Below are 230,686 nucleotides of genomic sequence, written 5' to 3' on the forward strand. Positions count from 1 at the left end.
CATTGTGTTAGGGATTTTTCCGGTATTTGGATTTTTCGCTTATTTATTATTCGGACAGAACTTTCGAAGGAAGAGAATGTTCCAAAAAAAGGCGTTGCTCGATGAACAAGCATTTTTACAATACAAGGGGCATGAAGATTACGAAGAACGGATTTTGCGTAATCATAAGCATCAAGAGTTGTTATTTCGTTTAGCGGACCGCTTAGGCGCTTTAAATATTTCATTTCAAACTGAAACGAGAACATTAACAAATGGAGATGAAACGTTTCAGGCCATTTTAGATGGATTAAAACGAGCGAAACATCACATTCATATGGAATATTACATTGTGCGTGATGATAAGCTTGGAACAGAAATTAAAGATATTTTAATACAAAAATCAAAAGAAGGCGTAGTCGTACGTTTTTTATATGATGCGGTTGGAAGTTTTAGATTATCGAATTCATATATTGAAGAATTAAACGACGCAGGTGTCGAAATGATTCCATTTTTCCCTGTGCGCTTTCCAATTTTAAACGATAAGATTAATTATCGAAACCACCGAAAAATCGTTATTATTGATGGGAATGAAGGATTTGTAGGTGGATTAAATATTGGTGATGAATATTTAGGGAAGGATAAGTATTTCGGTTTTTGGCGAGACACGCATTTATATTTGCGTGGTGAAGCTGTTCAAAGCTTGCAACTTATTTTCCTTCAAGATTGGTTTTATATGACTGGTGAGGCTGTACTGGCCCCTGAATATTTACAAGCGAAAGCAGTTGAGGGTGATCATTGGGGAGGCGTACAGCTCGTTGCAGGTGGACCAGATAATAAATGGGAAACAATTAAACATTTATACTTTGCCATGATTGCTTCTGCACGGAAATCCATTTGGATTGCGACGCCGTATTTTATTCCGGATGATGATATTTTATCCGCATTAAAGGTAGCGGCACTTGCTGGTATTGATGTCCGTTTGTTAATGCCGAGTAAGCCTGATAAGCGCACCGTCTTTTACGCATCGAGATCGTACTTCCCAGAGCTTTTAGATGCAGGGGTAAAGATATATGAATACGAAAAAGGTTTTCTCCATAGTAAAGTTGTCATTGTCGATTCTGATTTAGCTTCAATTGGGACGGCTAATATGGATATGAGAAGTTTTCATTTGAACTTTGAAGTAAATGCCTTTTTATATGATACAGATAGCATTCGAAAACTCGTTCAAGATTATAAAGAGGATATAGAAGAATCAAGTGAAATTCATGTCGATCGTTTTCATAAAAGGCGTCTTCATAGACGAATTGTTGAATCGACGTATCGATTATTATCACCTTTATTATAAAAAGAGATGTCCGAAATTGGGACATCTCTTTTTTAAAAGGAATTTGTAATAAATTGTAGAATATAAGGAGCTGAAAGGGTGTGATTCCGATGTTTATCGCCAAAAGAGAAAACGGAGACAAAATTCATCTACTCTATCATCAGGATGAAGAGCTTTTACATCGTATGCGTAAAATGGAAAGCTTCTTTTGCATAGCTTGCGGGAAGGAAGTGCAAATGAAATTAGGGAAACAAAAAAGTTGGCATTTTGCTCATAAGAAAATGGACGCGTGTCTTGCCTTTTATGAAGCGGAATCTATGTATCATATGCACGGTAAAGAATTGTTATATAGGTGGTTCAAACGTCAAAACTTTCCTGTGTATATAGAGCACTATCTTCCAGAGATTCAGCAACGACCAGATATTTTCATAGAGAGAGCAGGGAGAACGATTGCGATTGAATACCAATGCGCAAATCTTTCTATAGAGCAGCTGTACAAACGAACCTATTCGTATTGGCGAGCTGGTATACAGGTCATTTGGATCATTGGTGGAAATCAATTGAAAAGGCAATCAGCATATTGGATGAAATTCTCCTCACTTATGGCTTTCTCCTTACAATCTTATCCTCAGCCATTTCTTATTTTCTTCTGTTCGAAACAAAAATCATTTATGAAATGCGCATTTCTCACTTCATTTTCTACAAGCGTCTCTTTCTCACATATTATCTATTTACCAACTGAAACGACTACTTTTGAAATGCTCTTTTCTCCCGTCTCTTTCCGAAAAGAAACATTAGGTGAGGAATGGAAAAAGCGAAAGAGCTATTTTCGGCAAAATGCTCTGCCGATTTGGAATTACAATCATAAGTCACTATTACGCCTCTTATATCAATGTAAATGTACCCCAGCAAATTTTCCTTCTGAAATTGGTGTGCCGCTCCCGTCTTCATTTGCTTTTCAAACCAATCCATTTGTATGGCAAGCTTTTCTATATATGAAGTGTATAGGTGAAGTTGCGGTAGGGGATTGTATTTCCCTCGGGTATGTGTGTAGTTATGTGAAAACGTATACGAAAAGGCGCATGCTCCCTTACTTTTCACGGCATATATGGAAAGTAGCAGTTACTGAATATATGACATTTTTATGTTATGCAGGTGTATTGCAGAAAGTAGGGACTTATAAGTACCAGAAAAAAAGAGAGGTAGCTATGTTAAAAACAGAGGAGGAAGTTATAAAATATGATGAAATTTGCTTAGCGTATGCCTTATCTTTATTTGAGGCAAAGTACAACATGAGAGAAGGAAAAGGGGATATAATAAAGACTGATCGTGAAGGAATTACATAAGAAAAATCGAATTGTATGTAAGTAGAGATATTTAAAGGAGGGCTTAAAGGATGTCTGAACAAAATACAGCAAAAACATTACCAGATCGCAAAGAGATTGAAGAATCAAGTACGTGGCGATTAGAAGATATTTTCCAAACAGATGCAGAATGGGAAAAAGAATTCCAAGCCATTAAAGAGCTATTACCGAAGTTAACTGAATTTAAAGGGAAACTTGGTGATTCTGCGAACAATTTACTTGAAGCATTGCAATATGAAGATGAAATTTCAATGCGATTAGGTAAGCTATATACATATGCACATATGCGTTACGATCAAGATACAACAAACTCTGTGTATCAAGCGTTAAATGACCGCGCGACAAATTTATATTCACAAGTATCTAGTAGCACAGCATATATTGTGCCTGAAATCTTATCGATTTCAGAAGATACACTGCAAACATTCTTGAAAGAAAATAGAGACTTAAGTGTATATGAACATGCATTAGAAGAAATTACGCGTCAACGCCCACACGTATTATCTGAAGCGGAAGAGGCTCTATTAGCAGAAGCATCTGAAGTAATGAGTGCATCAAGTAATACATTTGGTATGTTGAATAATGCGGATTTGAAATTCCCATCTATTAAAGGTGAGGATGGAGAAGAAGTAGAAATTACACATGGTCGTTACATTCAGTTTTTAGAAAGTGATGATCGTCGTGTGCGCGAAGATGCGTTCAAAGCTGTATATGAAACGTACGGAAAATATAAGAACACATTTGCAAGTACGTTAAGCGGAGCTGTGAAACGTAATAATTTCAATGCACGTGTTCGTAAATACGATTCTGCACGTCAAGCGGCATTAAGTAATAATAATATTCCTGAAGCCGTGTATGATCAACTTGTTGAATCTGTAAATGATAATTTACACTTGCTACATCGTTACATTGATATTCGTAAGCGTGCATTAGGACTTGATGAGCTTCATATGTATGATTTATATACACCACTTGTACCAGAAGTGAAAATGAATGTGAAGTATGAAGAAGCACAAGATATGTTATTAAAATCTTTAAACGTACTTGGTGATGAGTATGTTGACATTTTAAAAGAAGCATATGAAAATCGCTGGGTAGATGTGTATGAGAACAAAGGGAAGCGAAGCGGAGCATATTCATCTGGTGCATATGGAACAAATCCGTATATTTTAATGAACTGGCATGATAATGTAAATAATTTATATACACTTGCTCATGAGTTCGGTCATTCCGTGCATAGTTACTACACAAGAAAAACGCAACCGCACGTATACGGTGATTATTCAATCTTCGTTGCAGAAGTAGCATCAACTTGTAATGAAGCGCTTCTAAACGATTATTTATTAAAAACGACAGAAGATAAGAAAGAGCGTCTATACTTATTAAATCATTATTTAGAAGGATTCCGTGGTACTGTATTCCGTCAAACGATGTTCGCAGAGTTTGAGCATATTATTCATAAGAAAGTACAAGAGGGACACGCGGTTACGCCAGACATGTTAACGGAGATCTACTATGATTTAAATAAGAAATATTTCGGTGATGCTTTAGTAATCGATGAAGAAATTGGTTTAGAATGGTCTCGTATTCCGCACTTCTATTACAACTATTACGTATACCAATACGCAACAGGATTTAGTGCAGCAACGGCTCTATCTAAACAAATTTTAGAAGAGGGGCAACCAGCAGTAGAACGTTACATTAATGAGTTCTTAAAAGCAGGAAGCTCAGATTATCCAATTGAAGTGCTGAAAAAAGCTGGAGTAGATATGGCATCTCCAGAACCTGTAAAAGAAGCATTGCAAGTATTTGAAGAGAAATTAAATGAATTAGAAGCATTATTATTTGAAGAGAAGTAAGAAAACAGACGAGGAATTTACCTCGTCTGTTTTGTTTTAAATCTTTTTTGTCGATATTTGTCGAACGAATAAAGTGAATTGCCTTCTTTTTTCTAAAATAGAAGGCAGTTTTGCGATTTTTTTTGTAGTTAAAACCCTTTAAAGCGTTTTTTATGGTTGAAATAAGAGAGAGCGATGACAATGATTCCAAATAAAAGAGGGAAGGCAATAATTTTAGGAAAAGCTTGTAGTAGAGAGAGGATGTACAAGAAAAAAGAAACGATGACAGCTAGTAAGATAAGTAAAATATACGTTTTTTTCATACAGAACACCTCCAAAATAGCTTTTTTATAGCTTATTCAGAAATGAAAACGTTTAGAATGTGACAAAAGTGTGAAATTCGACAAAAGGGGTTGTCATCTGACGTCGAATCTTGTAATATAATAAGCGTGAACGAATTCACATACAAACATATACCCCTTTGTTTGAACGTGAAAATTTCTCCCATCCCCTTTAATATTTTTATAAGCCGTAAAGAAAAAGACCTGGTGTTTTACACCAGGTCTTTTTCTTTTGCTATCCATTTCCAATAACGCTCACATTTTACGTCAATCATTTGTACTTTTCGTTTCAGTTGTAATTTTTTTAATTCACGCTCGATCTCTTGCTGCGAGCAGTCATATATAAATGCTACTTCTTTTGAAGATATAAATTGCGTTGCTTCTAGTAACACTTCTAAAGAAGGTAATGGTTCTGGCTCGATTTCACATTTTACAAGTTCTTTCAGTAATTGTACGTATACGTCGTAGGAATAAGTTCCAGCGATTTTAATACCTTCTTCATCTGAATTCGCATGAAAAAATACGAGAGAGGGTATTTCTGTAATATGCATCTCATTTGTAAATTTTAAGTCGCATTGGAAAGCTTTTTTTGCGCTAGCGGAATGTAGGTCTTTTTTAAATTCTTCTACATCAATGTCGCTATCTCTTGCACATGCAAGTAATAATTCGCAGTCAGGGTTTGATACATTTTCAAGGAAAATGTATTCTTGGAGTTTTCGCAAGAACTTCGAACCTGCTTTTCGGCCCTGCAACTCCGCTGCCTTAATTGCCATCGAAACTAAATAGGGTGTTGACGATGCTTCTTGCATATGTACCTTTCCATCACATGAAAAACCTTGTAAACTTGTTGTCTTTTCCCACACAAATCGAATATTAGCAGGTTTATTCCATTTGTGTGAGGAAGCGTTCGTTCCGTCCACTTTTCCTGTTACGATATGACGAATAGAGAAGTATTTCCCATATTCAAGCCATAGTTTAATAATAAAGGGCTCAATTTCCCAGCAATCTTTACAAAGTGGATCAATAAATAAATATGCTTCTACAGACTTATGCTCACATGCGGAAGGAGATGGCATATTGATATGCTTTGCTTCCTGCTTATCCATTACACTTCACCTGTTTCGTTTGGAGTATTAACCATATGCTGAGCAGTTAATGCTAAACGTTCAAAAACGAACTCTCTTATATGACCGTGCACTCCTGTGTCATCCATTGCTTGCTCCATACATGATAGCCAAGCCTCTGCTCGTTTTGGAGTAATCTCAAACGGAAGATGGCGTGCTCTTAACATAGGATGACCATGTTCTTCAGTGTACAAATTAGGACCACCTAAATATTGCGTTAAAAATTGTTTCTGCTTCCTAGCGGTTTCTGTTAAATCATCCGGGAAGATGGGAGATAGGTCAGGGTGTTTACTGACATAGGAATAAAATGTGTCTACTAATATTGCAATGCATTGTTCACCGCCAATTGCTTCAAATGGTGTCATCGGTTGCTTGCTCATCCTTTATAAACTCCTTTTTCCATGAAATGTATATCTATTGTAGCAATGGAACGTTCCAGAGGGCAAATAAACAGCCTTCATAACGTTCTTTGCTTATTCTACAGATGTAAAAGAATCTTTTTCTTTTAAAAAGTGAGATATATCCACTAGTAGAACGTATTCACTAGTGGAATTTTCACTTTAGCGTGCTTTGTTTTGTTTGGCAAGGAAAAAGCGTTTTACTTTATTATTTGTATGACGGATTGGTATGTCGTGCTGCTTTAATAAATGAATAAATGCAGCTTTGCCTGTTTCTTCATCTTGCACTTCAAATTCAATTTCATAATCATCGTGATTGTAATAGAAACTATGATCAAAGACAAGCGTTCCGCCTTCAAATAACGTTTCGGCTCTTTCAGTTGTTAAACTGCCCATATAAGTTAAAGCGGAAACAGGAATTTGTAATTTGTGTAGTTGATCCATTACAGCCCCTGGAATGATTACGTTTGTTTCCATCATCATTCTTGCTTCGTCTTCTGTTACGACTTGATGAGTTTCCAGCAAGCCGACTTCTGCAGGTTGTTTTAATGTTAATGTATAAGTTTCCCCTTTATGACGAATACGAAGTGCAGAGCCAGTTTCTTTTAAAGAGAAATCCGGTGTTTCAAAGTAGTGATTCACTTGTTTTGTAAATACCTCAATAGAGAATGATTTACATAATGTATTGAATTCTTCTTCTGTAACAATATTTTTAAATTCAATTTCAATTTCTTGTGTCATTGTATGCGCTCCTTTTAAGAAATAATTCTTTACACATTATCGCTTTTTCATAAATTTGGTTCAATGTTTTATTTGTTTGCGTTCATGTTATGATACAATAATACTGTTAAGTAAGACAGGAAGTTGAGATGGAGGAGTTAGAGCATGCAAAATAAAATTCAAGTTAAGAGCGTAGAAAAGAGAGAGAATGCTCTTATTTTTTGTGCGGAAAATAATGAAATAGAGGTAAAGGAGTTAAGTGCGCGTAATCACGTACTTGTAGACTCAGACAATTTATCATTTTTATATATCTTAGAAAACGAATCATCTTTCATTTATGTAAGTATTCCGCACACATGCTGGGAAGCAATGCATGAAGCGATGAATAAAGATATGGCAATGTTCGTTCGTGTGAATGACGTTGAAATGGAATTAGAAAGTTTAAAAGAAGAAGTAGAATATTTAGTTGAAAATATTGAAGGTAATGCAAATTACGGTGAAGAACTAGTAACTGCTGTAGAAAAAGTATTTCTATAAGCAAATGGATTGATTTTGGTGGTGGTTGAAATGAAGCGAAATTGGGAAGAATTTTTAGCACCTTACCATCAAGCGGTGGCAGAGCTGAAAGTGAAACTAAAAGGAATGCGTACTCAATTTGCAATGTTAACGGAGCATTCTCCAATTGAGTTTGTAACAGGAAGGGTAAAGTCGGTTGCAAGTATTATTGATAAAGCGGAGAAGAGAAATGTACCACTAGACCGGCTAAGAGAAGATATGCAAGACATCGCGGGCCTTCGAATGATGTGTCAATTTGTTGATGAGATTAAGCCTGTTGTAGAATATCTTCGAAAACGAAATGACTTTGAAATCGTGGAAGAGCGTGATTATGTCACGCAAAAGAAAGATAGCGGTTATCGTTCTTACCACGTTGTCATTAGTTACCCAGTTCAAACGATTCAGGGAGAAAAAAAAGTATTGGTAGAAATTCAAATACGCACGTTAGCAATGAACTTTTGGGCAACAATTGAGCATTCTTTAAATTATAAATATAGTGGACGTTTTCCTGAAGATATTAAAATACGCTTGCAACGCGCAGCGGAAGCAGCGTTTTTATTAGATGAAGAAATGTCTTCTATTCGTCTTGAGATTCAAGAAGCGCAGAAAGCTTTTTCAAGAAAACAAGAAACGAAAGATTCCGAATCATAAACTAAAGGGTGTTGGGCGATGAAATTTACAATTATGTCAAAGGGAGATCAATCATCAGATACATTGGCAGGCACGATGAAAGAGTACTTGCTAGATTTTGGATTTATAATGGATGAAAAGGAACCCGATATTGTAATTTCTGTTGGGGGAGATGGAACGCTTTTATATGCGTTTCATCGTTATTATAATCGATTGGATGAAACAGCATTTGTTGGAGTACATACAGGGCATTTAGGTTTCTATGCAGATTGGTTACCGACAGAAGTAGAGAAATTAGTAATTGCAATTGCTAAAACACCATTCCAAGTGGTGGAATATCCGCTTTTAGAAGTGATTATTCGCTATGTGAATGGGAGTAAAGAGTCACAGTATTTGGCGATGAATGAAGCAACTGTTAAAAGTGCGGAAGGTACATTAGTAACAGAAGTGGAAATACGCGGAGAGTACTTTGAAACGTTCCGCGGGGATGGCCTTTGTATTTCTACTCCTTCGGGAAGTACTGCGTATAATAAGGCGCTTGGCGGAGCGATTATTCACCCTTCTATTGAAGCGATTCAAATTGCAGAAATGGCATCTATTAATAACCGTGTGTTTCGTACTGTAGGCTCGCCACTCGTACTGCCGAAGCATCATACATGTGTGTTGAAGCCGGCTGCGGGAATGAACTTACAAATTACGGTGGACCATTTAACGATGGTTCATCAAGATGTGAAATCAATCCAGTATCGCGTTGCAAACGAGAAAGTACGATTTGTTCGTTTCCGTCCATTCCCGTTCTGGAAACGAGTTCGTGACTCGTTTGTTGCAGATAAATAGAAAGGGTTTATATATTTGAACAGATTTACATTGAAATGGGATATAGGATCGGCTGAAGAGGGAACTTTAGTTAGAGAATTTTTAAAAACAAAAGGGATTTCTAAAGCCGCATTAACGGACATAAAATTTCACGGCGGAGCTATTGAAGTAAATGATCAACATGCGAGCGTTCGTCATCAGTTGCAAGCTGGTGAACAATTACGTGTCTTTTTTCCAGTGGAGGAAAGAAGTGAAGGGATGATTGCAGAAGATATCCCTGTATGTATTGTATATGAAGATGATGCAGTTCTTGTCATAAACAAAGAGGCGAACATGTCAACGATTCCGTCTAGAGAACATCCGGTAGGGAGTGTTGCAAATGCGCTCTTATCTCATTATGATAAGCAGCATCTTGCAAGTACGGTGCACATCGTAACAAGATTAGATCGTGATACTTCAGGGCTTATGCTTATTGCAAAAAATCGTTTCGTGCATCATCTTTTATCGAAACAGCATCAACAAAAAGCTGTGAAAAGAACGTATGAAGCAATCGTTCATGGTGAGATGATTGAACGAGAAGGAACAATTGACGCACCGATTGGACGGAAATCGGATAGCATTATTGAGCGAATAGTTTGTGAAGATGGGCAAAGAGCAGTTACTCATTTTAGAGTGATGGATAGCGCCAATCATAAGACGCATGTATCACTTGAGCTTGAGACAGGAAGAACACATCAAATTCGTGTACATATGGCTCATATAGGCTACCCGTTACTTGGTGATGATTTATATGGAGGACGAAGAGATGTGATAAAACGTCAAGCACTTCATAGTACATCTTTGACGTTTTATCATCCTATTTTAGAGAAGGAAATGTCTTTCACTACAACGATTCCAAGCGATATGGAAGAGGTATTAAGACATACTTAAAAAGGGAACAAAATTCTTATGTAACGAAGAATTTTGTTCCCTTTTTTCTTAGCGGAATAATATTAAAATTTGATTTTCACCCGTACGCTTTATAACGAAAAATCCACTTTCGGATTTTGTAGCAATGCCATCGTTATTTGGACGACAATATCCATGCGTTTCGCAAGTGCCGTCATCACGTACTAACATTTGTCCAATTAATCCGACAGGAAGCCACTCGGTACGATCTTTTCTTGCTATATATTTGCAAGTTGGATCCCATTCTGTATTTAAAAGAGGTTGTATGTCTTGCGATTCCGTACGTACATACTGGCGTTTTCCAAAGTTATCTGTTTTATAGCGTTTTTGCCAACTTAAAGTACCGCTATTTCCTATAAGAGCGGGGGTTGCACTAGATATTCCTAAAATGAATGAATCGTTTGAAGTAGCAATCCGAATTTTTTCTTCGCTACTAAATGTAACGAAATAACCTACCTCAATAAGGTTATTGTCTGCTGTTTCAAACATTTGTGCAAAATCAGTTCCACTTGCATTGTAAGAAGCGCCATCAATATACATTTCCCCATTATGAGCAAGCCACTTTGCACCGATATTATGATCGGTTTCATTTGTGCCGTTTGCAATAAACCAAGAGTAAGATTCTTCTGCTGTGCCGAAGCGCCCCATAATATGGCTACCTGCAAAATGAGCTGTTGATGTATGATTACCTTCCGCATGAGAAGAGAATCCGTTAGCGATAGTCGCGGTTCCTTCTGCATGTGCTGCTTCGCCTAAAGCGATTGTATGTTTACCTTCCGCATGAGAATAAGAGCCGCCTGCGGTCGTTTCACTTCCTTCACTATGGGAACTATGTCCAGTTGCTTTTGTTTTTGATCCTTCTGCATGAGAGAAAGAAGCTTTTGCGTGTGTAAGAAGCCCTTCTGCATGTGAAGCTGTACCCTCTGCATTAGAGTGAAGCCCCTCTGCATGTGCATACCGCCCGCCTTTTTTTACTTTTTTATTTTCAGGTGTAGGGGTCTGAATGATGATCGTTTTTTCTGTTTGTATATCATGGGATGGTGCTAATGCTTCTTTAATTTTTTTTACTTGATTTATAATAGCAGCTGGAATTTCTGATCCCGCTTTTTTATTTATTTCTACAGGGATGTTTTCTTCTATGTTTTTCTCTGTTTGCTCAGAAGGCACAATCTGTTCAGTGTGAGTAGAGAGAGGTCTGTTTTTTTGTTGCATCTTTGTTTTTCTATTATCAATAATGCGGCTCATTACAGCATTTTCTAAAGAGACATATTTTGGTCTAGCTTTGTTTTTGGGGGAAGCCTCTTGTCCTTCCAGTTCTTCTAAAGCTGCAGATCGAATGCTGCACCAGTTGTTAATTCCGTACATGGGCAGATAAAAAGGCGGGCATTTTCTTTTTTGTTTAGAAGATTTTTTCTTCATTCTGTCACCTCCTGCGACAGTATATGCTGTGTAATGAAAAAAAGATGCACTTTATTGCATCTTTTTTTCATTGCTTTACCCAGTTTTTATAGGAGAGCCATCTAAACGATACGGTAATCCTCGTAATTTTAATAAGGGTAGTTATGAAATTGGGCGGAATTTCTCAGGGACAAAAGGTAGAGAGGAAGGGACGGAAACAGTCTCCATTTCAGGATAACGTAGTCCGGTTAATTTGCCGCCAAATACAGCACCAGTGTCAATATTGACTGTATGATTTACAAAGCGAGGTTCTTTTACTGGTGTATGTCCATATACAATCCAAGATTGTCCTTTATATTCCTTCGCCCAGTCGCGACGGACAGGAGAGCCGTCAGCATGTTTTTCTCCTGTAATATCGCCATATAGTACAAAGGTTTGTACTTTTTTATCTTGTCTTCCTATGTAATCTTGTCGAATTCCGGCGTGACATACAATTAACCTTTTTTCATCGAGTACGTGATATAAAGGGGATTGCTCATAAAGTGTGATGAATTTTTCTTTTATAATATTTTGTTTATGAGAAGGAAGTGCCTCATATTCGGCAACAGTTGTTTCGAGCCCGTGAGCGATTGATACGTTACGCCCAAGGAAAAATCGGTATAGTTTATTACAGTGATTTCCGGGAGCGTAATAAGCTACTTTTTTATGTATGACAAGTTCCCATACAATTTCAATCATACGTAATGAATGAGGGCCGCGATCTGTAATATCGCCAACAAATGCAAGGTTACGTTGGTCAGGATGAATCGGCAGGTCGCTATTCCAGTTATATCCGAGTTTCGTCGTTAAATCCTGAAACTCTTGAAAGCATCCATGAATATCCCCTATAATGTCATATTTCATATTTAAACCTCCACCATATTTTTCATTAGTATATCTAAAAAAGGATAGAGATAAAAATATACTGTTTTTGTATTTTATTTAAACATAAAAATTTTCGTTCTTGAGCGAACGTTTAAAACAAATCCAATCGCTATCATGTATGTGAGTAAGGAACTTCCTCCATAGCTCATAAGGGGTAATGTGATTCCTGTAATAGGTAGTAATCCGATGGTCATCCCGATATTTTGAAATACTTGAAAAGTAAACATTCCGATTGTACCAGCGCAGATGTAACTACCGAAAGGATCATTACTTTCTAAAGCGATATGAATCATGCGGAAAATAAGTAGGAAAAAAAGTGAAATAATGGCACTTGCGCCTAAAAAGCCGAATTGCTCAGCGACATTAGTGAAAATAAAATCTGTATGTGGTTCTGGAAAGTATACTTGTCCATGTTCCCAACCTTTTCCTTGCATTTCTCCGGATCCAGTAGCTAAAAAAGCTTGTCTTAATTGATAGCCTTGCGCATCATATTTGTATGGAGCTAACCAGCCGTAAAAGCGATTTAGTTGATATTCTTGTAAAATGTGTGCTTTAAAGAATTTTGTATGAGTAAAAAAAATATAAGTTAATGTAAAACTGGCAGCAAAAATGACAGAAACTAATCCGAAAATAAAACGCCAACGTATACCAGAAACTAATATCATTGCTGCGAGCATAGCTGAAATTACCATCGTGTTTCCTAAATCAGGTTCCTTTGCAATAAGTAGCAGAGGTGGCAAACTTGTTGCACATATTTTTCCGAGTAACAAAAAATCGTCGTGTATTGTTCGGAAAAAATATTTCTCATTGTGATTTGCTATAATTCGTCCGGTGACGAGAATTAAAAACAATTTCATAATTTCAGAAGGCTGGAAATTTCCGATGCCTGGGAGCATGTACCAAGCTGTAGCACCTTTAATTGTGACGGCACCTGGTACTTGAAGTTCTAGTCCAATTAGTAGTACCAATGCAAAGCTATATAAATACCAAGCAATTTTTTGATAACGATCGAAATCAATAATCATAATGACACCAATGGCTATAAATCCAATGAAGTACCATTGGATTTGCTTTAGCACAAAATTTACGCTTTGCAAAAATGGTGGCAAAGAGGCTTGTGCGCTTGCAATTGCAAAGCAACTAACAGTCCCAATGGCAAATAAGATGAATAGTAATACGTAGTCTATTTGATATTGAGAATTTGGATCTTTCAATGTATGTATTCCTTTCTATCGCCTAGTAAGTATATGGATCATGTCATGATAAAAATAATATACAAGCAGACTATGCATACATTTATTCCACTATTTGTGGGAAGTCATACATAATAGGGAGGAATAGCGCCCCCCTTATTTTGCATTTAATTCTTTTATAACTATATTTAAACAGCGGGAAAGACGTATGTGTGCATCTGGAATGAGGTTGGGGTATTGTTTATAAAATTCAAATGCGCCTCTACACCATTCGTAGGCTTTTAGTAGGCTAGCTCTATAATCATTAAAATCTTGTAAGAACCCATATTTTTTTGAGGTTAAAACGAGCTGTGAAAAATCTTCAGACCCTTCAAGTAATTTATGGTGTACTTGCTGTCCGGCATGAAAACGAAATGAACTTAATGGCTCGGTAATATAAACTGCATCACCTTTTGAAAGTAAACTTATCCAAGAAGCCATATCTACACTGCAAGAATAACTCCTTTCATTTAATGTGCCAAATGGTTCTGTTAATAGTTGCTTTCGAAAGAGTACAGTCGTAGGTTCACCGATAATATTCTGTCCAGATAAAAGCATACGATTCCCAAAATCTACCCCACTTAGTAAAGTATTTTCGTTATACAATCTATTTATAGCGGGATGGTTTTCAATTAAATCTCCATTCTCATCAATCCAATTGCGATATGATGTGATAAGTGCGAGTTTTTGGTCTAAGTCTTGTTGGAAATAGAACATCATTTTTTTAATTTTATTACTGTGGAATATGTCATCGTCCATTAAGAAATTTATGTATTCTCCACTAGAGTGTTCTAAGAGCATGAGGTCATTATGAAATTGTCCTAAAGTAGTACTATTTCGGATATATGTTATATGGGAATAGTTTGGTAAATATTTTTCGTGCATTAATTTTTCTGTATCATCATTCGTACTATCGTCTCCTACAATAATTTCGATGTTTGGGTAATTTTGAGCAAGTGCACTTTCCAGGGCGATTGTGAAATAATGTGGTCGATTATAAGTGGGGATAAGTATGGAAACGAGAGGTAGATTCTTTTCACTTGTCATACGTAACTCCCTTTCAAAACCTTTTTTTTGCAAGAACAATATCTTGATAACTTGTATGTTCCTGTCGGCCGCACCATAAACCATAATGCGGTTTATGTATTACTTCTAAGCCGTATTTATTCAATAAAGTACAAATATCTGTTTCAGGATAAGCAACTGCGAAATTAGGAATATCCTTATTTACGACATAACAATTTTCAATTTGATGATAAAAACCTAATGTGCTTAGTCCAGCATTTAAATAATAGGATGATTCAGGATTTATTAAAAAGAACGTAATAAAGCATCTTCCGCCTTTTTTTAATACACGTACAATTTCAGATACGTAATGTTCTAATTCTTTTGGAAGAAGGTGCGTAAATACAGAAGTTAAAAAGATAAAATCGAATGTCCCGTCTTCATAAGGAAAACGATATTGAGAGGCATCTTCTTTTCCTTCTGGATTGTAAAATTGATTGTATATGTCAACATGTTTAAAATGAAAATTATTACGTATAGTTGAAATGTTATTTTGACACCAAGTAATGCCATCTTTAAACAAATCAAATCCATAATACGCTCCATCATCAGTTAAGTAATTCATTAATGGTACAGCCATTCGGCCAACGCCGCAGCCTACATCTAGTACTATTTCGTTCGATTTTAAAACACCGATTTTAACAAAGTGCTTCATGAACTCTTTTCCAACCTTTTCGAAGTCGCCACCTACATATTGGACGAGTTCAGGAGGGGGGAGTAAAGTCATTTCTTTGTCAAGTTCGCTCATGAGTATACCCCTTTCTTGTGTGAAAATATGCAGTAAACAGCACTTTTTTTATCCAGTTATTCACAGTAACTCTATTAATAAAATTTTCAATTTGTAGTGAGAGAACACAGGAAAACGATTGTTATATGTAAGGAGATTCCGAAAAAAATATTTTATTGAGTTAGAAGTGAGAGAAGGATGAGTGAAAATGGGATCTCCTATAGATTAAATCTTTTTTATTCTTTTCTCCAATAAACGCCAAATACATCAATTTTAGTAATAGGGGCTTTTAAATTTCGTTGATTTCTAAAGTCTGTCACAGCCTCAGCGCATGACGGTAGCCCGTAGTCATCGATAATTATATAGCCACCTTTAGAAACTTTATCATATAAGTTCACGAGACCATCCATGGTGGATTCGTACATATCACCATCAAGCCGTGCAATTGCTATTTTTTCAATTGGTGCTGTTGGTAAAGTATCTTTAAACCATCCTTGTAAAAATTTCACTTGATCATTTAGTAAATCATATTTTTTAAAATTCTCTTGTACTTGTTCTAAAGAGACGCGTAAGTAATCGAATGTGTGTAAATAATCACCGTAATCTTTTGGATATTGTTCTAGATTCGGTGCTGGCAAACCTTCAAATGAATCTGCAACCCAAACATTACGATTCGTAATGTTATTTGCTTGTAAAAAACCATTCATAAAAATGCACGATCCCCCGCGCCATACACCTGTTTCAATAAAGTCACCCTCTATATTTTCACGAACAACGCTTTCCATTGCCTCTTGTAATTGGTTCATACGTTCTCGACCAATCATGCTATGTGCTGCTCTTGGCCAATCCATTCCATCATGACGTTCATTTTTTAAAACATTTGGTTTTACAATTTTTAAGTTATGGCTTTCGGCATATTGCTTAATGAATAAAGGGAGGGGGACTGTAACTGGTTCGAATTCTAGTTCTTTCGAAATATGTAGAGATGCGGGTAAGTATGCCTCGTATTCTAACCATATTTCAAATAAAATTGTCTTCTTTAGCAATTCGAGATAAAGCTGAATAGCAGATTTACTTTCCATATTTGTGCCTCCTGCAAAATGTCATACAACAATATGATTATGTAGATAGCGAATGTTTCATGATTGAATTTGAAATTGAAAAAGCAGTAAAACTGATATCAGTTTTACTGCTAAGTAAAATATTAAGCAATTTTTTCAATAATAATAGATGCACTCGTACCAAGAGCTAATGATAGCCCAAGCCCTGTAACAATTACTTCAACTAATGATGGAGTTGTCGTAATTTGCGTAATTGCTTGAACAACAATAGGTGCTCCAACTGAAATTAAACTCGTTCCAGTACCTGGTACAGGTACTCCGTTCACTTGAACTGTAAGTCCACCTAATAGACTTACTGCTGCAGTGTATACGATAACAGTAATTTTATAGAATCCAGTTTCACTAATTACGAAAGTATCAGCATCTAATTGAGAAATTGCTGTACCGAACTGAGATCCAACAGTATTAAATGGTACTGGATCATTAATTCCTAGATCTAAAGAGATCCCACCGGAGTTAAATGCATACAATCCTGCTGGAAGTCCTAGCCCTGATGGTCCAGTAGGCCCAGTCGGTCCGGTAGCCCCAGTCGGTCCAGTAGCCCCAGTATCACCAGTCGGTCCGGTAGGTCCAGTAGCCCCAGTATCACCAGTCGGTCCGGTAGGTCCAGTAGCCCCAGTGTCACCAGTCGGTCCGGTAGGTCCAGTAGCCCCAGTGTCACCAGTCGGTCCGGTAGGTCCAGTAGCCCCAGTGTCACCAGTCGGTCCGGTAGGTCCAGTAGCCCCAGTATCACCAGTCGGTCCTGTAAGTCCTGAAGGCCCGGTAGGTCCAGTCGGTCCAGTAGGCCCGGTAGGCCCGGTAGGTCCAGTCGGTCCAGTAGGCCCGGTAGGTCCGGTAGGTCCAGTCGGAAGGGTAAACGGTGGTATCGGTGGTAATGTTGGTCCTACAAGATTAGGGTCAAATGCACTAGCTGATAAAGATTCATCGGGATTTAATCCATCTGAATAATTATTATTTGACATAAATTCACCTCCATAAAGCGTTCATTATATAGTAGATGCAAAACCGAAAGAAAATGACACGGACATTTGAATTATTGAAAAGAAATCTTAAACTGCTTGTGCAAGTTAAAAAAGTGGAAAGTTTGTTGTATGTATAACATATGATTGATTTGGAAGAGGGTGATTATGTTGAACAAGCAAGGAATTACAATTAGTTTATGTATGATTGTTCGAGATGAGGAAAATACAATCGGTCGATGTTTAGATGCAGTAGAAAAAATTGTTGATGAAATTATTGTAGTTGATACAGGTTCCATTGATCGAACGAAAGAAATTGTAACTCAATATACTTCCAACATATATGACTTTCCATGGATTAATGATTTTGCGGCAGCTAGAAATTTTTCTTTTTCGAAAGCAACACAAGAATATATATTATGGCTAGATGCTGATGATGTGTTATTAGAAGATGCTCAAGAAGCGTTGAAACTTTTAAAAATAGAATTAGATCCTAAAATTGATGCTGTTTCGATGCCGTATCATCTTGCAATGGATTCTAACGGGAAACCTTTATATTGTACAAAAAGAAATCGACTTGTAAAGCGTGAAAAACAATTTCAATGGTTTGGAAAGGTTCATGAATATTTAGCTATTTCTGGTGAAACTTTTAGTAGTAATGTTGCTATTACACATAAAAAAGAAAAAAAGGTAACAAATCGTAATTTGAAAATTTTTCAAGATGTTGTAGCAGCTGGAGAAGAATTGAGTCCGAGAGATTTATTTTATTACGCGAATGAATCTATGGATAATCAAAAATATGATGATGCAGTTCTACTATATGAAACATTTCTTAATCAAGACGAAGGATGGTATGAAGAGAAAATTTATGCATGCGGTAAGTTAGGAGATTGCTATGCAAAGATTGGAATGTGGGAGAAGGCAGTTGAATCTTGTGTAAAGTCATTTCGGTATGATGTCCCTAGAGGAGAGAATTGTACAAGAATAGGATATATATATATGGAACAACAAAAATATAATGAAGCAATTTTTTGGTTTAAACTTGCAACAGAAGTGCCAATGGCAACAGAGAGTCCTTTTCACAGTCCAGCTAGCTACACATGGATTCCCTATTTACAAATGTGTATTTGTTATAGCAAGTTAGGAGAGCAAGATAAAGCTTATTATTACAATGAACTAGCAGCTTCTTATGTTCCGAATAATGCTGCAATTGAATATAACCGCAAATATTTTCGGGGTGTTTTTGATAAACAATATAAATCGTTATAGGTTGTTTTTTTTAGAAATGGCGTATCACGATTCTAACTCTAATAGATTGGCTATATAGTAAAGTATCGGTGTAATGGTTACATTTATAGACTTCATATGAAGTTTATATTTCAAATTCAATTTGCATAAGGAGTGTGTGAAATGAATCCTCAAAAAAATTCTTTATATGAAGAAAAGTCTGTGCATTATTATAATGCAGTGAATCCCAATTTATTAAAGCATATAAAAAAGGAATGGAAAGAAGTTCTTGATATTGGTTGCTCGAGCGGTGCATTGGGAGCGGCTATTAAAGAAAATGGAACACGTGTATCAGGAATCGAGGCATTCCCAGAGGCAGCAGAAAAAGCAAAAGAAAAACTGGATCATGTTGTTTTGGGCGATATAGAAACAATGGATATGCCGTATGAGGAAGAGCAGTTTGATTGCGTTATATTTGGGGACGTATTAGAGCATTTATTTGATCCGTGGGCTGTAATAGAAAAAGTAAAACCATATATAAAGCAAAATGGTGTAATTTTGGCTAGTATACCGAACGTTTCTCACATTTCGGTATTAGCTCCCTTACTCGCTGGAAATTGGACGTATACAGAATATGGCTTACTAGATAAAACACATATTCGTTTCTTTACATTTAATGAAATGCTACGAATGTTTTTAAAAGCAGGTTATTCGATTAGTAAAGTAGATCGTGTATATGTTGATCATAAAATGTATGAGTCGCTTATTGAGGAGTTATATGGAATTTGTAAAAAATATCGTCTTGGAAGTGGCTTCATGGCTGAGACGGTCGTATTTCAGTATATTATTGAAGCAGAAAAATCACAGTTATGAGTGCTGCTGAAAAAACAATATTATTTGTTACATGTATAAATGATCGGAAAATGTATGCACAGTGCGTACGGCATATATTGAGATTGGCAGTACCTCCAGGTTATATTGTACAATTTATGCCAATTCGGAATGCGAAAAGTATGACGAGCGGATATAATCAAGCGATTTCGCATCCAGCGAAATATAAAGTATATATACACCAAGATGTTTTCATTATGAATGTGGTATTTTTATACGGATTACTTCAATTATTTAACGAACATGAACATCTTGGAATGATTGGAATGATTGGAGCCCAATATGTTCCTCCAAACGGGATATGGAATGAAGGCAGGGAAGTTGTTGGGAAAGTAATTGGTTATATGAACGATTTATTTTATATGGCAAGTCAAGAAAAGCCGTACCATGAGTCAAAAACATTTATGCCTGTGGAATGTATTGATGGTTTATTGATGGCAACGCAATACGATATTCCGTGGCGAGAAGATTTGTTTGATGGGTTTGACTATTATGATGTATCTCAGTCATTTGAATTTAGAAAAGCTGGCTATACCGTTGGGGTTCCTGTACAGCGTGATGCGTGGTGTATTCACTATCATATTGATGTGAATATGACAAACTATGAAAAGTATAGAAAGATATTTGTGGAGCACTATATGTCAGATGTAAATCAAGACGAATAGAGGGGCTACAAAATGAAAGATCATACAATATTAGTCGTTGTTTGTATAAATAATGAGGAGCTATTTGAACAATGTGAGAGACAAATAAGAAACCTTTTTGTTCCCCCTGGTTATGTCGTACAAATTTTTCCGATACGAGATGCACAAAGTATGGCGAGTGCATACAATCGAGCCCTTTCATATCCAGCGAAGTACAAAGTGTATATACATCAAGATACATATCTTATTAATCGAGAGATGTTGTATACACTTATATCTCTTTTTCAAGATAATGAAAAACTTGGTTTAATTGGCGTAGCTGGTGCTCAGTTTTTACCGAGCAACGGGATATGGTGGGAAGGGAAAAATTTAGTAGGGAAAGTGATTGAATACAGAAGACAGAATTATCAATTATTAAATTTAGATCAGATTTTTTATGATAATCAACCATTTTTGTCAGTTCAGGCAATTGATGGTTTATTAATGGCCACACAATATGATATTCCGTGGCGAGAAGATTTGTTTCAAGGATTTCACTTTTATGATGTGTCACAGTCTTTAGAGTTTCAAAAGGCGGGTTATTTAATTGGTATCCCTAATCAAGCAAATTTATGGTGTATTCACTACAACGGGGATGAGTTTGATGCGGATACATATGAGAAGTATCGGAAAGTATTTGTAGAACATTATAAAGATATATTATCTCCATCATAAGGGAGAGATGCAGGGTGAAAGGAATTATTTTAGCAGGTGGAACTGGATCGAGATTGTATCCAATAACGAAAGTAACGAATAAACATTTGCTTCCTGTTGGACGTTACCCAATGATTTATCATGCGGTATATAGGCTGAAACAATGCGAGATTACAGATATTATGATTATTACAGGGAAAGAGCATATGGGAGATGTTGTTAGTTTTTTAGGAAGCGGTCAAGAGTTTGGTGTGTCCTTTACGTATCGTGTGCAAGATAAGGCTGGGGGAATTGCACAAGCATTAGGGCTTTGTGAGGATTTCGTCGGGAAAGATCGTATGGTAGTTATATTAGGAGATAATATTTTTTCAGATGACATTTGTCCGTACGTTGAAGAGTTTGTAAATCAAAAAGAAGGTGCGAAAGTACTACTGCAATCTGTAGATGATCCGGAGCGGTTTGGCGTAGCGCACATTCAAAACCACAAAATAATTGAAATTGAAGAAAAGCCGAAAGAACCGAAAAGTTCCTATGCAGTGACAGGAATTTATTTGTATGACTCGAAAGTCTTTTCTTATATAAAAGAATTAAAACCTTCCGCAAGGGGAGAACTTGAAATTACAGATATCAATAATTGGTATTTAAAACGAGGGGTACTTACTTATAATGAAATGAGTGGTTGGTGGACTGATGCGGGAACTCATGTTTCTCTTCAAAGGGCGAATACGTTGGCACGGGATATAAACTTTGGTAAACAGTTTAACGGAGAATAGGTGAGAATATGAAAGTTGTAGAAACAAACTTTACCGACGCAAAATTGTTAGAACCGAGGTTATTTGGAGATGAGCGTGGCTTTTTTACAGAAAGTTATAATAAGAAGATGCTAGAAACATTAGGGGTTACGTATTCATTTGTACAGGATAATGTTTCTTATTCAGCAGAAGCGGGAACGATTCGGGGATTACACTTTCAAAAAAATCCGAAAGCACAAACGAAACTTATTCAAGTTATGCAAGGAGCAATCTATGATGTTATCGTTGATTTGAGAAAAGATTCACCAACGTTTCAACAGTGGAGAGGATATATTTTAAGTGCGGATAATCACCGGCAATTATTAGTGCCAAAAGGATTTGCACATGGTTTTTGTACACTTGTCCCGCATACTATTGTTATGTATAAAGTAGATGAGTATTATAGTGCCGATCATGACTCAGGGGTACTTTGGAACGATAAAGAATTAGCAATTCCATGGCCAGTAACAAGTCCTATTTTGTCTGACAAAGATCGAATATTACCGTTACTTCAGGAATGTGAAGATAGCTTTTGAGTAGGAGAGTTGTTTATGAATATATTAGTAACAGGTGGGGCCGGATTTATTGGAAGTAATTTTGTTCATTACATGTTACAAAGCTATGAAACATATAAAATTATTAATTTCGATGCATTAACATATAGTGGAAACTTAAATAATGTAAAGTCTATTCAAAATCATCCGAATTACTATTTTGTAAAAGGGGAAATTCAAAACGGAGAGCTGCTGGAGCATGTTATTAAGGAACGTGACGTGCAAGTAATTGTAAATTTCGCAGCTGAATCACATGTGGACCGTAGTATTGAAAATCCGATTCCTTTTTATGATACAAATGTAATTGGGACAGTCACCTTATTAGAATTAGTAAAAAAATATCCGCATATTAAACTCCTGCAAGTATCAACAGATGAGGTGTACGGCTCTTTAGGGAAAACAGGTCGATTTACCGAGGAAACCCCGTTAGCTCCAAATAGTCCATATTCTTCAAGCAAAGCGAGCGCCGACATGATAGCTTTATCTTATTATAAAACATATCAATTACCAGTTATAGTAACACGTTGCTCCAATAATTATGGGCCGTATCAATATCCTGAAAAATTAATTCCGTTAATGGTTACGAATGCGTTGGAAGGGGAAAAATTACGATTATATGGAGATGGATTAAATGTAAGAGACTGGTTACATGTAACGGACCATTGTAGTGCGATTGACGTTGTTCTGCATAAGGGACGTATAGGAGAAGTATATAATATAGGTGGAAATAATGAAAAAACAAATGTAGATGTTGTGGAACAAATTATCTCCCTCTTAGGAAAAACGAAAAAAGACATTGCGTATGTTACAGACCGTTTAGGGCATGATCGTCGTTATGCGATTGATGCACAAAAGATGAAGAATGAGCTCGGGTGGGAACCGCAGTATACGTTTGAACAGGGGTTGAAAGAAACGGTGGAATGGTATAAACATCATATAGAATGGTGGAAACCACTAAAAGAAAAGTAAGGGGCATATAAATGAAAGAACGGATTATCATAACAGGAGCAAACGGTCAATTGGGAAAGCAACTACAAGAAGAGTTAAATCCTGAAGAATACGACATATATCCATTTGATAAAAAGTTACTAGATATAACAAATATATCCCGAATGCAGCAAGTGGTACAAGAAATAAGGCCACACATCATTATTCATTGTGCAGCGTATACGAAGGTTGATCATGCAGAAACAGAACAAGATATTGCGTATAGAATAAATGCAATAGGAGCTCGAAATGTAGCGGTTGCTTCACAATTAGTAGGGGCGAAGTTAGTTTATATCAGTACTGATTATGTATTTCAGGGCGATAGACCAGAGGGATACGATGAATTTCATAATCCGGCGCCGATAAATACATACGGAGCTTCTAAGTATGCGGGAGAGCAGTTCGTCAAAGAGCTACATAATAAATACTTTATCGTTCGTACATCGTGGTTATATGGTAAGTATGGAAATAATTTTGTGAAAACGATGATGCGATTAGGTAAAGAAAGAGAAGAAGTATCTGTTGTAGCAGATCAAATCGGTTCTCCTACTTATGTGGCGGATTTAAATGTAATGATTAATAAGCTCATTCATACTTCTTTATACGGTACGTATCATGTGTCAAATAGAGGTTCATGTTCTTGGTTTGAATTTGCAAAAAAAATATTTTTGGATGCAAATATGAAAGTGAATGTATTACCTGTTTCAACCGAAGAATTTGGATCAGCGGCAGCGAGACCGAAATATTCTATTTTCCAACATAACATGCTACGATTAAATGGTTTTTCACAAATGCCTTCTTGGGAAGAAGGATTAGAGCGTTTTTTTATAGAAACAAAAAGTCATTAACAAAATTTAAGTTAATGACTTTTTTGTTTGCCTTTAAGAGGTTTTATGGTACTATAATTATAGTATCAGGTACTAATAACAAGTATAAGCAATTCTGGGAGGATATATCATGGAACTATTACAAGGGAAAACATTCGTTGTTATGGGCGTTGCGAACCAAAGAAGTATTGCGTGGGGAATTGCTCGCTCTTTGCATAATGCAGGTGCAAAATTAATATTCACATATGCAGGAGAACGCTTAGAGAGAAACGTTCGTGAATTAGCGGACACATTAGAAGGACAAGAATCACTTGTATTACCTTGTGATGTAACAAATGATGAAGAACTTACAGCTTGCTTTGAAACAATCAAGCAAGAGGTTGGTACAATTCACGGTGTTGCACACTGTATTGCTTTTGCAAATCGTGATGATTTAAAAGGTGAATTTGTAGATACTTCTCGCGATGGATTTTTACTTGCACAAAATATTAGTGCATTCTCTTTAACAGCTGTAGCAAGAGAAGCGAAGAAAGTAATGACAGAAGGCGGAAATATTTTAACGTTAACATATCTTGGCGGCGAGCGCGTTGTGAAAAACTATAACGTTATGGGTGTTGCGAAAGCTTCATTAGAAGCTAGCGTGAAATATTTAGCTAACGATTTAGGCCAACATGGCATTCGCGTTAACGCTATTTCTGCAGGACCAATTCGTACGTTATCTGCAAAAGGTGTAGGTGACTTTAACTCAATCTTAAGAGAAATTGAGGAGCGCGCACCACTTCGTCGTACAACAACTCCAGAAGAAGTTGGGGATACAGCAGTATTCTTATTCAGTGATTTAGCACGCGGCGTAACAGGAGAAAACATTCACGTTGATTCAGGGTATCATATCCTAGGATAAATATAATATTAATTTTTAAAGGACAATCTCTATATGTTGAGATTGTCCTTTTTATTTGTTCTTAGAAAGAACGATTTTTAACGAAAGTTCTTACCACGTTATGAATATAACTATAATAGTACACGATTTAATTAGCTACGTATGGAAGTGGGAGGGACGAGTGTGAAGAATAAAAATAAAAGTTCAACAGTTGGAAAACCGTTGTTATATATTGCGCAAGTAAGTTTGGAACTTGCTGCACCGAAAATAAAAAGGATTATCTTAACAAACTTTGAAAATGAGGATCGAAGAGAAAAAAGTAATAGAAATGAAAACGAAAATGCTGTAAGTAGTGCTGTGGAAGAGGTAATAGAACAACAAGAACAACAAGAACAACAAGAACAACAAGAACAACAAGAGCAGCAAGTGGAAGAAATAGAAGAAGAGGAACAAGAGGAACAAGTACAAGAGCAGCAAGAGTCAGTGAGAACTGTCCCGTATAATAAATCATTTAAGGATATGAATAATGATGAAAAAATTCATTTTTTATTAAACCGTCCTCATTACATTCCTAAAGTAAGGTGCAGAATAAAAACGGCTACCGTTTCTTATATTGGATCAATCATATCGTATCGTAATGGCATTGTATCCATTATGCCACAAAATAGCATGAGAGATATTAGGTTGTCTATAGATGATATCCAATCGATTAGTATGGCCGGCTTTTAAATATGTAAAGGTGGTAGAAAGCTTCTACCACCTCAATAGTTTTTTTAGTTTACTTTACGATAGAAACGTCGCGTAAGCATTGAATCGCACAGAAACAGCTTAAATCAACAGTAAGGCAAGTAGTTGTCGATATTAATCTTGCATTTGGTACAGCTAAAAACGTACAAATTGGATCGTCACCAGGTGGTACCGGAGTACCGTCACCTAAAACTACAGTTAATACACGTAGCACAGCACAGCTATCATCATCTACACTTTCTACACGGAAAATTGGTGATTGGCAGCTAACTAGGCTTGCAGATGGTGCGAAAGCTTCAAAAGGTGTTCCAGCTTTTGTGTATAAAATAAAAGGGCGTGTATTCGCTACTGATGCCGTGTTGTGTGCGCCTAAAAATGGAATTTCACAACCAGATCCACATGTTGTTGTAGAACAATCTTGTAATTCATTGATGAATTTTACAACGTCAACTACACAATGAGAAGAGCTATGGTGTTTATTTTCGTTACAACTCATTAATGTCACTCCTTATCTTCTTGTTTGTATTTACATTAATAAGATATTGGAGTGGAGGAGATTTGGTCACAATCTCAAGACCTTTTTTTTTAAATAGGCGAAAGAAGATAAGGGAAGGTGGAATCATGCTGTTTACAAGTTGGCTTTTATTTTTTATTTTCGCGTTAGCTGCTTTTAGGCTCACCCGTTTAATTGTATATGATAAAATTACAGCTTTTTTGCGAAGACCGTTTATTGACGAATTAGAGATTACAGAGCCGGATGGAAGTGTATCAACTTTTACAAAAGTAAAAGGTAAAGGATTAAGAAAGTGGCTTGGCGAATTATTAAGCTGTTATTGGTGTACAGGTGTGTGGGTTAGTGCTTTTTTATTAGTTTTATATAATTGGATCCCTATCGTTGCAGAGCCGTTACTTGCATTATTAGCTATTGCAGGTGCAGCAGCAATTATTGAAACGATTACAGGATATTTTATGGGAGAATAATATATCTTTATAATACGAGAGAAAGCGGAGTTTAAAAGAACGAGGGAACGGAAATAAAGAGTTGTTCATATAGTAAATAGACAGAATTGACAGTAGAGGAGATGTTTGCTGTGAGCAATAATCCAAGGCAAAATTCATATGATCTGCAGCAATGGTATCACATGCAGCAACAACACCAAGCGCAACAACAGGCATATCAAGAACAATTACAGCAACAAGGATTTGTGAAGAAAAAGGGATGCAATTGTGGGAAAAAGAAGAATGCAATAAAACACTATGAAGAATGAAACACTCATGTTACTGTGAGTGTTTTTTATTATACATATAAAAAGCGGTATTTCAAAGGAGAAATACCGCTTTTTACTAGCTAATTTGTGCAACTGTTAATGCTGCAGCACGAATGTCTACAGTTCCAAATAATTCAACTGGTACGATTTGAACTAAGTCGCCAGGATTCAAGTTAATAAGAATAACACCGCTAGAAACCTCTACTTCTCCAGTACCGATAATGTTAGCACGGACTGCCGTCCCGGATCCTGGGATAATGTTGTCAGGTGTGTCCAATGTTAAGAAGAATCGGGCAGCATTTGGTGGGGCAGGAACATTTTCAAGACTTACCGTTAATGTATAACTGATTTGATAGATACCAGCTATTTGAATTCGAATGCCATTTCCGACGCTTACTGTATTGTTTATTACAGGAACAGTAATATTAGGATTTGGACTTACGCTAGGTAATAGTAATGGTGTAAACAGTGAAGCAAACTGAGGTGCAGACGCGTTGAAAGCAAAACCGAAGGCAGGTAGTGTACTAGCTGGTTTCGCCTCGCAATCGATTTTAGTAAATTCGCAATCAGAAGAGAACATGTTTTTCACTCCTTTATCTGTTTCTACTTTCAGTTAATGAAAAGGACAGGTTCTATGTTCTAGACAAGTTCCCAATTTTATGAAAAATACATAATAATACCTTTTAAGCATGGATTGGGTGGCAGAAAACTCTGCCACCCAATCCATGCTTAAATTAGTATTCAGTTTTATATAGAAACATCGCGTAAGCATTGAATAGCGCAGAAGCAACTTAAATCAACAGTAAGACAAGTGGAGGATGATACGAGTCTTGCATTTGGTACAGCTAAAAACGTACAGATTGGATCATCACCAGGTGGTACAGAGGTACCATCACCTAAAACTACAGTTAATACACGTAATACAGCGCAGTCATCATCATCTATACTTTCTACGCGGAAAATTGGAGATTGGCAGCTAGTAAGGCTTGCAGATGGTGCGAATGCTTCAAAAGGTGTTCCGGCTTTTGTGTATAAAATAAAAGGACGTGTATTTGCTACTGATGCATTGTTATGTGCGCCTAAAAATGGAACTTCACAACCAGATCCACATGTTGTCGTTGCACATTCTTGTAGTTCATGTATAAAACGAACGACATTTGATACACAATTGAAATCAAAATCATGTTGATTATCTTCGTTACAATTGCAGCTCATTATGTTCACTCCTTCTCGTGAGTTCTGACATACACTATTACAATATGAATGGGATATGGTTGATATTACGTTAATTCTAATGATAAAAACAGGGAATTTATATAGTAGGGATGTCCATCATGCAATATAAAAAAAGACATCCTTATTTAGTGGATGTCTTTTCAGGTAAATCTTTTCGCGCAGTATATAAAAAACGAGAGATATCTAATTTTTTTCCTCTAAAAAATTGCGGAGAGGAAATGTAAAGTTCTTCTTTCGCACGTGTAATGGCGACATAAAGCAGTCGACGTTCTTCTTCTAAAGCTTCAGACGTCTCTGTAACACGATCATTTGCATCTTTTAAAGAAGAAGTATGAGGGAGAATACCATCGCTCGCTCCAAGTAAAAAGACGCATGGAAATTCAAGGCCTTTTGCGTTATGAATAGACATAAGCGAAACAGCATCTTTTTCCGGCATTGTTTTTAATGCTTCCATTTCTTTTTGACCTTGAATTGCTTCATCAATAAATTGTAAATATGCTGGAATATCGGTGAAACGAGTTGCAGACTCCATTAATTCTTCTAACATTTCTTCTTGTATATCTTTATGCATTGTAAAGGAAGAACGATCGTTACTTTGTAAGTACTCTAAATACTTTCCTTTACCATGAATAATTTCTTTTAATGCTTTTTTCGGTTCTAATTCTTTTATAAATTTAATAAAATCGATACGCTCATTTACCTTTTTCACTTGAAAAGGTTTTAAGCTTGGATTTAATAATAAGAAATGAAGAAGAGAAGGGAAGCGCCCCTCACCATACTTCCATTGTTCACGTTCAATAAATGAAATACAATCATCACGCCCGATATACATCGTGGGCAATATGTTTGAAAGTGATTCTAATCGAAACGGTTCAATCACCAGTCTTAAATGATCTAATACAGGCTTAATTAAAGAATGTTCATAAAATGATTGACTCGCCCCGTGCTTAATAAACGGGATTTTATGAATGGTAAGCTGATCAAGTAACGAACGGCTTACAGAATGTGTGCGATACAGTAAACAAAAATCTTTAAAGTTTCGTTCGCCGCTCTCTACTTTTTCTTGAATGAGCTGCAAAATTTGATTTGCTTCATCAAGAGTCGTAGCAGGTCTTGCGTAAAAAGGTTGTACACCTTCTTCGCGCACAGAATATAGCTCTTTATCAAAACGCTCTTGATTTAGTTTGATAACTTCATTTCCAAGTCCGACGATAAAAGGATTGGATCGATAATTTGTATTCAGTGCGATAATAGTAGTGTTATCAAATTCTTTTGGAAAAGATAAAATAATTTGGTGACTTGCTCCTCGCCAGCCGTATATCGCCTGGTCGTCATCACCTGCGATAAATAAATTATTTCTTGGCGTGGCTAACAATTTTACAATTTCATATTGTGCATACGATGTATCTTGGAACTCATCTACTTCAATATAGTGGAAACGTTGTTGTAATTGGGTAAGCAAAGGAGCGTTATTTTCTAACATATAATATGTTTCTAATAGGATGTCATCGAAATCAATATAATTATATCGTTGTTTTACTTCTTCAAAACGCTCGTATACTTCTTTAAATTCTTGTTCAACGGGTGTTGTTGTTTTTACATCTTTTGGACGATTCAATTTGTTTTTCTCAAGTGAAATCATAGCGAGCATCGTTTCAGCATCATAATCGTCTTTTAAGCGTAACTCTTTTAAAATTTTCTTTATCATAATTTGTTTATGTTTTTCGTTTGCTAAAATTTGCTGATTATATCCTTGACTACGAAGCAATTTTAAAAAGACAGAGTGGAATGTACCAGCAACAACGTAGCTACTTGCTGCACGATTCATACCTGGTAAATTTGCTACACGGTTTCGGATTTCTTCAGCTGCTTTTTGTGTAAATGTAAGTAATAAAATATTGCGCGGATGAACTTGTTTTACATTTACTAAATAACCTACGCGGGTTGTTAAAACAGATGTTTTCCCGCTTCCAGCACCAGCTAATGTAAGAACAGGGCCTTCTGTCGTTCGCACGGCTTCTAATTGTTTTTCATTTAAAAATACATTTTGTTGTTCGAGAGCGCGGAAATACGCTGCATCTGCATCTTCTTCCATAATTAAATGGGTAGATGTTTTCGGAATATGATATGTTGCACGCGGAATATCAGCGTGCGTTAATGATTTTTGTGAAAATTTTTCTTGTGTCATATATTCACCTTCAAAACTATAGCATCAACATTTAACTTTAGCGGAAGAAAAAGAAAATAGCAATGTAAAAAACAGGAGGGGATACCTCCTGTTTTCAAATTACAATTCTTTTATCATAACGATGTGAGGAATATTTGCTTCCATGAATACATTAGAATTCGTTACATATCCAAGTTTCTTATAGAAATCTTCAGCATGTGTTTGGGCGTGCAGCTTTAATTTTGATAGCGAGTTTTCCTTCGCATACGCTTCAAGTGCATCCATAACAATTTTTCCAATGCCTTTTTTACGATGGGAAGCTAGTACGCAAATGCGTTCCATTTTTCCTATTCCATCAATGGTGCGAAAACGACCAGCACCAACTGGAACATCATTATCATATATAACAACGTGTGTTGAAATTTCTTCAAACTCATCATACTCTTCTTCAGCAGACACTTGTTGTTCATTCACAAATACTTGCTTACGTACAGAGAATGCGTCTCTTAGTTGTTCGTCCGTTTGTACGATCTGTGCATGCAAATTAGTTGTTCCCCTTTCCAAGGTGGAATGTTTCGTGTACAGTCCATGTTCCGTTTTCTAATTGATATAGAAGGTGGAAGCGATCAATTGGTTGTTCATAATAGAAATCTTTCATACGTAATCGACCTAATACATCAGCATGCTCTGCATCTGATAAGCCTTGTCCAATTGTTAAATGAGGTACGAAAGCGTATTCGCGTTCTTGTGTAAAGAATTCATGATGCATTTCTTCATTTAAGAAAGTAAGTTCAGGTGTTTTTTCTACTTTAAAATAAAGAACATTATTAACAGGTGCGAATGAACCAACTTTTCCGACGTGAAGGGTGAAAGGGTTCGTTTTACTTGCGATTTTATGTAACTCTTTTACAATCGATTCTAATTGTTCATCTTGCGTCTCAAAGGGTGTTTTCAATGTAATGTGTGGCGGAACTAATGCGTAGTGCGGATCATAACGTTTACGCAATCCGTTCGCTTTATCTTGAATCATTTTAGATGGAAAAATTACAATGCCTAATTTCATGTTCCAATTCCTCCCTTTGTAAGTCTAGTTAGATTTTGAGAAAAAAACTCTCTTCATCTATTATATCAAATTATTCTGAATACTGCTCTCTATTATTTCATTGATAGAATATGAGAGAAGGCTTTCGGTAAATCAGTTTGCCAATATTTCCACGTATGGTTACCTTCAAACTCCTCGTAATGCGTGATGAAATTTCTATCTGTCAGAAGCGTATTGAGCTCACGGTTCGGCTGTACGAAATCAGATACTTGTCCATCCGTGCGCTTTACAGCTGTTTCTTCTGTCCCAATGACGTGATAAAGTTCTAGCGCCTCCGGATTTTTGAAGTCTTTTGCTAAGTTCATCACTGTTTCATCAACAAATGGTGATTGCATAACGACTTTACCGAATGTATGCGGATACATAAGTGCAGTCATAAAGGAAACTGTCCCGCCAAGAGAATCACCAATTAACACACGACCTTTTCCCATTTGGTACGTTGGATAATTTTCATCGATATATGGTGCAAGTTCATGAGCAAGGAAACGGATATATGCAGCGTTTTTCACTTCATTTGGGAAATATTTTTCTTTACGATCGTGTACATTTTTATATGGAATACCGACAATAATTGTACGGTCAATTTCTTCAGTTTCACGAAGACGCTCAATTACACGGTGCGCTTTACCAAGCTGAAAATAATCTCTACCATCTTGTGCAATTACCACTGTATGTTTGTGCAGTGCTGTGTAATTTACCGGTAAGTAAACGAGAAGTGTAACATCTTCTTGAAGTGATGCGCTATAAAATGAAATTTCTTCAATTCTCCCGATTGTTTGATTCATGTAGATCCCCCTAAATAAAAATTTACTGTGATTGTAAGAGCGACGCTTGTAGTGAAAAAGAAAGAAATATTCACTAATAGGTGCTTTCGTTTCTATTTTACCATAATGGTACGAAGAATCTAAAAAATTAGTATTTAAGTTATGAAAGAAAACGGATATAATGAAGTGGGATTTTTGACAGGTGAGAGGGGAGACGGAATTTGAAACAAGAAAGATCAATCGCACTACCATTAGCAATTTCCATTATAGCCATTTCATTCGCAGCAGTTTTTGTAAAGATGTCCTCAGCACCATCTTCCATATTAAGTATGTACCGATTATGGATTATCGTACTTATTATGCTGCCAATCGTTTGGAAAAAACGGGAAGAATTTAGTAAGATTCGAATAAAAGATTGGGGATTTTTAGTTGGATCTGGTTTCTTTTTAGCACTTCATTTTCTTTTATGGTTTGAATCTTTAAAGCATACGACAGTTGCTAGTTCGACGATTATTTTAGCGCTTCAACCAATCGTATCTTTAGTTGGGGGTTTTTTCTTATTTAAAGAAAGAACGACATACTCAGCCATTGCGACAATGGGAATTGCGATATTAGGCGTAATGTGTATTGGTTGGGGAGACTTAGGACTAAGTGAACAAGCAATTTATGGAGATATATTATCCTTTTTAAGTGTAATAGCGGTTGTCGGTTATTTATTTATCGGGCAAACGATAGTAAAGAAAGTATCACACTGGATTTACAGCTTTACAGTTTTTGCATTCGCAGGTATTTTTATGGGGATTTATAATATAGTGTTGCAAGTGCCTTTTACAGGTTATACGAAGTGGGATTGGACCGTTTTTCTTTTACTTGCGGTTGTACCGACAGTGTCACACGTCATTAATAATTGGTTATTAAACTACGTAAATGCAACAACAATTTCAATGAGTATTTTAGGAGAACCTGTTGGAGCATCTATACTGGCGTTCTTCTTACTCGGGGAAAGACTAAATGCCATGCAAATTATCGGTAGCATGCTCGTATTGTTTGGCGTATCTGTTTTCTTACTACAACAACAAAAACGAACAGCAAAAAATGTAGTAAATGAGCCGGCGTATACACAGGAATTATAAGGTTAGAGGAGAAAAGAGAAGTTGGAATACTTCTCTTTTTGTTTTATAGAAATACGGGAGTAGGAGGGGAAAGGGGAGGGAAATGGAAGAAATATTAAAGAAGTATATGCAGAACCTTACAACACTAAGTGAAGAAGAGCAGCACATGATTCTCAGTGAATTACAAATTGGCGAATATAAAAAAGGAACAGTGCTCCTAAGGCAAGGAGATGTTCCTTCGAAATGTTATTTTGTATTAAAAGGATGCGTGAGACAACATTGTATAGATGAAGCCGGGAAAGAAGTTACATCAAATTTTTATACAGAAGAACAAGCAATCGCAAATTTTAATCATCATAAACAAGATAAATCATCCCCGTATACGTTAACGTGTCTAGAAGATTGTCTAGTTGTAGTTGGCGACCTGTATAGTGAAAAGGACATGTATAAGAAATATTCACAGTTAGAAGAAATGACGCGTAAAATGGTCGAGTATAATTTTGGTGAAGTACAAGATGAACTTGCCTTATTTATCTCATCGACACCAGAAGAACGATATAAAGCATTATTACAAAAACGACCGCATTTAATCGATCGAGTTCCTCAATATCAATTGGCGAGTTATCTAGGTATTACGCCAGAGTCATTAAGTAGAATTAAGAAACGAATTAAGTAGTGGATTTACCACCTTTCAACAGTAGCCATATCGCAAGTCCTAATTCACCTGCAATCATAGGTAATTGGAACAGTGATTGTATGATTGCGATGAGCGTATCATATTGTGAAAACAGTGTATTCATGACGTGAATTACGATATAACCGATAGCAGCGATGAATAGTAATACACTAATCAATTTCGGTATTTGTTTAGATAGAAAAGTTACATATCCTAAAGTGAAAAGATGTAAGCCGAAAATGATTAACCCTACAGACCAAATGTATTTAAAAGCTTCTAGAAATAACATTGTATATGCTTCTGAATTAGCAACTGTACTTTTTGAAAGAAGTAATACAAATGTTAAATTGAATATAGCAATCCCAAGTATCGCTGTATACATAAGACGAAGCAAGGCAGCTAGTAATGAGAGGCTAGTATGAATTGGTTTTAGAAAGAAATAAAGAGCCCACGCGGCGACAATATCAGTAATGAAAATGATAATCCAACCGAAGATTTCCGCTTTGAAAAGTGAATTTGAAGTTTGGATATTATGGAATGTCGCGCTCGCATCTTCTTGTACAACGAGATTTTCATGAACAAAACCGTAAGAAAAAAATGCAATGAATGCCATAACAAGAAGAGAAAAGCCAGCAAATAAGGCATACTTTCGTTTAGTCATAATACGTCCTCCTATTCTAATGTTGTTTTCATTGTAATAGGGAAGAGGAGGGGGTTCATTGACTTAAATCAAGAGAGGGGAAGTTTAGTGGAATTTCCATCAAAAAAAGATATATGGTTATATCCAATTTTTTTCGTTGTCATTGGAGCGTGTTTTGCTCCCCTATTTGCAGGGAGAGAATATTTTCTTTTATTTTTTACAATTCCGTTAGCGATATTATGTATTTGGAGTTGGTTTTCAACAAAATATATTGTCAGAGAAGAGGCAATTATTATTAGATCGGGTTTCGTTAAAAAACGCATATTTATACGAGATATAAAACAAATTTCAAATACGAAAAATCCAATAGCAGCTTATGCCTTATCATTTGATCGACTTGAAATTGTTTACGGCGCACATCAAACAGAAATTATTTCTCCTAAAGATAAAGACCAATTCATCAATCACGTTAAAAGTAAAAATTCACACATTGAAATAAAGTAAAAGAGTGGCTTCGTAGCCACTCTTTTACTTTGGATTTGTCATATAAGGTTGTACATGAATAATGCATAGGTCACGGAACTTTCCTTCAGCAGTTGTAACAATTACGACTGCTCTACCTGCACTTTTTCCGGTAATCGTTACCGTATCTCCTTGTGGATACAGTGTGATAACATCAGCATTCATATTTGTCCAAATAAGTTCCGTATTCGTTGCTTGTACTGGCAAAACAGAAGCTGATAACTCAGTGCTTTGTCCAGTTCTTACTTTTAACTTATTTTTTTCCATATGAACACCAATGACTGAAATAACAGAAGGAGCAATAGAAATTTTGGGTGGATTAGGTTGTATGTTTAAACGAGAAGCAGAAGTATTTGTGATAGGTGAAAATTTTCGTGTTTGTTGTTGCTGGAAAGCTGCTAACATTTTGGAGTCCCCTTTCTGTATAAGTGCTGATAGTACTACTATAAAGGAGTAGTGTTATGTTAAATTTAACGAAACATAAAGAATTTGTTAAATTTGAGAAGAAGATTGTCGAATTGTAATAAAAAGAAAGCTCTGCTGTTATGATAACAGCAGAGCTTTCTTTTTATAGATTATGACTATGGTGTTTTTCGAAGTTCTCAAATTGCTCTTCAACTTCTTTTGAAGGTTTAGTTAGTAAACTAACAATTATGATTACTAGTAAACTAATAGCGAATCCAGGAATCATTTCATATAAGAAATCTTTTAAGAATTTGAATTGAGTCCAAATAATTACTGTAGCGGCACCTGAAATCATACCAGCAAGCGCACCCCATTTTGTCATGCGTTTCCAGTATAAGCTTAATAAAATAGCAGGTCCGAATGAAGAACCAAATCCAGCCCAAGCGTATCCAACAAGAGCTAAAATCGTATCATTTTGTTTAAACGCTAATGCGCACCCAACTAATGCAATAACAAGTACAGCCATACGGCCAACAAATACAAGCTCTTTATCAGAAGCAGAACGTTTAAAGAATGTACGATATAAATCTTCTGTTATAGCACTAGAAGTAACGAGCAACTGAGATGAAATTGTACTCATAATCGCTGCTAAAATCGCTGCTAATAAAAATCCAGTAATAAGTGGATGGAATAAAATTTTTCCTAGTTCAAGGAAAATTGTTTCCGGGTTAGATAATGTTAACTCTTGTTGTGAGTAGTAAGCAATACCGATAAGGCCAGTAAACATAGCTCCGACAACAGAGAAAATCATCCAGCTCATACCAATTCTTCGTGCGCTTTTAATTTCTTTTACAGAAGAAATCGCCATAAAGCGTACGATAATATGAGGTTGTCCAACATAACCAAGGCCCCATGCAAATAAAGAAATCATCCCCAAAGTAGAGGCACCTTTAAAAATATCTAAACGTGTTGGATCTACAGAACGAATTGTATCAAATGCAGGTCCAAGTCCGTTCGAATTCATAATTGTTACGATAGGAACAAGAATAAGAGCAATTACCATAATGATTCCTTGCACGAAGTCTGTCCAACTTACTGCTAAGAAACCACCAAATAATGTGTAAGCTACAACAACGCCAGCTACAATGAATAATCCAACGTGGTAGTTCATACCAAATGAATTTTCAAATAATACGGCGCCTGAAACTAATCCTGAAGCTACATAAAAAGTAAAGAAAATCATAATAACAAGTCCGGATACTAAGCGTAGCATATGAGATTTGTCGTGGAAACGGTGTTCCAAAAATTCTGGGATAGTAATAGAGTTGTTTGCAATTTCAGAGTAGGTACGTAAGCGAGGAGCGACATATAGCCAGTTTGCGTATGCGCCTAGTGTTAGGCCGATCGCAATCCAACTACTACTTAATCCAACGCTAAACATTGCACCGGGTAATCCCATTAAAAGCCAACCACTCATATCGGATGCTCCAGCGCTTAATGCTGTTACTGCGGGGCCTAGTGTACGCCCGCCAAGCATATAATCTGTTAAGTTGGACGTTCGTTTATAGGCGAAATAGCCAATTACTAACATCCCGAGCATGTAGATAGAGATTGAAGTTAAAGTTAACATCTGCGTACTCATGTAGTTCCCCTTCCTTTTGTCATGTCTTTTGATGCGTTTTGCATATTTATAATCTATCATGATTATTCTGAAAAATCCATACAGAAATACGAATTTTCAGAAATGTAAGCGTTTTTTGACATCATTTTACTTTTTTAATATATAATATTCATACAAAAAACCTTATTTTTAATAGAGTATTTATTATATTTACATAAAAAGAGGTTGTTTTGTCAATATAATATTGAAAGGAGAGAAAAATAAATTTTTTTAAAAAGTATTGACTTATGAAAAAAGTTAGGTCTATAATGAGTGCAACTTAAAAAAATGCAAGCGTTGATGAAGAAGAGTACACATGATGAACATGTCAGAGAGCTGATGGTTGGTGCGAATCAGTATGGAATTGATGTGGAATGGGCTTCGGAGCTTCCAAACCGAAACGAAAGAAGTAGGCTTTGGCGACATGATCTCATCGATACAAGAGACACGTATTGTTTTTGATACGGTAAAGTGCGTTACATTTGTAACGAATTAAGGTGGCACCACGGGAGTACCCGTCCTTTCTATAGGATGAGTACTCCCTTTTTGTGTACAAAAAATTAAATAAATGAAATCGTTGAAGTAAGAAGAGTACGTATATTGGAGACGTTACAGAGAGCCGGGGATAGGTGGGAGCCCGGTGCGGTGCCATATACGGAATGGGCTTACGAGAGGTATGCTGAACAATTATTTTTAGTAGGCAACCCGGGTTCCGCCGTTACAAGGATAAGGTATATATTTTGTACCTGAATAAAGCGGGATGCTTTTGCGTCCAACATGAGGTGGTACCACGGTAAATTTATCGTCCTCTACATATTTCGATATGTAGGGGACTTTTTTTATTTTTCGGAGTGAGGTGAAAGGCATGGTGACAAAAGACGAATTTATGAAGCAAAACGAACAAGGAAAAGCATTTTTAGTAATCGCTGAAGAAGAAGGAGATAGCATTACGCCAATTTCTTTATATAGACGTATGAAGGGAAAGAAAAAGTTTTTATTAGAAAGCTCCCAGCTTCATCAAGATAAAGGACGCTATTCTTACTTAGGATGTAATCCGTATGGTGAAGTGAAAAGCGTTGGTACGGAAGTGGAACGAACGATTTATGGCCGGGCAGAAAAGCTGCAAGGTAACGTACTACAAGTGTTAGAAAAAGAAACCCGGTCAGCACAAGTAGACAGTCCATTCCCATTTTGCGGAGGAGCAGTTGGTTATATTGGCTATGACGTCATCCGGCAATATGAAAACATTGGTGCAGATTTACACGATCCATTGAATATTCCAGAAGTGCATCTTTTATTGTACCGTGAGTTTATCGTGTATGACCACTTACGCCAAAAATTATCATTTGTATATGTATGCAGGGAAGATGATACAGCTTCTTATGAAGAAGTATATGAAAGATTGCAAGTATATAAAGAGGAAGTGCTACAGGGAGAAGAAGCGGAAGTAACTGAAATAAGATCAACATTATCATTCACTTCCTCTATAAAAGAAAAAGAATTTTACGCGATGGTAGAAACCGCGAAAGAGTACATTCAGGCTGGGGACATATTCCAAGTCGTATTATCCCAGCGTTTGCAAAGTGAATGTATTGGTGATCCATTCGCGTTATACCGAAAACTTCGGATTGCCAATCCATCACCATATATGTTCTATATCGATTTTCAAAATTATGTTGTACTCGGTTCTTCGCCGGAAAGTTTGTTATCGGTAAGAGAGGATAAAGTAATGACGAATCCAATTGCCGGTACGAGGCCGAGAGGGAGAACGAAGCAGGAGGATGCGGAAATTGAGAAAGAACTGTTAGAAAATGAGAAAGAACGAGCGGAGCACATGATGCTTGTGGACCTTGGGCGGAATGATATTGGCAGAGTAAGTGAAATTGGATCCGTGACGATAGATAAATATATGAAAGTAGAAAAATACTCTCACGTTATGCACATTGTATCCGAAGTTTACGGAACATTGCGAAAACGAATGAGTGGATTTGATGCATTAGCGTATTGCTTACCAGCAGGAACAGTGTCAGGTGCTCCGAAAATTAGAGCGATGGAAATTATAAATGAGCTAGAGAATGAAAAAAGAAATGTATACGCAGGAGCAGTTGGATACGTTAGTTTTTCAGGGAATCTTGATATGGCGCTCGCCATTCGAACGATGGTTGTAAAGGATGAAAAAGCATACGTTCAGGCAGGAGCGGGAATTGTTTATGATTCAGACCCAGTAGCTGAATATGAAGAAACGTTAAATAAAGCGAGAGCACTATTGGAGGTAATGAAATGATTGTACTAATTGATAACTATGATTCATTCACATATAACTTGTATCAACTGTTAGGTGAATACGAAGAAGATATTGTAGTCGTAAGAAATGATCAAATAACGATAGAACAGCTAGAAGGGATGAATCCTACAGGAATTGTGCTTTCACCAGGACCAGGAAAACCAGAGGATGCTGGCATTTGTATCGAAGTGATTCGTCATTTTTATAAGAACGTTCCCATATTAGGCATTTGCCTCGGACATCAGGCAATTATATCAGCATTTGGAGGAGAAATTGTTAGAGCAGAGCGCATTAAGCATGGAAAAACATCACGCGTGAAACATAACGGAACGTCAATCTTTTCATACGTGACACAGCCGCTAACAGCGATGCGCTACCATTCACTTGTTGCAGCGCAAACGAGTTTGCCACAGTGTTTTGACATACTAGCGACAGCGATGGACGATGGAGAAATTATGGCAGTTCGTCACAATTATTATCCGTTATTCGGATTACAGTTTCATCCAGAATCAATCGCGACAGAAGAAGGCGGAAAGTTAATACGTGCCTTTTTAGGCGAAGTGAAGGAGGAGGAAAGAGTATGAATAACTATCTTCGTAAATTAGTGGAGGGACAACATTTAACAGAAGAGGAAATGTATAAAGCAGGGCTTCTTTTATTAAATGAAAACATATTGGAAAGTGAAATTGCAGCTTTCTTAGTCTTACTGAAGGCGAAAGGTGAAACGGCAGAAGAAATATATGGCCTTGTTCGAGCTCTTCGTGAAAAGGCATTACCGTTTTCGAACCATATACAAGGAGCGATGGACAATTGCGGGACGGGTGGTGACGGTGCCCAAACGTTTAATATTAGTACAACATCGGCATTCGTACTGGCAGGAGCTGGCGTAAAGGTTGCAAAACACGGTAACCGAGCTGTTTCTAGTAAAACAGGAAGTGCAGATTTATTAGAAGAACTCGGTGTAAATATTAGCAGTACGCCAAACGAAATTGATTATTTATTAGAGCATGTCGGCATTGCATTTTTATTTGCACCAGCGATGCATCCAGCATTAAGGCGCATTATGAAAATAAGAAAAGAATTAAATGTGCCGACGATCTTTAACTTAATTGGTCCTTTAACGAATCCGGTGAATTTAGAAACACAATTTGTCGGCATTTATAAACGAGATATGTTACTACCAGTTGCGCAAGTATTACAGAAACTAGGCAGAAAACAAGCGCTTGTCGTAAATGGAAGTGGATTTCTAGATGAAGCATCATTGCAAGGAGAAAATCATGTTGTCATTTTAAAAGATAATGAAATAGTAGAAACGAGTATTGAACCTGAGAAATATGGTTTCTCAATAGTGAAAAACGAAGAAATTAGAGGCGGAGATTCGAAAGAAAATGCAAAGATTACGCTCGGGGTATTAAGCGGAGAAAAGAGTGTTTACCGCGATACGGTTTTATTAAATGCAGGTCTAGCCCTTTTCGCGAATGGAAAAGCAGAAACGATTGAAGAAGGAATTACACTCGCGGCACATAGTATTGACTCAGGAAAAGCATTAGCCAAACTAAACTTATTAATTGCAGCAAGTAATGAAAAATTAGAAAGGGTGAATTAAAATGGGGACGATTTTAGACAAAATTGTAGACCAAAAGAAAAAGGAAGTTGCGGCATTATATGAAACGTATACACCATTAAAAGAAAGTAGAAAGATACATTCACTTGTAGAAGCATTACAGCAGTTTATTGTTATTGCAGAAGTAAAGCGAGCATCACCATCAAAAGGAGATATCAATTTACACGTTGATGTACGAAAACAAGTAAAAACATATGAAGAATGCGGCGCAGGAGCAGTTTCTGTTTTAACAGACGGTCAATTTTTTAAAGGTTCATTTCATGATTTGCAAACGGCAAGAATGGAAAGCAACATTCCGCTTTTATGTAAAGATTTTATAATTGATAAGATTCAAATTGATAGGGCGTATGAAACTGGCGCAGATATTATTTTACTAATCGTAGCGGCGTTAACGAAAGAGAAGTTACAAGAGCTGTATAGCTACGTACTAGAAAAAGGACTTGAAGCAATTGTTGAAGTGCATGATGAACAGGAATTAGAAATTGCGATCCAATTAAATCCGCACGTTATCGGTATTAACAACCGTAATTTAAAAACATTCGAAGTCGATTTAAGCCAAACAGAAAAGCTTGGAAAACGATTAAACGAGGAGAAATTACTTTGGATTAGTGAAAGCGGGATTCATTCAAAAGAAGATATTATTCGTGTCAAACGAGCTGGAGCGAAAGGTGTATTAGTTGGAGAAGCACTTATGACATCATCTTCTATTCGTACCTTTTTTGAAGATTGTAAGGTGAACATATGAAAGTGAAAATTTGCGGCATCACTGATATTGAAACGGCAAAACGTGCTTGTGAATACGGAGCTGATGCACTCGGATTTGTTTTTGCAGAAAGTAAGCGGAAAATCACTCCAAGGCTAGCGAAAGAAATCATTCAGGAGATTCCAGCAAACGTATTAAAAATCGGTGTTTTCGTAAATGAATCAGTAGAAGAGATACAGAAAATTGCAGATGAATGTGGGTTAACGCATGTGCAACTACATGGGGATGAAGACAATCATCAAATCAAAAGATTGAATATTCCGTCTATAAAGGCGCTCGGAGTAGCTTCAGAAGGTGATATGAAAGACGCTCAAGCATATGAAACAGATTATATATTGTTTGATAGTCCAAAAGAAAAGTTTCATGGAGGAAATGGAAAGACATTTTCATGGGAATTACTTGAGCATATGCCAAAAGAAGTGCAAAAGAAAACGATATTAGCAGGTGGATTAAACGCTTTTAATATAGAAGAAGCGATTCGAACTATTCAGCCGTACATGGTCGATGTAAGTAGCGGAGTAGAGACAGAAGGAAAGAAAGATGTAGAGAAAATAAAACAATTTATTATAAAAGCGAAGGAGTGTTCCAAATGAATTACGCATATCCAGATGAAAAAGGTCACTACGGTATATACGGAGGACGATACGTTCCAGAAACGTTAATGCAATCTGTATTAGAACTAGAAGAAGCATATAAAGAAGCGATGCAAGATGAAGAGTTTCAAAAGGAATTAAATCATTATTTAAAAACGTATATCGGAAGAGAAACACCGCTTTATTTCGCTGAAAATATGACGAAGTATTGCGGCGGTGCAAAAATTTATTTAAAACGTGAAGATTTGAATCATACAGGAGCTCATAAAATTAACAATACAATTGGTCAGGCACTTCTTGCAGTACGAATGGGCAAGAAAAAAGTTGTCGCTGAAACAGGGGCTGGACAACACGGTGTTGCAACCGCTACTGTATGTGCTCTTCTCGGATTAGAATGCGTCATCTTTATGGGAGAAGAAGATGTGAGACGGCAAAAATTAAACGTGTTTCGAATGGAATTACTAGGAGCGAAAGTAGAAAGTGTAGCGGCAGGTAGTGGCACACTAAAAGATGCGGTAAACGAGGCGCTTCGCTACTGGGTTTCACACGTGCACGATACACACTACATTATGGGATCCGTTCTCGGACCGCATCCATTCCCGCAAATTGTCCGTGATTTCCAAAGTGTAATTGGGAAAGAAACGAAAAAACAATATGAAGCGTTAGAAGGGAAGTTACCAGAAGCAGTCGTCGCTTGTATTGGTGGTGGTAGTAATGCGATGGGCATGTTTTATCCATTCGTACACGATGAAGAAGTCGCTCTTTACGGTGTAGAAGCAGCTGGAAAAGGCGTTCATACAGAAAAGCACGCAGCGACTTTAACGAAAGGTAGCGTTGGTGTTTTACACGGATCGATGATGTACCTTCTGCAAAATGAAGAAGGACAAATTCAAGAAGCTCATTCTATTTCAGCAGGACTCGATTACCCGGGTGTGGGGCCAGAACATAGCTTGCTAAAAGATATCGGCCGTGTTTCTTACCACTCAATTACGGATGAAGAAGCGTTAGAAGCTTTTCAATTATTAACGAAAAAAGAAGGGATTATTCCGGCATTAGAAAGTTCACATGCTGTCGCATATGCATTAAAATTAGCGCCAAAAATGAAGAAAGAAGAAGGACTTGTCATTTGTTTATCTGGCCGTGGTGATAAAGATGTAGAGAGTATAAAACGTTATATGGAAGAGGTGTAAAAAATGGGAGTAGAAAAAATTAAAGCAGCGTTTGAAAATGGTAAAAAAGCATTTATTCCGTACGTAATGGGCGGAGATGGTGGCCTTGAAAAATTAAAAGAAAGAATTCGTTTTTTAGACGAAGCAGGAGCAAGCATCGTTGAAATCGGTATTCCGTTTTCAGATCCAGTCGCAGACGGTCCAACGATTCAAAGAGCAGGGAAACGAGCGCTAGATAGCGGTGTAACATTAAAAGGCATTTTTCAAGCATTAATAGAGGTAAGGAAAGAGGTACAAATTCCGTTTGTACTCATGACATATTTAAATCCAGTACTCGCATTCGGAAAAGAACGATTCATCGAAAACTGTATAGAAGCAGGGGTAGATGGTATGATCGTTCCGGATTTACCGTATGAAGAGCAAAATATTATTGCCCCGTTACTTCGAGAGGCAAACATTGCGCTAATTCCACTCGTTACAGTAACGAGCCCAATTGAGCGAATCGAAAAAATTACGAGTGAATCAGAAGGATTCGTCTACGCCGTTACAGTGGCGGGCGTAACAGGAGTACGTCAAAACTTTAAAGGTGAGATTCATAGTTACTTAGAAAAAGTAAAATCACATACGCAATTACCGGTAGTGGCAGGGTTCGGTATTTCAACAAAGGAACATGTAGAAGAAATGATTACAATATGTGATGGAGTAGTCGTTGGAAGTAAAGTCATTGAGCTGCTAGAAAATGAAAAGCGAGAAGAAATATGTGAATTAATACAGGCAACAGAACAAAAAGAAGAGGCATAAGTCTCTTCTTTTTGTTTTGTGTAATAAATGTTAAAATATACAAAAAATACATATAACTTAGAGGGTGAGAAGGCATGCTAAGACGGAAACTACTATATCTTCTTTTAACTGTACCACTATACGCTTGGCTTATTAGCATGACGACAATAGAGGTGATGGCTCTATTTTTAGGGTATGTATTCATCTTTTCCAACTTAAACAGAATTCAAGAGCAATCTATTTTAGAAGTATGTATATTTTCGGTTAGCATAGAACTATTTAGTATCGTTTCGATTGTATTATTGAACGAATTATTTCGCTGGATCCATTCATTTGAATTAATGAAATTTGGAAATGTTGTATTGCAAGTAATATGTGCGTATATTGTGTTTGTTGTGTTAGACAAAATAGTCGGACAGCAGAGCGTTTTTCAGGATAAAAGAAAATGGGATTGATTCAAAAAGGAGCTAAATGGCTCCTTTTTTGAACCTGTTGTAAAAACAATTGAAAATTATGGTATCTGTTATATAATAGTTAAAATTGTATTTTTAATGAAAAGAGATGATAACATGGCCATATTGTTGGCACTTATCCCAATTATGATGATTTTCATTTGTTTATTTTTATTTAAACAAACGTCATTAAGGTCCTCGTTAATTGCTTACGTTGTGTCTGTTGGAATCGTTTTACTCTCGCCAACGTTTCAGCTAGGGATAGGTGAAACTGTGCACGCAACGATTAAAGGTTGGTTAATTTGTTTTATTGTCGGGTACGTGTTGTTTTTCGGTATTTTTTTATTTCACCTCATGAACAAAATGGGGTACATCGATCAAGTAGCGCGTTTTTTAGAAGAAGTGACGCACGATCGTTTATTACAAATGCTTCTTATGTGTTTTGGTCTTTGTCCGCTAATTGAATCAGTGAGTGGATTTGGAATTGGCTTTATGGTCGCAGCACCTATTTTTCTTTCATTAGGCTATAAACCGTTTCAAGCTGTACTACTCTCATTTATCGGCTTACTAGCTAGTTCATGGGGCGCAATGGCAACTGGTACGATTATCGGTTCGCAGCTTATAAATATGCCGCTTACAACACTTGGCACGAATACGGCACTACTAAGCATTCCGATGTTTGCTTATTTCGTCATTCTTTCTTTACACGTTGTTGGTGGTTGGCAGGCTGTTATTGAAAAGTGGAAAGAAGGATTCGGTTTCTTTCTATTATTTTCTCTCGGAATCTATCTTTCTAACGCATACGTGAGTGTTGAACTAGCAGGTATATTAAGTTCCATCGTTACAATTACATTTGGCTTTCTTATCATTAAATTAAAAGGGAAAAGTGAGCAAAATCTAATGACAGAACATGCTGCGGCAACGGAGAGAGAAGTATCTATTATAAAAATTATTAGCCCTTATATATTCTTAACTGTTTGTATTTTACTTTCTCGCCTCGTACCAGCATTGCATGATGTATTTAAATCATATGCCGTCCTTGATCTAAAATCATACTCTTACAAATTAGAAATGCTGTATTCACCAGGATTTTGGCTCGGTATGACATGCTTATTTACGATTGTTTTCTTCCAGATACCATCTCATATTATTAAACAATCACTCTCACAAACGATAAAACAATGGATTCCATTTGCGATTACGACGACAATGTTTATCGCCATTTCAGAACTAATGGGTGCATCTGGCATGCATTCATTACTTGCAAAAACAGCTGGTGAAACATTCGGTATATTTTTCGTTTTCGTTGCTCCGTTTATCGGTGGAATTGGTGGCTTTTTAACAGGTAGTAACGCAGGATCAAATGCGATGTTTATAAAACTACAAATGCAAACGGCGCAAAACGTAGCACTCCCATGGCAATACGTCACAACACTGCAAAACACCGCATCATCAGTAGCGACAATCGCTTGCCCGTCACGTATTACGCTAGGTGCGTATTTATGTAACATCCCGTATCGTGAAAATGAATTATTAAAGAAGACGACGTTAATGATCTTTGGTGCGGTTTTGCTTGTGGTGGTAGAGGTTATCTTTTGGTATATGTTGAGAAATTAAAAATCCTCCTAACATAGGAGGATTTTCTTTTTGGATGGATAATGCCTTAAGTATGAAAAGCTTCTACTAAATGAATAGGAGATGAAATGTATGCCCCTAAAAAACTACGGCGTGTTAAAAGGTACAGTTATACAATCAAAGATTGGAAAAGGGAAAACACCTCATTATCAAGTTCATTTACAAGATGAAGCAGGAGTAGATTATCGTATTGCAATTAACGTGAAATCGCAAAGTTATCCGTCAGAAGTTTTATATTTTGCGAGCGACAATATTCGGTCAGAGGCGATTCATATTTTACCGACATTACCATTCGGTTTTACAGAAATAAAAAACAATGAACCGAAAGTTGCTTTAGACTACGTAAGAGGTAATGTATTTGATTCAAAACAAATGGTTCCTTTACCTGCTGAAAAAGCAGGAGTAGATAATGATTTAAATGAAAAAATAGAACGTTATATAAAACGAGCAATAGAAGAAAAAGCAATTATTTACGCGTTTGGTGAAAGATGGGGACCAGAAGAAAATACACCCGATTCTTACTTTCATTTCCAACCAGGAAACGGGATACACGATATTCATATGAATCAAGGGAATGTAGAAAAATGGAAAGGTGATAATGGTATATGGCAAGACGGAGGAATACTCATTCATTTTGAGAAGAAAGAAGAATGGGTTGGTATCTTTCTTGCTTTCCAATCACAGTCATGGTGTACGGATGAAGAGGGGCATGCTCGTGTTCCGGTTGAGCATTGTGATTATAAGGGAAATAATTAATAAGAAGAGGGCGTTCAAAACGAACGCCCTCCTCTTATTTTATAAAATCCAAAACTAACAAGTGTAGAAATACAAGAGAAAAGCAGTGCCACACTAGAAAATGCAATGAGATACATATTATATTTCATCACTTTTCCAATTAGTTGGTTGCTATCATACTGAAACAGTCCCGCTATGATGTTGAATAAAAATAACACGATAAACATGACGATGACACCGTCTATTGATCCTTTAATATCTGGTTTACTTAAAGCGATATGTGCAGAAATACAAATGGCGATAAATAAAAATAGCCAAAAGGAAGGATTCAATAAATTACTTATTGTAAATAAGCTTTTCAATAATACGAACGTCGACAAGAGCATGTTTTGAACCATCTCTACATTAATAGAAGTAGAAGCGATTGTTTTTTCGAGAGTTGTATTAAATAAGAAATATGAATTTGGTACGAAATAGCGCATTAAAAGGATTAACGCAGTAATACCGGAAATAATAGGACCGATCCCAATGAAGAAGTTCCCAATTCGTTGATATACACTTTTTTGGTTGTATTGATGTTGTACGTAGCCTAAAGCACCTTGACTTGTATCTGTTGGAAAAAACTGCGTTGCTACAATTTTGTGACGAAATAGTACACACATAATTGCATGTCCAAGTTCATGAATCGGAACACCAATCCACGCAGTTAAAAGGAATCCTTTTCTTCCGAAAGCTCTCGACCAATACATTCGTGTGAGAGATTCTAAATAGCCTAATAGAAATCCAATTACAATGATAACGCCAATTAAAGAAAATAATTGGATTACGCTTGTAAGGAGTATTTGAAAAATTGAGTTTACAAATTCCATTGTTTTTCATCCAATCTGTTAAAAATATTATTTATTCTGTTTCATAATAGCATTATTTTTCAAGATTGCTAGCATATATATTTTCTTTTGAAAGAAGGACTTCAGAATCTTTTTCTTGTAGTCATGTTTTATGTACAAAGTCATATATTGAATTTGTAACACCCTATACGGTATATGCTTAAGGAGGGATGAGAGAATGAAATGTCCAGCGTGTCATACGGAAAATGCAACAGAGGCAAAGTTTTGCGGGAATTGTGGACATTCGTTGACGGAGGAAGTAGTGGTAAGTAGCGGCCGAGAAGAAGGGCCGGAACAAGCGCGCGCGGCACAAGCAAAGGAAACTCGACCAAATGAAACAGTAGAGCAAGCGAAGCGGTTTGCAAGTGGCTATTTTCAGTTCTTTAAACAAGCATTACAAGCACCGACAGCCATTATGAAAAGTGGAAATGTTGAAGTACGAAATGGAATTGCAAGTCTTGTTCTTATTTGTTTTTTAGGAGCATGTATTTTTTATAGAATAATGAGCACTGGGGCAGCGCTTACGAGAACGTTGGTGCCAGATGTTTCTACTCCTACATTCTTTTTGGACACTGTAACGGTCTTTTTATTTTTATTAATTTTAACTTTATTTGTCGGATTTATTATTTTTGTAAGTGGGAAGATGATGAAATCATCTTTTTCGTTTCTTGAAGTATTTGGTATATGGGGAACGATAGCGACGCCAGCTATTGGGATATTAGTGCTTTCTTTTCTTTTTAGCTTTTTATTAATCTTTTTCTTACCAATTTTATTAGGGCTGGCTACAACGTATATGGCAATTAGTATAATTGTAGCTATAGTAAAACTAGATAACGGTGGATTAGATCTTGTCTACACACTTTTTATCGCAAATGTTTTAATTGGAATTGCAACATTCATTGTACTGTGGTCTTACATTAGCACGATAATTCAAACCTTTACACAGGGATTAACTGGCTTCTAACGAAAAGGTGGTTGAATGGATGAATGTATGTACAAAGTGTGGGACTCAGTTTGAAGACGGTGTGCAATTTTGTCAAAACTGCGGTAAGAAAAGGGGACACCCTGTAATAAAGAAGAAAATGAGCAGTGGTACAAAAGTTGGCATTACACTTTTAGCACTACTTGTTATAGCGATTGTCGGTTTGTATGTATATGGATCATCGTATTATACGCAGGCTGCGCAAGTAGATCGGATGATTACTATTGTACAAGAGCGGGACGGGGAGAAGTTAGCTGAAATCGTCACGGTAGATGATCCATCAGTTATTGTAACGAGAGAGAGTTTAATGCCACTATTTTCGTATATAAAAGAAAATCCATCTTACGTGAATGAATTGAAAGACTATTTGAGGCAAGGTGAAAAACGAGGGGACGGAATCGAAAGAGCAGATTTTTCGTTAACGAAAGACGGTAAGTATTTCTTTTTATTTGATCGGTATAAATTGAAAGCGAAGGCGTATTATACGACGTTGCTTTCAAATGAAAAAGGTGCATCTTTAAAAATGAACGGAAAAGAAATTGATAAAACAGATGACAAAAAGTTTGAGAAGCAATATGGGCCGTTTCTTCCAGGGACTCAAGTGTTTCAATCAGAATATAAAAATGACTATGTGAAACTATCACGTGAGGAAAAGGTTGTACTTATGAAACAAAGTCAAAATAACGTAACGATAGATTTAACGTTGCAAGGTCAATATATTACAGTGCAAACGAACACGCCTGGTGCAACATTGTACGTGAATCAAAAACCAGTTACAGCGCTAGCGGGAGAAGAAATTACGTGGGGGCCGGTAGCAACTGATGGAAGTGCTACGATTTATTTAGAACGAAATGGAGAAAATGGAAGGGAAGCGACGAAGGTAGAAACGGTAACGGCATTTCCTTCGTATAATCTTCCATTCCAGAAGAAAAGTACAGAAAAAACAGTTGTTTACAATGTTACTCCGCCGTCTACGACTCGGTATGTATATAATGGCTTCATTTTCCCTGACAGTGATGCTCGAAAATTAACGAGTTCAGATCTAACGTATTTATCGAAAGAGCAATTGAAAATAGCGAGAAACGAAATATACGCAAGACATGGACATATGTTTCAAACGAAAGATATGCAAGCGTATTTTTCAAAACAGTCTTGGTATAGAGAAAATCCATATTTTACAGGAAAGCTAACGGATATTGAATCTTATAATGTTGAACTAATCAAATCAAGAGAATAGAACACGTGAAAAAAGGTACAGTGCATAACTGTACCTTTTTTATGGCTTTTTATCTGGACCAGGATCCCTTGAGAAAAAGATATGAAAGAGGAATGTGACTTTACTCGCTCCTCCTGATGTACTTGCTTGCACATCAGTTAAAGAACTAGACGTTAAAGCAGCTTCGGAACGAGGAGGGACGATTATTTTGAGAGCATCATCTGATTCTGAGGATATAGTAACTGTTATTGTATCCTCAGAAAAATTTAAAATTTTAACAGTACCAACTGGAAAGATGGATTTGCGAGCGTGTGATGCAGAAGCAAAGCGGGTAGCTTTCCAAATAGTTTGTGAGAAAGTGTCATTGTCAGATAACCAAGCGCGAGCACTGTATAAAGTTACACTCACAGTAAATTCTTGTTCTAGCGGGAGGGCGGGTCTCGGTTCTAGCGGTTCCTCGGGAAGCTGGACGAGAAGGCCGGCACACATATATATTTCACCTACTTCCGATAGTTACTGTTATAGCATATTAAACATGTTGTTTATAAGACACGACGGTTACCTATTCAGGTATAGGTTTGTGCACCAAATTTGAAGATGAAATCCTCTTTCTTTACAATAGTAGTAGGTGTTATTTCTATAAAATATGGAAACCGTAAAGAGTATGTAAAAAAGAAGGAGTGGTAAAGTGAACTATGTCATTGTTGGCGGAGATGCAGCTGGTATGAGTGCAGCTATGCAAATTGTTAGAAACGATGAAACTGCAAATGTTGTAACGTTAGAAAAAGGTGAAATTTATTCGTACGCGCAGTGTGGATTACCGTATGTCATTAGTGGTGCTATCGCTTCAACGGAAAAATTAGTCGCGCGCAATGTAAAGACGTTTCGTGATAAATATGGAATTGATGCGAAAGTACGACATGAAGTAACGAAAGTAGATACGGAAAAGAAAATCGTGTACGCAGAGCATACGAAGACGAAAGATGTTTTTGAATTTCCGTATGATCGATTATTAATTGCAACTGGAGTGCGTCCTGTTATGCCAGAATGGGAAGGTCGAGATTTGCAAGGCGTTCATCTTTTAAAAACAATTCCGGATGCTGAGCGTATATTAAAAACGCTAGAAACGAATAAAGTTGAGGATGTAACCATTATTGGCGGCGGTGCGATAGGACTGGAGATGGCAGAAACATTCGTCGAACTTGGTAAGAAAGTAAGAATGATTGAGAGAAATGATCATATCGGTACGATTTACGATGCAGATATGGCTGAATATATACATAAAGAAGCAGGTAAACATCATATTGAAATTTTAACGAATGAAAATGTAAAAGCATTTAAAGGAAATGAAAGAGTCGAACAAATTGAAACGGACAAAGGAACGTATAAAGCAGATCTTGTTTTAGTGTCGGTTGGAGTAAAGCCAAATACTGATTTTCTTGAAGGAACAAATATACGTACAAATCATAAAGGGGCAATTGAAGTAAATGCATATATGCAAACGAATGTGCAGGACGTATATGCAGCTGGTGATTGTGCGACGCATTATCACGTTATAAAAGAAATTCATGACCATATTCCAATTGGAACGACTGCCAATAAACAAGGACGGATTGCTGGACTGAATATGCTGGATAAACGAAGAGCCTTTAAAGGTACGTTAGGTACAGGTATTATTAAATTTATGGATTTGACACTCGCAAGAACAGGCTTAAATGAAAAAGAAGCGAAAGGGCTAAACATCCCGTATAAGACGGTTAATATAGATTCAACAAATATGGCCGGTTATTATCCAAGTGCTAAGCCACTTCACTTGAAATTATTATATCGCTCTGACACGAAACAATTATTAGGTGGACAAGTAATTGGAGAAGAAGGTGTGGATAAACGGATTGATGTGATCGCAATGGCACTTTTCAATAAAATGAGCATTCACGATTTAGAAGATGTCGACTTAAGTTACGCACCACCATATAACAGCGTTTGGGATCCAATTCAGCAAGCGGCAAGGCGAGCAGAATAGCACTTTTTAAGTGCTATTTTTTTTGCAAAGGTAGGTAAACTTTTTTAGCGAATAATAAAGAGGGAGAAACAGTTACATATAGGGAAGGGGATCATTAAAAATGTTTGTAACACTTCAAACAGTTCAAGAATCAGAAAAAGAAATATTACGTAATTTGTACGCACTATATCTTCATGACCTTTCTACATTCACTCCTAATATAACGATTGGGGAAAATGGTTTTTTTGAATACGAAGATTTGCATATGTTTTGGGGAAATGATGGAATTACTCCGTATTTTATTAAAGGTGATAATGATATTGTAGGATTTTTATTACTATTGGAACGCCCGTTTTTGAAGAAGGAAAATGACTTTGGTATAAATGACATTTTCATATTGAATCAGTACAAAGGGAAAGGAATTGGTAAAAGAGTTATTGAGAATGTACTAAAAGAGAAACGAGGACAGTATTTCGTTATCGAACTTGTGAAAAATGTACCAGCAGTTTCTTTTTGGAAGAAAGTATATAGGGAGCTAAACATAGAATTTGATGAGAAAAAACAGTTAATCGATGATGAAGAATGTCTCGTTCAAACGTTTAAAATATAATGAAATCGATGCTCCTAGTATATTACTTTGAAATTTAACTTTATCCCGCGTTAACGGACAGTAAAACTCCCACCTCAAAATTCAGTTGGGGCAAAGAAGTTAGGTGGGAGATCAACTGTCCGTAAACGTCCGATTGGTTCAACTAATAATCAGTGGGGGATGAACAAAACCCCCACTGATTAAAGTTTCACTTTATTTCGAATATACCGTTCACCCTTGAAAACATAGTACGTATCGCTTATATTTTCATATAGTATTTAATTTTTAAACAAAGCAATGAACGAACCAGGGGGCACAGTATGGCAATTAACATGAAAACAATCGAAGAATGGATTGCTGAATCAAACGCAAGACAAGAAGAAGACTTTGGACATGTTGTGGAAGAGATGAAAGAAGTTTGTGTTGGACTTGATAATGCGACATTAATTTATACGAAAAACGTATTTTGTTTCGGTAAGAAAGTAGAAGTATTGTTCTTCTTCCAAGACCATGTCGTGATCGGACAAGAAAAAGATGAGTATGTTGAAATTGAAAAATTAAAGTATGATGCGATTACAAATAGCAGTTTAAAAACAAATGACAAAAATACAACGTTAGAATTACAGTTTGCTAACGGACAATCTATCAATTTAGATAGTTTAAATGATAACTACGGTACAAAAAATTGGTTATTTGCAAGACAAATTAAGAGTATCTTTAAATTAATCTAGTAAAAAAAAGCAGACCTCAAAGGGTCTGCTTTTTTACTTAATTCCTATTACACAAAGGCAACCTCTTTCTTCATAACATTTCACGCTTGTAAATCCTGTCTTATAAAGTAGATTTACTATTTCTTCAGTCGTTTTAAATTTCTTCATATGATATTGAATTTTAAAAGTTTCAGCAACTAATAAAAAAGAACCGTTTGGTTTTAATGTGCGAAATATTTCTTTTATATCTTGTTCGACATGCGGCCAAAAGTAGTGCGTTTGAAAGGCGGTAATGAGATCGAAAAAGTTCGTATTGTGAGGAATAGAGGAGACGCTAGCTTGCTGAATGATTACTTTCCCTGTTTTTACATCTTTCATATTAGCTTTCTTCGAGTTTTCAACGGCTTGTTCTGAATAGTCAATTCCGCATATTTTCCCAAACGGAATTCGTCTTGAAAGAGTATGTATTGTTTTACCACCGCCACAACCGGTATCTAAAGTAATCTCATCTTCACGTATATGTATTTTTTGTAAAGCCCAATTTGTTAGTCTCGTATGTGCAGCATTCATAATACAAAGCATAGAAGAACCAATTGTCCCGCGAGGATTTTTTGCTTGCTGAATTAATCGTTGTAACATGCTCAAGTTAAACTCTCCTTTTATGTAAGAATATATACTCATTTCGCTTTTTATAAATTAAGTCCTTTAAAAAAGCACGCCGTTCACCGGCGTGCTTCTAAATACGCAAATCTCCTTTTAACCAATTCCGCGCTCGATACGCCCCAACAGGAATTTGAATTAGTGACGTTTCATTTCGAGTATCTATCCCGTACAATTGATCACATGCATTTGTATCAAAACTTAATAATGGATGCCCGCCCATCCCCATAGCAGTTGCAGCAAAAACGAGTTTATGAACGAGTATACCAGCTTCCATTTGGTGAATACGGTATCCTCTATAGCCTAATGCATTTGTATAGTAATCTTTCTTTCCGACTACATGTAGGCAAAGCGGTACTTGAAAAAGATTCACGTTATCCATCGTCATACTAGATTGAAGGGGATAACGAAGGTCTCCATATCGAAGTGGTTGTATGGAATGCGTTTTACTGTTATAAGAATAAGCGCCATTCTCTATATCTTTTACGTTATAAAAACATCCATATAAAGAGACACGCGCATTTTTATTTACATACTGACCATCAAGGTCGTTGTAATAAGGAAAGGCGAGGCTCGCTTCTTGTAGTAAAGTAGCGAGCTCGGCTGTATCCCATTTCGTTAAAGTAAAGTCAGCATCAGGAGAATATCGTTTTTTACAAAGTTGTAAGAAATCATACGATAACCGTTCTACTTTCGGTAGCTGTACAGCATGCGCATGATGTTGATAGTGCTCTTCATGATGTAGCGTTTGGAAGTGTGCTGTCGATTCGATCATAGAAGATTCATTTATTTTGGTTATCATAGGATGTTTATCTACTTGCTTTGATCGAATGAAATGCTCATGTGCTAACGGCGGAATTTGCTGCAATAACTCATGAGAAGTCACTGTTTTATTTTCACGGTGATCATTGTGAAACCAATTCGTTTGCGGTTCTGTACTGAAAGGAACAACAGCATACACGCTTTCTTCTCCTTCTGACAGTCCGAGTAAATGATTGATTGCACGGTCTAGAAACTGAAAATATACGCCATTTGTGTAACCGAATTGTTTGGCACATGCAAGTAATTGACCGATGAGAACACCACTATCTAATCCTTGAAGACGATACGAAAAGTTATTGTATTTAAAGAAGTTTTTCCAAAACATAGTAGATACGAATACAGCACCAAAACAAGACTGTATGTTACAACGATTGCCGAGTGTTTCCGAAAGATAAGAATCGAAATTCCCTTCACGAAGTAAAACAAGCTGGTGATGCGCGGTGTCGTAATGGTAAATGCCGTCTGGATAATCGTCAATCTTTAAATATATATACAATTCATTTGGATATAAAGCGCCTCCTGAAGGGATAGATCTTCGGAATAAAATTTTCTCACTATTTAGCTGACATAATTGTGTTAAACCAAATGAGTACCAAAGGTAATGACCAATCTCCTTCAAAGTAGGTGTAGTAGATGAGTTAGGTAAAGGTAATGGGATTTCTAAAGTGAGAGGGATGATAGGTACATTTCGATATAATTTATAAGGAAGCGGTGCATCTTCCCAGTCCACTTCATGATTCGGCATAATTTCATCAATCGAAAAATGGAGATGATGTAAAAAAGTATCCAGCTGCATAGAATCCCCTCCTTTACTATGGAAACGGATGCGGATGTGGATTTAATTGTTCATTCGTTAAAGGTTCGTTTGTATATCCAAGTGTCATCGGCACAGTATATACTCTATCTAGTCCTGTAACCCGAGTGAGATGGTGGCCAAACGTCATCGGTAGCATGCCTGGAATAATAACTTTTACGCAATGTAATCCGTTTTTTTCTATAGGAGGTACTGTTTGATCTACAACGATTACGTCAAGTCCAGATTGCTGCAGGCGGTTTAAAAGTTGATGAAGATCGGATGTCAAGTCTAGATCAACTGATTGTAATGTATTCATTTCTTGGAACGATTGCACTGGGGCATCGTCACGTAAAAGAAAGTGAAGACGTTCTTCCGCTTCTTTCAATCCGTACAGCATACTATGGTCTTCCATTTTATTAACGAGATAAGGATCGTGTAAGCAGTTTTCGTAATGCTCTCTTTTTTGTTCGAGTTCATCATCTGTTATTAGTAACATGCCTGCTATTTCATGAATGGCACTTTTTAAAGCGCGGACAGGGTCTAAATGAGAGCCTCCCGCACAAACAACGTTCATTCCATTTTCACGCGTATTTTTCGCAACTACCCATAGGCTTGGAATACCGTGTTCCATCGTTGCGTTAAAAGCATGTAACTCATACCCAGTAATCGTGTACAGCCGCTGAATCATTAATTGTAATTCCGTATCATTTGCTGAACTAAGATCAAGGCGGGGGAGAGGTAATTCCGCATACCAAGTGAGCAAAAAGGCGTCGCGCTCTGCAATTTCTAAAATGCCGTGAAAAATTGCTTCTTCTAAACTACCACCAATTGCACATCCATTTGATGTTTCATACACGAAAGCATCTCGATGACCGAGGCTATAATAAGCGATTGATTCAGGAATTAAAATCGGCCGGTTTTGTAATAAAGAATAGCCCCATACCCAGTTTTGTTCATAGTCAGGATCAAACGGTTTAAACGGAAAACTATTACGATTATAATGTTCAGTTGTATGTACACCGAGCGAGAGGGGATTAAGCGCATAATCCTCTAACTCACGAAAACTGCCGTGTACATTTGTCTTTTTTCCTCGAGGTGACATACCACAATATCGTTCTAAACCTTCTAAAATAGCAGTCGCTTCACTCATTGCAAATGAAAGAGTTCGGCCTGCAACCCCTTCATTTCCAAACATTAATGGCATGTTTATAATCACATCAGCAAAAGGTAATAAAGAATGCTGCATTTTTCCGTTCAACATACCGACGCGATAATCTAAATAATCTCTCGTTAAAAATGTGTTTAGTTCATGAATGGAACGACAGCGATATGTTGCATCACTTGTTTTTAAGCTCGGTTGTAACGAAATCACAGCTGCATCTGCTGTGTCATCAGGCAAATTGCTACATACAGGGCAGAGGGGATCTGCAAGAAAGGAATGACGTGTACATTGCAGTGTTTGTAAGTTTAGTAAAATGAGTTCATTTTCTAAAGAAGAATGGTGATGAGCTAATATTTTCTCTGTTCCTGCGCAAATAAGATGGCACATTTGTAACATACCATTTTGGGTGGCACGTACATCACGTCTTGTTACATGATCTGCCTTTAACTCATATTTCCGTTGTAGTTCCCACATTTCTTGTTGATCAAAGCCAGCGATAAATCGGCGCCCATCAGAGCAGTTGGAACAGCCAGTTACAAGAGGATGAATGTAAGGACCGATAATACCCTCACCAAATGAAGTAAACCCGCGTAACCACGGAATCTGATTCGACCGAAACATTAGCTCGGCATCATGATGAATAGAAGAAGGAGAGCCATCATGTAATACGAGAGCGAGATGAATATTTTCAGGGAGTTCTTCTGTAAGACTATGTTGACGAATGATAGAATATTGTTTGCATAATTGATCGTGTACATAGTTTGCCAGAAGGCCATCTCCTATAAGTAATATATTTTGAGTCATAGACTGTCCTCCTTTGCAATTAATACCCCGTACACACCATCTAAGTTCTCTTTCAAAAATGGTTCAATAGCTAAATCAAACACGAATGGATAAAAATTATGTTCTTCTAAATGTTGCAAGGCAAGCTGTACAGATTGCGTGCTTGGAATTTCTTCTTCCGCCTGTATTTCTAATCTAAAAGAATCCGTGTCATATAAAATAATAGAGGATTCCGGCAAGATATTAGCTCTGTATGGAGTCTCTTCATTTTGAATATGAAGAAGGGATAGTTGTAGTGCATTTCGTAACGCTAACGTTGTATTAATATTAGATGCGCCGTACCATCGATCATTTATACCGACCCAAACGACTGGAAAACTGAGAATCTCTTCACTTACTGCTATTTGAGGTGTTTCATGAATTGTAGCGAGAGCATCGTAATAAAATCTACAATGTTTATCATGAATTTCGGTTAAGTCGACCGTCGTAATTTCTTCTAGCATATGTGACTGACGCTCATACAATTTATTATTTAAATGTTGTTGTAGTGCCCGGTATACACCTTCTGTCATCGTTTCCCCAGCGCCAATACCAATATCGTTGTGTTCAGGAATAAGGCGGTGCATAATTTCCGCTACATATGTTTCAATTCCTGCTAAACCAGCTTCTCGGCGCGCTTCATTATGAGTTAAACCACCACAAGTCATAAGAGGCAGGAGGGAAGCAGGACCATCTGATAGTGGAGTAGCTACTTGAATATGGCATTGTGATAACGGTAATTGATAGGAATCTTGTTCATCCCATACATGGAATAAACCAGCTTCTTTAGAAGTTAATGAGTCAAAAAAGCGGAATAAATCAGTTGAGGTATGTTGGTTGGACCGATGCTCAAGTTGTTCAGAAAGATTTTCTATCGTATCAATTGTAAAACTTTCATCAGTTGCGAGAGGATGTTTTATAAAAGGATGCCATGCTCCTTCGAGTGTTTCGTAATTTAATAAAAAGAATTGTGGTTCTTTTTCTCGGTAAGAATCATCAGCGACATGCTTAAGTAATTCAAATACGATTATATTTGCTAACATTGCAGATGGAAGTGGTGAAAATGATGCTGATGAATGTTCATTTTGTAAAGTCGTTTCATGTAGCCGGTGCCATGCGGATTCCCAGCATTCTTCATGATTAGCTGTTACAATAGGACCAGCTATACCAAGTGTTGATAAACAGACGGCTGGTATGAAGCTCTTTCCTATTTCTCTACAAATCGTGTGAACTGCTCTTAAACCTTCAATATCTCCATTTTGAGAAACGTACAAAACCCAGTCGAAAGGCTCGAACACTTCATGCAGGGGACGATCAATTGTCGTATCAATTTCTTGAACAAGTACAGTATCATCAACTTCATATGCAAGTTCTACTAGCTCATGGATGCGGTCGTAATTTGTTTCCTCATAATCTGTAACAAGGTAATGAAAGGTAGGTAATCCTGATTCTAATAAAGAAGAAACTAGGGAAGTAAGCATATCTCCAGAACCAATTATAAGGACGTTTGCCGCGCGATACGTTTCGAATTTTAGAGCGCCTGAATGAGAATCAGCTTCTAAAAATTCAATTTGTGAAGCGTATCTATCAAGTAATGCACTATTTAATTCATGAGGTGCATCTTGACTTACATCCCGAACGAAGCCATTTTCATATAAAATCTCTCCGATTTCAAATACACGATTTTGATAGGGGAGAGGGAGACCGTCGGTTATTTCTGCTAAAGAGTAGTTACCGTTAAACATTGGCATTAATTTTTCAATCCAATTGTAAATTCCATCACCGTCCATACGAAATGAACTGGCGTTATTTCGAAAATAGACACCCCCGTTTGAGTCGGGAAGGAAGAAAGTATCCTTATTTGCTTTAAGTTTTGCATGAATTGGAAGGTTATTCATTTTAATCCTCCTTACGTTTTAGGCATACATTATTAGCTTATGTTATGAAATTTGTCCCGTATGAATGCAATAAAAAAAGGATGTAGAATGATTCATTCTACATCCTGTAATAGATTAATAATCTATCAACCTTCTAATAATAATGATTTTGGATCTTCAAGCATATCTTTAACAGCAACAAGGAAGCTAACTGCTTCTTTACCATCAACAATACGGTGATCGTAAGATAAAGCGATGTACATCATTGGACGGTTTTCCATACGTTCTGCATCAATTGCAACTGGACGTACTTGGATTTTGTGCATTCCTAAAATACCAACTTGTGGGCTGTTTAGGATCGGTGTTGACATTAGAGAACCGAACACACCACCGTTTGTAATTGTGAATGTACCACCTTGTAGTTCTTTTAATGAAAGTTTGTTGTCACGTGCTTTCATACCTAAATTACGAATTTCACTTTCGATTTCAGCGAAGTTTAATTGGTTAGCATCGCGTACAACTGGAACAACTAATCCATCTGGAGCTGCTACTGCAATACCGATATCATAGAATTTTTTAATGATAAGCTCGTCGCCTTGAATTTCAGCATTTAATAATGGGAATTGTTTTAATGCTGCAACAACTGCTTTTGTGAAGAATGACATGAAGCCAAGACGTACATCATGTTTTTTCTCGAAAGCATCTTTACGCTCTTTACGTAATTCCATGATTGCAGTCATATCAACTTCGTTAAATGTTGTTAACATTGCAGATGTTTGTTGAACTTCTACAAGGCGTTTTGCAATTGTTTGACGGCGGCGGGACATTTTTACGCGCTCAACTGGTTTTTCGAATTCCGTTTTTGCAACTGGAGCAGGAGCTGGACTTTTTGGAGCAGCTGGTGCTTCTTTTGGTGCTGTAGCATGAGCTTGTACATCGTGTGGTCTCACACGTCCAAGTGGATCTGTGCTACGTACGTCGTTTAAGTCGATTCCTAATTCACGAGCCATTTTTCTAGCAGCTGGTGATGCGATAGGACGGTTTGTATTTGGTAAACCTTGTAGAGTTGCAGCTTGCTCAGTAGTTGGAGCCGCAGCTTTCGGTGCTTCAGTTGTTTCTTGTTTTGGCTGCTCAGCCACTGGTGCAGGTGTACTTACTGCAACTGGTGCTCCGTTTGCATCTAAAATTGCGATAGTTGCGCCAACTTCAACTGTATCCCCAGGTTCGCCTAGTAACTTCGATACAATACCTGAATCTTCTGCAATGATTTCTACATTGACTTTATCAGTTTCAAGCTCAACAACGCTGCCACCTTTCTCAACTTTGTCGCCTACGTTGATAAGCCATTGTGAGATAGTTCCTTCAGTAATAGATTCTGCAAGCTCAGGTACTTTAATTTCGATCATTTTAAATGTCCTCCCCTTATTTGCCTAACGGTGTGTTTTTTCTTCTTTTGTCTTCGGTAATCTCCATTTGTTAGCTTGTTCCCCGGGCAGAATATCTGTCCGGGGAACAAGCTAGAAACCTTCATTGTTACTTTCAGTTGCTGAAAACTTCAATCTCTTGTTTATCTTGACGGAAGTTATACTTCACATCTAAAGCGTGAGCAACAATTAGTTCTTGCTCAGCTTTGTGAGCGAATGGATCGCCGCCAGATGGGCTAGAGCGATCTGGGCGTCCAATATAACCTGTTTTCACTTTATCTCCAGCAAGTTCGAACAGAATTGGAGCCATGTAATGCCATGCGCCCATATTACGAGGTTCTTCTTGAACCCAAATAATTTCTTCTAAGTTTTTAAAGCGTTTCATAATAGATTGAACTTTCTCAGCAGGGAATGGGTACAGCTGTTCAACACGAACGACATGAACTTCATCTAAGTTATACTCATGTTTACCAGACTCAATTTCTGCTGCTAAGTCAATCGCCATTTTACCTGTGCTTAAAACAAGACGTTTTACTTTAGTTGGTTTTGTACCAAGGTTTTCTTGTTCTAGAGCAGGCTGGAAACGTCCTTCGCTTAACTGACTAGCAGTTGACAGCGTAAGTGGGTGACGTAATAAACTCTTCGGCGTCATCAATACTAATGGTCGAACAGCTTCTGTTCCTAAGATAGATGCTTGACGACGTAAAATATGGAAGTATTGTGCCGCGCTCGTTAAGTTTGCAACTGTCCAGTTATTCTCAGCAGCTAACTGTAAGAAACGCTCTGGACGTGCACTAGAGTGCTCTGGTCCTTGACCTTCATAACCGTGTGGTAATAGAAGAACTAAACCAGACTTTTGACCCCATTTTGCTCTTCCAGCTGAAACATATTGATCAAATAATGCTTGCGCAGTATTTGAGAAGTCACCATATTGCGCTTCCCACATAACAAGAGTTTCTGGAGCGAATACGTTATAACCATACTCGTAACCAACAACGGCAGCTTCTGATAACGGACTGTTATGAACAGAGAATGATGCATTAATGTTTGGTAAACGATGTAATGGTGAATATGTTTCATTTGTATCAGTATCGTGTAATACGATATGACGATGCGCGAATGTACCACGCTGTGAATCTTGACCAGTTAAACGAATTGGCGTACCTTCTTGTAAAATAGAAGCGAATGCTAATGACTCAGCAAGTGCCCATTCAATTTTACCGTTCTCTTCAAGAGCATCTTTACGGCGCTCAAGAATTTTCTTCACTTTCGGATATACGTTAAAGCCTTCTGGCCAAGATAGTAGACCTTCATTAATTGCACGAAGTGAGTCAATCTCAACACCAGTATCAATTGGCTGAATACCTTTTGCAACAACATCTGGCACTTTAACATGAATTGTTGCATCGCTCGTATCAGCTGGTGGTACTTGTGCATAGTCAGATTTTAATTGCTCTTGTATAAACTGAGTAATTGTTTCAACCTCATCTGCATTTAGAACGCCAGCAGTTTGTAATTGATCTGCATAAATTGCTCGTACAGTTGGGTGATTTTTAATCTTTTTGTACACTTGTGGTTGTGTAACTGCTGGGTCATCCATTTCGTTATGACCGTAGCGGCGGTAACCAATTAAATCGATTAAGAAATCTTTTTTGAACAATGTACGATATTGAATCGCAAGGTTAGCAGCAGCAAGACAAGCTTCTGGATCATCAGCGTTCACGTGAACAATCGGAATATCGAAACCTTTTGCAAGGTCACTTGAATATTTCGTAGAACGAGAATCATAGCTATCAGTTGTAAAACCAACTGCATTGTTTGCGATAACATGAATTGTTCCGCCTGTTTGGTACGCATTCAATCTGCTTAAGTTCAACGTTTCAGATACAATACCTTGACCAGGGAATGCAGCATCACCATGAACTAAAATTACGAATGATTTTGAAGTATCTTGTTCTGGAAGACCAGATTTTTTACGATTCTCTTGAGCCGCACGTGCGAAACCTTCTACAACAGGATTAACGAACTCAAGGTGACTTGGGTTATTTGCTAATGTAACGCGAGTGCTAACTTCTTCGTTACTAACGACTTGTTCTCTACCTAAATGGTATTTCACGTCGCCAGTCCAGCCAGAGTTTGCCACTGCGCCTTCTATTTTTGCATGTTTGAACTCAGCAAACATGTGACTATATGGTTTTTCTAATACGTGTGCAAGTACGCTTAGACGACCGCGGTGAGCCATACCAATCATGACATCTTCTACGCCGTCCTTTGCACCTTCTAGAACAATTTCATCTAGAACAGGTACAAGCATATCAACGCCCTCGATAGAGAAACGTTTTTGCCCAACGAATGTTTTATGCAAGAATTGCTCGAAACCCTCAACAGCTGTTAAACGTTTTAAAAGAGCAGTTCGTTTTTTATTTGATAGTGGTTGACGCAATGAATTTGATTCCACCATTTGATGCAACCATGCGCGTTCTTCACTATCTTGTATATGAGAAAATTCATAAGCTAAAGATTTTGTATAAACGTCTTTTAATCTATGAATTACATCAAGTGCAGTGTGAATACCCTCTGGTGCCTCTTGCCATACTGTCTTTGCTGGAATCGCTTTCAAGTCAGCATCGCTCAGTTCGTTCATTGCTTTCTCAAGAAGAGATTGTCCATTTGCAGCATCTTCCATCGGATTGATGTGAGCCAACGTATGCCCGAAAGAACGAATCTGTTCAACAAGCTGAACGACTTTAAGAATTTTTTCAATGTTCCCTGTGTTTTGAGGAGAAAAATGTGTTGCTGTGTTGTCCCCTGTTACGACATCATCTTGAAACGAAGGAGCTCCAAAAATTTCAAAAAGCTCTTGTAATTCCGGATCAACAGAACCTGTTCCAGTTACGTAAAGATCATACTGTTCAATAACATAACCAAGGTTCGGACCATGGAACTTGGCCCAAGGGTTTGTCGTTGTATTCTTCCTCGTCATTTGTTTAAACCTCCCAATGCATATAATCCTTTTCCTAACAAAAGGTGCATTTTGCTCTTTTTCAATAAGTGATGAACTAATAATTAATGTAAATGTTTTCTTTACTCTTATGTTATTACAATAATTTACATAATACCAAACACTATTACTTATCTGTTTTGTAAAAAAACATTCACAATAACTTATCACCCAAGTTAATCTTTCATGTTATAAAGTAATTTTACAGAAAAATGGGGTGGATATATTTGGTATACCTATACAGATAACTAAAATTGTTGCATGTAAATATAAGTATAATAGTTAGAATGTTTTGATAAAAATAAGTTCGAATTATGTATATTGAAATAATAAGCGCTTTCATTGATATTATACAACAATATAACGGAATATAGTATAAAAAATAAAAAATTATGAATTTATCGTAAACTTTATTTAGATAGTGTTAAATATTGAAAGGAAAGTGAAGGATTTCTACAAAAAAAGTTGCTAAACATAAAAAATGCTTCATAAACAGTTAGTTTCTATAAATATGACGAAAAACACCGTAAAACCAATAACACATTTCGTGGAATAAAGAGATAAATGAAATATTTTAAAAGGATAAAACAAATAGGGAGATATTAAATTTTAAAAAAAGAGAGGAGGAAATATAGTAACGATTACATACAGTGTTCCATGTTTTATTACAAAATAGACGTGCAGAAATCGAACAAGTTTCTTCTATATAAATAGAACGAAAGCTGATTGAAAGAAATGTAAAGGGAACTTGACGTAAAGTTTACTTTACATATATACTCGATATATGGGAGGAGGGAGAAATTTCCTTGGAAAATAAAATGGTCGAATACCGCAAAAAATTTGGACTATCTCAAGAAAAATTGGCTGAGAAACTCGGAGTTTCTAGGCAAACCATCATTTCAATTGAAAAGGGAAAATACGATCCATCACTTCCGTTAGCATTTGAAATAGCAAAAACATTTCAGACAACGATAGAACATGTATTTATTTATGAAGGGAAAGAAGAGGGGGAATAGGGATGAATTATTCACAAAAGTATTTTGTTATTATGGGTGTTATTTTTCTATTCATGAGTGGATTTATGATATTATCAGGTATTATGACGCATTCCGCACCACCAGCTCCAACGTATACAGTGCTTGCGATGATGATCATGTGCTTTTGCTTAAGTTACTTACATCCACAATTTAAAGAAAAAGACGAGCGGATGAAATTAATTCGTTATAAAGGCATGTTCTTTAGCTTTTTTGCGTTAACAGCATATTATCTTCTTTTCTCTTTCGGCTTAAACTTAAAAATAATTACACTATCTGCTACTGAACTATTGAACATACTTATGGCACTTACGATGAGTACCGTCTTTATCTCATTTGTTGTTTTAGCGAAAAAATATTAAGATGGAAGAAAGAAAGGAAGATTAACATATGCAAATGTTGTATGCTTTTGGAATGGGGCTTGTATTATTTTTAGCCGTATTCTTGTTTATTCGTAAAGACGTGCAAGGTGGGACGTTAACGAAAAGAGGCTTTTATAAAATGATCGGCTGTTTAGTTGTTATGTTTATAGCGATTATCGTAATGATCGTTTTAATAAATCAGTCACTATAAAATTAAAAAATGGAACCTTACTTTAGTAAGGTTTTTTCTTTTTGTGTAAAACCCTAAAAATCCCACTAAATCCATTTACTACATATAATTGATATTATATAATTTAATAAAATGATAGATAGGGAGAATAGTATATGAATAAAAAAACTATCTTCTTTTTATTAACATGTCTACTACTTATAGCTAGTATTACTTATATAATATGTAACAAACGAGAACAAGTGCCACCTATGTTAGTATGGGAGAATCAAGAATACTACGTTACGAATGAACCTGCCGAAGCTGAAAAAGTTGGAAAAAGGCTCGGAGAAGTAACGAAGAAAATCAAAACAAGTAAAAAACCTACTAAAAACAGTGAATCTAACATAGTACAAGAAAAAACAGAAGTATTCACAATGGTAGAAGAAAAAGGTCCTCACTCACCTTTAATCATAAAGGAGCCTCATAGTGACAAATATAGAATAGTGAGACCGATGTTACATGTACTATAAAGTGGAAAGGAGACTCATATGCATACAGTAACTTCATATCCATGGTCGTTAAGAAAAATGTTTGTTTTTTTCCTTTGCTTCATCCTTCCGCCAGTCGGTGCGATTTTCATTGTAATGAATAGAGAGGCGCTACAAAAGAAAGATTTCATTTTATACTTATTATTTGCTGCTATTAATATATCGCTTTGGTTATCGCTTATGATCTTTGATCGGAGTATGTGGATGGTAGCGGGGCATTATGTGCTGGGAGCAATTGTGATTGTGTTTTCGAATATGAATAAGAGATAAGCTAGCAACCTTAAAGTTATTGGTTTTTATTTTGTTATTTATAATGAAGAAACAAATTTTTAATAGAGAGTAGTGGGCGTTATGAGATGGAAAGAGGGAACGTTTGAAAAAATAGAAGCGAATGACTCATCTATTGAGCGACTCATACATACATTTAAGGAACAAAACGTAAATGGCGGAGCGGTTATAAGCTGTTTTAAAGTACATAACGAAAATTTTTTCAAAGAAATACCATATTGGAAAGATGGACACGAGCACTTCTTTAGAAGAATCTGTAACTCTTTAGAAATAATCAAAAGCTTAGAAGAGTTAAAAATACATACGTCAGAAAAATATAAGTTTCATTTTAAAGAGCAATGGGCAGTCATGCTTGATGGTAGCATTGCCGCTCAAATTTTGTCGGGCGGAGCATATGAAACATTTAAGGAACGACCAGTTATCGCAAAACAATTAGCAGTTAATCTATGTCAATATATGTTCCAAGATCGATACGAAGATATTAAAGTTTTTGAAAGCTATAGCCCTTGGACAGATTGGTTTTATGATGTTGCGTGGGATGTTACTTGGATGGTGTTAGATAGTAAGGAGCAGAAAATGTGGTTAGTTTGTGCTACGGATACGGATTGAGAGAAGAGGGCCTTGTAGGAATGCTGCAAGGCTCTTTATTTTTTTGGGGTAAATAGAAAATAAATCATATAAATGCTATACTAAAAAATGTTTGTAATGTCAGTTTCATACTATTATATAGTGCTAACTTACTAGAAAAGATAAGAGGAGAATAAACGTGAAAAAGATACAGAAATTATTGCTGTTAATGATGGTAGTAGGATTAACAGTAGGTGTTTTAGCAGGGTGTGCAAATCCGAAAGATACGACAGAAGAATTTTTAACAGCGATACAAAAAGGTGATGTAGAAAAGGCTCGTACATTTGTTGAGAGTGACAAGGAATTTAATAAACTAAATGAAAAAACAGATGATGCTGAGGCAAAAGCAATGCTGAGTGCAATTACAAAAAACTTTAAATTTGAAAAGCTAGAAGAAGTATCGAAAAAGGATGACAAAGCAGAAGTAAACGTGAAAATTACATCTGCAGATCTATCCGTTGCTGTAACAAAAGCAGTGGGAGAAGTTATGCCAATGGCGTTCGCTAGTGCCTTTAGTGAAGACAAAGAACAATCTGAAAAAGCAATCGAAAAAACAATGACATCAACTATCGTCAAAAACTTAGCAGATAAAGATGCAGCAATGGCAACTCGCGAAGTTACATTGAACTTAAAGAAAAACAAAGATGGCGATTATAAAATCGTTGCAGATGATAACTTGAAAGAAGTATTGTTTGCTAATGCGAAGTCGTTGGAGAAGATGTTTGGTGGGAAGTGATTGACTTAGATAAAAAAGAGACACCATATCACGTAGAAGGTTGATATGGTGTCTCTTTTTTTATGAACTTAGAGAGGTTTGAACTCACGAAATTGATTCTATAAATTTTATATTATGATTTTTAAATTTACGACATAAAGCTAGTTGTAACAGAAGAGGTACTGTATTCTATGTTTTCTTATGCGGATCCTGTAACGTAGAAAGGTAAAATTTCTGAACCAGATTTTAATTAGTTTTCCTTCAGCTTTAATGAGGAGGTGTACGAAGATGTTGTGACTATGCCTGCTGAATACTATTAATTGTGAAGTTAAATAAGACAACAATTTATTAGAGGAAGATCAGTTAGTTTAAGTATTAGATTTAGGTGTTTAACAGGGAGTACTAATTAAATTCAGTTCTTCCATGAAAAATTAAAGAAAAAGTATGGATAAACAAATTTTTGTTTTAAGTGAATTTTGTGAATGTGGGGGACTGCTTTAAATAAAGATGGTCAACACTATGTAAATAATTGAGAGTGTTAAAATATGCAAAATTGCATATTGAATATTTCGAATCTTATGCTAACCTTATAATGCGAAATATAACATTTGTTGGTAATGATTCATTTTTGAAAGATAAAAAATGAATCATTACAGTGAATTGTATACAACTGTCCTATAGTATAAACGATAATAACGAAAGCTATTTGAAGTCCTTTGAAGGAAATAAGTTATTAAAAAAGATTCCATATAGGAAATTTGTTGAAATTTCAGATGTTACAAATGTCATCTTATTTTTAATGTCTGATAAAAGTGATGCCATTAGAGGGCAAAATATTGTGGTTGACTATGGATATACAATTGTATAAATAAATCATCTTGGGAATTAAGGGTGTGGATAATGAGTTTACTAATTAAAGATTTAACAAAGAAATTTGACGAGCATGTTGCAGTGAATAATTTGAATATCGAGATACCAAAAGGTGAAATTTTTGGATTCTTGGGTGGGAATGGAGCAGGTAAAACGACTACATTTCGAATGATACTTGGCCTTTTATCGAAATCAAGCGGAACCATTTCATGGAATGGTAAGCCTATAAATTATGATGTAACGGATAAGATTGGGTATTTACCCGAAGAACGTGGGCTTTATGCGAAAATGACTGTCAAAGAACAAGTTAATTTTTTTGCAAAATTAAAGAACATGAAAAGTAAAGATGCAGAAAAAGAACTTCACTATTGGCTGGAGCGTTTTAATATTACTGAGCATCTGAACAAAAAGGTAGGAGAACTTTCAAAAGGGAATCAGCAAAAAATTCAGCTTATAACAGCGATTATACATAAGCCTGAACTTTTAATTTTAGATGAACCATTTAGTGGTTTAGATCCAGTAAATGTTGAAATGTTAAAAGAAGCTGTTCTTGATATGCAAAAACAGGGGGCGTAGATACTTTTTAGTTCACATCGTATGGAACATGTGGAAGAGTTATGCCAACACATTTGTATCATGCACAAAGGAGTACCTGTTGTTCAAGGAGATATTGCCAAAATTAAAAGTGACTTTGGTAAAAAGAATGTTGTAATCGTTGGCGATCATGACTTTGATCATTTGAAAGAAATAAAAGGTGTAGAAAGTATGAAGAAACGTAAAAATGCAGTTACTCTTAAAATTTCATATGAAGAAGTTTCGCATGTTTTATTTAAAGAGATAACGAAATTAGGTTTTGTTAAAAAATTCGCAGTAGAAGAACCTACATTAAATGACATCTTTATTGAGAAAGTAGGTGCACAGCATGAATAGTTTCTGGACGATTTTTTTACAAAACTATAAATCTAAGGTAAAAGCTACATCATATATTGTTATTACAATCATGATTTCTATGTTAATTATAGGAATGATGAATTTTGAAAAAATTTATAACTATTTTGTAGGTAACGAGGAAGAGCAAGTTGTCGTTGTTACAGAAAAAGAAGAATTATATACAACAATTCAACAAGTGTTTAAAAATGTCGATAGTAAGATACATGTTAAACATAGTACGGATAAACAAAAAGCAGAATCAGGTGTTAAAGATGGTGATTATACATATGCAATCGTTGTAGAGGAATTGGATAATAAGCAACTAAAGGCTACGTATATAACTGAGACAGATACAAATCAGCAAGATGTTAGTAAGGTTCAAACGATTTTATCTCAAATACAATCTTCTAATTTCGCGCAGCAATTAAATCTATCACAAGATGAATTAAAGGTGTTAACAATGCCAGTAGAAATTCATACCAAAACGGTTTCAGATAAGGTTAAAGATGGAGAACATACTGAGGGTGTAGGGATTTTAATTAATGTCTTTATCATACTAAATTATGTAATGATATTAATGTATGCTGCACAATTAGCAACAGAGAAATCTTCTCGTGTTATGGAGTTAGTTGTTTCAAGTATTTCGCCTACAAAACATTTATATGCGAAACTTTTTTCAACATTATTGGCAGGTATTACGCAAATCATAATTTGGGGCTTGGTCGCAACTGTTGGATATAAAACAGCAATTAATGATTCGAAAAATGATATTTTAAATAGTATTGATTTAAATTCTGTTGCTCCTACTCTAGTGTTTTATGGGATTCTATTCTTCACATTAGGATTCTTATTATATGGCTCATTATCTTGTCTATTTGGCTCTATCATTACTCGTATAGAGGAATCTTCTCAAGCTGTTATGCCGCTGATGTTTATGTTACTTGCTGCTTTGTATATCGCAATTTATGGAATGTCAAATCCAAGTAGCACGGTTGTTACCGTTACTAGTTATATACCTTTCTTTACTCCTATTGTTATGCTCGTACGAATTGGATTCCTCAACATCCCAGTATGGGAGATTGCGCTTGCATTAGCGATTCTAATCGCAACAATATGTATGATGATTGGTTTAACGAGTCGTGTTTACCGCGGTGGCGTATTATTATATGGTAAAGGCGCATTTAGTAATATCAAAAGGGCAATCAAGTTAGGGAAAAAATAAGATTCATCTATTCATTTTTAAACTTAAAGTTACAAAGATCTACATAGTTAAACTGTGTAGATCTTTTTGTTGAGAACTTTATATAGATAAATATAAAAATTGCCGTATTAGGCTATTTTTCAAAGAGAACTTTAAAAAGCTCTCAAAAGAGGGTAAAGAATCGAGTTCTGGCGAACAACGCAGAGCGATAATTAATATAATTTATGTCTTTCTCCAAAATGAAGAAAAGAAGTAGGGAAAAAATCTAGTTTTAATAATAATCATTTATCTGCTACATAAAGAAAACCCCTTGACTATCAAGGGGTTTTTCATATGATCCCGACTGGCCTCGAACCAGCGACCTCCACCCTGTCAAGGTGGCGCTCTCCCTGCTGAGCTACGGGATCCCAACTATAAATATTACGACCAGCAACGTGTTTTCATTTCATTCGTGTAATCGGAGGATTTGTATAATTTGTGGAATATTGTAACATTTGATGTATTTCTATAATAGCAACAAACTTTAATAGTGTAAAGATGTAATTTTCTGAATATTGTTATTCCAATTTGTATATAAAAAATAAGCCCCGAAGAGCTTATTTCAATAATAATAATATCACCGCAATTATCAATGATATTATCAAAAATACAAGCATAAATAATGGAGCTTGTTTATGAGCTATCTTCCTGTAAGTGTCATTGAAGCTGTATAAATTGTATCTACAGAACCGTCAGCATTTGTAATTTTAACTTTGTAACGATATTCCCCGTTTTCTGGAAGTTGTCCACCCCAACCAGTTGTATTGTATAATTCTTCGTTTGTTCCAGCTGGTAATTCGGAGCCAAAATTGAAGTCAGTTTCATAGTAACCCCAGCCACTTGCCCATTTCTTTTCAATAGTTACACGATAGCGCACATCTTCAGCTCTATCATTTGTGATTTTTGCAATCATATTTTGGCCGTAGCTGTACTCTGTAGCGTGTAATTGAATTGTGAAGCCATCCAACGTTTCGCTAGGACCACAAATATAACGACAGAACTCGCTCGCTCCGTCAGCATGTGCCTTCGGTGTATCAATGTTTATAGCTGTTAAACCGCCTAAAGCTAAAGCTCCTGTTAATAATACTTTACTAAATGCTTTCACTTGAAATTCCCCCCTAAGTATATTCTCAATTCGTTCGATAGATGTCACATTAAGTAGTTTTATAACATTAATCTAATCGAATGCTTTTTTCCTCGAGTGTATTCGCTATGAATCTTTCATCTTGTAGTAATCTAATCTCTACATAAAATTTCATAGTTTTGATTCCATATATGTATCATGATTTACATAGAACAAATCTGTTAATACGTTCTGGTTATTTACTTATCCCACTTCTCTATTCTACCTTTTTTTGGTAAAATGTTGATTTTATTATATACCATTATTATCTATTTACAAGAGAAAGTAATCCTGTATGCAAAAATGCATAATAAAAAAGACTGCTTGTATTCTGAATTACAGAATACAAGCAGCGTTGGGTTTCAATTAATATTTGAGTGGAACCTAATGCTAATTTTTTATGTTTAACAGTATAAATCTATCAATGTTTATTAAAGTCATAATTGATAAACATTGTCCAGGGGACGCCCTTCCTGCTGAGCTACAGGATCTTCAAAAGGGAAAGTATAAGCGATTATGCTCGTAATGTATGAAGGGATAATGATGAGAAGAAAATTCAGTAGAAAATAGTTTTTGAATGTAGCTGTTATATTATTTCTGGTATTTATCTAAAGGATCTTCGTCGCTTAAATCAACAAGTAAAGGGCATAAAAATAACAATGGTAAAGCGGCGTTAGCTTGATGAAAGGTATCATTAGACATATATTGCCTCCCAAAACAATATGGACAATCTTTTTCAAATGTTATGAGAAGCGACCATACGTCTTTTACTTTCCATTTCGTTTTACAATATGTACAACGCGCCATTGAGTTCCTCCTCAATTTAAGGTGTTTTCTAATATATTCTACTTGATTGTACGAAAGCCATTTGAATTTGATGTGGTAAAATGCAAGTTGTTTTGTTTTTTGTAAAAAGACAATAAAGCTATTATATTTCAACACGTAAAACAAGCCTAACCTCGTTCTACATGTAGGAAGGGGTTAGGCTTGTTTTAATTCCGCTTAAAGTCTCTATGTATCAGGCTGCTTATACATTACCTAGATAGCTGCGCGTTAAATTTGGGAGAATAATTTTTCCATTTTTACTGTATTTTTCGAATAACTCTGATAGGAGAAGAACAAAGTTTTTATACTCTTCGTCATTTTCTTTCGGAGCATAGGACGCTGATAAATTTCTTCCTAAAAAACCTTCAATATCAAAAAGTAAATCATTTTGATATTCTTTAAACTCGTACTTCCCATCTTTAAAAAAGCTATTAAACATTTCTGGAGTTTCCTCGATTCCACCGCTAAATCCTTTGAAATTCGGGCAGGTCTTCTGGCAAATTTCTGCATTCTCTTTAATAATCGGACTAGTTACATCTCTACTATTCCAAACAAGAGCAACGTTTGCTTTTTGTTTCAAAATTCGTTGGCATTCGATTTTGAAAGCATCTTTATCAAACCAATGAAATGCTTGAGCAACAGTTACTAAATCCACACTATTTTCTTTTAAAGTGGTATTTTCAGCAGTTGCTTTTATTGATTGAAAACGAGAATATTGGTTTAACGATTGCTCTGCCATTTTTCTCATGTCATCATTTGGCTCAACTCCAATAACATGCAAACCATTTTCAAGCAGCTGGTGGGTAAATATCCCTGTACCTGAACCAATATCGGCCACAATCTGATTCGCGTTTAGTTGGTTAGCCGAAAGCAAATAATTAATATATTCATTGGGGTAACTAGGGCGATATTTCGCATATATATCGGCCTTGTCAGTAAAATTTTCTGTTGTTTTCACAGTACTACCTTCTTTCCAGCCATATTATGTACAGAAATAGGAACCAAATAGTAATTTCTGCATCAATCTCTAAGTCTACAACATAAGAGTCCAGCTAAATGGAGCTGCCTTAGTTCCCTTATTCAAATTATACTATTTTACATGATATCTTCCAAAAGACCATGATTTTTTATTCATCTAAATGGTCTAATTGTTGAATAATATGACCATTTGTATATCGTACGAGGGTTATGTAGGATAAGAGGTTTCCATTTTCAATATCCCAATTGGCCAATATATCCTTTTTACAATTTACTTAAAATCATGTATAACAGAGATACAAGATTATTTTATAATTATTCAAGAGTAGAGGGAGAATTATTGTAATGGTAAGGAAAACGTTCAAGATGCGTGTATCTAGAAATAGAACGATTTCGATTAATGGCTCGATTCTTGATGTGGATGTTACACATGATGAGTTTTTACAAGAGTTTGTTGAGTGGGTCGATTCTAAAGGTTGGTCGTTTATGGGGATAACAGATGAGAGTACACCCGAGGAAGCTAGTCAAAACTTAATAGATTCATTGATTGATGAGAAGGATAAGAAAGAATAATTCCTTCTTATTTTTTGTTGTATATTTATGTTCTTTATCGTAAAAGTATGATATAGTAAAAAACAGTGAATATTCTTCCAATTTAATACAAATTACATATAGATTGGTAGATTTAGTTTGTAAGCTGTGAGAGTATAATGAAAAGGGAGAGTCATATGGTAAATTTTAAGAAAATTTTGGCTTTTATTACCGTTATTTGTTTATTTTTTTTGACACCTATGACGTTACGTGCTGAGACGAATATTGGAGTGAATCCAGAACAAATGGCACCACCACCTGCGGAAGGACCAAATGTTTTTAGTCAGTTTGCAACTGCGATTGATGCGAAAACTGGAGATGTTTTGTATGACAAAAACGCACATCATCGTGCATTTCCAGCTAGTATGACGAAAGTGTTAACAGCAATTTTACTTATGGAGCATACGAAGCCAGAAGATCAATTTACGTTTTCACAATTAGCATTAGATCAAGAGAAGAGTAATTATCAAATTGAGTTTCAACCTGGCGAGACGATTAATCGTAATACTGCGCTTATGATTTTAATGGTGCTGAGTGCGAATGATGTGTCGTATGCAATTGCGGAGCGTATTGGCGGCAGTGTTGAGAATTTTGCTAATATGATGAATGAGAAAGCGAAGCAATTAGGTGCTACAGATAGTCATTTTGTTACACCAAATGGATTGCATGATCCGAATCATTATACAACACCATTTGATATGGCTATGATTACGAGAGGTGTACAAAAGTATCCTGAGATTTTACAAGCGATGAATACGAAAAGGACGACAGTTACGACATCTAGCCAGACGGTTTCTATTTTTAATAAGTCTACTTATTTTGAAAATCCATATAGCATTGGCGGGAAGACGGGTTTTACAAATGAAGCGCGTAATACACTTGTTTTATTAAATGAGAAGGATGGCAATCGTATTATAAATGTAGTAATGGCTTCTCAAAGGCCTGAAATTTATGAAGATTTGAAGCAGATGGCGGACTATTCTTTCGGTCAATTTGTGAAGCAAACTGTACTAGATAAACATAGCTGGCATCAAAAGGCAACGTATTTAAATAAAGATATCGATAGCGAGCTTGAAAAAAGTGCAGAGCTTATGCTTAAGAAAGATGAAGGGAAAAATGTGAGGACGATTTTCCGTGCGGCTTCATTAGATAAAGAGTCTTTGTATCATAAAGGAATTCATCGTGGTGAGGTAGTTGGTGCAGTTGATATTACGAAAAATAATCAAACAATTGCGACGATAAATGTTCTTTCTAAAGAAGATGTTACTTTTGCGATGCCTAAAAAAGATACGGCTACGCCTGAAGTAAACGAATCAAATGTGAAAATAATAAGCATTGGAATAGGTGCCGCTCTATTATTTGGAGCTATTTTATTTGTAGTGCTACGCCGAAATACAACAGGAATGAAATCAGAAGAAAAATAAATTACTAGTTAAAAGGCTGTGAAGAGACTTTGTCACAGTCTTTTTTTTTTACATTAAAAATAACTAATAATTGTAAATTTTCTTATTGCATTTCTGTTTTGTTCGTTATATTATTTACTTGTGTTCTTGTTAAAGAACGAGAGTGGATATTGCATACTTCAAATAATATAAAACAACGGAGAGGGAGAGAAACGATGAAATTAATTTGGAAGGTGATTAGCAACGTTATCTCATTTGTTTTATTTGCAGTAATGGTTTTATTAGCTTTTGTAGTTATTTCTTCAAAAGCGAGTGGTGGGGATCCAACATTGATGGGGTATCAATTTAAGAGCGTTCTTTCAGGATCGATGGAACCAACATTTTTGACAGGGTCAATCATTGCGATAGAGCCAACAAAAGATGGTTCTAAATATAAAAAAGGTGATGTTATTACGTTTAAAGAGAAAGATGACAAAATTGTCACTCACCGTATTATCGGTGTGAAGGATGCAAATGGAAAAGTAATGTATGAAACAAAAGGAGATAATAACAACGGACCAGATTTAGCACCAGTACTTGCAGAGAATGTAATCGGAAAGTATGCAGATATTACAGTTCCATACGTTGGTTATGGACTGAATTATGCGAGTTCAAAAGCGGGAGCAGCATTACTTCTTATTATTCCAGGAGTCTTTTTACTTGGCTATTCCGCGATTTCTATTTTTGGCGCTATTCGTAGCATCGACGGAGAAAAGAAAGATAAAAAAGTAGAACAATCCGTCTAGTTATTTTAGTTATAATTTCCTACTAGGAAATTAACAAATATATATTATGGGGGATTTGGACATGACTTTAAAGAAAAAATTAGGGATGGGTATCGCATCAGCAGTACTAGGAGCAGCATTAGTTGGTGGAGGAACATTTGCATTCTTTAGCGATAAAGAAGTGTCAAATAATACATTTGCGACTGGTACGCTTGATTTATTATTAAATCCATCAACAGTTGTTAATGTATCGAATTTAAAGCCTGGTGATACAGTTGAAAAAGAATTTAAACTAGAAAATAAAGGTTCTTTAGATATTAAAAAGGTTCTATTAAAAACAGACTATAGTGTAGAAGATACGAAGAAAGATAATAAAGATGATTTTGGTAAACATATTAAAGTAACATTCTTAAAAAATGTAGACAAGCATGAAACAATCGTAAAAGAAACAACGTTAGATAAATTGAAGGGTGACACACTTACTGCGGTAAATAACGATTTAGCTGCTTGGTTCTGGGATGAAAAAGGTATTTCTGCAGGTAAATCTGATAAATTCAAAGTAAAATTTGAGTTCGTTGATAATAAAAAAGATCAAAATGAATTCCAAGGTGATAAGCTACAATTAACTTGGACGTTTGATGCACAACAAGGCGATGCTGAAGTGAAATAATAAGGAAAACAAAAAGAGACTATCAAAAATGATAGTCTCCTTTTCTGCTAAAAGGGAAATGTAAAAAGAAAGATAATTTCTTATATCATTTTATATTTCACTTTATTATAATAAAGGTATAGTTCTTGATAAAGAACAAGTTGTTCGATAGGAGAGATTAAAATGCTGAAGCCACCTCGCAAATTCAAAAAGATGCTTATATTGCCATGTTTGTGTTCTATTACTTTTTATTTAGGCTCTCAAATGATGACTTATACAGAAGCGGCTTTCGTTCATGAAACGAAAGTAACGGCTACAATTTCGACAGCAAGTATTTTTCCAAAAACAGTTGATCAATTAACAGAACAAGCTAAGCAACATAAGGAAGTTATTTTGCATGAGTATGAAGGGATGAAGTCAAAATTAACTGTCACCTCCACTCAAGAGTTAGAACAGGCGCTTGTTACGTGGAAGCAAGGGCGTGAGAAAATAGTTGCTGAAAGAGAATTGTTACAAAAAGTATATGTATCAATAGAAGATCCTTACAATCAAGTGCAAGAAGAGCTAAAAGGAAATAAAAGCGGATCGAATAAGCAAGTATTCTCGTATGTGAATACTGGTTTCCATATAGTGAAAGAAAACTGTGAGTATGTTGATAAAGAGGTTAATTTACAAGTGATTGATAAACAAATTCAAGGTTTTGAGAAATTACTAGTAGAGAAAACAGTACAACAAGTGAGTGAAGCTAAGAAACAAGAAGAAGCGAAAAAGCTGGAAGAGAGTAAAAAACAAGAAGAAGCGAAAAAGCTAGAAGAGAGTAAAAAACAAGAAGAAGCGAAAAAGCTAGAAGAGAGTAAAAAACAAGAAGAAGCGAAAAAGCTAGAAGAGAGTAAAAAACAAGAAGAAGCGAAAAAGCTAGAGGAGAGTAAGAAACAAGAAGAAGCAAAAAAGCTAGAGGAAAGTAAGAAACAGGACGAAGCAAAAAAGCTAGAAGAGAGTAAGAAACATGAATAGCAAGTAAAATACAGCAACATTTCAGAGCGAATAGAGGTTATAAAGCCGAATAGGTGAGAGGGCATTGCGACTCACCTATTCGGCGTGTCTTCTTTATTTTAACAATACACGTCAAAATCTAGCGGATACGAGAAAACTAGTTGGCCGCATAATGGTGAAAGATATTAATTGGTATAGATAGTGAAAATTAATTGATGTTTTTATTTATTCCTCATTTTTTCGAAAATTCAAAATAATATTGAGAAATAAAAATAACTGAAAATACTAATAAAAAAATGTTGTATTTATATAGTGTTGTTCGTTATAATGAACTTAAGGTTTTTAAAAGAGAACGAACATTAGCTAAGCTAATATAGTTTTCTTTATGTCCCTTATTGAAAAATTATAGGGGGAAAAATATAAAAAACAGCTAGGGGGAATTGATTGTGAGTCTGAAAAAGAAATTAGGTATGGGAGTTGCATCAGCAGCATTGGGGTTATCTTTAATTGGTGGAGGAACATTTGCATTCTTTAGTGATAAAGAAGTATCAAATAATACATTTGCAGCTGGGACGCTAGATCTTACATTAAACCCTAAAACGCTTGTAGATATTAAAGATTTAAAACCAGGGGATTCTGTTAAGAAAGAGTTCTTATTAAAGAACAGTGGTACGTTAGCAATTAAAGACGTTAAATTAGCGACAAAGTATAGTATTACAGATGCAAAAGGTGATAATGCTGGTGAAGATTTTGCTAAGCACATTAAAGTAAAATTCCTTTGGAACTGGGATAAGCAAAGTGAGCCTGTATATGAAACAACTTTAGCGGATTTACAAAATGCTGATCCTGATCTTGTAGCTAAAGATATCTTTGCTCCTGAGTGGGGAGAAAAAGGTGGCTTAGAAGCTGGAACAGAAGATTATCTATGGGTACAATTTGTATTTGAAGATGATGGTAAAGACCAAAATAAATTCCAAGGCGACGCATTGAACTTAGAATGGACATTCAATGCTAACCAAACAGATGGCGAAGAAAGATAATAAATAAAAAAAGCGGGGAATCCCCGCTTTTTTTTATAAAGAAAAAAGAAGTGCCGGTTGTAAGCACTTCTTTCTATTTATTATTTTTGATCGTGCTTCCATTTTGTAAACTCAAGAAATTCACGAAATTGTTCTTTGGAGACACCTGAGCTCATCGCATCTTTAACGAGTTGTGTCCATTCGGAGTCTAAGTGATTTTCCTTTGCTGTTTCATCATGAAGTAGAGTATCAACTGGAATTTGTAGAACTGCTGCAATTTTTTCTAGAAACTGAATGGAAGGGTTTTTTTGTAAATTTCGTTCTATAGAACTAATGTAAGATTTAGCAACACCAGCTTTTTCGGCAAGTTCAGTTAATGAAATACCTTTTTGTAAGCGAAGGCGTTTTATACGTTCTCCAATCATATTTGCGCACCTTTCTATCAATATGTAGTCGTCTTATGATGTCATTATTATAACATAAACTTCGTTAAAAAGAACAAGCCTATTGAGCCTGACTGGATGGCTTCATACGTTGGAAAAAATGTTCGATCTCTTGCAGGGCGATACCAGCGTCTAGAGCTTCAAGTATTAAATCAATCCATTCTTGGTCCAGTGCGTCAGTCTTATCTTTGTACAAATGTAATTCCTCCCTAATTATCGGTCATAACTGCTGCTACAGAATATATGATAATGCAATCGCATTTTGTGTTTTATATAGTGAATTATCAAATATTTTGTAGATAAAACAAAGATAAAATCCCCATTAAATTCCCTCTATGGCGATTATAAAGTTTTTGACAAATATTTTCAATATTTTCAGAAAACATTGTTGAATTGTGATATATTCGTATGCTAACTATGGAATTTTTACAAATATATTAAAAACATTACATAATATAACTAAATATTGAAAAAATATTGAATTTTTAATAAAATTCAATTTGTAATACATATTTTTTATTAGGGGAGGAAATAAGGGATGAACAAGAAACCGTTCAAAGTTTTGTCATCAATCGCTTTGACAGCTGTGTTAGGTCTTTCATTCGGAGCGGGTGGCCAGTCTGCATATGCTGAAACACCTGTGAATAAGACAGCTACGAGCCCAGTCGATGATCATTTAATTCCAGAAGAACGTTTAGCAAATGCGCTAAAAAACCGTGGGGTAATTGATTCGAAGGCTTCAGAGACAGAAACAAAGAAAGCCGTCGAAAAATACGTAGAGAACAAAAAGGGTGAAAATCCTGGGAAAGAAGTATCAAATGGGGACCCACTTACGAAAGAAGCATCTGACTTTTTAAAGAAAGTGAAAGATGCGAAAGCGGATACGAAAGAAAAGTTAGACAAACCAGCAACAGGAACACCTGCAGCGACAGGCCCAGTTAAGGGTGGTCTAAATGGTAAAGTACCAACTTCTCCAGCAAAGGGAAAAGAATATAACGGTGAAGTTCGTAAAGATAAAGTACTCGTTTTACTTGTAGAGTACGCTGACTTTAAACATAACAATATTGATAAAGAACCTGGTTATATGTATACTGACGATTTTAACAAAGAACATTATGAAAAAATGTTATTCGGTAATGAGCCATTCGCATTAGAGGATGGCAGCAAAATCGAAACGTTTAAACAATATTACGAAGAGCAATCTGGCGGTAGTTATACAGTAGACGGAACAGTTACAAAATGGTTAACAGTTCCTGGTAAAGCTGCTGATTACGGTGCAGATGGTGCGACAGGTCATGATAATAAAGGACCAAAAGGACCACGTGATTTAGTAAAAGATGCATTAAAAGCAGCTGTAGATAGCGGTATTGATTTATCTGAGTTTGATCAGTTCGATCAATATGATGTAAATGGCGATGGAAATCAAAAACAACCGGACGGTTTAATCGATCACTTAATGATTATCCATGCGGGTGTTGGACAAGAAGCAGGCGGTGGTAAATTAGGTGATGATGCAATTTGGTCACATCGCTGGACTGTTGGACCAAAACCATTCCCAATTGAAGGCACACAAGCGAAAGTTCCATATTGGGGCGGAAAGATCGCAGCATTCGACTACACAATTGAACCAGAAGATGGCGCAGTTGGTGTATTCGCACATGAATATGGTCATGATTTAGGTCTTCCAGATGAGTATGATACAGACTATACTGGTGACGGTGAACCAATTCAAGCTTGGTCTGTTATGAGTGGCGGAAGCTGGGCTGGTAACATTGCAGGAACAACGCCAACGAGTTTCTCACCACAAAATAAAGAGTTTTTCCAAAAAACAATCGGTGGTAACTGGGCAAATATCGTAGAAGTAGATTACGAGAAATTAAATAAAGGTATCGGTCTAGCAACATATTTAGACCAAAGTGTTACGAAATCTAACCGCCCAGGTATGATTCGTGTTAACTTGCCAGATAAAGATATAAAAACAATTGCTCCAGCATTTGGTAAACAGTATTACTACAGCACAAAAGGTGACAATCTTCACACAAAAATGGAGACGCCACTGTTCGATTTAACAAATGCAACGACTGCGAAATTTGATTTCAAGTCATTGTATGAAATTGAAGCAGAGTATGATTTCCTTGAAGTACATGCTGTAACAGAAGATGGTCAACAAACATTAATCGAAAAACTGGGTGAGAAAGCAAATAGTGGAAATGCACATTCAACAAATGGAAAATGGATTGATAAATCATACGATTTAAGCCAATTCAAAGGTAAGAAAGTAAAATTAACATTTGAGTACATTACAGATGGTGGTTTAGCATTAAACGGTTTCCTACTTGATAATGCATCACTAAATGTAGACGGTAAAGTAGTATTCTCTGATGATGCAGAAGGTACACCGCAGTTCAAATTAGATGGATTCGCTGTATCTAATGGAACAGAGAAGAAAAAACATAACTATTATGTAGAGTGGAGAAACTATGCTGGTTCGGATAACGCATTGAAATATGCTCGCGGTCCAGAATACAACACAGGTATGGTTGTATGGTATGCAGACTCAGCTTATACAGATAACTGGGTTGGTTTACATCCAGGACATGGTTTCCTTGGCGTAGTTGATTCTCATCCAGAAGCAATTGTTGGAACTTTAAATGGTAAACCAACAGTAGCAAGTAGTACACGATTCCAAATCGCTGATGCGGCGTTCTCATTTGATAAAACGCCAGCTTGGAAAGTTGTATCTCCAACGCGCGGAACGTATACGTATAATGGCTTAGCAGGCGTACCGAAGTTTGATGATTCGAAAACGTATATTAATAAACAGATTCCAGATGCAGGACGTATTTTACCGAATCTTGGCCTGAAGTTTGAAGTAGTAGGACAAGCTGATGATAATTCTGCAGGTGCTGTTCGTTTATATCGTTAATACAGTAAAACTACCGGGAGATTTTCTTTCGGTAGTTTTTTTTGAGCAATGAATTTTAAATAAAAGAAGAAATTATATATAATGTAACTTTACGAATAGAAATTTATTATATATGAAGTCTATATAAATAATGAAAGAATTGGATAAAAATAGTGGGAGAAGGTGAATGGATGAGTGTTTCTTCTATTGTAAATAAACAAAAAGCATATTTTTATAATGGCCATACGAGAAGTGTAGAAGTGAGAAAGAATAATTTGAAGAAGCTTTATAAAGGCATTCAGCGTTTTGAAGAAGAAATATTTCAGGCATTGAAATTAGATTTAAATAAGTCAGTTCATGAGTCGTTTACAACGGAAGTTGGATATGTATTAAAAGAAATTTCCTTTCAATTGAAGCATATTTCATCGTGGAGTAAACCGAAGCGGGTTCGAACAGCACTCACTCATTTTGGATCAAAGGGGAAAGTAGTACCTGAACCATACGGTGTGACACTTATTATTGCACCGTGGAACTATCCATTTCAATTAGCAATTGCACCTCTTGTAGGAGCGTTGGCGGCTGGAAACACAATTGTTTTAAAGCCGTCAGAGTTAACGCCAAACGTTTCCAAAGTACTTACGAGAATGTTAGAGGAATTATTCCAAGAAGAGCTTGTAGCGGTAGTAGAAGGCGGTGTAGAAGAGAGTACGGCATTGTTAAAGGAACCGTTTGATTATATTTTCTTTACAGGTAGTGTCGGTGTTGGAAAAGTTGTGATGGAAGCAGCAGCGAAACGGTTGACGCCACTCACGTTAGAGCTTGGCGGAAAAAGTCCATGTATTGTACATAAAGATGCAAAAATAGATGTAACAGCAAGAAGAATTGTGTGGGGTAAGTTTTTAAATGCAGGGCAAACGTGTGTAGCGCCTGATTATATGTATGTGCATGCTTCGGTGAAAGAACAGTTAATTGAGGCATTACGACACGAAATTGCGGAGCAGTATGGAAAAGATCCACTGAACAATGACAATTATGTACGAATTGTGACTGAACGTCATTTTGAACGTTTATGTACATTTTTGAAAGATGGTAAAACGGTAATCGGCGGGAACTATAAAAAAGAAACGTTACATATAGAACCAACAGTGTTAACAAATGTTACATGGCAAAGTACTGTTATGGAAGATGAAATTTTTGGTCCGATTTTACCAATTGTAGAATACGACAACATAGAAGAGGTAATTGGCACAATTCAGCAACATCCGAAGCCATTAGCGTTATATGTATTTTCTGAAGATAAAGAAGTACAAAAGAAAGTGACAAGTAATATTTCATATGGCGGAGGCTGTATTAATGATGTTGTCTATCATCTTGCAACGCCATATTTACCTTTTGGTGGTGTTGGAAGTAGTGGATTAGGTAGTTATCATGGGGAAGAAAGTTTTCGGACTTTTTCACATTATAAAAGCATTTTAGCCCAATCTACGGCATTCGATATGAAAATTCGTTACTCTTCTACAAAAAGTGCTTTAAAATTCATACGAAAGTTGTTAAAATGATGATGGTGTTTATCAGTAGGCGTAGCCGTATGATAATAGCCCCTTCGCAATGGAAGGGGTTTTTCTGTTCGACATATGTATCATGCAAAAATGAATCAAACATACTACATAAAGAATAGAAGAGAACGCTGCTAAACAACCATTTTTGTTTGGATCGAAACAAAAAATAGTCTATAGAACATAAATATTTATTCATGAATATAAAAATTAAAATTTAAGGTAGATAGGACGGGAAAATGAAAAAGATTATTAAAGTTGAAGCAGTAGAAAAACATTTTGGAAATCAAGTGATTATCCCACCTCTTTCTTTAGACATTAAAGAAGGGGAATTTTTAACGATTTTAGGGCCGAGTGGTTGCGGGAAAACAACGTTACTTCGTATGATCGCAGGTTTTGAAACGCCAACTAAAGGGAATCTTTTATTAGATGATGAAAAGATTAACGATTTGCCACCATATAAGCGTCATATGAACTTAGTGTTCCAACATTATGCGCTATTCCCACATATGAATGTGGAGAAAAATATTTGTTTTGGTATGAAAATGCAGAAAGTACCGGCAGCAGAACAAAAAGAGCGTGCTGAAGAGGCAATGCGTTTAACGCAGTTACTTGAGTTCCGTAATCGTAAACCTGCAAAGCTTTCTGGTGGACAGCAGCAGCGTGTAGCGATTGCGAGAGCAATTGTAAATAACCCGCGTGTATTATTACTAGATGAGCCACTTGGGGCGTTAGACTTTAAGTTAAGAAAAGATTTGCAACGTGAATTGAAAAACTTACAACGTAATTTAGGAATTACATTCATATACGTAACGCACGATCAAGAAGAAGCGATGAGCATGAGTGATCGTATTGTCGTTATGAATAAAGGACATATTGAACAAATTGGAACGCCGAAAGAAATTTACAATAAGCCGAAAACAATGTTCGTTGCGACATTTATCGGTGAAAATAATATTGTGAAAAACGGGGAAGGCTATGTAGCAATTCGTCCTGAAAACGTAAAGGTACGTTCGGTTGAAGAGCCAATTTTAAAAGAATACCATCTTGGACATATTGAAGACGTTGAGTTTGTTGGAAATATGGAAAAGCTATATGTACGTGACGAGAAAACATCAGAATTACTAATGGCATATCAGACTGCTGAAGAAGCAGCGCAGTGGAGCATTGGAGATAATGTATACGTAGGCTGGGAGCAAGAGGACGAGGTGACCTTAAATTGAAAAAAGGGAAATTACTCGCACTACCGACAGTCGCGTGGCTGTTAATCTTCTTCCTAATTCCCCTTCTGTTTGTATTGGCATTTGCCTTTATGCAGCGCGGGGCATATGGGACAGTGGAAATGCAATTCACGTTAGAGAATATAGCTCGTGTGTTTGATCCACTATACATGGGAACGTTATGGGAAACTGTTAAGATTGCAGTTATTACAACAGTAATCTGTTTAGTAATTGGTTATCCATTTGCTTATACAATTACAATTGTTGATCGTAAATACCGTTCAATTCTTTTATTATTGGCAACGATCCCGTTTTGGATTAACTTCCTTGTTCGTTCATACGCATGGATTGTTATTTTACGTTCACAAGGTCTTGTAAACACATTGCTATTGAAACTAGGTATTATAAGTGAACCTTTAAATTTACTATATAACACACCTTCTGTAATACTCGGAATGGTCTATTCTTTATTACCATTTATGATTTTACCGGTGTATGCAGCGATTGAGCAGCTTGATAAGCGTAAGCTAGAAGCAGCTTATGATTTAGGAGCAACACCAGCAAAGGCATTTTGGAATGTAACAGTACCGATGACGATGTCAGGGATTGCTACTGGTTCTATTTTAGTGTTTGTTTCTTCTATTGGAATGTTTGTTGTATCAGACGTTATGGGTGGATCGAAAGTAGCATTAATCGGAAACGTAATTCAAAATCAATTCTTAGGAGCGCGTGACTGGCCGTTTGGATCTGCGTTATCTATGATTGTTGTTCTATTCTCTGTTCTGTTAATTTACTTATATTATCGTGCAACGAAAGTATATAAATATGATGGGAACGGAGGGGAATAGGCAAAGATGAAGAAGTTTTTAGTTTCTTATTCTTGGTTAATTTTATTGTTCTTGTATTTTCCAATGATGGTTTTAATGGTATATTCCTTCAATGATTCTCGCATTAATGCGGAATGGGAAGGTTTTACATTCCATTGGTATACAGATTTATTTCAAAAGCAAGATGTTATTGATGCGTTTATAAATAGTATGACGATTGCGATCGTAACGACGATTGTAACGACAGTTCTAGGTGTGATTTTCGCAATTGCAGTACATCGTTATAAATATCGTTATGAAGGGGCTATTAACGGTCTTGTGTATTTACCAATTTTAATTCCTGATATTTTAATGGGATTATCTTTACTTATCTTATTTAGTCAATTAGGTATGGAACTTGGCAAAACAACAATTATTATTGCGCACATTACATTTAGTATTTCATTTGTTGTCGTTATTTTAGCAGCACGTCTTTCTGGTATGGGACGTGATTTAGAAGAGGCTGCGAACGATTTAGGAGCAACGCCGTGGCAAACGTTTCGTTATGTAACGTTCCCAGCAATTGCACCAGGAGTTATTTCAGCAGCATTATTAACATTCACATTATCAATTGATGATTTTGTAATTAGTTTCTTCGTATCAGGACCAGGATCAACAACATTGCCATTATACATTTACAGTATGGTTAAGCGCGGAGTATCACCAGAAATTAATGCACTTTCTACAATTTTAATTGTAGCTATCGTCGGATTAATGGTTCTATCTGAAATCTTCCGTAACAAAGGTGCAGATGGTGAAGAAAACTCTGGAGGACACCTTCCTTTATAATACGAACGATATAGAAAGTACGAGGGGGTAATAAACCGATGAAATTAATGAAAAGATTAGCCGGCGCAGCAATTAGCTTTAGCCTTGTTGCTGGTGTACTTGCTGGTTGTGGTGAAAAGAAAGAAGAATTAAACATTTATAGCTGGGCTGACAATTTTGATGAGCAAGTACTAAGAGATTTTGAAAAGAAATATAACGTGAAAGTTAACTATGATAAGTACGCAAGTAACGAAGAAATGCTTGCGAAATTACAAGCTGGTGGCGCGAAGTATGATTTAATTCAGCCGTCTGATTACATGGTTAAAACAATGGCAAAAATGGATTTATTAGCGCCGTTAGATAAAAAGAATATCCCGAATATCGAAAATATGGTTTCTAATTTCAAAACACCTGCGTTTGACCCAGAGAATAAATATTCTTTAGTATATACTTGGGGCGTAACAGGGATTGCGTACAATAAAAAGTATGTGAAAGAAGCACCTACAAGCTGGGCTGATTTATGGAATGAGAAATATAAAGGGCATGTAACTTTATTAAATGATTCTCGTGAAGTGTTAGGAATGGGTCTTAAGAAGCATGGATTCTCAAACAGCACGAAAGACGATGCACAGTTAAAGACAGCTGCAACGGATTTACAGAAGCTACTTCCAAACTTATTAGCATTTGATACAGATAATATTAAACAAAAATTCATTACAGAAGATGCTTGGATTGGAACAGTTTGGTCTGGAGATGCAGCATTTATCGCAAAAGATAATAAAGATGTAGAGTACGTTGTACCAAAAGAAGGCGGCACAATTTGGGCTGATACGTTAGCAATTCCAAAAGGTGCAAAAAACAAAGAGCTTGCAGAGAAGTTTATGAACTACTTACTAGATGAGAAAGTAAGTGTGAAAAACTACGAGTCAATTGGATACAGTAATCCAAATGAAAAAGCTCATCCTCTTCATAGTAAAGAATATCGTGATAACCACATGATCTTCTTAACGAAAGAAGAATTAGATCGTACGGAATGGCTTGTTGATGTAGACGATAAGTTAAAAGACTATGATCGTTACTGGACAGAGTTAAAAACAAAAGGTAAATAAGTAAGGAAATGCGGTTTCTAAAATAGAAATCGCATTTTTTCATAGTAGGAGGAAATCGCTTGAAAAAGAAGTTGCATCAATATGAGGTAGTATGTATCGTGTTATTACTTGCTGTATTTGGCATTGTTGCTTGGCGCGTACATGTGGGTGGCGTTACAGTGATGGATACATATGTCCGAGGATTAGTAAAAGGATTACAAACAGAGGATTCACTTACATTTTTCTCACACTATACAAAATTAGGGTCTGCCATTGGGATCGTAACTACGCTCGTTATAAGTTTACTTGTTTTTTGGAGAAAACGTTATTATGCTGCGATGATCGTATATCCAATGGGCATTTTAATAACACATCTTGTGAATAAAGGGATAAAAGAAGTTGTGAAAAGAGAGCGTCCGTCGTTAAATGAAGCGTTGGATGCTCTTGGATATAGCTTCCCTAGTGGGCATGCAATGTTATCTATTATGACATTCGGGTTTCTTGCTTATATCATTGCGGCAAATTTGAAGAGTGTAACTGGGAAATATGTTATAACAATTTTGATGGGAATAGTAATTGTATTGATTGGATTAAGTAGAGTTATTTTAAATGTACATTATCCAACTGATATTTTAGCTGGTTATTGCGTAGGTGGTATTTTGTTAATTATGACGATTTATTGCCATCGTTTACTTACCGAGAGATTGGGGCTTAATAAAGAGAGATAAAAAAACGTCTGGAAAAACTATCATTATAGTGTTTCCAGACGTTTTTTGTTTGCATGAAGATGTGATACAGTATAAATGACAATTGAATTATGTAAAGTAGGTGAAAATGTATGAAAACAAATGTACATAAAGTAGATAAGTGGGGAAAATTAGGAGTTTTTTTGTATCAGTTTCGTTATACAGTAATTGTAGTGTTAGTTTTACTTGCGGTAGCACTTGGGATTTTTGCTCCAAAGTTACCGGGAGTATTAGGCGGTGATGGTTTCCAAACAGAAGGGGACTATCAAAAAACGAAAGAAATTTTAGATAAAGATTTTAAGAGGTCCCAAGATACGCTCCTACTCGTTTTTGAAAAAAATAAGGGTGTTTCATATGAGGAATTTCAAAAACAAGTAGAGGGTATTGTAAAAAATGTACAAGAGAAAGAGACATATGAATCTTTCCATCATCCAGTGCAAAATAAAGAAATGTTACAAGATGATATCGGCTATGCGACAATTTTATTTTCCGGGAAAACAAATAAGGAACGAATGGAAAAGACATTACAATTTGCTGATAAAATCGAAAAGGAAAGTAATACAGCATTAAAAGTAACGCCTACAGGGTTTCCAAAAATTAATCAAGAAATTAATGAAAGAACGCAAAATGATTTAAAAGTAGCAGAGATGATTGGGTTACCGATTGCATTTCTCGTATTACTATTTTCATTTGGTAGTCTTTTGGCATCTATTTTACCAATTGTAAATGGGGCACTTAGTGTTATTAGTACGATGGGCATATTATACTTTATAGGTAGCGATAAGGAACTATCTATATTTGTGTTAAATGTTGCACCGATGATTGGACTTGCGTTATCTATTGATTTTGCACTATTATTTGTAAATCGCTTTCGAGAGGAAGTTGCAAAGCGAACGGTAAAAGAAGCGATAGCAATTACATATCAGACAGCAGGGCGAGCAATCGTATTTTCAGGATTATGTGTATTTGTTGGATTATCCGGCTTGTTTTTCTTTAAGATTGATTATATTCAGTCTGTCGCAATTAGCGGGATGATTGTTGTGATTATGAGTATTTTATTCTCGCTCACACTTCTCCCAGCGCTATTATCATTAATTGGGAAACGAATATTAAAAAAGAATCAAGTAGCACATACACCGGCAAAGGCGTGGCGTACATTTGCGCAATTTGTAATGAAACATCCAATTGCGATGATTATTGTTGTTACAACATTTATTATTATTTGCTTATTACCATTACGCACTGCGAATTTGCAGTTCCCTGATGTGGAAGCTCTACCTAAACAAAGTGATACAAGACTTGCATATGAGAAGTACGAAGAGGCATTTAATAAAACTGCAAAAAAACATGCTGATGTTACGTTAGTGGTAGAGACGAAAAAAGATATGAAAGAAAAAGAAAGTTTACAAAAGATAGAAGAAGTCGTTCAAAAGTTAAAAGATGATAAGAAAGTATATGAAGTGAGAAGCTTATACGACGGGTTAACTGGTATGAAAGCAGATCAAGTCGCTGGAATGTTAGAGTCGCCAGAAGCAGCGAAACTAGCGCCTATATTTGAAGCATATACGAAAGAGAATAAGACGACGGTAGAAATCTTTTTGAAAACGAAACCACGTACTGAAACTGCTAAACAGTGGGTTCGTGATTTTAAACAAGATTATAAAGAAACAGATGTTACGTATTATTTAGGCGGGATGACGACGTTCCAACAAGAGTTAGAAGATGAAATTAAAGATAAAGTTGCAATTGGTATGTCTGTTATATTTGGATCGACCTTTGTTATATTATTATTTGCATTCCGATCTATACTCATTCCGATTAAGGCGATTATTATGAATATACTTAGTTTAAGCGCAACAATCGGAATCGTTGTTTGGTTATTTGAAGGTGGGCATTTTGGTTTAGAAGCGAGTCCTGTTCTATTTGTCTTACCAATCTTCATTTTCGGTCTCGTATTTGGGCTTAGCATGGATTATGAAGTCTTTCTTATTTCACGTATTCATGAGTTATATGAAGAAACAGGAGATAATGATCAAGCGACGTTAGAAGGGCTTGTGTCAACCAGTAGGATCATTACATCAGCTGCGTTAATTATGATTGTAGTAACAGGTGCGTTCGCCTTTACTGATATTTTACCGGTACGGCAAATGGGGCTTGGCGTTGCATTAGCGATATTCCTTGATGCAACAATTATACGTCTTATGCTCGTACCAAGTTTAATGAAATTATTTGGAGACTGGAACTGGTGGTTACCATTTCGAAAGAAAAGAGAAAAATCATCGTAAAAAATACTCATCTTATAGATGAGTATTTTTTTATGAATAGCAAGACCTACATTTTGCAAATAGTATGTGATAAGAACATTACATATAAGTAGGTGAAGGCAATGTTTCGTTATTTTAAGTTCAAGCTAAATGATACAGTACAGTTTGCAGAAAACGATGGGCATATGTATCGCATTGTCGGTTATCGGTTAGAAAAAGGATTTTATCCAAAAGATGAATGGACTCATATTATTTATGAATTGTTGAGAGATTTTGATGGGTATACGATGGATGCGGAAGAGGAGGAGCTTGTAAAGGTCATTCAAGTAGAGGATGAGTATTACAAAATACAAGAAGTATCGGGCTATCGTTATCCAGTAAAAATGAAGCAAAAACAACAAGTGATGAAAGTAGAAAAAATTGATGACTTATTAGATACGTATAATGATTATAAAAGATTGGCGGATTTCTTTAAAGATTTATCGTATGAACAAAAAGCGGAAGAAGTATTGCAGGAAATGAAAAGACGTAGAGCATGAGCGGGCAGTCTATTATAAGACTGTCCTCTATTTTTGACGGTGCATCAAAGTGTATTTTCCGTTACAATGAGAGAATCAATAGAAATAAGGTGATACAGTATGGAAACGAACAAGAAGGGCGAATGGTGCGAAATTACTGTTCCAGCTACATGGAATGGTATAAGCATTGAGTCGTTATTAAAAATAGAATGGGAAATACCGAAAAAGTTGTTACATCATCTTCGTATGGAGAAAGGTGTTACCGTTAACGGAGAACAGAGAAGATGGAATGATCTTTTAAAAGAAGGCGATAAGTTACAAGTTCATATGTTTATGGAGGAAGAGTACGGTGTGGAGCCTGAATATGGTGAATTAGATGTAGCATATGAAGACGATCACGTACTCATCGTAAATAAGCCGGAGAAGATGGACACACATCCTGCTGAAAAAGGTGGAACGGGAACACTTGCAAACCTCGTTGCCTTTCATTTTCAAATGCAAGGTTTAGAGACGAAGGTTCGTCATATTCATCGGTTAGATAAAGATACGACAGGTGGTGTCGTGTTTGCTAAGCATAGAATTGCTGGTGCAATTATGGATCGTTTATTAATGGAACGAAAAATTAAAAGAACATATGCGGCGCTTGTGGAAGGGAAAGTAAAAAAGAAGCAAGGCACAATTGACGCAGCTATTGGAAGAGACCGTCATCATGCGACGAGAAGACGTGTTTCTCCAAAGGGAGATCAAGCTATAACACATTATAAAGTAGAGAAGTATTTTAAAAACCAAAATGTTACGCTTGTAACGTTACAATTAGAAACAGGTAGAACACATCAAATTCGTGTTCATATGAGTTATAATGACAATCCATTAATTGGGGATGTATTATATGGCGGGCAAACGAAATATATGACAGGGCAAGCATTACATGCGATGAAGATTCACTTCTTACATCCAATCATGAAAGAAGAGATTGAAGTGGATGTGCCATTTCCTGTAAAATTAAATAATACAATGAAAGAATTTCAAAGAATGAATGCGTAAAGTGTAAGTTTAAATTTGAGAAAAATAGATTCTTGCAGGAATTTCTCTAAAAGAAGCGAAGCCGTTAAGAGAAAAGAGAGGTGAGAATCACTTGGTCAAATATAAATATATACTAGGAATATTTTTCGCTTGTCTTTTAGTTACTCTATGCCTCTATCCATATTTACCAAACCTTATGGCAGTACATTGGAATGAAAATGGTGTGGCGAATGAGTTTATGAGTAAACAAGTTGTTTTAGCATTTATTCCTTGTCTTATTATTTTTTTACATGGATTCGTGTATATTATTTCACATAATATATATAAGTTTAATGAGGGCGAGCATGTCATTACAAATGGATTTATAAAAACAATTACTTTATTTATGTTGTTTATCCATATGCTAATTCTTTTTATTAATTTTGAAAGCATGATATCCTTTCAGACAGGACTAACAATTGGAATTAGTATGTTTCTTTTTATGCTTAGTAAAGGGTTTAAAACAGTTAAGAGTACGGAAAAAGACCCGATTAAATTACAAAAAATTCGTTTAGTGAGTAGGCGGATTTTCCAAGTGATGGCATGTAGTATATTATTTTCATTGTTTTTGAACTTGAAATGGGGATTTTATGTGTTGCTTAGTGTAATAAGTTGTGGCTCTATTTTGTTTATGTTCTACATATTGTACTCATATATAATAGAAAGTTATGAAACATAAAAAAGGGTCTTCTCATCATGAGAAGACCCTTTTAATCTATTTATTTCGTAATAAATTGTTGTGTCCAGTAGTTGCCGCTCTCTACATAGCCAACACCGATGTGAGTGAATCCGTTATTTAAGATGTTTGCACGGTGTCCAGCACTGTTCATCCAAGCTTGTACTACTTCTTCAGGTGAACGTTGGCCTTGAGCGATGTTTTCACCTGCAGATGTATAAGAAATACCAAATTTCTTCATCATGTCAAACGGAGACCCGTATGTAGGGCTATTATGATCAAAGTAGTTGTTTTTTTGCATATCTTCAGACTTGATACGTGCTACTTTGCTTAATTCAGTATCGATTTTTAGTGCTGGTAAGCCTTGTTTTGCACGTTCAGCGTTTGTTAATTCAACAACACGTTGTTCGAATTCGCTTAAAGATTTTGCTTCTTCAGCAGGCTTTTGCTCAGCAGGTTTTTGTTCAGCAGGTTTTTGAGTATTGTTGTTTTCAGCAGGTTTTTGAGCTTCTGGTTTTTGAACTTCTTCAGCAGGCTTTTGCTCAACTGGTTTTTGCTCAGCAGGCTTTTGAGTTTCTGGCTTAGCTGTTGGTTGCTCAATTACAACATTTTCAGTTGGTTGTTGACCAGGAATGAAGCAGTTTGGTTGGAAATTACCTTGTTGCCATTGTGCTAATGACTCAACGCCCATAGATTGTAAGAATGCTTGTAATTCTTGTTGGCTCATTTGCTTCATCATCACTTTTGAATGCTGAATATTTTGAACCTTTATGTTAGATGGTTGTACTGTTGCAGCTTGTGCATCTAAAGATGATACTCCTAAAGTAAGAGCTGTTGCAGCAGCTACAGATAATAAAACACGGTTTTTCATGATGTGTGTCCCCCTATATAAAGTTTTAATTTGTTTTCACACGATTTGTTTTGACAGCCTGTCTGACTGACCAATTCATCGTAGCATACAATTTACGAGAAAAAAGATGGAAAAAAATTCATAGACTTTAAAATTACCTAATTTATCCTAAGTGAAGAAAAGGGAGAAAATAAGAGAAACATAGAGTATAAAAGGAATTTTCAGCATTTTTATACTTCGTTTTAAGCGGGGATTTCTGGATAAATGTACCTATATTGAAAATGAAGAATCCTATTGTATCAATGATTTGAGCGTTTTTTTGAGGAATATACTGGATTGATTTTTACAAAACTGTAATGTTTCTGTTGTTCTTTTTTATAATAAAGTAACATATTCTTAATCTTGTAGCGGACAAAAAAGCGGCTATCTCTTTACATAGACGAAGGAGATAGCCGTTTTCCTATTATTACGTATGTTACGAGTTATTACGAGTTGGTTTCAATTGCTTCTAATAATAAATCTACAACGTGAATTCCTCTCATTTTATGAGAAAGTCCTTCTCGTTCAATGCCTAATTTCATTTGTAGTAGACAACCTGGATTTGCAGTAACAATAGTTGCTGCTTCTGTTTCATGTACACGATCCATTTTATAATCTAGAAATTCCATGGATAGTTCTGAATGAACAATATTGTAAATACCAGCAGAACCACAGCAGCGATCAGCATCTTTCATTTCACGGTATGTTGCGCCTTGAATTGCTTCTAGTAACATACGAGGTTCTGAAGATGTTCGCATAACATTGCGTAAATGACAAGAGTCTTGATACGTAATAATTTGCGGTGTGAGTCGTAAGTCAGTTCGTTTATGGAAATCTAGTTCTACTAGAATAGCGGTAATATCTTTAATTTTAGAAACAAACTGCTTTGCACGTTCTGCCCACTGTGGATCGTCTTTTAAAAGATAATCGTAGTCTACGAGGTAAGCTCCGCAACCACCAGCATTGGTAATAATATAGTCGATATTTAAATCTTCGAATGCTTTTATATTGAGTTTTGCTAATTCTTTTGCTCCACTTTTCTCACCAGCATGCCCATGTAATGCCCCGCAGCAACTTTGTGTTTTCGGAATAACGATATCGCAACCAGCTAACTGAAGAAGTTTCATCGTTGCGTTATTTGTTTCTAAAAACATCGTATCCATTAAACAGCCCGTGAAGAATGCAACTTGTTTCTTTTTTGTACTTTCAGCGGGTAAAAATTCAGGACGATCTTTCATTGCTTTCATTTTAGGGACTTTTGGTAAAACGAGATCCATTGTTGCAAGTGTTTCAGGGAATAACTTCATGATCCCTGTTTTATGTGTTAGCGTTTGTAAACCAGAACGCTGATAAAATCCGATTAGTCCTGTTAAAGTTCTCATTCGATTTTGATGCGGGAATAGTCCTTCAAAAACGATTTTACGAACGGCTCTCACTGGCACCGAGAACTTTTTATTTTGATTTATAATATTACGAGCTTCTTCTAATAAATGTCCATAATTCACACCAGATGGACAAACAGGTTCACAAGCACGGCAGCCGAGGCAAACATTTAATGTGTTTTCAACATCTTCATCTGGCTCAATTAAACCGTCAACGACCGCTTTCATTATTGCGATACGTCCTCGTGGTGAATGTGATTCTTTATATCCAGATTGGATGTAAGTAGGACAAGTTGGTAAGCAGAAACCGCATCGCATACAGTTTAGTAGTTCATCTTCACTTAATCGTTCTTTAAATTCCTTTTGAATGTTTTCTTTATTTAATGTTGTCATCGTTCAACCACCACTCTTTTGCGAGTGTCTTTCGCGAACATCTTGCCTGGATTCATAATGTTATTTGGGTCGAAGGCTTGTTTAATTCCTTGCATAGCAGCAATACCTTCTTTACCTAATTTCATTTCTAAATAAGGAGCTTTCATCGCACCAACACCATGTTCACCAGTAATTGTGCCACCAAGTTCGATTGCTTTCGTAAATATTTCAGCAAAGGCTTGTTCAGCCCTGTGCATTTCTTCTTCATTACGAGCATCTGTCATACAAGTTGGATGTAGGTTGCCATCGCCAGCATGCCCAAACGTACAAATAGGAATATTATATTTTTTGGCAATGGCATTAATAGCTTCAACCATCGGAGCAATCTGTGAACGTGGTACCGTTGCATCTTCCAATATTGTTGTAGGTTTTAGTCTTGCAAGTGCTGATAGTGCACTACGGCGAGCTGTCCGAAGTGCATCTGCTTCCGCTTCATCTTTTGCAACGCGAACATCGACTGCATTCATAGAACGACAAACGTTAGCCATTTTTTCAATATCTCGATTGACAACTTCGGGCGGGCCGTCTTGTTCGATTAATAAAATTGCTTTTACGTCAGTTGGTAAACCGATTTGTGCAAATTCTTCTACTACCTCGATTGTTGGCTGATCTAAAAACTCAAGTGTCGCTGGAATGATTTTATTTGCAATAATAGAAGAAACAGCACGTGCAGCTTCATTAATATCTTCATATAGTGCAAGCATCGTTTTCTTCGTTTCAGGCATAGGAACAAGTTTTAATATGGCTTCAGTTACGACGCCAAGCGTTCCTTCAGAACCGATAAATAAACGAGTTAAATCGTAACCAGCTACATCTTTTGCTAATTTACCACCAGTACGAATAATATCGCCATTTGGTAGGACAAGTTCAAGACCCATCACATAATCACGTGTTACGCCATATTTTAATCCGCGTAATCCACCTGAGTTTTCATTAATGTTACCGCCGATTGTAGAAATTTTCATTGAGCTTGGATCTGGTGGGTAAAATAAACCCTTTTCTTCTACCGCTTTAATAATATCAAGCGTAATAACACCAGCTTGTACAGTAATTGTTAAATTCTCTTCATCAATTTCTAAAATGTTATTCATATGGCGGAAGATAAGGACGATACCGCCTTCAAGTGGACATGTCCCTGCGCAAAGGTTTGTGCCAGAACCACGAACATATACAGGAATTTTGTGAGTGTTACATACTTTTAACACGTCAGCTAATTCATTTGTATTACGAGGAGCAATGACTGCATCAGGCATTGCTTGGAAGTTTGGAGTGGCATCATAACTATACGTTAAACGCCCCATATTGGATGTATCTACATTATCTTTGCCAACAATGGATACGAATGAATGAATAATTTGCTTTTCTAACATTGGAAATCCCCCTCAAACTGTTAACGTAATTAGTCATAATAAAAAACGTTGTCACAGTGCTTTCATTATAATGATAAAAAAGTTGAGGGATTCTTTCTATGTATAATCATCTAAAGATTAATCTATTTTATCGTTCTTTTTTGTATAATTATCTAATAAGAGGAGCGAGAAGTATAAAATGTTTAAGTCTTTGAATTGTTTCGGGTCAAGTCCTGTATGCTCCTCAATCTTTTTAAGTCTGTAATGCAATGTGTTAATGTGTATATGTAATTGTTCAGCTGTTTGTTTATAGGATTGGTTATAATCAATAAATAAGCGTAAAGTGTGCATAAGCTCAGGAGATGATAGTAAGTTTTCGATGGTGCGCCTTAGAAACTGTTCCCGCGTTTCAGTAGAAATATCTTGTAAGCACATTTCTAAACGTAAATCTTCATTAAATACAATTTTTTTCGTTTCAAGTGATACAGAAAGAGCTTGTAATGCTTGCTCGTACGATAAGTTCATATTGCTTGGTGTAGCGGATTTTCCAATCCCAATATATAAAGGAATAGAAAACAAAGTTTCACAGTCTTGTTTTAATCTTTTTAAAAATTGATACGTTTGCTCTTTGGAGTTTGTGGCTGTAAATAAAATGAATCGATCATTTCCCCAGCGAACAAATAGATGCTCCTTTGTTAATAGATTGCGTACGTGTTGCCAAATCTTACGCTGAAGCATCGTGTCATTTTGATCGATAGAGAACAAAATAAGTTGTTTCTTCTTATATAAATCAATACCAAGTGTTTTTGCGCGATCGAGAAAGCTTGGAGACCAGTCTGTATTTTGGAGCCAATCAAAGACAAATGCTTCATAAGAACGGTGTTCAAGTTCTAGTTGTTCTAAAAAGTAGTTTTCGTGAATGAGTAGTTCGGTCATTTTACGTAATATTTCTCCGTATTGTGAAATATTTTCAGGTTCGCCTGTAATTCCAATGACACCAATTACTTCGTCATGGAATAGTAAAGGGAGGTTCATACCCGCCTTTACGCCTTGCAAACGTTGTTCATCTTTTTTTGTAATAATGACAGTTTTCTTTTGTTTTGCACAGCGGAGTGCACCTTCATGAAATTGACCAATTCTTTCTATATCTGTACTTGCGATAATAACCCCTTGTATATTAATGATAATGATATTTTCTTTAATTAATCTGCGTACTTCTCGTACAATTTTATTCGCTAAATCAGGAAAAAGCATAATTTGCACACCTCAAATTCTATTTGTTGTACATTATATATGTAATTGAAGTAAGAAAGGAAAATTTCACACTTTCCACACATTTATTTGTTATTTTACAATTATAACGAAATCATCCGAAGATGGAGGGAATCTTTTGAGAAAGTATGTTTTTCTTCTCTGTTTTTTATTTCTATTAGTAGGGTGTCAAGGAAGTTCATATGCACCGATTGCTAAAGATAAAAGTGTTATTATAACAACGAATATAAAAGAAGGTAGTATTAGTTTTGTTGATAAACAAACTAAAAAGTTAATTACGACATGGGAACTTAATGAGCCAATGGCAGGAGTTGCACTACTTCCAAACGGCGAGGACATACTTGTATATGGCAAGCAGTTAGAGTACATGTATGTATATTCACTAACAGAAGGAAGGCAAGTGGACAAATATAACACTGGAAAAGGTATTGTAAATGTGATTGTATCCGAAGATAAAAAGCAATTATTTGCTGCCGATCAAACTGCTCAAAAGGTAAGGTTCTTTACGATAAAAGGGAAAGAGACAGGGAGTGTATCAACAGGAAAAGGACCAATAACGATGGTAGAGCACCATAACCAGTTATCTGTATTAAACTTTTATGATACGAAGCTAACGACCATTGATACAAAGAAAAAAGAAATGATACAATCCTTTATGATTCCCCCAGCATCAACGGGAGCGACAATTAGCCCAGATGGGAAAGAAATATGGATTGGCGGACATGGTGATGGAAATCAAGTCAATGAAAAAGTATTAGTGTATTCATTGCAGAGCGGAGAAATGGTACGTTCTTTACATGCTCCGTTTATGCCTGTGAATATAACGAAGGATAGTAAGTATGTATATGCATTAAGTCACGGTTCGAATACGCTTAGAAAGTTTGATGTTAGCACGTATACAGAGGTGGCTTCTGTAGAAGTAGGATCGAACCCATTTGCATTTTTGAAGAGCGGAGCAGAAGGATATGTAGCAAGCTATGATAGTGATGAAGTGTGTGTCATGGATATGAAGAATTTGAAAATAAAACAAACAATTAAAGTCGGAAAAGGGCCGTTTCAACTCATAGAGAGGGAAGGGAAGGACAATGAGTAAATATAGGGTGCTAGTTGTAGATGATGAAAGTGATATGAGGCAGCTTGTTGGAATGTACTTAGATAATTTCGGATACGAGTGGGGAGAAGCTGAAAATGGAAAAGAGGCTCTAAAAAAATTAGAGACGGATCATTATGATTTCGTTGTATTAGATATTATGATGCCAGAAATGGATGGACTTTCAGTTTGTAAAGAAATTAGAAAAACGTCGGATGTACCAATTATATTTTTAACAGCAAAAGGTGAAGAGTGGAATAGGGTGAACGGCTTACGTATGGGAGCAGATGATTATATTGTAAAGCCATTTAGTCCTGGAGAACTAATTGCTCGTATGGAAGCTGTGTTAAGACGTTATACAAAGCAAGAGCAACAAGAGGAGATTCAGTTTGGACCGATCCTTATTAATGAAAAAAGTAGGAAGATTGAGGCTGATGGTGAGCCGATTTCTCTTACAGTAAAAGAGTTTGATTTACTCTATTTTCTTTGCCAACATACAGGGCAAGTATTTAGCCGGGAACAATTGCTGGAAAAGGTATGGGGATATGATTATGCCGGAAGTACAAGAACAGTAGATACGCACGTGAAAACGATGCGTTTGAAGCTTGGAGAAAGTGGAAACTACATTCAAACGGTTTGGGGTGTAGGCTATAAATTTGAGGTGTAACGTATGTTTACGATGGTACAGAAGCTTTGGCTTACAGTAGTATGTGCAGTATGTGTAACAGTTTCCTTTCTTTATTTTGTATCTTTATATTCGTATGAAAAACTATACGTTGATAATTTAAAAGATTCATTAGTAATGGAAGGGAAGCGTCTTGCTGCGCAATATGATAAGCGTGAAGGAATAGCAACTTTTGAAGAGAAAGTAAGAGCATTTGATCAAATATCTAGTTCAGACGTTCTTTTCGTATCTAACCCGCGTGATTTAAGCGCATGTTTACCTTTTGATGTGCATCATCATTCCCTTATAAGTGAAGGGGACAGGCAAGCGTTATTAGATGGAAAAACTGTGACAAAGATAGGATATGAGGAACATTTTGACCGTAATATTATGGGGGTTGTCATCCCTGTTTTAGAAAATAAAAAATTAGTTGGCATTGTATATTCTTATATTCCTTTAAAAAGTATAAAAGACTTAATATATGATATGGGCCTTATTTTAGCACCGTTAGCACTTGCTATGACTTTACTGACAATATGGATTGGTAGAAAGATTATTATTGCTATCACGAGACCGCTTTCGCAAATGGAACGAGTTGCCAATCATTTGGCTACGGGAGATTTCTCAGAACGGATTACAATTTCTTCCGAAGATGAAATTGGACGATTAGGAAAAGCATTTAATAAAATGGCAAATTCTTTAGAGACAGAAGACGTAAAGCGAAAGGAATTTTTAGCTAACGTTTCGCATGAATTAAGAACACCGCTTAGTTATATAAAAGGATATAGTGAGGCTATTTTAGATGGTGTAGCGAAGGGGCCACAGCAGGAAAAAGTAACACAGCTCATTCATAAAGAAGCGGGGCGTATGCAGCGTCTCGTTCATGATTTATTAGATTTAGCACAATTAGAAGGTGAACATTTTCCGCTAAAGAAACAACCTATCGTTTTTTCACAACTGATTGAAGATGTGTTAGATACGTATGAGATTAAGTTTATAGAAAAGAAAATTCGTATTTCAACAAATCTAAATCCAGAAATCATTGTAATGATTGATGAGGATCGTATGCAACAAGTGCTTCATAACGTGTTAGATAATGCGATACGGTATACAAATCAAAACGGGGATATTCTGATAACACTCAGGCAGATAGATGATTACTGTGAATTGAACATAAAAGATACAGGAATCGGTATTGAAACAGAGCATTTAGAAAATCTTGGCGAACGTTTTTACCGCGTTGATAAAGCGAGAAGTCGTCAACATGGTGGAACAGGTTTAGGCCTTGCTATTGTCAGACAAATTGTTCATATACATGATGGACAGTGGCGAATTGAAAGTGAAAAAGGGAATGGAACGACAGTTAGTATTAAATTGAAAGTACAGGATGAGGGGAGCATGTTCTAATTTTTAGAGCATGCTTTTTATATTGAAGACAAAAGTTATACGTAAAGATATAAATTAATATGAAATAAATATCGGAATTTTGACGATTTTATGAACAAAACATTTGTACTTCTTACCAATTCGTTCTAAAATAGTTATGATGCAAAGTTCTTATAAATCGTTTCAATTGTTGTTTGGAAGATACTGAGGTGATTTAACTGGAGTACAAATCTATTAAACCGAAAAAAATTTACGAAGAAGTATCTGAAGCTATTTTAACAATGATTAAAAATGGTACGTTAAAACCTGGTGACAAACTACTTCCTGTACATCAATTAGCTGAGCAGTTTCAAGTTGGTAGATCTGCTGTTCGTGAAGCGTTAAGTGCGCTAAGAGCAATGGGCTTAATTGAGATGAAACAAGGAGAAGGTACATATGTGAAGAATTTCGATTCTTCTTCATTAACAAAATCATTAAACAATAAATTATTAATGAAGAAAGAAGATATTTTGAACTTATTAGAAGTACGAAAGGTGCTTGAAGTGGGGGCAGTTCGAGCAGCTGCGGCAAAACGTACAGAAGATAATTTGCAAAATATGAAGCATTGGTTAGATGAAATGGCAAAGAGCATTGGAGATGAAAAGGCTGGTGAAAAAGCAGATTTTCAGTTCCATATGGGAATTGCGGAGTCTTCGCATAACAACATTTTGCTTGAACTCATGAATCACGTTTCAGAGATGATCGCTGAAACGATTGGTGAATCAAGACGCATTATTTTATATGGTGAACAAACAACATCAGAACGACTTATAGAAGAGCATCAAGTTATATATGATGCAGTGTTAAAGCAAGATGTAGAATTAGCGCAGCAAGCAATGCTAGATCATTTAACAAATGTAGAACATATTGTCACAGGTAAAAACGATATAAATTCGTAATTTAATCTTTTAAAAATCAAATTTTTTGATAAAATAGAGAGAGATTAAGTAAGCGTTTTCTTTAGAAGAGGGAGAGGATAGGCCGTGGTTGAGTCTACTTCTTCTTTCCTTAGTCATCTGATGACCATATGTTTGTTGGTGGAGTTGTAAAAAGGGGGAGTAATAATTATGAAAGTTACTTTATTTGTTACTTGTTTAGTTGATATGTTTGAAACAAATGTCGGCAAAGCAACAGTTGAAGTGTTGGAGCGTTTAGGTTGTGAAATTGAATTTCCAGAAGCACAAGTTTGTTGCGGTCAGCCTGCTTATAATAGCGGCCATGTAGAAGCAGCAAAAGAAGCGATGAAACATATGATTGAAACTTTCGAAGATGCAGAATATATTGTTACACCATCTGGTTCTTGTGCGACAATGTTTCATGAGTATCCACATGTTTTTAAAGATGATCCGAAGTGGGCTAAACGTGCACAAAAGGTTGCTGATAAAACATATGAATTTACACAATTTATTGTAGATGTTTTAAAAGTTACAGATGTTGGTGCAAGTTTACCAGGGATAGCTACAATTCATAAATCTTGTCATATGACACGCCTACTTGGAGTAAAAGAGGCGCCAGGAATTTTATTATCAAACGTCAAAGGATTAACTGTGAGAGAACTGCCAAACGAGCAAAATTGTTGTGGGTTTGGGGGAACGTTTTCAGTGAAGATGACTCCAATTTCTGAGCAAATGGTAGATGAAAAGGTAGATAGTGCAATGGAAACAGGTGCTGATTATTTAATTGGTGCAGATTGTGGGTGTTTGTTAAACATTGGCGGACGTATTGAGCGTTTAGGAAAAGAAATAAAAGTAATGCATATTGCTGAGGTACTGAATAGTCGCTCATGAAGGGGGAACATAAGCTATGTCTATGAAAATCAGTGAGAAAAAATTTAATGATCGCGTTGGCGATGGAATTCAAGATTCGTTTATGCGCGGAGCAGTATCTTCTGCACAAACGCGCTTATATACGAATCGCTTAAAAGCAGCGGACGAATTAGGAAACTGGGAAGAGTGGCGTGAACTAGGTGAACAAATCCGCCAACATACGTTAGAAAATCTTGATTATTACTTAATGCAATTAAGTGAAAATGTATCAAAAAGAGGCGGACACGTGTACTTTGCGAAAACGAAAGAGGATGCAGCAAAGTATATTCAAGACGTTGCAAAAAAGAAACAAGCGAAGAAAGTTGTAAAATCAAAATCAATGGTAACTGAAGAGATTAGTATGAATCATGCCCTTGAAGAGATTGGCTGTGAAGTGTTAGAAAGTGACTTAGGAGAGTATATCTTGCAAGTAGATAACGATCCACCTTCACATATTATTGCGCCTGCACTTCATAAAAATAGAGCGCAAATTCGTGACGTATTTAAAGAGAAACTAGGATATGAAAATTCTGATGATCCATACGAAATGACAAAGTTTGTTCGTAAACAACTTCGTGAGAAATTTATGGATGCAGAAATTGGTGTGACAGGTTGTAACTTCGCTGTTGCAAATACCGGCTCTCTTTGCTTAGTAACGAACGAAGGTAATGCTGATCTTGTTATGTCGATTCCGAAAACTCAAATTGCAGTAATGGGTATGGAGCGTATGGTTCCGACAATGGAAGAATTAGATGTTTTAGTTGGTTTACTATGTCGTAGTGCAGTAGGGCAAAAATTAACAAGTTATGTAACTGTAGCGGGACCAATTCAAGAAGAGGAAGTAGATGGACCTGAAGAATTCCACTTAGTTGTTGTGGATAATGGCCGCTCTCAAATTCTTGGATCGGAATTCCGCTCAGTATTGCAATGTATTCGTTGTGCTGCTTGTGTCAATGTATGTCCTGTATACCGTCACGTTGGTGGACATTCATATGGCTCTATTTATTCAGGACCAATTGGTGCGGTATTAACACCACTTTTAGGTGGGTATGACGATTACAAAGAGCTTCCTTATGCATCTAGTTTATGCGGAGCATGTACAGAAGCTTGTCCAGTAAAAATTCCATTGCATGATTTATTATTAAAACATCGTCAAGTAATTGTTGAGCAAGAAGGACGTGCTCCACTTGCAGAAAAATTAGCAATGAAAATGTTTAGTATGGGTGCATCTTCAGCAGCTTTATATAAAATGGGATCAAAAATGGCGCCAGCAGCAATGAGTCCATTTACATCTGGTAACCGTGTATCAAAAGGTGTTGGGCCACTTAAAAACTGGACAGATATTCGGGAATTCCCGGCTCCAAGTAAAGAACGATTCCGTGATTGGTATAAAGATCATAAGAAAGGCGGGGACAAATAATGACAGGATTAATTCAAAACCGTGAGTCCTTTCTAGATAATATTGCAAAAGAACTTGGACGCGCACGTAAAACGGAAGGCGTAAAGCGTCCAGCATGGAAAAGTAATGTGAATGTAGAAACGCTAAAAGATTATTCACAAGAAGAATTGTTAGAAGTATTTAAAAATCAATGTACAAACATTCATACAACTGTAGTGGAAACGACAAATGATCGTTTGCGTGAAGATATTCAAAAAGTAATCGTGGAAAACGGCGGGGGACCTATTATGTTATCGGCAGATGACCGTTTTGATTCTTATGGATTGACTTCTTTATTTAAAGAAGAGCTTCCAAAGCAAAATGTTGAAGTGAATGTATGGGATCCTGAGAAAAAAGAAGAGAATATGCGTATAGCTGAAAGAGCGAATATTGGAATCGCATTTAGTGATTATACTTTAGCTGAATCTGGTACGATTGTTGTCCAAAGTCATAAAGGCCAAGGTCGTTCTTTACACTTTTTACCGACGGTTTACTTTGCTATTATTCCACGTGAAACACTTGTGCCTCGTATTACACAAGCAGTTCAGGATATGAACACACGTGTAGAAAATGGCGAGACAGTAGCATCTTGTATTAACTTTATTACAGGGCCTAGTAACTCGGCAGATATTGAAATGAATCTTGTTGTCGGAGTACATGGACCATTAAAAGCAGTATATTTCATTGTATAAAAGAGGGGAAAGCAGGCCAGAAAATGGCCTGCTTTTTTAGTAGAATAAAGGATAATATGAAGTAGAAGTTCTCTCCTTTTTTTGCTATGTTCTTCTGGAAAGGAGAGGAAGGGATGTTCACTTATTTATATGCATTGTTAGTGGGGATGGTGTTTGGTTCTTTTTTTATGTTAATTGCGATGAGAGTGCCACTAGGTGAGTCTATCATTACCCCTCGTTCGCATTGTCATTATTGTAAGTATGTGCTAAAGCCAAAAGAATTGATCCCAATCATTTCATTTTGTATACAAAGGGGACGTTGTACGAATTGTAAGAGGGAAATTTCAATTTTGTACGTAGTATTTGAACTTGTAACCGGAATGATATTTTTTCTTACTGTATATATGATTGGGATGGAACGAGAGCTTATCATCATTTTATCGCTATTTTCATTACTTCTTATTATTTCAGTTACAGATTACATATATATGTTAATCCCAAATCGTATTTTAGCTTGGTTTGCCTGTTTACTCATTTTAGAATGTATTTTTGTACCGTTAGTCACTTGGACAGATAGTATAGTTGGTAGTGGTGTTATATTCATTTTGTTATATTGTATGCAAAAGATATATCCAGAAGGGCTTGGTGGAGGAGATATAAAATTACTTTCGTTACTTGGATTTATAGTGGGACTCAAAGGGATTTTTCTGATTTTATTTTTAGCATCTTGCTTTAGTCTTTGTTTTTTTGGAGCTGCTATAGTATTAAAACGTATGAAAATGAGGACTCAAATTCCGTTTGGCCCTTTTATTAGCCTTGGGGCGATATGTTATATGTTGGTCACATATACAAAATAGAGAGGGGATAGAAAATGAATGTATATATGGATGATCAAAGAAGTTGTCCATACGGATATGTTTTGGCAACTACAGTAGAATCTGCGTTACAATTTGTTCGGAGTAATAAGGTAAACATCCTTTCTCTTGACTATAATATGGGATGGAGGCAAAAGAGCGGATTAGATTTTGTAGAAGCCTTTTGTACGGAAGGTTTATATGTTAATGAGATTTATCTTCATACAAATGATGTCATCGGTATGCACCAGATGAAGCAGAGAATTGAGGAAGGGAAAGAAAAAGGGGAGATCCACCCTCATATTGTCATTAAATATGTAGGGAGCTAAAAACTCCAAAGTGAAACTTTGGAGTTTTTAATGTTTCATATGAGCTTGTAAAGGAATGATTTCCTCTGTTTGAGCGGCTACTAATTCAGTCTCTTCCTGTTTAACATCAGGTGCTTTCTTTGTTAAGTAATGATATACCATGCCAACAAATACAGATCCGCCAATAATGTTACCGATTGTAACTGGAATTAAGTTGTGAATAGCGCCCGCGAAAGTAATTGTATCAGGATGTGGTGATAATAAAGATAAGGCAAACAATGATAAGTTTGCGATACTATGCTCATAACCAGATAAAAAGAAAGTGAAAACGAGCATCATCATCATTAGTATTTTGGCTGTGTCACCTTTCACTTGAGAAGGTAAGAAGCAAGCAAGACATACGAGCCAGTTACATAAAATCGCTTTAAAGAATAATTGCATTGTAGGTGTATTCATCTTTCCTTCAACAACTTTATTCATGAAATGACCGTGATCAATGGCTTCGAAAATGCCAGTTGCGTAAAATAGTAAGGCAAAGAATAAAGCGCCAGCTAAGTTACCCGCATAACAAGCAACCCAGTTGCGAAGTGTATCAGAAATAGTTGTTTCTTTTCTTAAAGTTGCTACAGTGAAATACATTGTGTTTCCAGTAAACAATTCAGCGCCACCATATATAATAAGAACGAGAGCAATTCCGAAAAACATAGAAGCAGCTAAATAAGTTGCTGGTGAATCTGCAATGTGAAAAAAGTTACCTAATTTAAAACATAGTACAATAATAAAACCGATATAAATACCCGCAAGTGCGGCACGAATGAAATATTGCATCGGGTTTGTATCTAGCATTTGTTTTTTGCTCTTAGCCAGTTTGACAACATAATCTAATCCTTGTTCTAGCATGAGTAATACGCTCCTTTAGTACATCATCTATAAATACTCCTTATATGAATAAAGTACATGGAATTGTTCTTAGTTTCAATAAGTTTGTGCAATGTTTCACAAAAAGGACATACATGCATTAAGAAAACGTTTACAAAAGATAGTATAATGGAATTTTTTCTGGACATTGAGAGGAGGAAGGGAAAAAAGAAAAAGCGCTGTAATTACAGCGCTTTTTCGTCTAAATTCTTTTCTACTTTTACTTCTACTTCTTTCGAGAAGAACCAACCGCCAACTGCGATTCCAACTAATACAATCCAGAATGTAAGTTTCCATGGTGTAGATTCTGGGAATGAATGCGGAATTACATTTAATGCAGGGTGTGCTAATGTATAGACTGCTAACTTCACACCAACCCAACCTACAATTAAGAATGCTGCAGTTTCAAGTCCTGGTTTACGTTTTAAGATTTGTACGAAAGCAGTTGCTGCAAATCGCATAATGATTAATCCGATAAGTCCACCTACAAAGATAACAACGAATTGCCCAGTATCAAGACTACCAACTGTACCTAATCCTGTTTTTGGTAAAGTCATTGCTAATGCAACAGCAGCTAAAATTGAATCAACCGCGAAGGCGATATCAGCAACCTCAACTTTAAATACAGTCCACCAAAAATTCTCTTGTTTTTTCTTTGCTTCTTTTTCTTCTGCTTCTTCATCCGTATTCTTTTTAACATACGTTTTAAATAAGTGATTACCAGCGATAAACATAAGGTAAATGGCACCAATTGCTTGCACTTGCCATACATCGACTAAGAACGAGATCATAAATAACGATCCGAATCGGAAAACAAATGCCCCCGCTAATCCATAAAATAGTGCTTTCTTTCGTTTTTCTTCTGGTAAATGTTTTACCATAATTGCAAGAACAAGAGCGTTATCAGCCGCTAAAATCCCTTCAAGTGCAATTAGGATGAGTAATACCCAACCATACTCCAATAATAATGATACATCCATGTACATTCTCCTCTCATTTCTATAAGTACTAAATAAGTGAAGAATTTCCCCACTATTTAGTTTCCCCATACTCCTACCTATTAACTTTGGAAGAATTTGGTAATGAATACAAAAAAGACCTCTGCCGTTAATAGGCAAAGGTCTTGCTAGACATATGTAATGAAAATGCCAACAAAGCCGGAAGAACTAGGTTCTACGTAATGACGACTTTGTTTCCAAGAAATATTCTTGGACGCTACTCCCCTTTGGAGATATGCTATTGTACTCTCATTATATGGATAATTTATACGGTTGTCAACCTGTTAAAATATCTTCATTCGGATATTTTATTTTTCGGTTCTTTTTACGTGCAAATGAAAAAGCCAATGTTAAAGGTCCCATTTTCCCAAAAAACATCATAAAGATGATAATAGCTTTTCCAATCATAGTTAAGTGTGGTGTGAAATTCATACTGAGACCGACAGTCCCAAATGCTGAAAATACTTCGAAAGCACTCATCAATAGAGGAACTCGCTCAGTAATACTTAAAATTAAAATAGCAAAAAAGATAAATGAAATGGAAATAATAGTGATGGTCAATGCTTTGACAATGAGAGTATCTTTAATAGATTTTTTAAACACGACAATATCATCTTGTTCTTGTAAAAATTTAAATACCCCAAAAAACATGATTAAAAATGTTGTTAACTTAATTCCACCACCAGTTGAAGCACTACCAGCGCCAATAAACATAAGGAGCATCATTAATAGTAGGGAAGGCTTTGATAATGCAGAAATATCAATTGTATTAAACCCGGCAGTACGAGTTGAAACCGCCTGGAAATAAGCGGCCATGCCTTCTTCAAATGGGGTAAAGCCTCTCATAGAAAGGGAATTGTGGAACTCGAATATAAAAATAAAAATAGTCGCAATAATATTGACGATTAGAGTAGAAGAGAGCATAAGTTTTGAGTGTAGTGTAAGGTTTTTAAAATTTTTCTTTCTTTTTATATCTACGATTACTGTAAAACCAATCCCACCTAAAATAATGAGGGAGGAAATAACGAGATTGACAAGAATGCTATGAGAATGGGACATTAAATTATCGCTCCACACAGAAAAACCAGCATTGTTAAAAGCAGAGATCGAATGAAAAAAGCTATAATAGATCCCTTTAGCAATCCCGTATTTTGGTACCCATTCAAAAGAAAGAATCAAAGTAGCGATACATTCGACTGTAAAAGAGAATAAAAATAATGCTTTGGCAAGACGAATGACGCCACCAATGTTTGTTTGATTTAACGCTTGTTGTAACAAAATTCGGTTTTGAAGACCAATTTTTCTGCCGAGCATAATCGCAATTAAAACGGCAAAGCTCATAATGCCAAGTCCGCCCACTTGTATAAGCGTTAAAATGACACATTGGCCAAATAAGGTAAATACTTTTCCTGTGTCTACAACACCAAGCCCTGTAACCGTACAAGCAGAAACGGTTGTAAATAAAGCATCGAGCCATGAAATAGACGTTGTTGTAGCAATTGGTAGCTTTAATAAGCATGTACCGATAATTGATAACATAATAAAAGACAAAGTAAGAACACGGGGAGGACTCATGCTAATATTAATCCGTTTCATGTTACATATCGTTCCTTTCAGTTTGCTCTTACTAGTATGTGAAAAAGCACGATTATGTATGTTAAAAATAGAAAGAGGCAGAGAATATCTGCCTCTAAGCCATATGGTATAGTATTATCCACGTAATTGTTGTTGAGCTAAAGCAACAAGTCGTTTCGTTACTTCACCGCCAACTGAACCGTTAGAACGAGATGCTGTATTAGAACCTAAGCTAACACCGAATTCTTGTGCGATTTCATATTTAAATTGTTCAAGCGCTTGTTCTGCACCTGGAACTAGTAATTTGTTTGTTTTTACCATGTTGATACACATCCTTATAAGTAGTCCAGTTCAGCTAAGTACCTATCTAAACTGGTAACGTTATTTTATGTGGAAACGACGTACTCATACGCGGAAGTAATCGGTGTGATTAGAAGTTATTGGATAGAAAAAAGAGTAGCAAATTTGCTACTCTTTTTTCAGTATTGTCGCTGTACCTTCCACGACAATATCACCGGATTGATTATATATGTTTGTTTGCAACGTAATGATTTTTTTATCGTCTCGTTTTTTAATGACTTCTGCCACAACGCGAAGTGTATCACCAATTTTGACAGGAGCACGGAATGAAACGTTTTGAGATAAATAAATCGTGTTTTTGCCAGGAAGTTTCGTTCCAAGAATCGTCGAAATGAAACTGGAAACGAGCATGCCATGAGCAATACGTTCTTTAAACATTGTCGTTTTTGCAAAAGAATCTAAAATATGAATAGGATTCACATCTCCAGTTAATTTTGCAAAATTAATAACGTCCTCATCCGTAATAGTTTTTGTAAGGGATGCTTGATCACCGACTTGAATCTCATCATAACGAAGCTCCGGAACAGTTTGTGCTTCTTGAAATGGATTCATTTTGGCCTCCTTCTTTTCCATATCGAAAAATGCTAGCCATCTTGATGTAGTAGGAGGAAGAAAGAGTTTTGTTTGTGCTGCAGTTAGCGCCCACATTTTCCTTACTTGATGGAAGTAAATAAATTTTTTGAGTTTTCCTCGAACTGCTTTGCGAGTTCTAGTTGTTTGGACTTGAACTCTCCCAAAAAAACATTTAGCTGTTTTTGAACCTCGTCACGTTGTAATTGTTGTTGTTCAATAAATTGTTTTGTTGTTTCTTCAAATTGACCGCTAGTTTGAGTAAGAATAGACAAAGATGTTTTCGTAGGAGAAACAGTAAGTTGATGCATTTGAGTAGAAAGTTCATTCCATTTCCCTTGCCACTCGTTAATTTGATCATTTAAGGAGTTTCCAGTTAATTGCTTCACGTAATCTGTATATTGGTTATTGAACTGAGCAGTGAATTGTTGTAGTTCTTTTTCTAGTTCATCTACTCCTGATGTTAATTTATGCAAAGCGTCTTGTTGTTGTTTTAAAGTTTCTAAAGTAAGTTGCTCTAATTGTTTCCCAGCTGAAGAGAAGAGGGAAAGAGATTGAGACCAGTTTTTCCAAAATGCATCGACTAATTCGTATGGCTTAGTTTCCATTGTTTGACCTCCAAATGTTTTTTTGCATATTGTGAACGCAGATTACTCTGCTGTACCACCAGGTGAAGATGAAGAATCCTTTTCATCCTTTTCTGGAGAAGTAGAAAATGGAAAGAATGCATTGGTGTATAACGTAAAGAACGTCCGCAACATATTTTGATAATGTTCAAAAGAAGTCGCACATGTTGTTAAATATTGCTCTCCATATTCTGTTAAAGAATAAATTCGTTTCGCTGGCCCGCCTTCGCTTGTATCCCAAGTAGAAGAAATAAGGTTTTCCTTTTCTAATTTGCGTAGTGTTCTATACACATTACCTTGGTCAACAGAAGAAAAGCCGATGTCCATTAGCATTTGAATGAGTTTGTAACCATGAAGACTCCAGTCTTTTAGACAGAGAAGTAAGAAAGGAACTAAGAAGTTTTTTGGCATGGAGTTTGGTTGTTTCGCTTGGTTTTTTTCCAAACTTTCTGGGTGTTCTGGTTCATTATGTAGCATGATTGTGCATCACCTCATGAATCAGTTAGATGGAATTTTTTGCTTATAAGTGCAATTTACACCTATCTGTTTTTAATGTCAATACATTTGTTGGAAAATAAAGAAAAATAAAATATAGACTTGAAGTTTTATTCAGAATATTAGAAAATAGTGAATAGGTTGAATTGTTTCAAAAACGAAAAAGGGAGTGTAGGCGAAGTGATTGATCAAAAATTCGATCCATTGCAAGCATGGAAAAATGCTTATGAACAAACCGAAACATTTTGGGGAAAAGCGCTCAATGAAACAATTAAAACAGAAGAATATTCTGCTTGGATGGGCAGCGTTCTAGATTTGAATTTGTTTTATCAAAAAGCATTAAATGATACGACAAAAAATTATTTAGAACAGGTGAATGTGCCGACGAGAGAGGATATCGCTAGAGTAGCTACGCTTGTTATCAACTTAGAAAATAAAGTTGATAACATTGAGGAAATTCTAGAAGAGAAAGTGGATTCATTAGGACAAGCTCCTACATTAAAGCGTGATGTTACGAAAGTAAAACAAGATATTCGCACGCTAGAAACGAAAGTTGATCAAATTTTAGAGTTACTAGAAAAGCAAAATGCAGTACTAGCGAAACTACAAGTACCTGCAAAAGAAGAAGTAAAGCCTGCGAATAAACTGGAAAATAAAAAATAATAATAGCGTTTGTTTATAACGTGAAAAAGGGAAAGGGAGAATCTCTTTTTCATGTATAAACAACGAAACATAATTAATATATGGACTCTATTCATATGAGTACCAAAATGATTCATAACAATCGTTCACAAATTCATTTAAGGGGGAAAAGAAATGGTTCAATTAAATGGCAAAGTAGCAATCGTAACAGGTGGGGCAAAAGGAATTGGAAAAGCAATTACAGTAGCATTAGCACAAGAGGGAGCAAAAGTTGTTATTAACTATAACAGCAGTAAAGAAGCAGCTGAAAACTTAGTAAATGAATTAGGAAAAGAAGGACATGACGTTTATGCAGTTCAAGCGGATGTTTCTAAAGTAGAAGATGCAAACAGACTTGTAGAAGAAGCTGTGAATCATTTTGGTAAAGTTGATATTCTTGTTAATAATGCTGGTATTACAAGAGATCGTACATTCAAAAAATTAAATCGTGAAGATTGGGAGCGCGTAATTGACGTGAACTTAAGCAGTGTATTCAATACGACAAGCGCAGCACTTCCATACATATCGGAAGCAGAAGAAGGAAGAATCATTAGTATTTCTTCTATTATTGGCCAAGCTGGTGGATTTGGACAAACAAATTACTCAGCAGCAAAAGCGGGTATGTTAGGATTTACAAAATCATTAGCGTTAGAACTTGCAAGAACAAATGTAACTGTAAACGCAATTTGCCCAGGATTTATTGATACTGAAATGGTAGCAGAAGTACCAGAAGAAGTGCGTCAAAAAATCGTTGCGAAAATCCCGAAAAAACGTTTTGGTCAAGCTGATGAAATTGCAAAAGGTGTAGTATATCTATGCCGTGACGGTGCGTATATCACAGGTCAGCAATTAAACATTAACGGCGGATTATACATGTAATGAAGTAAGAAAAAAGTGCATATCCATAGCAGGAATGCACTTCTTTTTTTAGAAAGAAATCGACCAAAAAGGAGATAGAAAAATGACTACATTCGTAACGGAATGGGAAAAACAATTGGAGTTGTACCCAGAAGAATATCGTAAAGCATATCGCCGTGTGAAAAGAGCGAGCGAAGTTTTATTACGCGAACCAGAACCACAAGTTGGTTTAACACCAAAAGAAGTTATTTGGACGAAGAATAAAACGAAGCTGTATCGTTACATTCCAAAACAAGAAAAAACACAGAGAGTTCCAATCCTATTAATATACGCGCTTATTAATAAACCGTATATTATGGATTTAACTCCAGGAAATAGTTTAGTGGAATATTTAGTAGATCGTGGTTTTGATGTGTATATGCTTGATTGGGGCACATTTGGTTTAGAAGATAGTCATTTGAAATTTGATGATTTCGTGTTCGATTATATTGCAAAAGCAGTGAAGAAAGTAATGAGAACTGCGAAATCGGACGAGATTTCTTTACTTGGTTATTGCATGGGTGGAACGCTAACTTCTATTTATGCGGCACTTCATCCGCACATGCCGATTCGCAACTTAATCTTTATGACAAGTCCTTTTGATTTCTCTGAAACAGGATTATACGGTCCTTTATTAGATGAGAAATATTTCAATTTAGATAAAGCGGTTGATACATTCGGAAATATTCCGCCAGAAATGATTGATTTCGGAAATAAGATGTTAAAACCAATCACAAACTTTGTCGGTCCATATGTCGCTTTACTCGATCGTTCAGAAAATGAGCGCTTCGTCGAAAGCTGGAAATTAGTTCAAAAGTGGGTGGGTGACGGTATTCCATTCCCAGGTGAATCGTATAGACAATGGATTCGAGATTTTTATCAAAATAATAAATTAGTGAAAGGTGAACTCGTTATTCGCGGACAAAAGGTAGACCTTGCAAATATTAAGGCAAATGTCTTAAATATTTCTGCGAAACGTGATCATATCGCTTTGCCATGCCAAGTAGAAGCTTTGCTAGATCATATTTCTAGCACAGATAAACAATATGTATGCTTACCAACGGGACATATGTCGATCGTTTACGGTGGAACAGCGGTAAAACAAACATATCCGACGGTTGGAAATTGGCTGGAGGAGCGTTCTAATTAAAAATAAAAATCCAACTAGCGTATGTTAGTTGGATTTTTTTATGGGTAATAACAAAACATAGAAAGGAGAAATTTATATTTTAGGAGTATAATTATGAAACTTATGACTGGTAAGTTGTTTTGGAATACAGGAGTTTCTATGCCTTGTTATCCATCATTAGAAAATGATATGATATGTGATGTGCTTGTAGTCGGAAGCGGAGAAGCAGGTGCTCATATAGCGTATTCGTTAGCGAAAATTGGAATGCGTGTTACGCTCATTGAAAAAAGAGCAATCGCCTGTGGTAGCACAGCTGCTAATACAGGTTTACTACAATTTCTTCATGATAAATCATTAACTTCACTTATTCATACATTTGGTGAAAAAAAAGGGGTACGAGCATATAAGCTTTGTTACGAAGCGTTACGAACAATGGAGCAAGTTATACCGACTCTCGATATTGATCCCCAGTTTATTCCGCGAAGTAGTTTGTATTATGCAAGTAGAAATGAGGATGTATCATTTTTACAAGAAGAATATAATACGTTACGCCATTATGGATTCCCGGTTGAATATTTTACCGATTCACATATGAAGAAGAAGTATTCATTTATAAAACAAGCAGCGTTATATACGCATGGTGATGCCGAGGTGAATCCGTATTTATTAGCGCATAGCCTTTTGCATAAAGCAAATCAAATGGGAGCTACTATACTTGAGTATACAGAGGCCATACATATAAAAAAATGCCAAAATGATTTAATTTGTTATACGAAAACAGGAAATCAAATTGTAGCAAAGAATATTATTATGGCGACAGGTTATGAAGCACTTTTCGGAAAGAAAGAAAAAAATACAACAGTGGAAACATCATATGCAGTTGTGACAAATAAGGTAGATTCATTTGAAGGCTGGCATGAACAATCATTAATTTGGGAAACAGCACGGCCTTACTTATATTTTCGAACGTATCAAAATCGTATTGTTGTGGGCGGATTAGATGAAGCGATGCAAATTCAAACAATTGGTGATACGAAATTATTGCATAAGCGTGATATCCTTATTAACATTGTAAAAGAGATGTTCCCGCAGTATAAGAATATACAGGCAGAGTACTATTGGGCGGCAGCATTTGGTGGTAGTCATGATGGTCTCCCTATTTTAAAAGAAGACAAAAAGATACATAATTTATTTTACGCATTGCCGTATGGAGGTAATGGAACTGTGTATGGAATGGTATTTGCCAAATTATTTGAGCAGTTATTTACAAATAAAGAAAGTAAAGATTTTTCTTTATTTAATCGATAGAAAAAAGGTAGCGAAGTGATGGAATGAGAGATATAAAAAAGTTTTTACAAAAATTACGTCCTGTACAACTCATTGTTTTGTTTTATTTATTAGCAGTAGTTGTATCGGTGATATTGCTTAGTTTCCCGTTTGTTACGAAGTCTGGTGTGAAATGGACATTTATCGATGCCCTCTTTACATCTGTTAGTGCGGTAAGTGTTACGGGACTGTCTGTTGTTACGATTTCAGATACATTTACTACGGCAGGAATTATTATGTTAGCCCTTATTTTACAATTAGGCGGCTTAGGAATTATGGCACTTGGTACATTCGTTTGGATTATAACGGGAAAAAAGATCGGTTTGCAGAGAAGAAGACTTATTATGGCAGACCATAATCAAGGGAATTTATCAGGCCTTGTAGAATTGATGCGTTCTATTTTAATTGTAATTATTTCGATAGAACTTATTGGAGCAATATTATTAGGTACAAGATTCTTACTTTACTTTCCAACTTGGCAAGAAGCTTATTTTCATGGTTTCTTTGCGGCAGTTAGTGCAACTACGAACGGCGGATTTGATTTAACAGGACAATCGCTAATTCCGTATAAAAAAGATTACATTGTTCAAATGATTCATATGTTACTTATTATTTTAGGAGCGATTGGTTTCCCTGTATTAATGGAAGTGAAACAATTCCTTAGTAAAAGGAGACAGCAATTATTTCGTTTTTCGTTATTTACAAAATTGACGACAACAACATTTTTTGCGCTCGTTGTCGTTGGAACAATCATGATTTTTTTACTAGAACGAAATCATTTTTTAGCAGGAAAGTCATGGCATGAAACAGTTTTCTATACATTATTCCAATCTGTGACGACGCGAAGTGGTGGACTTGCTACAATGGATATACTTGAATTGTCACAACCGACGCTTTTATTTATGAGTATATTAATGTTTATAGGAGCATCTCCAAGTTCGGTTGGGGGCGGAATACGTACAACAACATTTGCTGTTAGCATATTATCACTATACACTTTTGCAAGAGGCGGGAGAACAGTTAGAGTCTTCAAACGTCAGCTACATGAAGAGGACGTGCTGAAAGCATCTGTCGTTATGACGATGGGGATTTTATTATGTGCCACAGCGCTATTTATTTTATCTATTACGGAAAACGTACCGCTTATGAGTTTAATTGTTGAAGTATGTTCGGCTTTCGGGACGACAGGCCTATCGACAGGTATTACGCCAGATTTAACAACGGTTGGTAAACTTGTACTCATTGTACTTATGTTTATCGGGCGTGTCGGTATTTTAACATTTATACTAGCTAGTGGTGGAAGAGAACAGCCACCTCGCTATAAATACCCGAAAGAGAGAATTATTATTGGATAGTATGAAACCATTCTACCTAACATAGGTAGAATGGTTTTTTAGTCGTTAATGCCAAATTGCGGATGCATAAAAGCATCCTTCTTATTAGTTACTTCTTTTTTTAGCAACTCTTGATTTTCTTCTGAAATCCACCCAATATCATTTGTAGGATGGATCCATTCTTCTCCAGCCATAATGGCAGGATCTACTTCATCACTCCAATTGTGAAGTGGACTATTCTCGGAATCATATTTACTGTCTCCGATTACGACGTCATATTGATTTATGAAAGGTTGTTGCATCTTCTTCCCTGTTCCTTTAAAGGATGGGAAATTCATTTGATGCGGGAGCGTTTCATCTAAAATTGGTGACTGAATTTTATCTTTCTTCTTCAAAATAATCGCTCCTTTTTATAATGCTTTCTTCATAGGTAGTATTTCCATCTAGCGGTTCTTATGTACTTGTTAACACTTGCCAGGGATAATTATTGTATGTTGCTTCAAACTAGAGTAGAAAGTGAATCCTTGAGAGCAGGTGAATGTATTGGTAAAAAGAAAAGTGAAACAAAATGCGGCAATCAACAATAATAAAACTCCGAAAGAAAGCTTACCAGATGCAGAATTTGCATTAGAGTATGAAGGAGAGAATAGCGCAAAGTATGCGAATCGTAATTCAAAAAAAGGTAAACAAAAATGAGGCGTTTTTTACAAACGCCTCATTTTTTTGTGGGATTATAAAGGTTTTTTTAATTATTTGTAAATTTAGCGTTCTTTATTGGCAGAAAAATGCGAAAAAACATAGAAGTAGCAACGTATTACACAAAAACAAACAACAAACAAAAGATTAATGTTGGTTTAATACTGCTTTTACACTAGTTGTTTATATTTGAATTGTACATAAGATTTGTAAAAGGAGAGAGAGACAGTGAAAAAAACAATCTTTAAAGCTGTAGCAACTGGAATGGTATTTTCGTTATTAATGGGGTGTGGGGCAAAGAAAGAAGAAAGCGCTGGGGCAAAAGTGAAAGATGATAAACTATCTGGATCATTGACAGTTTACACAGCGATCGAAGAAGAACTTGTACCAATTTATCTTGATTCTTTTAAACAGAAGTATCCAGATGTAAAACTGAACATTGTTCGTGATTCAACTGGGGTTATTACAGCGAAATTGCTAGCTGAAGGAAAAAATACACAAGCAGATGTTGTATGGGGAACAGCTGCATCTAGTCTATTAGCTTTAGATAAAAAAGATATGTTAAAAGGATACTCTCCAAAAGGAGCAGATCGTGTTCTTCCGCAATTTAAAGATGATAAGCAACCAGAAAAATGGGTAGGAAACACTGCATTTATGACAGGGATTGCTGTAAATAAAGAAGAATTAAAGAAGAAAAATTTACCGATGCCAGAATCATATGAAGACTTAACGAAACCAGAATATAAAGGAACGCTTGTTATGCCACATCCAGCTTCTTCTGGAACAGGATTTTTAACAGTTTCTGCATGGTTACAAATTATGGGTGAAGATAAAGGCTGGGATTACATGAAGAAACTTCATGATAATATGGCAACTTATACTCACTCAGGATCAAAACCAGCGAAATTAGCAGGCGCGGGTGAATATCCAGTTGGCGTATCGATGGTTTATAGTGCTTTGAAAGAGAAACAAAAAGGTGCACCAGTTGAAGTTGTATTGCCGAAAGAAGGATTAGGATGGGAAGTAGAAGCGAACGCACTTATTAAAAAAGATAATGCGAAAAATGAAAAATTAGCGCAAGCATTTTTAGATTGGGCAATTACTGATGATGTAATGAAGTTATACTTTGAGAAAAATGGATTTGCGACAATTAAAAATGATTATAAACTTCCAGATGGATTCCCGAAAGATGTAACAGAAAAGTTATACAAAAAGAATGACTTTAAATGGGCAGCAGAAAATCGCGACAAAATTTTAGAAAAATGGGAAAAAGAGTTTGGCCAAAAAGCAGAACCGAAAAAGTAAGTGAGTGGGAGAGAGAAAAAATGAGCGAATATTTATCAATTCAACACATTCAAAAACAGTTTGATGCATTTACAGCGTTAAAAGATATTTCTTTTACTGTGAAAAAAAATGAGTTTGTATGTTTATTAGGCCCAAGTGGTTGTGGGAAAACGACATTGCTTCGAATTTTAGCAGGGTTAGAAGAGGCAACAACAGGTAGTATAGCTGTGAATGGAAAAGATATTACAGCATTACCTCCTGGAAAGAGGAACTTCGGAATGGTGTTTCAATCGTATGCATTATTTCCGAATTTAACAGCACTTGAAAATATTGAATACGGCTTAAAGACAAAAAAATATGGAAAAGCAGAAGTAAAAGAGAAAGCGCTAGAGGCGTTAGAACTAGTTGATTTACTGAATGTAAAAGATAAATATCCTGCTCAAATGTCTGGTGGACAACAGCAGCGAGTGGCACTTGCACGTGCGCTCGCTCTGTCTCCGGATATTTTGTTACTGGATGAGCCGTTATCTGCTTTAGATGCAAAAGTACGTGAAAAGTTACGTAGAGAAATGCGTGATTTGCAAGAAAAAGTAGGAGTAACAACTATTATGGTCACGCATGATCAAGAAGAGGCATTAACGATGGCTGATAAAATTGTTGTAATGAATCATGCGGAAATTATGCAGATTGGAACACCAGAGGAGATTTATCAAAGACCAGCCAATCCGTTTGTGGCAGATTTTATAGGTTCTATTAATTTCTTTTCGAAAAATAATGAAGAACATGCAATTCGTCCTGAACATGTAACAATTGTACAAAACGATGGTATTAAAACAGTTGTGGAAAGTATGGAATTTCGCGGATCTGTATATCGGACAGAAGTGCGAGTCGTAGAAGAAAAAACACATCTTTATAATGAGAAAATTGTAGTAGATATATTGGCATCAGAAGTAGAAAAAACAGCTATTAGAAAAGGAAAGCCGATTCAAATCTCTTTCTCAGAAAATCATATGTTGTCATATGGAAAGAAGGTCATTGTATAGATGGAGATGTTAGAAAATTTCAAGGTAGAAAGTACGAAAAAAAAGATTAAGAGACGTATTGGTAAAGAAGAGTGGATACAAAGACTATTAATTATTTGTATGCTTCTTGCTTTTTTGATCATGCTTGTATTACCCCTATTACAATTGTTTACACAAGCTTTTTACGATAAAGATGGAGCTTTCATTGGTGTTGCGAATTTCAGTAAATATTTCACAACACCAACGTTAGTTCAATCATTGCAAAATACGATATGGATTTCGGGCGCGACAACAATTATTGCAGTGACACTCGCTTTCGCTTACGCCTATGCGATTGCTCGTACGAATTTGTTTGGGAAGCGTGTATTTCAATATGTTGCGTTGTTACCACTATTCGCACCAACGATGATGCACGGTATCGCACTGACATATTTATTTGGTAATCAGGGGTTAGTAACGAAAGGAATGTTTGGTTTGTTTGAAGGTATACAAATCCCTTTATATGGACCAGTAGGAATTGTAATGGCTGAAGTCATGTATACATTTCCGCAAGCATTTCTTATATTATTAATTGCTTTTCAAGGCTCTGATTATCGTTTATATGAAGCTTCTAATATGTTAGGGGCGAGTAAAACAAAGCAATTTTTCACTGTTACTTTACCTAGTGTAAAGTACGGATTAATTAGTGCGATGTTCGTTGTGTTTACACTTAGTTTCACTGATTTTGGGGCACCAAAAATTGTTGGCGGGCAATATAATGTACTTGCTACTGACGTATATAAGCAAGTAATTGGGCAGCAAAATATGCCGATGGGTGCAACTGTCGGAATGATTTTATTAATCCCAGCTATATTTGCATTTGCAGTTGATCGCATTACGCAAAGAAAGCAGGCGAATCTCTTATCTTCCAAATCAGTACCTTATAGAATAATAACTAATAAGAAACGAGATGTTATTTCATTTGTATATTGTAGCGTAGTAACGCTTATGATTATTCTATTATTTGTGGCAGTTGGTATTGCTGCAAGTGTGAAAGTATGGCCATATAATATGAGCTTTACATTTGAGCATTTTAATTTTTCCAGTTTAACAGGAGATGGACTTGAAGCATTTAAAAATAGCGTAATTGTCTCAGCAATTACAGCGGTTATTGGAGCGGTTTTAACATTTATGTTCGCCTATGCGATTGAGAAAATAGATCAGCTGCAATTTTTCCGAAAAGCAGGTTACTTTTTCTCTATCGTCCCGTTAGCGATACCAGGTTTAGTACTTGGGTTAGGCTATGTCTTTTTCTTTAGTCAACCAACCATACAAATTTTTGGACTTTCAGTAACGAATCCGTTTCATTCTCTATACGGAACAATTGTTGTGCTAGTACTAGTCAATATCATTCATTTTTATTCTGTAACATTTGTTACGGCAACGACAGCTTTAAAGAAATTAGATCGAGAGTTTGAACTTGTTTCACAGTCGATGGGGGTTCCGTTTTATAAAACATTCTTTAGAGTGACGGTACCGATGTGTTTACCAGCCATTTTAGAAATGGTAATGTACTACTTCGTAAATTCAATGGTAACTGTCTCGGCAGTTGTATTCCTATATGCAGCTGATTTTAAACTAGCTGCCGTATCAATTGTAAATATGGATGATGCAGGAAATGTAGCACCAGCAGCTGCAATGAGTGTACTTATTGTTGTTACAAATATTGTAGTAAGAGTTGTATATGAATGGGGAACGAAAGCACTTCGTAACCGAACTTCACAATGGCAAAAAAGATAAATAAGAAGGGTGATGGATTGAATGAAAATAGAAGCAGTTATTTTTGATTGGGCAGGTACGACAGTTGATTATGGATGTTTTGCACCACTTGAAGTATTTATGGAGATTTTCCATAAACGCGGTGTTGAAATTACTGCAGAAGAAGCTCGTAAGCCAATGGGGTTATTGAAAATTGATCATGTTAGGGCACTAACAGAGATGCCTCGTATTACGAGTGAGTGGAATCGTGTTTTCGGACAATTACCAACTGAAGCAGACATTCAGGAGATGTATGCGGAATTTGAAGAAATTCTCTTTGCTATTTTACCGCGCTATGCGTCGCCGATTCATGGAGTAAAAGAAGTGATTGCTTCTTTACGTGAAAGAGGAATTAAAATTGGTTCAACGACTGGCTATACGAGAGAAATGATGGATATTGTAGCAAAAGAAGCAGCGCTACAAGGGTATAAACCTGATTTTCTTGTCACGCCAGATGATGTTACAGCGGGTCGTCCGTATCCGTGGATGTGTTATAAAAATGCGATGGAACTTGGTGTCTATCCTATGAATCATATGATAAAAGTTGGGGACACGGTATCAGATATGAAAGAGGGAAGAAATGCTGGTATGTGGACAGTTGGTGTAATTCTTGGCAGTAGCGAGCTCGGTTTAACTGAGGAGGAAGTGGAGAATATGGATCCAGCAGAACTTCGTGAAAAAATAGAAGTAGTTCGCAATCGTTTCGTTGAAAATGGGGCGCACTTTACGATAGAAACGATGCAGGGACTCGAAAGCGTAATGGAGCATATCGAGAAACAAGAACTTATTATTTCATAAAAGGGGAATAAGATCATGACTGAAAATCATTACTTATTATTAACACCAGGACCATTAACGACAACAAAAACGGTAAAAGAAGTTATGTTATACGATTGGTGTACGTGGGATGCTGAATATAACAAAATGGTACAAGAGGTAAGATCTAAACTTGTATCGTTAGCGACGAAAGAAGAAGAGAAATATACGACTGTTCTCATGCAAGGAAGCGGTACGTTTTCAGTTGAAGCAGTAATTGGTTCTGTTATTCCTAAAAATGGAAAGTTGCTTGTTTGTACAAATGGTGCGTACGGTAAGCGCATTGTACAAATGGCAGAGATGTTACATATAGATGTGGTGGTTAGTCAAACAGAAGAATGGGAGCCTACTAATATTGCAGAAGTAGAAAAGATATTGCAACAAGATAAAGAGATTACGCATATTGCAGTTGTTCATTGTGAAACAACTACAGGTATTATCAATCCAATTGTAGATGTATGTAAATTAGGGAAGCAATATGGAAAAGTAACACTAGTTGATGCAATGAGTAGTTTTGGTGGTATTGAAATAGATATCGCTGAGTTGCAAATTGACTTTTTGATTAGTAGTGCGAATAAATGTATTCAAGGGGTTCCTGGATTCGGCTTTGTTATTGCAAAGCGCGATGAATTGTTGAAATGTAAAGGGCAGGCACGTTCATTATCATTAGATTTATACGATCAGTGGGAAACGATGGAAAATCAAAATGGGAAATGGCGTTTTACGTCACCTACACATGTTGTACACGCTTTTTATCAAGCACTACTTGAATTAGAAAAAGAGGGCGGAGTAAAAGCGCGTTACAATCGATATTATAACAATCAAAAACTATTAGTGAATAGAATGAGAGAAATCGGATTTAAGCCACTAGTAGATGAAAAATATCAATCGCCTATTATTACATCCTTCATTTATCCAGAAGAGTGGTTTGATTTTGGACAGTTATACAATGAATTAAAGTGTGATGGATTTGTTATTTATCCAGGTAAAATTTCAAAAGTAGATACATTCCGCATTGGAAATATCGGTGATGTACATGAGGCAGATATTAATCGCTTAGTTGATAGTATTGCTAAAGGAGTTGTTATAGGTTGAAAGTATTTTGCTTAGGTGGAGCAGGTAAAATTTGTCGTGAAGCAATTTTAGATTTAGTGCAATTTTCATCTTTTGAGACGATTACAGTAGCTGATTTTAATGAAGAAGAGGGCCTGAGAGTAGTAGAATGGCTCAACGATCCTCGCGTTGATTTTGTGAAAGTAGATGTAACGAATCATGAGGATACGGTTGCAAAAATGAAGGGCTATGACATTGTAATGGATGGCACGACGATAAAGCTAAATGGTTTGTCAACTCGATGTATTGCAGAAGCAGGTTGTCATGGTGTGAATTTGAATGGATTTGGTGAAGAAAATGATTCGCATTCTATATTTGTTCAAAACGGAAAAACATGTTTACCTGGTTTTGGTATGACGCCAGGTGTAACGCAAATGATGGCAATGCATGCAGCAAATCAGCTAGATACTGTAGAATCAGTTCGTGTCAGTCACGGTTCGTATCGTCCGATTGCTTTTTCTGCATCAATTACAGAAACAACGACATATGAATATGATCCACATTTACCATCGCGTACAGTGTATGAAGATGGTGAGTTTAAGCAAGTACCTCCGTTTGCGCGTCCGAGAGAAATTGAATTACCGGCGCCTTATGGTAAGGGAACGCAGTATATAATCCCGCATTCTGAAACGATTACGTTAGCAAAGGCACTGAAAAATAAAGGCGTCAAACTGATAGAGACGAGAGGGACTTGGCCAAAGCAAAATATGCAGCTCGTACGTGCTTTATATGATTATGGTATATTGCGTAATGATCAAGTTGAAATAAATGGGGAAGAAATCGGCATTATGGATTGTATTTCGAAGTATTTATTGCAATCGAAAGAGGGACAAGAAACAGAAATTTACGGTTATGCACTTCATGTAGAAGTAATAGGTATGAAAAATAATGAGAAACAAAGGCACGTATTATATCATACACACCCGTTATCTGATGGATCTGTTGTAGGATGGGAAAAATTAAGAGCTTATACGAGAAACGTAGGTATTCCATTTGGGATTGCTACAGATTTAATCGCAAATGGAAATGTAAATAAAGTTGGAGTTGTGACACCTGAGGAAGCTTTTGTAAATCCACAAATTATTTTTGATGAACTAGTAAAGCGTGGTATTCATATTCATGAAGAAGTTTTTACTGAAAAAGAAAGTTATAACTTTGTATAAGTAAGGCTGTTTATGAGGTCGAAATCAATGGGGTGAGGCTATGTCTGTAGTAGGTGAAGAAAGAAAGCGAACCATTCTTGAGAAGGTAGAGTTTAAAGGGAAAGTAAAAGTTTCAGAATTAGCGAGAGAGTTTGCTGTATCAACAGAGACGATTCGCCGTTATTTAGAAGAATTGGATCGTGAAAAGAAGTTGAAGAAAGTGTATGGTGGAGCCGTCCAACTTCCGGGAGCTGGAATAGAGGCACCAATGTTAGAACGAGAGATGCTGCATATAGAAGAGAAGAAGAGAATTGGGTATAAAGCAGCAACGTTTGTGGAAGATGGAGATGTGATTGCGATTGATGATGGAAGTACACCACTTCAAATGGTGCCATATCTTGTTCATCGTAAAAATTTAACGATTGTAACAAATTCATTTCCAGTAGCTACACAATTAATTTCTTCTATTAATAAAAAGATGTTTCATGGTGAAGTTTTATTTATTGGTGGAAAAATATCTCCAAAGCATTCACGTGTGTCAGGGTCTATTTCGCAGCAAGTAATCCAACAATTTCATTTTCATAAAGCATTCGTATCGATTGATGGATTGTTACCTGGTTTTGGGGTTTCTAGTTTTGAATTAGAAAAGGCAAAACTGTCAGAAGCGATGGTGAAATTAGCAGAGAAAACATATATTTTATGTGATCATACAAAAGTAGGGGTAAAAGGAAATTACCGAATCGCAGCGTTTTCGCGTATTCAACATGTCATTTGTGATAAGAAAATGCCCTATAGTTTTGAAGAGGAAGTCAAAAAGCATAGTATTCAATGGACAATTTGCTAAATAAATTGAACTCCCACCTGATTTTGAGGTGGGAGTTTTACTGTCCGCAATAAGCGGGATAAAAGATTTGGATTTATGCAAAAAGTGGACACATTTTCACATCTCGTTCATATAATTTACCAATACAAAAAAAGTTGGTCGAAGGAAAGAAGGGAAAAGTATGTCAGAACGGATCTATAATAAACTTGTATTGTATGCAAATATTTTGCAAAAAATTGGTGTTATAAATGAAAAAGAAAAAAGTGAAATTCTTCATACGATAGGTAAAAAGGCCCTTTGAATAAAGGGTTTTTTATTTTTTATCTTTGGAAATATAAATTTAATGTAATATTCTCATTGACAATGATAATGAGATTCATTATCATTTATTTGTAGGTAATTGATAAGGGTTATCAATTATGAGAATTATATATGATAGGGGATATTATTTTGAAAAAAAATTATATGAAGGCGTTAGTAGTAGCAACAACATTAGCAATTCCATTTGCTGCGTATTCTACTCCAGCATTAGCAGCAATAAAAATTGAAGCAAACCAATCGGTAGCAGCAGCGAGTGATCGCACGTATGATACTGAGATTAAAATATATAAGGATCAAAAAGATGAGCCATCTATGGTTTCTCAATATATAAAAGATCCTAAAGTAGCGATTGCAGCTGGGAAAAAAATTGTTACTGTAACAATGCAAGATAGCGATTATTTTCAATATCTTAGAATAGAAGATAGAAACCAGCCTGGTGTATTTCATGATGTAAAAGTTTTGTCAGAAGATAAGAGAAAAAATGGGACGAAAGTAGTTCAATTTGAAATTGGTGAATTTGAGAAGAAGCATAATATGCAAATGCATATACTTATTCCAGCTATTGGATACGATCACAAATATCAAGTGCAATTTGAAATAAAAGATCCAACTGTAGGCGACAAAGAAACAGAGAAACCAGATGATAACTCTAATTCAGGCAATACGGAAACGGATAATCCAGTTGATAATCAAAATATGATAACAGATAACAAATTAAGAGAACTTGTTAATAAAAAAGTATTTAATAGAAAAGATTTAAATACACCAATTACGAAAGAAGAGTTATTACAAGTAAAGGACTTGTTTTTAAATACGAATGAGATTCTTGATTATAGTGCATTAAAATATATGCCAAATTTAAAATCTTTAACAGTTGCGAATGCGAAAATAACAGACCCGTCGTTCTTTGCGAACTTAAAGCAATTAAATCATTTAGCTTTGCGTGGTAATGAATTTTCAGATGTAACGCCACTTGTTAAGATGGATAATTTAGAATCTCTTGATTTAAGTAATAATAAAATTACAAATGTTGCACCATTAGTTGAAATGAAAAATGTAAAAAGTTTATATCTATCAGGAAACCAAATAGAAGATGTAACAGCATTATCGAAAATGGAACAACTAGATTACTTGAATTTAGCAAATAATCAAATTAAGAATATTGCTCCATTAAGCGTGTTGAAAAATGTAACATACTTAACTTTAGCAGGTAATCAAATTGAAGATATTAAACCGTTATATTCATTACCTTTAAAGGACTTAGTATTAACACGTAATAAAGTTAAAGATTTATCGGGTATTGATCAAATGAATCAATTAACTAAATTATTTATCGGGAAAAATCAAATTGAAGATGTGACACCACTTGCTAAAATGAATCAGCTTACAGAATTAGATTTACCTAATAATGAGTTAAAGGATATTACTCCATTATCTAAGCTAGTAAACTTACAAAAGCTTGATTTAGAAGCAAATTATATTTCAGACTTATCGCCAGTTAGTAATTTGAATAAGTTAGTATATTTAAGTTTTGTTGCAAATGAAATCCGCGATGTTAGACCAGTAATAGAACTAAGTAAGAAGGCCTATATTAATGTTCAAAACCAAAAAGTCTTTTTAGAGGATACAGAAGTAAATAAAGAAGTAAAAGTGCCTATATACGAAAAAGACGGTGAGGTATCTACAAAAATCCGTCTGAAGAGTGATGCTGGTACGTATAGTAATGGTGTAGTGAAATGGAGTACACCAGGTGAGAAAGTATACGAATTTGGAGTGAAAGATCCATTTGCAGATACAGGAATCTTCTTTACAGGATCTGTAATTCAAAATGTAGTAGAAAGTAAAGAAGACAACACTTCTAAAGAAGGCAATACTTCTAAAGAAGATGAAAAAGTAGAAGTAGTAGAATTTAAAGATGTACCAAAAGGACATTGGTCAGAAGAAGCAATTCATTATTTAGCGAAAGAAAATATTTTCAAGGGATATGGAAATGGACAATTCGGATTTGGGGATCGTATTACTCGAGGACAAGTTGCGTCTTTAGTACAAAGGTACTTGAAATTAGAAAATAAAGTAGAGCAGAAAGAGAGATTTACAGATACGAAAGGGCATATGTTTGAGCAAGATATTGCTACAGTTGCGCAAGCTGGAATTATGCAAGGTGATGGTACTGGGGAGTTTCGTCCAGATGGAGTATTAACTCGATACGAAATGTCTGTAGTATTACATAAAGTATTTCAGTTAAAAGAAGATAGAAATAATAAAGTGAACTTTAAAGATGTACCAACTGGTCATTGGGCAGAAGGTTATGTGAAAACGTTAGCGGATAATAATATATCAAAAGGTGATGGAAAAGGAAACTTTTTAGGTGATGATTTCGTAACACGTGAACAATATGCACAGTTTTTATATAACGCAATAACGAAATAAAAGATGAAAAAATACGTTATTCTTTGATTTAAAAAGAATAACGTATTTTTTATGTATAAAATGAAATAGGCAATAGACAGGAGTATAGACATATGAATGGCCCATTTTAAAGAAGAGCTATGAAACTATATTGACAAAAAGGCATTCTCATGTGATAATTCAATTAAATTTTTAGAATAATCAAAAAAATACTCCTTTTACATAAAAAGGATTCGAACATTATATAAATATTACGCCGGGGGTGACGAAATGTTATTTTTTCTAAAGAAATGGAATGAATTAAAAGATGTGAAATCTGAATTGGCACTTCGTGATTGGTTTTATGGTACAAAAATTAGTTTATCACTCTGTACGTCAAAAGAGCCGTTAACTTTTTTAGTAAACGTTGAGGGAAGAGATAAAGGTTTATTTTCAGAAGAAGATTTTATTGTTGTAAATTGTATGTGTGAGCCAGTATTTGAAAACGAAGGAAAACCAGCTGCGGAATCATTTATGCACGCGGATATTTATAAAAAAAGTAGTGCAGAATGTATTTTACAAGTACAGACTGTAGATAGTCACTTAATTTCGGAGTTATATGGAGAAGAAGGAGAAGTAACATTCGATAAACGTAGTGTGGAACGTGTTTTTGGAAAAGAAGGTATAACAGAAATGACAATTCCCATTGTAGAAGATGAGAAAAAATTCGCTGATTTATTAGAAAACAATGTGCCGAATTTTATTGAAGGTGGAGGAGTAGTTCTTGTTCATAATTATGGCATGATTGTGTGGGGGAAAACTCCAGAAGAAGCGAAAAAATGGCTAGAGGGTATAGAGTATTTAATGAATTACCATGTGAAGTTGTTAATGATAAAAGGTGCAAAGAGCTCTGTTATATAAAATGTTTGTGATGGCGTTACAAGTCAATAAATAAATGAAAGCGTTTTAAAAATAATTTTACTCATAAAATATAGGTCTCCTTATTATATATAGATTACATGTTGACATGTAAGGAGGAACATATTTTGCGAGTTAAATATCATTTTCTGCCAAAACAGCAAGTAACATTTTGCAAAATAAACGATTCAGGTGAAGAGGCTTTGCACATTATGAATGAAACGGGATTTCGAGCAATCCCTGTATTAGCAGAAGATGAAAAGAAATTCATGGGGATTACTTATAAAGTAGATCTTTTAGAAAAGAAGTGTAATAGCGGATTAGAGAAATTAAGTACGAAACATATGCTAGAAGATTCCTCTGCATTTATTTTTGAAAAGGATTCTTTTTTTAGAGCATTTTATGTTATTCGTCGACTTCCATTTTTAGCTGTGCTAAATGATTATAATGAATTTGTCGGTATCTTAACGCATTCTAATATATTTGATGTTATTGAAGATTCATTCGGTATGCGGACGGGTGGTTATATATTAACAATTGCAACACAAGATTGTAAGGGAACGATTAAAGAACTTGGGACATTGTTGAAAGCTTTTAATATCGGTGGACTATTTACGCTAGATAACGGTGATCAATATATTCGCCGCGTTATCGTAAATATAGCAGATGAGTTAAATGAAAAAAGATTGAAGCAATTAATCGAAAAAATAGAGAAAAAAGGATTCAGGGTGAGTCATGTAGACTATATTTAAGGTGGAAAAGAAAGGTACCAATTCGCTATATGCAGATTGGTACCTTTTTTAGTGTGAGTAATGAATCTTATTTTGAAACAGGAGGCGGAGATAATGCTAAATCAGATAAAAAAATAAAATCTGCATGTTCACGAATTTTAGGAATAGAAGTTTCTATAACACGTGATGTAATTTCACCTGGAGGTCCAACGTGTCCGATAGCTACCATAATCGGTTTTTCTTGAAGTTTTTTAATGAGTAATTGGGCTTGTTTTGAAATATGTGCCGCCGTATACACATCATCAAAAAATAATTGGTTTTCAATAATAGGAACTCCTAATTCTTTCCCGATTTTTGGGACAACACTCTTAGGATTTGTTTTGCTATCTAAATAAAATAAACCGTGTTTTTTACAAGCTGCAAGTATAAGCCTTACAATTCTTTCGTCCGCGGTCACTTTTGATCCCATATGATTGTTCATCCCAATTGCATGTGGTACTTCTTGAATCGCTTGTTCGAGTCTGTTATTTATTTCTTCGTCGCTTAAATCAGTTGTAATTGCTTTTGGTCCAAGCCATTCTTTTTTACCTTTAATAGGTTCCATTGGCATATGTATAATAACTTCGTGCCCTTTTTTATGAGCCGCTATCGCATCTTCCTTTGTGGAAGGGAGAAAAGGCATAACCGCAACAGTCAGTGGAATAGGAAGTGATAACATTTTATCAGTCCCCTTCATGTTATTGCCGAAGTCATCAATGACAATAGCGACTTTGTTTGTATGGGCCTTTGCTTGAACAGGAAATAAGAAGGATGGTAAGAACATAGTAAATATAAGCAATGCAATCGTATATTTGCGCATATAAATAGTTCCTTTCTATTTTATCCCGCTATTTGCGAGCAGTGAGGAATGAACAAAATCCCCAATGATTAAATTTCACTTTATCAATCATCATTATGTTTTGCGTTTTTACATAAATTAAACAAAAAATGTCGAAGAAAAGTATATGGAAAATAGAGAATCCGCTATTTAATTGGTATTTGTAAAAAAAGAAGATGAAAAAAATGTCTATTATTGCGAATGTATTTACAAAGATAGAATAATTTGTAATAATTCTCAAAGTGAGGGTAAAGATTTGTAAATTACAGGGAGAAAATGTTAAATTTTCTGATTCTTCAAATTCAAATATGATTAAGTAGTTAAAAGGCCGATGGAGAAGTGAAGTTGAGAGCATGGAAGTATAATAAGGGGGATATGAATGTTTACTGTAAAAAGGAAGTACACATTAGAAAAGCTTTCACGTGATATTCATATGAAACGTGAAGAAATGATTCAATTAGGTTTAACGAGTGGGTTAAATAGTATGGAGACGATTCAAGTGAGTCAAGAATTGGACAAGCTTATTTTACAGTACCAGTGTTATAAAGAAAAACAAACACCAAAATGGTTATCAATTATAAAGGTACCTATTTTTCAAATTGGGTATGAAGGGAAATCGAGTAATTTTTGGCGAATGCTTGTGGCTGGTTTTATGAAATAAGTATAATTACCCTTTTGGGAGAAGGATAATTATACTAGGTGTAACGGAATTTCGATATGAACTGTCGTTCCTTCGTTTTCTATACTGTCAATAAAAATATGCCCATTGTACATCTCTACAATTCGTTTACATATGACAAGTCCAAGACCTGTTCCAGTATCTTTATTAGTAAAGAACGGATGAAAGAGGTGTTTTTGAATATGTTTTGGAATTCCTTTTCCAGTATCTATAATTTGCAATTGTGCGTGTGTTTCATTGTTTGTTACGGAAATAGTTAGTGTGCCACCAGAAGTCATGGCTTCAATTGCATTTTTTGTAATGTTTAAAACCACTTGTTTCATATGGTCTTTTGAGCAACGGATATGAACAGGATGGTCTGGCAAATGTAAATGGAATACAATGTTATGTAGATTCGCCTCAGATTGAATAATTAATGCTACCTCATTTAGAATATTTCTCACATCATATGTTTGTTCAATGATTGCAGTTGGCTTTCCAAGAATAAGAAATTCGCTTACAATTTCATTAATCCTTTCTATTTCTTGTTCGATGACGGAAAAATAGAACTGATCTTGTTCATCTTTATATTTCTCTTTTAATAGAGCGACGAGCCCTTTAATTCCGGTAAGAGGATTACGGATTTCGTGGGCTGTACTAGCTGCAAAAGTGCCAACCAATTCAATTTTTTGTAGTTCATTTTGTTGTCTTTCCAGTTTTGTTTGGCGTTTTAACAACATATATTGAGCGAGTAAAAATAAAATAGACATTAAAAATAAAGTGGCTATACACTCTATTGAAACCCACTGATATAAAGTTTTTTGATGGATAGGCAATGGAGAAACAGAGACCTTCCAATTTAATCTTTGGAGTGGGGTAGTAAGCATATTAGTATGAGCATCACTTGTTTCGTTATTATCATCGGTGAGAAAAACTACATCATGTTTATCAGTTACTTCAAAATGGTATTGTGGTTTAATGGCATTTAAAGATGATGAAATGTAGTCAAAGCGTAAACTTGCTAACAATAAGCCTGAGATTTCCTTCTGTTTATTGAAAATGGGAGAAGCAATCATAATAGCTTGATGTCCAAGAACACGATCTGTAATGACTGATGATACAGTTGTTTTCTTCGTCTGTAATACGTCTTGAATATATTTGCGATCTGAGACATCAACAGGTGGTCGGTCGCCTTCGGATGCGATTGTAATGATGCCTTCTGGTGTAGTGTAATATAAACCAGAAAAACGTGCATCGTTTCCATCTGTATCATGTACAATTTGTTTCACGCCATTTATATTTCCAGTTTCGGTTCCTACGACCTTTGAGAGCATTTCTAATGCGGAAATTGCTTCACCAAGGTGATGATCTAAATAGTCTCTATATAAAAAGAGAACCGTGTGAGCAGATAGTTTGTTTTGCTGTTTCATTTTATACGAATGGTATGAATAAAATGCAGCACCAATCCCTATCGTTGGTAGGATAACAAGCAATATATATAAAACTATGCTGTGGAATTTGACTTTCAAATTTGGTACTCCTTCTTTTTTATTATCATTATATATAAACTATGTTAAAATTGTCATGTTTTTATTCAAGAATCATTCATAATATATTTGGGGAGAGGAAATGAATGAGTGAATACTCATTCGGAATTTACATGAAGCACTAAGCTGTTTTTTCTTTTTATTACTGAGAATTTAAGTGAAGGGTTGAAAGTTGTATGACATCAAATAATGAACGAGAAGATATTTCTCAATCTTTAAAAGTATTTATTGCATTATCTCGTGTACATCGTTCTGTTATGGATACTACAAATAAATCTATACAAAGTAACGGGTTAAATCCAACTGAATTTGCTGTATTAGAACTGCTATATCATAAAGGCGGTCAACCACTTCAGCAAATTGGTGAGCGTATTTTAATAGCTAGTGGCAGCATTACATATGTTGTAGATAAGCTAGAGAAAAAGGGACTAGTAAAGAGAATTCCATGCCCAAATGACAGACGTGTTATTTATGCACAATTAACTGAGTCTGGAGAGAACTTTATTGCTTCTATTTTTCCAGGGCATGAGCAAGTTATACATCAGTCTTTTGAAATGTTAACGAAAGAGGAAAAGGATGAATTACTTGATCTATTAAAAAAGATTGGAAAGTATGAAAAATAATAGTATGTTCCAAAGGAGCTTTGGATAAAGAAATCCAAGGCTTTTTTGTTTACATGTAATTATGACAAAATATGCTGTATTTTGCTGAAGAATAAGAGGAGATTTGTAAGTAAGCATTGAATTATAGTAAGGATGCATATAATGGAGAGGAGGCTCGTTCATGTCATTTAAAGACTATGAATATAAACGGCCAAATATTGAAGAATTAAAAGAGAAGTTTACTGTTGCTTTAGAGAAGTTTGATAACGCAAAAACGGTAGAAGAACAAAAACAAGTCATTCATTCAATTAACGAAATTCGCAACGATTTTGGTACAATGGGGAATCTTTGTTACATTCGTCATTCTGTTGATACGACAGATGCTTTTTATAAGGAAGAGCAAGATTTCTTTGATGAATTCTCTCCAGTTGTACAAGGATATGGTACAAAGTATTATCATGCGTTAATTCATTCTCCATTCCGTGAAGAATTAGAAGCGTATTATGGGAAGCAATTATTTGCTCTTGCGGAGTGTGATTTAAAAACATATTCTGATGAAGTCGTGAAAGATTTACAATTAGAGAATAAATTGTCTTCACAATATACGCAGTTATTAGCATCTGCAAAAATTGATTTTGCAGGAGAAGAAAGAACGTTATCGCAGCTTATTCCATTTATGCAAGGGAAAGAAAGAAGTGAACGTAAAGCAGCAAGTGAAGCATATTACGGATTTTTAGCTGGGAATGAGGAAGAGTTAGATCGTATTTATGACGAGCTTGTTAAAGTGAGAACGAAAATCGCTAAATCTTTAGGTTTCAAAAACTTTGTTGAACTTGGATATGCAAGAATGTACCGTACAGATTATAATGCGGAAATGGTGGCGAATTATCGTCAGCAAGTGCTAGATTATATCGTTCCCGTTACAACGGAATTAAGGAAACGCCAACAAGCACGTATCGGTGTAGAGAAGTTAGCGTATTACGATGAAAACTTTGAATTTTCTACAGGTAACCCAACTCCAAAAGGAGATGCTGATTGGATTGTTAATCATGGGAAAACGATGTATAAAGAGTTATCAGCTGAAACGGATGAATTTTTCAATTTCATGCTAGATAATGATTTATTAGATTTAGTTGCGAAAAAAGGAAAAGCTGGTGGCGGATATTGTACATATATTGAGAATTATAAAGCGCCATTTATTTTCTCAAACTTTAACGGAACATCTGGCGACATTGATGTATTAACACATGAAGCTGGTCATGCTTTCCAAGTATATGAAAGCCGTAAGTTTGAAATTCCAGAATACAATTGGCCAACGTATGAAGCATGTGAAATTCATTCTATGAGTATGGAATTCTTTACATGGCCATGGATGAAGTCATTCTTTGAAGAAGATGCAGATAAATATTATTTCTCTCACTTAAGTTCAGCGCTTCTGTTTTTACCATATGGTGTATCTGTTGATGAATATCAACATTATGTATATGAAAATCCAGAAGCATCACCAGAAGAGCGTAAGACAGCATGGCGTAATATAGAGAAAAAGTATTTGCCGCATCGTGATTATGAAGATAATGATTATTTAGAACGCGGTGGATTCTGGCAACGTCAAGGACATATTTATAGCTCGCCGTTCTACTATATCGACTACACATTAGCACAAATTTGCGCACTGCAATTTTGGAAACGTGCAAGAGATAATAGACAAGAGGCGTGGGAAGATTATGTAAATCTGTGCCAACAAGGTGGAAGTAAATCATTCTTGGAATTAGTAGACGTTGCAAATTTAACATCACCATTTGCTGAAGGCTGTGTGAAAAGTGTCATTACAGAAATAGAAGCATGGCTACATGCGATTGACGACACAAAATTGTAAAAAACATGCGCTTTTTTTCACATGTTTAACATCGACATAATGAGAAAATGATGAGATAATAAAAGAAAATTCAGAATACTAAAAAGGTGTTTCTAATAGGGAGCACCTTTTTTCACCAACAAAAAGGGGGGAAAGAAGTATGCTTCAATCTAATATGGATGTGAGTTTAGAAAGTTTGGTGAACTCGTTACAGTCTACCCGAAGCACGCTATTATCAGAAATTGAAATGTTAAATGATACAGAAGTGAATGTAAAGCCGCGCCGTGATAAATGGAGTATTATTCAAATTTTGCATCATCTACATTTAGTTGAACAATCTGTCACGTCTGCCCTTGTATATGCTTTACAAAAAAATGAAAGAAACACGACTCCATTTAAAGACCTCCAACTTACGCTTGATCGCACACATAAACGAGAAGCTCCTCTGCAAATGAAACCAACAGAAACATTAATGAAAAAACAGCAAGGAATTCAATTACTAGAACATTCACGAAAAGAATTATTACACGCACTTCATAGTGTGATAGATGAAAAAGATTTATTTGAAAATGGATTAAAGCATCCTGTTTTTAACGATCTAAATTTGTATCAGTGGATTCAATTTCTTGATTTGCATGAACAAAGACATCTTACGCAGTTAAAAGAGGCGAAACACGCAATTTTACAGCGATAATTAGAAGGAAGTGGGAGACCACTTCTTTTTTGATACGTGCATAGTTTTCTTTCTTATTTTGGAATACTACATGGAGAAAGAAAAGAAGGAGTTGGAAAGTATGTCCAAGAAAAAGAAAGAAGAAGAGCGCGCGTGGAAAGCACGTAAAGAAAATCAAAAACCACATGGAAAAGTGAAAGCCTTTGCTGAATTAGTTGAAGGAACAGAAAAAACGTGATGATTATTTCATCACGTTTTTTGTATGAGTGGAAAAGTTAATAAGAAGGTTGTACCAGTACCTTTTTCGCTTATAATATCAATTTTTCCGTTCATAGCTTGTATAACACTGAATACGACCATCATTCCAAGACCAGTACCTTTTTCTTTTGTTGAGTAGAAAGGGGATCCAAGGCGTTTTACTTGTTCTTGATCCATACCAATTCCTGTATCTTTGATATACAATTGTATATGTTTATGGTCTGGAACTAAAGTAAGTACGAGATCACCGCCTGTAGGCATAGCCTCAATACAGTTTTTTAAAATATTTAATAAACATTGGTTTAGTTTTTGTTTTTCACCAGCGATATAGAAAGATGTACTTTGTTTGATGTAGTGGATACGAACGTTTGTTAAATTAGCAAGAGGTGTGATTAAAGATAGGGCATGCAATAATTCTTCCTCTACTTGTAACTGTTGTTCTTTTTCAATACTTGGTTTCGCGAAAGTTAAGTAGTCTGTAAGAACATGATTTGCTTGTTCGATTCCGTTGATGGCTATGTCGATATATAATTTTCGCTCTTGCTCAGTGCATGTATTTGACTGCAAAAGTTGTAAAAATCCTTTTGTTGAAGTTAATGGATTGCGAATCTCATGAGAGATGGACGCTGCCATTTCGCCAATTAAATGGAATTTTTCGGCATTCATAAGTTCGTTTTGAAGACGAACTTGCATTTGTAGTATGTGTAGCAAATATAAAATAAGGATTGTTCCAATTATTGTACATATTTCGTATACGATAATATGAGGTATGTAATCTGCACTATTTGTAACCTCTGAAAGGAAAGATGGTATCCAACCCAAGCCAAATATGAGACTGTAAAAGATAGCGAGTGCTATTTTTATACGATTAGAACTTCGGTTAAATAGTTTGTATGTTAATAGTAGAACAATAAATAGTAGAACCGAAGCGGTAAGAGATGGGAATACACCTATTCCACCTAATAAGAAGCGGTATATGTTTAATACAGCTAAGATGGAAGCACCAGCAATAGGACCTCCTGTTAATGTACCGACAATTAATACGATATGGCGCATATCAAATTGAAAGCCATAATTTGTTTTTGCTCCGAAAGTAATACATAGTATGGTAGTGAGGCAACACAATGTAATAAATATAGCTGAATTTAATTTAGGAGATCGTTTCCCTTTTTGATTCCAAAATAAATGGTATACGAGCATTGTAACAAGGATGAATAATATATTTAAAAAGAGATAAATAATAAAGGGTTTCAGTAGGATGCCTCCTCTCTTCTCACATTAAATTAATCATACTATAAAATAAAAGAAATGAAATGAGAAATAGCGGAAAAAATCAGAAATTTTTTCTGGTAGTATACAATATGTTACAATAAGCTTTGTCAATGAAAGAAGGAATTCCGTGCATTACACGGGAGAGGTTCGCGAACTCCCTCTATAAAAAACTATGGAAACAACAATATCTTTAGGTATTGTTTTGTTTTTTTATTGTGACAGTTCAAGAACGTTCTTTCTTCTTATTCGTAGTAGAGAAGGAGAATGAGTGAAATGAAAAAAGAAAAGGCAGTTGTTGTTTTCAGTGGAGGACAAGATAGTACGACATGTTTATTTTGGGCAATAGAGCAGTTTGCAGAAGTAGAGGCTGTAACGTTTAATTACAATCAACGTCATAAGCTAGAAATTGATTGTGCAGCGGAAATTGCAAAAGAGCTAGGAATTAAACATACGGTACTAGATATGAGTCTATTAAATCAACTTGCTCCAAATGCGTTAACGAGAACGGATATGGAGATTACACATGAAGAAGGTGAATTGCCATCGACGTTTGTAGATGGACGAAATTTACTATTCTTATCATTTGCTGCTGTATTAGCAAAACAAGTTGGGGCACGTCATATTGTAACGGGTGTATGTGAAACTGATTTTAGTGGTTATCCAGATTGCCGTGACGTGTTTGTGAAATCGTTAAACGTTACTTTAAATTTATCCATGGATTATCCGTTCGTAATTCATACACCACTTATGTGGATTGATAAAGCGGAAACATGGAAATTATCAGATGAACTGGGAGCATTCGAGTTTGTTCGAGAAAAAACATTAACATGTTATAACGGAATCATTGGTGATGGTTGCGGTGAATGTCCAGCATGTCAACTTCGTAAAGCAGGATTAGATACGTACCTACAAGAACGCGAAGGAGCGAGTAACTAATGGATAACTTCTTTGGATTTCGCATTGTAGAAAATTTGCAAAAAATGGACGAGGATATTCAGCGTAAACAGCTTAAATATCATAATAAAAGAGTAATGGTCAGCAAGGAATTTACATTTGATGCAGCACACCATTTACACTGTTATGAAGGGAAATGTAAAAACTTACATGGTCACACATATAAAGTTGTATTTGGGATTAGTGGATATGTGAATGAAATAGGTCTTGCAATTGACTTTGGAGATATAAAAGAAATTTGGAAGAATGAAATAGAAATTTATTTAGACCATCGTTATTTAAACGAAACGTTACCAGCAATGAATACGACGGCTGAAAACATGGTCGTTTGGATTTACGGAAAAATGGCAGAAGCATTAATAAAAGATAATCGTGCGAACGAATATAAAGGAGCTCGTGTTGAATTTGTTCGTCTTTTCGAGACGCCAACTAGTTATGCGGAAGTAAGACGGGAGTGGATGCTCGATGAGTAAAATCCCTGTCTTAGAAATATTTGGTCCGACTATTCAAGGTGAAGGAATGGTTGTGGGACAAAAGACGATGTTTATCCGTACAGCAGGTTGTGATTATAGCTGCGCATGGTGTGATTCTGCTTTTACGTGGGATGGATCGGCTAAGGATCAAATTAGACAGATGACAGCAGAGGACGTTTGGAACGAGCTTGTAGAGATTGGTGGCGAAAATTTTTCTCATGTTACGATTTCAGGTGGAAATCCAGCATTGTTGAAAAATATTGAGTTTCTTCTTTATATATTAAAAGAGAATGGAATGCGGACGGCAATCGAAACGCAAGGGAGTAAATGGCAAGATTGGTTACTTCAAATTGATGAGATAACGATTTCTCCAAAACCACCAAGTTCGACGATGAATACTGATTTTCAAAAGTTAGATGCTGTTATTCAGAAACTAGCAGGAAAAGATATTAGTTTAAAGGTAGTAGTATTTGACGATTATGACTTTGAGTATGCAGTTAAGATGCACGAACGTTATCCAGATGTTCCATTTTTCTTACAAGTAGGGAATGATGATACAAAAACTGTGGATGATTCGATGTTGATTAAAAAATTATTAGATAAATATGAGTGGCTTATTGAAAAAGCGGTTAACTGTAAAGAAATGAATAATGCAAAAGTATTGCCGCAGCTTCATGCGTTAGTATGGGGAAATAAACGCGGAGTATAATGAGAAGGGATGTTTAAAATGGCAGGAAGATTAGATGAAGATTTAAAAGATGTAACATTATTAGGAAATCAAAATACAAAATATTTATTTGAATATAGCCCAGAAATTTTAGAGGTATTTGATAATAATCATCCAAACCGTGATTATTTTGTGAAATTCAATTGCCCTGAATTTACAAGCTTATGCCCGAAAACAGGCCAACCAGATTTTGCGACGATTTATATTAGCTACATTCCAGAACAAAGAATGGTAGAGAGTAAATCTTTAAAGCTATATTTATTTAGTTTCCGCAATCACGGTGACTTCCACGAAGATTGTATGAACGTTATTATGAATGATTTAATTAAATTAATGGATCCACGTTATATTGAGGTATGGGGAAAATTCACACCACGTGGAGGGATTTCAATTGATCCTTACTGCAACTACGGTCGCCCAGGAACGAAGTATGAACAAATGGCAGACTACCGTATGATGAACCATGATTTATATCCAGAAACAATTGATAACCGTTAATATATAATAGAAAGAAAGGATCTGTATGACATACAGATCCTTTCTTTCTATTATATTATGCATTTTGATTAATGACAGTATAGTTTTTATGACTTACAACTGTAAGAGGTTCCATATCTAGTTCTCTAAAATTTTCCATAATTGTTATATCTACAATAACGGAGTTTTGATTTACTTTTTGAACACGGCCTTGCATTCCACCTTTAAATTCAATGATATCTCCAGTTTCTGCGATCTGCATAAGCAACTCTCCTTGTTACAGTTTTCCCAAAAAAGAATAATTTTGGTTTTTTTATTTCCTCTTATTTTGAACCATATTGTCCATTTTGTAAATGTTTCCAAAGTAAAAATTCGAAAAATATTCACATTTTGTAAGAAAATATGCAAGAACTCCATGTTAATAGAAAAAAAGAGCGGTTCAAATGCGGATATCTTCATATAGGGGTATAATAAAAATATACAATAACCTACTAAAGTGGGAGAAATTAGAGGCGGTAAAATGATGTTTGAATTTGCGGGGAGTGTTATAGCATTAATTTTATTTGTATTTTCTTATATAAATTTAAAAAAGATTCGTCATTATGAAACGACTACATATTTTGATGGGATGGATGGTATACATGCTGGGGTCACAAATGAGAGTGGCGGGGATATGTAAAGGTGTATAACTTTCTTTTTTTGCGTGGTATGATATTTAAAAATAGTACATAATAGAGTTCGTAAGTGATGAATGGAGAGTGGAAAGAATGAAGATTTCTTTTATTCGTCATGGTCGCTTAGATCGTACTATAGAACCAATGACGGTTACATCCTTTCATGAATGGATGAAAGGATATGACTTACATACTATAACAGAAAAAGCACCTATACCAATGGAAACAAAGGAAGCGGTTGAAGCAACAAAATTGATTGTAACGAGTGATCAAAAGTGTGCTATACAATCAGCAGCTGAATTAATGGATTCTTTATCTTTTATGCAAAATTCTCTTTTTAGGGAAGCTGAAATTCCGACGAGTTTTTATGCTCCAATATGGTTGAAATGTAAACCTAACGTATGGATGTTTATCGGACGAACGTTATGGATACTTGGTTACCGTAAAGATGTTGAATCTTATAAGGAAGTAAGAGAGAGGGCAAGGCAAGCGGCTTACTTATTACACCGTTACGCTCTCGTACATGGAAGTATTGCTCTTGTAGGTCATAATTACATTAATGCAATGATTGGTGCGGAACTGAGAGCGATGGGATGGTCTGGTACGCCTATTTTGCACAGAGAGCCATGGGGATGTACAACTTATACATTCCACGAGGCGATGAATGGAAATATATTGAATACGAATTTAACATAAAAGCACACGATTTATATAAATCGTGTGCTTTCTTTTTAAGATATAGAAACTTTGATGTTTAATGTTTTTACGAGATGTGCATAAGGTTCGCCTACGAGCATAACGATTTGATCTTTTTTATAACCTAGTTTTTCGTATAGTGAATAGGCACGTTTGTTTTCTAAATTAACAAGTAATGCGATTTTTTCATACACCTTTTCAGTTGCATAGATTTCAGCAGCTTCAATTAATTTAGAACCGATTCCTTTTCCGCCATATGCACTTGAGACCGATAATGTATCAATGTAATATTCATCAAGCTCAGCTTCTTTTTCTAATGTAATCGATTCATCTTTATGTAATTCTCTTAAGTGACGTACAATTGGTGCATCAAGCCTTGTAGCTTCACTACCGTGATAAGCGACAATAATTCCAATCGCAATTCCGTCTTGTTCATATACAAAACAGTTTTCGTAGCTCAGTCGATTTCCCTCTTTTGAGAACCATGTTTCAAGTCCTAGTAATACTTCTGCCTCAACAGTGCTACCTGTGATTTTTTCAGCAATTTCGTGCAGAGCGTTATATAATAAAGGCGCAATTGCCATCGCATCTGTCTTTTTTGCTTTCCGAATCATAGTATCCCTCCTAGTTCTATTTATATATTGTAGCATAGTGGTATGGAACTTTGCATTGTTGTATGTCGAAATGTTTGATATAGAGAAGTAGCTATGTTAGTATATGATATTTAGTGGACATATAGTAAAGCGATATCGTTTGCGAAATAATTAAAATGAAATGAAGGTATAGCACCTGGATAATTTTACAGTTGTTGACCTATAGAATATACGATAAAATAAAATATTGCATAGAGGTGAAATACATGGACGAACAATTAGCAAATACAATTTTGGATCAGCTGAAAAATGGTGAAATAAAGGAGTATGTTGCAACAAAAGATGTATTTTATACGTTTAGGAAAGTTGTAGTAGGGCGGGAAGATTTTAAACATATTATTGGGAACGCACAGCGCGGCGGACAAGTAATTTATACATATTCAGAAACGCCACGTTCGTAACTAGAAGAATATAGGGGGAGGAGAATTATGGGCGATTTTAAACAAGGCATATTACCACATTGGGATTATATGTGGAAAGATAGAGCTGGAAATCGGTTTATGGGGATGGTTATGTACCCAGAGAAAAGAAAGTGTTCGGCAAACATGCTTCAGAAAATAAAAAGAGCATATGAAGAGGCTATAGAAATTAAAGTAACTGTACAAGTTCAACATACATATCAGTACGTAGAAGGAATGATTGTGTACTTTGATGAAGAAGCTCCTGTATGTACGATGATTGATAAAGATGAAAATCCACATCATATATTTGTAAAAGATATTTTGCGTATTAAGCACTCTGAATAATCTTTTCATAAATAAATTGAATTTCCATAATAATAATCTTTTTCTATAATAGTTATCTTTTAGTATGTAACGCGAACCGAAAGTATATGTATAATATTTAATAAAGTAAAATTGATAAATGTAATCGTTTTTTAGAACAGATTATCGTTTCATGTCTGTTCTTTTTTGCGTGATGCTGGAGAAATATATTCCTCCAGCATTTGCCGTTTTATGACAAAATATATTGGTAACTTTTTTAAAAATAAGGTTAAATTCGTTGACAACTTTTTTGAAAAGCACTTTATTGACATGAGTTTTAGAATGTTGTTTCATAGTCATTGTATTGAAAAAAATCGACTGTCTTGTCGAAAAGTAAAATTTAAAAAAAGAAAGAATTTATACATATATCTTGTGTCTTATTTTGAAACGTAATACAATATATAGAGAAATCAAGAAACAACATACAGAGAGTATAGATTGGAGAGGGAGGGTCGGAAATGATAGTTGCATATGATTCTATGACAGGAAACGTGAAGCGTTTCATTCACAAATTAAATATGCCGGCCGTTCAAATTGGTGAAGATCTAGTAATAGATGAAGACTTTGTTTTAATTACGTATACAACAGGTTTTGGCAATGTACCAGAACGTGTTTTAGAATTTTTAGAGCGCAATAATGAAAAATTAAAAGGCGTATCTGCAAGCGGCAATCGTAACTGGGGAGACATGTTCGGTGCAAGTGCTGACAAAATTTCTGCTAAATATGAAGTGCCTATTGTATCAAAATTTGAGTTATCAGGAACAAATAACGATGTAGAATATTTTAAGGAAAGGGTGCGGGAGATTGCGACACATTGAACTGAATAATGAAATCACGCAAATGCAGGACGGTTTTTATCAGCTTCATAAAGATAAAGAGGCATTGGAAGTCTTTATGGAAGAAGCTAGAGAGAATACCGTTCCTTTTAATAGCGTGGCAGAGCGAATGGAGTATATGAAAGAACATGATTACTATTACAATGTTCTGGACGAGTATAGCTTGGAGGAAGTAGAAGAAGTATATAACATCGCTTATGGTGAAAACTTCGAGTTCCAATCTTATATGGCAGCATCTAAGTTCTACAAAGATTATGCGTTAAAAACAAATGATCAAAAACAATACTTAGAAAGCTATGAAGATCGTGTAGCAATTGTGTCATTATACTTAGGACGCGGTGATGTTGCGAAGGCAAAACAGTTCGCGAGCATGATTGTAAAACAAAACTACCAACCAGCGACACCAACCTTTTTAAATGCGGGAAGAAGCAGAAGAGGAGAAATGGTGTCTTGTTTCTTGTTAGAGATGGACGATAGCTTAAATTCAATCGGCTTTAACATTAATACTGCAATGCAATTATCAAAAATCGGCGGGGGAGTAGCTTTAAACTTATCTAAGCTACGCGCACGCGGTGAGCAAATTAAAGGTATCGACAACGCTGCAAGTGGTGTAGTACCTGTTATGAAATTACTTGAAGATTCGTTTTCATATGCGAATCAGCTTGGGCAACGAAAAGGTGCCGGCGCAGTATACTTAAACATTTTCCATTGGGATATTATTGAATTCCTTGATACAAAAAAAATAAATGCCGATGAGAAGAGCCGTATTCAGTCTCTATCGATCGGAATTATCGTTCCAAGTAAGTTCTTCGAGCTTGCTGAGAAAAACGAACCTTTCCATGTTTTCGCGCCTTATACAGTGTATAAAGAATACGGAAAGCATTTAGATGATATTGATATCGATGAAATGTACGATGAATTAATGAGCAATCCGAAAGTGAAGAAGAAGCCGCTAGATATTAGTGCACGTGATATGCTTATTAAAATTGCTATGATTCAGCTTGAGTCTGGTTACCCGTACTTAATGTTCAAATCAAATGCAAATAACCAACATCCACTGAAGGATATTGGAACTGTGAAGATGTCGAACTTGTGTTAAATATGTAGCACCTTCTAGTAGAAATGCTAGTCGAAAACTCCGTTAAACGGGGAAAGCCTCAAATTTGAGGTAACCTACCGTGCTAAATCTTATCTTAGAATGAAAATATAAAAGTTCAGAATGTATCTTATTATTTTGTATAGCAGAGTTATTGAACAACATAAAGTAATAAGAGACTTTCTGAAAAATCAAGATAAGTAAAAGCCTAACGACTATCCCTTATGGGAGTAGAGCGCAAGCGATTGGCGTTCGAAAAGCGGAGCACCTAATCAGGTAATGCTGTAGGTGATGATATAGTCTGTCCTGTATGGTGACATACAGCAGTTGCATGAGCAACGGACTGAGGAGTAGCGAACTCGGTTGAACATTAGAGACAGAAATCTTCCAGCTTCAAGAAACTTCTGAAATAAATGATTACGGTACAGATGACATTATCCGTCGTGATATTAACTGTAACTTAGGATCGTTAAATATCGTAAATGTAATGGAAAATAAAGAAATTCGTGAAGCAGTTCATGCGGGAATGGAAGCTTTAACAGCTGTTTCTGATATGACAATCATTCCGAATGCACCGACTGTGAAAAAAGCTAATGATGAGCTTCATTCAGTTGGACTTGGCGCAATGAACTTACATGGATATTTATCAAAAAACAAAATCGCATATGAAAGTGCAGAAGCGAAAGAGTTCGCTCGTACATTCTTTATGATGTTAAATTACTACTCTATTGAGAAAAGTATGGAAATCGCTAAAGAAAAAGGCGAAACATTTAAAGACTTCGATAAGTCAGATTATGCGAACGGCACATACTTTGAAAAGTATGAAACGACAGATTATAGCCCAGTAACTGAAAAAGTTCAGCAACTATTTGAAGGAATTCGTATTCCGACAAAAGAAGATTGGACAAGTTTAAAAGAGCAAGTACAGAAGAATGGTTTATACAACTCATATCGTCTCGCAATTGCTCCGACACAATCGATCAGTTACGTTCAAAATGCAACTTCAAGCGTAATGCCGATCGTAAGTCAAATTGAGTCAAGAACGTATGCGAATGCGACAACATATTATCCAATGCCGTATTTATCAAAAGATACGTTCTGGTACTATAAATCGTCTTACGATATGAATCAGTTTAAATTAATTGATTTAATCGCAGAAATTCAAGAACATATTGACCAAGGAATTAGTACAATTCTTTACGTTAACAGTGATATTTCAACACGTGAATTAGCACGTTACTACATCTATGCACATAAAAAAGGCTTAAAGAGTCTGTATTATACGAGAACACGTAAATTAAGCGTGGAAGAGTGCGTGGCTTGTACCGTTTAATATAAAAAGTGAGACAACATGAGCAGGGTTTTCTGAACCCTGCTCATGCTTAGTTATCAATTTTTCATGTTTATTTAGAGAAGGGGCGATTGAATGCGTGCGGTAAACTGGAATAAAAAAGAAGATGATTTTAGTTTAATGTTTTGGAAGCAAAACATCGCTCAGTTTTGGACAGAAGAAGAAATCGCGGTATCTTCTGACAAAAATACTTGGGCACAATTATCAAAAGAAGAGCAGGTTGCTTATAAGCGTGTATTAGGTGGGTTAACACTTTTAGATACGAAACAAGGTGGCGAAGGGATGCCACTTGTACTTGTTCATCTTGAAAATTTACAAGCGAAAAGTGTATTAGCTTTCATGGGAGCTATGGAAGAAGTACATGCGAAGAGTTACAGTCATATTTTCACAACGTTAGCTACTGAAGAAGAAATTGATGATATTTTTGAATGGGTAGACAATCATCCATTACTTGAGAAAAAAGCTGGTATTGTTACTAGTTACTATCGTCGTTTATTAAAGCCTGAAGTAACGAAAAAAGAGTTATACATGGCAATGGTAGCAAGTGTATTCTTAGAAAGTTACTTATTCTATAGTGGATTCTTCTACCCACTTTACTTAGCAGGTCAAGGTAAATTGACGGCAAGTGGTGAGATTATTAACCTAATAATTCGTGATGAGTCAATTCACGGCGTATTCGTCGGTATTTTAGCACAACAACTCTTCGCAGAACTTTCTGCAGAGGATCAACAAGAAGTGCAAAAAGAAACACAAGAGTTATTAATGGAACTATATGAAATTGAAATGGCATACACAGAAGAAATTTACACTTCTATCGGTCTTGTAGAGGATGTAAATCGTTTCGTTCGTTACAATGCGAATAAAGGGCTTATGAACTTAGGACTTGAGCCGAAGTTTGAAGAAGAAGAAATTAACCCGATCGTTTTAAATGGTTTACGTACAGATACGAAAAACCATGATTTCTTCTCGGTAAAAGGAAATGGTTACGTAAAAGCAACGAACGTTGAAAAGTTAGCTGACGATGATTTCGTGTTTAATTTTTAATATATTCTTATAAAGAAAAGCTGTCTTATCAATGAATAAGACAGCTTTTCTTTATGATTTTGTTTACATAACACTATTATTTTCATATAACGACTTTTGTTTAAAAGTTCTATTCAGTTAATGGATAGAACTTTTTTGTAATTAAATGGGTATTTACAAACTTTTTGTATCAGTGTATTATTTAACTAGTACACCGATACAAAAGGAGGGAAGAAATGAAAATAGAGTTTTCTCCAAATACACCAATTTACATTCAGGTAATGGAATACATAAAAAAAGAAATCGTAACAGGACATTTATTGCCTGGTGATAAAATTCCCTCCGTACGTGAATTAGCGAGTGAATTACAAGTGAATCCGAATACGATTCAGCGTACATTTCAAGAGCTAGAACGGGATGGAGTTGTTGTAACACGTAGAGGAATGGGACGATATGTAACGAATGAAGGGGAGAAAATTATGGAGCTGCGAAAAGAGATGGCGAAAGAATTACTTCATTCTTTTATAGATGGAATGGACAATTTAGGTTTTTCAGAAGAAGAAATTCTTACAATCCTTCGTTCTTCATTACATGAGAAGAGGGAGGAGAGCGAATGACAGAGCTATTAAAAATAGAAAACTTATGGAAGAGATACGGGTTAAAAGCAGTAATCCGTGAATTAAACATAGAGGTTACAGAAGGGAAAATCGTTGGGCTTGTTGGAGATAACGGGAGCGGGAAAACGACGTTATTGAAAATGATTGCCGGTCTGCAGCATCCTTCCGAAGGGAGTATTACAATCGCTGGTAAACAGGTCGGATTAGAAACGAAAGAAATTGTTTCCTTTATGTCGGATAAACCAGTATTTGATGATTGGATGATGGTAAAAGATTCTTTATTTTTCTATCGAGATTTTTATAAAGACTTCGACATTCAAAAAGCGGTAGATACGATTGCGGAATTTAAAATACCGTTAGAAGAAAGAATTACAGCTTTATCAAAAGGTATGGTTGAAAAGCTACAAATTATTTTAACCTTTTCAAGGAAAGCGAAGTTATACGTACTAGATGAACCACTAGGCGGAATTGATCTTGTTTCTAGAGAACACGTATTGAATCTCATTCTACAATTTTATCGAGAAGATTGTACGATACTAATCTCGACTCACTTAATAAATGAAGTTGAAAATATTTTTGATGAAGTAATCTTTTTAAAAGATGGGGAAATTGTATTGTATGAAAATGTAGAAGAGTTACGTTTTCAGAGAGGAAAAGCTGTTACAGAGGTGTTTAAGGAGGTGTTTAGTAGATGAAGCCGAGCTTAATATATATGTACAATATAAATAAAAAGCAAATAATTATTTCTTTGTTATCATTTATATTCGTTGTCGCTGTAGCTTTCGTAAGTTTGGGGAATTATATTAAGCAAGAATCAGGAGAAGTAAGACAAACAATTATAGTTAGTTTCGTTATTCTAGTATATATAACCTTTTTAGCAATGATAGTTATTCAGTCGGTGTCTGCATTTGGAAAAATGACTGAAAGTACATTATTTCGGTTAACATCGATATCTGGCAAAAAGATTGTTTTAGCAATATTGTTATACGCTGTAATTTATTTACTTATTTTCGAATTAATAGGTTCTATTTTTTTATATGGTATTTCTATGAAAATAATAAAAGGTACAGAGCTCTATGAAGTATTATTTACTCAAAGTGTATTCAATCCACTAAAGCATCTCTTTAGTACTATGTTATATGTATTTAATTTATCTAGCATATTGCTAGTATTACTTTTTTCAGTAGCAAGCGTTAAAGTGTTTTCTTTGAAAAAGAAGAAGTTAAAATATCCAATTGTATTTTTCTTGTTTTTACTAGTAACAAAATTATTAGGTACTATATATGAAATGCTAGGAGGACTTGCACCTACATCTGCTTTTATTACAAAGTTAGTGTATATAGATGAATCATCAGAAGCAAATGTATTTCTCTATCCAGAAAAACTTATGAATTTATATAGTATTGCTTTTTCAATCGGTATATTTGTTTTACTTGTTCATATAACAGGTCGCATAATCGATAAAAAACTAGAAGTCTAAAGGAGGAATCAGCATTGGGAAACGTAGTAGTAAAATTAGAAAATGTTCGAAAAAAGATTGGTGGAACGGAAATTATTCGTGGTTTATCATTTGAAGTTCGTGAAGGGGAAGTGTACGGGTTTCTTGGACCGAACGGTAGCGGTAAGACGACGACGATCCGCATGATGACAGGTCTTATTTCAATGACAGAAGGCGATATTACAATTTGTGGTCATAGTATTCGCTCGGAGCGTGAAAAGGCACTAGAGCAAATTGGAGCGATTGTAGAAAATCCTGAACTATATGATTATATGACAGGAATGCAAAACTTAAAGCATTTTGCGAACATGGCAATTACACCAATTAGTAAAGAGCGCATTGCTGAAATTGTAAAACTTGTTGAATTAGAGCATGCGATTCATAAAAAGGTGAAAACATATTCACTTGGTATGAAACAACGTTTAGGAATTGCACAGGCATTACTTCATCAGCCGAAAATTTTAATTTTAGATGAACCGACAAATGGATTAGACCCAGCTGGTATTCGCCAAATTCGTGATTATTTACAACGTTTAGCGAAAGAAGAGAATATTGCTGTAATCGTATCAAGTCACTTATTAAGTGAAATTGAACTCATGTGTGATCGCGTCGTTATTATTAAACAAGGTGAGTTTGTACAAGAGTACAACTTACATGAAGAAGCGAAACATGATGAGGCAGTAGGTGTAGCGTTTGAAGTAGATGAAATTCAGAAAGCAAATGAAATCATTAAAGGTAAGGCGCAAGGAAATATCATTGTAGTATCTATAACGAAAGAAGAAATTCCACAGCTTGTAAAAAGACTTGTAAATAACGATGTGCTTGTATACGGAGTTACTGTTCAAAATAAAACGTTAGAGGATGAGTTCTTAGCGATTACAGGGGGAGTGAAAGCGTAATGTTTAAATTAATTCAAAATGAATTTTTAAAGTTACATGCGAAAAAAGGTATGTACATTTTAATTGGTGTCATTGCAGTATTGGAGATTTTGGGAGTTTTAGCGATGCTGAAATGGGGAGACGGGAGTGAATTTAAAGGATCATATTTAGATTTTGCAAGTTCAGAGATTGGTTTAATTACTTTGTTTGCAACAATTTTTGGGATTACGATTGCTTCTCGTATGATTACTGATGAGTTCCAAAAAGGTACAATTAAGCAGTTATTAATCCGTCCAAGAAAACGAATTACAGTTTTATTCTCTAAATATATTACAGTGTTACTTACTATAGTAGGTATCATATTTGCTAGCACTTTAATTGCAATGATTATTGGCGGAATTGTAATGGATGGTAGTAAAACAGAATTAACGGTAGGAATCGTAATGAAATCTACTTTATATCAAGTACTTTCACCGTTCTTCTTTGCGACACTTGCATTTTTCTTAGCGAACGTATTTAGAAAGTCTGTATTACCATTAATTATTACGATGTTCCTCTTCTTCTTACAAGGACCAATTAATATGGTACTGATGATGTTTGCAAAAGGTGTAGCGAAATTTGTAGTGTTTTTCCATTTGAATTTAAGTGTGTACGATAGTAATAAACTAGTAAGTGGTGGAACGGAACCAACATTTACAGAGTTTACATTTACAACTTCATTATTACTTGTAGCTGCATACTTTGTTGTATTACTTGTAGCATCAAGTGCATTATTCCAAAAACGTGACGTATTATAATAAAAGAAATCCCCGCTTGTAAAAACGGGGATTTTTATTACATAGCTTTCTCATAGATTTCAATTGAAAGAAAAGAATGATTACTATATATGTTGTTCAAAAATGATTGAGACAAACAGGAAGAATTTCAACTATATTCATATTATAATTTAGTTATCACACCATTTATTTTACTATCTTTGGGGGTGTTCTATATGCACTATGCATTTTCACGTATAAGACTACGTAGTTTTTTTGGATGGATGATTATAGGGTTGTTCCTTACGATGATCCCATTAGATCTAGCAAATGTTTCTGAGAATACGATGGAAGTTATTTCACAAATAACTTTATTTTTTGTATTTCCGTTATTTTGGTTATACGTAAAAACAAATAAAAACAATGTTGTATTTAACAGTTTTTTTGATAAGCCAGGACGTTTACCGTGGGGATTAATTGTATTAGCAACGATAATGGGAATGATTTTTTCTGTCGGTATATCTCATATTCAATTTTACATATTAGCACATACGTTACCGAATTTCTTAATTACTATGTTAGAAGACGGAAACGTTATTAATACAAGTAACATATATATGACGATATTTACTTTCATTTCAGCATGTGTATTAGCACCTATTATGGAAGAGGTTATTTTTAGGGGATTCTTTTTACAGCGAATGGCTTATAAATGGGGAATTAAAAAAGCTATAATCATATCTTCACTTATTTTTGGTTTAGGACATTTTGATGTTATTGGTGCATTTATGTTTGGTGTTGTTATGTGTCTTTTATACATAAAGACGAAAAATATATGGACGAATATCGCTGTACATGCTCTAAATAATTTAATTGCAACAAGTATGCAATTTGTAGGTGGAGAAGAGAGCGGTGCAATTTCAATTCCTGAATTACAAGCACAAAGTAATTTATGGATCGGTATTGGTCTTACAGTTGTTGGGTTACTTTGGTTAATTCCTTACGTTTGGAAACAATGGCGTACAGTAAAAGAAGTGGGTGTGCCACCAGTGCGCTTCATAAATGAGGAAAAAGTAGTGAGTGCATCACAAGAAAATGAAGTGTATAGTCAAGTGATCGTAACAGATAGATTGATGGCCGTAGAACTACCAGATGAGGCTGTAAATAAGCTTCGGTTAGAAGAAAATGATTATGTAACAGTATCTGTAGAAGAAGATAAAATTGTTATAAAGAAAGCGCATGATAGATAATTAAAAAGTAGCTCTTAGGAGCTACTTTTTAATTTGTAATAATTTCTACACGAAAATTATTACCGTTCTTTACATATTTAATATCTGTAACAGTGCGGACTGTTTTTAAAATTTCCACTTTTTCACCAATTCGAGGGATAGTCGGAACATTGTCCCAAATGCCAAGCAAGTCATCTAATTGTGCCGTTTTTTCATAAAACCAGATTTTCAATGTAAAGCCCCTTTCTCGAACTTTATGTATTTTAATACATAATATATTATTTTTATTCTTATTGTAAGGGGTTTTTTTTATTTTATGAATAAAAATAAATTAATCTTCTGGGAAGATGTGTTCAATATCAGGAGTAAGAGATACTTCTGATAATACGATATGAGAAACAGTCGTTGCATATGAGGAAACATCATTGATAAAATCTTCAAGTTCAACGAGTGAAGGAACAGAAATTTTTACAATGTAGCATAAGCTGCCTGTTACTCGGTAACAAAAACTTGCAGATGGATAAGACTGAATAAACTGCTGCATACGTGTTGTATCACCATTTTTTAAAGTGATTTCTAAAATACAATCTAAAACAAGTCCTGCTTTTTTATAATCGATATCGATTGTATATTTTTGAATAACGCCTTCACTTTCAAGTTTGCGAACACGTTCTGCAGTAGACGGAGCAGATAAGTTTACTCGTTTCGCCAATTCACGCATGGAAAGGCGACTATCATTATATAATTCATTTAAAATTTTTCGATCGACACGGTCTAGTTGCATTTGTAAATATACCTCCAGTAAAATAATGATTTTTGTAAAGGAAAAATGTAAATTAAGATTCATATGAAATGTAAAGTGAACTTTATTTATTTTACAATAAAACGGAAGGAAATAGGAGGGGAAATGATGGAGAGAATTTCATTATCAAATGTAGGAGTTACAAAGTTTCAAAAGTTATTAGGGCATAATCCAGATCTATTACATTCATGGAGTATGGTAGAGAATACACTGTATAGTAAAGGAACTCTGTCGGCAGAGTTGAAGGAGCAAGTAAGAAGAACATTAGCGTACGGGAATGAATGTCCGTACTGTATGGCAAAGGGAAGGCCCGATGATATGCAAAAGGTAGAAGAAATGAGTGTCGCAGTTACTTTTGCACATATATTTGTTCATGATAAAAAGGCAATAGATGATAATATGTTTCATGTATTGAAACAATATTGGACAGAAAAAGAAATTGTAGAGCTTTGCGCTTATATTTGTTTTATCACTGCGTCGCAACAACTTGGTTTTTTGTTTCAATTACAGCCGAATGAAGGAGAAAATGATGACTAATCAAATAGCGCTTATCATAATTGATGTACAAAAGGCGTTTCAATTACCATACTGGGGCGAGAGAAATAATCTTTTTGCTGAAGAAAACATGAGAATGTTATTAGAACAATGGAGAAAAAGGAAACGACCAGTTTTTCATATTCAACATGTAAATAAAGAAAATGCACAGTCGATGTTTTATGAGGGAGCGGAAACGGTAAACTTTAAAGAAGAAGTGCAGCCACTACCAGGTGAAGTGATTATTCAGAAATCTGTTAACAGCGCGTTCATTGGGACAAATTTAGAAGAGCAATTAAGAGAGAAGAAATGTCATACGGTAGTGGTTGTAGGATTAACGACAAATCATTGTGTGGAGACTACGACACGAATGGCAGGAAATTTAGGATTTACAACGTATTTAGTGAGTGATGCGACGGCTACTTTTAACCGTAAAGGTCTAGATGGTAAAGATTATAGTGCAGAAGACATTCACAATATGACACTTGTAAATTTATATGAAGAGTTTGCTGCGATTGTGACGACAAAAGAAGTGTTAAAATTATTTTAAGAAAATAATTGCGATTTATGTAGAAAAAAATAAGAATATTTCGTATAATCTAAGTACAATCATTTTGAAATAGGGGTGGCATCATATGGAGCAAATTCCGGTAAAGAGAATAGAAGAAGTACTTGTTATAGCAGGGGACGATAAACAGAAGCAAAAGGAATTTTATGAATTGCTCTTATCTACTGAGTTTTATGTTGCTGGTTCACTAGAAGCAGAGAACGGAGCAACAGAAGGAATACTTCGTTTGCGTCACTTCCAAGGAGAGGATAGATGGATCGTTCCGTTCTTTACACAAATGGAATTTGTAAAAGACGTGTTGCCAGAAGGAACACCCCTTATTACGATACGTGGGAAAGAGTTATTTGGTAGCATTGAGAAAGATGCTACAGCCGTATTAAATGTTGGTACTGATAGAAGTAAGACATTTATTCCAGAAGAAATTGCAGATATCGCATCTGGACGAATTTTTAATTACTATAAGTAAAAGGAAAAGCGGAATCGCTTTTCCTTTTTAATTTGAATATGGAGTGGCTACGCCAGAAGAAATAGAGAGTGTTTTATTATTTGTACTTATGGTTGCTGTAGTTCCAAGAGGAATCCCGATGTTTGGACTTATATGCCCAATCGGTAAGCCGAATAGAACAGGTATATGATATGGTGCGAAATATTCATATAATATTGTTTGTAATGATTGAGATGGTTTAGAAGGCGTGCAGTCGTGACAACTTGTAAAAATAACACCGCTACATTCATTAAACTTTCCAGATAAAAGTAGCTGATTTAACATACGATCAACACGATACGGTTCTTCCCCAATGTCTTCAAGCAACAAAAGTTTATTCGCCGTATTTATCTCATAGGATGAACCAACTATACTCGTTAACACAGCTAAATTTCCTCCCGCTAATGTGCCTGTAACTGTACAGGAAGAGGTAGGTACGATACATTCTGAAGCAGATAAGATGGTAGAATACGGATGAAATAGTTGATTGAAAGAAGATAAAGAGAGAGAATCTACACCTTTTCCTAATTCTTCCACCATTGGACCGTGAAAAGTAACGAGCTTTGCATAACGTGAAAAGGCAGTATGTAAAGCTGTAATATCGCTATATCCCCAAAAGATTTTTGGGTTTTGCCTAATGATTTCATATTGAATGTGAGGGAGGAGACGAGCACTCCCGTAACCACCTCGTGCACAGAAAATGGCCTTTACTTCATGATTTGAAAATGCTTCATGTATATCATCGAGACGAACTTGATCACTTCCAGCTAAATATCCATATTTCTCATAAACACTTTTCCCGATTACTACAGATAAACCCATTTCTTGTAATAGGTTTACACCTTTTAATACATTTTCAATTGTTGGTGGACCGGATGGTGCAATAATCATTACTGTATCACCTTGTTGTAACGCATTTGGATATATCATCGCTTTCAGCCTCCTTCACTTTCAATATATTCGCTTCCTATGAAGTTCAACCCTTGTAAAAGAAGGGTAAAGTTTGTCAAATAAAGAAGATATAAGGGGAATAGGAGGAGAAATGATGTTTACAAGTCGCGTAATAGATCTATTACAAATTAAGTATCCCATTATTCAAGCAGGTATGGCAGGTGCTATTACGACGCCTGAGCTTGTTGCAGCTGTAAGTAATAGCGGAGGACTAGGAACGCTTGGAGCAGGCTATATGAGCCCTGAGCAAATTCGTGAAGCGATTTATAAAATAAGGGAACGAACTGATAAGCCTTTCGGTGTTAATTTACTGTTAACGAAAGAGGTACAGATAGAAGAAGAGAAAGTAAACTTGGCAAAGGTATTACTTAGCGGAGTGAATAGAGAATTCGGTATAGGGGAAGAAGAGACGATAAAGCTTCCCAAAAGCTATAAAGAACAATTACAAGTGTTAATAGAAGAAAACGTACCAGCCGTTAGCTTTGCATTTCAAACGTTAGAAAAAGAAGAAATAGATGACTTAAAAAGAAGAGGAATAAAAGTCATCGGAACAGCTACTCATGTGAGAGAGGCGAGGGTACTTGCTGAATTAGGAGTAGACATTATTGTTGGTCAAGGTAGCGAGGCAGGAGGGCATAGAGGAACGTTTATTGGGAAAGAACAGGACGCTATGATTGGGACGTTTGCATTAATTCCACAGTTAGTAGCAGCAGTCCCGCATATCCCAATTGTTGCAGCAGGTGGTGTAATGAACGGACAAGGGCTTGTTGCGGCATTTACACTGGGGGCAGAAGCTGTTCAAATGGGATCAGCCTTTTTAACGAGTGAAGAAAGTATTACGCATGATGTGTATAAAGAAGCAGTTTTACGTAGTACAGATACGAGTACAACTGTGACCCGTGCGTTTTCCGGGAAATATGCGCGAGGTATTCGTAATGAATTTATAGAGAGACATGAAGGGAAAGAAGAAGGGCTTCCAATGTATCCAGTGCAAAATGTATTAACCTCTAAAATACGCCAAGAAGCAGCAAAACAAAATAAAGGAGAATACATGTCGCTTTGGGCAGGGCAAGCGTCATCGTTAGCACGAATAGAATCAGCTCAGCATGTAGTGGAGCGAGTTATGAAAGAAGCAGAGAACGTAATCGAACAATTACAACATATATATAGAAAAAGACCACTTGAATAATTCAAGCGGTCTTTTCATTAGTTTGCTTTATAAAATTGTTGGATGGCTTCATCGATATAAACCCAGCCTTTCCAACCTAAGTGCATATGATCTTTTAAGAAGTATTTATCATATTCATGATTTGAGAAGTCGGCAATTGGATAGCCAGCTTTCTCAATTTGCTCATGAACTTTCTTGTAGTACAACTCGCGACGTTCTTTCGGGAAGCCAGCGTAATCGTACCAAGGACCTTTTACAGGAACAGAAATGAAGAGTGGTTTTGCACCAGATTGTTTTAATAAATCAAGCACAATTTGTAAATCTTCATATTCTGGCGATTGATCATAAGCATCATTTTTTAAGTAGCCTTCACGTTGCTTTAATTTCTTCTTGATTTTGCTGTTGAAGTAATCATCTTCGATACCATATTCGTTAGAACCTGATTCTACTGCACCCGTTTGATCTGCATGTTTACGAGCCTCGTCCCAATTCATTTGTTTTAATGAAGGGTCAAGTTTTTCTTTATGCGGTTTAATATCAAACATTGCTGTAAATAAATCTTTACGATCTAAAATGTTACGATAAATATAAGCGAAAGGTTTAGCAGCAAGTGCTTTTACTTTATGCTTTGTATCATCATAAACGATGCCTTCAAGCGAAATTTTTAATAAAGTTTCTTTTTTGACAATCTCAAAGTTTAATAAACGTTTTGCAATTTGCTTTTTCATTTCAGGCTTTAAGTCATCATTGAAAAGCAAGTGATAGCCTTGTTGTTTTGAAAAGTTAGGTGCAAAGTGTGTTTCATCAATACCTTGTGGTACAAACCATTGAGGAGAAAGAACGAATACCATTTTCTTATCCTTCAATTGATCCATTGTAGATGCAAAGTTTAACACATGTACAAGGTCTTGTGTTCCTCCGCGTCCAAGTAGGAATGGTGTGAACCCTTCAGGCTTTACTTTGAAATAATTTGATGGATGGAAAGCATCCATACGTGCGAATTCCGATGAACCGTACATCGGAAGGTATTTCGGGTCTGCTAACATCTTTTGCTGTAATATCATACTTTGAATCTTTTCTTCTTTTAAAGAAGTGGCAGCTTGTTCTACTTTTTCATCACTTAAAAGTGGAAGTAGGAAGCGCGTTGGAATAAGTAAGAATACAGCAAAAAGGGCCAATGCTAAAAGCATCGGACCAAATTTTGCTTTGTTCATCGGATTTCTTCCAACTTCTTAATAACCATGTTTGGTGTAGCCCACTCGTCACGGTCAAAATCAGAAATAGAAACTTCAATATCTAAACGCTCTTGGAATTCAACTAATAAAGATACTACAGCGAAAGAATCAAGAATACCTTCTTCAAATAATTGAACATCTAAGTTTTCTTTCACAATATCGTTTTCACATACTTCTTCTAAAATATCTAATACTTGCTCTTTGAATTCTGCCATTTTTAAAATCTCCTTTATATCCGAAATATATTATATGTGCAACTTCTTACTAGTATAAGAAGGGTGCATTAAAAGTATCTGTTAAGGTGTCCAGAGAAAATGAGGAAACCGAAACATACAACGTGGAACGTAATTACAATCGCAAGGACGTGTGTAAATTTATTGTTTGGCCAAAACTTATGCTTCTTGTTTTTTCGCTCGAAAATATCGAATAAAATAAACAGTGCGGCATGATAGAGACCATAAATAACATACTGTGCAACAGCGCTTCCTTGGATGTGCCAAATCCCCATAATGAAGAAGTTTAAAAATGCACCGATATACGAAATTGTGTAACGGTTCTTAATTAACTTTTTCTTCGTTGCAAAAAAGACGAAACGCATGTAGATGAAATCACGGAACCAGAATGATAAACTCATGTGCCAGCGGTTCCAGAAGTCTTTAATATTACGACTAAGGAATGGCTTATTAAAGTTTTCTGGAGTTTTAATTCCCATCATGTAACTGATACCAATTACGAATGCACTATAACCTGCAAAGTCAAAGAATAATTGCATGCTAGTAGCATACATAAAAATCGCATTAGATAAAAGTGTATCTTGATTGGCGAATACTGCCTTTACAAGATATGTTGTTATCAAGTGCGCGATTATAAACTTATACAGAAAACCTTGGAAAATACGGTTAAGCCCTGTATATAGTAACTTTTGATATTCCTCAGCACTAGGTGGCTTTTGAATATCTTTTTGGAATCTACGGTAACGATCGATAGGCCCACTTGAAATCGCAGGGAAGAATAAAACAAACTCCCAGAAATTAAAGAAGGAAAGTTCTTTAATTAAATTATCACGAACTTCAAAGACCATCTGTACAGCTCTAAATGTTACGTAAGACATACCTGCGAAAACAATAAAATGTAATTCAGGTACAAATGGTGCGATTTTTGCCAAAATAAGTGGCAAAATCGATAAAATAACAGCTATACAAAACATGAATGTACTATTATTTTGTTTTCTTAAAATTAAATAGCCTTTAATTAGGGCATATTGCCAAATAATAAATGCGGCTAACATAATCGCTTGCTTCGGTTTATCCGAGAAGATAATAGCAATCATGACTAATGTTAAAACGGCATTATATTTACGCAACATTTTACCTTTTAATCCAGCTATGATAGTAGGTATTAATAAAATGCCCACTATAGCGAAAAAATAAAATGATCCATATGCGGTCATGCTGTAACCTCACTCAATAATTTTTTGCGATCTACCTTTCCATTTGGTGTCATAGGAATAGAAGATTGATACATGAATTTACGTGGAATCATGTAGTTTGGTAATCGCTCATTGAGTTCTTTTTTGATTGCAGATGTTAATTTGAATTCTTTTTCAAATGAATGTTCTCCAGGAACAACAACCGCTAATAAATAATCGTATTTTTCACCTTTTTTAATTGGAACGATAACTGCACCTTCTACGTAAGAACACGCACGAAGGTGATGCTCAATTTCTTCTAATTCCATTCGATAACCATGCAGCTTAATTTGGAAATCAAGACGACCATTATAGAATAGAAGACCATTTTCAACATAGCCAGCATCGCCTGTTTTATAGGCGCGCTCACCGTCAATCATAGTAAATGCTTTTTCTGTTAATTCAGGGCTTCCTAAATATCCAACGCTTACGCTTGGACCGACAATTACGATTTCACCTTTTTCACCATCAGGTGCAAGCGTACCATCTTCTTTCATAATAAGAAGGCGACAGTCTGATTTACAGTAGCCAACTGGAAGTGATTTGTATTGATCAAGCACTTCTTCTGTAACGTGAATACCTGTTACAGCGACAGTAGCTTCTGTTGGACCGTACGTATTCATAATTGTTGCTTTTGGGAAACGCTCAATTAATTTTCTAGCTACTTCATTTGGTAACACTTCACCGCAGAATAAGAATGTTTTCATATTCGGTAGCATACTCTCAGAGAAAGATGCTTCCATTAAACACATCTCTGCGAAAGAGGGTGTTGAAGTCCATACTTGTATATCCGATTGCTCTAAAGAAGCAAACAAGTCTTTTGGACGTGCAATCATATCTTTATCGATTGCCCAAAGTGTACCACCGGTTACTAATGATGGGTAAATATCCATGACAGATAAATCGAATGAGAAAGGTGCTTGGTTTAAGAATACTTGCCCTGTTTGTAAGTTGAAATCTTCTACAGCCCATTTTGTAAAGCTTACAAGGCAGTTATAAGTAATCTGAACCCCTTTCGGATTACCTGTGCTTCCTGATGTGTAAATAATGTAGAAGTTCTCATCACCTTTTACCGCATGTTCAGGATTTGGAGTGTTCCCTTTATGAGTAAAGAAAATATCTTTTAAGTTGTCTTCACTTACAATGCGAACTGGTAAATCAGTTACAGTTACTTCTGTTCCTGATAAAAGTAATTTCGCACCAGAATTTTCAGCGATACGTTGTACACGATCAGCTGGGATAGATAAATCTACAGGAATATAAGCATGTCCAGCTTTTACACAACCTAAAAAGTTAATAATCATTTCAGGTTGCATATGGCCATACACCATAATTGGTGAACGATCATCTGGATACTCAGAAGAAATCCAATGTGCTAACGCATCAGAATCTTCCTTTAATTGTTTGTACGTAATTTTCGCATCTCGCCAAACAAAAGCAGTTTGATCAGGCGTTTCAATAGCCCACTTTTCAATTTGTTCTAATAACTTCATAACGTTCCCACCCTAGAATTCATTGTAAATAAATGTACTTGTGTTTGTATCATGGAATCCATACAACCAAAGTAATGCAAATAAAATTGCAAGGTAATAAACCGTCTTTGCAACCCATTGTGTGAGTGGTTGAGACCATATCTCTTTTAATCTTTCCATGTCTTTCCCTCTCTTAATGAAATAATAGCTCTTTGTAGGTATCATGTCCTACATTATTGTGAAAAAAACAAAATCCCACATTTTAGGTAAAAATAAGTCAAAAGGCTCTTTTCTGATATTAGCACTAAATACTAAAAAAGAAAATCCCTAACTTAGCAATTATATTACATTCAGTATGAATTTGTAATGGGTTTGACATGTAAATAGGAAGTGGATTGTGTGAATGTATAAAAGTGGTCTGGGAGAATGTATAGAAATGTAATATTTGTTTGAGTTTTTCATAGTTAATATATGAATTGTTAAAGTTTCATAAGAGGAGGAATTTCTGATGAAGAGGATGTGGAAGGATCTCATTTCAGAAGAAAACATTATTAAATGGAGACAGCATTTTCATAAATATCCGGAATTATCATTTCATGAAAAAGAAACTTCACAATTTATATATGATACATTATGCTCATTTTCTTCTTTTGAAGTAACGAGACCGACGAAGTATAGTGTACTAGCAATTAAAAGAGGGACGGGACAAGGGAAAGTAGTTGCGATTCGAGCTGATATAGATGCTTTGCCAATTCAAGAGGAGACAAGGAAATCTTATACGTCTGTGAATAAAGGAATGATGCATGCATGTGGGCATGATGCTCATGCAGCTATTTTGTTAAGTACAGCAGAGGTGCTATCAAATATAAAGGAAGATTTTGTAGGTGAGATTCGTCTCTTCTTTCAGCATGCAGAAGAGGTGTATCCTGGCGGTGGACAAGAAATGGTTGAGGCAGGCGTGATGGATGGTGTTGATTATGTAATAGGTTTACATGTTATGTCAGGACTTGAGAGCGGGAAAATCGGAATTGCGTATGGGCCGATGATGGCGGCACCGGACGTATTTACAGTTGAAATTCAAGGGAAAGGAGGGCATGCGGCGAGGCCAGAAGAAACGATAGATCCTATTGCTATCGGAGCACAGATTATTACAAATTTACAACATATCGTATCAAGAAATACAAGTGCTTTCATGCAAAGAGTTGTTTCAGTCACGCAGTTTCATGGGGGAATGGCTGATAATATTATTCCTAGTGCAGCAACTTTGATGGGAACTGTGCGCTCTTTTAATCAAGCGTTAAGGATAGAAGCAGAAGAGAAAATTGAGCAAATCGTGAAAGGAATTACAAAGGCACATGGAGGAAAGTATACATATACGTACCGATATGGATATGATCCGGTTATTAATGATGAATATATTACGAAAGTGGTAGAAGAAAGTGCACTACATTTGTTTGGGAATGAGCGTGTTGTGAAGCTGGAACCTTCTATGGGAGGAGAAGATTTTTCAGCATATTTAAGAAAGGCACCGGGTTGCTTCATTAAATTGGGGACGGGGAATGAAAAGGTAGATACTTGTTATCCGCATCATCATCCAAAATTTGATGTAGATGAATCAGCTTTAATTTATGGAGTGGAATTATTTCTAGAGACGGCGATAAGACTACTAAAATCATAGAAAAGTATAAAAAAAGGCAACTGCGCTCTATCGCAGTTGCTTTTATTTCTTTCCGTCAGAGAGGGCTGAGAAAGAACTATGCTCATTTATAGTATATGAATAGCTAACGGACAAGCTTGTACATTTTAATCATTTTTTTAAAAATATTTATTGACATTGATAATCACTGTCAATTAATCTAAGGGTAGTTGAAATTGATAATTATTATCAATAGGATGGATGAGACATGTTAATGAGAAAAAAATTTCACCTTCTGCGAAGGGGATTAAAAGATAAAAATAAAGATGTTGATCAGCATATGGAATGGCAACGAAATATAATTCGTTCTGAATATGTAGATGAGAAGAGTACGCTTCCAACAGAAAAAGAGATCCAAGGTAAAAGGAGAGATTCAGTTGAGTAAGTTAGTAATGATTTTTGCAAGTATGAGTGGAAATACAGAGGAAATGGCCGATCATATTGCGGGTGCAATTCGTGAAACAGAAAATGAAATTGAAGTTATCGATATTATGGATTCACCAGAAGCTTCTATACTAGAACAGTATGATGGAATTATTTTAGGTGCTTACACTTGGGGAGATGGTGACCTTCCTGATGATTTCTTAGATTTTTATGATGCAATGGATTCTATTGATTTAACCGGGAAAAAAGCAGCAGTATTCGGATCATGTGATTCGGCTTATCCGAAATACGGCGTGGCGGTTGACATTTTAATAGAAAAGCTACAAGAGCGCGGAGCTGCAGTTGTGTTAGAAGGACTAAAAGTAGAATTAACGCCAGAAGATGAAGATGTAGAAAAATGTTTACAGTTTGGAGCTGAATTTGTAAAACACCTTTCTTAATGGCAGAAGGGAGATGAAGAGCAAGTGCATGAGAAAATCGCAATCAAAACGATGACAGATTATCATTTGTATGATTTTATGCGTTGTCCGCATAAATTTTATTTCCGTCATATAAAAAGAAGAGAACCTTCTTCATTTGAATGGCAACAAATCGCACAAATGATTGTGAATCGAATTATTAATGAATATTACACACTACCTGCGGGCCAACAAACGAAAATCGTACTTTTAATATTAATAGAAAAGTATTGGAAAAAAGTAAGGGTTAATATGTTTGCTTCAAAGACGGAGTATTATATTGTGTTAGCGAAGTTAACGGATCACTTATTACAGTTTGTTGAAAGAGATGATAGTCAGACACCGCCGTTATTTTTATATGAAAAATTTCAAACATATATGGAAGAGTTAGGTGTCCACATGTCATTGACATTAGAAGTTGGTGAGTGGAGTACTGAGTCGTTTGTAATTAAAAAGTATGTTGTCGATGCGGATGAGGGAATGCTTGCTCTTTGCCAAAAGTTAATGACAGTATTCAGTTATAAAGCTTTCGGAATTCTTCCCGGAAAAATTGAAGTTATTAATTTAATAGAAGGAACTAAGTATGAGTACATTCCGAAACAGGAAGATGTTATAACTGGAATGGCTGATTTATCTAGAATGAAAGAAATGTTGCAACAACCTGAGCATTATACAGAGCGTCATTTTCGTTCTGAGTGTATGAGTTGTGCGTTTCGTAGGGAATGCCAGGGGGAAGAAGTAAAGAAAGAAGCGAAGCAGAAGAAAAATATCGTACATTAAAGGATGCAACTTTGCATCCTTTTTTATTATTGACATGAAAAGCTTTTCATCATTTACCGTATATTTGTAGCAGATTTTAATAAAGTGAAACTTTAATCAGTGGGGGGGTTCTTCATCCCCACTGATTATTAGTTGAACCAATCGGACTTTTATGGGCAGTTGATCCCCCGCCTAACTTCTTTGCTTTCGTTGAATTTGGAGGTGGGGGTCTTACTGCCCATTAAAGCGGGATAAAGGGAGGAATAATCAATGAACGATGAAACGAAAGTATTTCAATGGTTAAAAGAACAGAATGCTCCTTTTGGAATTCAACTGCAAATTTTACAAGCATTTCAACTGTATCAAGTCATTGTTGAAATGGATAAAAAGTTAATGATGTATGAGGAGAGAGAATATCGGAAGAGAATGTAATCTCATCCCTGTAGTATTACTTTCAGTTGATCTGTACCTGTAATGAATTCGAGTTCATTCTCTGACTCAAAGTTATAAATCATATTATGTAGTAAAGGACTGTATTGATAAAAGGTAGTAATGCGGTGAATGAGTAATGGATCATGATGAGAAATAAGTGTACTGTACTGTTCATATACAGATGTAGTAAACTCACGTCCGAAATCATAATATAGCCCAGCAAAATCAAAAGCAGGATCGCCAATTTGAGCATCACCAAAATCGATAACACCTGAAATGTTTTTGTTCTGCTTATTAAATAAAATATGATGATGTGTAAAATCAGCGTGAATAATTGTATTTTGAAAAATGGATGTATTGATACATGTAAAGAAATTTTTGAATAAACGATTTAAAGATGATTTCTGGAACGAAGTAAGACTGTTAGTAACATACTGATTTAACTTAGTTTGTAGCTCTTTCCAGTAGGTAAGTGTTTTTTCTATAGGGAATCCTAATGTTTTCACACGTTTTAAAGGAATACTATGTAGAGCCGCAAGGAAAGTAGCTAATTGTGTAATAATTATTTTCCATTCTTTTTCATCTAACTTCGCAACTATTTCTGTTGTTAACGGTTCACCATGAATGAGAGCATAGTAACTACAGAGGGGAATAGTATCAGTATCCTTTTTATAGAATAGGTGGTACTTTGGAACCTCAATTTCATGTAGTGAGTAAGAGAGAAGTGTGCATAGTTCTTTTTCTAACGGGATTCGCAGTGCATATTCCTGTTTTCGCGGAAAACGAAACAGTAGCTCATCATTTACTATAACTGCTACATTATCCCATCCTTCTTCATTTTGTTTATATGAATGTATAGAAAGATTAGGTAGAGCTTCTTTTATATATTGTTTGTAAGAGTCCATAATTGTTCCTCGTTTCTGAATTAAGTTATTCCACTTTATGATATCAGAATTTTCTTTCTATATGTTAAAATATAACTATCATTATGAAGAAGGGCGGGAGTATTACGAAGAAAAGACTATTCATCATTTCTCTATGTATTGCTTTTGGATTGTTTTGGTCATATAAAGAAGAGGTTTTTGCTAGCTTTAAACCGATTGATCAGTACGGGTTAAAAAAGGAATTAAAGAATAAAAGTATAGAAACTTTAACTCATAATGAAATGAAAAAGGTAGGAGAACATTTTGTGACAGAGCAATTATCAGTGTTTGAGCTTCATAATAAAGAAGATGTGAAACGAAAAGGTGAAGAAATATTTTTAAATAGAGGATATGAACAATTAATAGGAAATTATTATCCAAATCGTTTTCGGGATTTAGAGTATAGGTTTACAAACGAGGAGATACGTGAAGTGACGGATGAAAGTTTTCTCTATCAAACTGTAGCGTACGTTGCGGGTACTGAAAATGGTAAGAGAAGCGAAATGAAATTGAATTATGAAATGAAAATTGTAAAAGTTAATAATATATTTAAGGTGTTAGAACAAAAGCAGTATGTACAATAAAGTGAAACATGAATGAGTACCACAAATAGCCGATAAAAAAATCCCCCAGTTCTTTGAGGGATTTTAAAGGTTTTCATTTTGCTGACCAAGTTCTTTTTGAGCAATGTATAAATTTCCTTGTTCGACTTGTTTCTGAGTAAGAACAGAATCACCTGCATATCCTTTTTCTGTTTTTACAGTTCTTTTCGTACGATTGGAATTTTGTTTCTTCATATAATATGTCACCTTTCCTTAAAAATAAACAAAAATGATAAGCACAAGTAGTATAGCAGCGAAAATGGTAATACCCATTAAAAAAGAAGTATTTTTATTTTTAGGTGGCTTATGTATATCTTGTCGATATCCAGGTGAAATTTCGGGGGCGAATTCTTCATCGAATGATTGCTTTTTTTCTTTTTCGTCCATATGTATCCACCTTTCTTTTTCATTATGTTATACGTCCAAAGAAAAAATATACATAAATAAAACCGCTGCTCTATCGTGAGTAGCGGTTTTCTATTGTATATTTTCTTTGAACTTGAAAGAGACGGACAAGAAGGAAGATAGCGCCAAATGCTAGACCGATGATAAGACCAATCCAATATCCTTTTGCTGCCCAATCAGTGTAAGTTGCTAATATGTAGCCGAGAGGCAGACCTATTACCCAATAAGCGATTAATGTCATAATTAAGGAAACATTTACGTCTTTATAACCACGTAGTGCCCCTTGTACAGGAGTTGCAATTGCATCTGAAATTTGAAATAAAATCGCAAATATAAGAAATTCTTTTGCTAAATGATGAACTTGTATATCTGTTGTATAAATAGAAGCAATTTCATCATCGAAGAAGTAGAGAAGAATTGAATATAATAGGGCGAATGCAAGTGCTAAGCCAATCCCGATAAATCCATATTGTCTTGCGTTATTATATCGTTTTGCTCCAACTTCGAATCCAACAGCGATGGTCATTGCCATTGCTAAACTTAAAGGAGTCATATATAACAAGGAAGCGAAGTTCATAGCTGCTTGATGAGCTGCAATTGTTGTCGTACTAAAATTACTCATCATAAGTGTTACTGCAGCAAAAATACTCGTTTCAAAAAAGATAGCAAATCCGATAGGGACGCCAAGTTTTAAGAATTCAGTCCAACTTGAAAGAGAAGGACGATATAATTGTTTAAAGATATTGAAAGATGCGAAAGGCTCTTTCGTACGAATAATAATAACGGTAATAATTAAAATGCACCAATAGGTTGCTGCAGAAGCAATTGCCGCTCCGACACCACCGAGTTTTGGAAAACCGAAATGACCGAAAATTAATACATAATTTAATACTACGTTAATTGGTAATGATAGTAATGTAATAATCATCGTTGTGCGAGTTTTTCCTAATGCATCAATAAACCCACGTAAAACAGTGTAAGTAAATAAAGGGACAATTCCAACTGCAATAATACTTAAAAATTGTGCCGCAATACGTTCCACAGGTTCTTCTAGGCGCATGCCGTTTAAAATAGGTGAAACAGCGAAGAAACCGATAAGGGTGACCACAAAACTAGCACAAATTGCTAAATATACTGCTTGTATGACAACTTGGGGAACATCCTCTTTTTTCTTTGATCCAACGAGCTGCGCAACAATTGGAGTAGTAGCCATTAAAATTCCTGTTAATCCGGTACTAACGGGAAGCCATATACTCGTTCCGATAGCAACACCTGCTAAATCAATAGGACTCGCGTGCCCTGACATTGTCGTATCAAAAAAGCTCATTGCAAATAATGACATTTGCGTTACGAAAATCGGAAAAAATAGTAATACAAATTGCTTGAATTTTTGTGAGAATGAAGTAGTTTCTTTCATAAAATCCCCTTTCCGCATAAAAGCAAACCCTCACTATCATACAATTTAATTAAAAAATAGAAAAGAAATACGCGCCTAGAACATATGGAATCGATAAAAAAAGGATGCACTTTGAAAAGGGATAAGGTATTATGATAAGGTGTGAAAAATTACATATTCGTTATTAAGGAGGCACTACTCGTGGCTGATTGGTTAATTGGAATAATCATGGGTGCTGTTGAAGGTTTAACAGAGTTTTTACCAGTTTCATCAACAGGACATATGATTTTAACAGGTCATTTACTTGGATTTGACGACGAGAGAGCGAAAGTTTTCGAAGTTGTTATTCAATTGGGATCGATTTTAGCAGTTGTTGTTATATTTTGGAAGCGCCTGTGGTCTTTAGTAGGTATAGGGAAAGTAACAGACGGACCATCGTTAAATTTATTACATATTATTATCGGGATGATTCCTGCCGGCGTACTTGGCGTATTGTTCCATAGTGCGATTAAAGAAGTTTTATTTGGGCCAGGCCCAGTTGTCATCAGTTTAGTGGCTGGTGGTATTTTAATGATTGTTGCTGAGAAGTTTTCGAAACCAAGTACAGCAAGAACATTAGATGAAATCACATATAAGCAAGCTTTTACAATTGGAATGTTCCAATGTTTAGCGCTTTGGCCAGGATTTTCTCGTTCTGGTTCTACAATAAGTGGTGGTTTATTAGCTCGCGTGTCACATACAGCGGCGGCTGAATATACATTTATTTTAGCAGTACCAATGATGGTAGCTGCAAGTGGTTTAGATTTAATTAAAAGCTGGGATATTTTAAGTACGGCTGATATCCCGTTATTTGCAACAGGATTTATTACAGCATTCGTTGTTGCGATGCTTGCAATTGTTTCATTCTTAAAATTATTAGCTCGTGTAAAACTAACACCGTTCGCTTACTACCGTTTCATTTTAGCTGCGGTATTCTATTTCTTCTTCATTATGTAATAAAAAAACTGCCGAGTTCGGCAGTTTTTTTATTTTACTACTTTTTCCATCATGCTTTCCATTACATGTTCCCAAAGAGAAGTATCATCAGCTAATGTAGCACGGAAATTAGCGTACATTTCTTTTTGTTTCTCTTCGAATGTTGGATCTTCTTTTTCAGGCAATGTAGCGCGCATTGAAGTTACTAACTCTTGTACTTTCGGAGCACGTGGTCCCCAAACGGCTTGTTCATTTCCATCTTTATCAATGAAAATAAAGATTGGAATGGCACGTGCTGTTCCATTTGTTAAATATTGATCCATTAATTCTAAGTTTTCATCGCGAATTAATAATCTCATATCAATATTTGCAACTTCAGAAATTCGTTTCATAACAGGTACGCATAAAAGAGCGTCACCACACCAATCAGCTGTTAATACGATAACACGCCAGCCATCATTTTGGCGTTCTTCTAATACAGGAAGTAATTCATTTGGAATTAAAAAGTTATTGTAAATGTGCAGTAGCTCGTATTGATTTACTTTCATTTCATTCACATATGTATCAAAGGACATACCTTTATCAGCCCATTGTTGTAAGTTCATAAGTAACACCTCTTTAGTATGATTTGTTTTCATTGTACCAATTTTTATATAGAAAAGCTTGTATTCTTACTCTTTCTTGTCACTTAATAATTGATTTAATAGGAAAAGGAATAGTACGACACATAATTCAGTAAGATTGGACAGTTGTACGCTTTCTATCCAATCATCGGCAGTATGAATGACGAACCAATCTAGCGTAATTTCAATGATTGAGAGTAGGGCGATTGAGAGCCAATTGGGCATACTTGTCATCATTGGATATAGGAGCACTTTAAAGAAAGTGAATATAAAATGTGTAATACCATCTAATAAAAGAATAAGTAAAAAAAAGAGTAGTAGTGCTGTTCTTGATGAATATTCTATACCTGTAATTTGAAAGATTCCTACATATACAAAGAATATAAATGCAAAGAATATAATGAGAATAAGAATAACAACACTAATAATAATAGTCTTATCTTTTAGGTTAAGATTAGAAAATTTGTCTTCTTCACTCACTACCCCAACTCCTTTTTTCTGGAAATTCAATTTTATTGTATCATGAAACATATATTAAAAAACTACGAATTATGGGAAAATAAGGTGACAAAAAGTAAGATTTCATGTAAAATTATTAATAAGGTTTTTATTTAACTAAATGAAATAAAAGGGGCTGTCAAAGTTGTCTCAAAATCGAGAGCAATTAATGGAAGAACTATCGACAAATGTTTTTGCTATGTTCCGCACGTTGCGTAATGATATCGGAAAAATATTTGGTGGTTACATACCGTGGAATGAGTTCATCGTCCTTAGAATATTGAATCGTACGAATAAAGAAATGGTATCACGTGTAGCGAATGAGTTAAATGTGTCGAATAGTCATATTACAGCTGTTACAGAAAAATTAATTAATAAAGGTTTTGTAACTCGTTCGCGTTCTACGTCAGATCGCCGAGTTGTATATTTGGAGATTACAGAACAAGGGAAAGATTTAGTTTCGAAAATGGAAGGTGCAAAAAAACAATATTTACAAGAAAGATTCTCTACACTTTCAGAAGAAGAAATGAATATAATGATATCAATTTCTCAAAAACTTATTTAATTCACTACAAGCGAGAAAACGCTTACGTAGTGAAGGAGAAGGCCTTCCTTATATGAGGAAGGTCTTCTTTCGTATGTAAAAGATTATAAAAAAGAAAATATGTAACATACTACTAGTAAAGGAAAGGGGGCAGAAATATGACAAATCGAAATGGTAGTAAAGGGAGCGGAAATCAAGGCTCACCGAAATCAGGGCAATTTCAGCAAGAGTTTAGTGCTGAATTTGAGACTGGAAATGATAACAAAGGAAAAGAATATCGTTCGAAAAAAGGAAGTAAATCAAAAAAGGAGTGAAAATAATTCACTCCTTTTTTGATTTAAGATGCTGCAGATTGATCCGTATTATATTTTTCTTCTGATTTTGCGACAATCATTGCGCAAATTGCATCACCAGAAATGTTTACAGCTGTTCTAGACATATCTAGAATACGGTCAATACCGATAATTAAAGCGATACCTTCTACTGGTAGGTTTACTTGATTTAAAACCATTGTCAGCATTACAAGTCCAACACCTGGTACACCAGCAGTACCGATACTAGCTAGTACAGCAGTTAATACGACGACAGCTAATTGGGACATAGTAAGCTCAACTCCGTATACTTGAGCGATAAACACAGTTGCTACACCTTGCATAATGGCAGTACCATCCATATTAATCGTTGCACCTAGTGGTTGTACAAAAGAACTTATCGCTTTTGGAACGCCAAGTTTTTCTTGTGCTGTTTTCATTGCAAACGGAAGAGATGCATTAGAGCTAGATGTACTAAATCCAATTGCCATTACTGGTCCGAAATGTTTAAAGAAACGGACAATGCTTTCTTTTGCTAATACCTTTAATAATCCGCCATAGACGAAGACGCCGTGAATAATAAGTACTAGCATAACGACAATCATATACTTGAACATCGCAGCGACGCCTGCAAGCCCCATTTTACCAACGGATGAAGCGAGCAATCCAAATGTTCCGATTGGAGCTAATTTCATAACGAGATTAACAAGATACATCATTAATTCGTTGCCCTGTTCAAGTAATGAATGGATACCTTGAACTCGTTTTCCTAAAACAGCTATACCGAGTCCAATCAATGCGGCAAAGGCAATAATTTGTAACATGTTTCCATCGGCCATAGCTTGTGCTGGATTATCTGGCACAATATTTAGCAATGTATCGACGAAAGATGTTTCTGTTTTTGCCCCTTCATATTTAAGCCCTTCGGTTTTAAAGTTACCGCCAGATCCTGGTTTTATGATCAGTGCAAATGTCACTGCAATTGAGATGGCAACAGCTGTAGTTACAAGGAAGAATGAAATTGATTTTAAACCAATTCTCCCGAGTTGTTTCGGATCGCCAAGCCCAGCAGCCCCGAGCACGATAGAGATGAACACAACAGGAACAACTAGCATTTTAATGAGGCGAATAAACAATTGACCGAGTGGATTGAACACATATTGATTTAATGGTTCAAAAATAGATGGTGCAGCTAAATTTAAAGTGAGTCCGACAACTAAACCGAGAAATAGTGCAAGTAAGATTGCTTTTGTTTGTTTCAAAAAATCCCTCCCTTATTTTTGTGAAATTGTTTTCTACATTAATTGTAACGAAAAAACTCTTATTTTGACAGAATTTTCTGAATTCTTTGTATGAAAATATCTATTTTAATGTAGAGAGAGTTAAGTTTTGTATTAAAAACAAAATAGGCCATCACATTGGATGACCTAGGGAAGGGGACAATTTATGTCAATTTAATTAGGGATGGAAGCTATTCAAAGACACTGGGGAATGTCTTATAAATTAGGGAGGAACAGCTTCGATACATATACTATAAAAGATAGATGTGACCCTGATGTGAATATAGAGTGAAAGAGAGAGGGAGTTTTAAATAGAACAGAGCGTAAACAAAAAATAAGACCATCATATAAAAGATGGTCAAGGGAAGGGGACAATTTATGTCAATTTAATTAGGGATGGAAGTTGTTCAAGACACTGGGGAATGTCTTATAAATTAGGGAGGAACAACTTCGATACATATACTATAAAAGGTAGATGTGACCCTGATGTGAACATAGAGTGAAAGAGAGAGGGAGTTTTTAATAAAAGATAGAAAGACAAAAAAATAAGACCATCGCATATGAGATGGTCAAAGGAAGGGGACAATTTATGTCAATTTAATTAGGGATGGAAGTTGTTCAAGACACTGGGGAATGTCTTATAAATTAGGGAGGAACAACTTCGATACATATACTATAAAAGGTAGATGTGACCCTGATGTGAACATAGAGTGAAAGAGAGAGGGAGTTTTTAATAAAAGATAGAAAGACAAAAAAATAAGACCATCGCATATGAGATGGTCAAAGGAAGGGGACAATTTATGTCAATTTAATTAGGGATGGAAGTTGTTCAAGACACTGGGGAATGTCTTATAAATTAGGGAGGAACAACTTCGATACATATACTATAAAAGATAGATGTGACCTTGGTGTGAACATAGAGTGAAGGGTATGAGAATTCGAGAAATGATACATATAAAATGATTGTTGCAAGAGTTATAGAGTAAGAATAAATAGAATAGAAAGTGTCTTGTCATAAAATGAAGTAAAGTTCGAGTATAAATAAAAGTTGAAATCTTTGAAAAAAAGGATTATGCTCAACTATATTATAAGAATATAAGGTTTATCCCACTATGTAAGGGCTCTTATAAGCCTTTAGTTACGAGGGGGAAAAGGGAGTTAGTGAATATGGAAGTAACAACAAGACAAGGGCTGTATAATCGTTTTATACGATTAAATCCACCACAAATATTAGCATTAGGTTTTTTCTGCTTAATTGTGGTTGGCGGTTTGTTATTAAAGTTACCATTCGCAACGAAAGTACATATTAGTTGGGTAGATGCTTTCTTTACAGCAACGTCAGCAGCAACTGTAACGGGATTGGGAGTAGTAGATACTGCAAGTACGTTTACGATGTTTGGCGAGATTGTTATTATGTTTTTAATTCAAACAGGTGGTTTAGGTCTTATGACAATTGCCATTTTAATTGTTTGGGTATTGGGCAAAAAAATCGGATTACGCCATCGATTATTAATCGGAGAGGCATTTAATCAGACAAATATAGGTGGTCTTGTAAAATTAGTAAAACGTGTCTTTATATTTTCAATTTGTATTGAGCTTATTGGAGTCATCTTTTTATCGTTTCGCTTTATTCCAGAGTTTGGCTTTGGAAAAGGTGTATACTATAGTATTTTTCATGTTATTGCATCTTATAATAATGCTGGATTTGCTCTATGGCCGGATAATTTAACTAGGTATGTAGGAGATCCTATTATTAATATTGGGATTTGCTCTTTAATCGTAATAGGTGGTCTCGGTTTTACTGTATTAATTGATATATGGTATAGCCGTAGTTTTCGAAAACTATCGCTTCATTCCAAAATCATGATTGTTGGAACAGTAGCGCTAAATGTGATAGCGATGATTGTAATTTTTGTATTGGAATATAATAATGTGAAGACGTTAGGGAATTTACCTTTAAATGAAAAGTTATGGGCTTCTTTCTTCCAAGGTATTACTCCTCGTACTGCTGGATTTAATACAGTTGACTACGGGGGAATGGAAGAATCATCTATATTATTTACGATGGTTTTAATGTTTATTGGTGCAGGAAGTGTATCAACGGGTGGAGGAATTAAATTAACAACGTTTGTTATTTTAGTTACATCTGTCCTTTCTTTTTTTAGAAAAAAAGAGGAAATCATTTTATTTCAGCGCACAATTAAAATGTCGACAGTAACAAGAGCGTTAGCGATTGCTGTTGCCAGTCAAATACTTATTTTTGCAGCAGTATTTGTATTAATGCTTACAGAAGACTTTAGTTTTATTCAGTTACTATTTGAAACAATTTCAGCTTTTGGTACAGTAGGGTTAACGATGGGGATTACTGCGAAGTTATCAGCGTTTGGAAAATGTATTATTATGTTTGTTATGTTTTGCGGATTAATTGGGCCGTTAACACTTGTCTTTTCTTTAGCACGACCAGCAAAACAAAAAATTAAATATCCATCGGAAGATGTATTTACAGGATAAGGTATCCCGCATAAAGCGAGATACCTTTTTCTTTTTAAAAAAGGGAGAACAATAATCCGACAAGCGCTACTCGAAATAAAATTGCAATGAGTGCAGCAATTCCGCCGACAATTGCAGCGATACCACCAGTTACAGTAGCTCCGCGATTATAAGCGTAAATCCCTAGCAATACAGAAACAAGACCAAATAGTGTTGGGAAAGTGAAGAGTGATAAGATAGATAAAGCAAGAGCGATAAAGCCAGCAGTTGATCCAGCGGCGGACGATCTTACATCATCTTTATGATCCTTCTCATCGTAATCATAATCAATGCGCTGAGGCGCAACCTCAGCTGCATATTCTTCTTTATAGTCACTATAATCACTATCTATTCTATCTCTTTTTTTATACTCATCAAATTTCTCAGTCAAAGTCATGACTCCTTTCATAACAAGGTTCAATAGTAGTATGTTTCTCTTTTTCTTTTTTATCCCGCTTTAATGGGCAGTAAGCCCCCCACCTCAAAATTCAGCGAAAGCAAAGAAGTTAGGTGGAGAATCAACTGCCCATAAAAGTCCGATTGGTGAGGGCTAATAATCAGTGGGGATGAAGAAAACCCCCACTGATTAAAGTTTCACTTTATCCGAGTATGTACAGGGAGTAATATCCATTTAAAAGGTGGAAATTGTTTTTTTGAAATAGGAAAAGTTAGTATGACTTCCTCTATTTTGGAAAGTATAAAAAAGAATAAGAAGGAAAGGGTGCAATACATAATGGAACATCCAATTGAAAATTTAATGAAAACAGCAATGACAAATTTAAAAGAGATGGTAGATGTAAATACGATTGTTGGGAGTCCAGTTTCAACAGCTGATGGAAATGTAGTATTAACAGTATCTCAAGTGGCTTTTGGTTTTGGAGCTGGTGGAAGTGACTTTAAAGGTGATTTTATTTCCGAAAAACATAATAACGGACAAGGGCAGCATAAAGAGAATAAGCAAAGTCATCCGTTTGGAGGCGGAAGCGGGGCTGGGGTTTCCATTAGCCCAGTTGCTTTTTTAGTAGTTGGTTCTAACGGTGTGCAAGTATTGCACCTCAATAGTAGTACACATTTAATTGAGAAGGCTTTAAATACTGTACCAAGTACTGTAGATAAATTTGTAAATAATCGTCAAAAGTGAACTTGCATTTTTTAGGAATTATGATATATTAGAAAAAGTGCGCTTTAGGATGATCGGAATAATTGAACTGTAAATATATATGATGTGTGGAATAAGGGAGAGGAATTTATGATTAATATTAAAAACTTAGTAGTTGGCTTATGTATGTTAGTAAGCGGTTTTGTTGTATATGTAATAAAAGAAAAAGCTCCATTCTAAAACAGACAAACCGTTACTGTCTGTTTTTAATTTGCAAAAAAATGTTGACAAGTTATTGTATTGGTGTTAAAATTTTAATTCGTGTCTCGGTTACAGCTAGTGTAAAGTAAATAAATCTTATAAATATAATACGAAAAGTTTGCGAAAGATCGGGTAGTCTTACCAACAACTTTTGTGAACAAACCCTATAAATTATTATTGTAGGCTTTATAGGTATACTAGTGAATCAAGGAGCGGTCAGTGGAACCGTAATGATGAGAGAGAGGTAGGGCTTTCATCCAGTATATGTTACTTTCCCGTTAGGTGAATATAAAAAAGAGGACTCTTTTTCAAAAGGAGTCCTCTTTCTTTTTGTATATTACATTTAAGTGCGGCTCTCAACTTGCTGACAAATTTCATCTGTTGTTAAACCATGAGCTGTAATTACAGATCCCTTAATTGATGCATCTGCAATACCCATCATATTGGAATCTTGCCCAGTTACAACACAACAATCGCAACCTTGTGCATCATGTTCGGAGCCCAGGGTAACAACTTCATATCCCTGTTGCTTAAGAGCTTGTTGAACATCTGTTAATGAGTTTTCAACGCCAATTCTAGCCATAATTCTCACCTCCTACCATCTAATTGCTAGTATGCTCAAGTACATCGCATATATTTATGCAAAGAAGGTAGGAAGTATATCTTTATTCTGCTATTTGCGGATAGTTTGATTAAAGTATCTATTTAGTCGTTATATACACCAGTAAGCATTTGACTTACGAATTGATCGTTTAAAGTATCTTGGGCGGAAGAAGTATTTGAATGAATGTCGATTGAAGCAATAAAATTGTTATGTTCTTTATTATTTGGTTCTACCTCTACATAATTATCGAATTTACAAAAACCTTTCGTATCCATTAGATCAAATAGTTGAAGCATTTCTACTACCTCTTGTCTCGTTCCTTTAATTTGTACACACGCCATATTGATTTCCTCCTTCATTTTGACAAATTGTTTTTTAAAAATAGGATTATGATTGCGAGATGAAAAATATGAATGTTATTTTTAGACAGCGTTATTTTTATTATTTTCCCCCTTTTTCAGCAAAAGTCGTTGTATATTCCCGAATTTATAAAAACGGACGTCCGTTTATTGAATACAATAGATTCGTATCAATTGATGAAAATCCTTCTTTTAAACAAATATTTTTTTTAGTGGAATTTGGCGAAAAAAATTTTTTGACTTTTTGTAAACGTTAACAACGCTGTTAAATCAGTATAACCAAAGATGTATGTACGATTAAAAATTATAAATTTTCTAAAAATTCACTTGATTTATTTAGAAAGGAGAGTAAACTAGGAAACAATAAAAAATTCATAGAACATAGGAGGCGCTTTCCAGTGAACGAGCAATGGATTTTCTTAAATGGAGAATTTGTTCCAAAAGATGAGGCAAAAGTTTCTGTATATGATCATGGTTATTTATATGGCGATGGAGTATTTGAAGGGATTAGAGTTTATAGCGGTAATGTTTTCCGTTTGAGAGAGCATCTTGTCCGGTTATATGAATCAGCAAAATCCATCATGTTAGAAATTCCATATTCTTTAGATGAAGTAACGAATATTGTTGTTGAGACGATTCGACAAAATAAATTATCTAATGGATACATTCGCTTAGTTGTATCGAGAGGTGCAGGGAATCTTGGATTAGATCCTGATTCTTGTAAGAAACCGAATGTAGTCGTAATTGCAGAGCAACTATCTTTATTCCCGCAAGAATATTATGAAAAAGGGATTCCGGTTGTAACAGTTGCAACGCGCCGAAACCGTCCAGATGTTTTGTCACCTCAAGTAAAATCTTTAAATTACTTAAACAATATTTTAGTTCGTATTGAAGCGAAATTAGCTGGAGTACAAGAAGCGCTTATGTTAAATGATCAAGGATACGTAGCTGAAGGATCAGGAGATAACGTATTTATTGTAAAAGGAAATAAATTAATTACACCACCAAGTTCTGCTGGAGCGTTAGAAGGTATTACACGAAACGCTATTTTAGAAATCGGTGAAAAACTTGGATATGACGTAAGAGAAGAGTTATTTACAAGACACGATGTATATGTAGCTGATGAAGTATTTTTAACAGGAACAGCTGCTGAAGTAATTGCTGTTACGACAGTAGATGGTAGAACGATTGGTTTAGGGCAAACAGGCCCACATACGAATCGTTTATTAGAAGAGTTCCGAAAGTTAGTTATAGAAGATGGAGAGAAGATTTACGAGGAAAATAAAGTTGGATAACAACTTTTTATAACATAAGAAAGCGTTGAGAGGGAGGAGTAGTTGATTGTGAAGCCTCACAGAGAGTCGGTGGTTGCTGAAAACCGATGGTTCACATCGACGAACATCGCCCTTGAGTGCTAAGCTGAAGCATTTGTCTAGGCTTAGACGGTAGCTCCGTTATTAGCTAGACTCATTTATGGGTCACTGAGGCAAGAGTATTCTTGCGAAGAAGGGTGGTACCGCGAAATCTTTCGTCCCTTCAGCACATAGCTGGAGTGTGGACGTAGGATTTTTTTTATTGATAAAAGTTTTTAAAAAGGGGGCTTATAAGAACAATGTCTTCAAAAACGGAAGAGCAACTGGCAACTGGTGCACAGTTATTGTTAGAAGCGCTAGAAAAGGAAGGAGTAGAAGTGATTTTCGGTTATCCTGGTGGTGCTGTTTTACCTCTTTATGATGCACTCTATGATTGTGAAATTCCGCATATTTTAGCGAGGCATGAGCAAGGTGCTATTCACGCTGCGGAAGGGTATGCCAGAATTACTGGCAATCCAGGGGTTGTCATTGCAACGAGTGGGCCAGGCGCTACAAATGTTATTACGGGTCTAGCAGATGCGATGATTGATTCACTACCACTTGTTGTATTTACGGGGCAAGTAGCAACAACGTTAATTGGAAGTGATGCTTTCCAAGAAGCGGATATTATGGGGCTTACGATGCCGGTGACAAAACATAACTATCAAGTGCGAAAAGCTTCAGATTTACCTCGAATTATTAAAGAAGCATTTCATATTGCTAGAACAGGAAGACCAGGCCCAGTCGTTATTGACCTTCCGAAAGATATGGTAGTAGAGCAAGGCGAACGATGTAGTGATGTGCAAATGGATTTACCAGGATACAACCCTAATTATGAACCGAATCTACTCCAAATAAACAAATTATTACAAGCAATTAGAGTTGCAAACAAGCCATTAATTTTAGCTGGAGCAGGTGTATTGCATGCGAAAGCTTCGAAAGAATTAACAAGCTTTGCTCGTAAATATGAAATTCCTGTTGTGCATACATTACTTGGTCTTGGTGGGTTTCCGCCAGATGATGAACTATTTCTAGGGATGGGAGGAATGCATGGTTCTTACACAGCTAATATGGCGTTATACGAATGCGACTTACTCATTAATATAGGTGCGAGATTCGATGATCGTCTTACTGGAAATTTAGCTTATTTTGCTAAAGAGGCGACTGTCGCGCATATCGATATTGATCCAGCAGAAATCGGAAAAAATGTGCCGACTGAAATTCCTATTGTTGCAAGTGCTAAGCGAGCGTTGGAAGTATTACTTCAACCAGAAGGAAGGAAAGAAAATCATCATGAGTGGATCTCTTTATTAAAGAATAGAAAAGAAAAGTATCCATTATCTTATAAACGAAATTCTGAAAGTATTAAGCCTCAATATGCAATTGATATGTTATATGAAATTACGAAAGGCGAAGCGATTGTAACAACAGATGTGGGGCAACATCAAATGTGGGCAGCCCAATATTATCCGCTGAAAACTCCAGATAAATGGGTAACTTCAGGAGGATTAGGAACGATGGGATTCGGATTTCCTGCAGCAATTGGTGCACAAATTGCAAAGCCTGAGGAACTAGTTATTGCAATTGTCGGTGACGCTGGATTTCAAATGACTCTGCAAGAATTAAGTGTGTTAAAAGAACACTCTTTACCTGTTAAAGTATTTATTTTAAATAATGAAGCTTTAGGAATGGTAAGACAATGGCAAGATGAATTTTATAACCAAAGATATTCGCACTCTTTACTGTCGTGTCAACCAGACTTCGTCGCTCTTGCGAATGCGTATGGCATAAAAGGAGTTCGCATAGATGATCCACTTCTTGCAAAGAAGCAAATACAGCATGCGATTGAATTACAAGAACCAGTCGTAATTGATTGCCGTGTACTTCAATCAGAAAAGGTAATGCCGATGGTTGCGCCAGGGAAAGGTGTTCACCAAATGGAGGGAGTGGAAAAAAGGTGAAGAGAATTGTTACAGCGACAGTTCGAAATCAAAGTGGTGTGTTAAACCGAATTACAGGTGTTATGACACGAAGACATTTTAATATTGAAAGTATTTCAGTAGGCCATACAGAATCATCGGACATATCACGGATGACGATTGTTGTACACGTTGAAAATGAACAGCAAGTTGAACAGTTAATTAAACAACTTCATAAGCAAATTGATGTTCTGAAAGTATCAGATATTACAGAAGAAGCGATGATTGCAAGAGAACTTGCACTTATTAAAGTCGCAACATCAGTAGCAAGAGCAGAATTATATAGTTTAATTGAACCGTTTCGAGCCGCTGTAATAGATGTTGGGAAGGATTCCATAGTTGTGCAAGTAACCGGTACGCAGGAGAAAGTAGAAGCATTAATTGAATTACTTCGTCCATACGGTTTGAAAGAAATTGCTAGAACAGGTGTAACAGCATTTACGCGTAGTATGAAAAAACAAGATAAGCAAGTTATGTTAATTCAATAATCATTTAAATATAGGGGGAAATGAAAATGGCAAAGGTTTATTATGAGAAAGATGTAACGGTAAATGTATTAAAAGAAAAGAAAGTAGCAATCATCGGGTATGGCTCGCAAGGTCATGCGCATGCGCAAAACTTACGTGATAACGGATTTGATGTAGTAGTAGGTTTAAGAAAAGGGAAGTCTTGGGATAAAGCGAAAGAAGATGGATTTTCTGTATATACAGTAGCAGAAGCGGTGGATCAGGCTGATTTAGTAATGATTTTACTACCGGATGAATTGCAGCCAGAAGTATATGAAGCGGAAATTGCACCAAATTTACAGGCAGGAAATTCTCTCGTTTTTGCACACGGATTTAATGTTCACTTTGATCAAGTGAAACCACCAGCGAATGTAGATGTATTTCTAGTAGCACCAAAAGGTCCAGGACATCTTGTGCGCCGTACGTTTGCTGAAGGTGGAGCTGTTCCTGCATTATTTGCAGTATACCAAGATGCAACAGGAGTTGCGACTGAAAAGGCACTTTCTTATGCCGATGGAATTGGAGCGACGAGAGCTGGTGTATTAGAAACGACATTTAAAGAAGAAACGGAAACAGATTTATTTGGAGAGCAAGCTGTACTTTGCGGAGGAGTAACTGCGCTAGTAAAAGCTGGATTTGAAACGTTAGTTGATGCCGGATATCAGCCGGAACTTGCATATTTTGAATGTTTACATGAACTAAAACTTATTGTTGACCTTATGTATGAAGGTGGACTTGAAAATATGAGATATTCAGTTTCAGATACAGCGCAGTGGGGCGACTTCGTATCAGGACCACGCGTTGTAACGGAAGATACGAAGAAAGCGATGGGTACAGTGCTAGCAGAAATTCAAGATGGTACATTTGCAAGAGGCTGGATTGCAGAGCATAAAGCAGGAAGACCGAATTTCCATGCGACAAATGAGAAAGAGAATGAACATGAAATCGAAGTAGTTGGACGTAAATTACGTGAAATGATGCCTTTCGTACAGCCGCGAGTAAAGGCAGGGGTCAAATAATATGAAGCAGATTTTGTTCATGGATACGACGCTACGTGATGGCGAACAATCACCAGGAGTGAATTTAAATGAACAAGAGAAATTGCAAATTGCAAGGCAATTAGAGAGACTAGGTATTCATGTCATGGAAGCTGGCTTTGCCGCAGCTTCCGAAGGGGATTTTCAATCGGTAAAACGCATTGCGAATACCATTCAAAATGCTACAGTTATGAGTTTAGCTAGAGCGAAAGAAAGTGATATTCGAAGAGCATATGAAGCTGTGAAAGGTGCGGTATCTCCTCGTTTACACGTATTTTTAGCTACGAGTGATATTCATATGAAATATAAACTTTGTATGTCAAAGGAAGATGTATTAGATAGTATTCATCGCTCGGTTACACTTGGGAAATCGTTATTTCCGACAGTACAATTTTCTGCAGAAGATGCGACAAGAACAGCAAGAGATTTTTTAGCTGAAGCAGTAGAAGTTGCGATTCGTGCAGGAGCAAATGTAATTAATATTCCAGATACAGTTGGATATACGAATCCAGAAGAATATTATTCTCTTTTTAAATACTTACAAGAATCCGTTCCTTCATATGAAAAAGCAATTTTCTCTTGTCATTGTCACGATGATCTTGGGATGGCTGTAGCAAATTCATTAGCTGCGGTTGAAGGCGGAGCATTGCAAGTAGAAGGAACAATTAATGGAATTGGAGAAAGAGCGGGGAATGCGGCGTTAGAAGAGGTCGCAGTTGCTCTTCATATTAGAAAAGATTTCTATAAGGCGGAGTCTTCTATGACGCTAAAAGAAATTAAAGCGACGAGTACATTAGTAAGCAGATTAACAGGTATGGTTGTACCGAAAAATAAAGCAATCGTTGGAGCGAATGCTTTTGCTCATGAATCAGGAATTCATCAAGATGGTGTATTAAAAGAAGTGACAACGTATGAGATTATTGAACCAGAGCTAGTAGGCGAATCTCAAAATTTATTTGTGCTTGGAAAACATTCTGGACGTCACGCGTTTACAGAAAAAATGAAAGAGCTTGGTTATGAATTTACAAAGGAAGAACGAGATGCGGTGTTTGAAGCGTTTAAAAAATTAGCTGATCGTAAGAAGGAAATTACTGAGGAAGATTTACGTGCACTTATGCTTGGGGAAGCAGCATTTGCGGCTCAGCAATATAACATTACGCAACTACAAGTACATTTCGTATCAAATAGTACACAATGCGCGACAGTTGTGCTAAAAGACGAAGAAGGAAATGTATACGAAGATGCAGCCACTGGTTCTGGTAGTATTGAAGCGATTTATAATGCAATCCAAAGAATTTTAGGATTAGAATGTGAATTGGCGGATTATCGCATACAATCTATTACACAAGGTCAAGATGCACTGGCTCATGTTCATGTTGAATTAAAAGAAGGAACACATCAAGTATCAGGTTTTGGTGTTGCACAAGACGTATTGGAAGCGTCGGCGAGAGCATATGTCCATGCAGCAGGGAAATTGAAATCTTTTATCCAGCTTGTGAAATAAGTGTTTGATAGGTGAGGGGAGCTTTCCTCACCTATCAAATTAAAGTTCTGAAAATTCAGTTAAAAGGAGTGTTAAAATTGGAAAAACGTATCGTTTGTTTAGCTGGTGATGGTGTTGGCCCGGAAGTTATGGAAAGTGCGAAGGAAGTATTGCATATGGTAGAGAGGTTATATGGGCATCATTTTCATTTGCAAGATGAGTATTTTGGCGGGAGTGCTATCGATTTAAATGGGCAACCATTACCGCAACGAACGCTTGCCGCCTGTTTAACAAGTGATGCGGTTTTACTAGGAGCAGTTGGTGGACCAAGGTGGGATAGCGCGAAAGAAAGACCAGAGAAAGGATTATTAGCTCTAAGAAAAGGACTTGGTGTATTTGCAAATGTTCGCCCTGTAACGGTAGAAAGCGCAACAGCACATTTATCGCCATTAAAAAAGGCTGATGAAATTGATTTCGTTGTCGTTCGTGAATTAACAGGCGGAATTTATTTTTCTTATCCGAAAGAACGAACGGACGAAGTAGCAACAGATACACTGACGTATCATCGTCATGAAATTGAACGTATCGTTTCTTATGCCTTTCAATTAGCGAGTAAGCGGAAGAAAAAAGTAACATCGATCGATAAAGCGAATGTTTTAGAATCTAGTAAGCTATGGAGAACTGTGGCAGAAGAAGTAGCACTTCGTTACCCAGACGTTGAACTAGAACATATTTTAGTAGATGCAGCGGCTATGGAGTTAATTCGGAATCCAGGACGGTTTGATGTAATTGTAACGGAAAATTTATTTGGGGATATTTTGAGTGACGAGGCTTCCGTATTAGCTGGATCATTAGGAATGCTTCCATCAGCAAGTCACGCGGAAAAGGGGCCTTCATTATACGAGCCTATTCACGGATCAGCGCCGGATATTGCCGGGAAAAATAAGGCGAATCCAATTGCAATGATGCGCTCTGTTGCAATGATGCTTGGGCAATCGTTCGGATTAACGAGAGAAGGGTGTGCAATTGAAGAAGCAATTTCAGCAGTCCTTAAATTAGGAAAATGTACAGCAGATATCGGGGGAACTGAAACGACAACTTCATTTACGAAGGCAGTTATACAAGAGATGGAAGAGCAAGCGCTAGTAGGGAGAGGGAGATAATGGGAAAAAGGCTGTTAGATAAACTTTGGGAAAGACACGTAGTTACGACAAACGAAAATGGATTAGATTTATTATATATCGATCTTCATCTTGTTCATGAAGTAACATCACCGCAAGCCTTTGAAGGCTTGCGGCTTACAAACCGAACAGTCCGTAGACCGGATTTAACATTCGCGACGATGGATCACAATATTCCAACGAAAGATGTTTGGAATATTACCGATCGAATTGCGAAGCAGCAACTAGATACACTCCGGGAAAATTGTAAACAATTTCAGGTGCCGTTAGCGGATATTGGGGATGAAGAGCAAGGGATTGTTCATGTTATCGGACCAGAACTTGGACTTACGCAGCCAGGAAAAACAATTGTTTGTGGTGATAGTCATACAGCAACACATGGTGCGTTTGGCGCGCTAGCATTTGGCATTGGTACGAGTGAAGTGGAGCATGTATTGGCGACGCAAACGTTATGGCAACGTAAACCGAAAGCGATGGGCATTGAGCTAAAAGGGAAATTACAGAAAGGTGTGTACGCAAAAGATATTATTTTGCATCTCCTTTCAAAGTACGGTGTAGCAGTTGGAACTGGATACGTAATGGAATTTTACGGAGAGACAATTGGAGCTATGGAGATGGAAGAGAGAATGACGCTTTGTAATATGGCAATTGAAGGAGGAGCCAAGGCTGGTATTATAGCACCAGATGAAAAAACAGTTGCTTATGTAAAAGGACGTCAATATGCACCGAAAGACTATGAAACATTCGAGAAGAAATGGTCTGAACTTTATACAGATTCAGATGCAATTTATGATTTGCATATTTCAATAGATGTGACGGATTTAGCACCGTATGTTACGTGGGGAACAAACCCGAGTATGGGTGTTCGTATTGATGAAAAATTGCCAGAAAAGCAGGATGAAAATGACGAAAGAGCATTTTCTTATATGGGATTAAGCCCTGGACAAAGTACATATGACATTCCGGTTCAGCATGTTTTCATTGGATCTTGTACAAATTCTAGGCTCTCTGATTTAGAAATTGCTGCATCTGTTGTGAAAGGGAAAAAGGTAAAAGAAGGTGTGCGAGCACTCGTTGTGCCTGGATCGAAAAGAGTAAGAGAAGCTGCGATGAAAAAAGGACTACATCACATATTTGAAGAAGCTGGATTTGAATGGAGAGAACCTGGATGTTCCATGTGTCTTGGAATGAATCCAGATCAAGTACCTGAAGGAGAACATTGTGCTTCAACTTCAAATCGTAATTTTGAAGGAAGACAAGGAAAAGGAGCACGAACACATTTAGTTAGCCCAGCAATGGCGGCAGCAGCTGCGTTATATGGTCATTTTGTTGATACTAGAAAGGAGAGTTATGATGGAGCCATTTCGTATTCATAAAGGTACTGCCGCAGTACTGATGAATGATAACATTGATACAGATCAAATTATTCCAAAGCAATACTTAAAGAGAATTGAAAGGACGGGATTTGGAAAATATTTATTTGATGAGTGGCGATATGATAATGAGCGACATGAAAACCCTAATTTCCCACTTAATGCACAAGACAGAAAAGGAGCAAGTATATTAATTACAGGTAATAATTTTGGGTGTGGTTCTTCCAGAGAACATGCACCTTGGGCACTTGCTGATTATGGTTTCCGCGTTATTATCGCCGGAGGGTTTGCAGATATTTTTTATATGAATTGTATGAAGAATGGTATGTTGCCAATTGTAATGGATAAAGAAATGCGAGAAAAACTTGTCAAAACGGATGCGAGAGAACAAATAGAAGTAGATTTAGAGAATGAAGTAATTACAACGAGTACGTACAGGTTTCATTTTACAATCGAGAAAATGTGGAAAGAGAAATTATTGAATGGTCTAGACGAAATTAGTATTACGATGCAATATCAACAGGAAATTGTAGAGTATGAAAGGAAAGTAGCTTTATATTAAGAAATAACGGAATGTTCAAAATGTATTTACATTCAGAATTAAGTATTATATACTATGTAAAAATCAGAGGAGAAAGGGAGTAAGTATTATGAATATCGTGCAATCTATTAAAATGCTTACACAACTACATCATCATACATAAAGCCCTTGAACCTAGCGTGAAAACGTGTAGGCACAAGGGTTATTCCCGTTGTACCTACACTCTACTAAAGAGCCTTGTAGGTATTTTGTCTACAAGGCTCTTTTTATTTTCGGTTTAGGTGAATGAAATAGGCATACATTAGAAAGGGAAAGGTGTGAGCATTTAGATGACAAAATGGAAACGAGCAAACCCAAATGGAACGAGAGACTATTTATTCGAAGAATGTACGTTAATTGAAGAAGTGGAGCAAAAATTAAGACGTACTTTTTTAGAGAGAGGTTATGAGGAAATAAGGACACCTACAATTGAATTTTATGATGTTTTTGCCTTTCAAAATAGACCGATAGATGAAGAAAAGATGTATAAATTTTTTGATGAAAAGGGACGGATTATCGTCTTGCGTCCAGATATGACAATTCCTTTAGCGAGAGTGATGGGAACGCAGAGGTGGGATACGCCGCTTAAATTGACGTATGGCGGGAATGTATTTCGAGCGAATGAGTCCCTTACCGGAAAATATAATGAAATTGTGCAAAGTGGTATTGAAATTATCGGGATTGATAATGTAAGAGCTGAAATTGAATGTGTAATAAGCGTTATTCAATCACTTCAAAAGGTGAAGGTGCAATCTTTTACAATAGAGATTGGGCAGGTACAGTTATATAAATGTATTGTCAAAAAGCTTTCCATTCATGAGGAAGAAGAGAGAGCCCTTAGGACATACATTGAAAGTAAAAATTATGCTGCTCTATCAAATTTTATTAGAGAAAAGAAATTAGATCGATGTGATGAAACAGTAAGATTACTTGAGAAATTACCAAGGCTATTTGGGAGTTTAGAAGTGATTGAGGAAGCAGAAAAACTCGCTTCAAGTAATGAAATGAAAATGGCGATTGCAAGAGTGAAAGAAATATATGAAGCAATTGAAAAACTAGGCTATGGATCTTACATATCAATTGATTTAGGTATGATCCAACATTTAGATTACTATACGGGAGTTATTTTCAAAGGGTATATATATGAAATTGGAGAAGAAATTGTTAGTGGCGGAAGATATGATGAGTTAATTGGAAATTTTGGGGAAATACTACCGGCTGTTGGACTCGCGGTGCAAGTCAATCAAATTGTGAAGGCGCTGCAAGAGCAGCAAGAACCATATGAACGAAAGAGAATAGATATTATCATTCATTATGAGTTAAATAGATTAGCAGAAGCGGAAAGATTACGAAATTTACTTCAAAAGGACGGGAAAAAAGTAGAGCTATCTTTATTCTCTAATATAAACGACACCTTTCAATTTGCAAGAAAAAATCAAATAGTAACAGTCGTTGAGGCAAAGAATGAATCATTGGTGGAATATGTATGGAAAGAGAAATGGGTAGTCCAGAAAGAAGGAGAAACCTCATGCGTAACATTCAAATTGCGTTAACGAAAGGAAGATTAGAGAAGCGTGTGATTCCACTCTTTGAGCAGATTGGAATTGATTGTTCAGAGCTCAAAAATAAAGGACGAAAGCTTGTCTTTCAAAGTAAAAATACAGATATCTCATTTATTTTAGTGAAAGCAGTAGATGTTGCTACTTATGTAGAACATGGAGTAGCTGATATTGGGGTCGTTGGAAAAGATATTTTAATGGAAAACGAGAAAGATATTTATGAAATGTTGGATTTAGGAGTAGGCGTATGTAAGTTTTGTGTAGCTTCTATTCCTACTTATAACCCAAAGAGTTACCGGAAGAAACGTATTGCAACGAAATATCCACATATTACTTCTAACTATTTCCATGATAGAGGAGAGGATGTAGAAATTATTAAAATAGAAGGTTCTGTAGAAATCGCTCCTATTCTTGGATTAGCGGATGCAATTGTTGATATTGTTGAAACGGGAAAAACATTACAAGAAAATGGACTCATTGTATTTGAGGAAATGTGTTCTATATCTGCTCGAATGATTGTAAATAAGGCTGCATTAAAAACTAAAAAAGACGAAATATTCAGTATTATAAATATGATGGAGCAAGAAATTTTGTCAGGAAAATAGGGGGACTTGTAATGGAGATAGTTTGTGAAGATTTTCAAAAGGCATTATCGAAAATAAAATTGCTACGAGAAAACGCTAATATAATAGAAGAAACTGTTCAAAGAAGTGTAAGCGAGATCGTTCAAAATGTAAGGGAGAATAGGGATGAGGCCTTATCTTTTTATACAAACAAGTTTGATGGTGTGGAGATGGATGAGTTTCGTGTAAGTGAAGACGAAATAAAACGAGCGAGTATATTTATAGAAAATTCATTTTTAGAAGCGTTACAAGAGGCGAAGAAAAACATTATTTCGTATCACGAAAAGCAAAAAAGGCAATCCATATTCGATTGCGAGAGTAAAGGCATCATTAGGGGACAAATCATTCGGCCGTTAGAAAATGTAGGAGTATATGTGCCAGGGGGAACTGCTTCGTATCCTTCTTCAGTATTAATGAATGTATTGCCAGCAAAACTCGCAGGTGTGAAAAAGATTGTAATGGTAACACCGCCGAGAGAAGGAGGTGTTGACCCCTATATTTTAGTTGCAGCAAGTCTTGCAGGGGTAGATGAAATTTATACAATAGGTGGTGCGCAAGCAATTGCTGCTTTAGCATACGGGACGGAATCGATTCCGAAAGTAGATAAAATAGTTGGACCAGGAAATTTGTATGTCGCTCTAGCGAAACGAGAAGTATACGGAATAGTAAATATCGATATGATTGCTGGACCGTCAGAGATTGTAGTTATTGCTGATGAAACCGGTAATGCAAAATATATCGCTGCTGATTTATTATCACAAGCAGAACATGACGAGAGAGCAACGGCAATTTGTATTACAACGAATATAGAGTTAGCAAAAGAAGTGGAAAAAGAGATAGATAGACAGTTAGAAACATTACCAAGAAGCGAAATTGCACGTGAATCGATAAATAGAAATGGAGCCATTTGTATCGTTCCTTCTTTAGATGAGGCACTCCAATTATCGAATGAAATTGCTCCAGAACATTTAGAGTTACATATAAAAGAACCGATGAATGCTCTAGCTTATGTGAAACATGCAGGATCTATCTTTCTTGGACCATACGCACCGGAACCGCTCGGTGATTATTTAGCAGGACCGAATCATGTGTTACCGACAAGTGGAACGGCAAGGTTTTTCTCACCGTTATCAGTCGATGATTTCGTGAAAAAATCAAGCTTTCTGTCTTATACGGAGGAAGCGTTAAGAGATGTACAGCATCATATTGTAGAACTTGCCAATAAAGAAGGGTTACATGCGCATGCGAGAGCAATTCAAATAAGATTTGAGGAGGAAGAATAATGCGTGAGTCTAGTCAAATACGTGAGACGACAGAAACAAAAATAAAGTTAAGTTTGCAGCTTGATGAAGGAAAGGATGTTTCTGTACAAACGGGAGTAGGGTTTTTTGATCATATGCTAACTTTATTTGCAAAGCATGGAAGATTCGGCTTGCAAGTGGAGGCGGAAGGCGATGTATTCGTTGATGCGCATCATACAGTTGAAGATGTTGGAATTGTACTCGGGAATTGTTTGAAAGAAGCATTGCAAAATAAAGAGGCGATTAACCGTTATGGCTCTGCGTATGTACCAATGGATGAATCTTTAGGTTTTGTCGCAATTGATATAAGCGGACGCTCGTATATTGTATTTCAAGGAGAATTAACGAATCCGAAGCTAGGGGATTTTGATACAGAACTAACAGAAGAATTTTTTAGAGCAGTTGCGCATGCTGCAAATATTACGTTACATGCTCGCATTTTATACGGAAGCAATACACATCACAAAGTTGAAGCATTATTTAAAGCATTTGGTCGAGCACTTAGGGAAGCGGTTGATAAAAATGCCAACATTACTGGTGTAAATTCAACGAAAGGGATGTTGTAATTGATTGCTATTATAGATTATGGAATGGGAAATATTCGTAGTGTAGAACAAGCATTAAAATATATTGGAGCAGCGTACATCGTAACGAGTGATAAAGAAGAGATTTTTAGAAGTGATGGAGTGATTTTACCAGGAGTAGGTGCATTTCCGAGAGCGATGGATGTATTGGAAGAAACAGATTTAGTGCGTGTATTAAAAGAAGTAGGGCGTTCAGGAAAACCGCTTCTAGGCATTTGTTTAGGAATGCAGCTGTTATTTGAAAAAAGTGAGGAACTACAAGACTGTAACGGATTGAGCTTATTACCAGGTGTTATTCGAAAGCTAAAAGTCCCTTATAAAATTCCACATATGGGATGGAATGAGCTAAAGAAAGAGGGAGAAATAGCGCTTTGGAATGGAGTAGAGGACGGTTCTTTCGTATATTATGTCCACTCTTATTACGCAGATTGTCCAAATGAAATTGTGTATGGAATAAGTGAATATGGGGTGAAAGTACCTGGTTTTGTAGCAAAAGGAAATATATACGGCGCACAGTTTCATCCTGAAAAAAGTGGTGACATTGGGATGCAAATGTTGAAAAATTTCAAAGGGGTGGTAGAAGCATGGAAATCTTCCCAGCTATCGATGTAAAAGAGGGGCGATGCGTTAGGCTTTATCAAGGAGAGTTTAGTAAAGAAACAGTAATGAATGAAGATCCGGTTGCGCAAGCGATTATATTCGAAAAATTGGGAGCAAAAACACTACACATTGTTGATTTAGATGGTGCAGTTGCTGGCGAGTCAGTAAATTTGCTCGTTATTGAAAGAATTTGCAAGGCAGTACGTATTCCTGTGCAAGTTGGAGGCGGAATTCGATCACTTATAGCGGTAGAGAGGTTATTGTCAGTAGGTGTAGATAAAGTGATTTTAGGAACAGCTGCTCTTTATGATAAGGCATTTTTAGAAGAAGCAGTTCTTCTATATAAAGAAAAAATCATTGTTGGCATTGATGCGAAAAATGGTTTCGTAGCAACGAGAGGCTGGCTTGATGTGTCTGAAATTTCTTATATTGATTTAGCAAAGCAAATGGAGAATGTAGGTGTTCAAACGATTGTGTTTACAGACATTTCGAAAGACGGGACACTTGCAGGGCCGAATATAGAGCAATTGGGGTTACTACAAAAAAGCGTTGCTATTCGTCTTATTGCTTCTGGAGGAGTGGCATCTATTCAAGATGTGAAAAAGTTAAATGATATGAATATATACGGCGTCATAATTGGTAAGGCTCTTTACGAGAAAACGATTGATTTAGAAGAAGTGTTAGAGGTAACAAAGTTATGTTAGCGAAACGTATTATTCCATGTCTAGATGTAAAAGAAGGGCGAGTTGTAAAGGGGGTAAATTTTATAGGGTTACAAGACGTCGGTGATCCTGTTGAAATAGCTGCTTTATATAATGATGCGGGAGCAGATGAAATTGTATTTTTAGATATTACGGCAACGCATGAAGGACGAAAAACGATTATAGATGTTGTAGAAAAAACAGCTTCGAAAGTATTTATTCCTCTTACAGTTGGCGGCGGGATTTCAAGTGTTAAAGATATGTACAATTTACTAAGAGCTGGAGCAGATAAAGTTTCAATCAACTCAGCAGCAGTACGAAATCCAAAGCTAATCGAAGAAGGGGCAGAACACTTTGGCTCACAATGTATTGTCGTAGCAATTGATGCTAGAAAAGTAGCAGAAGGTAAGTGGAATGTATATGTGAACGGCGGAAGAGTTGATACGGGAATGGATGCAATCGAGTGGGCAAAGCATGTTACCGAGCTAGGCGCAGGCGAAATTTTATTAACGAGTATGGATGCAGATGGAACGAAAAACGGATATGACCTTCGTTTAACAGAAGAAATTTCAAAAAGTGTTTCCGTACCAGTCATTGCGTCAGGCGGATGTGGTCATGCTGATCACATTATAGAAGTTTTTCAAAAGACAACAGTTGATGCAGCACTTGCGGCATCAATCTTTCATTATGGTGAGGCGACAGTGCAGGACGTAAAGAGAAAATTAAGAAATGCAAATGTTGAGGTGCGGTTATGAAACCTAACTTTTCAAAAGGATTACTACCGGCAGTTGTCATTGAAGAGGATACGAAAGAAGTTTTAATGCTAGCTTATATGAATGAAGAAGCGTATGAAAAGACGCTAGAAACGAAAAAAACGTGGTTTTATTCCCGTTCGAGACAATCGTTATGGAATAAGGGAGAAACATCGGGAAACATCCAATATGTTCAATCCTTGTATTTAGACTGTGATCAAGATTCAATCGTTGTTGTCGTAAAGCAAGTTGGGCCTGCTTGCCATACGGGAGAAAAAACGTGTTTTCACTACAAAATTATATAGGGGGATACATATGGAAAATGTTTTTAAGTTGCTGTATGAAACAATTGAAGAACGAAAGGAAAATCCACTTCCTGAATCATATACAAATTATTTATTTTCAAAAGGAGAAGATAAAATTTTAAAGAAAATTGGTGAGGAGTGTACTGAAGTAATCATTGCTTCTAAAAATAACGATAAAGAAGAACTAGTAAAAGAAATGGTCGATGTATTGTATCACTGTTTTGTTCTCTTGGCTGAAAAAAATATTGCACTGGAAGATGTCACGCGAGAAGTGAAAGAAAGAAATGGAAAGCTTTCGAGAGTAGGAGATCGAAAAGAAATAGATACATTATAAGGGGGAATACATATGAAAGTGGATTATCACCTTCATTTAGAAGAAGGACCTTATTCAATAGGGTGGCTTGCTAAAATAAATGAGGCTCTGGAATATTATGAGCCGCTTCAAGAAGAAAGGCATTCTATCGATTGGCTTATGAAAACACAAGAACGCCTGCAAAGACGTGTGAAGGAAGGGCCGTTTACAGCAAAGTGGATTGATTTATATTTAGAAGAAGCGCTGCGAAAAGGTATAAAAGAAGTTGGCATTGTGGATCATTTCTATCGTTTTCATGAGGCGAAAGGATATTATGAAAAATATGTAGATATTAGTGATTCAAAGCTTGGTCTTTTACAGAAGGAATGGTTAGACCAAGTAAGAGTAGTTTCACTATATGATTTTACAAAGGCAATTGAAGAGGCGAAAGAACGATGGAGTAAACGGGGGGTAACACTAAAACTTGGAATTGAAGCGGATTATTTTATTGGTGGTGAACAAGAATTACAATCTTTACTGGCATTAGGAGACTTTGATTATGTAATTGGTTCTGTTCATTTTTTAAATGGATGGGGATTTGATAATCCAGATACGAAAGAATATTTTAAGGAACATGACTTATATGCTTTATATGATACGTTTTTCAAAACGGTTGAGTGTGCAGTTCGCTCTGAGTTATTTGATATTATAGCTCATCTTGATAACATAAAAGTATTTAATTATCGGTTAGATGAGAATGAGCAACTTTCGTATTATAAGGAAATTGCGCGTGCATTAGTAGAAACAAATACGGCAACGGAAATAAATGCGGGATTGTACTATCGCTATCCTGTGCACGAAATGTGTCCGAGTCCGCTATATTTACAAGTATTAGCTAAGCATGGCGTTCCGATTACTCTCTCCTCAGACGCTCATTATCCGCATGATTTAGGAAAATATGTGGAAGAGAATATAAAGACGTTACGTAATCATGATATAGCTCACTTAGCTACATTTACGAAACGAGTCAGAACGATGAGATTACTGGAAGAAGAAGTATCAATTTCAAAATGATCACGATTTTTTGATGAAAACTCTCCTTTTAGTTCAAAATAAGAAGGAATAAAAAGGAGGGTAAGAAATGGCGAAACAACAAAATAAACAAAATGTACAAGGTGTACAGCAACAAGCTTATACTTCTGAAACGAATGCTGCATCTCAATCAGTTATTGAGGAGCAAATTAGCGATACAGTTGCAGAAGGAACAATTGATGTGAAGCTCGGAAAAGAATCGCAGGAAAAAGCGTAAGAAGAGGGGGGAGTTGCATCTCCTCTTTTTTCATGGAAAAGTGTCGATTTTCAAAACTATAATCAAATTCCTTGGTTTTTATAAGTGGATTTCTTACAATGAAATATAAGAGATATCTTATTTTCTATAGAAGAGGTGTTAGTAGTGGCGAAAATATTAATAGCAGGAAAAATTCCACCAATCGGATTAGAACTATTAAAGGATCATGATGTAGAAATGTACGATAAAGAGGCTTTAATTTCTTTAGATGAATTAACAGAGCGTGCAAAAGATAAAGATGCATTGTTAAGCCTACTTTCTACAAAGGTGACAAAAGAAGTGATTGATGCGGCACCTAATTTGAAGATTGTTGCAAACTACGGTGCTGGTTACGATAATATTGATTACTCGTATGCTGGAGAAAAAGGGATTGCGGTAACGAATACACCGAAAGTATCAACTGAAGCGACAGCAGAATTAACATTTGCACTTCTTTTAGCAGCTGCACGTAGAATTCCGGAAGGCGATACGCTATGTCGTACAACTGGATTTAACGGATGGGCACCATTATTTTTCTTAGGCCGTGAAGTACATGGTAAAACAATTGGAGTTATTGGCCTTGGAGAAATCGGAAAGGCAGTTGCAAAGCGTGCGAAAGCGTTTGGAATGAAGGTTTTATATACAGGACCAAATCGAAAACCTGAAGCTGAAAGTGAACTAGAAGCAACACATGTAACATTGGAAGAATTATTACAAACAGCAGACTTTATCACAATTAACTGTGCGTATAATCCAAAATTGCATCATATGATTGATGAAGAACAGTTTAAAATGATGAAGAAAACAGCGTATATTGTAAATGCTTCACGTGGACCAATTATGCATGAAGCGGCACTTGCTCATGCATTAAAAACGAATGAAATTGAAGGGGCGGCTCTTGACGTATTTGAATTTGAACCGAAAATTACTGAAGAGCTAAAAGGATTAAAGAATGTAGTACTTGCTCCTCACGTAGGAAATGCAACATTCGAAACGCGTGATGCGATGGCTGAAATGGCAGTAAGAAATATTTTAGCCGTATTAAACGGTGAAGAGCCTGTAACACCTGTAAATCAAAAGGTATTAGTTACAAAATAAAGTGCAGCTTTAATGAGAGCGGGCATCCCACTCTCATTATTCCCCTACACCAATCGGGCTTTTGCGGCATAAAAAGAAACCTTCCGGAGTCGGAAGGTTTTTCTTATTTTTCTTTATTTGCTCTTTTAGATGGTCTTTGTCTAAGAAATTGAGATAGCATATACAAAATATATAGTGGAATAGCAATGAATAAGAAAACAGAAAAATTACCGAACCCTGTTTGGTACATTGTGATAATGATTCCAACTAAAAATAGTGTAATAATGATGCTATATCGTGGAATTGGTACATCTTTTAAACTTGGGATACGAATGCGGCTCACCATTAAAAATGCGAACGTTACAAATACTGTAATAAGAACGATTTTTGGAATGGTATGTGAAAATAATGTTAAGAAAGCAACAAGCCCTCCCGCTGCTGTAATCGGTACCCCAGTGAAATATTTCATTGAAGTAGAAGATGGTGTTACATTAAATCGTGCTAAACGGTATGCCCCGAAAAGAGGGAATAGTCCCGCTATGTATAGTCCGATGATTCCATAATTGGAGAAAGATGTGTAATACATGAGAACAGCAGGTGCTGCACCAAATGTTACGACATCCGCCAGCGAGTCAAGCTCTTTTCCCATTTGAGAATCAACACGTAGTAAACGAGCAACACGTCCATCAAGACTATCTAACATCATCCCGATAAGTACTAAAATAGCAGCTGATTTATAATATCCTAAAGATGCATAGCCGATTGACAAGAATCCACTATATAAATTTCCGAGCGTAAATAAGTTTGGAATAGCTGCTCTATACAAAATCTGATCCCTTGCTTTCTGTAATAAATTCTTAATTAGTGTATGAAATTTTACTTATTTTATCATACCATAAATTTCTTCCTCATACGAAAAAAATTCCCAATTTGTGAAAGATTTCATGGGAGAATGATTTGAAAAATAAGTAAAAAAAGAAGCAACTTTTATAAAGTTGCTTCCTGCACTATTCAAATTTCGTTGTCATTGTTCCGGTTTTATACCGATTGTTAGGATCGAAACGTAATAAATCTCCATAAATGAGTTTGTCGGAGAGTTTCAATTCAGTTTTTGCTTTTTCAATATTCGGTTGACATAATGAAATGTCCGCTTCTTCACCTGTATTTCGTTTATAGCACATGTTTTTTGTATAAACATAATCTTCCGAAACGAAGCTACCATCACGCATTACCATAAGTGGGTCTTTTTCTTTAATAAATAAGTCAGTCCCAAATTCAACGGATTGATTTGTTTTAATACCAAGTAAATGAAGTAGCGTTGGTTTAATATCAATTTGACCAGATACTTTAGAAATGACTTTTCCTTCTTGACCAGGTACATGAATAATGAGAGGGACGCGTTGTAATTGCATAGAATCAAACGGTGTAATAGCGTCTTTCCCAAGGAACTGAGCCATAGCTGCGTTATGGTTTTCGGAAATACCGTAATGATCTCCATAAATGACAATAACGGAATTATCATACAGTCCTTCGTCTTTTAATTGTTTAATAAATAATTTAAGAGCTTCATCTGTGTAACGAACGGTTGGGAAGTAGCGGTTTACAACACCACTTTCCGAATTAAACTCATCAACATATTGATCTTCTGGATTTAGAAGAAATGGAAAATGGTTTGTTAAAGTAATAAATTTTGTATAGAACGGTTGTGGTAAAGATTTTAACTTTGGAATCGATTGTTCAAAGAACTCTTTATCTTTTAATCCCCAGCCGACAGACATTTGTTCTGTGCCTACGTAATCATTTAAATTAAAGTAACGATCATATCCGAGTGCAGGATACATTACATCCCGATTCCAAAACGTTTTATCGTTTGAATGGAAGACAGCAGAAGAATATCCGTATTTCTTTAATTGCTCTGGTGTAGCTGTATATTCATTTGTTGCGTGAGTAAAGAATACAGAACCGCGGTCTAACGGATAAAGTGAATTTTCAACGATAAATTCAGCATCAGAAGTTTTACCTTGTCCTGTTTGATGATAGAAGTTATCGAAATAAAAACTATCTTTAATAAATTCATTTAAAAATGGAGTAATTTCTTTTCCATTTATTTTTTTATTTATAACAAAACTTTGTGTAGATTCCATTGAAATCAAAATTACATTTTTACCTTTTGCAGCTCCAAATAAGTTTTTATCAGCTTGCTTATCTTTTGAGTCTGTATAGTTTTTAATTTCAGAGAATCCGTCACCGCTTGCAAATACACGTTCAGCTGAAGATTTAGATTGAAGTGTAATATCGAATAGATGGTATGTGTATAAACCTAAATTTTTCACGACAGTTTGACGATCAAATGAGCGTGAGAACATTTGTGGTTTATAAATAACTGAAACAACAATTTGTAGTGCTAATAAAGCTGTTACACCGCTAAAGAAAGTTCGCTTCTCAGAGCGAGAAAGCGGGGTCTTGTCACAAAATGCCGGAAATTTACGCGAAAGAAACATTAAAATAATTGCATCTGCAAATAAAAGTAATGTTTTATACGTAAAGAGCTCTTTTATACTCGTTCCTAAATCAGCCATATTATTTGTTTGGAATAAAACTGGGAATGTAACAAAATCGTTATAAAACCCATAAAACATTGCATTTCCAAATAAAATAAAGGACAGTATAAAACTGGTTCCAATAATAATTCGGTTTCGGTGCTTAGATGCAAGTAAAGCAAAACCGAAAAATAAAAGTAACGCAGCTATTGGGTTAATAAAAAGCATAAATTCCTCAAAGAAATTATCGATTTTAATATCAAATGCTAGCTTGTACACAATATATGTTTTTATCCATAATAAAACGACTGCAACGAGTGCAAATCGCAGTTTTGGAAACAGACGTTGTAGCATAATATACTCCTCTCCTAAAAAGCATGACGGTTCTTGTGAGCCGGTTTGATTAGCGCCTCATTTTCTATATACGAACAGTCCTTTGTTATTATGTTTATTATACTATGAGTATCATTATACGAAAATAAAAGAGAGTTGTGGGCTTTTTTATAATAATTGAGTAGAAAAAGGGCAGTGGGAGACAATAAAACGGAGTTTCTATGTATGATAATTATTGTGCGCAGAAAGAATCGAGTAATAAAACGGAGGTTATAATGCGAAAATTATTATATTTTATAGTATGCAGTAGTGTTATACTTTTTGCCTCACCGAGTATGTCGGTAGCCGAGTATGATGCACCTCTTATGGAAGATGCCCTTTATTCTGTTTTATTTCCGAAAATAAATAAAGCAATTGAAAAACAATATGGGAGCTTGAAGCCTTATGAATGTCCTAAAATTATTAGTTTAAAAAAAGTGTATAGTGGTACATATTTATTTCAAGCGAGTATTGAAGTAACGAAGTATGAACGTGTTGCTGGGAAAATTGCTCCACCATTTGAGAAGGTAACGATTACATTTAATAACGAAGAGGGCGAATGGGAAGTGACAAAGGTTTCAGTAAAGCGCTTACCAAATGATACGAAATTAAACTGTAAAAAAACAATATAAAAAATTGTTTGACAAATAAAATGGTCCTTTGGTATTGTTAATAGCAACAATTAGATGTTTGAAAATTAAATAGACTTACCTCATCTACTCTCAAAGGTAGAGGCCGCAATAGGAAAGAGTAAGCTATGGGAGATTTAATGGAATCTGTGATCATAGGTTGAAAGGGACTATTGCCGAAATATAAGAATAACCATCTTATTCATATATTGGGACTGCATTGAATAAATGTAGTACTGTCATAATATTTATTTTATGGAGAGCTATTTGGAGATGTTGATGCGGTTTCTTATTTTGAGGAGATAACAACTCGTTTATTTTTTCAATATATATTTTTCCTAATAAGAAACGCGTGTGAACATTGTTCCGCGCGTTTTTTGTCTATCTAAAAGCGTGCTGCAATGAATAGAAGATTGGGGTTATGAGTTTTAGAGGAAATAAGGGAGGAATTCAAATGTATTTACACGGCACAAGCCGAATCAATGGGCAAGGACACTTAGAAATTGGTGGGTGCGATACGACGCAGCTAGCAAAACAATACGGAACACCACTTTATGTATACGATGAAGAGTCTATTCGAGGAAAGTGCCGCGCGTTTCATCGTGCTTTTAAAGAAAGTGGTTTCTCTTATCAAGTAGCATATGCAAGCAAGGCGTTCTTGTGCATGGAGATGTGCCGAGTAGCTCGTGAAGAGAATATGTCTTTAGACGTTGTTTCTGGAGGGGAATTATATACTGCGCTCCAAGCTGGTTTTCCGGCATCGCGTATTCATTTTCACGGAAATAATAAAACAGAAGAAGAAATGATTATGGCTCTTCAGGCGAATATCGGTTGTTTTGTAGTAGATAATTTCTTAGAATTAGAAATCTTATATGATTTAGCAATGCAACATGGGAAATTTGTGAACATATTAATCCGTGTAACGCCTGGAGTAGAGGCACATACACACGAATATATAACAACAGGTCAAGAAGATTCGAAATTTGGATTTGGTGTTTCAAATGGTCAAGCGATGCAAGCGATTGAGTTAGCTTTGCAAAAATCAAATTATAATGTGCTAGGAATTCACTCGCACATCGGATCACAAATATTCGAAACGGCTGGTTTTGTTCGAGCAATTGAAGTTCTTCGCCAATTTTTAGAAGAAGTGAGAGAGCAAATGAATTATGTAGTAAAAGTGTTAAATGTGGGCGGAGGATTCGGAATACGCTACACAGAGTCAGATACGCCATTAACTCTTGAGACATATGTGCGAGCTGTAACAAATGCAGTGAGAGAACAATTTACAGTATGTGAATATCCGCTGCCAGAAATATGGGTTGAACCAGGTCGTAGCATTGTAGGTGATACTGGAACGACAATTTATACAGTCGGATCTGTGAAAGACATTCCTGGTATTCGGAAATATGTATCAGTGGATGGCGGAATGACAGATAATTTAAGACCTGCCTTATATAGCGCGCGTTATGAAGCGATGCTAGCGAATCGAGGGAATGATGCGAATGAGGAACTCGTTTCGATTGCTGGGAAGTGCTGTGAGAGTGGAGATATGTTAATTTGGGATATTACTCTACCGAAAGTTGCTTCTGCCGATTTACTAGCAGTTTCTTGTACGGGGGCATATGGGTACTCGATGGCCAATAATTATAATCGGATTCGTAGACCAGCTGTCGTCTTCGTGAAAGGTGGTACATCACAAATTGTTGTAGAACGCGAAACATATGAAAATATTATTGGGAACGATCGCATACGTATTAAAGAACTTGTTTAAATAGAGAAAAGGAGTTGTTCGGATGGGCAATTCCTTTTTTGTAAAATAAAATAATTAAAATATATCGGAAAACTAGGATTGAAAAAAATCAGAATTGTGATAAAATACAAATACAAAGCTTATCAAGAGAAGCGGAGGGAACTGGCCCGATGAAGCTCGGCAACCTGCTTATAGAAAGCAAGGTGCTAAATCCAGCAAAATGGAATCCATTTTGAAAGATAAGGTAAAATATATTACCGAACAGTCTTTTCGAAATGGGAAAGATTTTTTTTATGAATAAAAAGGGGGGCTGTTCGCGTGAGTGTACGAGAACATTTTGAGGAAGTATCTGAGAAAATTCAAGCGATGCTTGCTGATATGAAATATGGTTCAATTACAATTGTTGTGCAAGACGGAAAAGTCATTCAATTAGAGAAAAGTGAAAAAGTACGTTTAAAGTAAAAAGCGCTGACTAGAAAAACTAGAGGCGGTTTTAACCTATTTTATTAGGTTAAAACCGTCTTTTTGCTTTTACAGGGGGAAAAAACATGTTGACGTATGAAACGTGGGAAGAAAATAGTGTTTCATTTTCAGAAGAAGATGAAACAAAAGGCGCGCTATCGGTATTAAGTTGGGCTTATAAAGAATATAAAAATGAAATTGTATACGCATGTAGCTTTGGAGTAGAAGGGATGGTATTACTGCATCTTATAAACCAAGTAAATCCATCTGCTAAAGTTGTATTTTTAGATACAAATGTTCATTTTCAAGAAACGTATGAATTAATTCAAAAAGTGCGGGGACGATTTCCTTCATTAAATATTATAGAAAAACAGCCGGAACTTACACTTGATGAACAAGCGAAGTTGCATGGTGAAAAATTATGGGAAAGTAATCCGAATCTTTGTTGTAAAATTAGGAAAATTTTACCGTTAGAAAAATCATTAGCAGCGGAAAAAGCGTGGATATCGGGCTTAAGGAGGGAACAATCAGAAACGCGTAAGCATACAAAGTTTATAAATCAAGATCATCGCTTTCAATCTATTAAAGTTTGTCCGCTCATTCATTGGACGTGGAAAGAAGTATGGCGATATGTATACAAACATAGCTTGCCATATAACCCGCTGCATGATATTGGATATCCAAGTATTGGGTGTGAGAAGTGTACGTTACCTGTAGGAGAGGGTGGCGATTCGAGAGATGGTAGATGGGCTGGGAAAGTGAAAACAGAATGTGGTCTTCATTACCAATAAGAAGAATTTGAAAATAAAGCTAAGAGAGGGTATAGAAAATGAGTACAAGAAACGAATTAATAAATCGAATAGACGAGACATACGACGTATCACAAATTGAAAAAGAAATTCAACTAGATAACATTGCGTTAAGTGATTTAGAGCTATTAGCAACAGGGGCGTATAGCCCGCTTACTGGTTTTTTAGGAAAGAAAGATTATGATTCGGTCGTAGAAACGCTTCGTTTAGATAATGGGAGCGTTTGGAGTATACCAATTACATTACCAGTAACAGAAGAAGTAGCAGAGAGTCTGAAAGCTGGAGAGGAAGTAAAACTTGTTAACGGTGGAAATGTATATGGTGTCATTCAAATAGAAGATATTTTTGTGCCTGATAAGGAAAAAGAAGCGTTACTAGTGTATAAAACGACGGATGAGGCTCATCCTGGAGTGAAAAAATTATACGAAAGACCGAACGTTTACGTCGGAGGAGCTATTGTTCTTACAAAACGCTTTGAAAATAATCCGTTTCCTTCTTATCATTTAGATCCAATTGAAACGAGAAAAGAATTTAAAAAACGTGGTTGGAAAACAGTAGTTGGATTCCAAACGAGAAATCCGGTACATCGTGCCCATGAGTATATTCAAAAATCTGCTCTTGAAATTGTAGATGGCCTCTTTTTAAATCCGCTTGTTGGGGAAACAAAGTCAGACGATATTCCTGCTGATGTAAGGATGGAAAGCTATGAAGTATTACTTCAAAACTATTATCCGAAAGATCGTGTCTTTTTAAGTGTATTTCCTGCAGCAATGCGTTACGCGGGACCAAGGGAAGCAATATTCCATGCATTAGTCAGAAAGAATTTTGGATGCACCCATTTTATCGTAGGGCGCGATCATGCAGGAGTAGGAGATTATTACGGGACTTATGAAGCGCAAGAAATTTTTACAAACTTTACGTTGGAAGAGTTAGGGATTACACCGTTATTTTTTGAACATAGTTTTTACTGCACGAAATGCGAAGCGATGGCTTCGACGAAAACATGCCCGCACGGAAAAGAGGATCATGTCATTTTATCAGGTACAAAAGTAAGAGAGCTATTAAGAAACGGTGAGGTTCCACCGAGTACATTTAGTCGTAAAGAAGTAGTGGAAGTGCTAATTAAAGGTTTGAAAAAAGAAGTAGTAACAGAATAGGGAGAGAATGAGATGGATACGAATATTACTTGGCATACAGCATCTGTTTCAAAAGATGAGAGAAGAGTAAAAAGTGGGCATCATAGTTTTGTAGTTTGGTTTACTGGTCTATCAGCTTCAGGTAAATCTACGGTGGCGAACGCGGTTGCTCGTAAACTATTTGAAAAGAATATTGGAAACTATGTACTAGATGGGGATAATATACGCCACGGTTTAAATAAAGACTTAGGTTTTTCTGAAAGTGATCGTATGGAAAATATAAGACGGATTGGCGAAGTGGCGAAGTTATTTGTAGATCAAGGTACTGTTGTTCTTACAGCGTTTATTTCACCATTTCGAGTAGACCGAAAACAAGTTAGGGATTTATTAGCTGTAGATGAGTTTATAGAAGTGTTTGTAAAGTGTCCAATTGAAGAGTGTGAGAAGCGTGATCCGAAAGGGCTTTATAAAAAAGCAAGACAAGGTGATATTAAAGAATTTACTGGTGTTGATTCACCGTATGAGGAACCAGAACAAGCGGAATTAATTGTAGAAACGCACAAGTATTCTATTGAAGAATGTGCAGAACAAATCGTGAAGTACCTACAAGAGCGTAGTTTTATATAGGGGGATTTAAAAATGAGTTATGAAAAAGCATGGGCTAACAATGAAAAGTTAAATCAAACTGAGAAAAATAAATTAAAAAAAGATGGATTGGAAATTTTTAATGATATTCCTTACTATGCGGAGAATGGGTTTGAATCTATTCCGAAAGAAGAGTGGGACGCATTCAAATGGGCAGGGTTGTATTTACAAAGACCGAAAGAAGCTGGTTATTTTATGATGCGTGTAAATATTCCTTCAGGGATTATTACGAATGCACAGGCAGAAGTGCTTGCTTCTATCGCTGAGGATTATGGGCGTGACGTAATAGATATTACGACAAGACAGGCGATTCAGTTTCATTGGTTAGAAATTCATCAAATCCCAGATATTTTTAAAAGATTAGCGAGAGTTGGGTTATCTTCAGCTGGGGCTTGTGGTGATATAACGCGTAATATTACAGGGAATCCACTTGCTGGCATTGATGCAAATGAACTGTTTGATACAACTGGTATTGTGAAAGAGGTATATGACTATTTCCAACATAATGAAGAGTTTTCTAACTTACCACGTAAATTTAAAATGTCTATTAGTTCTAACATTTATAACTCAGCAAACGCAGAGATTAACTGTGTTGCATTTACACCTGCAACGAAAGAAATAGATGGTGAGAAAAAAGATGGTTTTCATATAAAAGTAGGTGGTGGATTATCAGCTCGTCCATATTTAGCTGATGAATTGAATGTATTCGTTTTACCAGAAGAAGTGAAGACGGTAGCAATTGCAATTGCTACGATATTCCGTGATTTTGGATATCGCGAAAAACGTCATTTAGCTCGTTTGAAATTTCTTGTTGCAGACTGGGGAGCAGAGAAATTTAAAGAGAAACTAATAGAGTATACAGGGCCTTTACAAAGTAAGGGAGAAAGTGCTCTCAAAGGATGGAATGCAGGATATTTCTATGGTGTTCAAGATCAAAAACAAGATGGACTAAAATATGTAGGTTTTAATGTGCCGGTAGGACGTTTACATGCAGAAGAAATGTTTGAGATTGCAAGAATCGCTAAGCATTATGGAAATGGGCAAATTCGTACATGTAACTCGCAAAACTTCATTATTCCGAATGTTCCGCCAGAAAATGTAACGGGCTTACTAAATGAGCCGTTGTTTGAAGCGATATCAGCAAGTCCGAAATCATTTATTGGTCATGCGGTTTCCTGCACTGGGATTGAGTATTGCAATCTTGCTTTAGTAGAAACGAAAGAAAGATTACGTCAAATTGCCGAATACTTAGATACACAAATTGCACTCGATGTTCCGGTACGCATTCATATGGTAGGATGCCCGAATTCATGTGGGCAACGTCAAATTGCTGACATTGGATTACAAGGGGTGAAAATGAAAACGAAGGAAAAAGGAATTGTTGAAGCATTTGAAATATATGTAGGTGGAACGTTGTTGGATGGCGGTGCTTACAATCAAAAGTTAAAAGGTAAAATAGATGGCGAGGATCTACCTGATGTACTTGCATCATTTATAGGTTATTTCAAAGAGAATAAATTACCAGCTGAAACGTTTTATGATTTTGTCGGTCGTGTTGGTGTAGAGACATTACAAATAGCGTTAAATATTGTTTTAGAAGAAGTAATAGCGTCTTAGGAGGGACAATATGGATTTATATCGATTTGAAGCTGTGTTAGTAAATAGTATTGTTCCGATTGTTGTTGTTGCTCAAAGTGAAGAACAGGCATTTAAGCTCGCGGAGATGGAGCTTGAAAAGCATTTTTTACCGCTGCCAGAAGTAAAGGAGATTTCCCTATTTGAAAAGAAGAAGATTCGAAAAGGTGCGGCATTTGTTATTCATGAGTAGGGAAAAGGTAATACGAAATAATGAAAACTTCCATTCGTATATAAGGATGGAAGTTTCACTTTAATAATAGAAATGAGGAGAGATGATGGGGAAGGTTTATATCGTTGGTGCAGGTCCTGGTGATCCAGATTTAATTACTGTGAAAGGGTTGAAATGTATTGAGAAGGCAGATGTTATTTTATACGACCGTCTCGTGAATAAAGAGTTGCTTTCCTATGCACAGCCTGAAGCGGATTTAATTTATTGCGGAAAACTACCAAATTATCACACGATGAAGCAAGAGACAATTAACACATTTCTTATTAAATATGCGAAAAAGGGAAAAGTTGTAACGAGGCTAAAGGGCGGGGATCCATTTGTATTTGGTAGAGGGGGAGAAGAAGCTGAAGCGTTAGCGAAGCAAGGTGTACCATTTGAAATCGTACCTGGTATTTCAGCTGGAATAGCTGCTCCTGCTTATGCTGGTATTCCAGTGACACATCGTGATGCAAGTGCAAGTTTTGCTATTGTGACAGGGCATAGGAAAGAAGATGCTGAAGAGGAAGTGAAGTGGGAAAATTTAGCGAAAGGTGTAGAGACTTTAGCTGTATATATGGGGGTTAGTAATTTACCCTACATATGTGAACAACTGATGAAGTATGGAAAAGATAAAAGTACGCCTGCTGCTATTATTGAGCGGGGAACGACATCTATGCAGCGCACAGTTGTTGGGACGTTAGGAACAATTGTAGATGTTGCAAAAAAAGAACAAATTCAAAATCCGAGCATGATTGTAATTGGAGAAGTGGTCCGTTTTAGAGAAAAGATTCATTGGTTTGAGAAACAGACAGAAAGTACGTATCAAGTAAGCGGAGTGTTATAAAATGAAAGCCATCTTATATATATGTCATGGAAGTCGTCTGAAAGCAGCTAAAGAAGAAGCGGTTGCATTTATTACGTCATGCATGAACCGTGTAGAAGCAAGTGTTCAAGAGGTTTGTTTTTTAGAGTTAGCGAGTCCAACTATTGATGAAGGGTTCCGTACATGTGTGAAGCGTGGTGCTACAGAGATTATTGTTATTCCAGTTTTTCTGTTAGCGGCAGGTCATGTAAAAAAAGATATCCCGTTTGAATTGAAAAAGTTAAATAATCAATTTTTGAATGTTAAAGTGACCTATGGTAATCCGTTTGGTGTATCAGAAACACTTGTTAAATCGGTGTATAGCGGAAGCGGTATCGAACAGGAAGATAAGAATGAAGTGACGCTACTTCTCGTTGCAAGAGGGAGTAGTGATCCTGAAGTATTAAAAGATATAAACTGGATCGCTTCTTTATTTCAAACGGAAGAGAAAATTAAAAAAGTAGAGGTTTGTTTTTTAGCGGCTGCTGAGCCGAAATTTGAGGAGAAGTTAAAGGAAGTTGTTGAACGAAAAGAAAAGAACATCGTTGTGCTGCCTTACTTGTTATTTACAGGTTTACTTATGAAACATATTGAAAAAGAAGTGTGCCAATATGAGGTGGATGAGATAAAAATAAGTCCGTATTTAGGAAAGAATGAAGCGTTTCAATATATGTTAATTCAGAAAACGAAGAAATTATTGAAGGGAGATCAATATGTATCCACTTACAGTGCGAGTTGAGAAGAAACGTGTTGTTGTCATTGGTGGAGGAAAAGTCGCTGGATTCAAAATTATTCCTTTACTAAAACAAGGTGCGGATATAGTTGTGGTAAGTCCTGAATTGGATGCGAATTTAGTGAAACTTGTGGAAGAAAAGAAAATTCGTTGGTATCAAAGGGAGTATGAAAAAAGTGATATTAAAGCTGCTTTTTTAGTTGTTGCAGCGAGTGGTGATGCTGTATTAAATGAACAAGTTGCTGAAGATAGCACAGAAAATCAATTAGTAAATGTTATTACGAACCCGGAAAGTGGAAATGTTCATTTTCCGGCGGCGATTCATCGTGGTTTGCTTAATATAGCAGTTTCTACTGGGGGGGCGAGCCCGAAGCTTGCAAAAAAAATTCGTGATGATATCGCAAATAAATATGATGAGGCGTATGAAGCGTATCTTGATTTTTTATACGAAGTTAGAATGAAAGTGAAAGAATTACAAATAGAGAAAAGGCAGAGAAATATATTGTTGCAAGAAGTATTAAAGTCGATATACGTTCAAAGTGAACAAAAAAGAGAACTGTTTTTACAAGAATTAGAGAGAAAAATTCATGTCGGCTAGTGAATGAATTGTACTTTACAAATATAAAAATATAATTTATAATCACAAGTAACTTCAATAGATGAAATCGATGAGCAAGAAGAGTATGTATATTTGATACGTTCAGAGAGCTGGGGTAAGGTGTGAGCCCGGTACGATAAAATATACGGAATGGGCTTGCGAGAGGTATGTTGAACATTGTAGTAGGCAACCCGGGTTCCGCCGTTAAAAGGATAGAGTATCGGAATTATTCCTGTACTTGAACAAGTGGGATTTATCAATCCAATTGAGGTGGTACCACGGTATTTATATTACATATATCGTCCTCTACATGCATATTTGCGTGTAGGGGACTTTTTTATTTTCTAAAGGAGGTGTGCGAGTATGAAATGAAAGTGTATAATTAGTAAAAGTTTAAATATTCAGAAAAGGAGAATTTATGATGAAAGAAACACAGCAATGGACGTCGAAAATAGGCTTTGTACTCGCAGCAGCCGGAGCCGCAGTAGGTCTTGGTGCAATATGGAAATTTCCGTATGTTGCAGGTAATGGTGGAGGAGGCGCATTCTTCCTTGTATTTTTACTATTAACTGTATTTATAGGTATGCCGCTTCTTTTAGCTGAATTTGTTATTGGACGTAGTACGCAAAAAGAGGCAGTTACAGCGTATAAAGTATTAGTGCCAAATAGCAAGTTGTATCCTTGGATTGGCCGCATGGGAGTTGTGACTTGTTTTAGTGTACTCTCGTTCTATAGTGTTGTAGGTGGATGGATCTTACTATACTTATACTATAGTGTTACAGGAAGTTTCTGGAATGGTGTTGCTGATTATGGACAATTGTTTGGTGAAACGATTTCAAATCCAGTAAGTGCGATTGGAGCGCAATTTCTCTTTATGCTTTGCACGATTTTTGTCGTAAGTAAAGGAGTAGAAAAAGGGATAGAGAAGGCAAGTAAGTACATGATGCCGCTATTATTTATTTTATTTATTGCGATCATTGTTCGTGCGTTAACACTTGATGGTGCTATGGCTGGGGTAGAATTCTTCTTAAAACCAGATTTTTCAAAACTGACAGCAGATACGATTTTATATGCGATGGGACAATCTTTCTTCTCACTAACAGTAGGTGCCTCAGTAATGGTCACGTATAGCTCGTATTTAAAGAAAGAAGAACATTTAGCTAAATCAGCAACATCTATTGTAAGCTTAACGATTTTTGTTACTGTACTGGCAGGATTAGCAATTTTCCCAGCGATTTTCGCATTAGGCGTTAAGCCGACTGAAGGGCCAGGACTACTGTTTATCGTCCTTCCAGCAGTATTTGCGAAAATACCATTGGGACAATTTTTCTTCATTATGTTTTTAGTTTTATTCTTTTTTGCGACTTTAACATCTGCGATTTCCATGCTTGAAATTGTAGTAGCATCTGTCGCGAAAGGCAATGAAAAAAAGCGTCCGTCAGCATCATTATTAATTGGTATTCTTATTTTTGCAGTTGGAATTCCATCAGCCTTATCGTTTGGCATTATGAGTGATGTGAAAATATTCGGGAAAACATTCTTTGACTTAGTCGACTTCTCGGTAAGTAACGTATTGTTGCCGCTAGGAGTACTGGCTATTTCATTGTTTGTACCAAATAAAATGAGTAAAGAGTTATTAATGAAAGAATTAGAAGTTACGGAAACGAAAGGGAAAACATTATTTAATATTTGGTTCTTCTTGCTTCGTTATGTTATTCCGGTAACTGTAATTATTGTATTTTTAAATGCGATAGGCGTATTTAAAATGTTTGCATAATAAAAAGACGGAGATTTCTCCGTCTTTTTATTATGTTGTAGGTGTATTTAATAAACGATTATATGCTTTATAGGCTGTGATGACTGCGAGAAATGAGCCGATTAAAAATAACGCGGAGCCGCCAAATGTAAATAGCCGGCCAATGTAAGTTTCTCTAGCTTCTTCTATTTCTTGTAGTAATTGTGTATTCATAGTCGATCACCCCGTAAACTATAGGCATTTAGTTATAGTCTATGTGGGAAGCCTATATTGTGTGAAGTGTAAATAAAAAACTCGGTATGCACCGAGTTTTTTATAATCCGATATAAGGAGATGGATCAACTGCGTTTGTCTTGCCGACATTCCATTCTCCAAGGTGAAGTTCAAAGTGTAAATGTTGTCCGTATGATTGACCAGTATTACCCATAAATCCAAGTTGAGTGCCTTGTTTTACAGTTTGTCCATTTGATACAGAACGGCTACTCATATGAGCATATACTGTCGTATATGTTTTTCCGTTTATACGGTGGGATAAGTACACAACGTTTCCGTAACTAGATGATAGTTCCGAGCGAATAACAACACCATCTGCAGCAGCGATAATTGGAACAGTTCCCGAAGCTGCGATATCGATTCCTTTATGATTATCTATAGAGCGCACGCCAAACCCAGAAGTTTTTGATCCAGCTGCTGGCTTAATAAAGCCGCCAATATTTGTATCGTGTGGTGTTGGGGCTGCTTGAACAGCTTGAGTTGTTTGGGCAGATGTAGCAGCTTGTTTCCGAGCTTCTTCAGCTTTGCGGGCTTCTTCAGCTTTACGAGCCTCTTCGGCACGTTTTTCTTCTTCAATTGCTTTTTGAACAGCTTGACGCTGATTTTCTAAAATACCTTTAGATTCTTCTAATCCTTCAATCTCTGAATCTACTTTTGCTACTTTCGTATGTAGATCGCTAATAAAGGTTTGCTGTTGCTGCTGATTTGTTTGCAACTCTTGTTGTTTTTGAACTAATTTCTGTTCAGCTTCTTTTAGTTGTTGCTCTTTTTTCTCGACAGCCTCTTTTTCTTTCGTCACAGCATTTTGGTCAGTTGTTTGTTTTTTCACAATATCAGTATCGTTGTTTAAAATTAAACTGACAGAATACATATTATCAACAAGATCAGCAATGTTTGTAGAATTTGTTAATACCTCTGTAATGATATTTGTACGAGGTTTTTCTTGCATAGATTGTAAACGTTGCTTAATAACTTCCTGACGTGTATCTATGTTTGTTTGTAATTGCTCTATATGTTTCTTTTTCTCAGTAATAACTTGTTGTGTTTTACTAATTTCTTTTTTTGTATCGTTTAATTCAGCTTCGTTTTTATTAATAGAAGTAGTTAAATCGTCGATTTTCTTTTGTAATTCTTGAATTTCCTTTTCTATTTGTTCTTTCTCGGCTGATTTATTTTGTAAGTCATTTTGTTTTCCTTCTAATTCAGATTGAATATTAGATAATTTATCTTGATTCGTTTCAGCGTATGCAGGTGAAAGTAACGGAGAAACAAAAATCGTTCCTGCTGCTAAAACACTGAACGCTGCAAATTTCTTTTTCATGGTTGTCTGGCTCCTTTCCCTATGAATGTTATATATCATAAGAAGAAGGGTGTCTATCATTGTAACCATAATGTAAAGAAAATTTTATAATTTTGCTAAGTTTTGTCGGAATTTATCATTTTTTAGCCTTAATTGTTATGTGTTTGCATTTTTTATGCGTGCCACAAAAATTTGGTTTTGATTAAATTTGTAAAATAAAGGTAAATGGAAGGCTGTTTTATATAATGAAAGGTTATTTAGGAAACCAATAAAACACTGGTGAGGAATCGTTCTCATGTGAGGTTTTCTGACATGGGTTTTGTTTTTGTCAAGAAAATTATTTGCATTCGGGCAAACTTATTTTGTTGTCAGATTTTAAATTTTGATTTATGATTTTTAACAGGGACAAAATGTAGTGAATTGTCGAATAATATGTAATACTCTTAATTTCAAGTTTTATAGAGATAGAATGAGATATAGAGTGACACATCGAAGAGGGGGTTACAACAAGTATGAAAAGAATAGGACTTGCATGGCAAATTTTAATAGGACTTGCCCTAGGTATCGCGGTTGGGGCAATTTTTTATGGCGATAGCACAGTTGTAGGGTACCTAAAACCAATTGGTGATATTTTTATCCGATTAATTAAAATGATCGTTGTGCCGATTGTTGTAGCAAGTATTGTTGTTGGGGTTGCTGGTGTTGGCGATGTTAAGAAGTTAGGCCGACTAGGCGGAAAAACAATTATTTACTTTGAAATTATTACAACACTTGCAATTGTTGTTGGTCTGTTAATAGCGAATATTTTCCAACCGGGAAAAGGCGTGAATATGGATCAATTAACAAAGACTGATATTTCTAAATATGCAGAAACAACATCTCAAGTACAAAGTCATTCGTTTGCAGATACATTTGTGAATATCGTTCCAACGAATATTATGAAATCATTGGTTGAGGGCGATATGCTTGCGATTATCTTCTTCTCTGTACTATTTGGTTTAGGAGTTGCGGCGATTGGTGAAAGAGGGAGACCGGTTCTTCAATTTTTCCAAGGTGTAGCAGATGCGATGTTTTACGTGACTAACCAAGTTATGAAATTTGCACCATTTGGTGTATTCGCATTAATTGGTGTAACAGTTTCGACGTTTGGCTTATCTTCATTAATTCCATTAGGGAAACTAGTCATAGTTGTATATGGTGCGATGATTTTCTTCGTTGTAGTCGTACTAGGACTTACAGCGAAACTATTTGGAATTAACATTTTCCAATTCTTTAAGATTTTAAAAGACGAGCTGATCTTAGCATACTCTACAGCGAGTTCAGAAACAGTTTTACCGAAAATTATGGAGAAGATGGAAAAATTCGGTTGCCCAAAAGCAATTACATCTTTCGTTATTCCGACAGGTTATTCATTTAACTTAGATGGATCAACTTTATATCAAGCAATTGCAGCAATTTTCTTAGCGCAAATGTACGGTATTGAATTATCCATTACACAACAAATTACATTATTACTTGTATTAATGGTTACATCAAAAGGTATTGCGGGTGTACCGGGCGTATCATTCGTTGTATTATTAGCAACACTTGGTACAGTAGGTATTCCAGCTGAAGGTTTAGCCTTCATCGCTGGTATTGACCGTATTTTAGATATGGCTCGTACAGCAGTTAACGTTGTAGGTAACTCTTTAGCAGCTGTAGTTATGTCTAAGTGGGAAGGTCAGTATGACGCTGAAAAAGGACAAGCTTATTTAGAGGAAATTTCCAATAAACAAGCAGCTTAAATTATAATTTGAACAAGCTCTCACATAATATGTGGGGGCTTTTCTATATAGAAGGGGAGCGGACGTAATGAAACGTAAATATGGTGACGGTTCTTCGTGGAAGCGACTAATAGAGAAAGATTATACGGTTAAGCAAATAGAAGAGGGAATGCTAGGAATACTGGAAATAAAAAAGGTTAGGGAACCTAGTTATAAAGAATATGATGGGAAAGAACTTTGTATTGCAGGGAATCAGTATACGTGGATTCAATATTTCATAAACGGGAAAAACTTTGCGATTACAGCCATGTTAGATGATCAGAAAAAATTAGTGCAATATTACATCGATGTGACGAAAGAATATAAAATAGACGACCGTGGTTTACCGTATTTTGATGATTTATATTTAGATGTAGTGTTATTACCGAACGGTAAGATGTATGTACTCGATGAAGATGAGCTAGAGGATGCTTATAAAAGTGCCGATGTTACAAAAGAAGAGTATGATTTAGCTTGGTGCACTACGAAATGGATAATAGCCGCAATAAACAATAGTGAATTTTATTGGATTTCAATATTGGAAGAAGAAATCAAAAAGTTAAAATGAGTATTGTATTCAAATTTTTGCATAATTACCAAAAAAATCTATACAAAAAATAATTGACTTTTGTTTTGTAAGCGAGTAAAGTTAGGGAAGAAATTATTATTAAAAAATAAATATGAAACCTTCTTATAAAGAGAGGCGGAGGGACTGGCCCTACGATGCCTCGGCAGCGGACTCGATTTCAGAGTGCTGTGCCAAATCCAGCAAGCATGTGCTTGAAAGATGAGAAGAGCGTTTCTTATAGATGTATAAGACCTCTTCTTGTTGGAAGAGGTCTTTTGTTGTTCAGTAGAAAAGGTTTAAAACTAGGGAGAGATGATACTTTGAAAGAAACGAGAGGAAATGGTTTAGCTTTATTACCGCTTGGAATATTTTTGGCACTATTTATTGGTTCTGGAATTATTACAGGTGATTTCTATAAATTGCCGATACTTATAGCGATTTCAATTGCTGTAGGAGTCGCTTTAGCAATGAATCGTAAAGAAAGCTTTAATGTAAAAGTGGAACGATTTGCTAAAGGTGCAGGGAATCCAGATATTATGATTATGGTTTTAATTTTTGTACTGGCAGGAGCGTTCTCTGAAACAGCAAAAGGGATGGGCGGCGTTGATTCTACAGTTAACTTAGCGTTATCAATTTTACCGCAAGGATTTATCGTAGCTGGAATTTTTGTTATAGGGGCATTTATTTCATTAGCGATGGGAACTTCAATGGGAACAATTGCTGCATTAGCACCAATTGCTGTAGGTATTAGTGGGCAAACTGATATCTCAATTGCACTTACGATGGCGACAGTTGTTGGCGGAGCGATGTTTGGTGATAATTTATCATTTATTTCAGATACAACAATCGCAGCTGTACGCTCGCAAGGAACAGAAATGAAAGATAAGTTTAAAACGAACTTTTTAATTGTATTACCGGCAGCTATTATTACAATTGTACTATTAGTAATCATTACTTTAGGAAGCGACACGCAGATTAAAGCGCATAGCTTTGACTGGATAAAGATTTTACCGTATGCAGGAGTACTTATTACAGCGCTACTGGGTTGGAATGTACTTATTGTGTTAACTGGTGGAACTGTACTATCCGGCGTTATCGGTCTTTTAGATGGTAGCTACACGTTAGAGAGTTTCTTTAAAAGTGTAACGACTGGAATGGGCGGTATGATGGAGTTAGTATTACTTGCTATTTTAATTGGTGGTATGGTCGAACTGATTCAATATAATGGTGGTATTCAATATTTAATGAATATTTTAACTCGTAACATTCGTTCAAAAAAAGGAGCGGAGTTCGGTATTGCTGGATTAGTGAGTATGACGAATATGTGTACAGCGAATAATACGATTTCTATTATCTTTACAGGTCCGCTTGCGAAAAACATTGCAGACCAATATGAAATTGATCCTCGTAAATCAGCGAGTGTATTAGATCTTTTCTCGTGTTGTGTGCAAGGATTAATTCCGTATGGTGCGCAAATGTTAACTGCAGCAGGATTTGCAGCGTTATCTCCGATTGAATTGTTACCATATGCGTTTTATCCGATTTTAGTTGGAGTATGCGGAATCATTTCTATATTAATTGGTTTCCCGAGGTTTTCTAAAGTAGCGGGAAAGAAAGAGTATCATAAAACAGCATAAGTAAAATGAAGTTTATGAAATAGTAACGAAAGCCGTACAGAGAATGTTCTCTGTACGGCTTTTTATGTGCGATAAAAGAGTGAATCATCCTATCCTACCGTATGTTTTTACAAAAGGCTGAATGCAACTCGGTCTTAAGTCTGAGTCGAAAACGGTTCTTAAGCTCGTTATGGAAAAATGAAAAAATAGTTAAGATAAGAGTATCAAATCGAAGGGAGGCAAGCACAAGATGAAACAATTTCTAGCGTTTATCGCGGCCGGTATTTTGGCTTTAATTGCTCTTGGTAGCCTTGCTGGTATTGTAGGATTCGCAATCGGAGCAGGAGTTGTGTACTGGAGCTATAAATCATTTGTGCGAGCACAATCATTTTTTGGAAAGTTAGCTTGGGGTATTGTTGGTTTAATCGGTTTATCCATTGCACTTTCGCACTCCCCAGCATTAATCGGTATCGCAGCATTAGTAGTTTTATACTACGGATACCGTGAGTGGAAAAAAGAAAAAAATGTAGTTGTTGATTCTGCATCAGAAAGTTCTAAACCATATAGCAACTTTGAAGATGAGTGGAACAAGTTAATGAAAAACTAATAAAAAACTAATAAAAATCAAATTTATAAAGTAGAAGAGAGGAAGATTATAATGAAACAAACTTTATTCGGACGTGTACGCGATGCAATTTTAGCAGATTTTCATAATGTGTTAGATGAGAAAGAAAGAAAAAATCCAATAGCGATGTTAAATCAATATTTACGCGATAGTGAGCGTGAAATAACAAAAATTGAGAAGTTAATTGAGCGCCATAAAACATTAAAATCAAATTTTGCTCGTGAGCTTGAGCAAGCACGTTATTTCGTTAATAAAAGATCAAAGCAAGCTATCATTGCTCAAGAAGCAGGCGAATTACAACTACATGAGCGTGCGTTAGAAGAAGTAGCGTATTATGAAGGGCAAGTAACTCGATTAGAAGAAATGTATGCAGGTGTTGTAGAGCAAATTGATGAGTTGGAGCGTCGTCTTTCTGAGATGAAAAATAAATTAAAAGAAATGCACGCGAAACGTATGGAATTAATGGCACGTGAAAATATGGCACATGCAAATCGTCGTATGAATACTGCTATGCATAAAATGGATGAGAATAATCCGTTCTTACGCTTTGAAGAAATTGAAGATCATATCCGCGACTTAGAAACTCGTATGAATGAGGAGCATGAACGTGACACATTTGATATGAAGATTGCAAAGCTTGAACGTGAAATGAAAGAAAAGAATGATGTATCGTTAACGAAAGAGTTAACAAAATAATAGTAGTATATTATAAAACAGGCTTATGATATAGTGATAGGAGAAAAGGTGTTGGAAAGCAATGCCTTTTCTTCTATGTATATGTAACAAGAAGGGGGGAGCTGAAATGAAGAAACAATTTTCAAAAACACAATTAATGGGGATGCTCCTCATCATATTTGGATTCGGTCTTTTTCTTGATATGATACTTGGACATTTTGAACCAGGTGGTCTCATTTTTGCATTTATTATGCTTATGTTCGGAAGGCATTATCGTAAAAAGAATCGTTACGTACGGGGAAATGTATTTTTATTTGTTGGTGGTATCGTATTTTTATTCTTCTTATTTTCATCAGCAGCATTTGTTCTTGTCGTATTTGCTTGTTTAGCTTTAATTGGTTATCAACTGATTCAACAAGGACATCAGCAAAAAGCAATGAAGGTTGAAATTAAAGAAAAAGGGATTATAGACGAAGAGAAGCAAATATATCGTACAGAACCATATTTAAAAAATATGTTTGTAGGGAATATACGAATGATGGATCATATTTATGAACTTGAGGATATTAATGTTCAATATGGTGCTTGTGATGTGGAAATAGATTTAACAACTGCTATGATCCCAGAAGGGGAGACAGTAATTGTTATTCGAGGTGTCGTTGGTAATATTCGTTTATATGTGCCATATGATATTGAACTGTCTTTAAATCATTCTGTTATTGTCGGACGTGTGCTCTTGCCAGGTCATGAAGAGACAGGGTTTAATCGCAATGTTACATTTAAAACAGAGCAGTATAAAGAGGCTCCTCGTCGTATTAAAATTATTTCTTCGCTTGTCGTAGGCGATACGGAAGTGAGGAAAGTATAATGAAAAAACAAAAAAATATTTCGTGGATGTATATTCGTTATTCTATGTTGTCCTCTGTTAGTATCGCACTTATTTGTACAATTGTATATGTATGGAAAAGCGAGCAACAAGTGTATGATTTATTATGGAAGGAATCCATCGCTTCTGTTCCAATTGGCTTGTTTATTATGACTACAAGTTTACTTATCGGGGGAATTGTAGGATATGCAATCGGTTACTATATAGAGCAGCGTATACAAGGATTAAATACTTTTCTATTTGAAGTAGAGCGAGGGAATTTTCCGAGCGATGTTTCATTTACTGCAGATGATGAGTTTCATGAAGTGGAACGAAAAGTAATCGTTCTGGCTCGTCGATTAGAGGAGCAAGCTGGACTCTTTCAAAAAGTAACGAATGAACGAGCTCATTGGAATGAAGAGATGAGACAAGAAGCGATTTCCCAGGAAAGGCATCGATTGGCGAGGGAGCTGCATGATTCTGTAAGTCAGCAGCTTTTTGCAATGTCGATGATGATGTCGGCTATTAATGAACAAGTAGCTGAAATTCCAGAAACGACGAAAAAGCAGTTGCAGCTCGTTGAAAATATGGTTGTAAATGCACAATCAGAAATGAGAGCATTGCTTCTTCATTTACGCCCAGTGCAGTTAGAAGGTAAGAAACTAACAGAGGGTATAGAAGAATTATTAACAGAACTGTCTAGAAAGCAACATATGAAAATTGAATGGTTAATTGAACCAATTCAATTAAAAAAAGGTGTAGAAGATCACTTATTCCGTATTGTACAAGAGGCGCTGTCTAATACTTTACGGCATGCGAAGGCAAAGAAAACGGAAGTACGTCTACGCAAAATTGAGCAATATGCAATATTGAAAATTATAGATGATGGTGTCGGTTTTAAAGTAGGGGTTAATAAAGCTGGTTCGTACGGATTAAGATCAATGCAAGAGCGAGTTCATGAAATTGGTGGTACATTAAAAGTGCTTAGTTTTCCAAATAAAGGTACACAAATAGAAGTGAAAGTACCGATTATAATTGAGAGAGGGGGAGAGTCATGATAAAAGTATTACTAGTTGATGATCATGAAATGGTTCGAATGGGTGTATCGGCATATTTATCAACGCAGCCAGATATTGAAGTAGTTGGAGAAGCTGAAAATGGAAGAAAAGGTTCAGAGTTAGCTTTGCAATTAAGACCAGATATTATTTTGATGGACCTTGTCATGGATGAAATGGATGGGGTTGAAGCAACACGTGCAATTATTCAGGAATGGCCAGAAGCGAAAATTGTAGTTGTAACGAGCTTTTTAGATGATGAGAAATTGTATCCTGTTATTGAGGCGGGAGCGACAAGTTATTTATTAAAAACATCAAGAGCGAGTGATATAGCAGACGCTGTACGAGCTACTTATGATGGAGAAACGGTATTAGAGCCAAAAGTTACTGGTAAAATGATGTCTCGTATGCGTCAGAAGAAAGAACAACCTTTGCATGAGGAGTTAACAGATAGAGAGTCTGAAATTTTGTTATTAATTGCAGAGGGGAAAAGTAATCAAGAGATTGCGGATGAATTATTTATTGCCCTCAAAACAGTAAAGACACATGTGAGTAATATATTAAATAAGCTAAATGTAAGTGACCGGACACAGGCGGTTATTTATGCGTTTAGACACCAATTGACGAAATGATAAAGTGAAACTTTAATCAGTGGGGGGTTATCCCACTGATTATTAGTTTGCACCAATTGGGATTCCAAATCTTTTTATTGACGCCAATAAATGTAAGCGTTATCATTGAGTTGTTAACAGTACATACAAAGGGGAGAGAGTGTATGTTAGTTCAAACGATATTTGGCATGGATAAGTCTAAAAAATTAGGGGATTATGTGAACGCATTACAAGCGCTTTGTGAACAATATGATGTTGAAACAGATAAAATTGCAATTGTCGAGGCGACAGAAGAGTACTATTTATTTTTAGTGAAACAAGAAGATTGCTATGATGTTGTCAAAGTAGAAACAGTGGATACAAATATCGACTATTATACGAAAGTGTATAAAATAAGCAGTTTTAATCATACTGCTTATCAAATGTAAAAAAACTCCCTTTCGGGAGTTTTTTTAGGATGCTTTTACTTCATGAGATTCGGTTAGTAAGGGCACTTTTTTCGCACCGCTTAGCTTAGCGATTATAAGGCCGATAAGCGCTCCGGCTAATGCTGGTATTAACCAGCCTATTCCTTCCGTATATAAAGGGATGAATTCAAAATATGGTGTGATAAATGAAACTGAAATACCACCTTGTTTTAATCCATCAAATATGCTTACGATTGCTGCTCCAATTAAAGCACCTATATAAACAGAGCGATATCCACCGAAATATTTATGCAGTAACGATAGTAGAACGAGTACAATTGCAATTGGATATACAACAAGTAAAATTGGAACAGAGATGGCAATAATTTTTGTTAAACCTAAGTTGGCAACTAATAATCCTAATGCACAAATGATGCTAGCGAACGTTTTGTATGAAAGTGTAGTCAATAATGTTGAGAAATATTGACTACATGCAGATACAAGTCCAACACATGTCGTTAAACAAGCGAGTGTAACGATTAGAGATAATAGAAGCAAACCGTATGGACCGAATAATTGCTGTACGATAACAGTAAGTAATTGTCCGCCATTTTTTGCATATCCGAGAGAGACACTAGTTGCACCAAGCCAGCCAAGTGCACCATATACAAGTACGAGACCAGTAGCGGCAATAAGTCCTGCTTTCGCTGTTGCGATGGCAATGGATTTACGATCCTTCACACCTTTAGAGCGAATGGCATTTACAACGATAATTCCAAATGCAAGCGCAGAAATGGTATCCATCGTTAAGTATCCTTCCATAAAGCCTTTGAAGATTGGAGAAGTTTGATACTCTTGCATTGCGGGTCCTGATTGCCCGAGTGGTGTAAATACACTTTTAACAAATAATAAGAAAATAGAGAGTAATAAAATAGGTGTTAATATATTTCCGATGCGATCGACAAGTTTAGATGGATTTAAACTAAGCCAAAATACGATAGCGAAGAAGATGACCGTGTATAAAAAGAGTGCTAGGTTACTAGAGCGAATTGTTTCTGGTAAGAAAGAACTAACACCCATTTCATAAGCGACATTTGCAACGCGTGGAATTCCCATAGAAGGACCGATTGCGATGTATACAACTACAGTAAAGAAAATTCCGAATAATGGGTGGACATGACTTGCGAGTTGTTGCATACCGTTTCCTGATAAAGAAATTGCAATAACAGTTAATAATGGTAAACCGACTCCTGTTAGTAAAAATCCAATCATTGCCGGCCAAAAGTTTTCACCTGCATTTTGTCCAAGCATGGGAGGGAAAATTAAATTACCTGCCCCAAAAAATAAAGAAAATAGCATAAGACCCGTGAAAAAAATATGTTTTTTTGATACAGTGTTCATTGTTTTTCCTCCTTTTTTAAAATTCATTTGTAAGAACACAAAAAACTCGTCCCTAAAGAAAGGGACGAGTTATATTTACCCGCGATACCACCCTAATTTATACATGTAGAAACGAGTCTATATGTATACGGCTTTACAACGTACAACATGATACGTGTTCCTTGTAACGGGGGACAGCCGGTAAGAACTTACTGTAACATTCGGTTCTACTTCTCGGAGATGATTTTCCGCTACGCACTGAACGTTGGCTTTCAGCAAATCGCCAACTCTCTGGGGGACAGTCCTATAACGTACTCGTTCTCGTCAATGAATTTTTATTCAAGTATTCTGACAGTATTGTTGCATGTTTTTTTTTGAAAGTCAATATTTTTTTTGGAAGATATATTTATATGCAGAAATATCGAATGTGATATTCGTTGTAGTAAAAGGAATGGTGAATTGTAAAAAGGGAGTAAAATTTTGTAGAGAATTGTAAAGTTTATAGAGAAAGTTGATATTTACAGGAGTAAAGAAGGTATTGTTTGAATTTACAGAGAATAATACATCAATCCACTTGCTGGAAAGAACAAACCAAAAGAGGTGACTGAAATGCTTGCGATGGGAGTATTATTTGGCATTATTGCTATAATTGGTTTTATGTGGTTATATTATTCGCGTTCGTTTAAACAAGCAGAAGTTTTACTCTTTCAAAAAGGTAGTTTGTTGACAAATCAGTCTAGATATTTAGTATGTCCGAAGTGTGGAAGTGCACAGGCCAGAAGTGGAGGGTATCAAGAGTGTTGCAAAAGTAGATTATGAAAGAAGGAAGCCTCACATTATTTTGTGAGGCTTCCTTCCTTACAATTTCATGGCACTCCAAATTGTCCACCGATCTCTTTCAATTATAGGAGAGGTGTTTTGTAATGCGATCTGGACCTGTTGTAGAAGTTGAGAAAGTTCATGATCTGTTAATTCGTAAAGAATGGATCGACCTGTTCGAGGTGATAAATCTTGTAGCAATGCCTCTACAGAATCATGTATTTTTCGTACTTCCCATTGTGTTTGAGTAGGGAACACGTGAAGAAAATATTTTTGTAATTCTTGTTGTATCGTGGTGGTTTTTGGACGTCTTTTTGATTCAATTTCAATAAGTTTTGGAAAGATAGAGAAAAAATATCCACGAATGTGTTCGGGGCTTCCAGGAATTATGCAATCTTCAATAGTTCGATCTTGTACAATGAGTACACCGTTTTTCTTTAATATACGAGAAGCTTCACGTAGAAATGTAGGAATGTCTTGTAAATGATGAATAACTGCGCGCGAAATAACAATGTCGAATGTATCATTAGGATATGGGACGCTATGTGCATCACCGTGAATGAAAGAAATGTTTGGAAAATCGCTACAATTTTCTTTTGCGGCCTGTAATATTTCTTTTGAAAAATCAAGCCCAACAACACTTTTTGCTCCCAAAAGGGCAAGTTCTTTCGTATAAATACCGCCACCACAGCCGATATCGATTATTTGCTTGTTTTGTATATTTGTAATACTCTTTATCATTTCGTCCCAAGAAATATGGGCGTTTCGCTGTGCGTATGTGTATTTATTATTTGCATCGTGAAAATTAATGGACATGAAAAAGACCTCCTTTCAATGCTTAGTATAGCGTATTTTATAGTGTTTCACGTTTTTGTTTTTTGTATGAAGATTATAAGGATTTCTTATTGTAAAAGGGAGGATTAAATTGAAAAGGAAATATGTATTATTATTGTTGTTGTTTGCTATGCTACTAGCATCTTGTAGTCAAGTTGAGCCAAAAAAAGAAACAAAAAAAGTAGAAGAGACGGTGAATGAAGTGAAAGAAACAATAGAGGTAACCGTTATACAAAAAAAACATAAAGAGAAAAAGTTACAGGAATCAGAAGCGAAGTTAGTAATAGATATTATAGATAAAGCGGAAAAACAAGACATAACAGGTAGTTTTGGTGAGCCGGAATATGAAATACAAATTAGTAGAGATGGAAAAAAAGAAACCTATTATGCATGGCTAAGAGGAGAAGATAGACGAGGATGGCTACAATATAAGAACGCTATGTACATGCTAAATAAAAAAGATACGGAAAAGCTTTTAGCTATATTTCCAAATGTTTCAGAACAAAAAGAAGATGAGATGCAGGCAGGTCCTTTAACGGAAGTCACAAAAAAAGATTTGCAGATTACCGCGTTTCATATTAAAGCAGGTGATCAACAAGTGAATTATACGGTACGATATACGATTTCACAATCACTATACAACAAGTTAGAGAAGGAACAAGAATATTATTTGCAAGTTATTTTCCCAGAAAAAGTTCAAAAATTAATTGGAGCAAAAGAGAGTGAAAAAATTTTAGGTGAAAAGGTAAAGGAAGGGTATAAACAGTATGAATTGCATGCTACTGTTCCGATAAAAGATGCTTCAGAATCACAATTAAAGTCATTAGAAACATATTATGAAAATTATGATTTGAAAATATTAAATAGTAAAAAAGAAAAAATAGGTGTTTTTCAAAATATCATTCAAATTGTTAAAGAGTATGGTGAAAAAATGAATTTACAAAGATAAAGTGACACTTTAATTAGCCCTGACGGATCAGGATGAATGTAATTTGTAAAGTTTATATGGCCTTTCCTAGGAAATGATAATAGAGAGGGGGAAAAACACCCCCTCTCTATTACTTTGCTTTTGCAGATGGCTCATTCATTGATTTTCGTGTAATAAGAAAAGAAATCATAAGAGCGGAAAGGATGATAAGAGCAATAAATACGTGATTGGGCAACAAATCTAATAATAATACGTAACTAACGGTATAAAAAATAAGAGTTGAAGCTAAAAACGATAGAGCACCTATTATGAGAGATTGCAAATTCATCTGTATACACCTCCTTTTATTTATATTTTTGGCTAAAAATGGATTAAATAAACGTTATTTCTAACAATAGAAAAAAATATGTCATAATAGAGAAAAGAACAAGCTTTCATGAATATGACTCATTAATGAGAGATAAAGGAGAGAAATATGAAAAAAAATAAAAAAGGATTATGGGGAATTATAGTTGCCATAGGTTTGTTTCTACTTTCTAAGTTAAAGTGGGTATTTGCAATTTTTAAATTAGCGAAATTTTCAACGGTATTTAGTATGTTTCTATCACTTGGTGCATACGCAGTTATATATGGTTGGAAATTTGGAGTAGCGCTCATTTATTTATTGTTTATTCATGAAATGGGTCATTTATGGGCTGCGAAAAGAAAGGGTATACCAACATCGCCAGCAATATTTATTCCATTTATGGGCGCTCTTATTGGGATGAAAGAGATGCCGAAAAATGCAAAAGATGAAGCTTACATCGCCTACATGGGACCTCTTTTCGGGTTGTTGTCATTTTTACCTGCGATTCCACTTTATATAATAACGAAAGAGCCATTTTGGGCATTAATTATTTTACTTGGAAGTATGATTAACTTCTTTAACTTGATTCCAGTTTCTCCATTAGATGGTGGGCGAATTATCTCAGTTGTAAGCACAAAGATTTGGGGAGCGGGCCTTATTGTATTGCTCGGTTATTCCATTTACTTTAAAAGTATTTTGGGAGGATTTATTTTTATTATCGGCTGTATGGAATTATATAGAGTAATAAAGAGAGATGAGCCAATCAAGGAATTAGGATATAGAATTGATGGAATGAAAGAATATGTTGCAAGGCTTGAAGAGGAGTTAAAAGAAACAGGTGCGGTGCATCGAAATATATATATGATGCAACATGAAATAAATATATTAAGGCAAAAAGAAAGAGAGAAAGAATTAAAAGTAGGAGAACTTCAAAAGATTGAAGTGTTAGAGCACCTTTTACCAAAGTTTGAGCCGCTTGATTACGTTCCATATGAAGATGAAAAAGAAACGCATACAATTCATATAAGAGAAGCATTTGAAGTGTCAGAAAGGAAATTACAGGAATGGGATACAGAAAAGAGACAACAAGAAAACTATTATAAAGTGGATACGAAAACGAAATGGACGGTATTTGCTTGTTATATCGGACTAATGGCTATTCTTGGTTATACAGCTTATGAAGGGTACATTGTTTTACAAGAGCATTTGCCAAGGCGAAGTGTGTAGAAAAATAGTGTCGAAATGATGGGAAGGATTTGTACAGGAATTATAATTCTACGAGAGAATGTTACAAGTATAGTCATACATTGTAATATCTTTAGTAGAGAAGGAGTTCTGTATATGAAGAAATTGTTACGTGTATTCGGGGTTATTATCGTGATGATCATTGCGAGTTATAGTCTTATGAAAGTGCTGTTACATTATGCGAATAAGCCTGCTGAGGTAAATACAATAGCTCAAATAGAAGATGCGCAAGAAGAGACGAAAGTGCTAGATTTTATTCGTATGACGCATGAGAGTTATAATAATTTCTTAAATTATGGTAAAGCAGAGAATTATACAGAAGGGGACTGGAACCAATTTAAACAATGGTTTCAACAACAAGAACCATCTTTAAAAAATATACATACGGAAATAAAGAATGAAAAAATAAAACGCGATGTAAATAGAAGCTATGAAATTGTGAAAAAAGGTGTGGAACTTCAAAATATTGAGTATGTAGTGTATGCCCACCGTGTATATCATGACTTAGATATTATCGTAAATAAATATAGAGGTGAAACGAACATCTGGGGGTATACAGAGTTTGGCGATGGGAAAGATATAAGGGTAATTGAACAAGCAATACAGTCTAAATAATAAGCTAGCTAGCATTCTAGTTGGCTTATTTTCTTTTTGTAAGTGCAATGTTCATATATTTTTCACAAAAACACCGTGTTAATAGTGATTAAAATCACAATCTGTATTATACAATTCAGTTAAACTAAAAACAGTTAAGGAAATAGAGGAGTGGGATACAATGTTAAGTGCAAAAACAATTGAAATCGTAAAGTCAACAGTACCATTATTACAAGAAAAAGGCGTTGAAATTACAACGAGATTTTATGAAATTTTATTTTCGGAACATCCGGAGTTATTGAACATTTTCAACCATACGAATCAGAAAAAGGGAAGACAACAACAAGCGTTAGCGAATGCTGTTTATGCAGCTGCAACGTACATTGATAATTTAGAAGCAATTATTCCAGTTGTAAAGCAAATTGGTCATAAGCATAGAAGTTTAGGTATTAAAGCTGAACATTATCCGATTGTAGGTACATGTTTACTACGTGCAATTAAAGAGGTTGCAGGTGCACCTGATGAAGTTTTAAATGCATGGGGAGAAGCATATGGTGTCATTGCTGATGCATTCATTAGCATTGAAGCAGAGATGTATGAAGAAGCAGCACATAAAGAAGGTGGATGGAAAGATTTCCGTAACTTTGTGGTTGTTAAAAAAGTGAAGGAAAGCGATGTTATTACATCATTTTATTTAAAACCTGAAGATGGAGGGGAAGTTTCTTCATACATCCCAGGACAATATGTAACGATTCAAATAAATATAGAAGGTGAAACGTATACACATAATCGTCAATACAGTTTATCAGATGCTCCTGGAAAAGAATTTTATCGTATTAGTGTAAAGAAAGAAAAAGGTGTAGATACACCAGACGGTAAAGTGTCTAATTACTTACATGAACATGTGAAAGAAGGAGATATTTTACCAGTAAGTGCACCAGCAGGAGATTTCGTATTAAATATGGATTCAACATTACCAGTTGTACTAATTAGTGGTGGAGTAGGGATTACACCGATGATGAGTATGTTAAATACGTTAATTGAACAAGATTCAAAACGTAATGTATATTTTGTTCATGCAGCGATAAATAGTAATACACATGCAATGAAAGAACATGTTAAGGCAGTAGACAATGAATATGAACAAGTTAAAGCCTATACTTGTTATTCTGCACCAACTGAAAAAGATTTGGAAATGAAGAACTTTGATAAAGAAGGATTTATTGAAGCAGAATGGTTACAAACTATTATTCCGACAACTGAAGCAGAATTTTATTTCTGTGGTCCAGTAGCATTTATGAAGCATATAAATGCTGCACTAACTGATTTAGGTGTGAAACAAGAGCATATTCATTATGAATTTTTCGGTCCAGCCACAAGCTTACAATAAGACGGGTGAGAATAAGCAAAAAAACGAGGTATTTATTTTACCTCGTTTTTTATTTGTTCTCGTAATAAACGGTTTACTGTTTCGCGACGTATACCTATGAGTTGACCAATTTCAGTTTGCGTTAATATTTCATATATAGGAATGTCACCCAAATATAATGTGAACCATTCTTGTAAACGATGAAGACGTTCTTTCGGAGAGACGGTTGTCAATTGATCGATACGCTGCTGCATCATTCTTAATTTTGATTGTAATTGCATAGCAATATTTGCGTATGATGCGGGATTTGCCTGAAGTTGATCGTACCATTCACTACTAATGATAGGTTCAACTTCTGTTTTCATTAAAGCGATTGCTGTACCGTGATACTCCTTTGGTGAAATTAAAGAATGGTGAGGTATCGTTTCACCTGGAACAATAATGTTGAATAAAAATGGTGTTCCATCTTCTTCGATCCTTACTACTTTTAATAAGCCTGTTTTTATAAAATATAAAGGACCGTCCTCGCCTTGACGGAATAGTACATCTCCTTTGTGTAGAATCAATGTTAGCCCCCCATGTAAACATTTCTATTTCTTTTATTGTAGCGTATATGTATAAAGACAATATGCTATTTAAACAGCAATTTCATTGACGAAATGTATGCTATTACAGTAGTATACTATTTAGTGTGTCATAGTACTAGCAATGAATACGCTGTAGGGGGTTTAGTATATTGTTAGATGCGATAAAAATGACGGATATGAGAATTCCGGCGAATGCTATCATTCATGTAGAAGAGATGAAAGGTGGAGTCGTATTATCCGTTGAAGTAGATGGCCAAATTATTTATACGATGGCTTATGATGAAGAAACAGATAGTTATGCTGAATTATATGATCGAAACGATAAGAGGGCGTGCCAAGTACATGAGGATTTTATGGGATGGTCACTTCTTCATTAAAAAAGATGTCAATATGACATCTTTTTTTATTAAACCGATAGAATATACAAAGAAATGAAATATAAGGATAAAATTTGTAATAAATGATTTTGCATTGTTAGCACTTTGTAACTGCAAGTAAACTATTTTTTCGCTATCATAAAGATAACAGTCGCAGTTATAGGAGTGGTCAACTTGAAGAAAGTACATATTTCAAATTATATGCTATTATGTGTTTGTTTAATTTTATTTGTTCTCTTAGGAGGATTTTTATATTCATGTGTATAAGAAAAAACGTATTCTAAAAAGAACACGTTATAAAAAAGAAGTAATAATTAATCTAGTCCCGAGAATAATTAATGTGATACGTAATAAATTAATTACGGCTTTACCACTTAATTTTGTATTGATATAAGCCCCGATTTTTCCGCCAATCCATGCACCAGGAATAAGAATTAATGCATAAATCCAGCTGACATTTCCAAGGGAGATGTGAGTTGCAGAACTTACAATGGCTGATAGAAATACGATAAACATCGAAGTTGCTACAGCGATATGTGCTGGGAATGCAAAAAGTAGCATCATTGCTGGAACAAGTAAGGCACCGCCACCAATTCCGAATAACCCAGATATAAAACCAACTATAAAGGCGATAAAGATGGCGAGAAGCGGTGGAAATTGATAGTGTACAGTGTTTCCTTCGTTATCTGTAAAAGAACGTTTAATTACAGTCATATTTGATAAAGAAAGAGGGTTTAATTTGTCTCGTAACATAAGAAGAATAGAGACAAAAATAAGGAAAATCCCAAAATATAAAGAAAATGTATCTTGGTTTAAAAATTTGTTTGCCCACGAGCCGATGATACCACCAGGGCCACTTCCGATAAATAAAATAAGTCCACTTTTGTAATCTACTCGTTTATGCTTCATATAAGTAAGGGTGGAAGATAGTCCTGTGAAAACGACTGTTACCATTGAAGTTCCTACTGCAAGTTGTGGTGATAGACTGTGTAATCCGATTAATAACGGAACAATAATAATTCCGCCACCAAGCCCGACTAGACTCCCGACTGTCCCGGCGATTAGCCCGATGAAAAGTAACATGATGTATTCCAAAATTGCCAACTCCTCTATATAACTTATCCACCAATTATTATACACGCTTTTTCATGAGAAAAAGGTTTGTTCACAAAAAAGTCGTCTTCCTAGAAAAATAAGGAAGACGACTTTTGATTAAAAGATTAAATGTAATAAAGAGTAAAATAAAGCAGCTAAAGAAGCTGAAATAGGAAGTGTGATAACCCAAGTAATTAACATGCGTTTTGCAGTTCCCCATTTTACACCTTTCACACGATGAGAAGCACCAACCCCTAAAATAGAAGAAGAGATAACGTG

The 230,686-nt window shown here is 35.8% G+C and carries 253 protein-coding genes, 1 tRNA gene, 2 pseudogenes, 5 riboswitches and 5 other annotated features (2 of these 266 only partly in view); of the genes and pseudogenes, 176 read left to right on the forward strand and 80 right to left on the reverse strand.

Annotation, left to right across the window (positions count from 1 at the left end; translation table 11 throughout):
- The 3 genes from KZZ19_RS06010 to pepF form a co-directional block, all read left to right on the forward strand.
- On the forward strand, window positions 1–1,324 hold the 3' portion of the coding sequence (locus KZZ19_RS06010; RefSeq protein WP_000799207.1) for a cardiolipin synthase. The gene continues 221 nt to the left of window position 1, outside the view; 1,324 of the gene's 1,545 nt are visible here — the last part of the coding sequence; its start codon lies beyond the left edge, outside the window; the stop codon is at window positions 1,322–1,324.
- Window positions 1,325–1,404: 80 nt separating this feature from the next.
- The gene (locus KZZ19_RS06015; RefSeq protein ID WP_237979840.1) at window positions 1,405–2,649 is read left to right on the forward strand and encodes a competence protein CoiA; all 1,245 of its coding nucleotides are present in this window, start codon (window positions 1,405–1,407) and stop codon (window positions 2,647–2,649) included.
- Window positions 2,650–2,699: 50 nt separating this feature from the next.
- A complete protein-coding gene (gene pepF, locus KZZ19_RS06020; RefSeq protein WP_000003387.1) occupies window positions 2,700–4,526 on the forward strand; it encodes an oligoendopeptidase F in 1,827 nt (608 codons plus the stop codon).
- A 128-nt stretch (window positions 4,527–4,654) separates the two neighbouring features.
- Here pepF and KZZ19_RS06025 read toward each other — a convergent pair whose 3' ends face one another.
- The 4 genes from KZZ19_RS06025 to KZZ19_RS06040 all read right to left on the reverse strand — a co-directional run bounded on the left by KZZ19_RS06025 (window position 4,655) and on the right by KZZ19_RS06040 (window position 7,109).
- Entirely contained in the window at window positions 4,655–4,828 is a 174-nt protein-coding gene (locus KZZ19_RS06025) for a hypothetical protein (protein WP_088095550.1), read from the reverse strand.
- A gap of 230 nt (window positions 4,829–5,058) precedes the next feature.
- Window positions 5,059–5,952, reverse strand: coding sequence for a ClpXP adapter SpxH family protein (locus KZZ19_RS06030; protein WP_088095551.1), 894 nt, complete (start codon window positions 5,950–5,952; stop codon window positions 5,059–5,061).
- Window positions 5,952–6,350 carry a hypothetical protein gene (locus KZZ19_RS06035; RefSeq protein WP_000043382.1) on the reverse strand — a complete coding sequence of 133 codons (399 nt, stop codon included), beginning with the start codon at window positions 6,348–6,350 and terminating at the stop codon, window positions 5,952–5,954. The genes KZZ19_RS06030 and KZZ19_RS06035 overlap by 1 nt, the downstream gene beginning before the upstream one ends.
- A gap of 180 nt (window positions 6,351–6,530) precedes the next feature.
- The gene (locus KZZ19_RS06040) at window positions 6,531–7,109 is read right to left on the reverse strand and encodes a CYTH domain-containing protein (RefSeq protein WP_237979841.1); all 579 of its coding nucleotides are present in this window, start codon (window positions 7,107–7,109) and stop codon (window positions 6,531–6,533) included.
- 144 nt (window positions 7,110–7,253) lie between these two features.
- On the opposite strand from KZZ19_RS06040, the gene KZZ19_RS06045 reads away from it, so the two are divergent.
- Genes KZZ19_RS06045 through KZZ19_RS06060 form a run of 4 tightly spaced genes read left to right on the forward strand, consistent with a single transcriptional unit; the run spans window position 7,254 to window position 10,019 of the window.
- The gene (locus KZZ19_RS06045) at window positions 7,254–7,625 is read left to right on the forward strand and encodes a hypothetical protein (protein WP_016088885.1); all 372 of its coding nucleotides are present in this window, start codon (window positions 7,254–7,256) and stop codon (window positions 7,623–7,625) included.
- Between the two features lie 30 nt (window positions 7,626–7,655).
- The gene (locus KZZ19_RS06050) at window positions 7,656–8,294 is read left to right on the forward strand and encodes a GTP pyrophosphokinase (protein WP_064476808.1); all 639 of its coding nucleotides are present in this window, start codon (window positions 7,656–7,658) and stop codon (window positions 8,292–8,294) included.
- An 18-nt stretch (window positions 8,295–8,312) separates the two neighbouring features.
- Window positions 8,313–9,110 carry an NAD kinase gene (locus tag KZZ19_RS06055; protein ID WP_000673186.1) on the forward strand — a complete coding sequence of 266 codons (798 nt, stop codon included), beginning with the start codon at window positions 8,313–8,315 and terminating at the stop codon, window positions 9,108–9,110.
- A 15-nt stretch (window positions 9,111–9,125) separates the two neighbouring features.
- Entirely contained in the window at window positions 9,126–10,019 is an 894-nt protein-coding gene (locus KZZ19_RS06060) for an RluA family pseudouridine synthase (RefSeq protein WP_237979843.1), read from the forward strand.
- Between the two features lie 48 nt (window positions 10,020–10,067).
- On the opposite strand, the gene KZZ19_RS06065 is transcribed toward KZZ19_RS06060, so the two are convergent.
- The 7 genes from KZZ19_RS06065 to KZZ19_RS06095 form a co-directional block, all read right to left on the reverse strand.
- Window positions 10,068–11,456 carry a peptidase G2 autoproteolytic cleavage domain-containing protein gene (locus KZZ19_RS06065; RefSeq protein WP_237979845.1) on the reverse strand — a complete coding sequence of 463 codons (1,389 nt, stop codon included), beginning with the start codon at window positions 11,454–11,456 and terminating at the stop codon, window positions 10,068–10,070.
- A 141-nt stretch (window positions 11,457–11,597) separates the two neighbouring features.
- The gene (gene prpE, locus KZZ19_RS06070; RefSeq protein ID WP_237979847.1) at window positions 11,598–12,338 is read right to left on the reverse strand and encodes a bis(5'-nucleosyl)-tetraphosphatase PrpE; all 741 of its coding nucleotides are present in this window, start codon (window positions 12,336–12,338) and stop codon (window positions 11,598–11,600) included.
- Window positions 12,339–12,412: 74 nt separating this feature from the next.
- A complete protein-coding gene (locus KZZ19_RS06075) occupies window positions 12,413–13,573 on the reverse strand; it encodes an FtsW/RodA/SpoVE family cell cycle protein (RefSeq protein WP_237979848.1) in 1,161 nt (386 codons plus the stop codon).
- A gap of 135 nt (window positions 13,574–13,708) precedes the next feature.
- On the reverse strand, window positions 13,709–14,638 hold the full coding sequence (locus KZZ19_RS06080; protein WP_237979850.1) for a glycosyltransferase family 2 protein: 930 nt from the start codon (window positions 14,636–14,638) through the stop codon (window positions 13,709–13,711).
- Between the two features lie 13 nt (window positions 14,639–14,651).
- Entirely contained in the window at window positions 14,652–15,404 is a 753-nt protein-coding gene (locus tag KZZ19_RS06085) for a class I SAM-dependent methyltransferase (protein WP_237979852.1), read from the reverse strand.
- Between the two features lie 215 nt (window positions 15,405–15,619).
- The gene (locus tag KZZ19_RS06090) at window positions 15,620–16,465 is read right to left on the reverse strand and encodes a TylF/MycF family methyltransferase (RefSeq protein WP_088095560.1); all 846 of its coding nucleotides are present in this window, start codon (window positions 16,463–16,465) and stop codon (window positions 15,620–15,622) included.
- Between the two features lie 122 nt (window positions 16,466–16,587).
- Window positions 16,588–17,466: a BclA C-terminal domain-containing protein gene (locus KZZ19_RS06095; RefSeq protein ID WP_348638029.1), complete on the reverse strand. Its 879-nt coding sequence runs from the start codon at window positions 17,464–17,466 to the stop codon at window positions 16,588–16,590.
- 165 nt (window positions 17,467–17,631) lie between these two features.
- On the opposite strand from KZZ19_RS06095, the gene KZZ19_RS06100 reads away from it, so the two are divergent.
- The 10 genes from KZZ19_RS06100 to KZZ19_RS06145 all read left to right on the forward strand — a co-directional run bounded on the left by KZZ19_RS06100 (window position 17,632) and on the right by KZZ19_RS06145 (window position 25,686).
- The gene (locus KZZ19_RS06100) at window positions 17,632–18,732 is read left to right on the forward strand and encodes a glycosyltransferase (RefSeq protein ID WP_237979855.1); all 1,101 of its coding nucleotides are present in this window, start codon (window positions 17,632–17,634) and stop codon (window positions 18,730–18,732) included.
- Window positions 18,733–18,873: 141 nt separating this feature from the next.
- The gene (locus KZZ19_RS06105; RefSeq protein ID WP_088095563.1) at window positions 18,874–19,563 is read left to right on the forward strand and encodes a class I SAM-dependent methyltransferase; all 690 of its coding nucleotides are present in this window, start codon (window positions 18,874–18,876) and stop codon (window positions 19,561–19,563) included.
- On the forward strand, window positions 19,560–20,246 hold the full coding sequence (locus KZZ19_RS06110; RefSeq protein WP_237979856.1) for a glycosyltransferase family protein: 687 nt from the start codon (window positions 19,560–19,562) through the stop codon (window positions 20,244–20,246). Before KZZ19_RS06105 ends, KZZ19_RS06110 begins: the two co-directional genes overlap by 4 nt.
- Before the next feature lie 12 nt (window positions 20,247–20,258).
- Window positions 20,259–20,939 carry a glycosyltransferase family protein gene (locus tag KZZ19_RS06115; RefSeq protein ID WP_237979857.1) on the forward strand — a complete coding sequence of 227 codons (681 nt, stop codon included), beginning with the start codon at window positions 20,259–20,261 and terminating at the stop codon, window positions 20,937–20,939.
- Between the two features lie 14 nt (window positions 20,940–20,953).
- Window positions 20,954–21,691, forward strand: a complete 738-nt coding sequence (locus KZZ19_RS06120; RefSeq protein ID WP_088095566.1) for a sugar phosphate nucleotidyltransferase — start codon at window positions 20,954–20,956, stop codon at window positions 21,689–21,691.
- A gap of 8 nt (window positions 21,692–21,699) precedes the next feature.
- Window positions 21,700–22,245, forward strand: a complete 546-nt coding sequence (rfbC, locus tag KZZ19_RS06125) for a dTDP-4-dehydrorhamnose 3,5-epimerase (protein ID WP_088095567.1) — start codon at window positions 21,700–21,702, stop codon at window positions 22,243–22,245.
- 15 nt (window positions 22,246–22,260) lie between these two features.
- Window positions 22,261–23,232 carry a dTDP-glucose 4,6-dehydratase gene (gene rfbB / locus KZZ19_RS06130; RefSeq protein WP_237979858.1) on the forward strand — a complete coding sequence of 324 codons (972 nt, stop codon included), beginning with the start codon at window positions 22,261–22,263 and terminating at the stop codon, window positions 23,230–23,232.
- 11 nt (window positions 23,233–23,243) lie between these two features.
- Window positions 23,244–24,098, forward strand: coding sequence for a dTDP-4-dehydrorhamnose reductase (gene rfbD, locus KZZ19_RS06135; RefSeq protein WP_237979859.1), 855 nt, complete (start codon window positions 23,244–23,246; stop codon window positions 24,096–24,098).
- 109 nt (window positions 24,099–24,207) lie between these two features.
- The gene (fabI, locus tag KZZ19_RS06140) at window positions 24,208–24,978 is read left to right on the forward strand and encodes an enoyl-ACP reductase FabI (protein WP_000421885.1); all 771 of its coding nucleotides are present in this window, start codon (window positions 24,208–24,210) and stop codon (window positions 24,976–24,978) included.
- Window positions 24,979–25,119: 141 nt separating this feature from the next.
- Window positions 25,120–25,686: a spore coat CotO family protein gene (locus KZZ19_RS06145; RefSeq protein ID WP_237979860.1), complete on the forward strand. Its 567-nt coding sequence runs from the start codon at window positions 25,120–25,122 to the stop codon at window positions 25,684–25,686.
- Between the two features lie 49 nt (window positions 25,687–25,735).
- Here KZZ19_RS06145 and exsY read toward each other — a convergent pair whose 3' ends face one another.
- Window positions 25,736–26,200 (reverse strand): exosporium assembly protein ExsY, encoded by a 465-nt coding sequence (gene exsY / locus KZZ19_RS06150; protein ID WP_088095570.1) that lies wholly within the window; start codon window positions 26,198–26,200, stop codon window positions 25,736–25,738.
- Between the two features lie 125 nt (window positions 26,201–26,325).
- Between exsY and KZZ19_RS06155 the strand changes: the two genes are divergently transcribed.
- Together KZZ19_RS06155 and KZZ19_RS06160 are read left to right on the forward strand one after the other, a co-directional pair.
- Window positions 26,326–26,685 carry a DUF1360 domain-containing protein gene (locus KZZ19_RS06155; RefSeq protein WP_237979861.1) on the forward strand — a complete coding sequence of 120 codons (360 nt, stop codon included), beginning with the start codon at window positions 26,326–26,328 and terminating at the stop codon, window positions 26,683–26,685.
- A gap of 101 nt (window positions 26,686–26,786) precedes the next feature.
- Entirely contained in the window at window positions 26,787–26,972 is a 186-nt protein-coding gene (locus tag KZZ19_RS06160) for a cytochrome C oxidase subunit III (RefSeq protein ID WP_088095571.1), read from the forward strand.
- Between the two features lie 76 nt (window positions 26,973–27,048).
- Here KZZ19_RS06160 and exsF read toward each other — a convergent pair whose 3' ends face one another.
- From exsF to KZZ19_RS06190, 6 genes are all read right to left on the reverse strand, one after another.
- Window positions 27,049–27,552, reverse strand: a complete 504-nt coding sequence (gene exsF / locus KZZ19_RS06165; RefSeq protein ID WP_088095572.1) for an exosporium protein ExsF — start codon at window positions 27,550–27,552, stop codon at window positions 27,049–27,051.
- A 167-nt stretch (window positions 27,553–27,719) separates the two neighbouring features.
- Entirely contained in the window at window positions 27,720–28,187 is a 468-nt protein-coding gene (gene cotY / locus KZZ19_RS06170; protein ID WP_061678757.1) for a spore coat protein CotY, read from the reverse strand.
- A 142-nt stretch (window positions 28,188–28,329) separates the two neighbouring features.
- Window positions 28,330–30,396 carry an ATP-dependent helicase gene (locus tag KZZ19_RS06175; protein WP_088095573.1) on the reverse strand — a complete coding sequence of 689 codons (2,067 nt, stop codon included), beginning with the start codon at window positions 30,394–30,396 and terminating at the stop codon, window positions 28,330–28,332.
- Between the two features lie 99 nt (window positions 30,397–30,495).
- Window positions 30,496–30,918, reverse strand: coding sequence for a GNAT family N-acetyltransferase (locus tag KZZ19_RS06180; protein WP_088095574.1), 423 nt, complete (start codon window positions 30,916–30,918; stop codon window positions 30,496–30,498).
- Window position 30,919: 1 nt separating this feature from the next.
- Window positions 30,920–31,438: a YjcG family protein gene (locus KZZ19_RS06185; RefSeq protein ID WP_237979862.1), complete on the reverse strand. Its 519-nt coding sequence runs from the start codon at window positions 31,436–31,438 to the stop codon at window positions 30,920–30,922.
- 92 nt (window positions 31,439–31,530) lie between these two features.
- Window positions 31,531–32,262, reverse strand: coding sequence for an alpha/beta hydrolase (locus KZZ19_RS06190; protein WP_088095576.1), 732 nt, complete (start codon window positions 32,260–32,262; stop codon window positions 31,531–31,533).
- Between the two features lie 200 nt (window positions 32,263–32,462).
- On the opposite strand from KZZ19_RS06190, the gene KZZ19_RS06195 reads away from it, so the two are divergent.
- Together KZZ19_RS06195 and KZZ19_RS06200 are read left to right on the forward strand one after the other, a co-directional pair.
- Window positions 32,463–33,374 (forward strand): DMT family transporter, encoded by a 912-nt coding sequence (locus KZZ19_RS06195; RefSeq protein WP_237979864.1) that lies wholly within the window; start codon window positions 32,463–32,465, stop codon window positions 33,372–33,374.
- A gap of 82 nt (window positions 33,375–33,456) precedes the next feature.
- Window positions 33,457–34,029, forward strand: coding sequence for a Crp/Fnr family transcriptional regulator (locus KZZ19_RS06200; RefSeq protein WP_088095735.1), 573 nt, complete (start codon window positions 33,457–33,459; stop codon window positions 34,027–34,029).
- On the opposite strand, the gene KZZ19_RS06205 is transcribed toward KZZ19_RS06200, so the two are convergent.
- Window positions 34,022–34,690 carry a DUF4386 domain-containing protein gene (locus KZZ19_RS06205; RefSeq protein WP_237979866.1) on the reverse strand — a complete coding sequence of 223 codons (669 nt, stop codon included), beginning with the start codon at window positions 34,688–34,690 and terminating at the stop codon, window positions 34,022–34,024. The two genes, KZZ19_RS06200 and KZZ19_RS06205, sit on opposite strands and share 8 nt — an antisense overlap.
- Window positions 34,691–34,777: 87 nt before the next feature.
- Between KZZ19_RS06205 and KZZ19_RS06210 the strand changes: the two genes are divergently transcribed.
- Window positions 34,778–35,173 (forward strand): PH domain-containing protein, encoded by a 396-nt coding sequence (locus KZZ19_RS06210; protein ID WP_237979868.1) that lies wholly within the window; start codon window positions 34,778–34,780, stop codon window positions 35,171–35,173.
- Window positions 35,174–35,197: 24 nt separating this feature from the next.
- Here KZZ19_RS06210 and KZZ19_RS06215 read toward each other — a convergent pair whose 3' ends face one another.
- Window positions 35,198–35,596: an Ig-like domain-containing protein gene (locus KZZ19_RS06215; protein ID WP_088095579.1), complete on the reverse strand. Its 399-nt coding sequence runs from the start codon at window positions 35,594–35,596 to the stop codon at window positions 35,198–35,200.
- A gap of 163 nt (window positions 35,597–35,759) precedes the next feature.
- Window positions 35,760–37,238 (reverse strand): sodium/proline symporter PutP, encoded by a 1,479-nt coding sequence (gene putP, locus KZZ19_RS06220; protein ID WP_237979870.1) that lies wholly within the window; start codon window positions 37,236–37,238, stop codon window positions 35,760–35,762.
- 306 nt (window positions 37,239–37,544) lie between these two features.
- Window positions 37,545–37,782: a binding site (T-box leader), on the forward strand.
- A 42-nt stretch (window positions 37,783–37,824) separates the two neighbouring features.
- Window positions 37,825–38,069, forward strand: a binding site (T-box leader).
- Between the two features lie 52 nt (window positions 38,070–38,121).
- Between putP and trpE the strand changes: the two genes are divergently transcribed.
- From trpE to KZZ19_RS06270, 10 genes are all read left to right on the forward strand, one after another.
- A complete protein-coding gene (trpE, locus tag KZZ19_RS06225) occupies window positions 38,122–39,540 on the forward strand; it encodes an anthranilate synthase component I (protein ID WP_237979872.1) in 1,419 nt (472 codons plus the stop codon).
- A complete protein-coding gene (locus tag KZZ19_RS06230) occupies window positions 39,537–40,124 on the forward strand; it encodes an aminodeoxychorismate/anthranilate synthase component II (protein ID WP_088095582.1) in 588 nt (195 codons plus the stop codon). The genes trpE and KZZ19_RS06230 overlap by 4 nt, the downstream gene beginning before the upstream one ends.
- Window positions 40,121–41,146, forward strand: coding sequence for an anthranilate phosphoribosyltransferase (trpD, locus tag KZZ19_RS06235; RefSeq protein WP_237979873.1), 1,026 nt, complete (start codon window positions 40,121–40,123; stop codon window positions 41,144–41,146). Before KZZ19_RS06230 ends, trpD begins: the two co-directional genes overlap by 4 nt.
- A 1-nt stretch (window position 41,147) precedes the next feature.
- The gene (gene trpC, locus KZZ19_RS06240; RefSeq protein ID WP_237979874.1) at window positions 41,148–41,909 is read left to right on the forward strand and encodes an indole-3-glycerol phosphate synthase TrpC; all 762 of its coding nucleotides are present in this window, start codon (window positions 41,148–41,150) and stop codon (window positions 41,907–41,909) included.
- Window positions 41,906–42,520, forward strand: coding sequence for a phosphoribosylanthranilate isomerase (locus tag KZZ19_RS06245; protein WP_088095585.1), 615 nt, complete (start codon window positions 41,906–41,908; stop codon window positions 42,518–42,520). The genes trpC and KZZ19_RS06245 overlap by 4 nt, the downstream gene beginning before the upstream one ends.
- Window positions 42,517–43,710 carry a tryptophan synthase subunit beta gene (gene trpB, locus KZZ19_RS06250; protein WP_088095586.1) on the forward strand — a complete coding sequence of 398 codons (1,194 nt, stop codon included), beginning with the start codon at window positions 42,517–42,519 and terminating at the stop codon, window positions 43,708–43,710. Before KZZ19_RS06245 ends, trpB begins: the two co-directional genes overlap by 4 nt.
- 3 nt (window positions 43,711–43,713) lie before the next feature.
- Complete coding sequence (gene trpA / locus KZZ19_RS06255; RefSeq protein ID WP_237979876.1) at window positions 43,714–44,490, forward strand: tryptophan synthase subunit alpha; 777 nt, start codon at window positions 43,714–43,716, stop codon at window positions 44,488–44,490.
- A 74-nt stretch (window positions 44,491–44,564) separates the two neighbouring features.
- A complete protein-coding gene (locus KZZ19_RS06260) occupies window positions 44,565–44,924 on the forward strand; it encodes a DUF4029 domain-containing protein (RefSeq protein ID WP_237979877.1) in 360 nt (119 codons plus the stop codon).
- A gap of 114 nt (window positions 44,925–45,038) precedes the next feature.
- Window positions 45,039–46,538, forward strand: coding sequence for an L-lactate permease (locus KZZ19_RS06265; protein WP_237979878.1), 1,500 nt, complete (start codon window positions 45,039–45,041; stop codon window positions 46,536–46,538).
- 90 nt (window positions 46,539–46,628) lie between these two features.
- A complete protein-coding gene (locus KZZ19_RS06270; protein ID WP_237979879.1) occupies window positions 46,629–47,312 on the forward strand; it encodes a DUF2278 family protein in 684 nt (227 codons plus the stop codon).
- A 14-nt stretch (window positions 47,313–47,326) separates the two neighbouring features.
- Here KZZ19_RS06270 and KZZ19_RS06275 read toward each other — a convergent pair whose 3' ends face one another.
- Window positions 47,327–48,160: a hypothetical protein gene (locus KZZ19_RS06275; RefSeq protein ID WP_237979880.1), complete on the reverse strand. Its 834-nt coding sequence runs from the start codon at window positions 48,158–48,160 to the stop codon at window positions 47,327–47,329.
- Between the two features lie 196 nt (window positions 48,161–48,356).
- On the opposite strand from KZZ19_RS06275, the gene KZZ19_RS06280 reads away from it, so the two are divergent.
- Together KZZ19_RS06280 and KZZ19_RS06285 are read left to right on the forward strand one after the other, a co-directional pair.
- Window positions 48,357–49,142 carry a zinc ribbon domain-containing protein gene (locus KZZ19_RS06280; protein WP_237979881.1) on the forward strand — a complete coding sequence of 262 codons (786 nt, stop codon included), beginning with the start codon at window positions 48,357–48,359 and terminating at the stop codon, window positions 49,140–49,142.
- Between the two features lie 19 nt (window positions 49,143–49,161).
- Window positions 49,162–50,397, forward strand: coding sequence for a zinc ribbon domain-containing protein (locus KZZ19_RS06285; protein ID WP_237979882.1), 1,236 nt, complete (start codon window positions 49,162–49,164; stop codon window positions 50,395–50,397).
- A 39-nt stretch (window positions 50,398–50,436) separates the two neighbouring features.
- Here the strand turns inward: KZZ19_RS06285 and KZZ19_RS06290 are convergent, their stop codons facing one another.
- The gene (locus KZZ19_RS06290; RefSeq protein WP_088095593.1) at window positions 50,437–50,865 is read right to left on the reverse strand and encodes a hypothetical protein; all 429 of its coding nucleotides are present in this window, start codon (window positions 50,863–50,865) and stop codon (window positions 50,437–50,439) included.
- Window positions 50,866–51,064: 199 nt separating this feature from the next.
- Here KZZ19_RS06290 and KZZ19_RS06295 point away from each other — a divergent pair, with 199 nt between their 5' ends.
- The 3 genes from KZZ19_RS06295 (at window position 51,065) to KZZ19_RS06305 (ending at window position 53,698) form a co-directional block, all read left to right on the forward strand.
- Window positions 51,065–52,399 carry an FAD-dependent oxidoreductase gene (locus tag KZZ19_RS06295; protein ID WP_237979883.1) on the forward strand — a complete coding sequence of 445 codons (1,335 nt, stop codon included), beginning with the start codon at window positions 51,065–51,067 and terminating at the stop codon, window positions 52,397–52,399.
- 100 nt (window positions 52,400–52,499) lie between these two features.
- Entirely contained in the window at window positions 52,500–52,988 is a 489-nt protein-coding gene (locus KZZ19_RS06300; protein ID WP_088095596.1) for a GNAT family N-acetyltransferase, read from the forward strand.
- Between the two features lie 299 nt (window positions 52,989–53,287).
- Window positions 53,288–53,698, forward strand: a complete 411-nt coding sequence (locus KZZ19_RS06305) for a DUF3908 family protein (protein ID WP_237979884.1) — start codon at window positions 53,288–53,290, stop codon at window positions 53,696–53,698.
- 33 nt (window positions 53,699–53,731) lie between these two features.
- Here KZZ19_RS06305 and KZZ19_RS06310 read toward each other — a convergent pair whose 3' ends face one another.
- The 6 genes from KZZ19_RS06310 to odhA form a co-directional block, all read right to left on the reverse strand.
- Window positions 53,732–54,322, reverse strand: coding sequence for a class I SAM-dependent methyltransferase (locus KZZ19_RS06310; RefSeq protein ID WP_237979885.1), 591 nt, complete (start codon window positions 54,320–54,322; stop codon window positions 53,732–53,734).
- Window positions 54,323–54,413: 91 nt separating this feature from the next.
- Window positions 54,414–55,955 (reverse strand): SagB family peptide dehydrogenase, encoded by a 1,542-nt coding sequence (locus KZZ19_RS06315; RefSeq protein WP_237979887.1) that lies wholly within the window; start codon window positions 55,953–55,955, stop codon window positions 54,414–54,416.
- Between the two features lie 16 nt (window positions 55,956–55,971).
- The gene (locus tag KZZ19_RS06320; protein ID WP_237979889.1) at window positions 55,972–57,921 is read right to left on the reverse strand and encodes a TOMM precursor leader peptide-binding protein; all 1,950 of its coding nucleotides are present in this window, start codon (window positions 57,919–57,921) and stop codon (window positions 55,972–55,974) included.
- Window positions 57,918–59,837, reverse strand: coding sequence for a putative thiazole-containing bacteriocin maturation protein (locus KZZ19_RS06325; RefSeq protein ID WP_237979890.1), 1,920 nt, complete (start codon window positions 59,835–59,837; stop codon window positions 57,918–57,920). Before KZZ19_RS06325 ends, KZZ19_RS06320 begins: the two co-directional genes overlap by 4 nt.
- 125 nt (window positions 59,838–59,962) lie before the next feature.
- Entirely contained in the window at window positions 59,963–61,222 is a 1,260-nt protein-coding gene (odhB, locus tag KZZ19_RS06330; RefSeq protein ID WP_088095603.1) for a 2-oxoglutarate dehydrogenase complex dihydrolipoyllysine-residue succinyltransferase, read from the reverse strand.
- Between the two features lie 133 nt (window positions 61,223–61,355).
- Window positions 61,356–64,223, reverse strand: coding sequence for a 2-oxoglutarate dehydrogenase E1 component (odhA, locus tag KZZ19_RS06335; RefSeq protein ID WP_237979891.1), 2,868 nt, complete (start codon window positions 64,221–64,223; stop codon window positions 61,356–61,358).
- Between the two features lie 824 nt (window positions 64,224–65,047).
- Here odhA and KZZ19_RS06340 point away from each other — a divergent pair.
- The 10 genes and pseudogenes from KZZ19_RS06340 (at window position 65,048) to KZZ19_RS06385 (ending at window position 71,009) form a co-directional block, all read left to right on the forward strand.
- Entirely contained in the window at window positions 65,048–65,257 is a 210-nt protein-coding gene (locus tag KZZ19_RS06340; protein ID WP_000428506.1) for a helix-turn-helix transcriptional regulator, read from the forward strand.
- Window positions 65,258–65,259: 2 nt separating this feature from the next.
- The gene (locus KZZ19_RS06345) at window positions 65,260–65,637 is read left to right on the forward strand and encodes a permease (RefSeq protein ID WP_237979892.1); all 378 of its coding nucleotides are present in this window, start codon (window positions 65,260–65,262) and stop codon (window positions 65,635–65,637) included.
- Window positions 65,638–65,665: 28 nt separating this feature from the next.
- On the forward strand, window positions 65,666–65,848 hold the full coding sequence (locus tag KZZ19_RS06350; protein WP_016088828.1) for a DUF3976 domain-containing protein: 183 nt from the start codon (window positions 65,666–65,668) through the stop codon (window positions 65,846–65,848).
- A 134-nt stretch (window positions 65,849–65,982) separates the two neighbouring features.
- Window positions 65,983–66,339, forward strand: coding sequence for a hypothetical protein (locus KZZ19_RS06355; protein WP_237979893.1), 357 nt, complete (start codon window positions 65,983–65,985; stop codon window positions 66,337–66,339).
- Window positions 66,340–66,357: 18 nt separating this feature from the next.
- Window positions 66,358–66,627, forward strand: a complete 270-nt coding sequence (locus KZZ19_RS06360; RefSeq protein ID WP_237979894.1) for a hypothetical protein — start codon at window positions 66,358–66,360, stop codon at window positions 66,625–66,627.
- A gap of 81 nt (window positions 66,628–66,708) precedes the next feature.
- Window positions 66,709–67,254: a hypothetical protein gene (locus KZZ19_RS06365; protein ID WP_237979895.1), complete on the forward strand. Its 546-nt coding sequence runs from the start codon at window positions 66,709–66,711 to the stop codon at window positions 67,252–67,254.
- Window positions 67,255–67,411: 157 nt separating this feature from the next.
- A complete protein-coding gene (locus KZZ19_RS06370; protein ID WP_237979896.1) occupies window positions 67,412–68,008 on the forward strand; it encodes a DUF5105 domain-containing protein in 597 nt (198 codons plus the stop codon).
- 634 nt (window positions 68,009–68,642) lie between these two features.
- Window positions 68,643–68,855 (forward strand): SDR family oxidoreductase, encoded by a 213-nt coding sequence (locus tag KZZ19_RS06375; protein WP_237979897.1) that lies wholly within the window; start codon window positions 68,643–68,645, stop codon window positions 68,853–68,855.
- A 32-nt stretch (window positions 68,856–68,887) separates the two neighbouring features.
- Window positions 68,888–69,787, forward strand: a pseudogene (locus KZZ19_RS06380) (ABC transporter ATP-binding protein).
- On the forward strand, window positions 69,780–71,009 hold the full coding sequence (locus KZZ19_RS06385; protein WP_237979898.1) for an ABC transporter permease: 1,230 nt from the start codon (window positions 69,780–69,782) through the stop codon (window positions 71,007–71,009). The pseudogene KZZ19_RS06380 and the gene KZZ19_RS06385 overlap by 8 nt, the downstream one beginning before the upstream one ends.
- 313 nt (window positions 71,010–71,322) lie before the next feature.
- Here KZZ19_RS06385 and KZZ19_RS06390 read toward each other — a convergent pair.
- The 4 genes from KZZ19_RS06390 to KZZ19_RS06405 all read right to left on the reverse strand — a co-directional run bounded on the left by KZZ19_RS06390 (window position 71,323) and on the right by KZZ19_RS06405 (window position 73,933).
- A tRNA-Val gene (locus KZZ19_RS06390) sits at window positions 71,323–71,395 on the reverse strand.
- A 272-nt stretch (window positions 71,396–71,667) separates the two neighbouring features.
- On the reverse strand, window positions 71,668–72,132 hold the full coding sequence (locus tag KZZ19_RS06395; protein ID WP_237979900.1) for a hypothetical protein: 465 nt from the start codon (window positions 72,130–72,132) through the stop codon (window positions 71,668–71,670).
- A 609-nt stretch (window positions 72,133–72,741) separates the two neighbouring features.
- On the reverse strand, window positions 72,742–72,957 hold the full coding sequence (locus tag KZZ19_RS06400; protein WP_237979902.1) for a hypothetical protein: 216 nt from the start codon (window positions 72,955–72,957) through the stop codon (window positions 72,742–72,744).
- Window positions 72,958–73,177: 220 nt separating this feature from the next.
- Window positions 73,178–73,933: a class I SAM-dependent methyltransferase gene (locus KZZ19_RS06405; RefSeq protein WP_237979904.1), complete on the reverse strand. Its 756-nt coding sequence runs from the start codon at window positions 73,931–73,933 to the stop codon at window positions 73,178–73,180.
- A gap of 365 nt (window positions 73,934–74,298) precedes the next feature.
- Between KZZ19_RS06405 and KZZ19_RS06410 the strand changes: the two genes are divergently transcribed.
- The 6 genes from KZZ19_RS06410 to calY all read left to right on the forward strand — a co-directional run bounded on the left by KZZ19_RS06410 (window position 74,299) and on the right by calY (window position 79,393).
- Entirely contained in the window at window positions 74,299–74,526 is a 228-nt protein-coding gene (locus KZZ19_RS06410) for a hypothetical protein (RefSeq protein WP_088095613.1), read from the forward strand.
- Between the two features lie 155 nt (window positions 74,527–74,681).
- Window positions 74,682–75,968, forward strand: a complete 1,287-nt coding sequence (locus KZZ19_RS06415) for a D-alanyl-D-alanine carboxypeptidase family protein (protein ID WP_237979906.1) — start codon at window positions 74,682–74,684, stop codon at window positions 75,966–75,968.
- A 194-nt stretch (window positions 75,969–76,162) separates the two neighbouring features.
- Complete coding sequence (gene sipW / locus KZZ19_RS06420) at window positions 76,163–76,732, forward strand: signal peptidase I SipW (protein ID WP_237979908.1); 570 nt, start codon at window positions 76,163–76,165, stop codon at window positions 76,730–76,732.
- A gap of 61 nt (window positions 76,733–76,793) precedes the next feature.
- Window positions 76,794–77,381, forward strand: a complete 588-nt coding sequence (locus KZZ19_RS06425; protein WP_237979909.1) for a CalY family protein — start codon at window positions 76,794–76,796, stop codon at window positions 77,379–77,381.
- A gap of 162 nt (window positions 77,382–77,543) precedes the next feature.
- On the forward strand, window positions 77,544–78,374 hold the full coding sequence (locus tag KZZ19_RS06430; protein ID WP_348638030.1) for a DUF4047 domain-containing protein: 831 nt from the start codon (window positions 77,544–77,546) through the stop codon (window positions 78,372–78,374).
- Window positions 78,375–78,799: 425 nt separating this feature from the next.
- On the forward strand, window positions 78,800–79,393 hold the full coding sequence (gene calY, locus KZZ19_RS06435; RefSeq protein WP_237979911.1) for a biofilm matrix protein CalY: 594 nt from the start codon (window positions 78,800–78,802) through the stop codon (window positions 79,391–79,393).
- A gap of 80 nt (window positions 79,394–79,473) precedes the next feature.
- Here the strand turns inward: calY and KZZ19_RS06440 are convergent, their stop codons facing one another.
- Both KZZ19_RS06440 and KZZ19_RS06445 read right to left on the reverse strand, forming a co-directional pair.
- On the reverse strand, window positions 79,474–79,797 hold the full coding sequence (locus KZZ19_RS06440; protein WP_000578867.1) for a helix-turn-helix domain-containing protein: 324 nt from the start codon (window positions 79,795–79,797) through the stop codon (window positions 79,474–79,476).
- 79 nt (window positions 79,798–79,876) lie between these two features.
- On the reverse strand, window positions 79,877–80,011 hold the full coding sequence (locus tag KZZ19_RS06445; RefSeq protein ID WP_088095618.1) for an anti-repressor SinI family protein: 135 nt from the start codon (window positions 80,009–80,011) through the stop codon (window positions 79,877–79,879).
- A gap of 342 nt (window positions 80,012–80,353) precedes the next feature.
- On the opposite strand from KZZ19_RS06445, the gene inhA1 reads away from it, so the two are divergent.
- From inhA1 to KZZ19_RS06500, 11 genes are all read left to right on the forward strand, one after another.
- Entirely contained in the window at window positions 80,354–82,741 is a 2,388-nt protein-coding gene (gene inhA1, locus KZZ19_RS06450) for a M6 family metalloprotease immune inhibitor InhA1 (protein ID WP_001035922.1), read from the forward strand.
- Between the two features lie 170 nt (window positions 82,742–82,911).
- On the forward strand, window positions 82,912–84,279 hold the full coding sequence (locus tag KZZ19_RS06455; protein ID WP_237979912.1) for an aldehyde dehydrogenase: 1,368 nt from the start codon (window positions 82,912–82,914) through the stop codon (window positions 84,277–84,279).
- Between the two features lie 236 nt (window positions 84,280–84,515).
- On the forward strand, window positions 84,516–85,499 hold the full coding sequence (gene potA / locus KZZ19_RS06460; protein ID WP_000720323.1) for a spermidine/putrescine ABC transporter ATP-binding protein PotA: 984 nt from the start codon (window positions 84,516–84,518) through the stop codon (window positions 85,497–85,499).
- Window positions 85,496–86,344, forward strand: a complete 849-nt coding sequence (gene potB / locus KZZ19_RS06465) for a spermidine/putrescine ABC transporter permease PotB (protein WP_000715495.1) — start codon at window positions 85,496–85,498, stop codon at window positions 86,342–86,344. The genes potA and potB overlap by 4 nt, the downstream gene beginning before the upstream one ends.
- A 6-nt stretch (window positions 86,345–86,350) precedes the next feature.
- A complete protein-coding gene (gene potC, locus KZZ19_RS06470; protein WP_088095621.1) occupies window positions 86,351–87,151 on the forward strand; it encodes a spermidine/putrescine ABC transporter permease PotC in 801 nt (266 codons plus the stop codon).
- 38 nt (window positions 87,152–87,189) lie between these two features.
- The gene (potD, locus tag KZZ19_RS06475; RefSeq protein ID WP_000772504.1) at window positions 87,190–88,239 is read left to right on the forward strand and encodes a spermidine/putrescine ABC transporter substrate-binding protein PotD; all 1,050 of its coding nucleotides are present in this window, start codon (window positions 87,190–87,192) and stop codon (window positions 88,237–88,239) included.
- Between the two features lie 59 nt (window positions 88,240–88,298).
- Entirely contained in the window at window positions 88,299–88,946 is a 648-nt protein-coding gene (locus tag KZZ19_RS06480; protein WP_237979913.1) for a phosphatase PAP2 family protein, read from the forward strand.
- A 110-nt stretch (window positions 88,947–89,056) separates the two neighbouring features.
- Window positions 89,057–91,249 carry an MMPL family transporter gene (locus KZZ19_RS06485; protein WP_237979914.1) on the forward strand — a complete coding sequence of 731 codons (2,193 nt, stop codon included), beginning with the start codon at window positions 89,057–89,059 and terminating at the stop codon, window positions 91,247–91,249.
- A 101-nt stretch (window positions 91,250–91,350) separates the two neighbouring features.
- Window positions 91,351–91,767: a hypothetical protein gene (locus tag KZZ19_RS06490; RefSeq protein WP_000490295.1), complete on the forward strand. Its 417-nt coding sequence runs from the start codon at window positions 91,351–91,353 to the stop codon at window positions 91,765–91,767.
- A gap of 99 nt (window positions 91,768–91,866) precedes the next feature.
- Window positions 91,867–92,790, forward strand: coding sequence for an RluA family pseudouridine synthase (locus tag KZZ19_RS06495; protein ID WP_237979915.1), 924 nt, complete (start codon window positions 91,867–91,869; stop codon window positions 92,788–92,790).
- 91 nt (window positions 92,791–92,881) lie between these two features.
- Window positions 92,882–93,487 carry a DUF1648 domain-containing protein gene (locus KZZ19_RS06500; RefSeq protein ID WP_237979916.1) on the forward strand — a complete coding sequence of 202 codons (606 nt, stop codon included), beginning with the start codon at window positions 92,882–92,884 and terminating at the stop codon, window positions 93,485–93,487.
- A 40-nt stretch (window positions 93,488–93,527) separates the two neighbouring features.
- On the opposite strand, the gene KZZ19_RS06505 is transcribed toward KZZ19_RS06500, so the two are convergent.
- The 4 genes from KZZ19_RS06505 to KZZ19_RS06520 form a co-directional block, all read right to left on the reverse strand.
- On the reverse strand, window positions 93,528–94,355 hold the full coding sequence (locus tag KZZ19_RS06505) for a CAP domain-containing protein (RefSeq protein ID WP_226545690.1): 828 nt from the start codon (window positions 94,353–94,355) through the stop codon (window positions 93,528–93,530).
- Between the two features lie 464 nt (window positions 94,356–94,819).
- Complete coding sequence (locus tag KZZ19_RS06510) at window positions 94,820–96,148, reverse strand: (Fe-S)-binding protein (RefSeq protein ID WP_237979917.1); 1,329 nt, start codon at window positions 96,146–96,148, stop codon at window positions 94,820–94,822.
- On the reverse strand, window positions 96,145–97,557 hold the full coding sequence (gene glcD, locus KZZ19_RS06515) for a glycolate oxidase subunit GlcD (RefSeq protein ID WP_237979918.1): 1,413 nt from the start codon (window positions 97,555–97,557) through the stop codon (window positions 96,145–96,147). The genes KZZ19_RS06510 and glcD overlap by 4 nt, the downstream gene beginning before the upstream one ends.
- A 117-nt stretch (window positions 97,558–97,674) precedes the next feature.
- Window positions 97,675–98,790, reverse strand: a complete 1,116-nt coding sequence (locus KZZ19_RS06520) for a CdaR family transcriptional regulator (protein ID WP_237979920.1) — start codon at window positions 98,788–98,790, stop codon at window positions 97,675–97,677.
- A 136-nt stretch (window positions 98,791–98,926) separates the two neighbouring features.
- Between KZZ19_RS06520 and KZZ19_RS06525 the strand changes: the two genes are divergently transcribed.
- The 9 genes from KZZ19_RS06525 to KZZ19_RS06565 all read left to right on the forward strand — a co-directional run bounded on the left by KZZ19_RS06525 (window position 98,927) and on the right by KZZ19_RS06565 (window position 107,084).
- The gene (locus tag KZZ19_RS06525) at window positions 98,927–99,901 is read left to right on the forward strand and encodes a YncE family protein (protein WP_237979922.1); all 975 of its coding nucleotides are present in this window, start codon (window positions 98,927–98,929) and stop codon (window positions 99,899–99,901) included.
- On the forward strand, window positions 99,894–100,565 hold the full coding sequence (locus KZZ19_RS06530) for a response regulator transcription factor (RefSeq protein WP_000049878.1): 672 nt from the start codon (window positions 99,894–99,896) through the stop codon (window positions 100,563–100,565). Before KZZ19_RS06525 ends, KZZ19_RS06530 begins: the two co-directional genes overlap by 8 nt.
- Before the next feature lie 3 nt (window positions 100,566–100,568).
- On the forward strand, window positions 100,569–101,969 hold the full coding sequence (locus tag KZZ19_RS06535) for a sensor histidine kinase (RefSeq protein ID WP_098343212.1): 1,401 nt from the start codon (window positions 100,569–100,571) through the stop codon (window positions 101,967–101,969).
- Between the two features lie 227 nt (window positions 101,970–102,196).
- The gene (locus tag KZZ19_RS06540; protein WP_254913065.1) at window positions 102,197–102,886 is read left to right on the forward strand and encodes a FadR/GntR family transcriptional regulator; all 690 of its coding nucleotides are present in this window, start codon (window positions 102,197–102,199) and stop codon (window positions 102,884–102,886) included.
- A gap of 168 nt (window positions 102,887–103,054) precedes the next feature.
- A complete protein-coding gene (locus KZZ19_RS06545) occupies window positions 103,055–103,774 on the forward strand; it encodes a (Fe-S)-binding protein (protein WP_000869144.1) in 720 nt (239 codons plus the stop codon).
- Window positions 103,775–103,790: 16 nt separating this feature from the next.
- Window positions 103,791–105,212: a LutB/LldF family L-lactate oxidation iron-sulfur protein gene (locus tag KZZ19_RS06550; protein WP_088095633.1), complete on the forward strand. Its 1,422-nt coding sequence runs from the start codon at window positions 103,791–103,793 to the stop codon at window positions 105,210–105,212.
- Window positions 105,212–105,922: a LutC/YkgG family protein gene (locus KZZ19_RS06555; protein ID WP_088095634.1), complete on the forward strand. Its 711-nt coding sequence runs from the start codon at window positions 105,212–105,214 to the stop codon at window positions 105,920–105,922. Before KZZ19_RS06550 ends, KZZ19_RS06555 begins: the two co-directional genes overlap by 1 nt.
- Window positions 105,923–106,035: 113 nt before the next feature.
- Window positions 106,036–106,758, forward strand: coding sequence for a prepilin peptidase (locus tag KZZ19_RS06560; protein ID WP_088095635.1), 723 nt, complete (start codon window positions 106,036–106,038; stop codon window positions 106,756–106,758).
- Between the two features lie 14 nt (window positions 106,759–106,772).
- Window positions 106,773–107,084, forward strand: a complete 312-nt coding sequence (locus KZZ19_RS06565; RefSeq protein WP_237979924.1) for a cyclic-phosphate processing receiver domain-containing protein — start codon at window positions 106,773–106,775, stop codon at window positions 107,082–107,084.
- Window positions 107,085–107,111: 27 nt separating this feature from the next.
- Here KZZ19_RS06565 and KZZ19_RS06570 read toward each other — a convergent pair whose 3' ends face one another.
- The 7 genes from KZZ19_RS06570 to phaQ all read right to left on the reverse strand — a co-directional run bounded on the left by KZZ19_RS06570 (window position 107,112) and on the right by phaQ (window position 112,587).
- Window positions 107,112–107,963, reverse strand: coding sequence for a formate/nitrite transporter family protein (locus tag KZZ19_RS06570; RefSeq protein ID WP_088095637.1), 852 nt, complete (start codon window positions 107,961–107,963; stop codon window positions 107,112–107,114).
- Window positions 107,964–108,166: 203 nt separating this feature from the next.
- Window positions 108,167–108,961, reverse strand: coding sequence for a TerC family protein (locus KZZ19_RS06575; RefSeq protein WP_088095638.1), 795 nt, complete (start codon window positions 108,959–108,961; stop codon window positions 108,167–108,169).
- 90 nt (window positions 108,962–109,051) lie between these two features.
- Window positions 109,052–109,217: riboswitch (yybP-ykoY riboswitch) on the reverse strand.
- Window positions 109,218–109,255: 38 nt separating this feature from the next.
- Window positions 109,256–110,575, reverse strand: coding sequence for a TrkH family potassium uptake protein (locus tag KZZ19_RS06580; RefSeq protein ID WP_098343215.1), 1,320 nt, complete (start codon window positions 110,573–110,575; stop codon window positions 109,256–109,258).
- Between the two features lie 114 nt (window positions 110,576–110,689).
- Window positions 110,690–110,875: an alpha/beta-type small acid-soluble spore protein gene (locus KZZ19_RS06585; protein WP_000241212.1), complete on the reverse strand. Its 186-nt coding sequence runs from the start codon at window positions 110,873–110,875 to the stop codon at window positions 110,690–110,692.
- 147 nt (window positions 110,876–111,022) lie between these two features.
- Window positions 111,023–111,466, reverse strand: a complete 444-nt coding sequence (locus tag KZZ19_RS06590; RefSeq protein ID WP_001067917.1) for a MaoC family dehydratase — start codon at window positions 111,464–111,466, stop codon at window positions 111,023–111,025.
- A gap of 101 nt (window positions 111,467–111,567) precedes the next feature.
- On the reverse strand, window positions 111,568–112,092 hold the full coding sequence (gene phaP / locus KZZ19_RS06595; protein ID WP_088095640.1) for a polyhydroxyalkanoic acid inclusion protein PhaP: 525 nt from the start codon (window positions 112,090–112,092) through the stop codon (window positions 111,568–111,570).
- A 42-nt stretch (window positions 112,093–112,134) separates the two neighbouring features.
- Entirely contained in the window at window positions 112,135–112,587 is a 453-nt protein-coding gene (gene phaQ, locus KZZ19_RS06600) for a poly-beta-hydroxybutyrate-responsive repressor (protein ID WP_000903018.1), read from the reverse strand.
- A gap of 198 nt (window positions 112,588–112,785) precedes the next feature.
- On the opposite strand from phaQ, the gene phaR reads away from it, so the two are divergent.
- The 5 genes from phaR (at window position 112,786) to KZZ19_RS06625 (ending at window position 117,993) form a co-directional block, all read left to right on the forward strand.
- On the forward strand, window positions 112,786–113,268 hold the full coding sequence (gene phaR, locus KZZ19_RS06605) for a polyhydroxyalkanoic acid synthase subunit PhaR (protein ID WP_088095641.1): 483 nt from the start codon (window positions 112,786–112,788) through the stop codon (window positions 113,266–113,268).
- Between the two features lie 153 nt (window positions 113,269–113,421).
- The gene (locus tag KZZ19_RS06610) at window positions 113,422–114,165 is read left to right on the forward strand and encodes an acetoacetyl-CoA reductase (protein WP_088095642.1); all 744 of its coding nucleotides are present in this window, start codon (window positions 113,422–113,424) and stop codon (window positions 114,163–114,165) included.
- 82 nt (window positions 114,166–114,247) lie between these two features.
- Complete coding sequence (phaC, locus tag KZZ19_RS06615) at window positions 114,248–115,333, forward strand: class III poly(R)-hydroxyalkanoic acid synthase subunit PhaC (RefSeq protein ID WP_000206842.1); 1,086 nt, start codon at window positions 114,248–114,250, stop codon at window positions 115,331–115,333.
- A gap of 93 nt (window positions 115,334–115,426) precedes the next feature.
- The gene (locus KZZ19_RS06620) at window positions 115,427–116,620 is read left to right on the forward strand and encodes an NAD(P)/FAD-dependent oxidoreductase (protein ID WP_237979926.1); all 1,194 of its coding nucleotides are present in this window, start codon (window positions 115,427–115,429) and stop codon (window positions 116,618–116,620) included.
- A 23-nt stretch (window positions 116,621–116,643) separates the two neighbouring features.
- A complete protein-coding gene (locus KZZ19_RS06625) occupies window positions 116,644–117,993 on the forward strand; it encodes a TrkH family potassium uptake protein (protein WP_237979927.1) in 1,350 nt (449 codons plus the stop codon).
- A gap of 38 nt (window positions 117,994–118,031) precedes the next feature.
- On the opposite strand, the gene KZZ19_RS06630 is transcribed toward KZZ19_RS06625, so the two are convergent.
- Window positions 118,032–118,367, reverse strand: coding sequence for a DUF3905 domain-containing protein (locus tag KZZ19_RS06630; RefSeq protein WP_061678858.1), 336 nt, complete (start codon window positions 118,365–118,367; stop codon window positions 118,032–118,034).
- Window positions 118,368–118,515: 148 nt separating this feature from the next.
- Here KZZ19_RS06630 and KZZ19_RS06635 point away from each other — a divergent pair, with 148 nt between their 5' ends.
- From KZZ19_RS06635 to cbpA, 11 genes are all read left to right on the forward strand, one after another.
- Window positions 118,516–118,668: a hypothetical protein gene (locus KZZ19_RS06635; RefSeq protein ID WP_000240799.1), complete on the forward strand. Its 153-nt coding sequence runs from the start codon at window positions 118,516–118,518 to the stop codon at window positions 118,666–118,668.
- Between the two features lie 228 nt (window positions 118,669–118,896).
- Window positions 118,897–119,973, forward strand: coding sequence for a putative 2-aminoethylphosphonate ABC transporter substrate-binding protein (locus tag KZZ19_RS06640; RefSeq protein ID WP_088095647.1), 1,077 nt, complete (start codon window positions 118,897–118,899; stop codon window positions 119,971–119,973).
- A 20-nt stretch (window positions 119,974–119,993) separates the two neighbouring features.
- On the forward strand, window positions 119,994–120,995 hold the full coding sequence (locus KZZ19_RS06645) for a putative 2-aminoethylphosphonate ABC transporter ATP-binding protein (protein ID WP_061678860.1): 1,002 nt from the start codon (window positions 119,994–119,996) through the stop codon (window positions 120,993–120,995).
- On the forward strand, window positions 120,996–122,753 hold the full coding sequence (locus KZZ19_RS06650; RefSeq protein WP_237979928.1) for a putative 2-aminoethylphosphonate ABC transporter permease subunit: 1,758 nt from the start codon (window positions 120,996–120,998) through the stop codon (window positions 122,751–122,753). It abuts the gene before it with no gap.
- 21 nt (window positions 122,754–122,774) lie between these two features.
- Window positions 122,775–123,569, forward strand: a complete 795-nt coding sequence (gene phnX, locus KZZ19_RS06655; protein WP_237979929.1) for a phosphonoacetaldehyde hydrolase — start codon at window positions 122,775–122,777, stop codon at window positions 123,567–123,569.
- A gap of 15 nt (window positions 123,570–123,584) precedes the next feature.
- A complete protein-coding gene (gene phnW, locus KZZ19_RS06660; protein ID WP_237979930.1) occupies window positions 123,585–124,682 on the forward strand; it encodes a 2-aminoethylphosphonate--pyruvate transaminase in 1,098 nt (365 codons plus the stop codon).
- On the forward strand, window positions 124,679–125,863 hold the full coding sequence (locus tag KZZ19_RS06665; RefSeq protein ID WP_237979931.1) for a saccharopine dehydrogenase family protein: 1,185 nt from the start codon (window positions 124,679–124,681) through the stop codon (window positions 125,861–125,863). The genes phnW and KZZ19_RS06665 overlap by 4 nt, the downstream gene beginning before the upstream one ends.
- Before the next feature lie 40 nt (window positions 125,864–125,903).
- A complete protein-coding gene (locus tag KZZ19_RS06670) occupies window positions 125,904–126,686 on the forward strand; it encodes a DeoR/GlpR family DNA-binding transcription regulator (protein ID WP_237979932.1) in 783 nt (260 codons plus the stop codon).
- Window positions 126,687–127,115: 429 nt separating this feature from the next.
- Entirely contained in the window at window positions 127,116–129,416 is a 2,301-nt protein-coding gene (locus tag KZZ19_RS06675; RefSeq protein WP_237979933.1) for an NEAT domain-containing leucine-rich repeat protein, read from the forward strand.
- Between the two features lie 249 nt (window positions 129,417–129,665).
- Entirely contained in the window at window positions 129,666–130,295 is a 630-nt protein-coding gene (locus tag KZZ19_RS06680) for a class II aldolase/adducin family protein (RefSeq protein ID WP_088095653.1), read from the forward strand.
- 125 nt (window positions 130,296–130,420) lie between these two features.
- Window positions 130,421–131,044, forward strand: coding sequence for a cyclic di-AMP binding protein CbpA (gene cbpA, locus KZZ19_RS06685; RefSeq protein ID WP_237979934.1), 624 nt, complete (start codon window positions 130,421–130,423; stop codon window positions 131,042–131,044).
- 67 nt (window positions 131,045–131,111) lie between these two features.
- On the opposite strand, the gene KZZ19_RS06690 is transcribed toward cbpA, so the two are convergent.
- Complete coding sequence (locus KZZ19_RS06690; RefSeq protein WP_001234116.1) at window positions 131,112–131,882, reverse strand: divergent polysaccharide deacetylase family protein; 771 nt, start codon at window positions 131,880–131,882, stop codon at window positions 131,112–131,114.
- Window positions 131,883–132,279: 397 nt separating this feature from the next.
- Here KZZ19_RS06690 and KZZ19_RS06695 point away from each other — a divergent pair, with 397 nt between their 5' ends.
- On the forward strand, window positions 132,280–132,561 hold the full coding sequence (locus tag KZZ19_RS06695; RefSeq protein ID WP_000495532.1) for an aspartyl-phosphate phosphatase Spo0E family protein: 282 nt from the start codon (window positions 132,280–132,282) through the stop codon (window positions 132,559–132,561).
- A gap of 29 nt (window positions 132,562–132,590) precedes the next feature.
- On the opposite strand, the gene KZZ19_RS06700 is transcribed toward KZZ19_RS06695, so the two are convergent.
- Window positions 132,591–134,087, reverse strand: coding sequence for a DUF3149 domain-containing protein (locus KZZ19_RS06700; protein ID WP_088095655.1), 1,497 nt, complete (start codon window positions 134,085–134,087; stop codon window positions 132,591–132,593).
- A 194-nt stretch (window positions 134,088–134,281) separates the two neighbouring features.
- On the opposite strand from KZZ19_RS06700, the gene KZZ19_RS06705 reads away from it, so the two are divergent.
- From KZZ19_RS06705 to KZZ19_RS06720, 4 genes are all read left to right on the forward strand, one after another.
- On the forward strand, window positions 134,282–134,728 hold the full coding sequence (locus KZZ19_RS06705) for a MarR family winged helix-turn-helix transcriptional regulator (protein WP_000203340.1): 447 nt from the start codon (window positions 134,282–134,284) through the stop codon (window positions 134,726–134,728).
- Window positions 134,729–134,888: 160 nt separating this feature from the next.
- Entirely contained in the window at window positions 134,889–136,583 is a 1,695-nt protein-coding gene (locus KZZ19_RS06710; protein ID WP_237979935.1) for a M3 family oligoendopeptidase, read from the forward strand.
- A 139-nt stretch (window positions 136,584–136,722) separates the two neighbouring features.
- Window positions 136,723–137,256, forward strand: coding sequence for a DinB family protein (locus KZZ19_RS06715; RefSeq protein ID WP_088095657.1), 534 nt, complete (start codon window positions 136,723–136,725; stop codon window positions 137,254–137,256).
- A 100-nt stretch (window positions 137,257–137,356) separates the two neighbouring features.
- Window positions 137,357–137,473, forward strand: coding sequence for a DUF6254 family protein (locus KZZ19_RS06720; protein WP_000038254.1), 117 nt, complete (start codon window positions 137,357–137,359; stop codon window positions 137,471–137,473).
- Between the two features lie 11 nt (window positions 137,474–137,484).
- Here KZZ19_RS06720 and KZZ19_RS06725 read toward each other — a convergent pair whose 3' ends face one another.
- On the reverse strand, window positions 137,485–138,693 hold the full coding sequence (locus KZZ19_RS06725; RefSeq protein ID WP_237979936.1) for an ATP-binding protein: 1,209 nt from the start codon (window positions 138,691–138,693) through the stop codon (window positions 137,485–137,487).
- Window positions 138,694–138,901: 208 nt separating this feature from the next.
- Window positions 138,902–138,945: riboswitch (PreQ1 riboswitch) on the forward strand.
- A 93-nt stretch (window positions 138,946–139,038) separates the two neighbouring features.
- Between KZZ19_RS06725 and queC the strand changes: the two genes are divergently transcribed.
- The 4 genes from queC to queF are packed head-to-tail and all read left to right on the forward strand — an operon-like array spanning window position 139,039 to window position 141,417.
- Window positions 139,039–139,701 (forward strand): 7-cyano-7-deazaguanine synthase QueC, encoded by a 663-nt coding sequence (gene queC, locus KZZ19_RS06730; RefSeq protein ID WP_000711596.1) that lies wholly within the window; start codon window positions 139,039–139,041, stop codon window positions 139,699–139,701.
- Window positions 139,701–140,192 (forward strand): 6-carboxytetrahydropterin synthase QueD, encoded by a 492-nt coding sequence (gene queD / locus KZZ19_RS06735; protein WP_237979938.1) that lies wholly within the window; start codon window positions 139,701–139,703, stop codon window positions 140,190–140,192. Before queC ends, queD begins: the two co-directional genes overlap by 1 nt.
- Window positions 140,185–140,901, forward strand: a complete 717-nt coding sequence (gene queE, locus KZZ19_RS06740) for a 7-carboxy-7-deazaguanine synthase QueE (protein ID WP_237979939.1) — start codon at window positions 140,185–140,187, stop codon at window positions 140,899–140,901. The genes queD and queE overlap by 8 nt, the downstream gene beginning before the upstream one ends.
- Window positions 140,902–140,919: 18 nt before the next feature.
- Window positions 140,920–141,417: a preQ(1) synthase gene (queF, locus tag KZZ19_RS06745; RefSeq protein ID WP_000918895.1), complete on the forward strand. Its 498-nt coding sequence runs from the start codon at window positions 140,920–140,922 to the stop codon at window positions 141,415–141,417.
- 55 nt (window positions 141,418–141,472) lie between these two features.
- Here the strand turns inward: queF and KZZ19_RS06750 are convergent, their stop codons facing one another.
- Window positions 141,473–141,658, reverse strand: coding sequence for a YkvS family protein (locus KZZ19_RS06750; protein ID WP_001165081.1), 186 nt, complete (start codon window positions 141,656–141,658; stop codon window positions 141,473–141,475).
- Between the two features lie 234 nt (window positions 141,659–141,892).
- Between KZZ19_RS06750 and KZZ19_RS06755 the strand changes: the two genes are divergently transcribed.
- Entirely contained in the window at window positions 141,893–142,075 is a 183-nt protein-coding gene (locus KZZ19_RS06755) for a hypothetical protein (protein WP_237979941.1), read from the forward strand.
- An 88-nt stretch (window positions 142,076–142,163) separates the two neighbouring features.
- Window positions 142,164–142,766, forward strand: a complete 603-nt coding sequence (locus KZZ19_RS06760) for a histidine phosphatase family protein (RefSeq protein WP_237979943.1) — start codon at window positions 142,164–142,166, stop codon at window positions 142,764–142,766.
- Between the two features lie 35 nt (window positions 142,767–142,801).
- Here the strand turns inward: KZZ19_RS06760 and KZZ19_RS06765 are convergent, their stop codons facing one another.
- A complete protein-coding gene (locus tag KZZ19_RS06765) occupies window positions 142,802–143,380 on the reverse strand; it encodes a GNAT family N-acetyltransferase (RefSeq protein ID WP_088095662.1) in 579 nt (192 codons plus the stop codon).
- Between the two features lie 245 nt (window positions 143,381–143,625).
- Between KZZ19_RS06765 and KZZ19_RS06770 the strand changes: the two genes are divergently transcribed.
- The 12 genes and pseudogenes from KZZ19_RS06770 to KZZ19_RS06825 all read left to right on the forward strand — a co-directional run bounded on the left by KZZ19_RS06770 (window position 143,626) and on the right by KZZ19_RS06825 (window position 153,487).
- Window positions 143,626–143,820 (forward strand): hypothetical protein, encoded by a 195-nt coding sequence (locus tag KZZ19_RS06770; RefSeq protein WP_000344283.1) that lies wholly within the window; start codon window positions 143,626–143,628, stop codon window positions 143,818–143,820.
- Window positions 143,821–143,847: 27 nt separating this feature from the next.
- Window positions 143,848–144,165 (forward strand): hypothetical protein, encoded by a 318-nt coding sequence (locus tag KZZ19_RS06775; RefSeq protein ID WP_088095663.1) that lies wholly within the window; start codon window positions 143,848–143,850, stop codon window positions 144,163–144,165.
- A 476-nt stretch (window positions 144,166–144,641) separates the two neighbouring features.
- Entirely contained in the window at window positions 144,642–145,001 is a 360-nt protein-coding gene (nrdI, locus tag KZZ19_RS06780) for a class Ib ribonucleoside-diphosphate reductase assembly flavoprotein NrdI (protein ID WP_000634376.1), read from the forward strand.
- Window positions 144,988–146,115: pseudogene (locus KZZ19_RS06785) on the forward strand (ribonucleotide reductase N-terminal alpha domain-containing protein); the annotation flags it as partial. The gene nrdI and the pseudogene KZZ19_RS06785, both read left to right, overlap by 14 nt.
- Before the next feature lie 382 nt (window positions 146,116–146,497).
- Window positions 146,498–147,448 (forward strand): ribonucleotide reductase, encoded by a 951-nt coding sequence (locus KZZ19_RS06790; protein WP_308015623.1) that lies wholly within the window; start codon window positions 146,498–146,500, stop codon window positions 147,446–147,448.
- Window positions 147,449–147,541: 93 nt separating this feature from the next.
- Complete coding sequence (gene nrdF / locus KZZ19_RS06795) at window positions 147,542–148,510, forward strand: class 1b ribonucleoside-diphosphate reductase subunit beta (protein WP_087979898.1); 969 nt, start codon at window positions 147,542–147,544, stop codon at window positions 148,508–148,510.
- Between the two features lie 215 nt (window positions 148,511–148,725).
- The gene (locus KZZ19_RS06800) at window positions 148,726–149,106 is read left to right on the forward strand and encodes a GntR family transcriptional regulator (protein ID WP_000687513.1); all 381 of its coding nucleotides are present in this window, start codon (window positions 148,726–148,728) and stop codon (window positions 149,104–149,106) included.
- A complete protein-coding gene (locus KZZ19_RS06805; protein WP_237979944.1) occupies window positions 149,103–149,801 on the forward strand; it encodes an ABC transporter ATP-binding protein in 699 nt (232 codons plus the stop codon). The genes KZZ19_RS06800 and KZZ19_RS06805 overlap by 4 nt, the downstream gene beginning before the upstream one ends.
- Window positions 149,798–150,586, forward strand: a complete 789-nt coding sequence (locus KZZ19_RS06810) for an ABC transporter permease (RefSeq protein WP_237979945.1) — start codon at window positions 149,798–149,800, stop codon at window positions 150,584–150,586. The genes KZZ19_RS06805 and KZZ19_RS06810 overlap by 4 nt, the downstream gene beginning before the upstream one ends.
- 14 nt (window positions 150,587–150,600) lie before the next feature.
- The gene (locus tag KZZ19_RS06815) at window positions 150,601–151,503 is read left to right on the forward strand and encodes an ABC transporter ATP-binding protein (protein WP_237979946.1); all 903 of its coding nucleotides are present in this window, start codon (window positions 150,601–150,603) and stop codon (window positions 151,501–151,503) included.
- Entirely contained in the window at window positions 151,503–152,279 is a 777-nt protein-coding gene (locus tag KZZ19_RS06820; RefSeq protein ID WP_237979947.1) for an ABC transporter permease, read from the forward strand. The genes KZZ19_RS06815 and KZZ19_RS06820 overlap by 1 nt, the downstream gene beginning before the upstream one ends.
- Before the next feature lie 194 nt (window positions 152,280–152,473).
- Window positions 152,474–153,487, forward strand: a complete 1,014-nt coding sequence (locus KZZ19_RS06825; RefSeq protein WP_237979948.1) for a CPBP family intramembrane glutamic endopeptidase — start codon at window positions 152,474–152,476, stop codon at window positions 153,485–153,487.
- 28 nt (window positions 153,488–153,515) lie between these two features.
- On the opposite strand, the gene KZZ19_RS06830 is transcribed toward KZZ19_RS06825, so the two are convergent.
- Window positions 153,516–153,698 (reverse strand): DUF3913 family protein, encoded by a 183-nt coding sequence (locus KZZ19_RS06830; RefSeq protein ID WP_000707107.1) that lies wholly within the window; start codon window positions 153,696–153,698, stop codon window positions 153,516–153,518.
- A gap of 99 nt (window positions 153,699–153,797) precedes the next feature.
- Window positions 153,798–154,250 carry an Lrp/AsnC family transcriptional regulator gene (locus KZZ19_RS06835; protein ID WP_001175492.1) on the reverse strand — a complete coding sequence of 151 codons (453 nt, stop codon included), beginning with the start codon at window positions 154,248–154,250 and terminating at the stop codon, window positions 153,798–153,800.
- Between the two features lie 63 nt (window positions 154,251–154,313).
- Between KZZ19_RS06835 and KZZ19_RS06840 the strand changes: the two genes are divergently transcribed.
- The 3 genes from KZZ19_RS06840 (at window position 154,314) to KZZ19_RS06850 (ending at window position 155,836) form a co-directional block, all read left to right on the forward strand.
- The gene (locus tag KZZ19_RS06840; RefSeq protein WP_237979949.1) at window positions 154,314–154,805 is read left to right on the forward strand and encodes a carboxymuconolactone decarboxylase family protein; all 492 of its coding nucleotides are present in this window, start codon (window positions 154,314–154,316) and stop codon (window positions 154,803–154,805) included.
- Window positions 154,798–155,352, forward strand: coding sequence for a cysteine hydrolase family protein (locus KZZ19_RS06845; RefSeq protein ID WP_237979950.1), 555 nt, complete (start codon window positions 154,798–154,800; stop codon window positions 155,350–155,352). Before KZZ19_RS06840 ends, KZZ19_RS06845 begins: the two co-directional genes overlap by 8 nt.
- Window positions 155,353–155,437: 85 nt before the next feature.
- Window positions 155,438–155,836, forward strand: a complete 399-nt coding sequence (locus KZZ19_RS06850) for an SseB family protein (protein ID WP_237979951.1) — start codon at window positions 155,438–155,440, stop codon at window positions 155,834–155,836.
- Between the two features lie 27 nt (window positions 155,837–155,863).
- Here the strand turns inward: KZZ19_RS06850 and KZZ19_RS06855 are convergent, their stop codons facing one another.
- Window positions 155,864–156,784, reverse strand: a complete 921-nt coding sequence (locus KZZ19_RS06855; RefSeq protein WP_237979952.1) for a S66 peptidase family protein — start codon at window positions 156,782–156,784, stop codon at window positions 155,864–155,866.
- 115 nt (window positions 156,785–156,899) lie between these two features.
- On the opposite strand from KZZ19_RS06855, the gene KZZ19_RS06860 reads away from it, so the two are divergent.
- Window positions 156,900–157,994 carry an NAD(P)H-dependent flavin oxidoreductase gene (locus KZZ19_RS06860; RefSeq protein WP_237979953.1) on the forward strand — a complete coding sequence of 365 codons (1,095 nt, stop codon included), beginning with the start codon at window positions 156,900–156,902 and terminating at the stop codon, window positions 157,992–157,994.
- Window positions 157,995–158,011: 17 nt separating this feature from the next.
- Here KZZ19_RS06860 and dltD read toward each other — a convergent pair whose 3' ends face one another.
- The 5 genes from dltD to KZZ19_RS06885 all read right to left on the reverse strand — a co-directional run bounded on the left by dltD (window position 158,012) and on the right by KZZ19_RS06885 (window position 162,328).
- Window positions 158,012–159,187, reverse strand: a complete 1,176-nt coding sequence (gene dltD, locus KZZ19_RS06865; protein ID WP_001030275.1) for a D-alanyl-lipoteichoic acid biosynthesis protein DltD — start codon at window positions 159,185–159,187, stop codon at window positions 158,012–158,014.
- Window positions 159,184–159,423 (reverse strand): D-alanine--poly(phosphoribitol) ligase subunit DltC, encoded by a 240-nt coding sequence (gene dltC / locus KZZ19_RS06870; protein WP_000807310.1) that lies wholly within the window; start codon window positions 159,421–159,423, stop codon window positions 159,184–159,186. The genes dltD and dltC overlap by 4 nt, the downstream gene beginning before the upstream one ends.
- Window positions 159,424–159,491: 68 nt before the next feature.
- Complete coding sequence (gene dltB, locus KZZ19_RS06875) at window positions 159,492–160,658, reverse strand: D-alanyl-lipoteichoic acid biosynthesis protein DltB (protein ID WP_000127922.1); 1,167 nt, start codon at window positions 160,656–160,658, stop codon at window positions 159,492–159,494.
- Window positions 160,655–162,169: a D-alanine--poly(phosphoribitol) ligase subunit DltA gene (gene dltA / locus KZZ19_RS06880; protein ID WP_000770526.1), complete on the reverse strand. Its 1,515-nt coding sequence runs from the start codon at window positions 162,167–162,169 to the stop codon at window positions 160,655–160,657. The genes dltB and dltA overlap by 4 nt, the downstream gene beginning before the upstream one ends.
- A gap of 12 nt (window positions 162,170–162,181) precedes the next feature.
- Window positions 162,182–162,328, reverse strand: a complete 147-nt coding sequence (locus KZZ19_RS06885) for a teichoic acid D-Ala incorporation-associated protein DltX (protein ID WP_002011626.1) — start codon at window positions 162,326–162,328, stop codon at window positions 162,182–162,184.
- Window positions 162,329–162,656: 328 nt separating this feature from the next.
- On the opposite strand from KZZ19_RS06885, the gene amaA reads away from it, so the two are divergent.
- The 5 genes from amaA (at window position 162,657) to KZZ19_RS06910 (ending at window position 165,877) form a co-directional block, all read left to right on the forward strand.
- On the forward strand, window positions 162,657–163,826 hold the full coding sequence (amaA, locus tag KZZ19_RS06890) for an N-acyl-aliphatic-L-amino acid amidohydrolase (RefSeq protein WP_237979954.1): 1,170 nt from the start codon (window positions 162,657–162,659) through the stop codon (window positions 163,824–163,826).
- A gap of 226 nt (window positions 163,827–164,052) precedes the next feature.
- Window positions 164,053–164,229 (forward strand): hypothetical protein, encoded by a 177-nt coding sequence (locus KZZ19_RS06895; RefSeq protein WP_237979956.1) that lies wholly within the window; start codon window positions 164,053–164,055, stop codon window positions 164,227–164,229.
- Entirely contained in the window at window positions 164,222–164,668 is a 447-nt protein-coding gene (locus tag KZZ19_RS06900; protein WP_000041146.1) for a flavodoxin, read from the forward strand. Before KZZ19_RS06895 ends, KZZ19_RS06900 begins: the two co-directional genes overlap by 8 nt.
- Window positions 164,669–164,692: 24 nt before the next feature.
- Window positions 164,693–165,466: a hypothetical protein gene (locus tag KZZ19_RS06905; protein WP_237979957.1), complete on the forward strand. Its 774-nt coding sequence runs from the start codon at window positions 164,693–164,695 to the stop codon at window positions 165,464–165,466.
- 249 nt (window positions 165,467–165,715) lie between these two features.
- Window positions 165,716–165,877, forward strand: a complete 162-nt coding sequence (locus KZZ19_RS06910; protein WP_237979958.1) for a hypothetical protein — start codon at window positions 165,716–165,718, stop codon at window positions 165,875–165,877.
- Window positions 165,878–165,879: 2 nt separating this feature from the next.
- Here KZZ19_RS06910 and KZZ19_RS06915 read toward each other — a convergent pair whose 3' ends face one another.
- Entirely contained in the window at window positions 165,880–166,782 is a 903-nt protein-coding gene (locus KZZ19_RS06915) for an aminoglycoside phosphotransferase family protein (protein ID WP_237979960.1), read from the reverse strand.
- An 83-nt stretch (window positions 166,783–166,865) separates the two neighbouring features.
- Here KZZ19_RS06915 and KZZ19_RS06920 point away from each other — a divergent pair, with 83 nt between their 5' ends.
- A complete protein-coding gene (locus KZZ19_RS06920) occupies window positions 166,866–167,384 on the forward strand; it encodes a biotin transporter BioY (RefSeq protein WP_237979961.1) in 519 nt (172 codons plus the stop codon).
- 63 nt (window positions 167,385–167,447) lie between these two features.
- Here KZZ19_RS06920 and KZZ19_RS06925 read toward each other — a convergent pair whose 3' ends face one another.
- The 3 genes from KZZ19_RS06925 to KZZ19_RS06935 form a co-directional block, all read right to left on the reverse strand.
- Complete coding sequence (locus KZZ19_RS06925) at window positions 167,448–167,597, reverse strand: hypothetical protein (RefSeq protein WP_088095681.1); 150 nt, start codon at window positions 167,595–167,597, stop codon at window positions 167,448–167,450.
- 18 nt (window positions 167,598–167,615) lie between these two features.
- Entirely contained in the window at window positions 167,616–167,789 is a 174-nt protein-coding gene (locus KZZ19_RS06930) for a 2-isopropylmalate synthase (protein WP_088095682.1), read from the reverse strand.
- A gap of 70 nt (window positions 167,790–167,859) precedes the next feature.
- Complete coding sequence (locus KZZ19_RS06935) at window positions 167,860–169,224, reverse strand: MATE family efflux transporter (RefSeq protein WP_088095683.1); 1,365 nt, start codon at window positions 169,222–169,224, stop codon at window positions 167,860–167,862.
- 180 nt (window positions 169,225–169,404) lie between these two features.
- Between KZZ19_RS06935 and uppP the strand changes: the two genes are divergently transcribed.
- Complete coding sequence (gene uppP, locus KZZ19_RS06940; RefSeq protein ID WP_087979915.1) at window positions 169,405–170,199, forward strand: bacitracin resistance undecaprenyl-diphosphatase; 795 nt, start codon at window positions 169,405–169,407, stop codon at window positions 170,197–170,199.
- 29 nt (window positions 170,200–170,228) lie between these two features.
- Here the strand turns inward: uppP and KZZ19_RS06945 are convergent, their stop codons facing one another.
- Together KZZ19_RS06945 and KZZ19_RS06950 are read right to left on the reverse strand one after the other, a co-directional pair.
- Complete coding sequence (locus KZZ19_RS06945; RefSeq protein ID WP_002070995.1) at window positions 170,229–170,816, reverse strand: thioredoxin family protein; 588 nt, start codon at window positions 170,814–170,816, stop codon at window positions 170,229–170,231.
- Window positions 170,817–170,849: 33 nt separating this feature from the next.
- Window positions 170,850–171,281 (reverse strand): YrvL family regulatory protein, encoded by a 432-nt coding sequence (locus tag KZZ19_RS06950; RefSeq protein WP_098343231.1) that lies wholly within the window; start codon window positions 171,279–171,281, stop codon window positions 170,850–170,852.
- A gap of 163 nt (window positions 171,282–171,444) precedes the next feature.
- Between KZZ19_RS06950 and KZZ19_RS06955 the strand changes: the two genes are divergently transcribed.
- Window positions 171,445–171,864, forward strand: a complete 420-nt coding sequence (locus KZZ19_RS06955; RefSeq protein WP_140392391.1) for a MarR family winged helix-turn-helix transcriptional regulator — start codon at window positions 171,445–171,447, stop codon at window positions 171,862–171,864.
- A 137-nt stretch (window positions 171,865–172,001) separates the two neighbouring features.
- Window positions 172,002–172,157, forward strand: a complete 156-nt coding sequence (locus KZZ19_RS06960) for a hypothetical protein (protein ID WP_000184931.1) — start codon at window positions 172,002–172,004, stop codon at window positions 172,155–172,157.
- A 23-nt stretch (window positions 172,158–172,180) separates the two neighbouring features.
- Here the strand turns inward: KZZ19_RS06960 and KZZ19_RS06965 are convergent, their stop codons facing one another.
- The gene (locus KZZ19_RS06965) at window positions 172,181–173,416 is read right to left on the reverse strand and encodes a dicarboxylate/amino acid:cation symporter (protein ID WP_088095686.1); all 1,236 of its coding nucleotides are present in this window, start codon (window positions 173,414–173,416) and stop codon (window positions 172,181–172,183) included.
- A gap of 1,185 nt (window positions 173,417–174,601) precedes the next feature.
- On the opposite strand from KZZ19_RS06965, the gene KZZ19_RS06970 reads away from it, so the two are divergent.
- Complete coding sequence (locus tag KZZ19_RS06970; RefSeq protein WP_237979963.1) at window positions 174,602–175,945, forward strand: TrkH family potassium uptake protein; 1,344 nt, start codon at window positions 174,602–174,604, stop codon at window positions 175,943–175,945.
- 34 nt (window positions 175,946–175,979) lie between these two features.
- On the opposite strand, the gene KZZ19_RS06975 is transcribed toward KZZ19_RS06970, so the two are convergent.
- The gene (locus KZZ19_RS06975) at window positions 175,980–176,372 is read right to left on the reverse strand and encodes an imidazole glycerol phosphate synthase (protein WP_073517663.1); all 393 of its coding nucleotides are present in this window, start codon (window positions 176,370–176,372) and stop codon (window positions 175,980–175,982) included.
- A gap of 264 nt (window positions 176,373–176,636) precedes the next feature.
- Here KZZ19_RS06975 and ytfJ point away from each other — a divergent pair, with 264 nt between their 5' ends.
- Window positions 176,637–177,104 (forward strand): GerW family sporulation protein, encoded by a 468-nt coding sequence (gene ytfJ / locus KZZ19_RS06980; RefSeq protein ID WP_088095687.1) that lies wholly within the window; start codon window positions 176,637–176,639, stop codon window positions 177,102–177,104.
- A gap of 108 nt (window positions 177,105–177,212) precedes the next feature.
- Complete coding sequence (locus tag KZZ19_RS06985; RefSeq protein WP_000608225.1) at window positions 177,213–177,302, forward strand: hypothetical protein; 90 nt, start codon at window positions 177,213–177,215, stop codon at window positions 177,300–177,302.
- A gap of 364 nt (window positions 177,303–177,666) precedes the next feature.
- On the opposite strand, the gene KZZ19_RS06990 is transcribed toward KZZ19_RS06985, so the two are convergent.
- Both KZZ19_RS06990 and KZZ19_RS06995 read right to left on the reverse strand, forming a co-directional pair.
- Complete coding sequence (locus tag KZZ19_RS06990; protein ID WP_140392392.1) at window positions 177,667–177,906, reverse strand: YkuS family protein; 240 nt, start codon at window positions 177,904–177,906, stop codon at window positions 177,667–177,669.
- A 122-nt stretch (window positions 177,907–178,028) separates the two neighbouring features.
- Complete coding sequence (locus tag KZZ19_RS06995; protein WP_000752504.1) at window positions 178,029–178,268, reverse strand: DUF3911 family protein; 240 nt, start codon at window positions 178,266–178,268, stop codon at window positions 178,029–178,031.
- A gap of 59 nt (window positions 178,269–178,327) precedes the next feature.
- On the opposite strand from KZZ19_RS06995, the gene KZZ19_RS07000 reads away from it, so the two are divergent.
- The 21 genes from KZZ19_RS07000 (at window position 178,328) to KZZ19_RS07100 (ending at window position 196,919) form a co-directional block, all read left to right on the forward strand.
- Window positions 178,328–178,543, forward strand: coding sequence for a hypothetical protein (locus KZZ19_RS07000; RefSeq protein WP_140392393.1), 216 nt, complete (start codon window positions 178,328–178,330; stop codon window positions 178,541–178,543).
- 141 nt (window positions 178,544–178,684) lie between these two features.
- On the forward strand, window positions 178,685–179,581 hold the full coding sequence (gene ilvE, locus KZZ19_RS07005) for a branched-chain-amino-acid transaminase (protein ID WP_001005497.1): 897 nt from the start codon (window positions 178,685–178,687) through the stop codon (window positions 179,579–179,581).
- 16 nt (window positions 179,582–179,597) lie between these two features.
- Window positions 179,598–179,825 (forward strand) — a binding site (T-box leader).
- A 73-nt stretch (window positions 179,826–179,898) separates the two neighbouring features.
- Entirely contained in the window at window positions 179,899–181,599 is a 1,701-nt protein-coding gene (ilvB, locus tag KZZ19_RS07010) for an acetolactate synthase large subunit (protein ID WP_237979965.1), read from the forward strand.
- A complete protein-coding gene (gene ilvN, locus KZZ19_RS07015) occupies window positions 181,596–182,105 on the forward strand; it encodes an acetolactate synthase small subunit (protein WP_000822948.1) in 510 nt (169 codons plus the stop codon). Before ilvB ends, ilvN begins: the two co-directional genes overlap by 4 nt.
- Before the next feature lie 26 nt (window positions 182,106–182,131).
- Complete coding sequence (gene ilvC, locus KZZ19_RS07020; protein WP_237979967.1) at window positions 182,132–183,142, forward strand: ketol-acid reductoisomerase; 1,011 nt, start codon at window positions 182,132–182,134, stop codon at window positions 183,140–183,142.
- Between the two features lies 1 nt (window position 183,143).
- Window positions 183,144–184,664, forward strand: a complete 1,521-nt coding sequence (leuA, locus tag KZZ19_RS07025; RefSeq protein ID WP_237979969.1) for a 2-isopropylmalate synthase — start codon at window positions 183,144–183,146, stop codon at window positions 184,662–184,664.
- A 77-nt stretch (window positions 184,665–184,741) separates the two neighbouring features.
- Window positions 184,742–185,806, forward strand: a complete 1,065-nt coding sequence (gene leuB / locus KZZ19_RS07030; protein ID WP_237979971.1) for a 3-isopropylmalate dehydrogenase — start codon at window positions 184,742–184,744, stop codon at window positions 185,804–185,806.
- The gene (gene leuC / locus KZZ19_RS07035; RefSeq protein ID WP_237979972.1) at window positions 185,806–187,200 is read left to right on the forward strand and encodes a 3-isopropylmalate dehydratase large subunit; all 1,395 of its coding nucleotides are present in this window, start codon (window positions 185,806–185,808) and stop codon (window positions 187,198–187,200) included. The genes leuB and leuC overlap by 1 nt, the downstream gene beginning before the upstream one ends.
- Entirely contained in the window at window positions 187,178–187,759 is a 582-nt protein-coding gene (leuD, locus tag KZZ19_RS07040; RefSeq protein ID WP_237979974.1) for a 3-isopropylmalate dehydratase small subunit, read from the forward strand. The genes leuC and leuD overlap by 23 nt, the downstream gene beginning before the upstream one ends.
- Window positions 187,760–188,067: 308 nt before the next feature.
- Window positions 188,068–189,330 (forward strand): ATP phosphoribosyltransferase regulatory subunit, encoded by a 1,263-nt coding sequence (hisZ, locus tag KZZ19_RS07045; RefSeq protein ID WP_348638031.1) that lies wholly within the window; start codon window positions 188,068–188,070, stop codon window positions 189,328–189,330.
- Window positions 189,306–189,941, forward strand: a complete 636-nt coding sequence (hisG, locus tag KZZ19_RS07050; RefSeq protein WP_088095696.1) for an ATP phosphoribosyltransferase — start codon at window positions 189,306–189,308, stop codon at window positions 189,939–189,941. Before hisZ ends, hisG begins: the two co-directional genes overlap by 25 nt.
- 11 nt (window positions 189,942–189,952) lie before the next feature.
- Window positions 189,953–191,242 (forward strand): histidinol dehydrogenase, encoded by a 1,290-nt coding sequence (gene hisD, locus KZZ19_RS07055; protein WP_237979988.1) that lies wholly within the window; start codon window positions 189,953–189,955, stop codon window positions 191,240–191,242.
- Window positions 191,242–191,826: an imidazoleglycerol-phosphate dehydratase HisB gene (hisB, locus tag KZZ19_RS07060; RefSeq protein ID WP_088095698.1), complete on the forward strand. Its 585-nt coding sequence runs from the start codon at window positions 191,242–191,244 to the stop codon at window positions 191,824–191,826. The genes hisD and hisB overlap by 1 nt, the downstream gene beginning before the upstream one ends.
- Entirely contained in the window at window positions 191,827–192,456 is a 630-nt protein-coding gene (gene hisH, locus KZZ19_RS07065) for an imidazole glycerol phosphate synthase subunit HisH (protein WP_237979989.1), read from the forward strand.
- Window positions 192,429–193,148 (forward strand): 1-(5-phosphoribosyl)-5-[(5-phosphoribosylamino)methylideneamino]imidazole-4-carboxamide isomerase, encoded by a 720-nt coding sequence (gene hisA / locus KZZ19_RS07070; RefSeq protein ID WP_237979990.1) that lies wholly within the window; start codon window positions 192,429–192,431, stop codon window positions 193,146–193,148. The genes hisH and hisA overlap by 28 nt, the downstream gene beginning before the upstream one ends.
- A complete protein-coding gene (gene hisF, locus KZZ19_RS07075) occupies window positions 193,142–193,900 on the forward strand; it encodes an imidazoleglycerol phosphate synthase cyclase subunit (protein WP_237979991.1) in 759 nt (252 codons plus the stop codon). The genes hisA and hisF overlap by 7 nt, the downstream gene beginning before the upstream one ends.
- On the forward strand, window positions 193,897–194,202 hold the full coding sequence (gene hisI, locus KZZ19_RS07080) for a phosphoribosyl-AMP cyclohydrolase (protein WP_237979992.1): 306 nt from the start codon (window positions 193,897–193,899) through the stop codon (window positions 194,200–194,202). Before hisF ends, hisI begins: the two co-directional genes overlap by 4 nt.
- Before the next feature lie 10 nt (window positions 194,203–194,212).
- The gene (hisE, locus tag KZZ19_RS07085; protein WP_088095703.1) at window positions 194,213–194,536 is read left to right on the forward strand and encodes a phosphoribosyl-ATP diphosphatase; all 324 of its coding nucleotides are present in this window, start codon (window positions 194,213–194,215) and stop codon (window positions 194,534–194,536) included.
- A gap of 12 nt (window positions 194,537–194,548) precedes the next feature.
- On the forward strand, window positions 194,549–195,568 hold the full coding sequence (locus tag KZZ19_RS07090) for a histidinol phosphate phosphatase domain-containing protein (protein ID WP_098343111.1): 1,020 nt from the start codon (window positions 194,549–194,551) through the stop codon (window positions 195,566–195,568).
- Window positions 195,569–195,635: 67 nt separating this feature from the next.
- Window positions 195,636–195,803 carry a YozQ family protein gene (locus KZZ19_RS07095; protein WP_088095705.1) on the forward strand — a complete coding sequence of 56 codons (168 nt, stop codon included), beginning with the start codon at window positions 195,636–195,638 and terminating at the stop codon, window positions 195,801–195,803.
- Window positions 195,804–195,947: 144 nt separating this feature from the next.
- A complete protein-coding gene (locus KZZ19_RS07100; protein ID WP_088095706.1) occupies window positions 195,948–196,919 on the forward strand; it encodes a 2-hydroxyacid dehydrogenase family protein in 972 nt (323 codons plus the stop codon).
- Between the two features lie 103 nt (window positions 196,920–197,022).
- Here KZZ19_RS07100 and pssA read toward each other — a convergent pair whose 3' ends face one another.
- Together pssA and KZZ19_RS07110 are read right to left on the reverse strand one after the other, a co-directional pair.
- Window positions 197,023–197,724 carry a CDP-diacylglycerol--serine O-phosphatidyltransferase gene (gene pssA / locus KZZ19_RS07105; RefSeq protein ID WP_000285422.1) on the reverse strand — a complete coding sequence of 234 codons (702 nt, stop codon included), beginning with the start codon at window positions 197,722–197,724 and terminating at the stop codon, window positions 197,023–197,025.
- A 181-nt stretch (window positions 197,725–197,905) separates the two neighbouring features.
- Complete coding sequence (locus tag KZZ19_RS07110; protein WP_237979994.1) at window positions 197,906–199,792, reverse strand: LTA synthase family protein; 1,887 nt, start codon at window positions 199,790–199,792, stop codon at window positions 197,906–197,908.
- Window positions 199,793–200,046: 254 nt separating this feature from the next.
- Here KZZ19_RS07110 and KZZ19_RS07115 point away from each other — a divergent pair, with 254 nt between their 5' ends.
- The 12 genes from KZZ19_RS07115 to KZZ19_RS07170 all read left to right on the forward strand — a co-directional run bounded on the left by KZZ19_RS07115 (window position 200,047) and on the right by KZZ19_RS07170 (window position 211,057).
- The gene (locus tag KZZ19_RS07115; protein ID WP_237979996.1) at window positions 200,047–200,442 is read left to right on the forward strand and encodes a DUF3888 domain-containing protein; all 396 of its coding nucleotides are present in this window, start codon (window positions 200,047–200,049) and stop codon (window positions 200,440–200,442) included.
- 89 nt (window positions 200,443–200,531) lie between these two features.
- A riboswitch (Lysine riboswitch) is annotated at window positions 200,532–200,713 on the forward strand.
- Between the two features lie 180 nt (window positions 200,714–200,893).
- Complete coding sequence (gene lysA / locus KZZ19_RS07120) at window positions 200,894–202,210, forward strand: diaminopimelate decarboxylase (RefSeq protein WP_237979998.1); 1,317 nt, start codon at window positions 200,894–200,896, stop codon at window positions 202,208–202,210.
- A gap of 116 nt (window positions 202,211–202,326) precedes the next feature.
- Window positions 202,327–202,435: riboswitch (SAM riboswitch) on the forward strand.
- A 72-nt stretch (window positions 202,436–202,507) separates the two neighbouring features.
- Window positions 202,508–202,651 carry a YezD family protein gene (locus KZZ19_RS07125; RefSeq protein WP_000116163.1) on the forward strand — a complete coding sequence of 48 codons (144 nt, stop codon included), beginning with the start codon at window positions 202,508–202,510 and terminating at the stop codon, window positions 202,649–202,651.
- Between the two features lie 86 nt (window positions 202,652–202,737).
- Window positions 202,738–203,442 carry a phosphoadenylyl-sulfate reductase gene (locus KZZ19_RS07130; protein WP_088095710.1) on the forward strand — a complete coding sequence of 235 codons (705 nt, stop codon included), beginning with the start codon at window positions 202,738–202,740 and terminating at the stop codon, window positions 203,440–203,442.
- A gap of 38 nt (window positions 203,443–203,480) precedes the next feature.
- The gene (gene sat / locus KZZ19_RS07135; RefSeq protein WP_237979999.1) at window positions 203,481–204,617 is read left to right on the forward strand and encodes a sulfate adenylyltransferase; all 1,137 of its coding nucleotides are present in this window, start codon (window positions 203,481–203,483) and stop codon (window positions 204,615–204,617) included.
- Window positions 204,618–204,629: 12 nt separating this feature from the next.
- On the forward strand, window positions 204,630–205,223 hold the full coding sequence (gene cysC, locus KZZ19_RS07140; protein WP_087979939.1) for an adenylyl-sulfate kinase: 594 nt from the start codon (window positions 204,630–204,632) through the stop codon (window positions 205,221–205,223).
- A 12-nt stretch (window positions 205,224–205,235) separates the two neighbouring features.
- A complete protein-coding gene (locus KZZ19_RS07145) occupies window positions 205,236–206,858 on the forward strand; it encodes a nitrite/sulfite reductase (RefSeq protein WP_237980000.1) in 1,623 nt (540 codons plus the stop codon).
- Between the two features lie 10 nt (window positions 206,859–206,868).
- Complete coding sequence (locus KZZ19_RS07150) at window positions 206,869–207,069, forward strand: DUF3906 family protein (protein WP_000366917.1); 201 nt, start codon at window positions 206,869–206,871, stop codon at window positions 207,067–207,069.
- An 85-nt stretch (window positions 207,070–207,154) separates the two neighbouring features.
- On the forward strand, window positions 207,155–207,931 hold the full coding sequence (gene cobA, locus KZZ19_RS07155) for a uroporphyrinogen-III C-methyltransferase (protein WP_088095714.1): 777 nt from the start codon (window positions 207,155–207,157) through the stop codon (window positions 207,929–207,931).
- Window position 207,932: 1 nt separating this feature from the next.
- Window positions 207,933–208,688: a sirohydrochlorin chelatase gene (locus tag KZZ19_RS07160; protein ID WP_237980001.1), complete on the forward strand. Its 756-nt coding sequence runs from the start codon at window positions 207,933–207,935 to the stop codon at window positions 208,686–208,688.
- A complete protein-coding gene (locus KZZ19_RS07165; protein ID WP_237980002.1) occupies window positions 208,663–209,280 on the forward strand; it encodes an NAD(P)-binding protein in 618 nt (205 codons plus the stop codon). The genes KZZ19_RS07160 and KZZ19_RS07165 overlap by 26 nt, the downstream gene beginning before the upstream one ends.
- A gap of 61 nt (window positions 209,281–209,341) precedes the next feature.
- Window positions 209,342–209,590: a binding site (T-box leader), on the forward strand.
- A gap of 111 nt (window positions 209,591–209,701) precedes the next feature.
- Entirely contained in the window at window positions 209,702–211,057 is a 1,356-nt protein-coding gene (locus KZZ19_RS07170; protein ID WP_140392396.1) for a sodium-dependent transporter, read from the forward strand.
- Window positions 211,058–211,087: 30 nt separating this feature from the next.
- On the opposite strand, the gene KZZ19_RS07175 is transcribed toward KZZ19_RS07170, so the two are convergent.
- Window positions 211,088–211,249 carry a hypothetical protein gene (locus KZZ19_RS07175; RefSeq protein ID WP_170930125.1) on the reverse strand — a complete coding sequence of 54 codons (162 nt, stop codon included), beginning with the start codon at window positions 211,247–211,249 and terminating at the stop codon, window positions 211,088–211,090.
- Window positions 211,250–211,349: 100 nt separating this feature from the next.
- Complete coding sequence (locus tag KZZ19_RS07180; RefSeq protein WP_098343117.1) at window positions 211,350–212,630, reverse strand: murein hydrolase activator EnvC family protein; 1,281 nt, start codon at window positions 212,628–212,630, stop codon at window positions 211,350–211,352.
- A 491-nt stretch (window positions 212,631–213,121) separates the two neighbouring features.
- Here KZZ19_RS07180 and gltP point away from each other — a divergent pair, with 491 nt between their 5' ends.
- The 9 genes from gltP (at window position 213,122) to KZZ19_RS07225 (ending at window position 220,854) form a co-directional block, all read left to right on the forward strand.
- Window positions 213,122–214,393, forward strand: a complete 1,272-nt coding sequence (gene gltP / locus KZZ19_RS07185) for a glutamate/aspartate:proton symporter GltP (protein WP_088095719.1) — start codon at window positions 213,122–213,124, stop codon at window positions 214,391–214,393.
- A gap of 67 nt (window positions 214,394–214,460) precedes the next feature.
- Window positions 214,461–214,979 carry a DUF402 domain-containing protein gene (locus tag KZZ19_RS07190; RefSeq protein ID WP_237980003.1) on the forward strand — a complete coding sequence of 173 codons (519 nt, stop codon included), beginning with the start codon at window positions 214,461–214,463 and terminating at the stop codon, window positions 214,977–214,979.
- A gap of 120 nt (window positions 214,980–215,099) precedes the next feature.
- Window positions 215,100–215,205: riboswitch (SAM riboswitch) on the forward strand.
- Window positions 215,206–215,299: 94 nt separating this feature from the next.
- The gene (locus KZZ19_RS07195) at window positions 215,300–216,616 is read left to right on the forward strand and encodes a Na+/H+ antiporter NhaC family protein (RefSeq protein WP_237980018.1); all 1,317 of its coding nucleotides are present in this window, start codon (window positions 215,300–215,302) and stop codon (window positions 216,614–216,616) included.
- A gap of 229 nt (window positions 216,617–216,845) precedes the next feature.
- Complete coding sequence (locus KZZ19_RS07200) at window positions 216,846–217,202, forward strand: flagellar basal body rod protein (protein ID WP_088095721.1); 357 nt, start codon at window positions 216,846–216,848, stop codon at window positions 217,200–217,202.
- Between the two features lie 51 nt (window positions 217,203–217,253).
- Window positions 217,254–217,916: a PspA/IM30 family protein gene (locus KZZ19_RS07205; protein ID WP_088095722.1), complete on the forward strand. Its 663-nt coding sequence runs from the start codon at window positions 217,254–217,256 to the stop codon at window positions 217,914–217,916.
- A 106-nt stretch (window positions 217,917–218,022) separates the two neighbouring features.
- Window positions 218,023–218,763, forward strand: coding sequence for a cell wall-active antibiotics response protein LiaF (gene liaF / locus KZZ19_RS07210; protein WP_088095723.1), 741 nt, complete (start codon window positions 218,023–218,025; stop codon window positions 218,761–218,763).
- Window positions 218,763–219,818 carry a sensor histidine kinase gene (locus KZZ19_RS07215; protein ID WP_088095724.1) on the forward strand — a complete coding sequence of 352 codons (1,056 nt, stop codon included), beginning with the start codon at window positions 218,763–218,765 and terminating at the stop codon, window positions 219,816–219,818. Before liaF ends, KZZ19_RS07215 begins: the two co-directional genes overlap by 1 nt.
- Window positions 219,815–220,447 carry a response regulator gene (locus tag KZZ19_RS07220; protein WP_237980004.1) on the forward strand — a complete coding sequence of 211 codons (633 nt, stop codon included), beginning with the start codon at window positions 219,815–219,817 and terminating at the stop codon, window positions 220,445–220,447. Before KZZ19_RS07215 ends, KZZ19_RS07220 begins: the two co-directional genes overlap by 4 nt.
- A gap of 68 nt (window positions 220,448–220,515) precedes the next feature.
- Complete coding sequence (locus tag KZZ19_RS07225) at window positions 220,516–220,854, forward strand: DUF3922 domain-containing protein (protein WP_237980019.1); 339 nt, start codon at window positions 220,516–220,518, stop codon at window positions 220,852–220,854.
- Window positions 220,855–220,878: 24 nt separating this feature from the next.
- On the opposite strand, the gene brnQ3 is transcribed toward KZZ19_RS07225, so the two are convergent.
- On the reverse strand, window positions 220,879–222,234 hold the full coding sequence (gene brnQ3, locus KZZ19_RS07230; RefSeq protein WP_237980005.1) for a branched-chain amino acid transport system II carrier protein BrnQ3: 1,356 nt from the start codon (window positions 222,232–222,234) through the stop codon (window positions 220,879–220,881).
- Between the two features lie 57 nt (window positions 222,235–222,291).
- Window positions 222,292–222,550: a binding site (T-box leader), on the reverse strand.
- 272 nt (window positions 222,551–222,822) lie between these two features.
- On the opposite strand from brnQ3, the gene KZZ19_RS07235 reads away from it, so the two are divergent.
- Window positions 222,823–223,032 (forward strand): hypothetical protein, encoded by a 210-nt coding sequence (locus KZZ19_RS07235; protein WP_088095727.1) that lies wholly within the window; start codon window positions 222,823–222,825, stop codon window positions 223,030–223,032.
- A 39-nt stretch (window positions 223,033–223,071) separates the two neighbouring features.
- Here KZZ19_RS07235 and KZZ19_RS07240 read toward each other — a convergent pair whose 3' ends face one another.
- Window positions 223,072–223,848: a class I SAM-dependent methyltransferase gene (locus tag KZZ19_RS07240; protein ID WP_237980007.1), complete on the reverse strand. Its 777-nt coding sequence runs from the start codon at window positions 223,846–223,848 to the stop codon at window positions 223,072–223,074.
- A 109-nt stretch (window positions 223,849–223,957) separates the two neighbouring features.
- On the opposite strand from KZZ19_RS07240, the gene KZZ19_RS07245 reads away from it, so the two are divergent.
- The gene (locus KZZ19_RS07245; RefSeq protein ID WP_237980009.1) at window positions 223,958–224,815 is read left to right on the forward strand and encodes a hypothetical protein; all 858 of its coding nucleotides are present in this window, start codon (window positions 223,958–223,960) and stop codon (window positions 224,813–224,815) included.
- A 109-nt stretch (window positions 224,816–224,924) separates the two neighbouring features.
- Here KZZ19_RS07245 and KZZ19_RS07250 read toward each other — a convergent pair whose 3' ends face one another.
- Entirely contained in the window at window positions 224,925–225,122 is a 198-nt protein-coding gene (locus tag KZZ19_RS07250; protein WP_001053353.1) for a hypothetical protein, read from the reverse strand.
- Between the two features lie 147 nt (window positions 225,123–225,269).
- Between KZZ19_RS07250 and KZZ19_RS07255 the strand changes: the two genes are divergently transcribed.
- The 3 genes from KZZ19_RS07255 (at window position 225,270) to hmpA (ending at window position 228,369) form a co-directional block, all read left to right on the forward strand.
- Window positions 225,270–226,367 carry a site-2 protease family protein gene (locus tag KZZ19_RS07255; protein ID WP_237980010.1) on the forward strand — a complete coding sequence of 366 codons (1,098 nt, stop codon included), beginning with the start codon at window positions 225,270–225,272 and terminating at the stop codon, window positions 226,365–226,367.
- 114 nt (window positions 226,368–226,481) lie between these two features.
- Window positions 226,482–227,000: a hypothetical protein gene (locus KZZ19_RS07260; RefSeq protein WP_237980012.1), complete on the forward strand. Its 519-nt coding sequence runs from the start codon at window positions 226,482–226,484 to the stop codon at window positions 226,998–227,000.
- Window positions 227,001–227,160: 160 nt separating this feature from the next.
- The gene (hmpA, locus tag KZZ19_RS07265; RefSeq protein ID WP_237980013.1) at window positions 227,161–228,369 is read left to right on the forward strand and encodes an NO-inducible flavohemoprotein; all 1,209 of its coding nucleotides are present in this window, start codon (window positions 227,161–227,163) and stop codon (window positions 228,367–228,369) included.
- Between the two features lie 32 nt (window positions 228,370–228,401).
- Here hmpA and KZZ19_RS07270 read toward each other — a convergent pair whose 3' ends face one another.
- Window positions 228,402–228,914, reverse strand: a complete 513-nt coding sequence (locus KZZ19_RS07270) for a Crp/Fnr family transcriptional regulator (RefSeq protein ID WP_000600576.1) — start codon at window positions 228,912–228,914, stop codon at window positions 228,402–228,404.
- Between the two features lie 170 nt (window positions 228,915–229,084).
- Here KZZ19_RS07270 and KZZ19_RS07275 point away from each other — a divergent pair, with 170 nt between their 5' ends.
- Complete coding sequence (locus tag KZZ19_RS07275) at window positions 229,085–229,312, forward strand: hypothetical protein (RefSeq protein WP_000882907.1); 228 nt, start codon at window positions 229,085–229,087, stop codon at window positions 229,310–229,312.
- 294 nt (window positions 229,313–229,606) lie between these two features.
- Here the strand turns inward: KZZ19_RS07275 and KZZ19_RS07280 are convergent, their stop codons facing one another.
- Both KZZ19_RS07280 and KZZ19_RS07285 read right to left on the reverse strand, forming a co-directional pair.
- Window positions 229,607–230,407, reverse strand: a complete 801-nt coding sequence (locus KZZ19_RS07280) for a sulfite exporter TauE/SafE family protein (RefSeq protein ID WP_000455763.1) — start codon at window positions 230,405–230,407, stop codon at window positions 229,607–229,609.
- A gap of 117 nt (window positions 230,408–230,524) precedes the next feature.
- Window positions 230,525–230,686, reverse strand: the final stretch of a protein-coding gene (locus KZZ19_RS07285) for an inorganic phosphate transporter (protein WP_088095732.1). The gene runs 837 nt beyond the window's last position; the window shows 162 of its 999 coding nt (coding positions 838–999); the start codon falls outside the window, past its right edge; it ends in the stop codon at window positions 230,525–230,527.

It is taken from the genome of Bacillus thuringiensis (assembly GCF_022095615.2).
In the GTDB taxonomy this organism is placed as follows: domain Bacteria; phylum Bacillota; class Bacilli; order Bacillales; family Bacillaceae_G; genus Bacillus_A; species Bacillus_A cereus_AG.

Coding starts and splice junctions, on each gene's coding strand:
- KZZ19_RS06205 (WP_237979866.1), bottom strand. CDS start 34,690: ATGACTAAACGAAAGTATGCCTTATTTGCTGGCTTTTCTCTTCTTGTT.
- KZZ19_RS06090 (WP_088095560.1), bottom strand. CDS start 16,465: ATGGAAAGTAAATCTGCTATTCAGCTTTATCTCGAATTGCTAAAGAAG.
- hisE (WP_088095703.1), top strand. CDS start 194,213: ATGGAAAATGTTTTTAAGTTGCTGTATGAAACAATTGAAGAACGAAAG.
- glcD (WP_237979918.1), bottom strand. CDS start 97,557: ATGTTAGAAAAGCAAATTATTCATTCATTCGTATCCATTGTTGGCAAA.
- KZZ19_RS06350 (WP_016088828.1), top strand. CDS start 65,666: ATGCAAATGTTGTATGCTTTTGGAATGGGGCTTGTATTATTTTTAGCC.
- KZZ19_RS06200 (WP_088095735.1), top strand. CDS start 33,457: ATGGAAGAAATATTAAAGAAGTATATGCAGAACCTTACAACACTAAGT.
- KZZ19_RS06365 (WP_237979895.1), top strand. CDS start 66,709: ATGAGATGGAAAGAGGGAACGTTTGAAAAAATAGAAGCGAATGACTCA.
- nrdI (WP_000634376.1), top strand. CDS start 144,642: ATGATAGTTGCATATGATTCTATGACAGGAAACGTGAAGCGTTTCATT.
- KZZ19_RS06610 (WP_088095642.1), top strand. CDS start 113,422: ATGGTTCAATTAAATGGCAAAGTAGCAATCGTAACAGGTGGGGCAAAA.
- odhB (WP_088095603.1), bottom strand. CDS start 61,222: ATGATCGAAATTAAAGTACCTGAGCTTGCAGAATCTATTACTGAAGGA.
- KZZ19_RS06400 (WP_237979902.1), bottom strand. CDS start 72,957: ATGGCGCGTTGTACATATTGTAAAACGAAATGGAAAGTAAAAGACGTA.
- KZZ19_RS06095 (WP_348638029.1), bottom strand. CDS start 17,466: ATGTCAAATAATAATTATTCAGATGGATTAAATCCCGATGAATCTTTA.
- KZZ19_RS06575 (WP_088095638.1), bottom strand. CDS start 108,961: ATGGATGTATCATTATTATTGGAGTATGGTTGGGTATTACTCATCCTA.
- phaQ (WP_000903018.1), bottom strand. CDS start 112,587: ATGCTACATAATGAACCAGAACACCCAGAAAGTTTGGAAAAAAACCAA.
- KZZ19_RS06580 (WP_098343215.1), bottom strand. CDS start 110,575: ATGAAACGGATTAATATTAGCATGAGTCCTCCCCGTGTTCTTACTTTG.
- KZZ19_RS06325 (WP_237979890.1), bottom strand. CDS start 59,837: ATGAATAACCTTCCAATTCATGCAAAACTTAAAGCAAATAAGGATACT.
- KZZ19_RS06355 (WP_237979893.1), top strand. CDS start 65,983: ATGAATAAAAAAACTATCTTCTTTTTATTAACATGTCTACTACTTATA.
- KZZ19_RS07240 (WP_237980007.1), bottom strand. CDS start 223,848: ATGTCCATTAATTTTCACGATGCAAATAATAAATACACATACGCACAG.
- lysA (WP_237979998.1), top strand. CDS start 200,894: ATGTATTTACACGGCACAAGCCGAATCAATGGGCAAGGACACTTAGAA.
- KZZ19_RS06290 (WP_088095593.1), bottom strand. CDS start 50,865: ATGTGTGCCGGCCTTCTCGTCCAGCTTCCCGAGGAACCGCTAGAACCG.
- potD (WP_000772504.1), top strand. CDS start 87,190: ATGAAATTAATGAAAAGATTAGCCGGCGCAGCAATTAGCTTTAGCCTT.
- potA (WP_000720323.1), top strand. CDS start 84,516: ATGAAAAAGATTATTAAAGTTGAAGCAGTAGAAAAACATTTTGGAAAT.
- inhA1 (WP_001035922.1), top strand. CDS start 80,354: ATGAACAAGAAACCGTTCAAAGTTTTGTCATCAATCGCTTTGACAGCT.
- KZZ19_RS06855 (WP_237979952.1), bottom strand. CDS start 156,784: ATGATATATCCAAATGCGTTACAACAAGGTGATACAGTAATGATTATT.
- KZZ19_RS07215 (WP_088095724.1), top strand. CDS start 218,763: ATGAAAAAACAAAAAAATATTTCGTGGATGTATATTCGTTATTCTATG.
- KZZ19_RS06710 (WP_237979935.1), top strand. CDS start 134,889: ATGTCATTTAAAGACTATGAATATAAACGGCCAAATATTGAAGAATTA.
- KZZ19_RS06895 (WP_237979956.1), top strand. CDS start 164,053: ATGTTAATGAGAAAAAAATTTCACCTTCTGCGAAGGGGATTAAAAGAT.
- leuC (WP_237979972.1), top strand. CDS start 185,806: ATGGGAAAAAGGCTGTTAGATAAACTTTGGGAAAGACACGTAGTTACG.
- KZZ19_RS07260 (WP_237980012.1), top strand. CDS start 226,482: ATGAAGAAATTGTTACGTGTATTCGGGGTTATTATCGTGATGATCATT.
- hisB (WP_088095698.1), top strand. CDS start 191,242: ATGCGTGAGTCTAGTCAAATACGTGAGACGACAGAAACAAAAATAAAG.
- KZZ19_RS07170 (WP_140392396.1), top strand. CDS start 209,702: ATGAAAGAAACACAGCAATGGACGTCGAAAATAGGCTTTGTACTCGCA.
- KZZ19_RS07180 (WP_098343117.1), bottom strand. CDS start 212,630: ATGAAAAAGAAATTTGCAGCGTTCAGTGTTTTAGCAGCAGGAACGATT.
- putP (WP_237979870.1), bottom strand. CDS start 37,238: ATGAGTACGCAGATGTTAACTTTAACTTCAATCTCTATCTACATGCTC.
- KZZ19_RS06045 (WP_016088885.1), top strand. CDS start 7,254: ATGCAAAATAAAATTCAAGTTAAGAGCGTAGAAAAGAGAGAGAATGCT.
- KZZ19_RS06990 (WP_140392392.1), bottom strand. CDS start 177,906: ATGGCTAGAATTGGCGTTGAAAACTCATTAACAGATGTTCAACAAGCT.
- KZZ19_RS06555 (WP_088095634.1), top strand. CDS start 105,212: ATGACAGGATTAATTCAAAACCGTGAGTCCTTTCTAGATAATATTGCA.
- KZZ19_RS06055 (WP_000673186.1), top strand. CDS start 8,313: ATGAAATTTACAATTATGTCAAAGGGAGATCAATCATCAGATACATTG.
- KZZ19_RS06765 (WP_088095662.1), bottom strand. CDS start 143,380: ATGATTCGGAAAGCAAAAAAGACAGATGCGATGGCAATTGCGCCTTTA.
- KZZ19_RS06105 (WP_088095563.1), top strand. CDS start 18,874: ATGAATCCTCAAAAAAATTCTTTATATGAAGAAAAGTCTGTGCATTAT.
- hisG (WP_088095696.1), top strand. CDS start 189,306: ATGCGTAACATTCAAATTGCGTTAACGAAAGGAAGATTAGAGAAGCGT.
- KZZ19_RS07220 (WP_237980004.1), top strand. CDS start 219,815: ATGATAAAAGTATTACTAGTTGATGATCATGAAATGGTTCGAATGGGT.
- ilvB (WP_237979965.1), top strand. CDS start 179,899: ATGTCTTCAAAAACGGAAGAGCAACTGGCAACTGGTGCACAGTTATTG.
- phnW (WP_237979930.1), top strand. CDS start 123,585: ATGACTGAAAATCATTACTTATTATTAACACCAGGACCATTAACGACA.
- KZZ19_RS07095 (WP_088095705.1), top strand. CDS start 195,636: ATGGCGAAACAACAAAATAAACAAAATGTACAAGGTGTACAGCAACAA.
- KZZ19_RS06760 (WP_237979943.1), top strand. CDS start 142,164: ATGAAGATTTCTTTTATTCGTCATGGTCGCTTAGATCGTACTATAGAA.
- leuA (WP_237979969.1), top strand. CDS start 183,144: ATGAAGCAGATTTTGTTCATGGATACGACGCTACGTGATGGCGAACAA.
- phaC (WP_000206842.1), top strand. CDS start 114,248: ATGACTACATTCGTAACGGAATGGGAAAAACAATTGGAGTTGTACCCA.
- KZZ19_RS06995 (WP_000752504.1), bottom strand. CDS start 178,268: ATGGCGTGTGTACAAATTAAAGGAACGAGACAAGAGGTAGTAGAAATG.
- KZZ19_RS06820 (WP_237979947.1), top strand. CDS start 151,503: ATGTTTAAATTAATTCAAAATGAATTTTTAAAGTTACATGCGAAAAAA.
- KZZ19_RS06100 (WP_237979855.1), top strand. CDS start 17,632: ATGTTGAACAAGCAAGGAATTACAATTAGTTTATGTATGATTGTTCGA.
- KZZ19_RS06505 (WP_226545690.1), bottom strand. CDS start 94,355: ATGAAAAACCGTGTTTTATTATCTGTAGCTGCTGCAACAGCTCTTACT.
- KZZ19_RS06585 (WP_000241212.1), bottom strand. CDS start 110,875: ATGGTAAAAACAAACAAATTACTAGTTCCAGGTGCAGAACAAGCGCTT.
- rfbC (WP_088095567.1), top strand. CDS start 21,700: ATGAAAGTTGTAGAAACAAACTTTACCGACGCAAAATTGTTAGAACCG.
- trpA (WP_237979876.1), top strand. CDS start 43,714: ATGGGAGTAGAAAAAATTAAAGCAGCGTTTGAAAATGGTAAAAAAGCA.
- KZZ19_RS06440 (WP_000578867.1), bottom strand. CDS start 79,797: ATGATTGGAGAACGTATAAAACGCCTTCGCTTACAAAAAGGTATTTCA.
- KZZ19_RS07255 (WP_237980010.1), top strand. CDS start 225,270: ATGAAAAAAAATAAAAAAGGATTATGGGGAATTATAGTTGCCATAGGT.
- KZZ19_RS06265 (WP_237979878.1), top strand. CDS start 45,039: ATGGCCATATTGTTGGCACTTATCCCAATTATGATGATTTTCATTTGT.
- prpE (WP_237979847.1), bottom strand. CDS start 12,338: ATGAAATATGACATTATAGGGGATATTCATGGATGCTTTCAAGAGTTT.
- KZZ19_RS06245 (WP_088095585.1), top strand. CDS start 41,906: ATGAAAGTGAAAATTTGCGGCATCACTGATATTGAAACGGCAAAACGT.
- KZZ19_RS06485 (WP_237979914.1), top strand. CDS start 89,057: ATGAAAACAAATGTACATAAAGTAGATAAGTGGGGAAAATTAGGAGTT.
- KZZ19_RS06190 (WP_088095576.1), bottom strand. CDS start 32,262: ATGAATCAAACAATCGGGAGAATTGAAGAAATTTCATTTTATAGCGCA.
- leuD (WP_237979974.1), top strand. CDS start 187,178: ATGGAGCCATTTCGTATTCATAAAGGTACTGCCGCAGTACTGATGAAT.
- sipW (WP_237979908.1), top strand. CDS start 76,163: ATGAAATTAATTTGGAAGGTGATTAGCAACGTTATCTCATTTGTTTTA.
- KZZ19_RS06835 (WP_001175492.1), bottom strand. CDS start 154,250: ATGCAACTAGACCGTGTCGATCGAAAAATTTTAAATGAATTATATAAT.
- KZZ19_RS06050 (WP_064476808.1), top strand. CDS start 7,656: ATGAAGCGAAATTGGGAAGAATTTTTAGCACCTTACCATCAAGCGGTG.
- KZZ19_RS06775 (WP_088095663.1), top strand. CDS start 143,848: ATGGGCGATTTTAAACAAGGCATATTACCACATTGGGATTATATGTGG.
- KZZ19_RS06725 (WP_237979936.1), bottom strand. CDS start 138,693: ATGCTCGTATACCATTTATTTTGGAATCAAAAAGGGAAACGATCTCCT.
- KZZ19_RS06510 (WP_237979917.1), bottom strand. CDS start 96,148: ATGACAACATTAAATAAAGAAAACATTCAAAAGGAATTTAAAGAACGA.
- KZZ19_RS06860 (WP_237979953.1), top strand. CDS start 156,900: ATGTTTACAAGTCGCGTAATAGATCTATTACAAATTAAGTATCCCATT.
- KZZ19_RS06030 (WP_088095551.1), bottom strand. CDS start 5,952: ATGGATAAGCAGGAAGCAAAGCATATCAATATGCCATCTCCTTCCGCA.
- hisD (WP_237979988.1), top strand. CDS start 189,953: ATGGAGATAGTTTGTGAAGATTTTCAAAAGGCATTATCGAAAATAAAA.
- KZZ19_RS06260 (WP_237979877.1), top strand. CDS start 44,565: ATGCTAAGACGGAAACTACTATATCTTCTTTTAACTGTACCACTATAC.
- KZZ19_RS06680 (WP_088095653.1), top strand. CDS start 129,666: ATGTTATTTTTTCTAAAGAAATGGAATGAATTAAAAGATGTGAAATCT.
- queF (WP_000918895.1), top strand. CDS start 140,920: ATGGCAGGAAGATTAGATGAAGATTTAAAAGATGTAACATTATTAGGA.
- KZZ19_RS07200 (WP_088095721.1), top strand. CDS start 216,846: ATGAAACAATTTCTAGCGTTTATCGCGGCCGGTATTTTGGCTTTAATT.
- rfbD (WP_237979859.1), top strand. CDS start 23,244: ATGAAAGAACGGATTATCATAACAGGAGCAAACGGTCAATTGGGAAAG.
- hisZ (WP_348638031.1), top strand. CDS start 188,068: ATGACAAAATGGAAACGAGCAAACCCAAATGGAACGAGAGACTATTTA.
- KZZ19_RS06300 (WP_088095596.1), top strand. CDS start 52,500: ATGTTTGTAACACTTCAAACAGTTCAAGAATCAGAAAAAGAAATATTA.
- KZZ19_RS06670 (WP_237979932.1), top strand. CDS start 125,904: ATGTCTGTAGTAGGTGAAGAAAGAAAGCGAACCATTCTTGAGAAGGTA.
- KZZ19_RS06985 (WP_000608225.1), top strand. CDS start 177,213: ATGATTAATATTAAAAACTTAGTAGTTGGCTTATGTATGTTAGTAAGC.
- KZZ19_RS06960 (WP_000184931.1), top strand. CDS start 172,002: ATGACAAATCGAAATGGTAGTAAAGGGAGCGGAAATCAAGGCTCACCG.
- KZZ19_RS06430 (WP_348638030.1), top strand. CDS start 77,544: ATGCTGAAGCCACCTCGCAAATTCAAAAAGATGCTTATATTGCCATGT.
- dltC (WP_000807310.1), bottom strand. CDS start 159,423: ATGGCAGAATTCAAAGAGCAAGTATTAGATATTTTAGAAGAAGTATGT.
- KZZ19_RS06535 (WP_098343212.1), top strand. CDS start 100,569: ATGTTTACGATGGTACAGAAGCTTTGGCTTACAGTAGTATGTGCAGTA.
- KZZ19_RS07145 (WP_237980000.1), top strand. CDS start 205,236: ATGAGTTATGAAAAAGCATGGGCTAACAATGAAAAGTTAAATCAAACT.
- KZZ19_RS07115 (WP_237979996.1), top strand. CDS start 200,047: ATGCGAAAATTATTATATTTTATAGTATGCAGTAGTGTTATACTTTTT.
- trpE (WP_237979872.1), top strand. CDS start 38,122: ATGGTGACAAAAGACGAATTTATGAAGCAAAACGAACAAGGAAAAGCA.
- KZZ19_RS06285 (WP_237979882.1), top strand. CDS start 49,162: ATGAATGTATGTACAAAGTGTGGGACTCAGTTTGAAGACGGTGTGCAA.
- exsF (WP_088095572.1), bottom strand. CDS start 27,552: ATGTTCTCTTCTGATTGCGAATTTACTAAAATCGATTGCGAGGCGAAA.
- dltA (WP_000770526.1), bottom strand. CDS start 162,169: ATGAAGTTATTAGAACAAATTGAAAAGTGGGCTATTGAAACGCCTGAT.
- KZZ19_RS07000 (WP_140392393.1), top strand. CDS start 178,328: ATGAAAAATATGAATGTTATTTTTAGACAGCGTTATTTTTATTATTTT.
- KZZ19_RS06805 (WP_237979944.1), top strand. CDS start 149,103: ATGACAGAGCTATTAAAAATAGAAAACTTATGGAAGAGATACGGGTTA.
- KZZ19_RS06850 (WP_237979951.1), top strand. CDS start 155,438: ATGGAGCAAATTCCGGTAAAGAGAATAGAAGAAGTACTTGTTATAGCA.
- KZZ19_RS06320 (WP_237979889.1), bottom strand. CDS start 57,921: ATGACTCAAAATATATTACTTATAGGAGATGGCCTTCTGGCAAACTAT.
- KZZ19_RS06550 (WP_088095633.1), top strand. CDS start 103,791: ATGTCTATGAAAATCAGTGAGAAAAAATTTAATGATCGCGTTGGCGAT.
- KZZ19_RS07160 (WP_237980001.1), top strand. CDS start 207,933: ATGAAAGCCATCTTATATATATGTCATGGAAGTCGTCTGAAAGCAGCT.
- queE (WP_237979939.1), top strand. CDS start 140,185: ATGAGTAAAATCCCTGTCTTAGAAATATTTGGTCCGACTATTCAAGGT.
- KZZ19_RS06845 (WP_237979950.1), top strand. CDS start 154,798: ATGACTAATCAAATAGCGCTTATCATAATTGATGTACAAAAGGCGTTT.
- KZZ19_RS06925 (WP_088095681.1), bottom strand. CDS start 167,597: ATGAAGAAACAAAATTCCAATCGTACGAAAAGAACTGTAAAAACAGAA.
- KZZ19_RS06160 (WP_088095571.1), top strand. CDS start 26,787: ATGTTTGCTGTGAGCAATAATCCAAGGCAAAATTCATATGATCTGCAG.
- nrdF (WP_087979898.1), top strand. CDS start 147,542: ATGCGTGCGGTAAACTGGAATAAAAAAGAAGATGATTTTAGTTTAATG.
- hisF (WP_237979991.1), top strand. CDS start 193,142: ATGTTAGCGAAACGTATTATTCCATGTCTAGATGTAAAAGAAGGGCGA.
- KZZ19_RS07150 (WP_000366917.1), top strand. CDS start 206,869: ATGGATTTATATCGATTTGAAGCTGTGTTAGTAAATAGTATTGTTCCG.
- KZZ19_RS06155 (WP_237979861.1), top strand. CDS start 26,326: ATGCTGTTTACAAGTTGGCTTTTATTTTTTATTTTCGCGTTAGCTGCT.
- rfbB (WP_237979858.1), top strand. CDS start 22,261: ATGAATATATTAGTAACAGGTGGGGCCGGATTTATTGGAAGTAATTTT.
- KZZ19_RS07130 (WP_088095710.1), top strand. CDS start 202,738: ATGTTGACGTATGAAACGTGGGAAGAAAATAGTGTTTCATTTTCAGAA.
- KZZ19_RS07175 (WP_170930125.1), bottom strand. CDS start 211,249: ATGAATACACAATTACTACAAGAAATAGAAGAAGCTAGAGAAACTTAC.
- KZZ19_RS06560 (WP_088095635.1), top strand. CDS start 106,036: ATGTTCACTTATTTATATGCATTGTTAGTGGGGATGGTGTTTGGTTCT.
- hisA (WP_237979990.1), top strand. CDS start 192,429: ATGGAAATCTTCCCAGCTATCGATGTAAAAGAGGGGCGATGCGTTAGG.
- trpC (WP_237979874.1), top strand. CDS start 41,148: ATGGGGACGATTTTAGACAAAATTGTAGACCAAAAGAAAAAGGAAGTT.
- KZZ19_RS06025 (WP_088095550.1), bottom strand. CDS start 4,828: ATGAAAAAAACGTATATTTTACTTATCTTACTAGCTGTCATCGTTTCT.
- KZZ19_RS06410 (WP_088095613.1), top strand. CDS start 74,299: ATGGTAAGGAAAACGTTCAAGATGCGTGTATCTAGAAATAGAACGATT.
- KZZ19_RS06625 (WP_237979927.1), top strand. CDS start 116,644: ATGAGAGATATAAAAAAGTTTTTACAAAAATTACGTCCTGTACAACTC.
- queD (WP_237979938.1), top strand. CDS start 139,701: ATGGATAACTTCTTTGGATTTCGCATTGTAGAAAATTTGCAAAAAATG.
- KZZ19_RS06695 (WP_000495532.1), top strand. CDS start 132,280: ATGTTTACTGTAAAAAGGAAGTACACATTAGAAAAGCTTTCACGTGAT.
- KZZ19_RS06810 (WP_237979945.1), top strand. CDS start 149,798: ATGAAGCCGAGCTTAATATATATGTACAATATAAATAAAAAGCAAATA.
- KZZ19_RS06650 (WP_237979928.1), top strand. CDS start 120,996: ATGGAGATGTTAGAAAATTTCAAGGTAGAAAGTACGAAAAAAAAGATT.
- fabI (WP_000421885.1), top strand. CDS start 24,208: ATGGAACTATTACAAGGGAAAACATTCGTTGTTATGGGCGTTGCGAAC.
- liaF (WP_088095723.1), top strand. CDS start 218,023: ATGAAGAAACAATTTTCAAAAACACAATTAATGGGGATGCTCCTCATC.
- KZZ19_RS06545 (WP_000869144.1), top strand. CDS start 103,055: ATGAAAGTTACTTTATTTGTTACTTGTTTAGTTGATATGTTTGAAACA.
- potC (WP_088095621.1), top strand. CDS start 86,351: ATGAAGAAGTTTTTAGTTTCTTATTCTTGGTTAATTTTATTGTTCTTG.
- KZZ19_RS06750 (WP_001165081.1), bottom strand. CDS start 141,658: ATGCAGATCGCAGAAACTGGAGATATCATTGAATTTAAAGGTGGAATG.
- KZZ19_RS06215 (WP_088095579.1), bottom strand. CDS start 35,596: ATGTTAGCAGCTTTCCAGCAACAACAAACACGAAAATTTTCACCTATC.
- KZZ19_RS06455 (WP_237979912.1), top strand. CDS start 82,912: ATGAGTGTTTCTTCTATTGTAAATAAACAAAAAGCATATTTTTATAAT.
- KZZ19_RS06080 (WP_237979850.1), bottom strand. CDS start 14,638: ATGACAAGTGAAAAGAATCTACCTCTCGTTTCCATACTTATCCCCACT.
- dltB (WP_000127922.1), bottom strand. CDS start 160,658: ATGACCGCATATGGATCATTTTATTTTTTCGCTATAGTGGGCATTTTA.
- KZZ19_RS06620 (WP_237979926.1), top strand. CDS start 115,427: ATGAAACTTATGACTGGTAAGTTGTTTTGGAATACAGGAGTTTCTATG.
- KZZ19_RS07235 (WP_088095727.1), top strand. CDS start 222,823: ATGCTTGCGATGGGAGTATTATTTGGCATTATTGCTATAATTGGTTTT.
- KZZ19_RS06175 (WP_088095573.1), bottom strand. CDS start 30,396: ATGACACAAGAAAAATTTTCACAAAAATCATTAACGCACGCTGATATT.
- KZZ19_RS06530 (WP_000049878.1), top strand. CDS start 99,894: ATGAGTAAATATAGGGTGCTAGTTGTAGATGATGAAAGTGATATGAGG.
- queC (WP_000711596.1), top strand. CDS start 139,039: ATGAAAAAAGAAAAGGCAGTTGTTGTTTTCAGTGGAGGACAAGATAGT.
- KZZ19_RS06590 (WP_001067917.1), bottom strand. CDS start 111,466: ATGAATCCATTTCAAGAAGCACAAACTGTTCCGGAGCTTCGTTATGAT.
- amaA (WP_237979954.1), top strand. CDS start 162,657: ATGAAGAGGATGTGGAAGGATCTCATTTCAGAAGAAAACATTATTAAA.
- KZZ19_RS06415 (WP_237979906.1), top strand. CDS start 74,682: ATGGTAAATTTTAAGAAAATTTTGGCTTTTATTACCGTTATTTGTTTA.
- odhA (WP_237979891.1), bottom strand. CDS start 64,223: ATGACGAGGAAGAATACAACGACAAACCCTTGGGCCAAGTTCCATGGT.
- cysC (WP_087979939.1), top strand. CDS start 204,630: ATGGATACGAATATTACTTGGCATACAGCATCTGTTTCAAAAGATGAG.
- KZZ19_RS06840 (WP_237979949.1), top strand. CDS start 154,314: ATGAAATGTAAAGTGAACTTTATTTATTTTACAATAAAACGGAAGGAA.
- KZZ19_RS06705 (WP_000203340.1), top strand. CDS start 134,282: ATGACATCAAATAATGAACGAGAAGATATTTCTCAATCTTTAAAAGTA.
- KZZ19_RS07090 (WP_098343111.1), top strand. CDS start 194,549: ATGAAAGTGGATTATCACCTTCATTTAGAAGAAGGACCTTATTCAATA.
- KZZ19_RS06425 (WP_237979909.1), top strand. CDS start 76,794: ATGACTTTAAAGAAAAAATTAGGGATGGGTATCGCATCAGCAGTACTA.
- phnX (WP_237979929.1), top strand. CDS start 122,775: ATGAAAATAGAAGCAGTTATTTTTGATTGGGCAGGTACGACAGTTGAT.
- KZZ19_RS06910 (WP_237979958.1), top strand. CDS start 165,716: ATGAACGATGAAACGAAAGTATTTCAATGGTTAAAAGAACAGAATGCT.
- cotY (WP_061678757.1), bottom strand. CDS start 28,187: ATGAGCTGCAATTGTAACGAAGATAATCAACATGATTTTGATTTCAAT.
- KZZ19_RS06115 (WP_237979857.1), top strand. CDS start 20,259: ATGAAAGATCATACAATATTAGTCGTTGTTTGTATAAATAATGAGGAG.
- KZZ19_RS06085 (WP_237979852.1), bottom strand. CDS start 15,404: ATGAGCGAACTTGACAAAGAAATGACTTTACTCCCCCCTCCTGAACTC.
- KZZ19_RS06945 (WP_002070995.1), bottom strand. CDS start 170,816: ATGAAAACAAATCATACTAAAGAGGTGTTACTTATGAACTTACAACAA.
- KZZ19_RS06345 (WP_237979892.1), top strand. CDS start 65,260: ATGAATTATTCACAAAAGTATTTTGTTATTATGGGTGTTATTTTTCTA.
- trpB (WP_088095586.1), top strand. CDS start 42,517: ATGAATTACGCATATCCAGATGAAAAAGGTCACTACGGTATATACGGA.
- KZZ19_RS06145 (WP_237979860.1), top strand. CDS start 25,120: ATGGAAGTGGGAGGGACGAGTGTGAAGAATAAAAATAAAAGTTCAACA.
- KZZ19_RS06035 (WP_000043382.1), bottom strand. CDS start 6,350: ATGAGCAAGCAACCGATGACACCATTTGAAGCAATTGGCGGTGAACAA.
- KZZ19_RS07190 (WP_237980003.1), top strand. CDS start 214,461: ATGAAACGTAAATATGGTGACGGTTCTTCGTGGAAGCGACTAATAGAG.
- dltD (WP_001030275.1), bottom strand. CDS start 159,187: ATGAACAAAGCAAAATTTGGTCCGATGCTTTTAGCATTGGCCCTTTTT.
- pepF (WP_000003387.1), top strand. CDS start 2,700: ATGTCTGAACAAAATACAGCAAAAACATTACCAGATCGCAAAGAGATT.
- KZZ19_RS06930 (WP_088095682.1), bottom strand. CDS start 167,789: ATGGACGAAAAAGAAAAAAAGCAATCATTCGATGAAGAATTCGCCCCC.
- brnQ3 (WP_237980005.1), bottom strand. CDS start 222,234: ATGAACACTGTATCAAAAAAACATATTTTTTTCACGGGTCTTATGCTA.
- KZZ19_RS06040 (WP_237979841.1), bottom strand. CDS start 7,109: ATGACACAAGAAATTGAAATTGAATTTAAAAATATTGTTACAGAAGAA.
- KZZ19_RS06570 (WP_088095637.1), bottom strand. CDS start 107,963: ATGCTAGAACAAGGATTAGATTATGTTGTCAAACTGGCTAAGAGCAAA.
- KZZ19_RS06915 (WP_237979960.1), bottom strand. CDS start 166,782: ATGGACTCTTACAAACAATATATAAAAGAAGCTCTACCTAATCTTTCT.
- KZZ19_RS06970 (WP_237979963.1), top strand. CDS start 174,602: ATGGAAGTAACAACAAGACAAGGGCTGTATAATCGTTTTATACGATTA.
- gltP (WP_088095719.1), top strand. CDS start 213,122: ATGAAAAGAATAGGACTTGCATGGCAAATTTTAATAGGACTTGCCCTA.
- KZZ19_RS06645 (WP_061678860.1), top strand. CDS start 119,994: ATGAGCGAATATTTATCAATTCAACACATTCAAAAACAGTTTGATGCA.
- KZZ19_RS07165 (WP_237980002.1), top strand. CDS start 208,663: ATGTATCCACTTACAGTGCGAGTTGAGAAGAAACGTGTTGTTGTCATT.
- KZZ19_RS06720 (WP_000038254.1), top strand. CDS start 137,357: ATGTCCAAGAAAAAGAAAGAAGAAGAGCGCGCGTGGAAAGCACGTAAA.
- KZZ19_RS06490 (WP_000490295.1), top strand. CDS start 91,351: ATGTTTCGTTATTTTAAGTTCAAGCTAAATGATACAGTACAGTTTGCA.
- KZZ19_RS07110 (WP_237979994.1), bottom strand. CDS start 199,792: ATGCTACAACGTCTGTTTCCAAAACTGCGATTTGCACTCGTTGCAGTC.
- KZZ19_RS06315 (WP_237979887.1), bottom strand. CDS start 55,955: ATGCAGCTGGATACTTTTTTACATCATCTCCATTTTTCGATTGATGAA.
- exsY (WP_088095570.1), bottom strand. CDS start 26,200: ATGAGTTGTAACGAAAATAAACACCATAGCTCTTCTCATTGTGTAGTT.
- KZZ19_RS06110 (WP_237979856.1), top strand. CDS start 19,560: ATGAGTGCTGCTGAAAAAACAATATTATTTGTTACATGTATAAATGAT.
- KZZ19_RS06360 (WP_237979894.1), top strand. CDS start 66,358: ATGCATACAGTAACTTCATATCCATGGTCGTTAAGAAAAATGTTTGTT.
- KZZ19_RS07250 (WP_001053353.1), bottom strand. CDS start 225,122: ATGAATTTGCAATCTCTCATAATAGGTGCTCTATCGTTTTTAGCTTCA.
- cobA (WP_088095714.1), top strand. CDS start 207,155: ATGGGGAAGGTTTATATCGTTGGTGCAGGTCCTGGTGATCCAGATTTA.
- phaP (WP_088095640.1), bottom strand. CDS start 112,092: ATGGAAACTAAGCCATACGAATTAGTCGATGCATTTTGGAAAAACTGG.
- KZZ19_RS06825 (WP_237979948.1), top strand. CDS start 152,474: ATGCACTATGCATTTTCACGTATAAGACTACGTAGTTTTTTTGGATGG.
- KZZ19_RS06230 (WP_088095582.1), top strand. CDS start 39,537: ATGATTGTACTAATTGATAACTATGATTCATTCACATATAACTTGTAT.
- KZZ19_RS06800 (WP_000687513.1), top strand. CDS start 148,726: ATGAAAATAGAGTTTTCTCCAAATACACCAATTTACATTCAGGTAATG.
- hisI (WP_237979992.1), top strand. CDS start 193,897: ATGAAACCTAACTTTTCAAAAGGATTACTACCGGCAGTTGTCATTGAA.
- KZZ19_RS06885 (WP_002011626.1), bottom strand. CDS start 162,328: ATGGAAAGATTAAAAGAGATATGGTCTCAACCACTCACACAATGGGTT.
- KZZ19_RS06690 (WP_001234116.1), bottom strand. CDS start 131,882: ATGCGCAAATATACGATTGCATTGCTTATATTTACTATGTTCTTACCA.
- KZZ19_RS06270 (WP_237979879.1), top strand. CDS start 46,629: ATGCCCCTAAAAAACTACGGCGTGTTAAAAGGTACAGTTATACAATCA.
- KZZ19_RS06975 (WP_073517663.1), bottom strand. CDS start 176,372: ATGAAAGGAGTCATGACTTTGACTGAGAAATTTGATGAGTATAAAAAA.
- KZZ19_RS06280 (WP_237979881.1), top strand. CDS start 48,357: ATGAAATGTCCAGCGTGTCATACGGAAAATGCAACAGAGGCAAAGTTT.
- KZZ19_RS06185 (WP_237979862.1), bottom strand. CDS start 31,438: ATGAAATTAGGCATTGTAATTTTTCCATCTAAAATGATTCAAGATAAA.
- KZZ19_RS06520 (WP_237979920.1), bottom strand. CDS start 98,790: ATGCTTTTTCCTGATTTAGCGAATAAAATTGTACGAGAAGTACGCAGA.
- KZZ19_RS06305 (WP_237979884.1), top strand. CDS start 53,288: ATGGCAATTAACATGAAAACAATCGAAGAATGGATTGCTGAATCAAAC.
- KZZ19_RS06715 (WP_088095657.1), top strand. CDS start 136,723: ATGCTTCAATCTAATATGGATGTGAGTTTAGAAAGTTTGGTGAACTCG.
- KZZ19_RS06065 (WP_237979845.1), bottom strand. CDS start 11,456: ATGAAGAAAAAATCTTCTAAACAAAAAAGAAAATGCCCGCCTTTTTAT.
- ytfJ (WP_088095687.1), top strand. CDS start 176,637: ATGACTTCCTCTATTTTGGAAAGTATAAAAAAGAATAAGAAGGAAAGG.
- KZZ19_RS06920 (WP_237979961.1), top strand. CDS start 166,866: ATGAAGAAGGGCGGGAGTATTACGAAGAAAAGACTATTCATCATTTCT.
- KZZ19_RS07205 (WP_088095722.1), top strand. CDS start 217,254: ATGAAACAAACTTTATTCGGACGTGTACGCGATGCAATTTTAGCAGAT.
- KZZ19_RS06495 (WP_237979915.1), top strand. CDS start 91,867: ATGGAAACGAACAAGAAGGGCGAATGGTGCGAAATTACTGTTCCAGCT.
- KZZ19_RS06935 (WP_088095683.1), bottom strand. CDS start 169,224: ATGAAAGAAACTACTTCATTCTCACAAAAATTCAAGCAATTTGTATTA.
- ilvC (WP_237979967.1), top strand. CDS start 182,132: ATGGCAAAGGTTTATTATGAGAAAGATGTAACGGTAAATGTATTAAAA.
- KZZ19_RS06565 (WP_237979924.1), top strand. CDS start 106,773: ATGAATGTATATATGGATGATCAAAGAAGTTGTCCATACGGATATGTT.
- hmpA (WP_237980013.1), top strand. CDS start 227,161: ATGTTAAGTGCAAAAACAATTGAAATCGTAAAGTCAACAGTACCATTA.
- KZZ19_RS06275 (WP_237979880.1), bottom strand. CDS start 48,160: ATGGAATTTGTAAACTCAATTTTTCAAATACTCCTTACAAGCGTAATC.
- KZZ19_RS06770 (WP_000344283.1), top strand. CDS start 143,626: ATGGACGAACAATTAGCAAATACAATTTTGGATCAGCTGAAAAATGGT.
- KZZ19_RS06385 (WP_237979898.1), top strand. CDS start 69,780: ATGAATAGTTTCTGGACGATTTTTTTACAAAACTATAAATCTAAGGTA.
- trpD (WP_237979873.1), top strand. CDS start 40,121: ATGAATAACTATCTTCGTAAATTAGTGGAGGGACAACATTTAACAGAA.
- sat (WP_237979999.1), top strand. CDS start 203,481: ATGAGTACAAGAAACGAATTAATAAATCGAATAGACGAGACATACGAC.